Annotated in this window: 179 protein-coding genes, 6 tRNA genes and 2 rRNA genes (2 of these 187 cut by a window edge); 117 read left to right on the forward strand and 70 right to left on the reverse strand. The window is 48.1% G+C overall.

Annotated elements, in window-relative coordinates; translation table 11 throughout:
- From PRU_RS11295 to PRU_RS11310, 4 genes are all read right to left on the reverse strand, one after another.
- A 23S ribosomal RNA gene (locus tag PRU_RS11295) occupies positions 1 to 454 on the reverse strand; it reaches 2,444 nt to the left of the window's first position.
- A gap of 192 nt (positions 455 to 646) precedes the next feature.
- A tRNA-Ala gene (locus PRU_RS11300) sits at positions 647 to 720 on the reverse strand.
- 25 nt (positions 721 to 745) lie between these two features.
- Positions 746 to 819 (reverse strand) — tRNA-Ile (locus PRU_RS11305).
- Positions 820 to 935: 116 nt separating this feature from the next.
- Positions 936 to 2,465, reverse strand: a 16S ribosomal RNA gene (locus PRU_RS11310).
- The 16S and 23S rRNA genes sit together here with 2 tRNA genes alongside, the layout of an rRNA operon.
- A gap of 559 nt (positions 2,466 to 3,024) precedes the next feature.
- Here PRU_RS11310 and PRU_RS11315 point away from each other — a divergent pair.
- The 16 genes from PRU_RS11315 (at position 3,025) to PRU_RS11390 (ending at position 19,386) form a co-directional block, all read left to right on the forward strand.
- Positions 3,025 to 3,627, forward strand: a complete 603-nt coding sequence (locus PRU_RS11315; protein WP_041386157.1) for a DUF4923 family protein — start codon at positions 3,025 to 3,027, stop codon at positions 3,625 to 3,627.
- Between the two features lie 84 nt (positions 3,628 to 3,711).
- Complete coding sequence (argR, locus tag PRU_RS11320) at positions 3,712 to 4,188, forward strand: arginine repressor (protein WP_013064565.1); 477 nt, start codon at positions 3,712 to 3,714, stop codon at positions 4,186 to 4,188.
- An 11-nt stretch (positions 4,189 to 4,199) separates the two neighbouring features.
- Positions 4,200 to 4,805, forward strand: coding sequence for a GNAT family N-acetyltransferase (locus PRU_RS11325; protein WP_013065362.1), 606 nt, complete (start codon positions 4,200 to 4,202; stop codon positions 4,803 to 4,805).
- A 52-nt stretch (positions 4,806 to 4,857) separates the two neighbouring features.
- Positions 4,858 to 6,060, forward strand: a complete 1,203-nt coding sequence (locus tag PRU_RS11330; protein ID WP_013063102.1) for an argininosuccinate synthase — start codon at positions 4,858 to 4,860, stop codon at positions 6,058 to 6,060.
- A gap of 33 nt (positions 6,061 to 6,093) precedes the next feature.
- A complete protein-coding gene (argC, locus tag PRU_RS11335) occupies positions 6,094 to 7,059 on the forward strand; it encodes an N-acetyl-gamma-glutamyl-phosphate reductase (RefSeq protein ID WP_013063858.1) in 966 nt (321 codons plus the stop codon).
- 22 nt (positions 7,060 to 7,081) lie between these two features.
- The gene (locus PRU_RS11340) at positions 7,082 to 8,221 is read left to right on the forward strand and encodes an aspartate aminotransferase family protein (RefSeq protein ID WP_013065706.1); all 1,140 of its coding nucleotides are present in this window, start codon (positions 7,082 to 7,084) and stop codon (positions 8,219 to 8,221) included.
- Positions 8,218 to 8,997 carry a pyrroline-5-carboxylate reductase family protein gene (locus tag PRU_RS11345; protein ID WP_013063049.1) on the forward strand — a complete coding sequence of 260 codons (780 nt, stop codon included), beginning with the start codon at positions 8,218 to 8,220 and terminating at the stop codon, positions 8,995 to 8,997. Before PRU_RS11340 ends, PRU_RS11345 begins: the two co-directional genes overlap by 4 nt.
- On the forward strand, positions 8,994 to 9,608 hold the full coding sequence (locus PRU_RS11350; protein WP_013064121.1) for a hypothetical protein: 615 nt from the start codon (positions 8,994 to 8,996) through the stop codon (positions 9,606 to 9,608). The genes PRU_RS11345 and PRU_RS11350 overlap by 4 nt, the downstream gene beginning before the upstream one ends.
- Positions 9,609 to 9,622: 14 nt before the next feature.
- Entirely contained in the window at positions 9,623 to 10,186 is a 564-nt protein-coding gene (locus PRU_RS11355; RefSeq protein WP_013064828.1) for a helix-turn-helix domain-containing protein, read from the forward strand.
- A 28-nt stretch (positions 10,187 to 10,214) separates the two neighbouring features.
- Positions 10,215 to 11,867 (forward strand): AMP-binding protein, encoded by a 1,653-nt coding sequence (locus PRU_RS11360; RefSeq protein WP_013064503.1) that lies wholly within the window; start codon positions 10,215 to 10,217, stop codon positions 11,865 to 11,867.
- A 16-nt stretch (positions 11,868 to 11,883) separates the two neighbouring features.
- A complete protein-coding gene (locus tag PRU_RS11365) occupies positions 11,884 to 12,243 on the forward strand; it encodes a YraN family protein (RefSeq protein ID WP_013065319.1) in 360 nt (119 codons plus the stop codon).
- Positions 12,244 to 12,246: 3 nt separating this feature from the next.
- Positions 12,247 to 13,014 carry a glutamate 5-kinase gene (gene proB / locus PRU_RS11370; protein ID WP_013064408.1) on the forward strand — a complete coding sequence of 256 codons (768 nt, stop codon included), beginning with the start codon at positions 12,247 to 12,249 and terminating at the stop codon, positions 13,012 to 13,014.
- 7 nt (positions 13,015 to 13,021) lie between these two features.
- A complete protein-coding gene (locus tag PRU_RS11375) occupies positions 13,022 to 14,263 on the forward strand; it encodes a glutamate-5-semialdehyde dehydrogenase (RefSeq protein ID WP_013065166.1) in 1,242 nt (413 codons plus the stop codon).
- Positions 14,264 to 14,285: 22 nt separating this feature from the next.
- On the forward strand, positions 14,286 to 16,370 hold the full coding sequence (locus tag PRU_RS15410) for a PP2C family protein-serine/threonine phosphatase (RefSeq protein ID WP_224083047.1): 2,085 nt from the start codon (positions 14,286 to 14,288) through the stop codon (positions 16,368 to 16,370).
- Positions 16,367 to 17,332, forward strand: coding sequence for a Rossmann-fold NAD(P)-binding domain-containing protein (locus PRU_RS11385; protein WP_013064249.1), 966 nt, complete (start codon positions 16,367 to 16,369; stop codon positions 17,330 to 17,332). The genes PRU_RS15410 and PRU_RS11385 overlap by 4 nt, the downstream gene beginning before the upstream one ends.
- Positions 17,333 to 17,406: 74 nt before the next feature.
- Positions 17,407 to 19,386: a sensor histidine kinase gene (locus PRU_RS11390; protein WP_013063980.1), complete on the forward strand. Its 1,980-nt coding sequence runs from the start codon at positions 17,407 to 17,409 to the stop codon at positions 19,384 to 19,386.
- Between the two features lie 40 nt (positions 19,387 to 19,426).
- Here the strand turns inward: PRU_RS11390 and axeA1 are convergent, their stop codons facing one another.
- Both axeA1 and PRU_RS15415 read right to left on the reverse strand, forming a co-directional pair.
- Positions 19,427 to 20,869 carry an acetylxylan esterase AxeA1 gene (gene axeA1, locus PRU_RS11395; protein ID WP_013065432.1) on the reverse strand — a complete coding sequence of 481 codons (1,443 nt, stop codon included), beginning with the start codon at positions 20,867 to 20,869 and terminating at the stop codon, positions 19,427 to 19,429.
- 15 nt (positions 20,870 to 20,884) lie between these two features.
- On the reverse strand, positions 20,885 to 21,862 hold the full coding sequence (locus PRU_RS15415) for a DUF3089 domain-containing protein (protein ID WP_013065224.1): 978 nt from the start codon (positions 21,860 to 21,862) through the stop codon (positions 20,885 to 20,887).
- 104 nt (positions 21,863 to 21,966) lie between these two features.
- On the opposite strand from PRU_RS15415, the gene PRU_RS11405 reads away from it, so the two are divergent.
- From PRU_RS11405 to PRU_RS11415, 3 genes are read left to right on the forward strand one after another with little or no spacing between them, the layout of a single operon-like run.
- Positions 21,967 to 22,995 (forward strand): threonine aldolase family protein, encoded by a 1,029-nt coding sequence (locus PRU_RS11405; protein ID WP_013065066.1) that lies wholly within the window; start codon positions 21,967 to 21,969, stop codon positions 22,993 to 22,995.
- Positions 22,992 to 24,398, forward strand: a complete 1,407-nt coding sequence (locus PRU_RS11410; protein WP_013064481.1) for a DUF6057 family protein — start codon at positions 22,992 to 22,994, stop codon at positions 24,396 to 24,398. Before PRU_RS11405 ends, PRU_RS11410 begins: the two co-directional genes overlap by 4 nt.
- The gene (locus PRU_RS11415) at positions 24,395 to 25,801 is read left to right on the forward strand and encodes a TolB family protein (RefSeq protein ID WP_013064228.1); all 1,407 of its coding nucleotides are present in this window, start codon (positions 24,395 to 24,397) and stop codon (positions 25,799 to 25,801) included. Before PRU_RS11410 ends, PRU_RS11415 begins: the two co-directional genes overlap by 4 nt.
- 14 nt (positions 25,802 to 25,815) lie before the next feature.
- Here PRU_RS11415 and PRU_RS11420 read toward each other — a convergent pair whose 3' ends face one another.
- Genes PRU_RS11420 through PRU_RS11440 form a run of 5 tightly spaced genes read right to left on the reverse strand, consistent with a single transcriptional unit; the run spans position 25,816 to position 32,667 of the window.
- Complete coding sequence (locus tag PRU_RS11420; RefSeq protein ID WP_041386159.1) at positions 25,816 to 27,285, reverse strand: TolB family protein; 1,470 nt, start codon at positions 27,283 to 27,285, stop codon at positions 25,816 to 25,818.
- Positions 27,282 to 28,958 (reverse strand): DUF6057 family protein, encoded by a 1,677-nt coding sequence (locus tag PRU_RS11425; protein WP_049769155.1) that lies wholly within the window; start codon positions 28,956 to 28,958, stop codon positions 27,282 to 27,284. The genes PRU_RS11420 and PRU_RS11425 overlap by 4 nt, the downstream gene beginning before the upstream one ends.
- Positions 28,939 to 29,595 carry a DUF4369 domain-containing protein gene (locus tag PRU_RS15420; RefSeq protein WP_013065592.1) on the reverse strand — a complete coding sequence of 219 codons (657 nt, stop codon included), beginning with the start codon at positions 29,593 to 29,595 and terminating at the stop codon, positions 28,939 to 28,941. The genes PRU_RS11425 and PRU_RS15420 overlap by 20 nt, the downstream gene beginning before the upstream one ends.
- A 2-nt stretch (positions 29,596 to 29,597) precedes the next feature.
- Positions 29,598 to 31,085, reverse strand: coding sequence for a TolB family protein (locus PRU_RS11435; RefSeq protein ID WP_013063770.1), 1,488 nt, complete (start codon positions 31,083 to 31,085; stop codon positions 29,598 to 29,600).
- Entirely contained in the window at positions 31,069 to 32,667 is a 1,599-nt protein-coding gene (locus tag PRU_RS11440) for a DUF6057 family protein (protein ID WP_013063769.1), read from the reverse strand. The genes PRU_RS11435 and PRU_RS11440 overlap by 17 nt, the downstream gene beginning before the upstream one ends.
- 132 nt (positions 32,668 to 32,799) lie before the next feature.
- Between PRU_RS11440 and PRU_RS11450 the strand changes: the two genes are divergently transcribed.
- A complete protein-coding gene (locus tag PRU_RS11450; protein ID WP_013063001.1) occupies positions 32,800 to 35,157 on the forward strand; it encodes a glycoside hydrolase family 9 protein in 2,358 nt (785 codons plus the stop codon).
- A 99-nt stretch (positions 35,158 to 35,256) separates the two neighbouring features.
- Here the strand turns inward: PRU_RS11450 and PRU_RS11455 are convergent, their stop codons facing one another.
- From PRU_RS11455 to PRU_RS11465, 3 genes are read right to left on the reverse strand one after another with little or no spacing between them, the layout of a single operon-like run.
- Positions 35,257 to 36,723 (reverse strand): hypothetical protein, encoded by a 1,467-nt coding sequence (locus PRU_RS11455; RefSeq protein WP_143040120.1) that lies wholly within the window; start codon positions 36,721 to 36,723, stop codon positions 35,257 to 35,259.
- 38 nt (positions 36,724 to 36,761) lie between these two features.
- Positions 36,762 to 38,621, reverse strand: a complete 1,860-nt coding sequence (locus PRU_RS11460; RefSeq protein WP_013063864.1) for a RagB/SusD family nutrient uptake outer membrane protein — start codon at positions 38,619 to 38,621, stop codon at positions 36,762 to 36,764.
- Positions 38,622 to 38,645: 24 nt separating this feature from the next.
- Positions 38,646 to 41,909 (reverse strand): SusC/RagA family TonB-linked outer membrane protein, encoded by a 3,264-nt coding sequence (locus PRU_RS11465; RefSeq protein ID WP_013063324.1) that lies wholly within the window; start codon positions 41,907 to 41,909, stop codon positions 38,646 to 38,648.
- 688 nt (positions 41,910 to 42,597) lie between these two features.
- Between PRU_RS11465 and PRU_RS11470 the strand changes: the two genes are divergently transcribed.
- From PRU_RS11470 to PRU_RS11500, 7 genes are all read left to right on the forward strand, one after another.
- Entirely contained in the window at positions 42,598 to 45,795 is a 3,198-nt protein-coding gene (locus PRU_RS11470) for a SusC/RagA family TonB-linked outer membrane protein (RefSeq protein ID WP_074683928.1), read from the forward strand.
- Between the two features lie 21 nt (positions 45,796 to 45,816).
- Positions 45,817 to 47,838, forward strand: a complete 2,022-nt coding sequence (locus tag PRU_RS11475) for a RagB/SusD family nutrient uptake outer membrane protein (protein WP_041386167.1) — start codon at positions 45,817 to 45,819, stop codon at positions 47,836 to 47,838.
- A 31-nt stretch (positions 47,839 to 47,869) separates the two neighbouring features.
- The gene (locus PRU_RS11480) at positions 47,870 to 50,704 is read left to right on the forward strand and encodes a SusC/RagA family TonB-linked outer membrane protein (RefSeq protein ID WP_013064632.1); all 2,835 of its coding nucleotides are present in this window, start codon (positions 47,870 to 47,872) and stop codon (positions 50,702 to 50,704) included.
- 10 nt (positions 50,705 to 50,714) lie between these two features.
- Positions 50,715 to 52,394: a RagB/SusD family nutrient uptake outer membrane protein gene (locus tag PRU_RS11485; RefSeq protein WP_013063883.1), complete on the forward strand. Its 1,680-nt coding sequence runs from the start codon at positions 50,715 to 50,717 to the stop codon at positions 52,392 to 52,394.
- A 37-nt stretch (positions 52,395 to 52,431) separates the two neighbouring features.
- Positions 52,432 to 54,396 carry a hypothetical protein gene (locus PRU_RS11490; protein ID WP_013063565.1) on the forward strand — a complete coding sequence of 655 codons (1,965 nt, stop codon included), beginning with the start codon at positions 52,432 to 52,434 and terminating at the stop codon, positions 54,394 to 54,396.
- Between the two features lie 182 nt (positions 54,397 to 54,578).
- On the forward strand, positions 54,579 to 56,333 hold the full coding sequence (locus PRU_RS15425) for a glycoside hydrolase family 5 protein (protein ID WP_013065401.1): 1,755 nt from the start codon (positions 54,579 to 54,581) through the stop codon (positions 56,331 to 56,333).
- A 9-nt stretch (positions 56,334 to 56,342) separates the two neighbouring features.
- The gene (locus PRU_RS11500; RefSeq protein ID WP_013065695.1) at positions 56,343 to 58,601 is read left to right on the forward strand and encodes a glycoside hydrolase family 31 protein; all 2,259 of its coding nucleotides are present in this window, start codon (positions 56,343 to 56,345) and stop codon (positions 58,599 to 58,601) included.
- Between the two features lie 3 nt (positions 58,602 to 58,604).
- Here the strand turns inward: PRU_RS11500 and PRU_RS11505 are convergent, their stop codons facing one another.
- From PRU_RS11505 to rpmH, 6 genes are all read right to left on the reverse strand, one after another.
- Positions 58,605 to 59,285, reverse strand: a complete 681-nt coding sequence (locus PRU_RS11505; RefSeq protein WP_013064958.1) for a NigD1/NigD2 family lipoprotein — start codon at positions 59,283 to 59,285, stop codon at positions 58,605 to 58,607.
- Positions 59,282 to 60,424 (reverse strand): hypothetical protein, encoded by a 1,143-nt coding sequence (locus tag PRU_RS11510; protein ID WP_013063843.1) that lies wholly within the window; start codon positions 60,422 to 60,424, stop codon positions 59,282 to 59,284. Before PRU_RS11510 ends, PRU_RS11505 begins: the two co-directional genes overlap by 4 nt.
- A gap of 3 nt (positions 60,425 to 60,427) precedes the next feature.
- Complete coding sequence (locus PRU_RS11515; protein ID WP_013065606.1) at positions 60,428 to 61,420, reverse strand: D-alanine--D-alanine ligase; 993 nt, start codon at positions 61,418 to 61,420, stop codon at positions 60,428 to 60,430.
- Between the two features lie 21 nt (positions 61,421 to 61,441).
- Complete coding sequence (locus PRU_RS11520) at positions 61,442 to 62,485, reverse strand: RluA family pseudouridine synthase (protein WP_013063418.1); 1,044 nt, start codon at positions 62,483 to 62,485, stop codon at positions 61,442 to 61,444.
- A complete protein-coding gene (locus tag PRU_RS11525) occupies positions 62,482 to 63,132 on the reverse strand; it encodes a PASTA domain-containing protein (RefSeq protein WP_013063222.1) in 651 nt (216 codons plus the stop codon). The genes PRU_RS11520 and PRU_RS11525 overlap by 4 nt, the downstream gene beginning before the upstream one ends.
- Before the next feature lie 105 nt (positions 63,133 to 63,237).
- Positions 63,238 to 63,393 carry a 50S ribosomal protein L34 gene (gene rpmH, locus PRU_RS11530; RefSeq protein WP_013063965.1) on the reverse strand — a complete coding sequence of 52 codons (156 nt, stop codon included), beginning with the start codon at positions 63,391 to 63,393 and terminating at the stop codon, positions 63,238 to 63,240.
- A gap of 175 nt (positions 63,394 to 63,568) precedes the next feature.
- Here rpmH and efp point away from each other — a divergent pair, with 175 nt between their 5' ends.
- Genes efp through radC form a run of 3 tightly spaced genes read left to right on the forward strand, consistent with a single transcriptional unit; the run spans position 63,569 to position 65,810 of the window.
- Positions 63,569 to 64,135, forward strand: a complete 567-nt coding sequence (gene efp / locus PRU_RS11535; RefSeq protein ID WP_013064453.1) for an elongation factor P — start codon at positions 63,569 to 63,571, stop codon at positions 64,133 to 64,135.
- Complete coding sequence (locus tag PRU_RS11540) at positions 64,135 to 65,124, forward strand: glycosyltransferase family 2 protein (RefSeq protein ID WP_013065186.1); 990 nt, start codon at positions 64,135 to 64,137, stop codon at positions 65,122 to 65,124. Before efp ends, PRU_RS11540 begins: the two co-directional genes overlap by 1 nt.
- The gene (radC, locus tag PRU_RS11545; protein WP_013063282.1) at positions 65,121 to 65,810 is read left to right on the forward strand and encodes a RadC family protein; all 690 of its coding nucleotides are present in this window, start codon (positions 65,121 to 65,123) and stop codon (positions 65,808 to 65,810) included. Before PRU_RS11540 ends, radC begins: the two co-directional genes overlap by 4 nt.
- 21 nt (positions 65,811 to 65,831) lie before the next feature.
- Here radC and PRU_RS11550 read toward each other — a convergent pair whose 3' ends face one another.
- The 5 genes from PRU_RS11550 to PRU_RS11570 are packed head-to-tail and all read right to left on the reverse strand — an operon-like array spanning position 65,832 to position 71,979.
- Positions 65,832 to 66,524, reverse strand: coding sequence for a hypothetical protein (locus PRU_RS11550; protein WP_013063859.1), 693 nt, complete (start codon positions 66,522 to 66,524; stop codon positions 65,832 to 65,834).
- Between the two features lie 22 nt (positions 66,525 to 66,546).
- Positions 66,547 to 70,389, reverse strand: a complete 3,843-nt coding sequence (locus PRU_RS11555) for a hypothetical protein (protein ID WP_143040119.1) — start codon at positions 70,387 to 70,389, stop codon at positions 66,547 to 66,549.
- Between the two features lie 12 nt (positions 70,390 to 70,401).
- The gene (locus PRU_RS11560; RefSeq protein ID WP_074760320.1) at positions 70,402 to 70,848 is read right to left on the reverse strand and encodes a hypothetical protein; all 447 of its coding nucleotides are present in this window, start codon (positions 70,846 to 70,848) and stop codon (positions 70,402 to 70,404) included.
- 26 nt (positions 70,849 to 70,874) lie between these two features.
- Positions 70,875 to 71,417, reverse strand: a complete 543-nt coding sequence (locus PRU_RS11565; protein WP_041386170.1) for a hypothetical protein — start codon at positions 71,415 to 71,417, stop codon at positions 70,875 to 70,877.
- 25 nt (positions 71,418 to 71,442) lie between these two features.
- Positions 71,443 to 71,979 (reverse strand): zinc-ribbon domain-containing protein, encoded by a 537-nt coding sequence (locus PRU_RS11570; protein ID WP_013064204.1) that lies wholly within the window; start codon positions 71,977 to 71,979, stop codon positions 71,443 to 71,445.
- Positions 71,980 to 72,150: 171 nt separating this feature from the next.
- On the opposite strand from PRU_RS11570, the gene PRU_RS11575 reads away from it, so the two are divergent.
- The 3 genes from PRU_RS11575 to PRU_RS11585 all read left to right on the forward strand — a co-directional run bounded on the left by PRU_RS11575 (position 72,151) and on the right by PRU_RS11585 (position 77,426).
- A complete protein-coding gene (locus PRU_RS11575; protein WP_143040118.1) occupies positions 72,151 to 72,747 on the forward strand; it encodes a hypothetical protein in 597 nt (198 codons plus the stop codon).
- 630 nt (positions 72,748 to 73,377) lie between these two features.
- A complete protein-coding gene (locus PRU_RS11580; RefSeq protein ID WP_143040117.1) occupies positions 73,378 to 76,797 on the forward strand; it encodes a hypothetical protein in 3,420 nt (1,139 codons plus the stop codon).
- Positions 76,798 to 76,817: 20 nt separating this feature from the next.
- Positions 76,818 to 77,426: a hypothetical protein gene (locus PRU_RS11585; protein WP_013064917.1), complete on the forward strand. Its 609-nt coding sequence runs from the start codon at positions 76,818 to 76,820 to the stop codon at positions 77,424 to 77,426.
- On the opposite strand, the gene PRU_RS11590 is transcribed toward PRU_RS11585, so the two are convergent.
- From PRU_RS11590 to PRU_RS11605, 4 genes are all read right to left on the reverse strand, one after another.
- On the reverse strand, positions 77,405 to 77,971 hold the full coding sequence (locus PRU_RS11590; protein ID WP_041386172.1) for a hypothetical protein: 567 nt from the start codon (positions 77,969 to 77,971) through the stop codon (positions 77,405 to 77,407). The two genes, PRU_RS11585 and PRU_RS11590, sit on opposite strands and share 22 nt — an antisense overlap.
- Positions 77,971 to 79,293: a zinc ribbon domain-containing protein gene (locus PRU_RS11595; RefSeq protein WP_013063874.1), complete on the reverse strand. Its 1,323-nt coding sequence runs from the start codon at positions 79,291 to 79,293 to the stop codon at positions 77,971 to 77,973. The genes PRU_RS11590 and PRU_RS11595 overlap by 1 nt, the downstream gene beginning before the upstream one ends.
- 19 nt (positions 79,294 to 79,312) lie before the next feature.
- Positions 79,313 to 79,720 (reverse strand): hypothetical protein, encoded by a 408-nt coding sequence (locus PRU_RS11600; RefSeq protein ID WP_143040116.1) that lies wholly within the window; start codon positions 79,718 to 79,720, stop codon positions 79,313 to 79,315.
- Positions 79,721 to 79,811: 91 nt separating this feature from the next.
- Complete coding sequence (locus tag PRU_RS11605; protein WP_013064832.1) at positions 79,812 to 81,530, reverse strand: helix-turn-helix domain-containing protein; 1,719 nt, start codon at positions 81,528 to 81,530, stop codon at positions 79,812 to 79,814.
- Between the two features lie 66 nt (positions 81,531 to 81,596).
- Here PRU_RS11605 and PRU_RS11610 point away from each other — a divergent pair, with 66 nt between their 5' ends.
- Together PRU_RS11610 and PRU_RS11615 are read left to right on the forward strand one after the other, a co-directional pair.
- Positions 81,597 to 81,917, forward strand: a complete 321-nt coding sequence (locus tag PRU_RS11610) for a metal-sulfur cluster assembly factor (protein WP_028906660.1) — start codon at positions 81,597 to 81,599, stop codon at positions 81,915 to 81,917.
- Position 81,918: 1 nt separating this feature from the next.
- Positions 81,919 to 82,683 (forward strand): UDP-2,3-diacylglucosamine diphosphatase, encoded by a 765-nt coding sequence (locus PRU_RS11615; RefSeq protein ID WP_013063258.1) that lies wholly within the window; start codon positions 81,919 to 81,921, stop codon positions 82,681 to 82,683.
- A 453-nt stretch (positions 82,684 to 83,136) separates the two neighbouring features.
- Here PRU_RS11615 and PRU_RS11620 read toward each other — a convergent pair whose 3' ends face one another.
- A complete protein-coding gene (locus PRU_RS11620; protein WP_033150758.1) occupies positions 83,137 to 83,685 on the reverse strand; it encodes a hypothetical protein in 549 nt (182 codons plus the stop codon).
- A gap of 158 nt (positions 83,686 to 83,843) precedes the next feature.
- Here PRU_RS11620 and PRU_RS11625 point away from each other — a divergent pair, with 158 nt between their 5' ends.
- From PRU_RS11625 to PRU_RS15430, 5 genes are all read left to right on the forward strand, one after another.
- Positions 83,844 to 84,866: a sugar kinase gene (locus PRU_RS11625; protein ID WP_013064435.1), complete on the forward strand. Its 1,023-nt coding sequence runs from the start codon at positions 83,844 to 83,846 to the stop codon at positions 84,864 to 84,866.
- A gap of 70 nt (positions 84,867 to 84,936) precedes the next feature.
- A complete protein-coding gene (locus PRU_RS11630) occupies positions 84,937 to 85,623 on the forward strand; it encodes a hypothetical protein (protein ID WP_013065092.1) in 687 nt (228 codons plus the stop codon).
- Between the two features lie 6 nt (positions 85,624 to 85,629).
- Positions 85,630 to 86,169 carry an RNA polymerase sigma factor gene (locus PRU_RS11635; RefSeq protein WP_013064444.1) on the forward strand — a complete coding sequence of 180 codons (540 nt, stop codon included), beginning with the start codon at positions 85,630 to 85,632 and terminating at the stop codon, positions 86,167 to 86,169.
- Positions 86,166 to 87,338 (forward strand): porin family protein, encoded by a 1,173-nt coding sequence (locus PRU_RS11640; protein ID WP_013065189.1) that lies wholly within the window; start codon positions 86,166 to 86,168, stop codon positions 87,336 to 87,338. Before PRU_RS11635 ends, PRU_RS11640 begins: the two co-directional genes overlap by 4 nt.
- The gene (locus PRU_RS15430; protein ID WP_049769158.1) at positions 87,335 to 87,829 is read left to right on the forward strand and encodes a hypothetical protein; all 495 of its coding nucleotides are present in this window, start codon (positions 87,335 to 87,337) and stop codon (positions 87,827 to 87,829) included. The genes PRU_RS11640 and PRU_RS15430 overlap by 4 nt, the downstream gene beginning before the upstream one ends.
- 51 nt (positions 87,830 to 87,880) lie before the next feature.
- Here PRU_RS15430 and PRU_RS11650 read toward each other — a convergent pair whose 3' ends face one another.
- Genes PRU_RS11650 through folP form a run of 4 tightly spaced genes read right to left on the reverse strand, consistent with a single transcriptional unit; the run spans position 87,881 to position 91,741 of the window.
- On the reverse strand, positions 87,881 to 89,074 hold the full coding sequence (locus PRU_RS11650; RefSeq protein WP_013065574.1) for an acetate kinase: 1,194 nt from the start codon (positions 89,072 to 89,074) through the stop codon (positions 87,881 to 87,883).
- Positions 89,075 to 89,105: 31 nt separating this feature from the next.
- Positions 89,106 to 90,116: a phosphate acetyltransferase gene (gene pta / locus PRU_RS11655; RefSeq protein WP_013063602.1), complete on the reverse strand. Its 1,011-nt coding sequence runs from the start codon at positions 90,114 to 90,116 to the stop codon at positions 89,106 to 89,108.
- Between the two features lie 39 nt (positions 90,117 to 90,155).
- Positions 90,156 to 90,938, reverse strand: a complete 783-nt coding sequence (cdaA, locus tag PRU_RS11660; RefSeq protein ID WP_013064034.1) for a diadenylate cyclase CdaA — start codon at positions 90,936 to 90,938, stop codon at positions 90,156 to 90,158.
- Positions 90,939 to 90,940: 2 nt separating this feature from the next.
- Positions 90,941 to 91,741, reverse strand: a complete 801-nt coding sequence (gene folP, locus PRU_RS11665; protein WP_013064619.1) for a dihydropteroate synthase — start codon at positions 91,739 to 91,741, stop codon at positions 90,941 to 90,943.
- A gap of 87 nt (positions 91,742 to 91,828) precedes the next feature.
- Here folP and PRU_RS11670 point away from each other — a divergent pair, with 87 nt between their 5' ends.
- From PRU_RS11670 to PRU_RS11700, 7 genes are all read left to right on the forward strand, one after another.
- Positions 91,829 to 93,160 carry a UDP-N-acetylmuramoyl-tripeptide--D-alanyl-D-alanine ligase gene (locus PRU_RS11670; RefSeq protein ID WP_033150753.1) on the forward strand — a complete coding sequence of 444 codons (1,332 nt, stop codon included), beginning with the start codon at positions 91,829 to 91,831 and terminating at the stop codon, positions 93,158 to 93,160.
- A gap of 73 nt (positions 93,161 to 93,233) precedes the next feature.
- Positions 93,234 to 94,073, forward strand: a complete 840-nt coding sequence (locus tag PRU_RS11675; protein ID WP_049769159.1) for a hypothetical protein — start codon at positions 93,234 to 93,236, stop codon at positions 94,071 to 94,073.
- A complete protein-coding gene (locus PRU_RS11680) occupies positions 94,051 to 96,105 on the forward strand; it encodes a hypothetical protein (RefSeq protein ID WP_041386181.1) in 2,055 nt (684 codons plus the stop codon). The genes PRU_RS11675 and PRU_RS11680 overlap by 23 nt, the downstream gene beginning before the upstream one ends.
- A 90-nt stretch (positions 96,106 to 96,195) precedes the next feature.
- Positions 96,196 to 96,268: transfer RNA gene (locus PRU_RS11685), tRNA-Pro, on the forward strand.
- A gap of 167 nt (positions 96,269 to 96,435) precedes the next feature.
- Entirely contained in the window at positions 96,436 to 98,280 is a 1,845-nt protein-coding gene (locus PRU_RS11690) for a 2-oxoacid:acceptor oxidoreductase subunit alpha (RefSeq protein ID WP_041386837.1), read from the forward strand.
- Between the two features lie 81 nt (positions 98,281 to 98,361).
- Entirely contained in the window at positions 98,362 to 99,366 is a 1,005-nt protein-coding gene (locus PRU_RS11695) for a 2-oxoacid:ferredoxin oxidoreductase subunit beta (RefSeq protein WP_013064854.1), read from the forward strand.
- Positions 99,367 to 99,563: 197 nt separating this feature from the next.
- Positions 99,564 to 101,069 (forward strand): SLC13 family permease, encoded by a 1,506-nt coding sequence (locus PRU_RS11700; RefSeq protein ID WP_033150751.1) that lies wholly within the window; start codon positions 99,564 to 99,566, stop codon positions 101,067 to 101,069.
- A 121-nt stretch (positions 101,070 to 101,190) separates the two neighbouring features.
- Here PRU_RS11700 and upp read toward each other — a convergent pair whose 3' ends face one another.
- Complete coding sequence (gene upp, locus PRU_RS11705) at positions 101,191 to 101,847, reverse strand: uracil phosphoribosyltransferase (protein WP_033150812.1); 657 nt, start codon at positions 101,845 to 101,847, stop codon at positions 101,191 to 101,193.
- 77 nt (positions 101,848 to 101,924) lie between these two features.
- On the reverse strand, positions 101,925 to 103,463 hold the full coding sequence (locus tag PRU_RS11710) for an AraC family transcriptional regulator (protein ID WP_177168175.1): 1,539 nt from the start codon (positions 103,461 to 103,463) through the stop codon (positions 101,925 to 101,927).
- 241 nt (positions 103,464 to 103,704) lie between these two features.
- Here PRU_RS11710 and PRU_RS11715 point away from each other — a divergent pair, with 241 nt between their 5' ends.
- The 16 genes from PRU_RS11715 (at position 103,705) to murI (ending at position 125,729) form a co-directional block, all read left to right on the forward strand.
- Complete coding sequence (locus PRU_RS11715; RefSeq protein ID WP_013064696.1) at positions 103,705 to 106,815, forward strand: SusC/RagA family TonB-linked outer membrane protein; 3,111 nt, start codon at positions 103,705 to 103,707, stop codon at positions 106,813 to 106,815.
- A 36-nt stretch (positions 106,816 to 106,851) separates the two neighbouring features.
- Entirely contained in the window at positions 106,852 to 108,603 is a 1,752-nt protein-coding gene (locus PRU_RS11720) for a RagB/SusD family nutrient uptake outer membrane protein (protein ID WP_013064349.1), read from the forward strand.
- Positions 108,604 to 108,648: 45 nt separating this feature from the next.
- On the forward strand, positions 108,649 to 110,037 hold the full coding sequence (locus PRU_RS11725) for a DUF4960 domain-containing protein (RefSeq protein WP_013063522.1): 1,389 nt from the start codon (positions 108,649 to 108,651) through the stop codon (positions 110,035 to 110,037).
- Positions 110,038 to 110,049: 12 nt separating this feature from the next.
- Complete coding sequence (locus PRU_RS11730) at positions 110,050 to 111,648, forward strand: glycoside hydrolase domain-containing protein (RefSeq protein WP_013065502.1); 1,599 nt, start codon at positions 110,050 to 110,052, stop codon at positions 111,646 to 111,648.
- A 321-nt stretch (positions 111,649 to 111,969) separates the two neighbouring features.
- Positions 111,970 to 113,628, forward strand: coding sequence for a DUF4980 domain-containing protein (locus tag PRU_RS11735; protein ID WP_013064754.1), 1,659 nt, complete (start codon positions 111,970 to 111,972; stop codon positions 113,626 to 113,628).
- A gap of 30 nt (positions 113,629 to 113,658) precedes the next feature.
- A complete protein-coding gene (locus PRU_RS11740) occupies positions 113,659 to 114,810 on the forward strand; it encodes an MFS transporter (RefSeq protein ID WP_013064689.1) in 1,152 nt (383 codons plus the stop codon).
- A 5-nt stretch (positions 114,811 to 114,815) separates the two neighbouring features.
- Complete coding sequence (locus PRU_RS11745) at positions 114,816 to 115,691, forward strand: carbohydrate kinase family protein (RefSeq protein WP_013063397.1); 876 nt, start codon at positions 114,816 to 114,818, stop codon at positions 115,689 to 115,691.
- A gap of 213 nt (positions 115,692 to 115,904) precedes the next feature.
- Positions 115,905 to 117,518, forward strand: a complete 1,614-nt coding sequence (gene pckA, locus PRU_RS11750) for a phosphoenolpyruvate carboxykinase (ATP) (RefSeq protein WP_013065231.1) — start codon at positions 115,905 to 115,907, stop codon at positions 117,516 to 117,518.
- A gap of 485 nt (positions 117,519 to 118,003) precedes the next feature.
- The gene (locus tag PRU_RS11755) at positions 118,004 to 119,140 is read left to right on the forward strand and encodes a DUF6242 domain-containing protein (protein ID WP_143010912.1); all 1,137 of its coding nucleotides are present in this window, start codon (positions 118,004 to 118,006) and stop codon (positions 119,138 to 119,140) included.
- 2 nt (positions 119,141 to 119,142) lie between these two features.
- Positions 119,143 to 119,799 carry a type IX secretion system protein PorG gene (gene porG, locus PRU_RS11760; protein WP_013065207.1) on the forward strand — a complete coding sequence of 219 codons (657 nt, stop codon included), beginning with the start codon at positions 119,143 to 119,145 and terminating at the stop codon, positions 119,797 to 119,799.
- A gap of 5 nt (positions 119,800 to 119,804) precedes the next feature.
- Positions 119,805 to 120,548 (forward strand): isoprenyl transferase, encoded by a 744-nt coding sequence (locus tag PRU_RS11765; protein WP_013064926.1) that lies wholly within the window; start codon positions 119,805 to 119,807, stop codon positions 120,546 to 120,548.
- Between the two features lie 59 nt (positions 120,549 to 120,607).
- Complete coding sequence (locus tag PRU_RS11770) at positions 120,608 to 123,283, forward strand: BamA/OMP85 family outer membrane protein (protein ID WP_091861064.1); 2,676 nt, start codon at positions 120,608 to 120,610, stop codon at positions 123,281 to 123,283.
- A gap of 11 nt (positions 123,284 to 123,294) precedes the next feature.
- Positions 123,295 to 123,810: an OmpH/Skp family outer membrane protein gene (locus tag PRU_RS11775; RefSeq protein WP_013063167.1), complete on the forward strand. Its 516-nt coding sequence runs from the start codon at positions 123,295 to 123,297 to the stop codon at positions 123,808 to 123,810.
- A gap of 48 nt (positions 123,811 to 123,858) precedes the next feature.
- Positions 123,859 to 124,362 (forward strand): OmpH/Skp family outer membrane protein, encoded by a 504-nt coding sequence (locus tag PRU_RS11780; protein WP_013065299.1) that lies wholly within the window; start codon positions 123,859 to 123,861, stop codon positions 124,360 to 124,362.
- Between the two features lie 31 nt (positions 124,363 to 124,393).
- Positions 124,394 to 124,909, forward strand: coding sequence for an OmpH/Skp family outer membrane protein (locus PRU_RS11785; RefSeq protein ID WP_013065295.1), 516 nt, complete (start codon positions 124,394 to 124,396; stop codon positions 124,907 to 124,909).
- On the forward strand, positions 124,896 to 125,729 hold the full coding sequence (murI, locus tag PRU_RS11790) for a glutamate racemase (protein ID WP_013064700.1): 834 nt from the start codon (positions 124,896 to 124,898) through the stop codon (positions 125,727 to 125,729). Before PRU_RS11785 ends, murI begins: the two co-directional genes overlap by 14 nt.
- Here the strand turns inward: murI and xerD are convergent.
- Positions 125,716 to 126,627, reverse strand: a complete 912-nt coding sequence (gene xerD, locus PRU_RS11795) for a site-specific tyrosine recombinase XerD (protein WP_013063453.1) — start codon at positions 126,625 to 126,627, stop codon at positions 125,716 to 125,718. The genes murI and xerD overlap by 14 nt on opposite strands.
- A 91-nt stretch (positions 126,628 to 126,718) precedes the next feature.
- Between xerD and aroQ the strand changes: the two genes are divergently transcribed.
- The 13 genes from aroQ (at position 126,719) to PRU_RS11860 (ending at position 138,267) form a co-directional block, all read left to right on the forward strand.
- Entirely contained in the window at positions 126,719 to 127,135 is a 417-nt protein-coding gene (gene aroQ, locus PRU_RS11800; protein ID WP_013065627.1) for a type II 3-dehydroquinate dehydratase, read from the forward strand.
- Positions 127,132 to 127,764 carry an O-methyltransferase gene (locus PRU_RS11805; protein WP_013064928.1) on the forward strand — a complete coding sequence of 211 codons (633 nt, stop codon included), beginning with the start codon at positions 127,132 to 127,134 and terminating at the stop codon, positions 127,762 to 127,764. Before aroQ ends, PRU_RS11805 begins: the two co-directional genes overlap by 4 nt.
- Before the next feature lie 16 nt (positions 127,765 to 127,780).
- Entirely contained in the window at positions 127,781 to 128,116 is a 336-nt protein-coding gene (rbfA, locus tag PRU_RS11810) for a 30S ribosome-binding factor RbfA (RefSeq protein WP_013064301.1), read from the forward strand.
- A gap of 4 nt (positions 128,117 to 128,120) precedes the next feature.
- A complete protein-coding gene (locus PRU_RS11815; RefSeq protein WP_013065415.1) occupies positions 128,121 to 129,350 on the forward strand; it encodes an FtsX-like permease family protein in 1,230 nt (409 codons plus the stop codon).
- Between the two features lie 106 nt (positions 129,351 to 129,456).
- Positions 129,457 to 132,270 carry a M16 family metallopeptidase gene (locus tag PRU_RS11820; protein ID WP_041386844.1) on the forward strand — a complete coding sequence of 938 codons (2,814 nt, stop codon included), beginning with the start codon at positions 129,457 to 129,459 and terminating at the stop codon, positions 132,268 to 132,270.
- Between the two features lie 33 nt (positions 132,271 to 132,303).
- A complete protein-coding gene (gene metK / locus PRU_RS11825; RefSeq protein ID WP_013064279.1) occupies positions 132,304 to 133,560 on the forward strand; it encodes a methionine adenosyltransferase in 1,257 nt (418 codons plus the stop codon).
- Positions 133,561 to 133,566: 6 nt separating this feature from the next.
- Positions 133,567 to 134,583 (forward strand): DUF4271 domain-containing protein, encoded by a 1,017-nt coding sequence (locus PRU_RS11830; protein WP_013063643.1) that lies wholly within the window; start codon positions 133,567 to 133,569, stop codon positions 134,581 to 134,583.
- Positions 134,584 to 134,590: 7 nt separating this feature from the next.
- Positions 134,591 to 135,340, forward strand: coding sequence for a uroporphyrinogen-III synthase (locus PRU_RS11835; protein ID WP_013063921.1), 750 nt, complete (start codon positions 134,591 to 134,593; stop codon positions 135,338 to 135,340).
- 6 nt (positions 135,341 to 135,346) lie between these two features.
- Positions 135,347 to 135,739: a ribonuclease P protein component gene (gene rnpA / locus PRU_RS11840; protein WP_013063323.1), complete on the forward strand. Its 393-nt coding sequence runs from the start codon at positions 135,347 to 135,349 to the stop codon at positions 135,737 to 135,739.
- Positions 135,736 to 135,966: a membrane protein insertion efficiency factor YidD gene (gene yidD, locus PRU_RS11845; RefSeq protein ID WP_013065440.1), complete on the forward strand. Its 231-nt coding sequence runs from the start codon at positions 135,736 to 135,738 to the stop codon at positions 135,964 to 135,966. Before rnpA ends, yidD begins: the two co-directional genes overlap by 4 nt.
- A gap of 36 nt (positions 135,967 to 136,002) precedes the next feature.
- A complete protein-coding gene (gene tyrS / locus PRU_RS11850; RefSeq protein WP_013064850.1) occupies positions 136,003 to 137,298 on the forward strand; it encodes a tyrosine--tRNA ligase in 1,296 nt (431 codons plus the stop codon).
- A gap of 61 nt (positions 137,299 to 137,359) precedes the next feature.
- Positions 137,360 to 137,430, forward strand: a tRNA-Gln gene (locus PRU_RS11855).
- Between the two features lie 33 nt (positions 137,431 to 137,463).
- Entirely contained in the window at positions 137,464 to 138,267 is an 804-nt protein-coding gene (locus PRU_RS11860) for a gluconate 5-dehydrogenase (RefSeq protein WP_013065004.1), read from the forward strand.
- Between the two features lie 72 nt (positions 138,268 to 138,339).
- On the opposite strand, the gene PRU_RS11865 is transcribed toward PRU_RS11860, so the two are convergent.
- The gene (locus tag PRU_RS11865) at positions 138,340 to 138,612 is read right to left on the reverse strand and encodes an HU family DNA-binding protein (protein WP_013064050.1); all 273 of its coding nucleotides are present in this window, start codon (positions 138,610 to 138,612) and stop codon (positions 138,340 to 138,342) included.
- A 248-nt stretch (positions 138,613 to 138,860) separates the two neighbouring features.
- Between PRU_RS11865 and PRU_RS11870 the strand changes: the two genes are divergently transcribed.
- From PRU_RS11870 to secDF, 3 genes are all read left to right on the forward strand, one after another.
- Positions 138,861 to 139,805 (forward strand): rhomboid family intramembrane serine protease, encoded by a 945-nt coding sequence (locus tag PRU_RS11870; protein ID WP_041386845.1) that lies wholly within the window; start codon positions 138,861 to 138,863, stop codon positions 139,803 to 139,805.
- A complete protein-coding gene (locus PRU_RS11875) occupies positions 139,802 to 140,896 on the forward strand; it encodes an endonuclease/exonuclease/phosphatase family protein (RefSeq protein ID WP_013063845.1) in 1,095 nt (364 codons plus the stop codon). The genes PRU_RS11870 and PRU_RS11875 overlap by 4 nt, the downstream gene beginning before the upstream one ends.
- A gap of 114 nt (positions 140,897 to 141,010) precedes the next feature.
- The gene (gene secDF, locus PRU_RS11880) at positions 141,011 to 144,043 is read left to right on the forward strand and encodes a protein translocase subunit SecDF (RefSeq protein WP_013064972.1); all 3,033 of its coding nucleotides are present in this window, start codon (positions 141,011 to 141,013) and stop codon (positions 144,041 to 144,043) included.
- A gap of 179 nt (positions 144,044 to 144,222) precedes the next feature.
- Here the strand turns inward: secDF and PRU_RS15730 are convergent, their stop codons facing one another.
- The gene (locus PRU_RS15730; protein WP_013065725.1) at positions 144,223 to 147,033 is read right to left on the reverse strand and encodes a family 43 glycosylhydrolase; all 2,811 of its coding nucleotides are present in this window, start codon (positions 147,031 to 147,033) and stop codon (positions 144,223 to 144,225) included.
- Positions 147,034 to 147,134: 101 nt separating this feature from the next.
- Between PRU_RS15730 and PRU_RS11890 the strand changes: the two genes are divergently transcribed.
- Positions 147,135 to 149,168 carry a hypothetical protein gene (locus PRU_RS11890; protein ID WP_013064962.1) on the forward strand — a complete coding sequence of 678 codons (2,034 nt, stop codon included), beginning with the start codon at positions 147,135 to 147,137 and terminating at the stop codon, positions 149,166 to 149,168.
- Positions 149,169 to 149,186: 18 nt separating this feature from the next.
- Here PRU_RS11890 and PRU_RS11895 read toward each other — a convergent pair whose 3' ends face one another.
- The 6 genes from PRU_RS11895 to PRU_RS11920 all read right to left on the reverse strand — a co-directional run bounded on the left by PRU_RS11895 (position 149,187) and on the right by PRU_RS11920 (position 157,998).
- A complete protein-coding gene (locus PRU_RS11895) occupies positions 149,187 to 150,392 on the reverse strand; it encodes a MalY/PatB family protein (RefSeq protein ID WP_013065675.1) in 1,206 nt (401 codons plus the stop codon).
- A complete protein-coding gene (locus PRU_RS11900) occupies positions 150,389 to 151,234 on the reverse strand; it encodes a DUF3737 family protein (protein WP_013063370.1) in 846 nt (281 codons plus the stop codon). Before PRU_RS11900 ends, PRU_RS11895 begins: the two co-directional genes overlap by 4 nt.
- A gap of 117 nt (positions 151,235 to 151,351) precedes the next feature.
- Positions 151,352 to 151,771 carry a DUF3836 domain-containing protein gene (locus PRU_RS11905; RefSeq protein WP_028906611.1) on the reverse strand — a complete coding sequence of 140 codons (420 nt, stop codon included), beginning with the start codon at positions 151,769 to 151,771 and terminating at the stop codon, positions 151,352 to 151,354.
- A 96-nt stretch (positions 151,772 to 151,867) separates the two neighbouring features.
- Complete coding sequence (locus tag PRU_RS11910; protein ID WP_013063906.1) at positions 151,868 to 154,216, reverse strand: glycoside hydrolase family 3 C-terminal domain-containing protein; 2,349 nt, start codon at positions 154,214 to 154,216, stop codon at positions 151,868 to 151,870.
- Between the two features lie 21 nt (positions 154,217 to 154,237).
- Complete coding sequence (locus PRU_RS11915) at positions 154,238 to 156,052, reverse strand: glycoside hydrolase family 2 protein (RefSeq protein WP_013064703.1); 1,815 nt, start codon at positions 156,050 to 156,052, stop codon at positions 154,238 to 154,240.
- An 8-nt stretch (positions 156,053 to 156,060) separates the two neighbouring features.
- A complete protein-coding gene (locus PRU_RS11920) occupies positions 156,061 to 157,998 on the reverse strand; it encodes a glycoside hydrolase family 97 protein (protein ID WP_013063423.1) in 1,938 nt (645 codons plus the stop codon).
- Between the two features lie 164 nt (positions 157,999 to 158,162).
- Between PRU_RS11920 and PRU_RS11925 the strand changes: the two genes are divergently transcribed.
- Complete coding sequence (locus PRU_RS11925; RefSeq protein WP_041386185.1) at positions 158,163 to 158,606, forward strand: hypothetical protein; 444 nt, start codon at positions 158,163 to 158,165, stop codon at positions 158,604 to 158,606.
- Between the two features lie 534 nt (positions 158,607 to 159,140).
- Here the strand turns inward: PRU_RS11925 and PRU_RS15890 are convergent.
- Together PRU_RS15890 and PRU_RS11930 are read right to left on the reverse strand one after the other, a co-directional pair.
- A complete protein-coding gene (locus PRU_RS15890) occupies positions 159,141 to 159,566 on the reverse strand; it encodes a hypothetical protein (protein WP_148214893.1) in 426 nt (141 codons plus the stop codon).
- 17 nt (positions 159,567 to 159,583) lie between these two features.
- Positions 159,584 to 160,183 carry a hypothetical protein gene (locus PRU_RS11930; RefSeq protein WP_013064055.1) on the reverse strand — a complete coding sequence of 200 codons (600 nt, stop codon included), beginning with the start codon at positions 160,181 to 160,183 and terminating at the stop codon, positions 159,584 to 159,586.
- Positions 160,184 to 160,418: 235 nt separating this feature from the next.
- On the opposite strand from PRU_RS11930, the gene PRU_RS11935 reads away from it, so the two are divergent.
- The 5 genes from PRU_RS11935 to PRU_RS11955 are packed head-to-tail and all read left to right on the forward strand — an operon-like array spanning position 160,419 to position 167,893.
- Positions 160,419 to 163,373, forward strand: coding sequence for a TonB-dependent receptor plug domain-containing protein (locus PRU_RS11935; RefSeq protein WP_224083049.1), 2,955 nt, complete (start codon positions 160,419 to 160,421; stop codon positions 163,371 to 163,373).
- 1 nt (position 163,374) lies between these two features.
- Complete coding sequence (locus tag PRU_RS11940; RefSeq protein ID WP_013064550.1) at positions 163,375 to 164,589, forward strand: DUF4249 domain-containing protein; 1,215 nt, start codon at positions 163,375 to 163,377, stop codon at positions 164,587 to 164,589.
- A 17-nt stretch (positions 164,590 to 164,606) separates the two neighbouring features.
- On the forward strand, positions 164,607 to 165,857 hold the full coding sequence (locus PRU_RS11945) for a hypothetical protein (RefSeq protein WP_013065645.1): 1,251 nt from the start codon (positions 164,607 to 164,609) through the stop codon (positions 165,855 to 165,857).
- Positions 165,858 to 165,899: 42 nt separating this feature from the next.
- A complete protein-coding gene (locus PRU_RS11950; RefSeq protein ID WP_013063664.1) occupies positions 165,900 to 167,195 on the forward strand; it encodes a sensor histidine kinase in 1,296 nt (431 codons plus the stop codon).
- A complete protein-coding gene (locus PRU_RS11955; protein ID WP_013063765.1) occupies positions 167,192 to 167,893 on the forward strand; it encodes a response regulator transcription factor in 702 nt (233 codons plus the stop codon). The genes PRU_RS11950 and PRU_RS11955 overlap by 4 nt, the downstream gene beginning before the upstream one ends.
- 14 nt (positions 167,894 to 167,907) lie before the next feature.
- Here PRU_RS11955 and PRU_RS11960 read toward each other — a convergent pair whose 3' ends face one another.
- The 3 genes from PRU_RS11960 to PRU_RS11970 form a co-directional block, all read right to left on the reverse strand.
- Entirely contained in the window at positions 167,908 to 168,684 is a 777-nt protein-coding gene (locus tag PRU_RS11960) for a hypothetical protein (RefSeq protein WP_143040113.1), read from the reverse strand.
- Between the two features lie 108 nt (positions 168,685 to 168,792).
- Positions 168,793 to 169,782: a GNAT family N-acetyltransferase gene (locus PRU_RS11965; protein WP_013064261.1), complete on the reverse strand. Its 990-nt coding sequence runs from the start codon at positions 169,780 to 169,782 to the stop codon at positions 168,793 to 168,795.
- Between the two features lie 19 nt (positions 169,783 to 169,801).
- Positions 169,802 to 170,626, reverse strand: coding sequence for a glycerol acyltransferase (locus PRU_RS11970; RefSeq protein WP_013064868.1), 825 nt, complete (start codon positions 170,624 to 170,626; stop codon positions 169,802 to 169,804).
- 213 nt (positions 170,627 to 170,839) lie between these two features.
- Here PRU_RS11970 and mraZ point away from each other — a divergent pair, with 213 nt between their 5' ends.
- From mraZ to ftsZ, 13 genes are read left to right on the forward strand one after another with little or no spacing between them, the layout of a single operon-like run.
- Positions 170,840 to 171,295, forward strand: a complete 456-nt coding sequence (gene mraZ / locus PRU_RS11975; protein ID WP_013063363.1) for a division/cell wall cluster transcriptional repressor MraZ — start codon at positions 170,840 to 170,842, stop codon at positions 171,293 to 171,295.
- Positions 171,292 to 172,206 (forward strand): 16S rRNA (cytosine(1402)-N(4))-methyltransferase RsmH, encoded by a 915-nt coding sequence (gene rsmH, locus PRU_RS11980; RefSeq protein WP_013065354.1) that lies wholly within the window; start codon positions 171,292 to 171,294, stop codon positions 172,204 to 172,206. Before mraZ ends, rsmH begins: the two co-directional genes overlap by 4 nt.
- Positions 172,207 to 172,214: 8 nt before the next feature.
- Positions 172,215 to 172,652: an FtsL-like putative cell division protein gene (locus tag PRU_RS11985; protein WP_013064597.1), complete on the forward strand. Its 438-nt coding sequence runs from the start codon at positions 172,215 to 172,217 to the stop codon at positions 172,650 to 172,652.
- Between the two features lie 9 nt (positions 172,653 to 172,661).
- The gene (locus tag PRU_RS11990; protein WP_041386193.1) at positions 172,662 to 174,785 is read left to right on the forward strand and encodes a penicillin-binding protein; all 2,124 of its coding nucleotides are present in this window, start codon (positions 172,662 to 172,664) and stop codon (positions 174,783 to 174,785) included.
- 23 nt (positions 174,786 to 174,808) lie between these two features.
- Positions 174,809 to 176,260 carry a UDP-N-acetylmuramoyl-L-alanyl-D-glutamate--2,6-diaminopimelate ligase gene (locus tag PRU_RS11995; RefSeq protein WP_013063596.1) on the forward strand — a complete coding sequence of 484 codons (1,452 nt, stop codon included), beginning with the start codon at positions 174,809 to 174,811 and terminating at the stop codon, positions 176,258 to 176,260.
- An 11-nt stretch (positions 176,261 to 176,271) separates the two neighbouring features.
- A complete protein-coding gene (locus tag PRU_RS12000) occupies positions 176,272 to 177,543 on the forward strand; it encodes a phospho-N-acetylmuramoyl-pentapeptide-transferase (RefSeq protein ID WP_013063086.1) in 1,272 nt (423 codons plus the stop codon).
- A gap of 8 nt (positions 177,544 to 177,551) precedes the next feature.
- Entirely contained in the window at positions 177,552 to 178,883 is a 1,332-nt protein-coding gene (murD, locus tag PRU_RS12005; protein WP_013064845.1) for a UDP-N-acetylmuramoyl-L-alanine--D-glutamate ligase, read from the forward strand.
- A gap of 3 nt (positions 178,884 to 178,886) precedes the next feature.
- Entirely contained in the window at positions 178,887 to 180,125 is a 1,239-nt protein-coding gene (locus tag PRU_RS12010) for an FtsW/RodA/SpoVE family cell cycle protein (RefSeq protein WP_013064230.1), read from the forward strand.
- A gap of 42 nt (positions 180,126 to 180,167) precedes the next feature.
- A complete protein-coding gene (murG, locus tag PRU_RS12015) occupies positions 180,168 to 181,271 on the forward strand; it encodes an undecaprenyldiphospho-muramoylpentapeptide beta-N-acetylglucosaminyltransferase (RefSeq protein ID WP_013064084.1) in 1,104 nt (367 codons plus the stop codon).
- Positions 181,272 to 181,302: 31 nt separating this feature from the next.
- Positions 181,303 to 182,676 carry a UDP-N-acetylmuramate--L-alanine ligase gene (gene murC / locus PRU_RS12020; RefSeq protein ID WP_013064026.1) on the forward strand — a complete coding sequence of 458 codons (1,374 nt, stop codon included), beginning with the start codon at positions 181,303 to 181,305 and terminating at the stop codon, positions 182,674 to 182,676.
- 18 nt (positions 182,677 to 182,694) lie between these two features.
- The gene (locus tag PRU_RS12025) at positions 182,695 to 183,450 is read left to right on the forward strand and encodes a cell division protein FtsQ/DivIB (RefSeq protein ID WP_013063428.1); all 756 of its coding nucleotides are present in this window, start codon (positions 182,695 to 182,697) and stop codon (positions 183,448 to 183,450) included.
- A 4-nt stretch (positions 183,451 to 183,454) separates the two neighbouring features.
- Positions 183,455 to 184,909, forward strand: a complete 1,455-nt coding sequence (ftsA, locus tag PRU_RS12030; protein ID WP_013065058.1) for a cell division protein FtsA — start codon at positions 183,455 to 183,457, stop codon at positions 184,907 to 184,909.
- Positions 184,910 to 184,936: 27 nt separating this feature from the next.
- Complete coding sequence (gene ftsZ / locus PRU_RS12035; protein ID WP_369821141.1) at positions 184,937 to 186,265, forward strand: cell division protein FtsZ; 1,329 nt, start codon at positions 184,937 to 184,939, stop codon at positions 186,263 to 186,265.
- 10 nt (positions 186,266 to 186,275) lie between these two features.
- On the opposite strand, the gene recO is transcribed toward ftsZ, so the two are convergent.
- The gene (gene recO, locus PRU_RS12040) at positions 186,276 to 187,001 is read right to left on the reverse strand and encodes a DNA repair protein RecO (protein ID WP_013064611.1); all 726 of its coding nucleotides are present in this window, start codon (positions 186,999 to 187,001) and stop codon (positions 186,276 to 186,278) included.
- A 104-nt stretch (positions 187,002 to 187,105) separates the two neighbouring features.
- On the opposite strand from recO, the gene PRU_RS15895 reads away from it, so the two are divergent.
- The 3 genes from PRU_RS15895 to gyrB all read left to right on the forward strand — a co-directional run bounded on the left by PRU_RS15895 (position 187,106) and on the right by gyrB (position 189,722).
- A tRNA-Glu gene (locus PRU_RS15895) sits at positions 187,106 to 187,177 on the forward strand.
- 154 nt (positions 187,178 to 187,331) lie between these two features.
- Positions 187,332 to 187,586 (forward strand): 30S ribosomal protein S20, encoded by a 255-nt coding sequence (gene rpsT / locus PRU_RS12045; protein WP_013065333.1) that lies wholly within the window; start codon positions 187,332 to 187,334, stop codon positions 187,584 to 187,586.
- A gap of 159 nt (positions 187,587 to 187,745) precedes the next feature.
- On the forward strand, positions 187,746 to 189,722 hold the full coding sequence (gene gyrB, locus PRU_RS12050; RefSeq protein ID WP_013063082.1) for a DNA topoisomerase (ATP-hydrolyzing) subunit B: 1,977 nt from the start codon (positions 187,746 to 187,748) through the stop codon (positions 189,720 to 189,722).
- A gap of 210 nt (positions 189,723 to 189,932) precedes the next feature.
- On the opposite strand, the gene PRU_RS12055 is transcribed toward gyrB, so the two are convergent.
- From PRU_RS12055 to PRU_RS12100, 10 genes are all read right to left on the reverse strand, one after another.
- On the reverse strand, positions 189,933 to 190,919 hold the full coding sequence (locus PRU_RS12055) for a tetratricopeptide repeat protein (RefSeq protein WP_013063836.1): 987 nt from the start codon (positions 190,917 to 190,919) through the stop codon (positions 189,933 to 189,935).
- Positions 190,916 to 192,199 carry a TlpA family protein disulfide reductase gene (locus PRU_RS12060; protein WP_177168174.1) on the reverse strand — a complete coding sequence of 428 codons (1,284 nt, stop codon included), beginning with the start codon at positions 192,197 to 192,199 and terminating at the stop codon, positions 190,916 to 190,918. The genes PRU_RS12055 and PRU_RS12060 overlap by 4 nt, the downstream gene beginning before the upstream one ends.
- Before the next feature lie 78 nt (positions 192,200 to 192,277).
- The gene (locus tag PRU_RS12065; RefSeq protein WP_224083050.1) at positions 192,278 to 194,671 is read right to left on the reverse strand and encodes a TonB-dependent receptor; all 2,394 of its coding nucleotides are present in this window, start codon (positions 194,669 to 194,671) and stop codon (positions 192,278 to 192,280) included.
- Positions 194,672 to 194,772: 101 nt separating this feature from the next.
- A complete protein-coding gene (locus PRU_RS15435) occupies positions 194,773 to 195,636 on the reverse strand; it encodes a GLPGLI family protein (RefSeq protein WP_013063154.1) in 864 nt (287 codons plus the stop codon).
- Between the two features lie 484 nt (positions 195,637 to 196,120).
- Positions 196,121 to 196,948 carry a GLPGLI family protein gene (locus PRU_RS15440; RefSeq protein ID WP_049769162.1) on the reverse strand — a complete coding sequence of 276 codons (828 nt, stop codon included), beginning with the start codon at positions 196,946 to 196,948 and terminating at the stop codon, positions 196,121 to 196,123.
- 94 nt (positions 196,949 to 197,042) lie between these two features.
- Positions 197,043 to 198,635 (reverse strand): ATP-binding protein, encoded by a 1,593-nt coding sequence (locus tag PRU_RS12080; RefSeq protein ID WP_143040112.1) that lies wholly within the window; start codon positions 198,633 to 198,635, stop codon positions 197,043 to 197,045.
- Positions 198,636 to 198,641: 6 nt separating this feature from the next.
- Positions 198,642 to 200,546 carry a HAMP domain-containing sensor histidine kinase gene (locus PRU_RS12085; RefSeq protein WP_013064038.1) on the reverse strand — a complete coding sequence of 635 codons (1,905 nt, stop codon included), beginning with the start codon at positions 200,544 to 200,546 and terminating at the stop codon, positions 198,642 to 198,644.
- Positions 200,539 to 201,891: a PDC sensor domain-containing protein gene (locus PRU_RS12090; RefSeq protein ID WP_013065286.1), complete on the reverse strand. Its 1,353-nt coding sequence runs from the start codon at positions 201,889 to 201,891 to the stop codon at positions 200,539 to 200,541. Before PRU_RS12090 ends, PRU_RS12085 begins: the two co-directional genes overlap by 8 nt.
- A gap of 18 nt (positions 201,892 to 201,909) precedes the next feature.
- Positions 201,910 to 202,980, reverse strand: coding sequence for a butyrate kinase (buk, locus tag PRU_RS12095; protein ID WP_013064720.1), 1,071 nt, complete (start codon positions 202,978 to 202,980; stop codon positions 201,910 to 201,912).
- The gene (locus PRU_RS12100; RefSeq protein WP_013063718.1) at positions 202,980 to 203,816 is read right to left on the reverse strand and encodes a phosphate acyltransferase; all 837 of its coding nucleotides are present in this window, start codon (positions 203,814 to 203,816) and stop codon (positions 202,980 to 202,982) included. The genes buk and PRU_RS12100 overlap by 1 nt, the downstream gene beginning before the upstream one ends.
- A gap of 88 nt (positions 203,817 to 203,904) precedes the next feature.
- Here PRU_RS12100 and PRU_RS12105 point away from each other — a divergent pair, with 88 nt between their 5' ends.
- Both PRU_RS12105 and PRU_RS12110 read left to right on the forward strand, forming a co-directional pair.
- Positions 203,905 to 206,280 carry a glycoside hydrolase family 95 protein gene (locus PRU_RS12105; protein WP_041386202.1) on the forward strand — a complete coding sequence of 792 codons (2,376 nt, stop codon included), beginning with the start codon at positions 203,905 to 203,907 and terminating at the stop codon, positions 206,278 to 206,280.
- Positions 206,274 to 207,161 carry an AraC family transcriptional regulator gene (locus PRU_RS12110; RefSeq protein WP_013064609.1) on the forward strand — a complete coding sequence of 296 codons (888 nt, stop codon included), beginning with the start codon at positions 206,274 to 206,276 and terminating at the stop codon, positions 207,159 to 207,161. Before PRU_RS12105 ends, PRU_RS12110 begins: the two co-directional genes overlap by 7 nt.
- Here PRU_RS12110 and PRU_RS12115 read toward each other — a convergent pair.
- From PRU_RS12115 to gpmI, 3 genes are all read right to left on the reverse strand, one after another.
- Complete coding sequence (locus tag PRU_RS12115; RefSeq protein WP_013065356.1) at positions 207,156 to 207,788, reverse strand: DUF3109 family protein; 633 nt, start codon at positions 207,786 to 207,788, stop codon at positions 207,156 to 207,158. The two genes, PRU_RS12110 and PRU_RS12115, sit on opposite strands and share 6 nt — an antisense overlap.
- A 34-nt stretch (positions 207,789 to 207,822) precedes the next feature.
- Positions 207,823 to 208,488 (reverse strand): uracil-DNA glycosylase, encoded by a 666-nt coding sequence (locus PRU_RS12120; RefSeq protein WP_013064572.1) that lies wholly within the window; start codon positions 208,486 to 208,488, stop codon positions 207,823 to 207,825.
- 96 nt (positions 208,489 to 208,584) lie between these two features.
- Positions 208,585 to 210,105: a 2,3-bisphosphoglycerate-independent phosphoglycerate mutase gene (gpmI, locus tag PRU_RS12125; RefSeq protein ID WP_013065707.1), complete on the reverse strand. Its 1,521-nt coding sequence runs from the start codon at positions 210,103 to 210,105 to the stop codon at positions 208,585 to 208,587.
- Between the two features lie 219 nt (positions 210,106 to 210,324).
- On the opposite strand from gpmI, the gene PRU_RS12130 reads away from it, so the two are divergent.
- Together PRU_RS12130 and PRU_RS16150 are read left to right on the forward strand one after the other, a co-directional pair.
- Positions 210,325 to 210,645: a TfoX/Sxy family protein gene (locus PRU_RS12130; protein WP_013064945.1), complete on the forward strand. Its 321-nt coding sequence runs from the start codon at positions 210,325 to 210,327 to the stop codon at positions 210,643 to 210,645.
- Between the two features lie 124 nt (positions 210,646 to 210,769).
- The gene (locus PRU_RS16150) at positions 210,770 to 210,904 is read left to right on the forward strand and encodes a fibronectin type III domain-containing protein (RefSeq protein WP_013064181.1); all 135 of its coding nucleotides are present in this window, start codon (positions 210,770 to 210,772) and stop codon (positions 210,902 to 210,904) included.
- Positions 210,905 to 210,969: 65 nt separating this feature from the next.
- Here the strand turns inward: PRU_RS16150 and PRU_RS16405 are convergent, their stop codons facing one another.
- The 4 genes from PRU_RS16405 to PRU_RS12145 form a co-directional block, all read right to left on the reverse strand.
- The gene (locus tag PRU_RS16405; RefSeq protein WP_258575521.1) at positions 210,970 to 211,104 is read right to left on the reverse strand and encodes a hypothetical protein; all 135 of its coding nucleotides are present in this window, start codon (positions 211,102 to 211,104) and stop codon (positions 210,970 to 210,972) included.
- A 13-nt stretch (positions 211,105 to 211,117) separates the two neighbouring features.
- Positions 211,118 to 214,999 (reverse strand): beta strand repeat-containing protein, encoded by a 3,882-nt coding sequence (locus tag PRU_RS12135; protein WP_143040111.1) that lies wholly within the window; start codon positions 214,997 to 214,999, stop codon positions 211,118 to 211,120.
- Positions 215,000 to 215,321: 322 nt separating this feature from the next.
- Positions 215,322 to 216,425 carry a helix-turn-helix domain-containing protein gene (locus PRU_RS12140; protein ID WP_041386205.1) on the reverse strand — a complete coding sequence of 368 codons (1,104 nt, stop codon included), beginning with the start codon at positions 216,423 to 216,425 and terminating at the stop codon, positions 215,322 to 215,324.
- A gap of 228 nt (positions 216,426 to 216,653) precedes the next feature.
- Positions 216,654 to 217,010, reverse strand: coding sequence for a BRO-N domain-containing protein (locus tag PRU_RS12145; protein WP_224083053.1), 357 nt, complete (start codon positions 217,008 to 217,010; stop codon positions 216,654 to 216,656).
- Positions 217,011 to 217,353: 343 nt separating this feature from the next.
- On the opposite strand from PRU_RS12145, the gene PRU_RS12150 reads away from it, so the two are divergent.
- The 7 genes from PRU_RS12150 (at position 217,354) to PRU_RS12175 (ending at position 224,825) form a co-directional block, all read left to right on the forward strand.
- Complete coding sequence (locus PRU_RS12150; protein WP_013063534.1) at positions 217,354 to 217,884, forward strand: HU family DNA-binding protein; 531 nt, start codon at positions 217,354 to 217,356, stop codon at positions 217,882 to 217,884.
- 140 nt (positions 217,885 to 218,024) lie between these two features.
- A complete protein-coding gene (locus PRU_RS16155; protein ID WP_176763597.1) occupies positions 218,025 to 218,126 on the forward strand; it encodes a smalltalk protein in 102 nt (33 codons plus the stop codon).
- 11 nt (positions 218,127 to 218,137) lie between these two features.
- Positions 218,138 to 218,377 (forward strand): hypothetical protein, encoded by a 240-nt coding sequence (locus PRU_RS12155; protein WP_041386206.1) that lies wholly within the window; start codon positions 218,138 to 218,140, stop codon positions 218,375 to 218,377.
- The gene (locus PRU_RS12160; protein WP_013063792.1) at positions 218,358 to 220,079 is read left to right on the forward strand and encodes a class I mannose-6-phosphate isomerase; all 1,722 of its coding nucleotides are present in this window, start codon (positions 218,358 to 218,360) and stop codon (positions 220,077 to 220,079) included. The genes PRU_RS12155 and PRU_RS12160 overlap by 20 nt, the downstream gene beginning before the upstream one ends.
- A gap of 22 nt (positions 220,080 to 220,101) precedes the next feature.
- On the forward strand, positions 220,102 to 221,205 hold the full coding sequence (locus PRU_RS12165) for an ROK family protein (RefSeq protein ID WP_041386207.1): 1,104 nt from the start codon (positions 220,102 to 220,104) through the stop codon (positions 221,203 to 221,205).
- Between the two features lie 20 nt (positions 221,206 to 221,225).
- Entirely contained in the window at positions 221,226 to 223,613 is a 2,388-nt protein-coding gene (locus PRU_RS12170; RefSeq protein ID WP_041386208.1) for a GH92 family glycosyl hydrolase, read from the forward strand.
- Between the two features lie 33 nt (positions 223,614 to 223,646).
- Entirely contained in the window at positions 223,647 to 224,825 is a 1,179-nt protein-coding gene (locus PRU_RS12175) for an MFS transporter (RefSeq protein ID WP_013064642.1), read from the forward strand.
- 62 nt (positions 224,826 to 224,887) lie between these two features.
- Here PRU_RS12175 and PRU_RS12180 read toward each other — a convergent pair whose 3' ends face one another.
- Both PRU_RS12180 and PRU_RS12185 read right to left on the reverse strand, forming a co-directional pair.
- Positions 224,888 to 225,181, reverse strand: coding sequence for a hypothetical protein (locus tag PRU_RS12180; RefSeq protein ID WP_041386210.1), 294 nt, complete (start codon positions 225,179 to 225,181; stop codon positions 224,888 to 224,890).
- A gap of 126 nt (positions 225,182 to 225,307) precedes the next feature.
- A tRNA-Asn gene (locus PRU_RS12185) sits at positions 225,308 to 225,381 on the reverse strand.
- Positions 225,382 to 225,553: 172 nt separating this feature from the next.
- Here PRU_RS12185 and PRU_RS12190 point away from each other — a divergent pair.
- The 4 genes from PRU_RS12190 to infB all read left to right on the forward strand — a co-directional run.
- On the forward strand, positions 225,554 to 227,314 hold the full coding sequence (locus PRU_RS12190) for a S41 family peptidase (RefSeq protein ID WP_049769224.1): 1,761 nt from the start codon (positions 225,554 to 225,556) through the stop codon (positions 227,312 to 227,314).
- Positions 227,315 to 227,424: 110 nt separating this feature from the next.
- Complete coding sequence (rimP, locus tag PRU_RS12195) at positions 227,425 to 227,892, forward strand: ribosome assembly cofactor RimP (RefSeq protein ID WP_013065455.1); 468 nt, start codon at positions 227,425 to 227,427, stop codon at positions 227,890 to 227,892.
- A gap of 78 nt (positions 227,893 to 227,970) precedes the next feature.
- Positions 227,971 to 229,230, forward strand: a complete 1,260-nt coding sequence (gene nusA / locus PRU_RS12200; protein WP_028906567.1) for a transcription termination factor NusA — start codon at positions 227,971 to 227,973, stop codon at positions 229,228 to 229,230.
- 36 nt (positions 229,231 to 229,266) lie between these two features.
- Positions 229,267 to 230,686, forward strand: the beginning of a protein-coding gene (infB, locus tag PRU_RS12205) for a translation initiation factor IF-2 (RefSeq protein WP_013065133.1). The gene runs 1,424 nt beyond the window's last position; the window shows 1,420 of its 2,844 coding nt (coding positions 1–1,420); its start codon is at positions 229,267 to 229,269; the stop codon falls past the right edge of the window.

Below are 230,686 nucleotides of genomic sequence, written 5' to 3' on the forward strand. Positions count from 1 at the left end.
CCGGATGGTCCCGGCAGATTCGCGCAGAATTCCTCGTGCTCCGCGTTACTCAGGATACCACTAAGTCTCGTCTCGCTTCGGTTACGGGCCTTTCACCCTCTATGGATCAACTTTCCAGAAGATTCTCCTCACGATTCAAGTACTACGGCGTGGTCCTACAACCCCGTATATGCATTGCTACACATGCGGTTTGGGCTATTCCCCGGTCGCTCGCCACTACTGGGGGAATCATTAGTTTATTTTCTCTTCCTACAGGTACTAAGATGTTTCAGTTCCCTGCGTTTGCCTCTACACTTAGGTGTAGATAACTGGCCTTCAGCCAGCTGGGTTGTCCCATTCGGAAATCCTCGGATCAAAGATTATTTGCATCTACCCGAGGCTTATCGCAGCTTATCACGTCCTTCATCGCCTCCGAGAGCCAAGGCATCCACCAGACGCCCTAACTTTCTTTCGCCTATTACTTTCGATATTGCTATCGAAAAGTAGCTCATACTATCAGCTGTAATTGAGATTTTCGAAAAAATCTACTCAGTTTCTAAAAACAAAGTCTTTTACTTACAGTTTCTTGTGTATCAACATGTCAAAGATCGTTGTACATTAAACATTAAACATGAAACATTAAATTTCAGAGGTTGTCTGTACTTAGTGGAGAATATCGGAGTCGAACCGATGACCCCTTGCTTGCAAAGCAAGTGCTCTAGCCAACTGAGCTAATCCCCCAACTTTTCAGTTCCGGAGTCAGATGTAGTCCCAGGCAGACTTGAACTGCCGACCTCCACATTATCAGTGTGGCGCTCTAACCAACTGAGCTATAGGACTGGCTTCAAGCTTCGCCTCTACTAACGCTCAGCTTCATCTTTCTCTATATTATAAACTTCGGTAGTAAAGAAGCACTGGGTTTGAAATCAAACCTTTTGTAATAGTGTTCTCTCCAGAAAGGAGGTGTTCCAGCCGCACCTTCCGGTACGGCTACCTTGTTACGACTTAGCCCCAATTACCAGTTTCGCTCTAGGCCGATCCTTGCGGTCACGGACTTCAAGCGCCCCCGGCTTTCATGGCTTGACGGGCGGTGTGTACAAGGCCCGGGAACGTATTCACCGCGCCATGGCTGATGCGCGATTACTAGCGAATCCAGCTTCATGGGGTCGGGTTGCAGACCCCAATCCGAACTGAGGAAGGCTTTAAGGATTAGAACATACTTGCGTATATCCGACTCTCTGTACCCCCCATTGTAACACGTGTGTAGCCCCGGACGTAAGGGCCGTGCTGATTTGACGTCATCCCCACCTTCCTCACACCTTACGGTGGCAGTATCTCCAGAGTGCCCAGCATTACCTGATGGCAACTAAAGAAAAGGGTTGCGCTCGTTATGGCACTTAAGCCGACACCTCACGGCACGAGCTGACGACAACCATGCAGCACCTCCACCAGCGTCCCGAAGGACCTCATCATCTCTGAATCGTTCGCTGGCAGTTCAAGCCCGGGTAAGGTTCCTCGCGTATCATCGAATTAAACCACATGTTCCTCCGCTTGTGCGGGCCCCCGTCAATTCCTTTGAGTTTCACCGTTGCCGGCGTACTCCCAAGGTGGGATGCTTAACGATTTCTCTTGGCCGCTCACAGTATATCGCAAACAGCGGGCATCCATCGTTTACCGTGCGGACTACCAGGGTATCTAATCCTGTTCGATACCCGCACCTTCGAGCTTTAGCGTCAGTAAAGGCCTTGTTGGCTGCCTTCGCAATCGGAGTTCTTCGTGATATCTAAGCATTTCACCGCTACACCACGAATTCCGCCAACATCGAACTCACTCAAGATAACCAGTTCGCGACGCAGTTCAGCCGTTGAGCGGCTACATTTCACGTCACGCTTAATCATCAGCCTGCGCTCCCTTTAAACCCAATAAATCCGGATAACGCCTGGACCTTCCGTATTACCGCGGCTGCTGGCACGGAATTAGCCGGTCCTTATTCATATAGTACCTACAAACGGGGACACGTCCCCGACTTTATCCCTATATAAAAGCAGTTTACAACCCATAGGGCCGTCATCCTGCACGCTACTTGGCTGGTTCAGACTTCCGTCCATTGACCAATATTCCTCACTGCTGCCTCCCGTAGGAGTTTGGACCGTGTCTCAGTTCCAATGTGGGGGACCTTCCTCTCAGAACCCCTACTGATCGTCGGCTAGGTGGGCCGTTACCCCGCCTACTACCTAATCAGACGCATCCCCATCCTATAGCGGTAAACCTTTGGTATTCTTCAGATGTCCTCTAAATACAACATAGAGCATTAATCCGACTTTCGCCGGGCTATTCTCTACTATAGGGAAGGTTGGATACGCGTTACTCACCCGTGCGCCGGTCGCCATCAATCAAAGCAAGCTTCGATCATGCTGCCCCTCGACTTGCATGTGTTAAGCCTGTAGCTAGCGTTCATCCTGAGCCAGGATCAAACTCTTCACTGTAAAAATTTGTTTGTTTATTCTTAATAAATAAGAATTATATCTGTCTCAGAACAACTATCCAAATTCAAGAAATTGAAACGGTTTGTTCATTTACCCAAGTACTTCGAAAAGTACTCGCTTCTTGTACTACTTCTGTCTATGTAAATCTTTCAAAGAACTCTTTCTTTCAGTGCTTGTCAGGTGGTGTTCCTGATTTGCGGGTGCAAAGGTACGGCTTTTTTTGAAACTACCAAAACTTTTCGAGAGAAATTTTCATTTTTCATGCATTTTTTTGGTCGCTCTTGACAAATATCAACCTCAAAAATGCTGACACATTATTATATATTATATAGACAGACCGGCATATCCCTAAAAACCATGAGTTAACTCAAAACCCTTCGTGAATTAACTCAAAACCCTTTTTGAATTAACTCACAGCATTTTTTGAGTTCAGAAGAGACTACCTACCCAACTAAGAAATGACTACGTTAATTTCTGATAATTGTTTTGTAGTTTAAGGGATTTAAATTACTTTTGCATTATCAAAAGAAGTAAAACCATCAAAAAGGAAAAAAGCGAAATGAAGAAAGTAATGGTAGGAATTGCCGCTTTGGCGTGTATCGCCATGACAAGTTGCGGCAATATGGGTCAGGTACTCGGTGCCATGACCAATGGTACTGGTGTAGTAAATGCCATCACAAGTGTTATCGGTCTTGATAAGGTAAAACAACAGAATCTGATTGCCACATGGAAATATGCTGGTCCTGGCTGCGCATTTACCAGCGAGAACCTGCTGGCCAAAGCTGGTGGTGAAGTTGCCGCCGTACAGATTGAAGAGAAATTACTGCCCTACTACCAGCAGGTTGGCCTCTCAGCCAGTAACACATATATCACCTTTAACGAAGATGGCACCTTCTCTTCAAAAATAGCCGGTACTCCATTCAACGGCAAATACACTTTCGACGAGGCTACACAGAAAATTTCCTTAAAAGGATTACTGCTCTCGATGAACTGCTATGCAAAGAAAGAGGCAAATGGTATTTCTATCCTGTTCGAAGCCAAGAAGCTGTTGACTGTCCTCCAGACCATGTCGGCTATGAGCGGGAACAAAGATTTGCAAACAATTGGAGATTTGAGCAAAAATTACGATGGCGTACGTGTTGGATTCGATATGAAACGGTAAAATTTGCAAATATATGCAGAAATATTTGGTCGGTTGCGAAATTTTGTATAATTTTGCAACCGATTTCTGAATAAATATACTGAGATGAAAGTAAAGACCAACAGATTAGAAGCCCTGAGACTGATCATATCAAGTCAGCAGTTAGGAAGCCAGGACGAATTGTTGAACGCCCTCCAGAAGGAAGGTTTCAAACTGACGCAAGCCACACTGAGTCGCGATCTGAAGCAACTGAAGGTTGCAAAAGCCGCCTCGATGAGTGGCAACTACGTGTATGTACTGCCCAACGAGACCATGTACAAGCGAGTCAGCACGCCCAACAGCATTCGTGAGATGATGAAGGTACCTGGCTTTATCAGTATCAACTTTTCGGGCAACATGGGTATCATCAAGACACGCCCTGGCTATGCCAGTTCGATTGCCTGGAACATCGACAATAGTGATGTACCTGAAATCTTGGGTACCATTGCTGGTGACGACACCATATTCATTGTAATTAAAGAAGGCGTAAAGCATCAGGATGTGGTAGAAGCTCTGACTGATGTCGTGCCAAACATGAAATAAAGAAGAAAGAAATGGAAGAAGAAATTGAAGTCTTGGTAGCAGGACCTGAACACGAGAAGTACGTAGACACTATCCTCGACACCATTGCAGAGGCTGCAAAGGTGCGCGGTACAGGTATCGCCAAGAGAACGCATGAGTATCTGGCCAAGAAGATGATGGAAGCCAAAGCTGTCATCGCCCTGACCAAAGATGGTAGATTTGCAGGATTCAGCTACATCGAGACTTGGGAGAATCAGCAATATGTAACCACCTCGGGACTGATTGTACACCCCGACTTCAGAGGTAAGCATATTGCCAAGCGCATCAAGGACATGACTTTTACATTAGCCAGAACCCGATGGCCACACGCCAAGATTTTCTCGCTGACCAGTGGTGCAGCAGTGATGGCAATGAACACCGCATTAGGCTATCAGCCAGTTACCTTTGCCGACTTAACCGACGACGAGGCTTTCTGGAAAGGTTGCGAGGGTTGTTGCAATGTTGACGTTCTGCATCGTACAGGTCGCAAATACTGCATCTGTACAGCAATGCTTTACGATCCAACAGAGCATCTGCCAGCAAAGATCTCCGACGATGTACTGGAGAGAATACGCAAAATTGATTCTGTTAGTGAATAGTGAAGGTTCGATACGAAGTATCAAATAGTAAATAATATAAAGCAACAAAGATATGGCAAACAAGAAAGTAGTAGTCGCATTTTCAGGAGGTCTTGACACCTCTTACACCGTTATGAAACTCACCCAGGATGGCTGGGATGTATATGCAGCCTGCGCCAACACAGGCGGTTTTAGCGACGAGCAGTTGAAGAAGAACGAGGAGAACGCCTTTAAGCTTGGTGCAAAGGCTTATGTAACCCTCGATGTAACCCACGAGTATTACGAGAAATCGTTGAAGTATATGATTTTCGGAAATGTGCTGCGTAACAACTGCTACCCCATTTCTGTATCAAGCGAGCGTATTTTCCAGGCTATCGCCATCGCCCGCTATGCCAAGGAGATTGGTGCTGATGCCATCGCCCACGGTTCAACCGGTGCCGGAAACGACCAGATTCGTTTCGACATGACCTTCCTTGTAATGGCACCAGGCGTAGAGATTATCACCCTGACCCGCGATAAGAAACTGACTCGTAAAGAAGAAGTTGACTATCTGAACGAGCACGGATTCTTTGCTGATTTCACCAAGCTGAAGTACTCATATAACGTAGGTATCTGGGGTACCAGTATCTGTGGCGGCGAGTTGCTCGATCCCACACAGGGACTGCCTGAAGAGGCTTACCTGAAGCACGTTACTGCCAAGGAGCAGGAAGCACTGCTGAAGATTCAGTTCGACAAGGGCGAGATTGTAGCCGTAAACGATGAGAAGTTCGACGATAAGGTGAAAGCCATCCAGAAGATTGAAGAGATCGGTGCTAGCTATGCCATTGGTCGTGATGCCAACGTAGGTGATACTATCATCGGTATAAAAGGTCGCGTAGGTTTCGAAGCTGCAGCCCCCAAGCTCATCATCGAAGCTCACCGTCTGCTGGAGAAGTCAACACTCTCTAAGTGGCAGCAGTACTGGAAGGATCAGGTTGCCAACTGGTATGGCATGTTCCTGCACGAGAGTCAGTATCTTGAGCCAGTGATGCCCGATATCGAGGCTATGCTTACCTCTTCGCAGCGCAACGTAACTGGTACAGCAATCCTGAAGCTTCGTCCTTACGGATTTGAGACTGTTGGTATCGACAGTGCTAACGACCTGACCAAGAGCAAGCTGGGCGAATACGGTGAGACTCAGACTGGTTGGACAGCCGACGAGGCCAAAGGCTTCATCAAAGTTAGCTCTACCCCACTGCGTGTATACTACGGCATCCACAAGGACGAGAAAAGATAAGAATCACGGATTTCACGGATAAATACCGATTTTATGATAAAGATTGGAATACTTGGTGCAGCAGGTTATACAGGCGGCGAACTCATCCGCTTGTTGCTGAACCATCCTGAAGCAGAGATTGTGTTTGCCAACTCAGAAAGTAATGCTGGCAATCTGGTATCGGATGTGCACGAAGGTCTGATTGGCGACACCGATCTGAAGTTTACCAGCGAGATGCCTTTCGATAAGGTAGATGTGGTATTCTTCTGTTTCGGTCATGGTAAGAGTGAGGCGTTCCTGAAGGAGCACACCATCCCTGCAAACGTTAAAATCATCGACCTGGCACAGGACTTCCGCATCAAAGGCGACCACGACTATGTGTACGGCCTGCCCGAGATTAACAAGGAGGAGATTATGAAAGCTCAGCACCTGGCTAACCCAGGCTGCTTTGCTACTTGTATCCAGCTCGCACTACTGCCTGCCGCTTATCTGAATCTGCTGAAAGAGGATGTGGCTGTGAATGCCATCACTGGTTCAACCGGTGCAGGCCAGAAGCCAGGCGCCACTACACACTTCTCATGGCGCAACAACAACCTGAGCATCTACAAGCCCTTCCAGCACCAACACATCGCTGAGATTCGTCAGTCATTGAAGCAGATTCAGGGCTATCTTGACGCTGATATCGACTTTATCCCCTATCGTGGCGACTTTGCCCGTGGCATTTTCTGCACAGCAGTTATCAAGACACCTGCCCCAGTAGAAGATGTGATTGAAGCTTACAAGGACTTCTATAAGGATGCAGCCTTTACCCACTATAGCGACAAAGCTATCGACCTGAAGCAGGTAGTAAATACCAACAAAGCTTTGGTACATGTAGAGAAATACGGCAGTAAACTGCTTGTTACCTCTGCTATCGACAACCTGTTGAAGGGTGCTGTTGGTCAGGCTGTACAAAACATGAATATCATGTTCGGCATTGACGAGACTGCCGGACTGAAACTTAAAGCATCAGCTTTCTAACAATTAAAAGAAAGGAAACGACATGAAACTATTCGACGTTTATCCATTGTTCGATGTTAACATCGTAAAAGGAAAAGGTTGTAAAGTGTGGGACGACAAAGGTCAGGAGTATCTCGACCTTTACGGTGGACACGCTGTTATCAGCATCGGCCACTCACATCCCCATTATATTAGTAAGGTAACAGAACAGTTGCAGAACATCGGTTTCTACTCTAACTCTGTTATCAACAAACTGCAAGTACAGCTGGCTGAGCGTTTAGGCAAGATTTCGGGCTACGACGATTATCAGTTGTTCCTGATTAATTCTGGTGCCGAAGCTAACGAGAATGCCCTGAAGTTGGCCTCGTTCAAAACCGGCAACACCCGCGTGCTGAGTTGCGAGAAAGCATTCCACGGCCGTACCAGTCTGGCTGTCGAGGTAACAAACAATCCCAAGATTGTGGCTCCCATCAACGACAACCACCACGTACGTTTCCTGCCTTTGAACGATTTGGAGCCCTGGGTTCGCGAACTGTCGAAAGGTGGCGTAGCAGCTGTAATTCTGGAATGCATCCAGGGTGTAGGCGGTATCCAGATGGCCACACCTGAGTTTGCCCAGGGATTGGCTTACGCTTGTAAGCGTTATGGCGCCGTACTTATCTGCGACGAGATTCAGTGCGGCTATGGCCGAAGCGGAAAATTCTTTGCCCACCAATGGTTAGGCATCAAGCCCGATATCATCACCGTTGCCAAGGGTATCGCTAACGGATTCCCCATGGGTGGTGTGCTGATTTCACCAGAGTTCGAGCCTGTTTACGGACAGTTAGGCACCACCTTTGGTGGTAACCACCTGGCTTGTGCTGCAGCCTTGGCTACACTCGATGTATTTGAGAACGAAGGTCTGGTAGAGAATGCCCGCGAGGTAGGCGACTACCTGATGGAAGGCATTCGCAACATTGGTAGTTCGCACATCAAGGAGGTTCGCGGTCGCGGACTCATGATTGGTATCGAACTCGACATGCCACACGCCATGGTACGTAAGCCACTCATCAAGCATGAGCATTGCTTTACCGGTTGTGCAGGTCAGAACATTCTGCGCTTGCTGCCACCACTCTGTCTCACCAAGGCAGAAGCCGACGACTTTATCGAAAGACTGATTAGAGTAAAACCCGAGGAATTATGAAAATTTCAGTAATAGGCGCAGGCGCCATGGGTGGCGCTACCGTCGAAGGTCTGATCAAAGGCCATCAGTTTAAGAACGAGGATATCACCGTAAGCGATCCTTCGCAAGCGGTTGTAGATAAGTTTGCCAAGTTAGGTGTTAACGTAACTACCGACAACCAGCAGGCAGCCAAGACTGCCGATATTGTTTGCGTAGTTGTAAAACCTTGGTTAGTAGAGCGTGTACTCACCGACATCAAAGCCGAACTCGACCCCAAGAAACAACTACTGATTGTAATTGCCGCAGGCGTTCCTTCAGCAAGCATCAAGGAATGGTTGGGTGCAAACTGTCCCCCACTCTTCCTGGTTATTCCAAACATCGCCATTGCCCAGTTGGCTTCGATGACCTTTATCGTACCTTGCGATACTACCCAGCAGCAGACAGAACTGATTCAGGGTATCTTTAACGATATGGGAACGTCACTCCTCACCGACGAGCAACACTTGGCATCAGGTACCACGCTGGCCAGTTGCGGTATTGCTTATGCCATGCGCTATATCCGTGCGGCAGCCGAAGGTGGTGTAGAGTTAGGCTTCAAGGCCGATGATGCTAAGAAGATTGTGATGCAGACTATGAAAGGCGCTGTTGAACTGCTGGAAGCCAGCGGTATGCACCCCGAAGCTGCCATCGATCTGGTTACCACTCCTGGTGGTTTAACCATCAAGGGTCTCAACGAGATGGAACATGCAGGTTTCACCTCTGCTGTTATCCGCGGTCTTAAAGCAGGACTCAAATGAAACGCCTCCTTTATATTCTGCTTGTCTTATGCCTAAGCCTGACTGCAAAGGCGCAGGACAATGCCAACGCCCGCCAAGCCAAGCGTGTGTTTAATACCGCTTGGAACCATATCTATGGTAAGGAGGGCGTTACATTCCATTATAAGATAGACATTCTTCACGTATACAAAGAAGAAGGCACCTCATGGAATAAGGGCGACAAAGCCAAGTCGGAATATAAGGACTCCAAGATGTGGAACGACGGTAACCTCAAATATATCCTCCGCGAGAAGAAAGGCATCGTAGAGATTCACGACCCTAAAGTAAACAAGAAGAACGAAAAGCTGCAGATGTTCAAATTCGAACCCGACAGCTACAACTACTCTATCGCCAAGGATCCTGACGGTTTGTTGGTCACCCTCCAAGCCAAGCCTGATGCCAAAGTAAAGATGAAAAAGATAATTGCCCTGCTCAATCCAGGCAATTACTATCCCAAGAAGCTACGTATAAAAGTTAGCATTTTCTGGGCCACTATCACTTTTTCAAACTTTAAGGCAGGTAACATCGACGATAGCATTTTCGTTTTCCCCAAAGAAAAATATGCGAATTACAAAATCATAGATGAACGATAAATAACATAGAACACATGGACGAGCAATTAAAGCAAATAGGAGAACGCCTTCGCGGTTTGCGCGATGTTCTCGACATTCCAGTAAGCGAGATGGCCGAGACTATCGGTATCGACTCAGAAAAGTACGAGAAGATTGAGAAAGGTGAGCTTGACATCACCATCTCAAACCTCATGAAGATAGCCCACAAGTATGGTGTATCAGCCGAGGAACTGATGTTTGCCGAGGCACCCCATATGAAGTCGTACTTTGTAGTACGTAAAGGTCAGGGCATGAGCGTAGAGCGCACCAAGGCTTACAAGTATCAGAGTCTGGTAAGTGGATTTGTAAACCACCAGGCCGATGTATTCATTGTAACTGTAGAGCCCAAGCCAGGCGCTCGCACCATTTACAAAAATACCCACCCAGGTCAGGAGTTCAACATGGTACTCGAGGGTAAGATGGAACTCTTTATCGGTGGCAAGACCATCATTCTCGACGAGGGTGACAGCATCTATTTCGACTCATCAAAGCCCCATGGCATGCTGGCCGTAGGCGACAAACCCGTGAAGTTCCTCGCCTTTACAGTCGAAAAGAATTGAAGAATTGAAAGATTGAAGAAATAAATTTATGGTAGAAAGATTTTTAAAGCAGACACATTTCGAGTCTGTAGAGGATTACAATAAGAATCTGGAGTTTATCATTCCAGAGAACTTCAACTTTGCCTACGACGTGATGGATGCGTGGGCAGAGGAAGCACCCGAGAAGTTAGCATTGCTTTGGACCAACGACCAGGGCGAAGAGATACGTACCACCTATGGTGAGTTAAAGGAACAGAGCGATCAGGCTGCATCATACCTGATGTCGCTGGGTATCGGTAAGGGCGATCCCGTCATGCTCATCCTGAAGCGTCACTACGAGTGGTGGGTTATCATGTTGGCGTTATGTAAGATCGGTGCCATTGTAATTCCCGCTACCCACATGCTCACCAAGCACGACTACGTATATCGTAACACACGTGCCTCAGTAAAGGCCATCATCTGTGCTGACGATGACTATATCATCAGTCAGATCAAGCTGGCCATGCCTGAGAGTCCTACGGTAAAGCAATATATCACACTGCGCGACGAGGAAGGTTTCCACAACTGGAAGGCAGAATGGCAGCAGGCCCCCAAGTTCGAGCGTCCTGCCTTCGTTAATAACAACGAAGACACCATGATTATGTACTTCACCTCTGGTACCAGTGGCGAGCCAAAGATGGTTGCACACGATTATCTGTATGCCATGGGCCACCTCACCACAGGTGTATTCTGGCACAACCTGCACGAAGGCTCACTCCACCTCACCGTAGCCGATACTGGTTGGGGTAAGGCTGTATGGGGTAAGTTCTACGGTCAGTGGTTTGCCGGTGCTACCGTGTTCGTATTCGACCACGAGAAGTTTAATGCCGACACCCTGCTGCGCCAGATGGAGAAGTATAAGGTTACCAGTTTCTGTGCACCTCCCACCATCTACCGTTTTATGATTCGTGAGGATTTGAGCAAGTATGACCTGAGCAGTCTCCAGTATTGCTGTACCGCAGGCGAGGCCCTGAACCCCGCAGTATATGATAAGTTCTACGAGAAGACCGGCATCCGCATGATGGAGGGCTTCGGTCAGACCGAAACCACCATGACCCTCGGTACCTTCCCTTGGATGACACCAAAGCCCGGTTCGATGGGTATCCCTAATGCTCAGTACAATATTGATCTGCTGCGTGCCGACGGAACTTCATGTGAGGATGGTGAGAAAGGTGAGATCGTGGTACGCGTAGGCGATAAGAAGCCTATCGGTTTGTTTAAGGGCTACTACCGCGATGAGGAGAAAACCCGCGAGGCCTGGCACGACGGCATCTATCACACCGGAGATATGGCTTGGCGCGATGAAGACGGTTACTACTGGTTCGAAGGTCGTATCGACGATGTGATCAAGAGCTCAGGTTACCGCATTGGCCCATTCGAGGTTGAGAGTGCCCTGATGACTCACCCTGCCGTAGTTGAGTGCGCCATCACAGGTGTACCCGACGATATCCGCGGTATGGTGGTAAAGGCAACCGTTGTACTCGGCAAAGAGTGGAAGGACAAGGCTGGCGACGATCTCGTAAAGGAACTGCAGCAGCATGTTAAAAAGGAGACAGCGCCTTACAAGTACCCACGTATTGTGGAGTTTGTTGACGAACTGCCAAAGACCATCAGTGGTAAGATTCGCCGCGTAGAGATTCGCAAGAAAGACGCGGAGAAATAATGATGAAAGAATAGTTATGGCTGCACATAATGAGTTAGGGAAATGGGGCGAAGACAAAGCCACCGAATACCTACAGCATCATGGCTATCGTATAATAGAACGCGACTGGAAGTCGGGGCGTCGGGATATCGACATCATCGCCACAGACGGTAACGAAGTGGTATTTGTTGAAGTCAAAACCCGTCGCAACCGATTGTTCGGTGACCCTGAAGAGGCTGTCGACTACCGTAAGTTACAGAATCTCCGTCTGGCCATCAACCACTACATTAAGTACCGCCGTATCAACAGCGATGTTAGGTTCGACATTATTACTGTAGTCGGCACGATGGGTCAGCAACCAGAAATAGATCACATCAAAGATGTACGATTATATTAGAAGATGAAGAAAAGAATTGTTATCAAAGTAGGTTCGAACGTACTGACACGAGCAGATGGCAAACTGGACGTCACCCGCATGTCGGCGTTGGTCGATCAGATAGCTTGGTTGCGCAAGCAGAATATCGAGGTGATCCTTGTTACCTCGGGTGCCGTAGCCTGCGGTAGACGCGAACTCACTGTCGACCACTCGCTTGATTCGGTTGAACAGCGCCAGTTGTTCTCTGCTGTCGGTCAGGTAAAACTCGTAGGTCTTTACTACGACTTGTTCCGCGAGTTTGGTATTCACGTTGGTCAGGTGCTCACCATGAAGGAGAACTTCCAGCCAGGCGAGCAGTATCGCAACCAGCAGGCATGTATGACGGTGATGCTGGAGAACGATGTTCTCCCCATCGTTAACGAGAACGACACCGTATCAGTTACCGAGCTGATGTTTACAGATAACGATGAACTCTCGGGCCTCATCGCACAGATGATGAAAGCCGATTCACTGATTCTGCTCTCTAACATCGATGGTATCTATACCGGTCACCCCGATGATCCTTCATCGGAACTGATACAGACCGTTGCACCTTGCACCGACCTTTCAAAATTTATCCAGAAGGAGAAGAGTGCTTTCGGACGTGGTGGTATGCACTCAAAATACCACACGGCCAGCAACATCCAGTCGGCAGGCATCCACGTTATCATCGCTAATGGTACCCGCGATGATATCCTGATCGACTTGATTGAAAGACCAGAGTCAACACCTCACACTGAATTCCTAACATAATAGAGCTATGCAACTCAAAGATACATTCGAACGTGTAAAACGTGCCAGCAAGAGTCTGGCTCTGCTTACCGACGAGCAGCGCAACGAGATACTCAATGCCGTTGCCAATGCTATCATTAATCATAAGGCAAGAATCCTGGAGGCAAACGCCCAGGATTTGGCCAAGATGTCGAAAGCCAACCCATTGTACGACCGTCTGCAACTCACAGATAGCCGTTTAGAGGGTATTGCTTCCGACATGCGCAACGTAGCCACCCTCCCCTCACCATTGGGACATGTCACCAAACAGAAAACGCTACCTAACGGACTTCGTCTATGTCGTGTCAGCGTGCCCTTTGGTGTAATTGGTATGATTTACGAAGCGCGCCCTAATGTTACGTTCGATGTATTCTCGCTCTGCTTTAAGAGCGGTAATGCTTGCATACTGAAAGGTGGAAAGGATGCCGACTGCAGTAACCGCGAGGAAGTTGCACTCATTCATGAGATATTGGAACAGTTTGGTGTATCCAAAGATGTGGTTGCCCTGCTGCCCGCCACTCATGAGGCTACAGGCGAGATGCTGAATGCTGTGGGTTATGTAGATCTCTGCATTCCTCGTGGCGGTCGTAAGCTGATTGACTTTGTGCGCGACACAGCTCGTATACCTGTTATCGAAACAGGTGCCGGTGTAGTAAACACCTATTTCGACGCCGAGGGCGACTTAGAGATGGGATGTGCAATCATTAACAATGCCAAAACTCGCCGTGTATCTGTTTGCAACGCACTCGACTGTCTGCTAATACACGAGAGCCGCCTGGCCGATCTGCCTGCTCTCTGCCAGAAAATGGCCGACAAGCATGTTATCATCTATGCCGACAAACAGGCATACCAAGCCCTCGATGGCAATTATCCTTTCTTGGAGCCAGCCACCGACGACAGTTTCGGAACCGAGTTTATGGATTATAAGCTTGCTATCAAGACTGTTGCTTCGCTTGACGAAGCTCTCGACCATATAGACCAGAACGGCAGCGGACATAGCGAAGCTATCGTTACGATGAACGAACAAACTGCCCGTAAGTTCCAGGCTCATGTTGATGCAGCCTGCGTTTACTGGAATGCCCCCACCTCGTTTACCGATGGTGCTCAGTTCGGTCTTGGTGCCGAGATTGGCATTTCTACCCAGAAGCTAGGCCCCCGTGGTCCTATGGCACTCGAAGAAATAACCACCTACAAGTGGCTCATCGAAGGTGAAGGACAGATACGTCCATAGTTATATATAAGGAGGGAACAAAATGAAAAGAAACATTACTATATACCTACTATTCTTTGTGCTGCCACTTATAGTGGCGGCCCAAAGTCATCAGACCGAACTTGATCGGTTGACAAAGGAGATGTACCGTCTGTACTCCTCACACGAGGTTGAGCAGTTCATGAATATCACCGACCAACTGAAAGACGCTTGCCAGAAAGCGAAAGACGAAGATCTCTACTACCGGACCTGGGCCAACCAGGCCTCCTTTGCATTTTCAAAAATCAGCAGAGACAAAGGCATTGAGATAGCCAAGGCTCTGAACGAGTATAGCCAGCAACACGACAGCAAACTAGGTATATACTATTCGTCACTCATCACAGCCAGCCAGTCCAGCGTCCTCAGGATGGAAATACAGGCTGAGCAGAATTACTTAAAAGCCTTAAAATATAAACAATCTTTTTTGCCCCATATCAATGCCGCTCCGGCCTATTTGGGACTAGCAAAAATCTATCACAATCGCAGAGACCAGAAGAAAGTGCTCGAAATGGCCGAAAAAGCCTTGAAAGAACCCAACCTCACAGGACCTTCGATTGTAGATGCATGGAGTTATCGATGCATCGCAGCCATGTATCATCAGGGAGCCAATCAAAAAACAGAGTTGAACAAGGCTTACGCGGAATGGAAAAAAGTCTCAGAGAAGTATCATTACCGTTCGCTCTTTGCTAACGATATTGAAATCTACCATGCCCGTGTTAACGGCGACTACGAGAAAATGCTCGAATTGGCCCAAAAAGTGAAGTTGCCCCAAGAACGAGCCCAGTTTATCTCTTACGCTTACGAATGGTTGGGGAAATGGGAAGATGCCCTCAAATACTTCAAAGAGTATAAAAGGGTTAGCGACTCCATCAACACGGCCGACATACGTAAGCAATCGGCAGAGCATACCATGCAGATGGACATCATCCGAGCCGAGAACGAAGCAAAGAAATTGAAGTTGCACAACCAGGAACTACGTTTGGAACGCCAAGCCAACGAACTGGAACAAGAACGCTTGGAGAAAGAAGCATTAGATCTGACACTTAAGAATCGCGACATCGAGTTGCAGCATGCAGCAACGCTTCTGAAGAATGACAGCCTTGACCGTCACGCACAACAGCTAAAACTAAGCGAATACCAGTCGAAGCTGGAAGCGCGACAGAGTAAGGAGAAGACAGAACGCATCACCCTCTGGGCAGCCATCAGTGTGGGTCTGCTCATCATCACTTTCCTGTGCATCTATCTATACCGTCGCAGCCGTCACATGAAAGATCTGACTGTGGCCTACGACAAGTTGGAGACTGCCTACGAGCAGTTGGAACAGACCACCGCAGCAAAGGAGCGCATTGAGAGTGAGCTGCGTATTGCCCGCGACATCCAGATGTCAATGGTGCCACACGAATTCCCCGAGCGTCCCGACCTGGATCTCTACGCCTCGATGACTCCAGCCAAAGAGGTTGGTGGCGACCTTTACGATTTTCTGCTCGAAGACGATATCTTATACTTCTGTTTAGGCGACGTTTCTGGTAAGGGAGTTCCTGCTTCGTTATTCATGGCTCAAACCACCCGTTTGTTCCGTGCACTGGCCAAGCAGCACATGATGCCTGCTACGATAGCCACCCGACTGAACAACGAACTGACAGAGAAGAACGACAACGGCATGTTCGTCACTATGTTCATTGGTCAGCTAAATCTTACCAACGGCCAACTCCATTTCTGCAATGCCGGGCACAATCCCCCTGTCATCGGAGGCGATGAGCAGCAAGGTTCATTCCTTGAGATGGAGTCGAATGCCCCTATCGGTCTATGGCCGGAACTTGAATATATCGGCGAGGAGATTGCATCCATCAAGGGGCGTCCTCTCTTCATTTATTCCGATGGACTTAATGAAGCCGAGAACATCAAGCTGGAACAGTTTGGCGACGAGCATATGCTGGATATACTACGGCATACAAAATTCAAAGACGCCCGCCATGTAGTAGAACTGATGGAAGCCGAAGTAGAGCGCCATCGTCATGGTGCCGAACCTAACGACGACATGACCATCATGTGCCTCAAAGCATTGAACATTAATAAAATAAAGATATGAACTGTTTTATCAACGTAGAAGACCTCGGCCCATTGGATAAGGCGATGGCCGAAGCATTTGAGATTAAGAACGATCGTTACAAGTATCAGCATCTGGGTAAAAACAAGACCCTGATGATGATTTTCTTTAATAATTCGCTCCGCACCCGTCTCAGCACCCAGAAGGCAGCAATGAACTTAGGCATGAATGTGATTGTGCTTGATGTAAATGCCGGTGCATGGAAGTTGGAAACCGAGCGTGGTGTGATTATGGATGGCGACAAGAGCGAGCATCTGCTTGAGGCTATTCCAGTAATGGGTTGCTACTGCGACTTGATTGGTGTACGCTCGTTTGCCGGACTTACCGACCGTGAGTACGACTATGCCGAGACCGTGCTGCAACAGTTCATCAAATATAGCGGTCGTCCCGTATTTGCAATGGAAACAGCTACAGTTCATCCCCTACAGGCCTTTGCCGATCTCATCACCATCGAGGAGCATAAGGTAGTAGAACGTCCAAAGGTAGTCCTCACTTGGGCACCTCATTGCCGTGCATTGCCTCAGGCTGTACCTAACTCGTTCGCCCAGTGGATGAACGCCGCTCCCGATGTTGACTTCGTCATCACCCACCCCGAGGGTTACGAACTCGATCCAAAGTTCGTAGGTAATGCCCGCGTAGAGTACGATCAGAAGAAAGCTTTCGAGGGTGCAGATTTCATTTATGCAAAAAACTGGAGTAACCCAGGTGTAACAAACCTTGCCGATTATGGAAAGATTACCAGCAAAGATATGTCGTGGACAGTTGACACAGAGCACATGTCATGGACAAACAATGGTAAGTTCATGCACTGTCTGCCCGTTCGTCGTAACCTTATTGTAACAGACGATGTGATTGAGAGCCCCAACAGCCTTGTAATCCCCGAGGCAGCCAACCGCGAGATCAGCTGTTCGGTAGTTATCAAGCGCATGCTCGAAGCCCTTTAACCGCAAGCAACAATTCCCGATAACAATGCCCCGCGTCATCAGCGGCGCGGGGCATCCATTACCCCAAAAACATCATGAAACATTATCTATACCTTTTTGTACTTTTAACCTTGGCATTTCTCGGTAGCAACAAGATCTATGCTGATACCGACAACATAGAACAGGAACTAGCCATGCGCGTTCAACAAGCGCAGGTAAGTGGCAGCGATTCTGACTTCTACAATGCTCATAAACTATTTCTCAACCACTTGGAGAAGAACCAAACTTGGGATAAATTCTACCGTGCTTGGATGAACCGCGTTATTTACGATGTTAACCACAAGCACTTCCACCGTGCCTATACTGAGATTCATCGCATTACCGAAGATATCCGCGATCGCCATCAGGAGAAATATCTGTATATCCCCCACATGTGTCTGGGTTTCTTCTATTTCGGCAGAAACCAACCAGAAATGGGTGAGACATACTTTCGTAAGGCTCTTCAGGGAGTAGATGCCAACAAAGAACCCATATCAGTATTCAATTGCTACCTATCTTTGGCTCAAGCACTTAGCGGAAACCATCCTACCGAGGCCATGGCATGCCTCGACAGTCTGCCAAAACAAATGCTCGATAACCCGATGTACGATAGCGGCGTGCTGGGCTTTCGTTGCATCATCGCCAACCGCCTAGGCGACCGCCAGGCATTCGACCGCTACTATGCCCGCTACGACAGTATTCGCCAGAATAATCCTGCAGGGTTTAATCCTGCCAACCTGTATCAGGTAATGGTTTGTCATTATATGTTGAAAAACGACTATAAGCACGCTTTGGCTTGGTGCGACTCTGTTGATGTGCCGATGATGGCAAACGAGCTGCGACTGGATGTATATGAAAAGATGGGCGATTGGCAACATGCCTTCCGTGCCGCCGAACTCAAGGACAGTTTTCAACAGATTGACGAGCGCGAGGTGCTCGAGGATGATATCATGGATATCTCGCACGGCATCGATATGCTTCAAGCCGAACAGGAGAAAGGCGAACTGCGCCACAAGCAATTAATGTTGGGAGGTCTATTGTCTACAGTCATCATCTTACTGCTTATAGCCATACTTATCTATCGCTATTTCAAAAATCTCAAGTTGAAAGAGCAGTTCCATGAGTTACAGGAGGCCCGCCGTCGAGCTAAGGCCGGTCAGGCTATCCGTCGTGCCTTTGTAACAACCATCTTTGAAAAGCTCAAATCACCTATCAGTTCGCTGCTAAACTATGCACGCATATTCAACGACCCAGAATTCAAACTCAAACCCGAGGAACGCAGTAAGCGTTATCGCGATATTGTTGCTGCAGCCAAGAACATCGAATCGTTGATGGACCCAGTACTTGATTCTTACTCACGTGGCGATTTAGGAATTACTGATGAGGAGAAACGTGTTTGTCAGGATGCGCTCCGCTCGCCGTTACAGACACTGATTGGTACTGCAGAAGTTATCATCGATGCCGACGGACAGTTGCCCCACGATGAGTATATGCAGTTACGCTCAGCTATCTGCCGTGATGCCTACGATGTAGCTACATCTACCCGCAAGCTGATATTATTCAGTCTCTATGGCGATGCTTATCCTATCCCTATGAACTACGAGATTGGTCTTAACGAAATGGCACGTACCACTCTAAACAGTTACGACCAGCATTTCAAAACCCAACCCAAGAACATCGAGTTTGTAACAGATGTGGCCGACGATGTGAAGATTACCACCAATATGCTGCTGCAGGAGCTGATTAACTGCCTGCTCGACAATGTTGTAAAATATGCCACAGGCGATACGCTGCAGTTAAGCTGTCACACCCTAACCGATGGTAGCTATGCGATTGCTGTAAGCAACGAAGGCCCCACCATCCCAGCGAGTGATGCTGAGCATATCTTTGTGCCGTTTGTACGTCTGTCGCCCAACGAGCATACACTTGGCGTTGGCTTGCCATTGGCCCGATGCTTAGCCACCTCGATGGGATACACCCTCACCCTCGACACCACTTACACACAAGGTGCCCGGTTTGTGGTTAGATTAAAATAAAAAATAATCCCCGTTCACAACAGAACGGGGATTACTGTATTTATTTGATGGCAGCCGCAATGATCTCGGCCATCTTCTTGGCCCCTTTTTCGTTGGGATGAATACCATCATCTACCACCTTATCGCCATCGTTTAGCATCAGGGCATGCAGATCGATAATCTGTAAGCCATACTGCTTAGCTACTTCCTGCTGGATGGGGATAATCTCGTCGGTAATCACCTTATCGTTGATATTCCAACTGGGCTTGAAGGCAGGGATGGGCGTACAAAGCAGGATCTTTGGACCTGCAGGCTGAGCTGCAGCCTTAGCCTTCTTCTTACCTTTCTTAGCTGGTTGGGCAAGGTCTGGGCGCAGGGCCTTAATCATCTGTTCCAAATCCTGCCTAAACTCTGAGCCATACTGCCAGTTCTCGGGCTTCGAGTCGTTGGTGCCGAGCTTAATCACAACCACATCGGGCTTAAATGCCAAGGCATCCTTCCAGGCCATCTCGTTCATATAAGGGAAATCACCCTTGTTCAACATGGTACGTGCCGAAACACCAAAGTTCTTTACCCAGTAGCCATCACCCAGGATTCCCTGCAGTTGTGCCGGATAGCCGTACTTGGCACGCATATCAATACCAAAACCATCAGTAATGCTGTTACCGATGCAAGCCACACGGATAGCATCCTCCTTGGGGGCAGGAATCGACTTAAGCCAGTTACCTAAGTCCTGCAACAGCTGGTCGTGATACTTAAACCACGTGCCAAAGCCAAAGCCATGATCGCCCGAAGGGTAAATAAACAAGCTGCATTCATTACCGGCATTGCGCATAGCCGAATAATACTGTATGCCATTGGTTACCACAGGCACCAAACGGTCGTCGTTAGCGCTGATGATACAAGCAGGTGGCGTGAGATGGCTGCGAACGGCATTCTGGGTTGAGTACTGTCCTATAAGTTTAGGATCCTTATACCCCTCTTTACCCAGAAAGTTGATGCACGACCACTTATGTGATACACGCTCATCCATCGAGATTACTGGATAGAATAGTATCGAGAAGTTAGGACGCACTTCATAAGGCGACATCGTTGAGATGACCGACGACAGATGTCCACCTGCCGAGAAGCCCATAATGCCCACATCGTTAGGATTAATATTCCAGACCTTAGCCGAGTCGCGAACGATACGGAAACCTTGCTCCACATCTCCTACTGGAATGGTACGGTCACCATGCGGCAAACGATAGTTTACCACGAAATAAGCGATACCCTGTTTATTCAACCAATCGGAAGCCTGATAGCCCTCATGCGTATTCGAAAGCATAGAGTAGCCACCTCCAGGCACACCAACAATGGCTCTGCCTGAGGGATTCTCTGGAAGGAAACACACCATCTGAGCCTTTCCATCATCGGACAGGTTCAACGTAAACTTCTTTGCGGTCTGCGCCTGCATGGTCATAGCCAGCATCAGCAGCCCCGTCATGAATAGTTTTCTGTTCATAGTTACAACAATTCTTTATTTAGTCCTATTGTTAAAAAATGCCTCCACACGATCAGCCATATTCTGCCTGATATAAGGGTAGTAGAATCTTAGTTCCATGTGATGATAGTTTCCCGGAATACCGATTACTGGCATCGGTTCATCATTCTTATAGCCACCTATCAACAGTAACTTGCTCTTCGGGTCGAGTCGTGCCGAGAGCGTATCATTCTGATGCTCCTTGTCGTAATACACAAACGACGCGCCTACCGTATCTGTTCGCCAGTTGATGGGATTAATACAGAACAGATTACCCGCACTTACCACTGGTATTTCGCACTCTGGCGTCTTTACCGAGTTAAAGCAAATCGACACCTTGGTATCGTTAGCCTTGCAAGCCGGGCGCAAATGTCGGCAACATGCCGTATCTTCCTTAGTAATCCTATAACCAATAAAATAGGCAGCCACCATGCGGTCGGCCACATCATCCGGCATGCGCTTCATAATCTCCAACATGGCATGAGCTCCCTGACTGAAGCCAGCCAGTATAAAGGGGCGCCCCTGATTCAGATGTTTGATATAGTAATCCCAACTCCGAACGCAGTCCGACATGGCTAATGGCAAACGTGCAAGCGCAGTTTCGGGTGACGACCACGACTGCATCGTCACCTGACGATAATAAGGCGAATAGTAATTCAGTTTGCCTGAATAAAACGAATCCACAGCATGCATTTCAATCCTCATCTGTCCACGCTGACCAGCATTGTAAGTGTCGGCAAAATGGCAGGTATCACTACCTATCATATGGTCGCCTGTTTCTGTAGAGATGATATAAAACAAATCGGCCTCACCCTGGCGGTTAACTATAAACCACTGGCTGGGATCATCGTAATGCGGTGATGGGGGAATTGGACCGATAACCGACTGACTATCACTATCCCACGAACCGAAGAATAGCGAAGCGCATACGCAAGAAAGCGCAACAAAAGCCGATTTTAGTCTATTCGTACACATATAATTGACTAATTTGCGTGCAAAAATACAAATTTCAAGCGAAGTTAGCAAATAAATCGCAAAACTTTATGTAAATTTGCACGCAAAAACAACTAATAAACAATATGATTTCATTTGAATGTGACTACAACAACGGGGCTCATCCAAAAGTTTTGGAGAACCTGATTAAATACAACGATGCCAAACCAACCCCTTATGGTTTTGATGAGTTTAGCGAACGCGCCAAAGAGCGCATCCGTGTAGCATGCGGATTGCCCGATGCCCAGATATTCTTCCTCACCGGCGGCACCCAGACTAATGCCACCACCATCGACTCGATGCTGTATCAGTACGAGGGTGTGATTTGTGTTGGCAGCGGTCATATCAACGTACACGAGGCTGGTGCTGTAGAGTTCACCGAGCACAAAATCATAACCATTGCCGATAATAATGGTAAGATGGAAGCCAAGACACTCGACAAGTATCTCGACGACTATATGCACGACGGCAACAAGGACCACGCTGTACACCCAGGATTGGTTTACATCACTTTCCCCACCGAGTTTGGAACTCTCTACACAGCAAAGGAACTTGACGACATCTACCAGGTATGTCAGCACTACGAGATACCGCTTTATATAGATGGTGCCCGTTTGGGCTATGGACTGATGGCCGAAGAGAACGATATCACCCTGCCCTACCTGGCCCGTCACTGCGATGTTTTCTATATCGGTGGAACTAAGATTGGTGCCCTTTGCGGCGAGGCTGTGGTATTTACGCACCAGAATGCCCACAAGCATTTCTTCTCTATCCAGAAACAGCATGGTGCCGTGATTGCCAAGGGCGCCTTGATAGGCTTGCAGTTCGATGCGCTGTTTACTGACGACCTCTACTTCAAACTCTCAGAACATGCCATCAAGATGGCTATGCGCATGAAGCAGATATTCATCAAGAAAGGCTTCGAGTTCTATGTCGACTCACCCACCAACCAGCAGTTTGTAATTATGGACAACACACTGGTTGAGGCACTGAGTCAGAAGATGAAGTTCACTCATTTCGGTCAGGCCGACAAATACCATACCATCTGCCGTTTCGTAACCAGCTGGGCCACCACCGAAGAAGAATTAGACGAATTAGAGAAGATACTCGGATGAAGAACCTATACTATAAATATTACCCTACAGCCGCAATTATTCTCTGCGCCATTATCATCTGGTGTTTCTTTCAGTTCTGGTATCCCTATCACTTCTTTTTCCAAGAGCAGAACCAGATATTCCTTTGGTCGTGGGATTATATCTCCACCTATACTGATAAGTCAGGTGGATTGGCAGGTCTTGTGGGTGATTTCCTCACGCAGTTCTATTACTACCTGTTTGCAGGCTCCACAATCCTCACGGTTTGTCTGCTCATCATAGCTGGCTTGCTTTACCAGTCGCTTATCCACTTCAAGGTCAGCAAAATTGTGACCCTTGCATTGACACTGTTTGTGATGGTGTTCGTGGCCGTATGCCATTTCAGCACCAGCTATCGCCTCTCATCTACAATCTCTATCATGGGATGGCTGCTCTTATTATGGGGGGTATCAAGCATCCGAAAAAACGCCCTGAAGCTGTCGGTATTAGCTTGTGGCCTGCTCCCCTGTTATCTGCTATTTGGCAGTCCTGTCATCAAGCAATTGCAGATGCCAGATCTGGTTTTAGAGAAGGATTTTGCTGTCGACTGCGAATACCACTTTGGCCATTACGATAAAGTGATACAGATGGTAGAAGGTCAGGACCGATGGACCGACCAGATGGTGTTCTTCTACAACCTGGCACAGGCACAACGCGGTAAGCTGCCCGACCACCTACTCAAGTTCACTCCTACCCAGTTGGGAACCTTCTACAAGATTGGTCCCGAAACGCCAATGCTGATTATCCGTAACATGAACGAGCTGTATTGGGCCTTAGGCGATATGACCTTTACCGAGCGTGCAGCCATGATGACGAACGTGTTCTCGCACAACAACCGTAACGTGCGAATGATGCAACGTTTGGCCGAGTGTAATTACGTGAGTGGTGATTCGTTAGCAGCCGAGAAATACCTGCGTATCCTCGACAAGACATTGGTATATGACCGTTGGGCCGACAATGTCCGCAAGAATGGCAAAACCATCTATCAGCAGAAGATGCAGATGGTAAATCGCCACGACACCATATCGACAACCGACAATGCCCACCTGCTCATGATGCAGTTGCTCAATGCCAATCCGAACAACACCATAGCCTTGGATTACATTCTGTGCAGCACACTGGTATTAAAGGATATTGCCAGCTTCAAGCGCGATTACGACCGCTATTGCATCGACACCAACAACCCACGATTAAAGACACTCTACCAGGAGGCACTTTGCATTTGGCTGGCTGGTACCGACGCACCACAACAAGAGTGGGAGAAATACATCAAGCGCGGCGATGTCTTCCAGCGTTTTCAACAGTATAACCAACAACGTGGTAATGCCAATTTCAAGGACACCTATTGGTATTACTTTGATAAGATAAAAGCACCTGAAATATGAAAAAATTACTTAACCTACTCACTATACTGATAGTACTTACCTCTTGTACACCCACCCCTGAGAATGTACAGGAGAGCAACACTCTACCACCTATTTATCCCGACTACTGTGATGTAACTATTCCACAGAATATAGCCCCGCTCAACTTTCTGCTGCGTGCCGATTGTGAAGCCATCGAGGTAAAGGCTAGCGACATCACCATCAACACCCGTGGCAACGAGGCCGTATTCGACATCGACGATTGGAAGGCCCTGTTGCAACAATCTGCTGATAAGAGCATAGAAGTGAATGTCAGTGCCCTTATCAACGGGCAGTGGACGGCCTACAGGCCCTTCACCTGGCAGGTAGTAAGCGACAAGGTGGATCCCTATCTCACCTACCGTCTCATTGAGCCCGATTACGAGATATGGAACAACGTACAGATTCAGCAACGCTGTGTAGAGAACTTCGACGTAAACGCCTTAGGACATTACGAGAAGTTGGAAAACCGCTGCATGAACTGCCACACGTTTGCCAACCAGAACCCACAGCTATCCATGATGTACGTTCGTGGTCCTGGCGGCGGTGCCATCCTGAATGAGAACGGCATACTCAGCAAGCTGAACATCCCTGGCAGTGTTTACTTCGGATTCAGTCCCACTGGCCGCTATATCACCTATTCTACCCAGAAGATTATTCCCGCTTTCCATAGCGACCCCAGCAAGCGATTAGAAGTGTACGATTCGGAGTCGAATGTATGCGTGGCCGATATGCAGGAGCATCGTATCTTTACCTCACCATTGCTTTCCGACAGTCTGAAGTTCGAGACATTCCCTACCTTCTCGCCCGATGGCAAGTACATCTACTACTGTGCGGCCGATAGTGTGAGTCTGCCTCACGACATCAAACAGTTGCAATACAGTTTGGTGCGCATCGCCTTTGACGAGAAAACGGGCACCATCGGCACTCAGGTAGATACACTCTACCATCAGCGCAGTGTATGCCATCCACGTGTCAGCCCCGACGGTCAATACATTCTTTATACCGTAGCCGACTACGGCACCTTCCCCATCTGGCATCCAGAGGCCGATTTGCAGATGATGAACCTGCAAACGGGTAAGATTGATACACTTAGCATCGTGAATAGTGCCAAGAGCGATACTTATCACTCTTGGAGCAGCAATAGCCGCTGGTTTGTGTTTGCCTCGAAACGCGACGACGGTCTGTATGGCAAACCCTACTTCTGCTATATTGACAAGCATGGTAAAGCCCACAAGCCTTTCTGCCTGCCACAGGCACATCCTTCGTTCTACGACAACAATCTGAAGTCGTTCAATGCGCCAGAGCTAGGTAAAGGCAAGGTGCCGTTCGATGTTGAAGATGTGGCCAAAGCAATGAAAAAAGAATCCGTGACCTTTAAATAGTCACGGATTCTTTTTTATTTCACCTTCGTTTCAACACGTTGATCGGAAGCTATTTCACGACCGGCATTGTAAGCGTCGAAAACAACTTTTGTTTTGGTAAAGTCGGGTACGTTAAACGAGAAAATACTTTCCTCGTAGTACTCTTTCGGATGTCGCTGAGGCAACAGGAATGGTTTTGAGAAGTGTCCTTTGTCATCCACACAAGCCAGATAGAGATGACTATAAAGTCCATCGCCACGGCGACTGGTAAAGACAATCCAGTGCGAGTTTACATTCCAGTTGTGATAGCTGTCGGCCTTCTCGCTGTTTATCTCCTTCAACTCGCGCGCTTCACCCGTTTGCAAGTTCAGCAGCCACTGGTTACTCTCCTGGTGCCAGATTGAGAAGTAGCCGTAATCCATCAGCGTAAACAGGATGTACTTGCCATCGTACGACGGACGGGGCCAAGTCAGACTCTTACCCATCGCCACCGCATTAAAGATGGTATCCACCTTCTCGCCGTATTTACCTGTAGCGGGGTCGAATGCAATCTTACACAGGTTGTACTTCTCGTCCTTATAATGCATAGGGTACTCCTGCTGCTTGCAAGTCATGTAATACAAGGTTTTACCATCAGGCGAGAATACAGGTGAGTTCTCACTCCAATCGGGTGTCGATAGCAGCGAGTCCTTAATAATCTCATGAGTAGCGGGATTATACACAAATACATCGCTCGACAAGTCGAACACCTCAATACGTTCATGAGCAACCATATGGAATCCCTGACGCGTCTGGTTAGTAGAGAAAGCACAGTATTTGCCACTGGGGTGCCAGTAAGGATACACCATCGAACCACCTAACTGCTCGTTGCTGGCCTTCAGCCATTCACGCTGACCATCTATCTGGAACATGGTTGCACCATGATCGCCACGAACATGAAACACAAATTTGGATGGATCTGTTTGGCGCGCCGAATGACAGTTCACACACATACCAGGCACCTGAGTATTCTCGATAATGGGATACTCATCGAATGTAGCCAGGTCGCGCTGATAGAGTCCCATCTTACTGAACACCTCGTAGCCTGGGGCTATACGACGATAAGTCAGTCCCCATTCATCAAGTGCATAGGTACTTACGTTTACCGTAAAGTTGTTATACTGCTGCCACTGACCGTCCTTTCTGGTACAAACTGTAAACGTCAGTTGTCCGCCTTTGTTCTGCTGGGTCAGCTCATGCCAGTCGGCAATATCAAAGTCGGCATAATCGCCCTGCACGCGCAGCTCGCCCCCCTTACTGCCTTTTACCACCACATCCACACAGTCGGCATCAGGACAATCAAAATTCAGGGGCGCCATCTCTGCAGGAATGGTGACACCGATATAATCAGGGTAGATATTGGGCAGTTGATCAACCTTCGATACATTCTCAGGAGTTGAGTTACAACTGGTCATCAGCCAACACCCAACACTAATCACCCAACACCAAATAGTATTCTTCTTCATTTTCCAACCATTAAATAATACCAAAGTGTATTCTTGAACTTAGCCAACTCAGGGGCCTGCTGATTGGCAGAATAGATACTTGCGAACTCATTCATTTGCTGCAGCATAAACTGACTCAAGATGCCCTGTGGCGGCTGTTGCCTCTTCTGCATAAAGGCCAAGGCAATACCCTCCTGAATATGGCGGGGATTATACTGTACTCTACTCTGGACTACAGGCGCATACTGCATAAAACGGGCGATATCCTTATCCATCAGCGGCATCATCAGCAGATACTGTGCAGCCACCATGTTGCTGGTGTTATGCATAAACAGCAGTCCACAGATTTTATCCAGTTCCCTATCGCTGAACAAGATGTCGTCCTGCAAGCGATACTGACGCAGTGTACCATACAGTGGGTGCTCGTTAATGGCCTTCTCGTCACCCAACATAGCTAACGTACGCTGTGCCCAAGGGCGGTAGAACACGGTTTTCTCCAACATCTTCAGATATTTCTCGGCCACCTTGTACTCACCGTTTATCAGATTGGTCTCAGCCAATCGCTTCACCACACGTGCACTCTTATTATAGTTAGGAATAGCCTCCATCGCCTCGAAAGCCAGTCGCTGGGCGGTATTCACCAATCCCAAATTAAAATAGATTTCCCCAGTCAACTGCGTCGTAGCAAAATTACGCTCAAACTTAGGCAGTAAGCCCTCCGAACCACGCTGGAAAAAGTCGAAAGCCTTATCGCCAAGCTGGTTTGTCATTGCCAGTGCCAAATTAGTGGCACTCACGCTCATCGGCAAATCAGGCGTCTTTTTCTCGGCCTTGGCGATAATATCGTTCCAATCACCTATACGCACCAGATAGTCGTACTCCATCAGTTCGTATTTCTTAGCATCAAAACCAAATTGCTGGGGTACCACAACCAATACAGCTAACAACAAAGCCTCACCAGTCAGCACCCATGTCTTTGGTTCAGGCAAACGCTTGGTCAGCCATCCTAACAACAGCACCACCACTGGAATTGCCATCAGTACGTAGGGCAATGTCACTGGGATACGGTAGTAACTGATGCCTAGCATCACCCTCATCATTGGGAATGGCAGATAGTGCGCACTCAGCAACATCAAGGCCAATGCGTAAATGACAGATAGTGGCATCATCCATACAGCCACCATCAGCACCAGCGGACCTATCAGCCAATAAAGAATGGGGATCAAGATTACCACAGCCACCACCTTGGCCACTATGTTTTGTGGTGCCAGCTTTGTCCATGCAATCATCACAGCCAAGGCCATTACCAGTGCCACAGCATACGTCAGCATCACACTCTCGTCGCCCATGGCAAACCATAGCATGGCTACTGGCATAAAGCTCAGTATGTAATGACTCTTCACCTTCATCAATCGCCACGTAAGGCGTTGTATCAGCATATACAGCACGGCTATGATGGCTGCACCTATGGCAACACCATTGTAGAATTGCACCAGGAACTCAGCCACGTATCGTGCCAAGCCACCAGGCTCCGACAGACGATCTATAAAGTAGTCGCCATCAAACAAGAACAGTTGTAACTGCTCCTGATAGGTAAGCGCAAAGGGATAGCGGTAGCTCCAGAACAGGAATACCGACACGCCTACCACCAGCGTTACAAGCCACGCCCACTGTTTATTGCTTAATTTCTTCATGTGTATCGGCATTCATCGTTACCACACGTCCATCAGGATACTTACGCTGATAGGTTAAGGGGAACATATCCTTCAGGAAATCATGCAGCACACCCTCCTTCATGTTCTTAGCCATCTGACGGGTATAGTTTTTATATACCAGATGGAAACTGTCGGCACGCTGTGCAATGTACTTAGCCTGCACGCTGTCACCTTTCGACTGCAGCTCGGCCACATACCTGCGCATCTTCATCAGCTCGCGGTTATGCATCTCGGTACGCACCTTCCATTTCTCCAACGAGTCGTTCTGAGGAGTACCAGTAGCATGACTCACACTATCAATGATAACCTTCACATCACCGGGCTCGCCTATCACCAAGAGCGACTGAACACCCATTCGGAAACGCAAATCAACCAATATCTTATACAACTTCGACGAGTCGGTAGTAAGCTCAAACTTACCATCCTTAATCTCCACACTATCCACCGTATTAGCATTCTTCTCACCATAGAAGGGTACCAAGAAGATGCGTTTGCCCTCAAACTTCTCGTCGGGCACTACACCGTGAATTCTACATTCATTTGCATTCTTGGGCTGACAGCTATAAAACATTGTCATAGCTGTAGCTGCCATAAAACATAAAAGAATCTTTTTCATTGTTATCTAATTTTTACTTGTATTCGTTGATTGTCAAAAACATGCTTGTTGATCTCGCGAGCATCCACATTAACTTTACCCTCGGTAAAATCTATGCAGTTATACGAGTCCATCTCTTCAAGATAGTATTTACGTGGATTACGCTGAGGCAACAGGAATGGTTTTCCTGCACGTCCCTTATCATCGATAAAGGCGATATACGGCATGCTATACACACCATTTTCTCTACGACTAGAGAAAACAAACCAGTGACTGTTCAAACTCCAATTATGGAAACTCTCAGTATCATCACTATTCGCACCTGACAACGGATGTGTCTCGCCTGTCTGTAGGTTCATCAACCAAAGATCCGCCTCAGGATGGTTCACAGGGAAGTTACCGCAGTTGGTAACATTAAACATCAACCACTTGCCATCGTACGATGCACGTGGATAAGTAAAGCTCTTATCCCATTCACGGGCATTCAACAACGTATCCACATGGTCGCCATAGGTGCCTGTTTTAGCATCGAACGCGATTTTACACAAACTGTATTTCACCTTATCCCATTCTGCTGGTACACGGTATGGCTTGGCTGTACAATAGAACAAGGTCTTTCCATCAGCCGAGAAAGCAGGATAGGTTTCCCAATCGTCGGTCTGCAACAGTGGGCAAAGCACTAATTCGTTAGTACGGGTATCAAGCACCAGTACATTGCTAAAGGTGTCGTATACCTCAATACGCTGTCCAGTTCCGACAAAGAAGCTCTGGTGGATAGAGTTAGTTGAGAAAGCACAATAGTCTCCATCGGGATGCCAATAAGAATAACTGGTATTGGCCACGGTACTATCGGTTTTGGTTGTCAGATATGATTGTTTACCATCTTTGTATATCAAGGTTCCGCCATGTTCACCTCGAATCTGCATATTAAAGGTGTTTGGATTAGCATGGTTAGCCACATGGCAGTTCATACACTGACCAGGTAGCACACTCTCGGCCAAAATAGCCGACTCATCGAAACTATGTATGTCACGCTGATAGATACCAATGTCGCCCCCCACCTCATAACCTGGTGCGATACGGCGATAGGTAACACCATACTCATCAAGACGATGCTTACTGACAACCATTTTAAAGTCCTGATACTGCAGCCACTGGCCGTTCTTTTTCACACATACAGTAAACACCAGTTCGCCACCGGCGTTCTGTTCTGTCAGTTCATGCCAGTCGTCCATATTAAAATCAGCCCAGTCGCCGTTGGCATGCAGTTCACCACCCTTCGACCCTTTCACCACGACATCCATACAGTCGATATCCTCTTCTGCAAAATTAAAATCCATGGGAGCAATATTCGCAGGAATCGTTACCCCGATGTAGTCGGGATAAATAGCAGGCAACTTATTCACCAAGGTAGGGTTGGTGGGACTTTCACTGCACGACGAGCCTGCCATTGCTAACAGCCAGCAACAAACGGCCAACAGTTGATATCTGATATTAATGCGCTTCATCATTGTCTTCGTTTTTAGTTTTCTGGGCCATCATTCTTTTTACATATGCGGCATAAGGCGATCCTGGCACATTACCTTGCTTTTGAATACACATCATGGCATCCTGATAGCCGATAGGCATCTCGCGATAGCCACTGTATTTCTCAGCCATGGGCATATACTGTTGGAATCCTTGCATCTGACCTTCCAACAGCATCTGTCCCATAAAGTATTCCAGTGCCATCGTGTTCTGCGTATTATTCATAAATAGTAAACCGAACATCTTATACAGTTCCAGATGACTATACAGGAAATCGTTCTTATAACGCAACTGGCGCAGTTTGCCGTACACGGGGTGTGCATCAATGGCAGCCTCATCACCTAACAAAGCTTCGGCATTAACAGCCCATTCACGATAAAACATACTTTTTTTCAGTAAATCAAGATGTTTCTTGGCTGTTTTGTAATGCCCATTTACAATCATGCATTCGGCTATTCGCTTGGTACAACGCCCACTCATGCTACCATCCAGAATCGATTCCTGTGTATCAAAGAAATAACGCAAAGCCGAATTGACCATACCCAGTCGCCAAAAGGTCTCTGCCGATGGCAGCATCGAGGTTAAGTCGCGAATACGGGGCATAATGAGCGCATTCTCATCACTCTGATAAAAGTCGAACATCCTATCAGCCAACTGATGCTTTTGCGACAATGCCAGGTTGACACAAACCGAACTGAAAGCCGTCTTTACTTGATATTCTTTAGCACGCGTCACTATCTCATCCCAGCGTTCATGGCGCACCAGGTAATCCTGACGAATCAGTTCGTACATCTCTTTATCATAGCCTTTGCTGATGCCTAAGAAACACAAAGCGATAAAGACAGCCGCTTGCACAGGTAACAGCCACTTAGCCGAAAGGCATCGACGCTGCACTACCATCGTAAATACTGTTACCAGCGGAGTCAGCCACATTAGCGTTGGCATCATCATCGGCGTGCGATAATATTGGGCAGGCATCATGGTCATCTCTAAAGTCCACTGTGTGAGGCAGAAACGATAAGCCAGCAACTGCAAAGCCAACAGATATAAGGGCATTGGCCAGCTCTTCCATCCGTAACGGTGCATACGCAACAGCACATACACCCAAGCCAACGGCCCCGTCAACCAATATATAATAGGTATAAGAGCCGCCTCACACCATGCCTGCTTGCCCCATTTAACAGAATTCAGTCTGTGAGCGTCAACTGCTAATATCAGCGCCACCACATAGCCCAACTTGACACTAGGATCGCCCAACAGCCAGAGCACGAGTGCTGCAGGAATCCACCCAGTGGTACACCCCAGAGCCACGAAGAGCAGTGAGAGTAACAGGGCCCCCAGCCACTCTATATAATAGAATTGCACGATAAACTCGCCTATCCAACTGGCAAAGCCACCTGGTACACTGAGTCTATCTACAAAATAATCACTCGTCCACAGAAACAGTTGGTACTGCTCCTGATACGACATGGCGTGCGGGTATGCTATATACCAAAACAAGAATACGCCGATGCTGATTAGCACTGACAAGGCTATAGTTCCGTATTTAGTTATCGTTTTATTCATAAACGCTGCAAAAGTACCACAAAAATCTGACTTAACAAAGTTTTTATCTATTTTCTACCAACAAAAAAATATTATTTACTATCTTTGTACCCGAATTAAGCAATAAAGTATTACCAACCAGAAAACAAAGAAATGAAGAAAACATTGTATGCATCACTGGCAGCAATCATGCTTGCCATGCCAGCTAATTGTTTGGCAACCAAATTCCTTGGAGTTAAAGTTATCGACAAAGATTATCTGATGTTGCACTTCCGCGATGGCGAGGTGCATTATCGCGACAACGGCACAGGTCCCAGCGCCTATTTAGGTCACTCGTTTGCCGAAGGCGACGATACCCTATTGGTATTCGGCGAGCGTTTGAAAGCAGCCCAGGCACAGAACGCCGCTTTGTGGAAGATCAGCTCGTCCGACGACAAGACCTTTGCTACAGCGCAACCCTTAGCCGTTTGGCGTAAATCCAAGCCAATGAACACCGACAATACACTGACAAGCGAGTTAGACCATTGGCTGTTTTTGCAGATGCCTAAGGCCATGAAACAGGGCTGCACATACAAAGTTGCCATCCCCGCAGGCATAGGCTCCGACAAGACCGAGGCCTCTATCCGCTTCGACGTATGGAACAACCAATCCGAAGCCGTACACATTAATATTATAGGCTATTCGCCCTTAGAGACCATTCATGCTGCCGACCTTTACCAGTGGTTGGGCGATGGCGGACAGCGCGACTATAAGCAGCTGGAGGGCAAAGGCGTATGGCTTTACAATGTGAACACCAAGAAGAAACAGAAGGTGGGTACCGTCAAATTCTGGCAACCTGCCTCAGCAGCCGCCAAGGAGGCAGGTGGCAAAAGCCTCATCGGCACCGATGTGTGGAATATCGACTTCAGCGCCAACAAACCTGGTTGCTACCGATTGGTAGTAGAGGATGTAGGCTGTAGTATGGATTTCGAGGTAAAGAACGACATTTACTACGAGCCTTATCGCTACTCGGTTCGCGGTTATTACTATATGCGTTTGGGTGAGCCTATCAATACCGACAAGGTCTTCCCTGCCCCTCGCCAGCCACAGTTCATTCCCGAGACCGATCCTAAGGGATTTACCGTTTATAAGACCGACTTCCACCCATGGAGCCCAGGCTGGGCAGAACTGCACACCGACGTATGGGACGAGCCACACTTCAAACAACTCAAACAGTCAATCTTCTGGCAGCACCGTCTGCCGGGTAATCCGGTGAATACCGAGGTGAAAGGCGGGCACTCCGACGCCTTCGACTGGGACCGCCACCTGGCCCACGTCAGCAACATCTACGACATGCTGTTGCCTTATATCCTCTCGGGGGGACGTTTGAACGAAGATCAGTTAGGTATCCGCGAGAGTGGTAATGGTATCCCCGACCTGATTGACGAGGCCCGCAACGAGGTAGATTTCTTCCTCTCTATCCGCGATGGCGAGGCTTACTCACAGGGTGTCACCAACCCTTGTGCCGACTGGAGCGTGATGTTCCAGGCAGGCTGCACCACCATGGCAGCCTGGGCCAATGCCGCCAACTGCGCCATCATTGCCGAGGCCTTCAGATTGAACGGCAACGACAGCCTGAGCCAATACTATACTGCCGAGGCTATCAAGGCCTTCCGCTTTGCCTCAAAACAAGACCATCAGCAGCTCGACGACCTGCAGGATGTGGGCTCCATGCAGATGCGTGGTCGTGACTTCCGTCAGATGGCAGCTGCCTTCCTGTACAACCTGACTGGCGAAGAAGAGTGGGAAAAGATTTTTGCCGAAGAAAGCATGATAAAGAGCCCTCACTCATTGGTGTTCAGCAAGGGCAAGCACGGTTTCTTTGGGGTAGGTGTGATGCATGAGGAGAATAAGAAGTTGGTGCCTTTCTGCCAGTACTGGGCAGCAGCAGCCTATCTTACCTGTCCACAGCCCCGCCACTATGGCGAGCTTTACCAGAACCTGAAAGCCAGTATCAAAGCCCAGGCCGAGGCTTATAACTATGGTCACATGGCACAGCGCCCCAGTCGCCGTTCGGCCAACGACGACCGTTGGCAAACCTCACAGAACCTGCAATTGGTAATGCTGGCCCACTACATCGCCAACAAGGCAGAGCGCAAGCAGTTGGAGCACGCCATGTTCACCGAAGCCAGTTGGGCTTTAGGTCGCAATCCTGGTAATATTGTTGAGATGACAGGCCTTGGTCAGCGTCACATCACCGATGTCTATACCACCGGTCGCAACGATGGTGCCCCAGGCACCCATCCTGGTCAGACACCTTTCAACGGTACCGAGACTTGGTCGCCTGGTCATAATGGTGGCGATGCCCGTGTTATCCTGGCCTATTGCTATCCCGATTGGAACAATGGTGGTTGGCCCCGTCAGGAGTCGTACTTCAACCAGCGTTACTTCTGGGTAAACGGCGAGTTCACGCCTCGCGAAACCATGCGTGGCAAGATGGCCCTCCTGGCCTATCTCTACGCCATTCGTTAGAATCCATAAACATAAAAAAAAGAAACCGCCCCGCGAACTGATTACCAGTTGCGGGGCGGTTGATTGATTTATTGAGTTTTTTATTGCTCAACTTGTGATTTACTTCTTAGCTTTGAAGTTCCAGTATGTACCTTCTGACCAGCCACTGAATGCACCATTGTCAGGATAGGTGAGGATCATCTCAGAACCAGTAATTCTGTAAATCTGATAGTCAGTTACATAACGACCACCGGCATTAATCTCGAATGGGAAGAGAGTTGCACCCTCAGTAGTCTTAAATGTTCCCTTCTTCCAACCATCGGCTGTTGAGAGGTCGATCTCATAACTACCCGAGCGGATCATACTACCATTAGCATCATAGCACTTCACGGTACCATCTTCGTTCAGAACCATTGTAGCATCGTTATTCTCCTCACCAGTAGCGGCACCTGATACAGAATGGTTCAACTGACCTGTGAGCTCTGCAGCATCATCAACGCCCCACCAAACGAAATCGTTAAGGACATCGCCACGCCAGTTACCATCGGCACCGAAGTTACCCCAAACATGGCCACTAGAAGAAGAGTTACCCACATTCCAGGTCCAAGTCTTCTCGCCATAGTTAGTCATCATACCCGAAACGTCAGTATCGCTCTTAAAGTTCCAGTATGTTCCTTCCGACCAGCCACTGAATGCACCATTGTCAGGATAAACCAGAATCATCTGATCAGATGTCAGAGAGTAAATCCAATAATCAGTTACGTAACGGCCACCAGCATTAATCTCGAATGGGAACAGTGTTGCACCCTCTGAAGTATGAAGAATACCATACTTAAAGCCATCGTGGTTATCACCAGTCCAGCCTTTGATTTCATAACTACCAGAGCGAATCTCAGTACCGTTAGCATCGTAACACTTCACGAGACCATCCTCTGTAAATACCATCGAAGCGTCGTTGCTTTCCTCACCAGTAGCAGCACCTGTTACAGAATGGCCCAACTGATCTGTAAGATCTGCGGCATCGTCAACACCCCACCAAACAAAGTCGTTAAGAGCTTCACCACGCCAGCTACCATCGGCACCGAAGTTACCCCAAACATGGCCACTCGAAGTAGTGTTGCCCACATTCCACTTCCAAGTCTTCTTACCATAGGCATTCGAAGCAATCAGGCGAACCTCTGGCTTCAGCTCAGCAGCAACAGCTACAGTAAAATCCTTTGAAGCCACTACCTCATCACCATTACCATTGATATACTTGAAATATACTGTCTGATTAGGATCAGAACCACGAGCAGGCACAAAGTTGAACACACCACCAGCTGCGCCACTTGTGAGTTTGAACTCAGAGCCATCGGCCTTGATATAGTAGATATAAATACCCGAGGCATTGGGGATATTATACTTAATCCAGTTTCCATCAGCTGCTGGAGTAGTGCAAGCCTGATCGGCATACTGAGAGAACTCAGCACCATCAAGCAGGCTATTGCTGGTATAGCTGTCGATATCCAGTGTCTTGCTATCCTTAATAGGATCACAAGCTGTGAGCATGCCCAGCGCTACTGCGAACAATAATATTGATTTTTTCATATTGCTATTTCTCTAAATTCTTAAATCTTAATTCTTAATTAATCATATACTGGGCAACCTGACATATTAGCTCCAGAGGCACTTGAACCCCAACCAGCATTCTGCTTCAGGATTTCAGGATTGCCAATGATACTGATCTGTGCGGGAGGAATCATAATGAAGCCATCGGTATCGGCATAACGCTGAGCCCAGCTGCTACCGCCTACACCCTGACCATGGTGCATCTTTGTCCAGTGACCTGTATAGTTTACACGTGAGCCGTCCTGACGCTGCAGAGCAACAGCAGCCTCACAAGAGGCACCACCGCCTTTACCTGACCAACGACGCAGGTCGTTGAAACGGAGACCTTCGCCAGCCAGCTCGAAACGACGCTCATTCTTGATATTCTGCCAAGAATAGGTAGTAGCATCCAGACCAGCACGAGCACGTACCTTATTCATCTGGTCGGCAGTACCTGTAAGCTCAGAGTGCATCAGCATCACGTCGGCCAAACGGAGCAGCACGATATCCGAGAAGTGGTCACCCTGCATAGAGTTACCGTTGTTGTTGGCAGCAGATGTATTGTTCTTACGATAAACACCCCACCAGATATAAGCATCGTTATGATCATCCCAAGTAGAATTGGCACAAGTAATACCCATCCACTTCTTGTTGTAGTAACCAGCGTCCTCAGAGCAAGATGTTGTGAATACGAACTTGTCACACTCAGCCTGAGCATCGAGGATGGTAGCCTTCTTACGAGGGTCGGCATCGCTCCAGTCATCCCAAAGGTTTGCATTGATGGTACCCTGACCCCAACCCTGTCCGAATGGGAAGGTATTCAAGTCACCATTAGCTGTACCAGCACCATCATCATCGCAACGGAGAGAGCAATACAGTTCAACCTGGTTTACAAAACCCATACCGATAGTACCACTCCAAGAACCGGCATTCATATACTGAACCTGGAACATCTCCTCATCGTTACCGTTACCAGCCCATGACTTACCAGCAGCTTTCAGATCAGCAACAAATTTGTAGTCCTGAACAGTGTACTCATTGGTGTACTGCCAAAGCAAACGGAAGTCGTCAACCAACTTGTAACCACCATTATTGATTGCATCCTCAAGGAAGCTTACTACCTGAGCCTTGCTCAGAGAAGTGCCAGCACCCTCCTGCTCAAAGTCGAAAGTAACATCAGCAAGATTAGCAGTAGCCAACTCACCAGCCTTCTTATAGAAGCCCTCGTAGAACATATAAGCACGTGCCAGATAACCCTCGGCAGCACCCTTAGTAGCGTGACCGTCGCCACGAGTTGTAGCACCGTGACTCATCAGGTTAGCAGCCGAAGTAAAGTCAGCCAGGATATGTGGCATAATCACATCCTCTGCACTGACCTGAGGACATGGATCGGGAGCAGCTGAAGCCCAGTAAGCAGGGATATCGCCCCAGAACTGAACGCCCCAGAGGTAGAACAAACCACGCATAAAGTAAGCCTCACCAAGCAACTGGTTACGAGTAGTTTCCTGACCAGTCCAATCGAAAGCATCTACAGCATAGATAATGGCATTGGCACGAGCAATACCTACATAAGTATTGTGCCAAGCAGCATCGAACAGATCCTCCTTATTAGCCATCAAGTGACCGATAGCATGTGACTCTACGTCGCCGGTACCACCAGCACCATTAGCATCATCCGACATGATATAGCCAACAAACCAAGGCGTTTGAAGTGGATTTGTGCTGAACTGATTCATCACGCCATACAAGGCTGCGAGCTCCTTATTCAGGTCATCAGCTGAAGCAGGATAGTTAGAACTGTTAGCCTGCGTATAATTCTTGGAATCGAGGAAGTCTTCGCAAGAAGTAAGTCCTACGGCGAAGAGCATCGCGATTGCCATCAAATATATCTTTTTCATATTCTTATATTCCTTATTATATTATTAGAACTTAATGCTTGCACCAACGACGAATGTACGGGCTGAAGGATACAGACCTACGTCGATACCACGTGCCCAAGAGTCCTTACCACCTGATGAACCAACTTCTGGGTCAACACCTGTATAACCAGTGAAGGTGTAAAGGTTCTGAGCCTGTACATAGAGGCGGAGCTGGCTGAATGGAGAGTTCTTCCACAGCTTATTGAAGTTATAACCCAGGGTAATGTTCTGGATCTTGAAGTAATCGGCATTCTGCATATAGCGTGTAGATACCCACTGATCAGCAATCTGACCAACTGTCAGACGAGGATACTTGTTGCTGGTACCCTCACCGTGCCAACGATCGAATGCGTCAACAGTATAGCTGTTGTACTGGTTAGCCAGCAGAGCGGTACGATAGCACTGCATAACCTGCATACCGAATGCACCAGAACCCGTGATACCAAAGTCGAAGCCCTTCCACTCGCAACCCAGGCTAACACCAAGGGTTACATCGGGATGAGGATTACCAATCTCATGGCGGTCGTTATCATAGTCGATTACACCGTCGTTATCAAAGTCGTCCCAGATGGGGTCGCCAGGAACAGCACCATCAAGAACAGCCTTACCAGCAGCCTTAGCATCATCAATCTGCTGCTGATTCTGCCAGATGCCGCTATATGACATACCATAGAAGTAACCAATTGCATGACCCTCCTGAACGCGAGATACGTATGAAGAGTTCTCGAACAGAGCCTTGGTCTGACCATTAATCAAGCCCTGATCGTTAGCAATACGAGTCACCTTATTCTTATTGGTAGCAACATTTACGTTAGCATGGTAGCTGAAGTCCTTAGAAACCTGATCGCGCCAAGAGAGAGCAACCTCGAAACCAGTATTCTTCACATCACCACCATTAATCATGGCCGACTCTTCGTATCCCAGAACCTCGTTCATAGGAGCCTGAAGCAACCAGTCCTTAGTCTTCTTAACATACCAGTCGAAGTTCAAGCCAAGCTTACCACTGATGAAGCGGGCATCGAGACCTACGTTGATCTGCTCTGAAGTCTCCCATGTTACATCGGGGTTAGGAGCATTCTTTGCATAAGCACCTGTCTGATAGATATTGCTATCAACGGTATTGTTCATATCGCTTGAGAACTTGTAACCATAGTCAGCATAGTCAGTTGGCGAGAAGGCAATGTTTGAGAGATAGTAGAAGTTACTAATGTTACAGTTACCATTCTGACCCCAAGAAGCACGGAACTTCAAGAAATCCAACCAACCCTTAGTGCTCTCCATGAAATTCTCGTTGGTGATCACCCAACCAGCCGAGAATGAGGGGAAGTAACCCCAGCGTTTGCCACGGGCGAAGTTTGAAGAACCATCGGCACGGATAATGGCAGTAGCCATATACTTCTCATCGTAGTTCCAGTTCACACGTCCGAAGAACGAGGCGATGCTACCCTGCATGGGGTTGGCGTAACCACCATGACCAGTCATATACTGTGTCTCGTAGTTAGCAGGAATATTGTAATCCCAGCCGTTACGAACCAGCGAGTTCAGATTCTCCTCACTAACAGTAAAGCTCATATTCATACCAGTACTCCAGTTAGAGCGCTCGATTGACTGTCCAACGAGTACATCGATACTGTGCTTACCCAACTTTGGCAGAGCATACGAAAGTGTATTCTCCAAAGTAAAGCTGCTGCTCTCATACTCACCCATGTTCATACCATAGTTGGCACTTGAGCTGGTAGAGCTGGCACTGTAAGGCAGAGAGATGCTACGGTTGTTGCTGGCGCTGAAACCGGTATTGAACTGTCCGCGATACTTCAGGTTTTTAATTGGTTCGATAATCCAATAGAAAGTAGCACCCACGCCAAAGTCACGATTCTGATTGATAGAATTGAAACCGCCATTCAGGAAGTGGTTCAATGGGTTATTATAAATCATGGTGCTATAGCCAGCGCCATTATTCTTATATGAAGCCAGATTGCCATTAGCATCGTATGGATCAACCAGAGGCGATGCGATATAAGCAGCCTGCATGATGTTCCAGTAACCATTGCTCTCAGCCAAGTCGTGACTTCTGTGATACCAGTAGCTGACGTTCTCACCGATGGTAATCACTGAATGGTCCTTGGCCTTGAGCAGGATGTGCTCAGAGTTGATACGACCACCATAGCGCTTGTAGTCAGATGACAGATCAGCACCACCCATGATACCCTGGTTAGAACTGTAGTTCAAGCTCATAGAGAACTTTGAATTCTCAGAACCACCTGTCAGTGTGACAGCATGACTGAACTGCAAAGCATTCTTGTTCTCATACTCCTTGAACCAGTCGGTTCCATCCCAACCCTGGTTCACTCTGTCGAGAACCTGCTGAGGAACGAGACTTGACCAGTTGGTAGATGTTCCGTAAGTATTAAAGTTGGTTTCGTTGATCAGCTGCATATACTGGTTGGCATTCACGGTACCAGGCACTTTATAAGCATTCGACCAACCAACATAACCATCATACTGAACCTGAATCTTACCGGCTTTACCCTGCTTAGTTGTTACCAGGATTACACCGTTAGCAGCACGTGCACCATAGATGGCAGCCGAAGCAGCATCCTTCAGCACGTCGATGCTCTCGATATCATTTGGATTCAAACCATTCAAACCATCATCAGCAGTACCAGCGTTGATACCATCGATGATCAACAATGGCGAAGAAGTACCGATAGTACCGACACCACGAATGTTTACCTTGAATCCCTTACCAGGCTGAGAAGAACTCTGGGTAATCTGTACACCAGGAGTGCTTGACTGCATGGCTGTAAGTGCGTTGGTTGTATTCAGTTTGGCGATGTCCTCACCCTTAACCTGAACGGTAGCACCGGTAACCAGCTTTTTCTTCTGAGTACCGTAACCAACAACTACCACCTCATCAAGCTGAGCATTGTCTTCCTTCAGGGTGATGCTGAGGGTTGACTGGTTACCCACCTTAATTTCCTGTGTCTCATAACCGATGTACGAGATAACAAGTGTTGCACCAGGCGACACTGAGAGAGAGAAGTTTCCGTCGAAATCGGTAATAACGCCATTACCTGACTTACCTTTTTCAACTACGCTAGCTCCGATAACGGGGCCTGATGCATCGACTACAGTACCTGTAATCTTCTTCGTTGCCTGCTGGATTTCCTGAGGAGCTCCGGCGGCATAGGCATTTGAAGAGTAACCAAGACCTAAGCAGGCCATAGTACCCATCAGCAGCGCTGTCTTTCTAAAATTTCGATTCATACTTAAGTTTTAAACTATAGAAAATTGGTTTGTGATAATGTCTTAGTTGGATATATTTAGTAATACTCCTATTGAACGCAGGCCTAATATATAAATAGGTACGCGATGACTCAATAGTTAAGACGAATTGTTTCGGGTCATAATTTTCTTTATTTTAAGTTTTTATTGAGCTACAGTTTTAATCTGGATATACCAAATCGGTGGCAAATTTACGCAATTATTGAGATATTTCAATAATTTTACTTGCCAAATATTGATACTTTTTTGCCTAAAATGTGTTTGAAGCTATTAAAATACTAAAATTGAGCAAAAAAAGCATAATCCCACAAAAACATGAGCGCATCAAAAACTGGCGCTTTATTAAATAATGTAAAAACTACACTATAGAGAAAACCACAAAAATGCTTCAAATTGGGTGTCATTCACCTATTTTTGGCTCAAATGAAGTGAAAAAATTAACAAACATGATACTTTTACTGTTAAAAACACCCCGTGTAGAATTAACACTTATACACCTTTTGCGTTTTATTTCGCTCGAATTTAAAGCATTCTTCCGACAATTGAGCAAAAAAGTACCATTTTTTATCAATAGTTTTTGCAGTTGTTTCGATATTTTAGCATATCTTTGCACCCAAGATCAATCTTAAAATCAAATAAACTCTATTTCTATAATTAAATTACTAAATGTATGAACAAAACTATTAGAAAAACAGCGCTATTGGTGGGCGCATTCTCCCTTTGGGGATTGTGTTGTCCGCCTCACGCCTATGCCGCCGAAGCTCCTCAGGAGGTTCAGCAGGCAACGAAGAAGATTACAGGTACTGTAGTTGACGCTATGGGACCTGTTATCGGTGCCAGTGTTGTTGTGAAAGGAACCACGAACGGTGTTGCCACCGATTTCGACGGAAACTTCACGCTAAACGCCAGTCCGGGCCAGACACTGGTTGTCTCCTACATCGGCTATCTGTCCAAGGAGGTAAAGGTAACTGCCAACAAGACCAGTTATCAGATTACCATCGAGGAAGACAAGCAGATGCTTGAGGAGGTTGTGGTTATCGCTTATGGACAGCAAAAAAAGGTAACCATTACAGGTGCCGTCTCTGCAGTTGGTGGCGACGAACTGCTGAAAGCACCTGTGGCCAACGTGAGCAATGCCTTGCAAGGTAAGTTGCCAGGTATCTCGGTAGTACAACCTTCAGCCATGCCTGGTGCCGACGACCCAGTGATCCGTGTGCGTGGTACTGGTTCGCTGAACAGTGCCGACCCTCTGGTACTGGTGGATGGTGTAGAGCGTTCGTTCGGACAGCTCGACCCCAACGAAATCGAAGACATCTCGATTCTGAAAGATGCATCAGCTACAGCCGTATTCGGTGTGCGTGGTGCTAACGGTGTGATTCTTGTAACCACCAAGCGTGGTAGTACAGGAAAAGCTTCGGTATCGGTAACAGCAAGCACTGCCATTCAGCAGATTTCAAAATTCGTAGATTTCGCAGATTCTTATACCTATGGTAAGATGTGGAACTACACGGCTATCACCGATGCTCTCCCAATGAGCCAGTGGCCCGGAACGGTTAACATCACCGACTATACACCTTATGCCAATACCGGTATCCGTTTCAATCAGGACGTGATGGAGCACTTCCGCACCGGCGACATGCCTGTCACATTCCCCAATACCGATTGGATTAAGTATATGATGAAAGATGCCGCATGGCAGGAACAGGTGAACGTGAACGTGAAAGGCGGTACCGACAAGGTGAAATACTTCGTTTCGGCTGGTTTCTTGAATCAGAACTCACTCTTTAAGACTTTCTCAAAGAATGATGACGAAACCTTTAAATACAATCGTTTCAACTATCGTGCCAACCTGGATATCAACGTATCAAAGTACAGTCAGCTTGCACTGACCTTAGGCGGACGTGTACAGAACCGTACCACCATGGGTGGTGGCGAGGGATTCATCTTCCGCTATCTGCAGGGTGCAACACCTTATGCTGGTATCGGTGTTGACGACCAAGGCCGTCATATCGTAGCCGACAACAACATCGTTGGACCTTTCGACCGCGATGCACTGTCGAACTATTATGATTTAGGATATGTACGTGAGAGCACAAACGTTCTGAACCTTGACCTGCAGTATAAACTCGACATGAGTTTTATCACCCCTGGTCTTGACTTCAAAATCAAAGGTTCGTACAACACCGACTACACCGCTCGCAAGAACCGTCAGAACGGTTTCGGCACAGGTGTGCAGTACGTAGCCACCATCGTTGATGGTAAGGAGGTTCTCCGCAAAGAAAATATCACATGGACACTGCCTTACAGCGAAGCCAAGTGGGGCAACCGCAACTGGTATGCTGAGGCCAGTCTTAACTACGCCCGCAAGTTCGGTAAGCACAACGTAGGTGCATTGGTACTCTACAACCAGAGCAAGACCTATTATCCTTGGGATTCTGACGGCAGTTTGTATCAGTCGATTCCAAAGGGTTATGTAGGACTCGTTGGCCGTGTAACCTACGACTACGACACTCGCTACATGGTTGACTTCAACATCGGTTACAATGGTTCAGAGAACTTTGCCGAGGGTAAGCGCTACGGTGTATTCCCATCATTCTCACTGGGTTGGATTCCATCGAGCGAGAAGTTCTGGGAACCACTGAAGAAATACATCGGCTATCTGAAGCTCCGCGGTTCGTGGGGTAAGGTAGGTAACGATAACACCAACGGTGCCCGTTTCCTCTACCTGCCAGGTGCATGGCAGTTCTACGAGGGTTCGATGACTACCAACCCACAGAAACGCGGTGCCAACTTCGGTACCAGTGGTAACTGGCTGCAGGCTGTGAAAGAGCTGACTGCCGGTAACCCCAATGTCACCTGGGAGACTGCCACCAAGATCAACATCGGTGTGGATGCTGCCTTCATCAACGACCGTCTGAGTGTAAACCTCGACCTATTCTGGGAAGACCGTAAGGACATTCTCGTATCCAACGCCTCGCTGCTGCCAGCAGTAACCAGTCTGCCTGCCAGCTACGTCAACGAGGGACGTGTAAAGAACCATGGTTATGAGCTGACATTGAAGTGGGCCGACAAGATTGGCGACCTGCGCTACAGCATCAGCCCAAGCATTGCTTTTGCCCGCAACAAAGTGATCGACATGCTCGAAGTACCACCTATGTATGAGTATCTGAGTCGCACCGGTCTGCCCGTTGGACAGCGCTTCGGTTACGAACTCTTTGAGTTCTATCAGGAAGGTTCAGAAGCACGCTATAAGGAGAAGTACGGCACCGACATGCCCGACCAGAAGGTGGAACTGAAGTATGGTGATTGCGTATATGTTGACCTGAACGATGATGGTGTGATCGACCAGAACGACCAGAAGCCACTCGGCTACACCGACAACCCAGAAATCACCTGGAGTATCAACGGTAGTCTGAACTGGAAAGGATTCGACTTCTCTATGTTGTGGGTAGGTGCCAATAACGTGAGCCGCACACTGAACGGCTACTTCCGCGATCAGTTCGGTTCTACCAACACCTCGGCATTGGCACAGTGGGTGGCCGACAACTCTTGGACCGAGGACAATCGCAATGCCATCCTGCCACGTATCTCTTTCGAGAACCGTGTTCACAACAACCGCGATTCACGTGCCTGGGTCATCGACTCTAAATATGTGCGTCTGAAGAACTTAGAGTTAGGTTATACCATCAACAAACCTAAGTTCCTGCCACTGCTCAACTACGTGAGATTCTATGCATCAGGTCAGAACCTGCTGACATTCGCCGACTTTAAGGGTAACGACCCTGAGGCTCCTGGACAAGGTCTTGACTTTGGCGTACGCTATCCAATGACACGTGTGTATAATTTCGGCGTACAAGTAAACTTCTAAACCATAGTAATATTGAAGATTATGAAAAAGTTATTTAATTATATATTGGCTTTAGGAATGGCTACTGGTATCTTTTCGGCTTGTGTCGATGATATCAATGTAGGTAACGCCTTTCTGGAGAAATCTCCTGGTGTCGATGTGAACATCGATACTGTATTCTCCAAGGCCGAATACACCCGAAATTTCCTGTGGAGTGCCTACGGACAGATTTACTGCACTTACACATCAGGAAACATGATGAACGGTGCCCCCATCGACGTGCTTTCGGATTCTTATCACTGCTACGTTTCATGGGGCGGTCCCAAACAGAGCTACTATCCTGGCGGTTTGACCGAGGATGCTCAGGATACCGAGGATGGTAACTTCCAGGGAAAATTCTCTTATTCAACCAAGAGTGGTCTGGACAGCGATGCTGGTGGTCGCGTTTCAATCTATGAGACCGTACGCAAGTGCTGGCAGATTATCGAGAATATCGACCGTGTGCCCGACATGCAGGAAGCCGAGAAGAGCCGTCTGCGTGGTGAGGCCTATACCATTATGGCCAGCCGCTATTTCGACGCTTTCCGCAATTTCGGTGGTCTGTGCTTAGTAAAGAAGGCATACCCTGTTGGCGAGAACTTTACCGAAGGTCGTGCTACCGCCTTCCAGACCGTAGAGTTCATCGACTCACTGATACAGTGTGCTATCAACGAGCCTGGCTACATCTGGAATATTCCTGATGCCGACATCGGTCAGTGGTCAGGACGCCTGACACGTGCCTCAGCCCGTGCTCTGCGTGCCAAGGTGTGGATGTTTGCCGCTTCACCACTGTTCAACAACGACAAGCCTTATCTGACCTACGACAAGAAGCCTACCGGTTTTGAGAACGAGGAGCATATCTGGTTTGGCAAGAAAGATCCCTCACTGTGGAACCGCTGCTTGAAATATTGCGATGAGTTCTTTGCCGACAATGCAACTAACGGCAACTACTATCAGCTGATACAGCCTGCCACTCAGGATGAGGCCGGTTACCGCACAGCCTACCGCCGTGCTTACCGTTATCGTAACGATGCTACACACCACGAGAAACTGTTCGACGCACATCCCACACAGTTGATGTCAAGTTCGGTCAAGGACGGAAACGTAACCAACGGATGGGGCTGGGGATGGGCCGGTTTTGCCCTCGACTGCTATCGCCAGGGTGGTGCCGTTCCTACCAACGAGCTGATGGAATGCTTCGGCATGCAGGATGGTCGCGATTTCCCATATAGCGACATCTACGGTGCAGGTAAGAATCCTAATGGTGTTGATATCTTTGCCGACCGCGACCCACGCCTCTATGAGACGATGATGGTTCCCCGCCAGTCGCTGCCAGCCGGTTTCGACTATGCCGGTTTCAAGTATATCGACTCTTGGGAAGGTGGTGCCATGTACTACGACAAGTCTAACTTCGGTGATGCCGAAGGCGACGATGGTGCTTCACGCTACAGAAAGTTCAAATGGATGCTCGACTATACCAGCGGCAGAATGGACGACGAGTATATCGGTGTTTCATACATCCGCTTGGCAGAAATGTACCTGATTCGTGCCGAAGCCAAGGCAGAAACAGGCGACCTGCAAGGTGCACTCGACGATTTGCACATTGTTCGTAGCCGTGTTGGTCTGGGCCGTCTGGAGAAGATGAATCCAGAACTGAACCTGACTTCGAACAAGGAGAATCTGATTAACGAAATCCTCCGTGAGCGTAACTGTGAGATTGGTGCCGAGTGTGGCGACCGTCTGTATGATATGGTACGTCGTATGCGCCAGGATCTCTTCACCAAACCTCTTCACGAGATCAGAGTTTATCGCCTTGATGCTAACGGCAACCGTCTGACTAGTGGCGACCAGCGCTGGGTAGAGGGAACACCTTGGCCAAAGTTCGAATACGAGAAGATTCAGATTGTAAACGGTGCTCGCCGCTGGTGGGATCCCGGTTACTGGACCAACAAGTGGTATCTCGACCCCGTATCTCGTATCGAGATTCAGAAAGGATATGGACTTACTCAGAATCCTGGATGGTAAATTCTAATTTAATAATTAAGAGTTAAGAGTTATGAAACTAAAGAACATATTTATATATACCTTGGCGGGGCTCTGCGCTGCACCAGTGGCAGTTAATGCACAGGTGACACTGAGCGACAAGACATCGCAAAAGGTGGATTTAGGCTATGGTGTACAGCAGTCGGAGTTTCTGACTACTGCGGCAGCTACTACCATTACAGCCGAAGAACTGCGCCGCACATCAGCCATCAGTCTGGCCGACGCCCTTTATGGTAAGCTACTTGGACTGAATGCATTCCAGAACACAGGTTTCAAAGGTGAGGAAGGCCGTGGTGCTACATTCAACATCCGCGGTATTCAGACTACTGCCAAGAACGGAACTCAGATGTATCGTGACGGTCAGATGCAGGATATTCCTGGCGAAGCCGGTATTCTGATTCTGGTAGATGGCATCGAACGTCCTATCGATCGCCTGACAGTAGAAGAAGTAGAGAGTGTGACCGTACTGAAGGATGCCGCAGCTGTGGCCCTCTATGGTCACGAAGGTGTCAACGGTGTTTTGTTGGTAAAGACCAAGCACGGCACCAAGGACGGCAAGTATCACTTCAAGGCCGGTCTTTCGCACAAGATCCAGTTCGATCCTCAGAGTGCCGACATGGTTAGTGCCTACGACTATGCAAACGCCCTGAACCGCGCTCGTTTGAACGATGGTGGCACTGCCGCCTATTCGGATGCAGAGCTGCAGAAGTTCAAGGACGGCAGCGACCCGTTTGTTTATCCTAACGTGAACTGGAAGGACGAAACTTTCAAGAAGACCGCTCACGAGTCGAACGCCTACCTGTCGTTTTTCGGTGGTACCGACAAGGTGCAGTATTACACACAGCTCGACTATACCGACGGTCGCGGACTCTATAAGAATCCTGATCAAGGTGACTTTAATTCACAACTGAAGTATTCAAAGGCCAATATACGTGCCAATGTCGATTTCGAGGTGAGCAGCACCACTCGTGTCAGTGCCAACCTGTTGGGTATCCTGATGGAGACCAACGGTGTGCCCGATGTGAATTCAAACGATGCCTGGTGGCATCTGTACAAAGTGCCCGCACTGGCATTCCCCATCCGCACCGCAGGTGGTGTTTGGGGTGGTAGTCAGACTTTCGGCGACTATAACCTGCTGGCCAAGACCCAGGGACGTGGTTTCATGAAAACCCACCAGCGCCAGATTTGGGCAAACATGACGTTAGAACAGGATCTCGACTTCATCACGAAAGGTCTGAAGTTCTATGTTGGAGCCTCTTACGACAACTCTTCGAACACCATCGAAACCCGCTCAAAGGGTTACCAGTATGGTTGGAACTACTATTCAGGTGGTGCCATGCAGGAAACAGTGATGGGTACCGTGGAGGACAAGCTGGTGTTCAACCACTGGGTTGACTCACAGTGGCGCATCGCGACCTTCAATGCTGGCTTCAGATATGCCACCCAGCTGAACAATGGTGATAACTTGTCAGCCAATGCCAACTACAATATGAAGAGCGAGATTCGCGATAATCGTAGCAATACCTGGTACCGTGCCAACTGGCAACTGGCCATGCACTACGACCATGCCAACCGCTTGATGGCCGATGTCGTACTGGCAGCCAACGGTTCTAACCGCAGCTATCCTGCCAAGTGGGCCTTCTCACCTACCCTCGGTTTGGGTTATATCTTTGCTAACAACCCAGAGAGCAGCTTCCTTAACTACGGTAAGGTACGCCTTTCGGGTGGTATCCAGCACAGCGACTATGTGCCACAGCCAGGTCTTTGGCAGGCAGCATGGGACAGCTCGCACGGACAGTTCTGGTATGGAACAAACTTCGCCAGCTCTTGGGGTGCATTCCTTACTCAGTTCCCAACCGACGACTTCGTTCAGGAGACAGCCTACAAGGCTAACATCGGTACCGATCTGAGAATTGCCAACGCACTTGATGTCACACTCGATGTGTTCTATCAGCAGCGTCGTAACATCCTGGTTAGCGCCAGCTCACTCAACTCAGCAGTAGTAGGTATCCAGTCATCTTACGATGACAAGGGCCGCATTGCCAGCTACGGTATGGAACTGGGACTGCGCTATGCCAAGACCTTCAGCAACGGACTCAACATCAATGCAGGCGCATCGTTCTCAACAGTCAAGAACGAGGTGCTGCAGTGGATTGAGACACCGGCTTATCCAAACTTGTCGCGTGTAAACGGTCCTGCCGATGATGAGCGTGGCCTCATCGCCCTCGGCTTCTTCCAGAGCCAGGAGGAGATCGACAACAGCCCCGTTCAGCAGTTTGGACAGGTAAAGGTGGGTGACATTAAATATAAAGATGTGAATGGTGACAACGTCATCAACGAGAACGACTTTGTAGCTCAGGATTACGGCAATGCCTTCCCAGCACTCAACTACGCCTTTACACTTGGTGCAGAGTACAAGGGCTTTGGTATCAACGCCACCTTCCAGGGTGCAGGTCATCAGGTTAAGAACCTTCGCTATGTTGACGGTGTTTGGGGTGCACTCTCCGATAACCGCAACCTCTCTCAGGAGTATTACAACAACTGTTTCGACGTTGCTGGAGCCAATGCCAAGTATCCACGCCTTTCGACAGAGAACGTGGCCAACAACGCCCAGAACTCTACCATCTGGTATCGCAACGTCAACTGGCTGAAGCTGCGCGACTGCGAGGTGTACTACAAGTTGCCCGCCTGCGTGGTTGAACCACTGAAGATTACATGTGCCCGTCTGTTTGTCCAGGGACAGAACCTGCTGTCGTTCGACAATATCGCAGCCATGGATGCCGAGAATCTGAACACAGGCTACCCTGTGATGAAGAGTGTTAATATTGGTCTTTCAGTACAATTCTAAGAACTGACATATGAAACGTATAAATTATTTCTTGCTTAGCGCTTTTCTGTGTGGCTTCCTGACTTCTTGTGCGGATCTTTCCTACACAGAAGAGACAAACCGCAACGAGGAGTGGACTTACACCTATTTTGCGAATGGCATCAAGAACCTGGTGTTCGATGTCTATGCGCAGGTATATAATAATGAGTTTGACTCTAATAGTGCCTACTTCCTGGCCAGTGCTACCGACGAGGCCCAGTATGCACTCGAGACAGGCGCCGTAAACAACTATGTAAATGGCGGATGGAGCCCAGCCAATCCTTACGACAGGACCTGGACAAAAGCCTATACAGCCATCGCCGATGTGAACATGTATCTGGAGAAGATAGATGAAACCGACATTTCCGACTGGCAGTATAACAGCGACTATCCCAAATGGGTAGCTCAGATGGAACTGTTCCCTTATGAGTTGCGTTTCCTCAGAGCCTACTTCTATTTTGAGTTGTTCAAGACCTATGGCGATGTGCCTCTGGTAACCACGACGCTTACTAATGCACAGGCCAATAACATCAAGCGTACGCCTGCCGATGAGATTGTGAAGTTTATCGTGGATGAGTGCGATGCGGTTGCACCCTATCTGCCAGAATCCTACACCACCGAGGTCGAGGCAGAGATTGGCCGTGCCACCCGCATAGCTGCATTCGCCCTGAAAGCACGCACCCTGCTTTACGCTGCATCACCTCTGCACAACCCCAATGGCGACAAGACCAAATGGGCCAAGGCAGCCGAGGCTTGTAAGTACATCCTCGACAATGCTTCGGCATGGGGCTTGAAGCTCAGCACCTACAACACGTTGTGGGGACACGATGCCTTCTTCAATACCGAACTCATCTTCGGTATCGGACGTGGCGACGACAATGCTTTCGAGATGGCTAACTATCCTATCGGTGTAGAGAACGGCTCATCGGGCAACTGTCCTACACAGAGTCTGGTCGATCAGTATGAGTATCAGAACAATGGTGAGACTTTTGCTCAGCGTCATCCTGGCAACATCAATCTCAGCGAAGAGGATCCATACGAAGGACTTGATCCACGCTTTGCACTTACAGTTGTAAAGAATGGCGATGAATGGCCTAGCAATGGTGCTCAGAAGAAAACCATCGAGACCTTTATCGGAGGTTTCAATGCAGCTCCTAAGTATGGTGCCACACCAACAGGTTACTATCTGAAGAAGTACGTCGATGGCTCTTGCGTTACCACAGCTGATAACCAGACACGTCGCCGTCACACTTGGATTGTATTCCGTTTGGGTGAGTTCTATCTCGACTTTGCCGAGGCAGCCTTCAATGCCACAGGCAGTGCCAACGATAAGACCTTCGGCATTAGTGCTAATGATGCCATCAACGTGCTGCGTACACGTGCCGACATCAACATGCCAAAGTTCAAGGAGGATGGCGACGCTTGGGTAGAACGCTATGAGCGCGAGCGCCTGGTAGAGCTGGCATTCGAGAACCATCGTTTCTGGGATGTACGCCGCTGGAAGAAGGGTGCACAGTACTTTAAGACCATTCAGGTGGCTACCATCGACAGCAATCTGAATCTAACCCGCTCAACTGTTACCCGCCAGTGGGACGACAAGTATTATTTCTATCCCATCCCACAGTCGGAACTGAAGAAGAATCCTAACCTGACTCAGAATCCTGGATGGTAATTCTTTGAAGTATTGAATCATAGAAAAATAGAAAATTATGAAACATATAATCAATTATATAGGCGCGCTGCTTGCTGTGGTTCTAATCGGTGCCACATTCACAGCCTGCGCTGAAGACGACGATAATGGTTCGGCCAACTTGGGACTGGGCATCAAAGTATTCTTCCCAACCAAGGTAGTTACCAACCAGCCGATGACCATCAATGGTTCTGGTTTCGATGGCGTCACCGAAATTGAGTTCCCTGGTGGTATAAAGACTTCCAACTTCGAGATTGTCAGCAACGGCATGATCAGAGTTGATGCCCCTGCCGGCCTCCCTGCCGATGGCGGTAAGATTATTGTGCGCACAGCCGATGACGAGGCAGAGTCGCGTTTGCCTTTGACACTGGGTCACACCAATGTTAGTGGTTTCTCGAAACAAGAGGGCGAAAAAGCCACAGGTGGCGAGTTGATTACCATCTATGGTTCCGACCTGGAGTTTATCAACAGCGTAGAGCTGCTTGATGCCGAAGGAAATCCACAGTTGGTTGACCAAAAAGACTTTTATCGCAAAGGCACCAGCAATGTGATCTTCCGCGTTCCACAGACAAACATCTTTAAAGGGAAGTTCGTTGGAATCATCCACACCTACGACGGTCAGAGCTTCAACATGCCAGAGTTGGCTTACGAGCCAGGTGCAACAGAGGGACACTGGGAGACTGTGAAGACTGTTATCTGGACCAACAACGATCCCGATGCTAACGGTGCTGTTAGCTGGAATGGCACTTACCGTTTCACATTTGACGGCAACGATGCTAACAGCGAATGTATCACCACATTCCCTGCTGACGTATGGGAGAAGATTAAATCAGAGAAATTCTTCATCCGCTACAAAGCTGCCGACCCAACATCTTATCAGATTCGCGTCACCACTGGTTGGTGGGGCACTCAGTGGCTGGGCAAAGATAATGATGTCGCTCCTTGGAGCATGCCTGACCGCATTATCGACAATGGCGACGGTACATTCTCTCTTGCTATCGACTTTGCAGAAGATCCAGCAATTCTTGAAACTATCGACGAGCAGCATCTGCTCTTCACTGGTGCAGGATTCACACCTTTGGAAATCTACTTCGAAGAAGAAGTCTGGGTTGGTGGAGCAGAAGATGTAGAAGTAAAAGTGCCCATTTGGACCAACATCGATCCCGATGCTAACGGTGCTGTTAGCTGGAATGGCACTTACCGTTTCACATTTGACGGCAATGACGCCAACAACGAGTGTATCACAACATTTGCAAATGACATCTGGAATAGGATAAAAACAGAGAAGTTCTACCTACGCTACAAGGTAGCCGACCCAACATCTTATCAGATTCGCGTTACCACTGGTTGGTGGGGCACTCAGTGGCTGGGCAAAGATAATGATGTTGCTCCTTGGAGCATGCCTGACCGCATTATCGACAATGGTGACGGTACATTCACTATTGCTATTGACTTTGCAGAAGATCCAGCAATTCTTGAAACTATCGACGAGCAGCATCTGCTCTTCACTGGTGCAGGATTTACACCTTTGGAAATCTACTTTATTGATATCATCAAAGGAGGAGGTAGCCCGAAGGAAGTGGTATTCTGGGAAAGCGATGGTTCTGCAGGTGCTGTCAGTTGGAACGGAACTTATCGCTTCGCTCTCGATGGCAACGATGGAAACAATGAGTGTATTGCAACTTTCCCTGCTGATATCTGGAACAAGATCAAGACCGGTACTTTCTATATGCAATATACAGCTGCCGACCCAACATCTTATCAGATTCGCGTCACCACTGGTTGGTGGGGCGCTCAGTGGATGGGCAAAGATAATGATATCGCTCCTTGGAACATGCCAGAGCGTATCATCGACAATGGAGACGGCACCTTCTATATAGAAGTAAACTTCGGTGACGATCCTATTGTAGCCGACCTTGATGTACAGCATCTACTATTCACAGGTGCGGGATTCACACCACTGAAACTCTATTTCAAAGAATAGTAACAGCTCATTATAGATGAAAGAAGAGCACCCGTTGTGATGACGGGTGCTCTTTTTCATGACCTGTTTTTGCAAATCATAATGTTTTTTTGTCGTCAGTTCAGAATAGCCACCTCATTCATTTGCTGATTCAAAATTATTATGTAATTTTGCAGCAATAAAACGACATCAACAATCTTAATATGAACAAAAAATTTACTACGGCATTCATCTTCATGGCATCGCTGTTTAGTTTGCAGATTCAAGCACAAGAGTTTGAAACTGCGACAGAAGCTGTTAAGAACATGGGCGTGGGCTGGAACTTAGGCAACACCCTTGAGGCCAACAGTCAGACCTACCACGATTTTACCAAGGATAACTACTGGGGACAGCAGGGACTGGAATCAGAAACCTGTTGGGGCCAGAGCAAAGCCAAGCCCGAGCTCATCAAGATGATGAAGGATGCCGGTTTTGGTGCCATCCGTGTACCTGTGACCTGGTATAACCACATGGATAAAGACGGCAAGGTGAATGCCGAATGGATGAAACGCGTCCACGAGGTGGTGGACTATGTCATCAACCAAGGCCTGTACTGCATCGTCAACGTGCACCACGATACTGGAGCCGACAGCGACAGTTTTAAGTCGTGGATCAAAGCCGACGAAGCGAACTACACCCAGAACAAAGCCAGATACGAGAACCTGTGGCAACAGATAGCCGAGGAGTTTAAGGACTACGACGAGCACCTGCTGTTTGAGAGTTACAACGAAATGCTCGACAAGTTGAGCTCATGGTGCTTTGCCTCGTTTGCTTCGACCAACAAATACGACGCAGCAGTAGCCAAGTCGGCCTACAATGCCATCAACAGCTATGCCCAGAGCTTTGTGACCACTGTTCGCAACACAGGCGGTAACAATGCCACCCGCAATCTGGTGGTCAACACCTACGCTGCTTGTTGTGGCAGCGGCACTTGGAACGATCACCTGAAAGAGCCCTTATCGCAGTTGACCATCCCCACCGACCCGGTAGCCAACCATCTGATGGTTCAGGTTCACGACTATCCCAACATCGCCAATGGCATTGCCAATGTCAAGAAAGAGATTGACGACATGATGGCTGCTTGGAACACGCATATCCTCTCGAAAGGCATACCCATGATTCTGGGCGAATGGGGTACAGCCAATGTGGATGAAGGCGACGGCAAGACCGACTATGATGTACGCAGAGATGTGATGTTTGAGTTTGTTGACTATATGATTGCCAAATGCAAGGAGAACAATGTGGCCACCTTCTATTGGATGGGCTTATCCGACGGTGCCTACCGTTCGCTACCCGCTTTTAACCAGCCTGACCTGGCCGAGCGCATTGCCAAAGCCTATCATGGTAGCGACTTTGCTGGCACCTACCCTACCGAGAACGATTTCAATATCAGCTATCTCGTAGAGTACGAGAAAGATTGGGCTGAGCTGTTTCTCTATGGCAATTACAACAGTGTATCGGCACTGAAACTCACTGAATACAAGGGGCTTCGCATAGAAATGGACGATAACTATGGCAGCAAACTACAGGTAAAAGTTTATGGCGATGCTACAGGTTCAAGTTTCAAGGAAGCCTACTATACCCTGTCGGCCAACTCGAAAACAACCACTGTTAACTTCGAAAACGCCAAGACAGGTTCCACCGTATCACGCATCACCCTGCAAACCAACGTCGGTGCCACTAAAGCCAAAATCAACCAAGTGGCACTTATCAAAAGCGACAACTCAGAGGTTAAACTGAGTCCTACCACCGCCTGGGGCTGCACGCTTAGCACAGAATCAACACCAGTTAGCGGCATACACGAGTTGCACTACACTCCCCAAACCGACAACCGCATCTACAACCTGCAGGGGCAGCAGATAGCTAAGCCACAAAGGGGCATCTACATCCAGAACGGAAAGAAATTTATAGCCAAATAACCTTTAACAATGAAACGCTTATTATTAATAATGTGTGCTGCATGGGGATTACACGCCGCAGCACAGATTCAGACAAACGCAGGTGTACAGTACCTGCAGTGTATGCAAAAAGATATGTCGACAGACTTCTACGACCTGTCGAACACGTACTTTTTTGCTGATTCTTTGGTAAGTTTCGATGCTGCCAAAGGCGAAGGACAGGTACAGTGGAAGCGATACCGTATGAGTCCACGACAGGCTTTTAACCTGAATGGCTACTGGCCTGTACGTATGCAGATGCTGGACTTCCCCGACGCGGCTTACGAGAACGACCCGAACCTGAAGATTAAGATTGAGTTTATCTCGCCCAGAACTGCACGTATCCGCATGTTTACTTCGCCAGTGGAGCCAAAGAGCACAGACCAAGAGGATATCATGTTCTGCGATGGGTTTAAAGCCAAGGGCGTTGGAGCGATGTGGGAAACATCGCAGACTGGCGATGCTATTAGCTACAAATCGCAGTATGGCAGCATAGAGATAAAAAAATATCCTTGGCGACTGGTGATTAAGGATGCTCACGGTAAGGTGCTGACACAGACGCGCCACATCATCGATAACGATTCGTCACAGGTAAAACTGCAGCCTTTTTCGTTTATCAAACGAGGCAGCGACAACAGCCGAAGCATCAACCCCGTACTGACACTCGCCCCTGGCGAACGTATCTATGGTTGCGGTGAGTCGTTCACCTCGCTGAACAAGGTGGGACAAAAGGTACACCTGAGCGTGACCGACCCACAGGGACCTGAGACCGACGGACAGTATAAGCCCGTGCCCTTCTTCTTTTCAAATCGAGGCTACGGTATCTTTATGCACACCTCTGCACCAGTCACCTGCGACTTCGGGGCATCATATATCGGCGCCGACCGTCTGTTTATGGCCGATGAGCAGATGGATTTCTTCGTTTTCTTCGGCGAGCCCAAGGATATCCTTTACGAGTATACCGAGATTACAGGCAAGTCGCCACTGCCTCCGCTGTGGAGTTTTGGCACTTGGATGAGTCGTATCACTTACTTCTCGCAAGAAGAGGGTTTGGAGATAGCCCGTCAACTGCGAGCCAACCGCATCCCTGCCGATGTGATACATTTTGATACGGGATGGTTTGGTACCGATTGGCAGTGCGACTACCAGTTTGCCAAAGATCGTTTTAAGGATCCGGAAAAGATGCTGAAGCAGTTAGCAAAGGACGGTTTCCACACCTGCTTGTGGCAGCTCCCCTACTTCACACCCAAGAACCGATTCTTTAACGAGATTATCGACAAGGGCTTGAACGTTAAGAACGCTACAGGCGGTATGCCTGTTGAGGATGCCATTCTGGATTTCTCAAACCCCGAAACCGTCAACTGGTATCAGCAAAAGATAGAAGGACTGATGAAACAGGGTGTTTCAACTATCAAGTGCGACTTTGGCGAAGCTGCGCCTTACAATGGTTTCTATCATAGCGGCAAGGGCGGACTGTATGAGCACAACCTCTATCCGCTACGCTACAACAAGGCACTTTGGGAGGTTGTAGAGCGCAATCATCCTAACGAAGGTATTATCTGGGCCCGCTCAGCTTGGGCTGGCAGTCAGCGTTATGCCCTGCACTGGGGTGGCGATGCCGCTACCACCAACACTGGCATGCTTGGCGACTTGCGAGGTGGACTGAGTTTTGGACTGAGTGGTTTCTCGTTCTGGAGTCATGATATGGGCGGTTTCGTCACAGCATCGCCCGAGGATATCTATCGTCGTTGGCTGCCATTCGGATTCCTGAGTAGTCACACCCGTGCCCATGGTGCCCCTCCCACAGAGCCTTGGCTCATCTCCGAATCGTTTACCGATGCTTTCCGTGCTTGTGCCGAAATGAAGTATAAGCTGATGCCATATGTTTGGGAACAGGCCAAGGAGTGTTCACAGCTCGGACTGCCGATGGTGCGTGCCCTACTGGTAGAGTTCCCTCACGATCAGGGTGCCTGGTATGTAGAAGATGAGTATATGTTCGGCTCAAAGATGCTGGTGGCTCCACTGTTGGAGAGTGGCAACAGTCGCAATGTGTACCTGCCTAAAGGCAAGTGGATTGACTATCAGACAGGTAAGGTTTATGAGGGCGGCTACCAGACCATCGAAGCTGGCGAGATACCTTGTATCATCCTGGTAAAAGACGGCAGCGTGATACCACACGCCCCACTGGCCCAGCGCACCGACCAGATTAACTGGAATGCGATAGAGAACAAGGAGTATAAAGCCAATTAATCATTAACGGATACGGTGCTTGGCAATAACCTCACCGTCGTACGAGTTGATGCTGATTCTGACCGAGTCGGCATCAATTCTATTTGTAGGGATACTGAGATATACCTTGGTAGAGTAATACTCAGGCACGTTACCTTGGTCGTGATACAGAATAAGATGACGTATCTGCTTGCTATCAGCATGTTTAACCAGTGTATCGCTGATAATCGCTAAGCTCTGAGCGGCGGTAGAATCATCGGTAACACCCGTCTTCAGTTGCAGACTCAGGTTCAGATACTTTCCCGTTTTACTCATCCAGGTGCTCTCAAACTTCACAGGATCGGTCAACAGCGGCTTATCAAAATCCGAAAGCAAGGCGATGTTGGCACATGGCACCTGTCCCATCGAAACCACCTCGGCCTGATTATCCACCTTATTATAATATAGCATACAGCGATAGGTGGTATCAGCCTTGCTGACCCACTTGGCAGTATAAGGTGCTGTGAGCGACAATTCGTCGCCATCATCGGTAACAATCTTTGTTACCTGCTGGTTGCTGTTCACCACAGCCTCAGCAAAGTCGCCTCGCAACAAAGAGTACTTCCCCTCGCCCTTATCGTAAACATCCTGAGAGCACGACGAGATGATAGTTGACAGTTGACAGTTGACAGTTATGATTACTATCAGTCTAAAAAGTTTCTTCATTGGGCAGCCATTAAGTTTCGCACTGGGTTGGCATACATCGTCAGCATGCGCTCACGTAGGAACGCCTCGTCCTTATTGGGCAGATTGATCTTGGCCATCTGACCAGCTAAGTACTGATTGAAACGCTTCACGTCGGCATCGGTATAATGGGCGGCATTGGCCTGATTGCCATTCAACTCGTCAAGGGCGATGTAGTTGCAGGGGTAAAGTTCGTAGCCACGATGTATCTCGCGGTCCATACGCTCGGCCAGAGCCTTAAACCACTCTGTCTTAGGCAACTCCGAGAGGTCGTCGATCCAGGTATTGATAGGGGCTGCAGGACGATAAACCACACGTCCCTTATAGCCGAAGATACCTGTCTTCATATTGTCGAGATCGTCCTGACGTGATTTCTTGAAGGCAGGATTATCACGTTTCTGCTGGAACTCCTGCGCCTTCAGATAGTCGCAAGGGTCAAACTCATAGCTGATGGTGAGCGGTACGATGTTCAGTTCCTTCAGATCGCCCCCCATGGCCAGCATCTTCAACACAGCATCCTGGGTATGGTCGCTCGAATCCTTGGCTCTACCCTCGCGCTGGGCAATCCAGATATTCTCCTTTTTCTGGGTTACGGCATAGTGGATATAACGACTCATGAGCTGCGAGGCTGCCAACGTTTCGCGCAGCGATAAGCCACGACGCACGGTAAAGGCCTTGTTCATACGCACCAGTCGTTTTATCCAAGGATAGATAAGCAGATTATCGCCAATACCTATCTCAACGGTAGTGGGATAACCTGCTTCAACCAGCTTTACATCCAAGAATGCCGAATCGAGCACGATATCGCGATGATTCGACACAAATGTGTATCGCTGACTCTTATCGTAAGCTGCAATCGAAGAATCCTGGAACGAGCACCCGTCGGTATGCTTGCGGATGATGTAGTTAACCACCGGTTTCATGAAACGCTTCTGGAAATCGAGTGGTGTTTTGATACCAGTAAATGCCAGGCGCAACAAGGCGTTACGCATCGATTTAGGCAACCAAGGGGTAAAACCCTTCAGTATCATCTGGAACTGTCTGTCGTTGAGCAAGTCGTCGAACGCCTGCTTCATCTCTCCCGCCTCGTAAGGTCGGATCTCGTCGAACTCTTCTCTCATATATTAATCAAACTGATTCTCAACAATCTCTGTCAGCACATCGGTCATCGACAGACCTGCTGCACGTACCTGCTGAGGGATAAAGCTGGTAGCTGTCATACCTGGTGTGGTATTAACCTCGAGCATCGAGATGCTACCCTCCTTCGAGATGATAAAGTCGATACGGATGATACCATTACAATGCAGGATATCATAGATATGCGAGGTAATCTGACGTACGCGCTCTGTTACATCCTCGGGCAAACGGGCTGGAGTAATCTCCTGTACCTGTCCGTTGTACTTGGCATCGTAATCAAAGAACTCGTTGCTGGTAACCACCTCGGTGGCAGGCAGAACAACAGCCTTCTCCTTGGTCTTATAAACACCGATAGAGATCTCGGTACCTTCGAGGTAGCTCTCAACCATAATCTCAGGACTCTCCAACATGGCCTTGCGGATGGCAGGAGCCAGCATATCCTTCTCCTTCACCTTCGATACACCGAACGATGAACCATCGGCAGCAGGCTTTACAAAGCATGGCATACCGATACGCTCCTCAATCTCGTCGTCGCTTACCAACTCCTCGTAGCCCTTGCGAATCAGCAGCGAATCGGCCACCTTTACACCGTAGCCGCGCAGATACTGGTTCAGCACGAACTTATCAAAAGTCATAGCCTCAACCAGTACGCCGCTGGTGCTGTAAGGCAAACCAATCAGATCGAAATAGCCCTGCAACAGACCGTTTTCGCCTGGAGTACCATGAATGGTAATATAAGCGTAATCAAAGATCTTGGCCTCGCCGTTTTCCATGAACGAGAAATCGTTACGATCGATCTTAGCTGTAGTGCCATCGGGCAACTCTACATGCCAGTCCTGACCCTTGATGTCAACAATATACACATTGTAGCGCTCCTTATCAAAAAATGAATAAAGTCCCTGTGCCGAGCGCAGAGAAACGTCGTGTTCTGATGAGTCGCCACCACATACGATGGCAATCGTTCTCTTTAAGTTCTTCATTGTATCTTATGTTTTTACTTCTTATTCTTTTGCCTTTATATACTTTCTCCACTTATCAATCAGAGCCGCCATATCAGCGGGCCACTCCGATGTAAAGTCCATCTGCTTTCCCGTGGTGGGGTGTACAAAACCTAAGGTCTTAGCATGCAGCACCTGACGCGGACAGAGCTTAAAGCAGTTCTGGATATAAGCCTTGTAGCTGGCAGTGCGCTCGCCACGCAGCAGTTCGGTACCGCCATAGCGCTCATCGGCAAACAGCGGGTGTCCGATATGTTTCATGTGAGCACGTATCTGATGGGTACGACCTGTTTCGAGGATACACTCCACCAGTGTTACATAGCCATAACGTTCCATCACCTTGTAATGGGTTACGGCTGGTTTTCCTATCTCTGAATCGGGTGGGAACACCTCCATACGCAGACGGTCCTTGGGATCGCGACCGATATTTCCTTCGATACGACCTTCGTCCTCCACAAAGTTTCCCCACACCAAGGCATTATAACTGCGGTGAGTGGTTTTGTTAAAGAACTGTTTTCCTAATGATGTCTTGGCATCGGGTGTTTTGGCTACTACCAACAGGCCACTGGTATCCTTATCGATTCGATGCACCAAACCCACCTCTGGGTCGTTAGGATCGTAGCTGGCCAAATCCTTCAGATGCCAGGCTATTGCATTTACCAAGGTGCCGTTAAAGTTTCCACATCCAGGGTGAACCACCATGCCGGCAGGCTTGTTAATCACCATCAGGTCGGCATCCTCGTAAACCACTTCTAATGGGATATCTTCGGGTTCAATTGTGGTATCATAATGCGGACGATCGAGCATCAATGTGATGATATCGCCCGGGCGTACCTTATAGTTACTTTTTACAGGCTTTTCGTTTACATGTATAAAACCTGCATCGGCAGCCTGCTGGATACGGTTACGACTGGAGTGTGGCTGATGTTCAACCAGGTACTTATCAATACGTATAGGCACCTGTCCTTTATCAACCTCCATACGAAAGTGTTCGTACAGCAAGTCTTCTTGCTCCTGCTCTTCGATATCGATGGTTTCGTTTGTCATTCTGTTACCTCCTCAAAATCATCCACTTCGCCGTTACCGCTCTGCATCATAGCATCGTCGCCGCCAATCACGTTCAGCTCCTCATCGGCCCCATACTGTCCGCTACCTACCAGCAGTGTCAGGGGCTGTTCGATGGATATACGTTCGCCTGTAGAAACCTTACGACCATTGCACGACACACCATAAACCCAATCCTTCTCGCCTGTTACATACTGTGGCGGAAGAACTTTAAATCCCAATGATATCAGCTTAGCCTCGGCCTCGCGGTAGCTGCAGTTATCCACTACATCGGGGATAGCCACCGATGGCGAGTTCGACGAGTTGATGGTTACATAAATGGTATGCCCCGACTTAACGGTCAGTCCAGCACCAGGGCTCTGCGTCAATACGCAATCGGCAGGCAAGCGTTTGTTGTAACCCGAATCGGTTACCACAATCTCCAGTCCGCACTCTTCCATCATTTCGCGAGCCTTAGTGATGCGCATACCCTCGATATTCGGCACTCTGATACTTTCGCCATGGTGGGTGTACCAGTCAAGTCCGTAGTTCACACCTACAACCAGCAGGATGACCACGAGTGCCATCGCTATCAGGTTCCAAAACAGGAACTTACTACAGAACTTGCCGAAGAATTCTTTTGTTCTCATCTTTCTTTTGCGAATTTTGTGCAAAAGTACATAAAAAAACAGAAAGAAGCAAAGATTTCACTCTACTTCTTTCTATTTTAACTCATTTTCTAAGTTCCTCTCGGATTACTTTCCGTGATTCTCGTCAGAAACTGTCAACTTCTTGCGGCCCTTAGCGCGACGAGCAGCCAGTACTCGACGACCGTTCTTGGTGGCCATTCTCTCACGGAAGCCGTGCTTGTTTACGCGACGGCGATTGTGTGGCTGAAATGTTCTCTTCATTGTGATATACTTATTTAATTTTGTTATTTATTTACCGATTTGGGGTGCAAAAGTACTCATTTCTTTTGAATTACGCAAATTTTATACGATTTTTAGCTAAACTTTTTATGTTTTTTTCCAAAAAAGCAGTACCTTTGCACCCGAAAACGATATAAAAGTAATATTTTAAAGGTTTATGATTAATTCACAGGACATTAAAAAGGGCACCGCCATTCGCATGGACGGTGGCATCTGGGTGTGCATCGATTTCCAGCACCGCAAGCCAGGTAAGGGTAACACCATCATGATTATCAAAGTTAAGAACGTTTCAGACGGTCGCGTACTGGAGCGTCGCTTCAACATCGGTGAGAAGCTCGAGGATGTAATCATCGAGCGTCGTCCTTACCAGTATCTCTATGAGGACCAGTCTGGTCGTATCTTCATGAATCAGGAGACATTCGAGCAGATCCCCATCGACAACGAGCTCGTAATCGGTCATGAGTACATGAAGGAGAGCGACATCGTGGAGGTTGTTTCTGACACTACCGATGGTACTATCCTTTACGCTGAGATGCCAGTTAAGACCGTTCTCCGCGTTACTCACTCTGAGCCTGGTGTTAAGGGCGACACTGCTACCAACACTCTGAAGCCTGCTACTCTGGAGACTGGTGTTGAGATTCGTGTTCCTCTGTTCATCAACGAGGGCGACCTGATTCAGGTTGACACTCGCGACGGTTCTTACCTGCAGCGTGTAAAGGAATAATGAGATACTCGATCATCGTTCCCGTCTACAATCGTCCCGACGAGGTAGACGAACTGTTACAGAGCCTCTGTGAACAAACCGTTAAGGATTTTGAGGTTCTGATAATAGAGGACGGATCAGTAAAACCATGCAAGGATGTTTGCGATAAATACGCAAGCATCCTTGATTTGCATTATTACGCCAAGGAGAACAGCGGCCCCGGTCAGAGTCGCAACTATGGTGCCGAACGTGCTAACGGTGAGTATGTTATCATCTTAGACAGCGATGTGGTACTGCCCGCAAGCTATCTTCAAGCAGTCGAGGATGAGCTCAAACAGAACCCATGCGAAGCTTTCGGAGGTCCCGACGCCACGCACCCATCATTCACCCCGATACAAAAGGCCATCAGCTATTCGATGACATCCTTTTTTACCACAGGTGGTATCCGCGGTGGAAAGGCTAAGCTTGATAAGTTCTATCCCCGTTCGTTCAACATGGGCATCCGTCGCGATGTGTATCTTCAGTTGGGCGGCTTTACCAAGATGCGTTTTGGCGAGGATATCGACTTCTCATACCGTATCGTCGAGGCAGGTTATATGCCACGTCTCTTCCCTGAGGCCTGGGTGTGGCACAAGCGCCGCACCGATTTCCGCAAGTTCTTCCGTCAGGTGTACAACAGCGGTATCGCCCGCATCAATCTCGAAAAGCGCCATCCCGGCACTATGAAGTTAGTACATCTATTGCCAACAGTTTTTACACTGGGCGTCATCGGTTTGCTGCTCATCACACTCTTCTGGCCACTCTCGTGCGTTCCTATTATATTATATAGTCTGTTGCTCTGCATCGACTCAAGCATCAAGAACAAGAGCTTGTGGGTAGGATTGCTCAGCATCCCCGCCGCCTTTGTACAGCTGATGGGCTATGGCTTCGGCTTCATCGAGTCGTGGTGGAAACGCTGCGTACTGAAGCAAGACGAATTTACCGCTTTCGAAAAGAATTTCTACAAATGAACGAGAAACTGAACATTAATCAGTGGGCCGAAGAGGATCGTCCTCGCGAAAAGATGGCTACGCAGGGTGCCGAGGCACTGAGCAGCGCAGAGCTATTGGCCATACTGATTGGTTCGGGTTCAACCAAAGAGAGCGCCGTAGATTTAATGAAGCGCATCCTGGCCGACTGCAACAACAGTCTGAACACCTTAGGCAAGAAATCCATTCACGACCTGTGCCAGTATAATGGCGTGGGCGAGGCCAAGGCCATCACCATCCTGGCAGCCTGCGAACTGGGCAAGCGCCGACAGATGGAAACACCCGAGGAGCGTCCCGATTTAGGCACAGCCACTCGTATCTACAACCACATGCACCCAGTGATGCAGGATTTGGACGTAGAGGAGTTCTGGGTACTGCTGCTTAACCAGCAATACCGACTCATCAAGAAACTGCGTATTGCCCGTGGCGGCATTACCGCAACAACAGTAGATATACGCCTCATCATCCGCGAGGCAGTACTCTGCAACGCCACACAGCTGGTGGCATGTCACAACCACCCATCGGGTGGCATCACACCCAGCAAACAGGATGATGAGTTAACCATCAGCATCATGAATGCCTGCAAGCTGATGGACATCCACTTTGCCGATCACGTCATCGTTACCGATGGCCACTACTACAGCTACCACGAACAAGGAAAATGCTAAGATTGATATTCCAACAAAGAATTACGGGTTATCCTTCGTTGGAATATGATCAACCCTCTCCAAACGGAAACCATAGCCCTTCTTCTTTTTAGTAGGAGGAGTATCCGTGGACTTTGATGAACGCTTACGAGTCGACTTATTTCGGTTCACAGCTTTCGACTGCGGATTTTGCTGAGGCGTAACCTTCGGCTTTTCCGGCTCTGGTTCTGGCACAGAAACCTCAACTGGCTCAGGTTTAGGTTCCTCAACTATCGCTGGTTCTTCAACAGGTTCTGTAACCTCTTGTTCTGTTTCTGGTTCAGCAATAGTCTCAGGTTCTGCGACTGGTTCTGATTCCACTATTGTACTATCAGCAACAGCTTTTACCTGATGACCATCGTCATCAATTCCCATGCATGTACCGAGTCCCCAAAGTAAGGCAATGATGACGACAATACCAACAACCAGTATCAAGCATCCACGTTTTAGAAATTTTCCAAGTCCACCGAACAGTGAAACGATGCCTGTACCCAGTGAGATTATTCCAGAGAGTCTTGGGAAAAACCTTGTAAGACTTGGCAATAGGGCGTTAAGTCCCGACAGGGCACTACTGTTCCCAGCCTTATGCTTCGAGGTTCCACCTTTAGCTTTTTGTCTACGCTTCGGCTGATAGTTAGGATTGGGTTCAAAGTTGCTTTCCACCCAGAAACCCTGACCATTTTTATTCTCTTCCATATAGAATCCTTTGTTTATACGTTTACTTTGCAATCTCCCAACTCTTAGCTGTAGTTATCCGCTTCATGCAGGCACCCATATCGTCAGCGAATTGGTAGAAACTATAGTTCATACTACGGAAAGCTCGCTGTATCTGGTCGATAGAGACCGTCGATCCAGCCTTGAACATATCCTCAACCATCTCCACTGCCTCACGCATATGCTGCGGAATCATGCTTGTACCGTTGACTTTATAACGGGCAATATCATAGGGCTTGACGAAGTTGTTGAACTCTTTGGCCATCTGGCGCAGACCTTCCATATACTCGTTTACGGCCTCGCTCTGCACGAGCAGTCGTTCTGCTTCGTTGGTGATGGTTTCTGCCTCCTGTAGCAACTTCTCTGCCGATTGAAAACGGTCATAACCCTTGAAGGTCATGGCATCACCCACCTTGGTTGGGTTAGTGAGTGCCTCACCATGACGACTCTTATCTGCAAGTTTCTCCCAATCGATGCCGAAACTCTCATTATCATGCAATACGTCTTGGATGACAGTCTGATCCTTACCCTTGGCATACCTGCCATATACCTCAGCAGACGATGCAGACGAATCCGCAATCACATTCGATTTCGACGTGAAACGTCGAGTCGTCTCGTAGAAGTTGCGGTTATAGACTTCTACCACCTCTTCATGGGGCAGATAATGCGTCACATTGTTCTCGTCAACGAAATAATAAGTAATGTCACGGTCCATCGTAATGGTTTTGCCACTAGCCAGCATGTCAGCTTTCGACGATGTGGCATTCATCACCTGTATCTTTCTGCCAGGATACTTCTTCGACAACTCCGCAATACTCTTGGCATCAGTAATCTCATAGATATTCTTCAAGGTGCCGTTCAATTCCTTGCGGACAACATCGTACTTCGAGCTGGCATTCTTCAACATATACATGGCTTGCTTATCGCCTTGTACCTCCAGAATCAGACGGTTCTTCAGAGCTACATTCGTCCATTCACCATTTTGTTCCGCCATCTCAATGGCAGCTCTCAGGTTCTTCACCTTCTCAGCAGCATTGGCACGTCCTGTCGCCATCGCTTTGTCGAGGTTCAAATCACCTGGCAAACGTGGCGCATTCTTGGCAGCATTCAGACGCATCTCCGCTACCGAAGAAGCACGACGCGTAGCCTCCAGGCTCTTCTCCGCCGACTCACGCAACAGCCAACCCTTTAAGGTGTTGTACGGCTTTTCGAAGCCCTTCTTGGCATTCTGTATAGCCTCACGCATACCTTGACGGGTAAGGTTCTTGGCCTTTATCGTGCTGGCGGCGCCAGTGGCACCCAGCACCATGAATGCACCGTTCTTGATGCCTATCCAGAACATCTTGAGCATGCTGTCGCCGTTCTTGTCGTAAACATACTCACGAATCTCTTCGGCAAAATCAACGGGCATAAAGATAAGTTCTGAGAGGCCCCAAGAGCCGACACCAGCAACAATACGTCCAATAAAACCAATGTCTTTCTCCACCTGTTTTATGGCTTCGAACCACCACTCCAACTCATCCTTAATGCCTAACTCTGGTGGCAGTTCCTCGTCCACGCCACCGATGTCACCCATGACCAAACGGGCATACGTGCTTCGGATACGATTAACGTTGCGCTTATCATAACCATAGGTAGCATCATAGCCTTCAATCTGCATTTCGGTATATTTCACCAACGGGAACATGCGGTTCAATTGTCCTGTCTGGACGACTGACTCGATGATATGCATCAAGCGGTCGTAGGTATGTTGGTCTTCCTTCATGAAGGCCTCGGCACTATTCATATCCAGGACTTCACGACGAGGCTGCGATGCCAGACGTATAGCATGAGTACAAGTGTAGATCTTTGGCTCTGGATTGTTCGGACCCTGATATTCCACCTTAATAATACACTCGGCATCAATACGGTTAGGCGCATCGAGCACACCCTTCAAACTACGAATGAGGCAGAGGCGTCCCTCGTCGCATCGGTCGGTCAGTGCTTCCATCTGCAGCCCCAACTTATCCACAAACTCCTGTTTCGACTCGTCCTTAGCCTTCACGGTAAATCCATCCTTGCGCAATGGAATAGGAGAAATCTTCAGCAGGGTGTTGCGAGAGATATCATAATCATAAAGCGTAAGAATAGCCTGATTCTCCTGCGACATATACTGCTTGCCACCAGCCTTGATACGTAGTTCCGGACGGGTGCGATGTTTCATCGGATCATACTTTGTGATGTAACAACCTATCTCACCCTTGTCCTTAAACTCCACCGCCAGGCCCATGTAAAAGCGCAGCACAGGCAATGTACCTTCAAGCTTGGTGCCACGATCGTTCTTTGCCTCCACATGAAGCGTATAGGTGAGGTACTGACCTGGGATGCCCTCATCCTTTGCAGGATCTTTCACATTATCGAGAATACGCGCAAAATGATGTTTTTTCTGGTCATCCCAATAAACATCTACGCCATAGTCTCCTTCGTTTCCTTCACTATCTGTGATGTAGGCTGTTACGCCATTCTCACCCTCAAAGCCAGGAACGAGGAAAGGCAGTTCCAAAACAGACTCATACTGAGCGGGGATGGTCAGATTCTCCTGTCCGAACTGTATTTCGCCTTTTTCAATGCGGAAGTGAACACGGTTGGTATAAGTACCCCTATCAACAGAAAGGCGGAACTTCACGACGCCCTCTTCGGGCGGATTATCATCCTGTGGGGCCGAAACGAAACACGAACGCCAACCATTTACCATACCATCGTCCTCCACTTCAAGGTAATTATCAGCAGAAGTAATCTCGATTTGTCGGGTCAGATTCTCATCCACCCATTCGCCTCCCTTGGCAGGATGACGCACGATACAAGCACTAACGCGCTGTGCAACATCGCCACTTATCAATGTACCATCGAAGTCTTTGTAGAACTTCATCTCCAACTGGTCAGGTTCTTCTTCGTCATCATCTTCCTCGTCGTCATCATTGTCATCCGAGTTGTCCTCGTCTTGTTGGTCTTTAGCGTTTGCTTTCCGTCTCTTTCTGAGTTTATTGATAAGATGAGTCAGGTAACCGATGATACCAGCACCGACGGCAATAGGAATGGCTGTTCCCCACGGTCCTTTTTGATCAGGCGCATCCGTATCATCCTCTGCACTGGCTGTTATATCGCCTTCGCTGACTTTTACTTCTTCAACTTCTCCAGAAATATAAAGATACTGACCGCTTAGTGCACCATCATATTCGCCCCACTTGTATTCTATTACATCTGGGTTATGATAATCTGCAAGGGTTGTACCTGTAAGAGGCTTACGCGTCAGCTTATCCCATTTCAGTCCAATATTAACAGAACCATTACTGGTGAAGCCTGCATTGATAAAAAAGCGGATAATACCAGCAGTTTCGAACCAAGGTTCCTGACTGGCAGACAACACATAGTCTTTTGTTGCTTTATATCCAGTCTCAGTGCCATCAATTTTTACGGCTATATCAAAATGAAGGTTTGTAGGGCTAACCGTCACATTGCCGACGGGCAAGAGTGCGAAATGAGGAGAGCCACCATAAGTTGCGCGTTCCACCTTACACTTTCCTTTAACCGTGATGGCCGGGAGTTTAGCTGTATACACCTCATAATTGGTCTTTCTGGTAACTGTCTGGGCAGGAATGGTTATAATGAATTCATCATTCGTTGCCCAGAAATGAGCTTTCCCAGAAAAGCCTCCCCATCCCTCTCCGTCATTCACGTTGAACTCCTTCAGTTTGAAGTCCATATCAATCAGGGCTTTCTTTGAGTCGCCACTAGCCCATGCACCTAAGGGCATCAGGAGTGCCAATGCCGTCAGCAGGGTTTTGAGATATCTCCTAATTTGAGTCATAGCATAACGGTATTATTCGGTTGCTTTATACATTTTCCATTGACTATGGGGCAATACCAAGAAGAAACCCTGCGTCTGGGTATTCTGTGGTCCCATCTCTCCATGCAATCCCACTTTCTTTGAACCTTGGGAAATCTGTGCAGGAGTGGCAATGGAGAATTTCAGGACGCCTTTTGTCTCAGCATTCAACTTCTTAACCATATTCTCTGCCTGCGTCCTTGTAACTTTTGCAGCCTTCGTGACACTGGTACCAGCAGAATGAGCCTTCGAGCCAGTGGCAGCCCAGTATTCATTATAAGTAACGGGGGTAGTAGTGATAGCATATTGAGTGCCAACAGGTCTCATACGAACAATCAGATTATACAGTGTTTTCTCACGCTGCTCTTCAGACATACCTTGAGCATTCACTGCTGTAACAATAGCAACAAGTGCTAATAATGTAATAACTAACTTTTTCATAATATTTATAGTTTTATTTGTTAATATCAATCACGTGGTCTTACAATCCAGACTGGTTTCTCTGTAGTTTTCAGACTATCAGTTGCCGTTCTGGTAGAATATCTCCAACTATCATACCCCCAATGATAACCTGTGTAATTTGGACGACTAACATTATAAAGGTTGAATGCAACTTTATTCCCATGATCATAGATGTAACCTGAGAATCTGTTGTCGTCCAAGCGATAATCGCTAATCTGAATAGAGGTCCCTTCCTCGATGAATTTTACATAGATATCACCGAAATCTACTCTCCAGTCAATATGATTGGCCACATAATCCCACGGAGCATCGCTATAGTAATCTACCCAATAGCCAGATCCACTCGAATATGCATACGGGTCTTTCAAAAAGGTAACCTCCGTATAAGTGGCATCATAGTATCTTCCATCCCACTCCGACGATATATACATGTCACCTTTCCATGTTCCCTCAAGAGTTCTGGCAATTTCTTCATCATCGCATGAGGTGAGTGAGACCGCCATCAGTCCCAGCATTGCCATCAATAATCGATTAAACTGTTTCTTCATATCTTTATAGTTTTTGGTTTGTTATTCACTTGTCTGGCTCAACGGGTGGCTGATTCATGCCATTATGATCGTAGTAAAGCACAGTACCGCAGAGATCGCAATAGTTCTCGCCTGCAACCCCTTTATTATGGCAACATGCACAATCCAACTCATCACCAACTGCAGCTTTTGCATTATTCTTACGGTGAACCGCCGGCACTGCCAAGGCTTTAGACAAGAAATACCACGCAAGCCACACTACCCAGAACGAGCAGAGAATCATACATATCTTCTCATACACACCTTCGTCATAATTATCTATCATATAAATGACGCTCAGAACGATTACTGCTGTGATGATGCTTCCGATGATGTATTTAAACAGGAAACGAACAAACGTAAAATGGAATGGACCCAGACCTACATGGGGCGAGATACGCTTGTTGACGGGGTAGCTAAACTTACTGTGTTTGGCGGTTCCATTATATCGTGCACCACAATGCGGGCAGAATTTCTTCCCTAAATGAACACGCTTCCCGCAGTGCCAACAGAACATATTTCCATAACCGATGTATTTATGCATAATAACTAGGTTTGTTTATTTCGCAAATATAGGGAAAAAGTCTGACTGCGTTACTTACAAAAATCGTAAAAAGACTATCAATTCTTGCATTGTAAGTCGTTTTAGCCCCATCATTATTGCTTTTCTTGGATATTAGCGGTAAATTTGCGGAATAACTATAGGATTCACGATATGAATAAGATTTTTTGTTTTGCAACTGTTCTGCTAATGGCTTGCGGTCCTACCCCATCCCAGCAGATAACTAACGATGCCGCTAATATCGAAGAGGATGCCGTTAAACATCTTCATGCAGTATTAAATAGTGCCAAGGGACACATGATGAGCGCCACAGAACTGGCTCATCAAGACGGCTATCAAAACAATAGTGTTTTTGTTGTCAATATCCCTACCACGGATGCTGACGAACTTCCATTGTTTGACACACCTTACATCGATGATGCAACAGGCAGCACTATCGTCTTCCATCAAGATACTATCAAGGGAGACACCATCTGCCCCATTGGCACAGCCGACCTTCGGACAGTTATACATGATTGGGAGCAGCAAGCACCAGATACAACAATAAATTATCGTGTGCATGCTCGAGGTAATGGCCTTTACACCTTTTATAATATCAAGCACAAAGGTTGCCATTGCCTGAATCACGACAAGCATCCCGATGGATTCCCAGAGTATGCAGAATGCATCGTCTGGATAAAGCCAGGCAGCAAGGAGCTCCTCATTACCTGGGGCTACAAACGCTCAGAGAAAACCTATCATACAAAATAAGAACTAAAAACACCTAAGACTATGCTTAAAACAATATTCCAGAGACACCTAATAGTTATTATAGCCCTTTTCTTTATTTCTGCTGCTATGGCTCAAGAAAAGGCTCATTGGGAACTGATAGATGTTGAGGTTCAGACTCCTCCGGCAAAATATGAGTCAAGAGGATCGATGAGCCCTGACAATAATGTCGAGGTAACTTATCGTCTTAGCCGCGGTTCCATCTACATCCAGAAAAAAGTTGTTGAAAGATGTTTATCAAATTATAGAGACGACCCTGTCAAGCAAAAAAAATGGACTTTAGCACACGACCATAAAGGTGAGACCGCTACAGGACAGTTCATCATCAGTGGACTTCCAGAAAACATCTATGCTGATAAAGAGGTCGTCTTAAGAGTTTCTTTTACAGCCAACACCAGCTGCCCTCATGGAGATTTATTTGGTATCATAGCACAAATCACAGCTATTGACGGCCTCAACAAAGCAAGCGTTAGAGGAAGTTCCAAAATACTTCCAACTTGTAATCAAGAAAAAAACGGGAATATTTCCGTAAGAGATTATACGAATGCTATTTTGCGAAAATCTGGTGATTATGGAGAATGGAATGTACCATTTAATATACCTGGCGCACGTATGGATGGAGATCAGACATACCGATATATAGGAATCGCTCTAGCAAGATCTTCTTGGGTTTCACAGCCCGAAACACCAATTGTATATTTCAAATACAAGTTCATAAAAGGTGAGAAAGCAAAGAACAATGACACCCCTACTGATGAAGACGACACGCCAGAATATATTCCACCCTATGAGGAAGATAACGATGCTTCTGACGAGGAAGGTATCTGGAAGTATATCATACCGCCATTTGTTGCAGGTGGTCTGGTAGGCTGGTGGAGAAACCGCAAAAAGAAAAAGAAGCAGCAGAAGGATGATGATCCTGAACCAGAACCCGAAGAGGAGGAAAAGGAAGAGGAGGAAGATGATGAACCCGATCAGCTGCAGATGCAGGTATATAAAAACTTTGGCGATACACTACTTGTTGGTGATAAAGGTCAGCAGGTAAATGCCCTTATTGTCCGCAAGCCAAAGAAGGGTCCTGAATATGTGGATGAGAATCTGACTCGCCAGATTCAGATTATGAGCGGAGACGAATATCTGCACGTAGAGATGGGCGATATAGAAAACGGTTGGAAGACTGCCTACGTATGGGCACCGGAAGCAGAGAACCCACCTCAAGAGGGAATCGTGAAGTTCGTGTTGGCCAACGAAGGTGCCAGCTATACCAACCGCCTGCACTTTAAGGTAACCAAGGGTGAAATCATCTTTTTCCAAGAGAACCTTACGCTACCGGCATGCTTCGGCCCTGAAGCAAGATTACCATTCTTAGTTAATGGCATTGAAAAAGAGAAAGCCAAGATAACTGCAGCTATCCTTGACATAGAGAATAAACCTACCAACGACTACCGCATAGATGTGAAATGGGACGAAAAGAAACAATATTATTTAGCAAACATTAACGACCAACTTCAGGATAAAGAAAAAGACAAAGGTGTGCCTGGTACTTATGCTACATATGCTATCGAGATTGTTGCAGATAATCAGGACGGGGTTATTATTAAAGGATACCTGCCACTATACCGTTACTACATGGGCTTGGTATTGGATATTAATCCCAATGTTGCTTGCTATTTGGAGGAGCAGGATCCCATGCGCCACGAACTGCAGCTTCCAAAGGTAAATCGTGATGGCAAGGAATGCAGGCCAGCAGAGAACCGATGCACATTGAAGCTGTATGACTGGGATGATGAAACCAACGAACTGCTGGTTATTGATCCACGACCTGAGAATATTATTTGGAATGTACGCGATGACGAGGGACTGCTAAAAATCGAACTTGATGAAGGTATGGACTTAGATAATTCTGTGGCAGAGCGCCGTCAACGTCTTATCGAATACCAGAAGATGCTGGACGCTTTGGGCTTGCAGCTCCAGCCACGATACAATGAAACTGTTGGTCTGTACTATATGCTCTACTGTCGTACAGGTGTGCTAAATGCGCCCAACCGCTTCGATGTGGAGTTTGAGATTAGTGCATCCTACCAACCCAAAGACCCCAAGAAACCGAAGATACAAAAATTCAAGCGTGTTGTTCACCTACTATCTCAGCCAAAGCGCGAGTTCGCGAGCTACGAAGCAAGAGTGGAAGCAGTGAAACGTGAACGCAAGATAGAAGATGAACTGCGACAATTGGAGGATGATATCTATATGGCAGGATTAAATGATCGCCTGGCTCCCTTGTTGTTCTTCATTCGCCTGCAAATTGAATTCTATAAAGAAGAGTACGGTTTCTACGAACGCAATATCAAGGCCATTTACACCACATACCAGCACGTTATGGAAGGCGTTGGACAGGAGGCAATAGAGCGTGCTGAGGCCTGTGACGACCTGGAGCAGATGACATACGAATGGTTGGAGAGTGCTCACCAAACGATAGAAGACATGCCCCTTGCAGTACGCATTGGCATAGGTTTCGCAACACTGGGCAGTTCAGAGGCTGCTTTCATGTGTATTGAGGTTCCATACAGCATGAAGAAATATGTTGATGCGGGTGGAAATAGTGTTTACGAGATGTTTAAAGTTGGTGTTACGCCAGTAGTCAAAGCTTATCTTTTCGAGAACACCTTTAAAGCTGCAGCTTCCGCAGTCAAAATATTCGGAGGTGGAGCCATTAAAGGCGCAAAAGGTTTAGGGAAAATGGCATGGAATGGCACTATGTCGAGAAAAGCAGTAACGGAGTTTGGTACGCAACTTGGCAAAGGCATGTTAAACGAAGTGAGCACAGGACTGAAGGCTTGGACAAAAACACAGTTTGGCTGGCAGGTAGGCATGGCAGAAAAGGCTGCAAGGAAATCGGCATTAAGCCTGCTAGAAGAAGGTAAGCAAATAGCTAAGGGGAGCCGCTTCAATGCTGCTGAATTATATGGCAAGAATCGTGCTACCCGCAATATACAAGACCTGATGGCGGCAGTAGAGCTATACGACAGTTGTCCTTCGGTTGAGAATTTCCTGTTGCGTAACAGGATGATTAAAGCATGTCAGGGTGACAAGCGCACCATGTTTATGCTCAAGAATACAGAGCAGCTACTTGCCAATCAAAATAATAAGGCGATAGGCAATCTGCTTATCAACAATACGCGAATGCAATTCAACAAGACACTAAAAGGAGTCTACTCACAAGCCGGTAAAGAGTCTATCAAAGAACTGGCTAAAGAAACGGGTATTAACCCCGCCATGATCAGAATCAAGAATGCCACGTCATCGAACATCGACGACCTACTGTCAGGAAAGACCGTAACTTTCGACAACGACATCACATTCTATTATATAGACAAAAATGGCGTAACGAGGTATTTCGATCAAAAGCTGACGGAAAGAATATACAACGCGAAATTCCGCGAGGCGTTAAATGCCATAACACTACCTAAGAATGCCGCTGGTATAGGCATCAAACCTACAGCTGCACAACTTTTGAAAACTCAAGAACTGGCTGACCGTTTGGCCAAACACATGGACCAGACAGTAATTGAGGACATTCTGAAACATCATGAGAGTTATGGTGTGGATCTGGAGAAAATGATTGTTAAGGCACTGCATGGCGAGGGGCTAAGTAATCCTAAGAAGGTGGCCGATGCTGTATTGCACAAGGGGTTAGACCGCTTCAATTATGCTGCAAAACTTATTAATGCTGCTGATGAAATTACAGATAATATACTCAAAAACGAGCTGAAGGCTACAGCTATTGGTGAGATTATGGAGGGTTGTCGCCAACAAGTAAAAGTATTCAAACTGATAGAGTCGCGCGATATTATGCGGAACTTCACGAGTAAGATTCCCACTAAACTTCGCGAGGCAATAGCCGTTATGGAAGAGATGACATCCAAGGGCAATGCATCGCTCGGTGAAGTGGAATATGCGTTGCAGCAGTTAGGCTATAATTCGTTTGAGAGCGTCACAAAAGCCGTGTCTGACTTAGTCATAAAAGTAGGATAGTACATTAAAAATAGCATAATATGAGCGAAGATATTAAAAATGGTATTAAGTTATGCCCAGATGGCAAGTACCGTTGGGCCTATGAGGTAAATATGTATCGGAACCCAACCATCTTCTATGTGATAGCAAACATGTTCCTGATCTGCTATCTGGTATGCGTTGTGCTCTTCTCGGTCATCAATTTCTGCTTGGACGAGGAGGTGCTATCATCCATACTGATGTTGACGGGTGTGTTTTTGTTCCTCTTCCTGATCACCATTCCAGCCTATCTGGTTATTGCAGCCATCATGGGAGGCACCTATGCCGCCCTGTTTGTGATGGACGAAAATGGTATTGAGCACCATCAGATGCCCAAGAAAGTTAAGAAACTTCAGCTGATCAATACCATTGGCGGTTGGATGGGAGCAGCCAAGGGCGACCTGAGCATGGTGGGACTATCCCTCTTTTCATCTGGTGTACAAGTCACCAAGACAGATTTCAAGAATGTTCGTTTAGTAAAGACAGCCCCTCGCCGCAATCTTATCAAGCTCACAGAGGCATGGTACAGTTGGAACCACATCTATGTGGATGAAGAGGATTACGACTGGGTTTGCCAATACATCAAAGATCACTGCCCAACGGCATCATAATCTGTAGCAGTTCTAAAGAAAGTCTGCTGTGTTTCCTGGCTACCACGAGTAACAATAATACTATCAGCACCAGGAAACACATATACTAATCGTCCTTCAAAACGAGCTTCCTCATTATTATATAAGGTATAGAGGCCTTTTCCGCGAGATTGCACTACATATTGTGCAGTACCCTCCAAACTGTCAGCAGGCATACCCCAATGATTCTCTCGCAAAGCAATGGTTACGGTAACACTTGAGCCGTTCTGATGGAACACAATACTACTACCTGTAGAGGAGGAAACATAAAGTTGACCAGTTTTAGGCAACGCGTTTTCATCTGTAAGCGGCAAATGAATTTCGCAACCAGCCCCTCGCAACTTATCAGCAAAACCAGGCGTCATCTCAGCCAGCTGGTCAGCTGTCATCTTCTGTCCCTCTTCACTATTTAAGAGCGTCTCTAACTCATTCTGCGCATTAACATACGACGGATGACAGGCTGTTAGGATAGTACTAACAACCAATAACATCGTGATTAATTCAAGTAATTGATAAAAATTCTTCATTAGTTCAATATAAATTTATCTGTGGCACCAGCAGAAGATACTAGGATAGTATGACCATTATCGAGTACCACCACATGGCAGCGTACAAATTCATCGTCCTTCTTTGTTAACGAGTAAGCACTATGACCGAACGACTTGACAACATAATTTTCGGTGAGGTTGATAGTACCGCGATAGATGTGCTGAGCTGTACCAGTGATTGTGCCATTACTATGTTCTTTTACATCGAAAATCCATCTCTGAGAGTCTCTATCAGTATATAATTTCCCCGGCAACTTATTTACATCAATACATTTCACCGAGTTGTCCCATGCACCGTCTTGACCAGCATAAAAGCCATCGTGAGCATAGTTATTCTTCATGCGACAGCCACTAGCATCTACATAATAAAATTTACCGCCATCCTTTATCCATATACTATGGGCATAGGTACCACTTGGATAGATATAGACCGTCTCACCTGATTGCAGTGTTTCCCATTTACCTTTATCCGATCCTGCCGTGATGGCATAGCGTGCTGGTGTATAGCTGGGATCGGTACTGCTGACAGCCTCTGAGAAACTCTCGGCAGATTGGAATATCACCTCTACACCTTTGCTTGATATACGTACCTTCTCTGCGCCAGGATAGATATAGAGCTCAGCATCGGGAGTCATTCCATCCGACTTATAAAGCGTAAAGTGCCCCTTACCTGAGGGGCTTATCTTCACGATATCATGTCCCTTAGTATCGTCTGTTGAGAAATAAACGACATATACAGGTTCGGAACTACTCTCACTTTTGGCAAAACCAATCTTTGTATTAAGTTCTCTGTTGATATACTCCTTCCCAATAGGGAGTGTTTCTTCACCATTCTCTTCTGAAGCTTCACTATCCTTAGATAAGGATACACCTGAAACACCTACAATATTAATAGTATCCTCTGGAGTTTCAATGCTGTCTAAGATGCCCCTGCTTTCTTTTTCATCATCCTGATAAAACAGGTAGGCCATAATTCCACTACAGACTAGGAAAGCAACCAACAGAACCAAACACCCTTTGAGCATGCACCCCCTCGACAAAGAACCAGGAGTGCTACTACGCTCAACATACTTACTCTTTGGTTTGGGCTCTGACGACTGCGAGGCGGGACGAGGCTCATATGGTGGAGGTACAGATCCTCTATGTTCGCGCTTTGGTTGTTTAGGCGATTCCTCATCAGGTTCAAGGTCGAACACAAGAGGAGGAGGTGTTGACCGTCTTACATCCATACGGGCACCACAACCACCACAGAATTTCACATTGTCATCATTGGAATGACCACACTTTTCACAAATTGCCATAAGTTATAGCATTTTATAATCAATCTTTTGTGTTGACATTAAACACAGACTCTGTCTCAGAAGAAGAGTTGTTATTCTTCTTGTTATTGGAAGTTTTCTTTTCGAGCAGTTTCTTTTTTACTGCTTTATCTGCTTCTTTGCGATCAATTTTAGACAATGATTTCTTTGAAATCTCATCTATTGCTTGCGCTCTGATCTTGTCAGCTTCCTTCTTTTCACTAACAGTGACAGAGTATTTATACTCACCGAGATTGTCGCCATTAGAATTAGTCCAGATTTTCACACCATTCTTAATGGTGGTGTGAACCCCAGGAGCCTTATCGTTAACCACATACTTATATACAAGCGCTCTTTCTTTGAGCGATTGGGCATTAACACCAGCTACAAAAGCCATCAAGGTCGCCACACATAATAGAATCTTTTTCATAAGCATCATATTTTTTGTGGGGCAAAGATAGCCATAATAGCCCATAAAGCGACTATCAAAAATTGCAAAACGACTGACAATTCTTGTTTTGTCAGTCGTTTTGCAGGTTTTTCCAATCTTTAGGTGTCATTCCTGTAATAGCCTTAAACGCTCGGAAGAATGTTGTTTCGTTAGTAAAACCCGAATCTATATAAATGGTAGAGATCTTCTGATCCGGGAAATCACGCATCAGTTGCTGGGCATGCTGTATACGATAACTATTAACGTATTGAGTAAAGGAATAATTCGTTGAGTTTTTAATGCAGTCGGATACATAACGGGCATTGGTTCTTAACTCACTTGCGATATCCAAGACCTTCAAATCAGGAACTTTATAAAGTTGTTTCTCTTCCATTAACTCTGTAATACGCTGCATTAACTGAGTATCAACATTTACAGATGTTGGTTGGTCAGCTCCCTCGAGTTCCATTCTACGTCCACGCAGCTTTCTCTGTATAAAGAAAACAGAAGTTGCGATTATGATTAATACTAATATAACGCCCCATATCCAAAGAGGCGATTCCGCCTTGCTTTCTTCTGTGAAACGTAACAACCAAACAGAAGCCTTGGGCTGGAAATTTTCGTTTGGTCTTTTATCATCGATACCACCTGTTAATAACAGATTACCATCTTTTGTAAGAACAGGAATGCTCAACATACCCGCATCTTTTGGCAAAGGATCAGTATAATAAAGCGTTAGTTTGGCTGGTATCTGGGCATAGTCGATACAGAGTGCATATACACGGCGTGTTTTATCGAAACCTAATACATAACCACGATGATTCAAACGATCTGCATAAACCGGAGTTATATATTTAATAGTCCCCCACTGACTCTTCATTGGGATAGGACAAATCGTTGGGAGAAGAGAAAAGATTGTATCACGAACATCAACAATCGCTAATTGGCCACGACTATTCTCAACAGGTACCAGATAACGATAAAAATGCTGAGCCTCATCGCCGATAAAACTATCATCACTATGCTGAGAGAGGTCATAATGCAATGGGCGCCAAGTATAAAACAATGTATCTCTGACAGCCTCTCCATATAAGCGATCAACAATAATCGTATCAAGCGGTTCGCCATGCATATCATAACCTGCAATAATCATCGCATCATTGCCAGAAGTACGTAACACATGAGGCAGATAGCGCGATTGGGAAACGGCCTTTGCATGAGAGAACGAGGCCTTACCATCGTAAAGTTCTATCTCGTCATCAGCATACCAATTACCTGTAATCAGCACCTTACCATCATCCATTTCTACAGCAGCTGCCGAAGCACGTTTTTGGTTCAGGCATCCGAATCCTTTGCAAGAATGAGTCATGGGGTCATAGAGTTCTACTTCATAACTCTGCGAAATGCCCAAGTTATCCTTAAAGCCACCCGCCAACAGCACTTTTCCCGACTTCATGACTATAGACATTCCACCATCATGCGAATAGACGGTAGGCAACAGATACCACTTATTGTCTTTAAGATATTCTGCAGTCGATGTCAACTTGAATCCAGATGTATGACCACCAACAACCGTTACCTCGCCATTCACTACGAAAACAGAGTGCCCACTACGTGGTATCGTCATATCAGGCAAACGTTCAGCCTCTATCTTAACCATTGGACAATGGTTTCCTGCAGAGATAGCCATTGCAGGTATTGACAACGTCAACGACATTATCAATATACATATAAGTTGTTTTATATTAACTTGTACACTTATAAAGCCCATCTGATAGGTTTTGGTTGCAAAGATACGAAATAATTCCATATCTGAACAAAAAAGGAAAGATTTTCTTTTGTCCTGAGAATGTTTTTTTGTATCTTTGCAGCGATTATGACACAAGAAGAGAAGACACAGATAGAAGAGCGGATTGTAGATGTACTGAAGACCGTTTACGATCCCGAGATTCCCGTCAACATCTACGACCTGGGAATGATTTACAAGATAGATGTACAGGACGACAGTTCTGTTGAGTTGGACATGACCTTTACAGCCCCCAACTGCCCTGCTGCAGATTTTATCCTTGAGGATGTCCGCACCAAGGTAGAGAGTGTGGATGGCGTAAAGGGAGCCAATGTTAATCTCGTGTTCGAACCCGCTTGGGATCAGAGTATGATGAGCGAAGAAGCGAGAGTTGAACTTGGATTCGATTAATATGAAGAACGTATATTTCCTTTCCGATGCCCACTTGGGCTCGTTAGCCATTCCGCACCAGCGCATGCAGGAACGCCGACTGGTTCGCTTTCTCGATAGCATCAAGGAGAAGGCAGCAGCCATCTATCTGTTGGGCGACATGTTCGACTTCTGGTACGAATATAAATATGTGGTTCCCAAGGGCTACACCCGTTTCTTAGGCAAACTCTCGGAACTCACCGACATGGGTGTCGAGGTACATTACTTTACCGGCAACCACGACATCTGGGCCTACGAGTATCTGGAAAAGGAGTGCGGGGTGATTCTGCATAAGAAACCCGAGACGACTGAGATATACGGAAAGATGTTCTTCCTGGCACATGGCGACGGACTGGGTGATCCTGATAAGAAGTTCAAGCTTATCAAGAGTATCTTCCACAACAAGGTCTGCCAGTGGGCCTTCTCGTCATTACATCCCCGTTGGGGCATGTGGTTTGGATTAAACTGGGCCAAGCACAGTCGTATGAAGCGTCCTAACGGCGAAGAGCCTGCCTATATGGGCGAGAACCGCGAGCATCTGGTACTGTTTACCAAAAAGTACATCCAGTACCACTCTAACGTAGATTATTTCATCTACGGTCATCGTCACATCGAAGTAGATCTGCAGCTCACCAAGAAAGCCCGCATGATTATCTTAGGCGACTGGATCAGTCAGTTCTCTTATGTGATGTTTGATGGCGAACACCTGCTCCTTTCGCAATACATCGAAGGCGAAAGCCGCCCATGAAAAAGCACTTCACTGCAAATTATTCGAATTTTTAACGTCATAACGTCATATTCATTATAACCATCTGACTTTTAGTTGGTTATATATGACGTTATGATGTCATATTAAAACACATGATGTCATACAAGGTACATCACTGCATAAAAGAACCTATGTTTTCAACATGTTTCATCAGTAGAAACAAAGTGTTTCACCCTGAGAAACAAAGTGTTTCTCCTGATGAAACACTTTATACAACCTATCTCAATGTCATATAACAGCCCCAATATGACGTTAAAGAATTTAATATCATATAATATCATCATCTGTAATTTACTATCTTACAGATGTTTACATCAGATATGACGTTATGACATCAAAAATCAGATTTCAATGCTTTTAAAAAACTTCTTTACTCATTAAACGACTAAGAAGTAAAAATACTGCATCAAAATATGTTAAAGAGTATCGTGGTCACTTCTGGGGTGCCTTTAGGGCATCCCATTTGGCTTCATACTCCTGCTCTTTCTGGCGTACTACTTTCAGGGCCCTCTTTCTACGCTGTTTAGCCTCAATCTTTGGGGCCACGGTCTTTTCGAATAGCCAGCCTAACATGGCTAACACATTGGGACCAGCTGGTACCACTTGTGGCAGTGGCACTTCCTTAGGGATTGCAGGACGCATGATGTTGGCCATCATCTGTTTGCTACGGTCGGTTCCATACACCACTACCTCGTCGATGGCATGCAAGGTTGGTATCAAGTAAATGGTATCGTTCTTCAGTTCATCGTGCAGCACATAACGGTGCTGGAACTTGGGATGACTCAGGGTGATACGCTTAAAGCTGTCGGGCACCTCAATCTCGCCATTCCATGGGGTAACAATCTCATCGCCATTATCAACACGAACCTTGATATCACGCTGCGGCGCTTTCGACTCTAAACTGGCCACCACCAGTTTGCGCTGAGCAAACACCTCAGAGCCCCACAACATTAACCATATGATCAGATACAGTTTCATCATTTAGTCTTTTCAATACGGGTGCAAATGTAATACTTTTCTGCATATCTTTTCAAAATGAAATATTATATTATCTTACAGATATAAAAATTAATGTAACATTAAGTCTTTTTGAATTAAAATATGTATCTTTGCAGCGAAGTTATCAGATAATGACCAACATGAACAGAAAGAAGATAGTAACGTTTGGCGAGCTGTTGCTCAGGTTTTCGAAGCCCGGACAACTGCGACTGACTCAGGGCGACCTGTTTACCAGTAAGTATGGTGGTAGCGAGGCTAATGTGGCCGTATCGTTGGCTACCCAGGGCGAAGATGTAACCTATATTACCCGACTGCCTGATACGCCAGTAGGTCATGCAGGAGCCATGAGCTTAGCAGAACTTGGTGTGGATACCAGCCGTGTGCTTTATGGCGGACAGCGTATTGGTACCTATTACTTTGAGCCTGCTGCCGGCATGCGTGCTGCCAAGGTGATTTACGACCGTAATGGCTCGGCTTATTCCGATCTGAAACCAGGCATGATTCCCTGGCGCGAGATACTGAAGGATTGCAACTACTTCCATGTGTCGGGTATCACGGCAGCCATCTCGCAACAGGCTGCTGATGCCACCTTCGAGGCACTCGACGTGGCCGATGAGTTGGGTATTACTGTATGCTTCGATATCAACTACCGCAAGAACCTTTGGAAGTATGAGGGCGCTGAGCCTAGAAAGACATTGAGTCGCATGCTGTCGCGTTGCGATATGATGTTTGGCGATGCCATCGAGTTCGACTGGCTGTCGCAGCATCCACAGCCACCATTCACGGCTACCGACTCTAACTTCGAGATGCAGATGAAGGAGTATGGCGAGTGGTTCGACGAGTTGCATGCTGCCTACCCCCGTGTAAAACACTGGATGATGGGTATGCGTAATATCGTAAGCTCGAACCATCACACCCTGACAGCCCTGCTTTATACCGACAATAAACTGTTGCAGGCACCTATCATGGATATCCCTGATGTGGTGGAGCCTGTAGGTGTGGGCGATGCCTTTATGGGTGGTTGGCTGCATGCCATCAGTCTGTTCCCCAACGACATGCAGAAGCAGTTGAATTACTCGTTAGCTGCCGCAGCCCTCAAGAACACCATCCCCGGCGATTTCAACCTCTCAACCGAGGAAGAGATTCTTGATGTGAAAATTTAACATTTCTTGATGCAGTATTTGGCCTTCTTCATCGTTTAATGGATAAAGAAGCAATAAAACGTGTACAAATATGAAGCGAATATTTCCATTATTTATAGTATTAGTAACGCTGCTATCATGCAGCCCTGGCAGCGATATGCTTGAAACAGGTGACCCACATCTCGACCCTTCTGACCAACCATCCCTCGATTACACTTTCAAAGGTGTATGGATGGTTGACAACGTGAAAGGCAACGAGACTTATATACGTACTGTATTAGGCTTTAAAGGCGAAAACTACGTAGCTTGTGCGGATTATCCTTACGCAGCTATCATGGAGAAATTCCTGCCTGAGGTAAAGGTGGCCAAGCTTTCGGCTGAAGCACCCTATGGCAACACACCAACACCCGAAGAAGAGCTTTGGATGCAGACCCTGATTGACTATCGAAACGGAAGTTGCCTGGAGTCGACCCTCGCCGTTCCTTATCGCATTATCGGCATATCAGATCTATCGTTCTATCTGGAGATGATGCCAAGCGAAACATATAGCACCATATACCTGCCATTTATCGTAACCAAGGATGACGGCACGCTGATGGCTGTAGTATTGACGATAGCACCTACCGAATCTACCGCTTTGCTTGATCGTAGTGGCGCATCGTTCACAAACATACTAACAGTAACGCAGATAGAAATCATCATCGACGGGCAGAAGGAAATTCAAACGCTCAATCCCACGATGCAGCTCAAGTTCACCAGTATCGAAAGAGTTAAGTAAAAAGAAGTGGAGAACGAACAGCAACTGCTATCAGCCATCAACCAAGGCGATCGTGCTGCCATGAGGCAACTCTACGAGCGCTACAAGGGCTATGCCATGTCAATCGGACTAAGGTATATAGCCGAAGTGAGCGACGTGGAAGACGTGGTGCAGGACAGCTTTGTGACCATCCTTACCTCTATCGGCAAGTTCGATTACCGAGGTGAGGGTTCGTTGAAAGGCTGGATAGGCAGGATTGTTGCTAATAAGGCCTTTGATTTTGTGAAACATCATGAGCGCATGACGTTTACCGATGTCATCCCTGATACACAGGACGAAGAGCCAGAGATAGAACGGATACCGCCCAATGTGCTGACGGCAATGATTGCCAAGCTACCTACAGGCTACAGAATGGTACTAAACCTGTATGTGTTCGAGCATTGCTCGCATCGCGAAATAGCCAATAAGTTAGGTATCAAAGAGAGTTCATCCTCCTCACAGCTGTCGAGAGCGCGACAGATACTCACCCAAATGATAACAGATTACATCAAACGACACGAGATATGAAGCAAGAAGAATGGGCCGAAAGGCTTAACAACCACCTGAAAGACTGCCACCAGGAGCCATCGCGCGACTTGTGGGAGGGCATTGAGGCTTCGCTCGATAAGCAGGCTAAAGGTCAGACGCGCCACATAGCTCTGCGTCGTTGGATGATGGCAGCTGCTATCATTGGTGTGCTGTTTGGTGGTGCCTATCTGATGTGGAACAACGAGCCCGTACAGCCACAAGTGGCACAGGTTAAGGCTACCAATCATGCCGATAAGGAAGAAGCGCCCGTAGCCACCCAAGCAGATATCACCCCAGATGCAGCAGTAAAGGCTCCAGAGAAACTTGTTGCTCAGGTAGTAACAGCAGCAAAAGCAGTTACACAGATAGCAGAAACAGCTATGCAAACAGAAAGCGAAGTTCCTGAACCTACAGAGAAGGCCACGCAGCCCGATGAAACGGCTAACAAGCCCAAGGAAGATACACCAAGCCCACAGGTACATCCCCTACTGTCAGCAGAGCCTAAGGCAAATTCTCATGTGGAGCATCATCAGCAAAAGCCGATGCGCCTTACCATGGGCCTGTTTGCTCAGGGTAACACCAACGATATGAACAACAAGAATGCGGTGATGATGAACCCGCAGTTGATGCATCGCGTGGCTGCAACGCGTGCTTTTCTAGCAGATTACGAAGAGCAAGAGAGTCACAACCAGCCCATATCGTTCGGTCTTTCTGTTGGATATCCACTCAATAGCTGGTTGTCGCTCAGTTCGGGTTTGGTTTATACCAAGCTGAATTCAACCTTTACCACCCTGATGCCCAACCATCAGATACAGCGCCATCAGAAGCTCCACTACATAGGCGTGCCCCTGAACCTGCAGGCCCACCTGTTGCAATGGCATGGCATCAGCCTTTATCTTACTGCAGGCGCCCAAGCCGACTGGAATATCAAAGCCGAATCGAATACCGATGGGGTGAATCAGGTGATGGACAAGGATCGCATGCAGTGGTCGATAGGTGGCAGTTTGGGATTGGCCTACCATATCATCCCTCAGCTGAGTCTGTATGCCGAGCCTGGCATTCGGCACTATATAGATAATGGTAGTACTATCAATAATTATTTTAAAGATAAACCTACGAGTTTCAATCTACAGTTGGGACTCAGATTCGACTTAAACTCACCAAAATGAAGAAACTATTATTACTCTCACTACTTGCTTTCTCTTTGACGGCAAGCGCACAAACCAGCGAAAAGCCCGCCAGGAGTATCTCAGCAGAGTTTCTTGGTGCACACTTAGGATATGGCATCAACTACGACTCGCGATTTAAAGGTAACGAAGGTACTGGCTATCGAGTTGGATTAAGCTATTCCCATCTTTTTCCAGGACAAGACCAAGAAACGCATGGTGTGGCCGTCCCTTTAGAACTAAACTACCTCTTCGGTAGCAAAGTGTTGAAATTTGAGCTGGGAGGCGGTAGCACGGTTGGCTACTATCATACAAGAAATTTTGCGACAGCCCCTGATCACCCAGAGGAAATAAAAAATCGTATCGGTTTCATTCCATTCCTGAATGCTGGTATCAGATTACAACCTAAGCGTGGCCTAACACTACGACTGGGAGTTACCCCCATCTGGGCCATATTTCCATACCCCTACGTCAGCGTAGGCTATGCCTTTTAAACAACAATCCCCGCCTGTTGGGCGGGGATCGTCATATTATTATAAGCTAAATTACTTCAGCAGATTCATTGTATCGGTAGCAATCATCAGCTCCTCGTCGGTTGGGATGACAACAACCTTAACCTTTGAGTCATCGGCAGAGATGATGGCCTCTTCGCCACGAACGTTGTTCTTCTCGTCGTCGAACTTAACACCCAGGAACTCCAGGCCCTTGCAAACCTCAGAACGCATAGAAATCTGGTTCTCGCCAACACCGGCGGTGAACACGATTACATCTACACCACCCATGGCAGCAGCATAAGCACCGATATACTTCTTAATACGATAGAAATACATCTGCTGAGCCAGTACAGCCTTAGGCTCACCAGCCTTAGCAGCGTTCTCTACGTCGCGCATATCGCTCGAGCCACCAGTGATACCAGCTACACCACTCTTCTTGTTGAGCAGGTCGCTCATACCATCAGCGTCGAGACCGAGTTTCTTCTCGATGAAGGTAACAGCACCACCGTCGATATCACCAGCACGAGTACCCATTACCAAACCCTCGAGTGGGGTAAGACCCATTGAGGTATCAATACACTTGCCATCCAGAACAGCAGCGATAGAACCACCATTACCGATATGGCAGGTAATCATCTTAGTACCCTCGGCCTTGATACCCAGGAACTCGCAAGCACGAGCTGATACGTAACGGTGAGAGGTGCCGTGGAAACCATAGCGGCGAACACCGTACTTCTCGTACAGATCGTAAGGGATAGCGTACATATAAGCCTTAGCAGGCATGGTCTGGTGGAAGGCGGTGTCGAACACACCAACCTGAGGCAGACCTGGCATCAGCTCCTTAACAGCATTAACACCCTTCAGGTTAGCAGGGTTGTGCAGGGGAGCCAGATCAGAGCACTCCTCGAAAGCCTTCAGAACCTCGTCGGTGAGGATAACTGACTTATTGAATTTCTCGCCGCCATGCACCATACGGTGACCTACAGCGTCGATCTCCTTCAGATCTTTGATCACACCGATTTCGGGATCGGTAAGCAGAGAGAAGATAAACTTAACACCCTCGGTATGCTCGGGGATATCGTGCATAATCTGCTTCTTCTCGCCATTGGCCAGCTTCACCTTTACAAAGGCATTGTCCAAGCCTACACGCTCAGCACCACCACTGGTCATCACGCTCTTATCGTCCATGTTGTACAGGGCGTACTTGATAGATGAAGAGCCACAATTCAATACAAGAATCTTCATATTTAATGTTTAATCTTTAATGTTTAATGTATTACTTCTTGGCGTCCATAGCCTGACAAGCGGTGATGGCAATCATGTAGTAGATGTCATCAACAGAGCAACCACGCGACAGGTCGTTTACAGGACGTGCGATACCCTGTAGGATAGGACCGATAGCGATAGCATCGCCCAGGCGCTGAACCATCTTATAACCAATGTTACCTACCTCGAGGTTAGGGAATACCAGTACGTTAGCCTTACCAGCGATATCAGAACCAGGAGCCTTCTTAGCACCTACTGATGGAACCAGAGCGGCATCGGCCTGCAACTCACCGTCAATCTTGAGTGCTGGATCGAGTTCCTTAGCCAAACGAGTAGCCTCAACTACCTTATCTACTACCTCGTGCTTAGCTGAGCCCTTAGTAGAGAAGCTGAGCATAGCCACACGTGGCTCAGCAAAACCAGCCACGCTCTTAGCAGTCTGAGCGGTGCAGACAGCAATCTGTGAGAGCTGAGCAGCATCTGGCATTGGGGTAACAGCTACGTCGCCAACTACCAATACGCCATCCTCGCCATACTGCTTCTGCTTAGAGATGAGCAGCAAACCACCACTTACACAGGTGATACCAGGCTGGCACTTGATAATCTGCAGGGCAGGACGCAGTGTATCGCCAGTAGTAGAGAGTGCACCATAAATCTGACCATCGGCACCTTCGGTCTTGATAATCATACAACCCAGGTACAGAGGATTCTTAATGAGCTTACGAGCCTCCTCGATAGTCATCCCCTTGCTCTTGCGAATCTCAGCCAGCTTCTCAGCAAGCTCTTCGCTCTTGTCGTAGTTTTCAGGGTCGATCAAGGTTGCCTTACCAATGTTGGTGAGTCCCTTCTCCTTAGCCAGAGCCTCAACCTTAGCAGGGTTACCAATCAGGATGATGTCGGCGAGGTCGTCGGCCAGAGCCTTATCGGCTGCACAGAGTGTACGCTCCTCTTCTGCCTCAGGGAGCACAATGCGCTGCTTATCACTTTTAGCACGCGCTACAATTGAACTTAATAGATCCATAACTTTGATTTGTTTTAAAATGTTATATATATGAATTCTTTATTGTTCTAATTCTTTGGTGAGGATACTCTCCAGTTCCTCGGCCGAGAGACGCAGATGGAACTCGCCTTTAACAGCGACAGAGATACCACCCGTTTCCTCGGATACAACGATGGCCACAGCATCGCTCTCTTGCGATACGCCCATGGCAGCACGGTGTCGCAACCCCAACTCCTTTGGGATATCCATATCGTGACTTACCGGCAGGATACAACCTGCGGCCTTGATACGTTTCTTGGATACGATCATGGCACCATCGTGCAGGGGTGAGTTCTTAAAGAAGATGTTCTCGATGAGTCGCTGATTGATATTGGAGTCGATCTGATCGCCGGTCACAGCTATCTCGTCGAGTGGCATCGCACGCTCTATCACGATGAGCGCACCTACCTTGCCACGACTCATATTCATCGATGCCATCACAATAGGCATGATAATCTCCTTAAGTGCCTTCTTATCATCTTCGCCCACATCCCTTGATGTAAATAGTTTGGCAAATGCCCGCATACGACGGTGGGCACCTACGTTATAAAGGAACTTACGGATTTCGTCCTGGAAAAGTACGATGAGCGCGATAACACCCACACTCACCAGCTTATCAAGTATCGAGCCAAGCAACTTCATCTCGACCACCTGCGACACGAACAGCCACGTAATCACAAACATCAGAATGCCTATGAACACGTTAAGCGAACGTGATTCGCGCATCAGCCTGTAGATGTAGTAAAGTATCATAGCTACAAGCAGGATGTCGATGAAGTCCTTTATGCCAAACTCGAAGAACATGTTTATTTTGCGATTTGACTATTTAACGATTGCACCATTTTTACGCATTCTACGGCCTGACGTACATCATGCACTCGGAGGATGTGAGCCCCCTTCATGAGCGAGATGGTGTTAAGCACCGTAGTACCATTGAGCGACTCCATAGGCGTAGTACCCAAGAGTTTAAAAATCATCGACTTACGCGAGATGCCTACCAACAGGGGCAGTTCCATCACGTGCAGACGCTCCATCTGGTTCATAATCTCGTAATTCTGCTCCAGCGTCTTACCGAAACCAAAACCAGGATCAAGAATGATATCGCAAGCACCACAATCACGCAACTGCTGTACCTGTCGGGCAAACGACATCAGCATGCTTTTCAGCGTGGGCTGCTGCGACATTAATATATAAGGTACGCGTAAGCGCGACACTAACCGGTACATGGTCTCGTTGCCTTCGCTCACATCGTTAATGATATCGGCACCAAACTCCTCAACCGTCATATGGGCCACATCGGGACGGAACGTATCTACCGAAATAATGGCATCGGGCAACTCACGACGGATAATCTTCAAACCAAAACGCAGGCGCTCCATCTCCTCGGCCTCCGACACCTCGGTGCCACCAGGACGGGTAGAATAGCCACCCACGTCAATCATGCTGGCACCTTCGTCGATAATCTGATGACAACGCTGCACAATTTCAGCCTCAGTCTGCACTCGGCTCCCTGCATAAAAAGAGTCGGGCGTAACGTTCAGGATTCCCATCACCTGCGGGGTGCTGAGATCCACTAATTTGCCTCGAATTTGAATCGTTTCGTTCATATCGCCCACAAAGATACACATTTTTTTTGGATTAAGAATCCTGAATTAAGAATTTTCACTATCTTTGCACCAAAAATAACGAAGTTTATGGATATTAAGGAACTATACAAGCTGTATGAGCAGCATCCGTGCATCACAACCGATAGTCGTGACTGCCCCGAAGGAAGCATCTTTCTGGCACTGAAAGGTGAGTCGTTTAATGGTAATAAGTTCGCCTTGCAGGCACTCGAAAAAGGCTGTGCTTATGCCATCGTAGATGAAGACGTGGCCAACGATCCCCGCATCATCAAGGTTGACAACTGTCTGCAGACTTTCAAGGACCTGGCCCGCGAGCATCGCCGCCAGTTCGATATCCCCGTAATCGGTATCACAGGCACCAACGGCAAGACCACCACCAAGGAGCTTATTGCCGCTGTGCTCTCACAGAAATACAATGTGCTCTACACCCAGGGTAACTTTAACAATGATGTAGGTGTACCCAAGACGCTGTTCCGTTTGAACAAGGAGCACGAAATAGCCGTAATTGAGATGGGTGCCAGTCACCCTGGCGACATCAAGACGCTGGCTGAGACCGCTGAACCTACTTGCGGACTGATTACCAACGTTGGTCGTGCCCACTTGCAGGGCTTCGGTTCGTTCGAAGGTGTGATTAAAACAAAATGCGAACTTTACGATTTCCTGCGCAGTCGCGAGGACAGTCTTATCTTTATCAATGCCGACAACGAGCACCTGATAGATCAGATTAGCGACGACGAGGAGATGTGGTTATCACCCTACTCTACCGATCCCGACAACCAGTACTCGTGCATCAGCGGCGAGGTATTGGAGTGCAACCCATTCCTGAAGTTCCGTTGGCGCGAGCCTTTGATGGTACTCGAAGAAGAAGGTCGCAGCACCAAGTGGCACAAGGTACAGACCAAGCTGATTGGATCGTATAACATCGACAACCTGCTGGCAGCCATCGCCGTAGGTATCAACTTTGGTGTAGATCGCAAAAAGATTGTAGCCGCCCTCGAAGCCTACGAGCCATCCAACAACCGCAGTCAGATGACCGTTACCGAGAAGAACCATCTGATAGTAGATGCCTATAATGCCAACCCCTCATCAATGCAGGCTGCCCTCGAGAACTTCAAGATTATGCAGGCCGACAACAAGATGGCCATCCTTGGTGCCATGCGTGAACTCGGCGAGGTATCGGCCGAGGAGCACCAGCATGTGGTTGACTACCTGAAAACATCGGATATCAAGACTGTATGGTTGGTAGGCGAAGAGTTCGAGGACACCCAGTGCGACTTCCGTAAGTTTAAGGATGTAGAGGAGGTAAAAGCCGCCATCGCTGCCGAACAGCCAACAGGCCATTACATTCTTATCAAGGGTTCAAACAGCACAAAGCTCTATCAACTGCCCGAACTGCTGTAAGACATTGATCATTGAAGTTTAGGCTTTGAACTTTAAAGGTTGCACGCTGTGGGCAATTCTGCTGGGGCTACTAATGATTAGTTGCGGAAAGCAGAGATATCAAGACGAGAGCCTTGAGCAGAGTAATGGTGTGTACTACTGGCGCACCGACTTGCATCTCGATTCTACCGAGCGTGCCTTCTTAAAGCAACACCATATTAATAAGGTATATTGCAGATATTTTGATGTAGTGATGAGCGATGATGGCACTGAGCCCAAGCCCAATGCCACCATCGCTTTTACTGATACGTTACCAGCCGGCATCGAGCTCATACCCACCGTTTATATTACCGAGGACTGTATGCAAAAGCCCCACAAGGACCTGGCCGAAAAACTGGTGAAACGCATTATGCAGATGAACGAGACCAACCACATCGGCAACGTTCACGAGATACAGATTGACTGCGATTACACCTCAAAAAGTCGCGCCACCTATTATCAGTTCCTCGAAACCATCAAATCACAACTGTCAACTATCCACTATCAATTGTCAACTACCATCCGACTGCACCAGCTATCAATGCCCGTGCCACCTGTGGATTATGGTGTGCTGATGGTTTACAACACGGGCGATCCACGTAAGTGGCAGGAACGGAATCCCATTCTCGACTATCGCGATGTGTATCCATACCTTAACAAGCTGGCCCAGTATCAGTTACCCCTTGCTGCAGCCTACCCCGTTTACCAATGGATACGCAACATACAGAACGTAAGGATAGAGCATACCATTGAGGCGGCCGAGCTATTGAAAGTAAAGAAAACCTTAGAAAAAGAGCGCCCCTGCCTAAGCAAGGCTGTCATTACCTATCATTTGGAAACAGATAACATTAACAGATATAAGACCGAGACCTATGAAGAGATTTATCATCATTAGCCTTTTATGTGTACTCGCCATGCCCATGATGGCATGCTTGTGGTGGGACACCACCAACTCCTATCTGTTCAGCATGTACGAGCAGAAGAACTTTAAGAACCGTGTGGAGCGTATCTGCAACGACAACTGGAAAGCCTATCTCGGATCTACCGAGGAGTACTTCTGGTTTAATGCCGACGATGCCATCAAGGCCGCCCGAAAGAAAGGCGATGTCCTGATGGTGAGCTACCTACAGAACCTGAAGAAATACCTGAACTGCGTAGATATTGAACAGCGCAAGCAATACGAGTGGAACTACCCCACTCCTCAGGACATAAACGCCCAGAAACGCGACCTGCAAACGGTACGCACCTATGCCATTGGCAAAACCAAGACCAAACTGCGCTCGCAGCATGCCCTGCTCTATATGCGCTGCAACATGATATTGGGTCGCCATCAGGACAACATTAACTTCTGGGAGCAAACAGCCAGCAAGTTCATCGAGACCGTATATAAGGATATGATGAAGAACATCTATGCCGGTGCCCTGTATAAGAGCGGTCGCACAGCCGAAGCTGGCGAGATGTTTGCCGAGATGGACGACTACGAGAGTTTGATGACCATCTATTATAAGAAACGCTCGTTCCAGGCCATCAGTCAGCAATACCAGCAGAACCCCAATGCCAAGGTGCTGCCATTCCTGTTGCAGGACTTTGTAAACAATGCTCAGGAAGCTGAAGATGCCAAGACCGAAGGAGCTTTGGGCGGTAAGCTCTTTATCCGCGACATCAACCAGCAGGAGTCGGCTCAGATGCAGCAGTTCTGTCAGAAAGTGGTACGCGAAGGTAAAACCGAAACACCCATTATGTGGCAGAGTGCGAAGGCCTGGCTCGAATACCTGGCAGGCAAGAAACAGGAAGCCCTGAAAGACATCAACACCGCCATGCAAATGGAAGGTACCCAGCGTATGAAGGATAATGCCCGCGTGTTGAAATTCTTCATGACTACCGCCACAGCTAAACCCAGCGACAGTTTTGACACGTATTTTACCGAAGAGCTGACATGGATGCAGTCTAAACAGCAAACAGCCGACGGATTCTTTGACAGTGCATTGCGACGAATCTCGTATCAGGCTATCGTGCCCCACTATCAGAACAAACCCGAGCAGCAGTTGGCGCTGATGATTATCACCAACAACACCGATTACATCGAGCGTATGGAAACCATGCCTGTGGCCGACCTGGAGAAGTTTTTCTATTACACCAAGACACCAGGCGACAAGCCCTTCGACCAGTTCCTGCAGCGCCAGTTCCAGATTAACGATTCATCGTACATCGAGCTCATCGGCACCAAGTACATGCGCTTAGCCAAATGGGACAAAGCCATCGAGTGGCTCAGCAAACTGCCCCTGACATACTTTAACTATCACCACAGTCAGGAGTACCTTTATTATTCTACAGCACGCAAGTACGATGTTGAACCTTGGATAACACGCCAGTGGCTTGATAGCAGCAATGCCTACAAGCGCGAGCAGAAGTGGAACAAAAACATCAAACTCGAATTCTGTAAGGAGATGCAGACCATGGAAAGTTCGCTGAACCTATTGCAAGACAAAGCTCTCGACCAGCGTTATTACGACCTGGCCGTACGCTATGCCCAAGCCAGTTTGAAGGGCGACTGCTGGTGGCTGCTCCGCAGCTCGAAGAACATCTACGACTCGGTACGTGTAAACGAGATTGACTTTGGCGCTAAAGCTGCGGAGCTGTTGCAGAAGACAACCATGACAAAGGATAAGAACCTGAAGTTGAAGGCTATGTTTGCCATGGGCTGGCAGGAACTCTATAACGCCACACCAGGTGCCAAGCTGTGGACCAGCAATGAATGGAACGAGCAGGCAGCCGACTATATCAGGCAGTATAACCGCGAATCGTGGCAGTTCCGCGCCTTCCAGAATCTGTACAATATGGTTGAGAATATGACCAACAAACCAGCGTACATTACCAAGTGCGATGAGTACGACCAGTTCCGTCAATACTACAGTAAGCATAAATAAGGGATTTAGTAAAAATTATCCCTTTTCGTGCACGTATTTCAAAAAATAGATGTACCTTTGCAGGCGATTCTTCGGAATCACCCGCAAAATCGGGATGTAGCGCAGTTGGTAGCGCACTACGTTCGGGACGTAGGGGTCGGGCGTTCGAGTCGCCTCATCCCGACCTAGAGCAAGAGAGGTGACTGTGTAAAACGGCCACCTTTTTTATGGCTTTATGTATAAATTTTCGTCCAGAAATGCATTTTTTTGCGTTTTTCCTTGGATATTCCGCTAAAATTGAATAAATTTGCACCCCGTAAGTTAGAAACGTTAGAAACAAAACTGAATATTATGGCAGAAACATTGGAAGTAAAGGAGCTTGACCAAGTGGTTGTACGCTTCTCTGGTGACTCCGGCGACGGCATGCAGCTTGCTGGAAACATCTTCTCTACGGTCAGTGCCACCGTTGGTAACGGCATTTCAACATTCCCCGACTATCCAGCCGACATCCGCGCCCCGCAAGGTTCGCTCACTGGTGTATCAGGTTTCCAGGTACACATCGGTGCTGGTAAAGTTTACACCCCTGGTGACAAGTGCGACGTGCTCGTAGCCATGAACGCAGCCGCGCTAAAGACACAGTATCGTTACGCCAAGCCCGGTGCAACGATTATCATCGACACAGACTCATTCGGTCCTAAGGATCTGGAGAAGGCCCAGTTTGCTACCGAGGATTACCTCGGCGAGATGGGTATCGACCCCGACCGTGTGATCCAGTGCCCTCTCACTACCATGGTTAAGGATTGTCTGGCCGACAGCGGTATGGACAACAAGGCTATGCTGAAATGTAGAAACATGTTCGCGCTCGGATTGGTTTGCTGGCTCTTCGATCGCGACCTGAACCTCGTAGCTAACTTCCTGCGTGAAAAGTTTGCCAAGAAACCTGCTATCGCCGAGGCTAACATCAAGGTGATTCAGGCTGGTTGGGACTATGGTCACAACACACACTCAAGCGCTATCAATGTTTATCGCGTAGAAACCAAGGAGAAGACTCCTGGACGCTATATGGATATCACCGGTAACAAGGCTACCGCTTACGGCTTCATCGCTGCTGCCGAGAAGGCTGGTCTGCGCCTTTACTTAGGTTCTTATCCTATCACTCCTGCAACCGACGTGCTGCACGAGCTCAGTAAGCACAAGTCGTGCGGTGTCATCACCGTACAGTGCGAGGATGAGATTTCAGGCTGTGCCTCGGCTCTCGGTGCTTCGTTCGCCGGTGCACTGGGTGTTACCTCAACCTCTGGTCCTGGTGTTTGCTTGAAGAGCGAGGCCATGAACCTGGCTGTGATTATGGAGTTGCCACTCGTAGTACTCGACGTACAGCGTGGTGGTCCTGCTACCGGTCTGCCAACCAAGAGCGAGCAGACCGACCTACTGCAGGCCCTGTTCGGCCGTAACGGTGAGAGCCCCATGCCAGTGCTGGCAGCCACCAGTCCTGCCGACTGTTTCGACGCTGCTTATCAGGCTGCCAAGATGGCCCTTGAGCACATGACACCTGTGGTACTGCTCACCGATGCTTATATCGCTAATGGTTCTGGTGCTTTCAAACTGCCAGAGATGGCCAAGCTCGATGCCATTAATCCTCCTTACGTTCCTGAGGAGCTGAAGGGTAAGTGGACACCTTACATGCGTGCCGAGAACGGAACCCGCTACTGGGCTATTCCTGGTCGCGAGGGCTTTGCTCATATCCTGGGTGGACTGGAGAAGGACTCTAACACAGGTGCTATCTCTACCAACCCTGAGAACCACGATCTGATGACTCGTCTGCGCCAGCAGAAGATTGACAATATCCAGGTGCCCGACCTTGAAGTTGACGGCGATGCCGATGCCGACCTGCTGATTGTTGGCTTCGGTTCCACCTACGGTCACCTGCACTCAGCTATGGATGAGCTGAAGGCTAAGGGCTACAAGGTAGCTCAGGCTCAGTTCAAGTATCTGAACCCACTGCCAAAGAACACTGCTGCCGTTCTTACTAAATATAAGAAGGTGGTAGTAGCCGAGCAGAACATGGGTCAGCTGGCTGCTTACCTCCGCATGAAGGTTGACGGCTTCGTACCTTACCAGTTCAATCAGGTAAAGGGCCAGCCATTCGTAGTAGAAGAACTTGTAAATGCGTTTGAGGAGATCATAAAAAAATAATTAGCAACGGACTACAGGACTAAAACGACTTTACAAAAATAGTCCTTAAGTCCTGTAGTCCTTGCAAAAAATATAAAAAGTATGGAATATACAGCACAAGATTTTAAGAAAGGCCAGCCTCGTTGGTGCCCTGGTTGCGGCGACCACTTCTTCCTGGCTTCACTCCATAAGGCTATGGCCGAGATTGGCGTAGCTCCCGAGAACGTAGCAGTCATCTCAGGTATCGGCTGTTCAAGCCGTCTGCCACACTATATGGCTACCTACGGCATGAACACCATCCACGGTCGTGCCGCTGCCATCGCTACCGGTGCTAAGGTAGCTAACCCCAACCTGACTGTATGGCAGGTATCAGGTGATGGTGACGGACTGGCTATCGGTGGTAACCACTTTATTCACGCCAACCGTCGTAACATCGACCTGAACATGATTCTGCTCAACAACCGTATCTACGGTCTTACCAAGGGTCAGTACTCTCCTACCTCACCCCGTGGCTTCGTATCTAAGTCGAGCCCTTACGGTACCGTAGAGGATCCTTTCCGTCCTGCCGAGCTTTGCTTCGGTGCCCGCGGTCACTTCTTTGCCCGTTGCGTGGCTACCGATGCCAAGGGTACTGTTGAGGTTCTGAAGGCTGCTTACGAGCACAAAGGTGCCAGCGTAACAGAGGTTCTGCAGAACTGCGTAATCTTCAACGACCATTGCCACGATGTGGTTTACAACAACGAGGGTCGTAAGAAGAACGCCATCTATGTAAAGCACGGTGAGAAGTTGGTATTCGGCGAGAACAACGAGTTCGGACTGGTACAGCAGGGCTTCGGACTGAAGGTAGTTGAGATTGGCAAGGATGGCTACACCATCGACGATGTACTGGTACACGACGCTCACTGCGAGGACAACACTCTGCAGCTGAAGCTGGCTATGATGACACCTGAGGATGGATTCCCCATCGCTCTCGGTGTAATCCGCGATGTAGAGGCTCCTACCTACAACGATGCCGTTCATGCACAGCTGGCTGAAGTAGCTGCTCAGAAGAAGTATCACAACTTTGAGGAGTTGCTCGAGACCAACGACATCTGGGAGGTTAAATAACCTCTAAATTACCCGCGAGTTTGTAAACTCCACATATCAATCATCCCCATGGCAAATCGTTGTGGGGATGATTTTTGTGTAAAAATACACTCATTTATCGTTTTTTCTCTCAACTATAAAACTAGTTTCTCAATAAATGATTATCTTTGCGCTCGATTTTTACTTAAAACCAAATATTAAATAATAACTTATAACATATGTTTCACATTTACGAAGGATTTCATCTTGTTGAGGCGTATCACAAAATGCGTCACAATCGTAAGTACTATCCTGCCGATGGTACCAAACGAGCTATTAAGATTGCACTTGTAGCTCTCATTACTCTGTTACTTTGGAATATGCCTGCCGAATGGTATGGCATCCAGAACCTTACCGTCATTCAGCAGCGCATCATCGCTATCTTCGCGTTTGCTACACTCATGTGGGTTTTCGAGGTTGTCAGCTCGTGGGCCACTTCGGTAGCCATCATTGTGTTGATGCTTCTATTCTGCACAGACAGTGGTATCCTACCCATGGTGAACGAAGAAGAAGTAGGTAAGTTGCTTAGTTACAAAGGTGTGATGGCCACCTTCGCCGACCCAGTGATTATGCTGTTTATCGGTGGATTTGTGCTGGCTATTGCTGCCACCAAGACCGGTCTCGATGCCCAGTTGGCCAAGGTGCTGCTGAAGCCTTTCGGCACACGCAGCGAGATGGTGCTCTTAGGATTCCTGCTCATCACCGGTTTATTCTCGATGTTCGTATCTAACACAGCTACAGCTGCCATGATGCTGACATTCCTCACACCTGTGTTCCACCAGCTGCCTCCCGAGGGTAAGGGTCGTGTAGCCCTGGCCATGAGTATCCCTGTAGCTGCCAACCTGGGTGGTATGGGTACCCCTATCGGTACACCTCCAAACACCATCGCCCTGAAATACCTGAACGATCCTGAAGGTTTGAATATGGGTCTGGGCTTTGGTCAGTGGATGATGTTCATGTTCCCACTTGTTATCCTGCTGCTGTTCATCAGCTGGCGCATCCTGCTCAAGGCATTCCCATTCACACAGAAGACGATTGAGCTGAACATAGAGGGTGGTATGAAGAAGGGTTTCCACTCTAAAGTGGTTATCATCACCTTCTTTGTTACCGTAGCTCTCTGGTTGCTCGACCGTGTTACTGGTATCAACTCATATACTGTGGCTATGATTCCCTTTATGGTGTTCGCCCTGACAGGTGTGATTACCAAGCGTGACCTGGAGCAGATTAACTGGAGTGTGATCTGGATGGTGGCCGGTGGTTTCGCACTGGGTTACGGTCTGAACGCTTCGGGACTGGCAGCTAACGCTGTTGAGAGCATCCCCTTCGGCGAGTTCTCACCACTGCTCATCCTGTTGATGGGAGGTGCTATCTGCTACCTGCTCAGTAACTTCATCTCTAACTCGGCCACAGCAGCACTGTTGATGCCTATCCTGGCTATCGTTTGTGGTGCCATGGGCGACAAGCTGGCTCCTATCGGCGGTACACCAACCGTACTGATCGGTGTAGCCATCGCAGCCTCATCGGCCATGATTCTGCCTATCTCTACCCCACCAAATGCTCTGGCATTTGCTACAGGCTATGTGAAGCAGAATGATATGGCAAAGATGGGTATTGTAATGGGTATCATCTCTATGGTATTAGGCTTCGGTCTGGTTTACCTGATGGGAACACTCCACTTGATTTAATTCTAGATTTTTAGGCACGGATTACACGGCTTAAATAAAATTTAAGACACGGCTTTAGTTGCGATGCTAAAGCCGTGTCTTTTTATAAAAAAAAGCTGTGTAATCCGTGCCTATAAAAAAACTACAGTTTCTCGCCGTAGCACAGGTCGCCACAGTCACCGAAGCCTGGAACGATATACTTATGCTCGTTCATACCTGGGTCGATGGCGGCACACCAGATGGTAGAGCCATCGGGAAGCGCACTTTTCACAACCTCAAGTCCCTCGGGTACAGCAATCACACAAGCCACGTGAATCTTCTTGGGTTTGCCTGTCTTTACCAATGCCTCGATACTGGCAGCCATAGAACCGCCGGTAGCCAGCATCGGATCGACAATCACCAGTGTTTTGCCCTTGGCACTTGGTGCAGCCAGATACTCGGTATGCACGCCCACCTCGGTATGCTCACGGTTGGTGTACATACGATAAGCCGATACGAAAGCATTGTCGGCATGATCGAACACATTGATAAAACCCTCGTGGAAAGGCAGACCGGCACGCAGCACAGTGGCAATCAGCAGGTCTTCCTTTGGCAGCTGGATATCGATAGTGCCCAATGGTGTTGTAATAGTCTTGGGACGATACTCCAGAGTTTTCGACAACTCGTAGGCCATCATCTCGCCCACACGCTTGATATTATGACGGAACAACAGACGGTTCTTCTGATAGTTCTTGTCTCTCAGTTCCGACATGTACAAATTGATAACCGAATTGGTTTTGCTAAAATCTACTACTTCAATCATATACTTACATTTTTGCGGCAAAAGTACAAATTTAAAATGACAGTGACAAGTTTTAATAGGAAAAACATGCTGAGTTAGGACAGATCGGAAGGACTGATTCCAAATTCATCCTTGAAACACTTGGTAAAGTAGCTGGGGGCGGTGAAACCAACCTCGTAGGCAACCTCGGCGATGGTCTTATCGCCTTTTACCAGTAACTGATAGCCGCGATTCAATCGGGCAGAACGCAACAGCTCGACAGGCGACGAACCAGAGATGGCCTTAACTTTACGGTACAGCTGTACACGACTCAGATTCATAGCAGCAGCCAAATCATCAACAGTCAGATCACTGTCGGAGAGACGGGCCTCGACCACATCCTTGAAGCGCACAATGAATAGCGGCTCCTTGGCCGATTCAGCAGCCTCATCTTCGGGTTGAACGACGGGCTGTGCAGCCGCAGGCTGTTGATCGGCAGGCCGTACCGGCTCAGCTGGTGCCTTCATGTTCCACAGGTTATTGACAATACGCTCGCGCTGGGCCGACACTCTGGAACGATGATAGAGGATAAAGAGTACTAATATAAGTACCAGCAATGCCAACAAGACGAGTGCCAGCAACGAGATGGTGCGCTGTGTTGACAGTTGTTCAAGATAGCTGGCGGCTTTTTTCTGAAGTTTAATCAGATTATGCGCCTGGCGCACCACTTCGTCGCTTTCGAGTAACAGCACCGTAGCATTATCGCGGGTTACCAAAGCCGAGGTAAACAAGGTTTCTCTTGGATATTCTTTGCCATCGAGGATGTCGAGGGCCAGTTGTAGCAGTTGGTCGCCATGTGTAGGATAGATATACGAGGCATCGAGGAGCGAATCGCGCACCTGTTGGATACCACCATCAGGTCCTGGCAAGGCATCGATACCACAGAACATGGGCAGTTTGGCGCCTCGTTCTTCGAAGGCCTTACGGGCCCCAATAGCAGAACGATCGTTATGTCCGAAAACCAGATCGATACTATTCATATCGCCCTTCCAGTTCTTAACGGCCTGATAAGCCGTAGGCTCAGTCCAGTCGCCTTGTATTTCGGCCACCACCTTAATATCGGGATAGGCTGCCAAAGCCACATGGAAGCCATTATAACGCTCCTCGGCAGGCGATGAACCTTTCAGTCCTTTCACTTCCATTATCTGCCCCTTACCACCAAGTTGGGTAGCGATGTATTCACCCATCAGGTGTCCCATCTCGTAGTTATCAGCACTCACAAAGGCTGAATATTTTCGCGAGTCGGTTTTACGTTCGAACACGATAACGGGGATGCCCTTATCGTAGGCACGGTCGATAGCAGGCGACACCGACGAGAGCTGGTTGGGAGCCACAATCAGCAGATTGATACCACTTTCCACCAGACTGTCTATCTGTTTACTCTGAAGTTCAGAATCGTCGTGAGCAGCAGTAAAGCGTAGTTCTACGCCCTCATGAAAGTTGGCCTCCATTCTCATCTCGGCGTTCTGCCAATCGCGCCAGATATCCTCAGAGCATTGCGATACACCTATTATATATTTAGGCTCGGCTTGTTTGCATCCCATGAACAGGATGGCCGTAAACATTAAAATAGAAATGAAAGAGTTTCTCATCATTGATCTCTGTTTTATGCAGGCAAATATACGAAATAATCGCGAAACACGAAAACAAATTGATATTTTTTTGTATATTTGCAAGAGATAATAAGAATAATCGTTCATAAATTAGCAAAAATGTTACATTGAAACAAAAATAGGACGCAATGAACGAAATTTTGACGCTGCACGCACAATACATTAGTAATTTTGTGCAGGATTTAAAATCAGATTTGAGTACTAACAATTAAAACAAGCAACAATGGAAAGACTAAAGAAACGTTTTCTGTGTTTTGCTCTCTTGCTCGTAAGTACAATGATGTATGCACAGACAGAGATCAGTGGTACGGTGATAGATGCTACAGGCGAAGCTGTCATCGGTGCTACAGTAAAGGAGAAGGGGACCACGAACGGTACAGTAACCGATTTCGATGGAGCCTTCACCATCAAAGTGAACGAGAATGCCACTCTGGTTATCTCGTACATCGGCTACCAGACACAAGAGGTACCTGCGAAACAAGGTATGAAGGTAACTATGAAAGACGACAGCGAACTTCTGAAGGAGGTTGTGGTAACAGGTTATACCACCCAGCGCAAGGCCGATCTGACGGGTGCCATCTCGACCGTAAGCGTAGACGAGATTGCCAAGCAGAACGAGAACAACCCAATGAAGGCACTGCAGGGTCGTGTACCAGGCATGAATATCACAGCCGATGGTAATCCTTCGGGTGCTGCAACGGTCCGTATCCGTGGTGTAGGAACCCTGAACGACAACGATCCACTTTACATCATCGACGGTGTGCCCACAAAGGCTGGTATGCATGAGTTGAACGGTAACGATATCGAGAGCATCCAGGTGCTGAAGGATGCAGCTTCTGCCAGTATCTATGGTAGCCGCGCCGCCAACGGTGTGATCATCATCACCACCAAGAAGGGTAAGGACGGCAAGGTAAAGGTGAACTTCGACGGCAGTGTGGCCACCTCGTTCTATACTAATAAGATTGAGACCATGAACGCCAGCGAGTGGGGACGCGCATACTGGCAGGCTTGCGTGAACGATGGTGTGAACCCAAGCAACAATAACCTAGGATACAACTACGACTGGAGCTACGACGCTAAAGGCAATCCCGTACTGAATAATATGACTATGAACATGTATCTGGACGAGAACGCCAGTGTACGTGCAGGTGATACAGACTGGTTCGATGAGATTACGCGCACAGGCGTGGTACAGCAGTACAACCTCTCGGTAAGCAACGGCTCGGAGAAGGGCAGTTCATTCTTCAGCATTGGCTACTACGACAACCAAGGTACCATTAAGAAGAGTAACTTCAACCGTCTGTCGGCTCGTGCTAATGCAGACTATAAGCTGTTCGATGGCAAGGTAGTGATTGGTGAGAACTTCACCATGAACCGTACCAAGGGCAATGACGCTCCTGGCGGAGTGCTGGAGCACGCACTTGAGTTTAACCCTAACTTCCCTATATGGGCAGAGAACGGTAAATATGCTCAGGCACTGGGTGCCTACTCTGAGCGCGAGAACCCTCTGAGCATGATTGATAATAACAAGGACAACGAATACACACAGTGGCGCTCATTCGGCGATGTGCACCTGAGCATCACCCCATTCAAGAACTTTATGGTTCGCACCACACTGGGTATGGACTATACACAGAAGGAGCAGCGCTTCTTTACCTACCCTATCGAAAATGGTAAGGTTAAGCGTACCGATAGCGCTGTTGAAAGCAAGCAGGAACACTGGATGCGCTGGATGTGGAACGCCATTGCTACCTATAATCTTGAAATCGGCAAGCATCGCGGCGATGCCATGATTGGTACAGAGGTGAACCGTCAGGACTATAAGTGGAATAGTGCCAAGCGCTATGAACTGGCTATTCTGAACACCGACTATATGTGGCCAAGTGCTGGTGCAGGCAAGCAGTTAGCCGAAGGTTCAGGCGAAGGATTCAGTCTTCTGTCATTCTTCGGTAAAGTGAACTACACCTACGACGACAAGTATCTGGCATCTGTCACCATCCGTCGCGACGGTTCGAGCCGATTCGGTAGCAACAACCAGTATGGTACATTCCCATCAGTATCAGCTGGTTGGCGCATCTCAGAAGAGAAGTTTATGGCTAAGACAAAGAGCTGGCTCGACAATCTGAAACTTCGCTATTCTTGGGGACAGACTGGTAACCAAGAAATCTCAAACACTTCACGATACACCCTCTACAAGTCGGTAGTATCTACTGGACTATGGGGCAGCGGACAGGCTGGTTCTTCATACGACATCAGCGGTAAGAACGGTGGTTACGACCTGGCGAACGGTTATGTACGCAATCAGCGCGGTAACGACGACATCAAGTGGGAAACCACCACACAGCATAATATAGGTATTGATTTCGCTATCCTGCGAAACGAAATCTACGGTAGTTTCGACTGGTTCAACAAGAAGACCACCGACATTCTGCTCTTCATGGAAGGTATCGCTGCTATGGGTGAAGGATCTGGTCAGTGGATCAATGCCGGCGAGGTGAAGAACAACGGTTGGGAACTGAGCATTGGCTATCGCCACCAGTTGGATAACGGTTTTTCGTGGGATATCAACGGAAACATCAGTAAGTATGTGAATGAGATTACAAAACTGCCTGAGACAGTAGCTGCCAACGGTAAGTATGGTGGTAACGGCGTGAAGAGTGTTGTAGGTCATCCTATGTTTTCACAGGTTGGCTACATCTACGACGGCATCTTCAAGAGTCAGGAGGAGATTGACAATCATGCCACACAGGAAGGTGCAGGACTGGGCCGAATCCGTTATAAGGATCTTAACGGCGATGGCATCATCACAGAGGCCGATCAGGACTGGATATATGACCCAACACCCGACTTCACTTGGGGTCTGAACATCTACCTGCAGTACAAGGACTGGGATATGACCATGTTCTGGCAGGGCGTACAGGGTGTTGATGTAGACTGTCGCGGATATAAGTCGCAGACCGACTTCTGGGCCAACTCTGCCATCAACGTTCCTTATCTGAACAAGGGTAAGCGTGCACTCGACGCTTGGAGTCCAGCTAATCCTGGCAGCAATATCCCTGCCCTCACCACATCGGATACCAACAACGAGGGTCGTGTATCATCTTACTACATTGAGAACGGTTCGTATGCCAAGCTGCGCACCATACAGCTGGGCTACAACCTGCCCAAGAAGGTTACAGAGAAACTACACATGGACCGCATCCGTGTATATGCCTCGGCTCAGAATCTCATTACCATCAAGAGCGGCAAGTTTACTGGTGCCGATCCTGAGAACCCTGGATTCAACTATCCTATACCTCTCAACCTTACATTTGGTGTGAACGTAGGATTCTAATTGAATTGATAAATGAAAATTGATAAATGAAAATTGATGATTATGAAAACAATATATAGATCAATCTGCGCAATCTGCGTCATCTGTGGTTTCATGAGCTGCTCCAACTTCCTGGAAGAGCAGGTACCACAGGCCACACTGACACAGGACGAGGTGAAGAACCCAGAATATATAGACAATGTGCTGATATCAGCATACGCCGGACTGGTTTCGATTGAGGATATGAACGCATCTTTCTCACTCTGGAACTACGACACACGAAGCGACGACGCATACGTTGGCGGTTCAGACTTCTCTGATGGTGAACCATTCCACCGCTTGGAAAAGAGCACTGGCGTGATGACTACCGACTGGCCTTTCAGCTCGATTTGGACACGTTTCTACAATTATCTGAGCCGCGTAAGTCTGTCGCTCGACATTCTGGCCAGCGCCGATCAGGAGAACGCCACCATCAAGCAGCGTACTGCCGAGATGAAGTTCCTGCGTGCTTACGGACACTTCCAGCTGAAGCGCCTGTTCAAGAAGATTCCATTCGTGAACAAGCCCAACATGACGGAAGAGGACTACAACAACCTTTCGAACACGGAATACACCAACGACGAGGGCTGGCAGCAGATTATCAACGATCTGGAGGATGCTTACGCCGTACTGCCTGTTACCCAGGCCGACAAGGGACGCCCCACAAAGGCTGCATGTGCCGCATTCCTGGCTAAGGTTTATCTCTATAAGGCTTATCATCAGGACGATGCCAACAGCAATCAGGTGACATCTATCAGCGATGCCGACCTACAGAAGGTGGTAGAATACACCAATCCATCCATCTACACTGCTGCCGGCTATGGTCTGGAGCCCGACCTGCACAATAATTTCCGCCCTGAGGAGCAGTATGAGAACGGCAAGGAGAGTATCTGGGCCATCCAGTACTCAAGAAACGATGGTACCGTATATGGTAACCTGAACTTCTCATACCGTCTGATTGTACCATGTATCCCTAAGGTTCACGACTCTGGTTGCGATTTCTACAAGCCATCACATAATCTGGTAAGTGCTTATCGTACCAACAGCGACGGTCTGCCCATGCTCGATACTTTTGCTGATACTGAATACACCGTAGGTTCAGCACAGACTGTAGATCCAAGATTGTTTGTAACAGTAGGCGTACCAGGTACCCCTTATATGTTCAATACAAGCTTTATGATTGCAGAGAGCAATGCTTGGAGCCGCTCAGGTGGCACATTCGGATACTTTGTATCGCTGAAGCAGAATGTTGATCCTGCGCTGACAGACAGCTATCTATATCTGTGCGACTCGCAGTGGGCAAGTTCGATGAACCGCATCGTTCTTCGCTATGCCGACGTACTATTGATGCGCGCTGAGGCTCAGGCACAGTTAGGGCAGACATCTGAGGCTATTGCACTGGTTAATCAGGTTCGTGAGCGTGCTGCAGGCATGATTACAAGCAGTGTTGTATCTAACTATCCTAATAAGTATGGTGTACACTATGCAGTAGGTAAGTACAGCGGCAGTTACAGCAAGGACGAGGCCATGAAGATTGTGAAGATGGAACGCCGACTGGAGTTGGCTATGGAGAGTGAGCGTTTCTTCGACCTGGTACGCTGGGGCGATGCGGCTACAGTACTTAACAAGTACTACTCTACAGAGAGTGAGAAGATGAACTTCCTGAGCGGATCGCAGTTTACTGCCAACAAGAATGAGTACCTACCCGTACCATTCGAACAGATGGCTGCATCTAACGGACACTACACCCAGAACTGTGGACAGTGGTAAGAATCGAGTTAAGATTTAACAATTAAGAATTTAGAGTTAAGAGTTATGAAAACGATATATAGCATTATCTGCGCAATATGCATCGTATGCGGGCTCACCGCTTGTAACGATGATCATACGGGCAGCATCGACGTAAGCGGTTCATGCTTGGTTGAGAAGTTTGTCCTGAACGGACAATACGAAGGTACCATCAACACAGAGAAGCGACTGGTAAAAGTAAAAGTGCCCGTAGATTTCGCCCAGAAGGGTGATATGGAGATAACCAGTCTGACCGTATCAGCTGGTGCACAGACCAATATGAAGGTAGGTGACCACATCAACTTTGATGCCGATCGCAATCTTCACATCAGCAATGGCGACTTGGTGATGGACTATCAGGTAAGCGTAAGAAATGACGAGGCTCTGATGTCGCTCTTTATCCTTGAGGGTGTGAAAGGTGCCATCAACCAGCAAGACAAGACTATCACAGTAAGCGTGATGGCTAACAGCGGTATCGACCTGAGCAATGCAACATTCGAGGTTGAATGCAGCGAGGATGCCACATGTAGTCCAGCAAGCGGCACTAAGGGCAACTTCACTGAGCCATTCCAGATTACACTCAACGATAATACTGCTACCACAGTTTATACGGTTTACGTAACACTGATTGAGGATCCTATCGCACTGTTTGTTGGCGATGCTGAGAACATCGAACTGCTGAACGATGAGGAGAAGGCCGCTGCCAAGTGGCTCACTGGTAACATCGCAAGCGCTGCCTACGCATCGTGGAGCGACGTAGCTGGCGGTAACATCTCGCTCGAGAAGTGTAAGCTGATATTCTTCCACCGTCATTGCTCATCGTATGGCAATTACAACGGATTTGCTGAGGCTGAGCAGGGCGCTATGACAGCACTGGCTAAGATGAAGGAATACTGGCAGAAGGGTGGCGCATTCGTACTGGGACGTAGCGCTGTGAACTATGCTATTGCACTGGGTGCTATGCCTGAGGACGCTTATCCAAACAATGTTTGGGGCGGCGGAGGCGGCGAAGGCTCCGACCTGATGGGCGACGATCCTTGGCATACATGGGCCTACGACGCTGCTCACCCACTATGGAAAGGACTCACCACCTATCCAGGAGCACCTGAAAACGCCATCTACACACTCGACAATGGCTACACCATCTGTAACACCACATCACAGTACGGATTCTGGGATACCTATCAGGATGGTAAGGATGCATTCGAGGCCAAGACTGGTGGACGCGCACTGACTGGCGACAACAGCGTGAACGCCTGGGAGTTGAAGAGTGCTAACGGCGAATTTGGCAAGGGTGGTATCATCTGTCTGGGCTCAGGCCTCTACGACTGGAACTCTCCTACTCCATACGAGTCGATCTATCACGAAAACATGGGCAAGATTATGCTCAACGCATTTGATTATCTAACAAAATAAAAACAGAAAGTTATGAAGACAATGATATATTCAGTATTCGCACTCATGCTGTCAGCCTCTGCGCTGACGGCGTGCAGCGATGACGAGTTCAGCGGCGACCCCGCTAAGGACTGGAACGGCACAACCACATTCTTCGCTTCGACTGATGCTGCCGGCTTTGGCACCTATTACACACCTTCAGTGGGACGCGTAGGCGACCCTATGCCATTCTACGATCAGAAGGCTGGCGACTTCAAGGTACTCTACCTGCAGGAGTTTACTAACAACATGCCCTATCGCTTCCACCCCATTTGGGCTGTTTCTACCAAGGATGGTGCCAACTACGAGTCGATGGGCGAGCTGATTCCATTCGGAGCCAACGACTACCAGCAAGATGCTGCCTTAGGAACAGGTTGCGCCTATGAGAAGGACGGCACATATTACATCTATTATACTGGTCATAACGGCAACTGCAAAAACCGCGAAGTTGTTATGCGAGCTACATCTACCGACTTCAAGACATGGACTAAGGATGAGCTTTGGGCACTGAATGGTCCTGACTTCGGTTACTCAAGCAATGACTTCCGCGACCCACAGATTTTCGTAGCCGACGACAACCTCTACCACATGGTTATCTCTACCTATCCCAATGGTGGTGGCGACCCCTGTTTTGCAGAGTTCAAGTCGAGCGACCTGAAGAACTGGGAGCATGTAGGTCGTATCCGTATGATCTGGGATCGCATGTTGGAGTGTCCTGACATCTTCAAGATGGGCAACTACTGGTACATCGTGTTCAGCGAGAGCTATCGCGCCAGCTGGAGCCGTAAGGTGAAATACATGGTAGCCTCAACCTACGAGGAGCTGAAGAGTTGTTTGAACGACGGACCAAAGTGGGCTCCTGACGGACACGAGGGTGTGCTCGACAGCCGTTCGCTCTATGCCGCCAAGACTGCTTCTAACGGCACAGACCGTTACATCTGGGGATGGTGCCCATTCCGTTCTGGTAGCGATATTCACGAGAAGAACACCAACGTAGGTGCTGGCGACGGCAACGAGCCTAACTGGAGTGGTGCACTGGTTTGTCACAAGATTATCCAGCACAGCGATGGTACACTTACTCTGGGTGCTGTGCCTGCAATGGCTGCCAAGTACAATCAGACTGTTAATGCTACAGTGATGGAATCGAATGGCTACAACAGTGGTTCACTGAGCGGCGATGGAGCATACGTACTCTACAACCGTCTGGGCACATCCAACCACATCTCGTTCACCGTAAAGACTTCTAACGTCTGGGATAAGTTTGGTGTATCGTTCGTACGTGGCACAGATTCTAAGAAGTACTACACCATCGTAGTGAACCCCGAGGACGATAACCACCGCAAGCTCAATTTCGAGCAGGAAGGCGAAGAAGGCAAGGGCTTCATCGAGGCCGCTGATGGCTACTGGTTCGAGCGTCCCGCCGACAACACCTACAACATCGACATCTACACAGACAACAGCGTCCTGACACTTTACATTAACGATGTATGTGCCTACACCCAGCGCATCTACGGCATCCAGAAGAACTGCTGGAGCATCAACAACTACGGCGGCTCAATCACAGTTAGCGATGTGAAGGTAAGCCAGCAATAAAATCTAGCAAATGGTTAAATGTTAGTTAGTAATAAGGTAATAGATTGGTTTTGAGTAACAACGGTGCGGCTCATGAGAGTCGCACTTTTTTTATTAAGTGTAGTATTTGCAAAGTACCTAGAAAACAATTGCACGCCAGGTACTTTGCAATTGAAAAGTAGTTAGAGAATTAAACCTTTCAATTATCGTTCATTGCATATAAATTTGTTGCAATGAACGATTTTTCTTAAGAAATGAAACATTATTTATAGGATATACACGCGATTTGACTTAACTTTGCAGCAGAAATCTAAAATCGTACAACAAAAAATGAATAGCAAAATGAGAAAAACGGTAATGATGATGGTGACAGCCGTGCTTACCTCTGCATCGGCAATGGCGCAGGTAACGCCTATGGTGCTGGGCGAGAAGCATGCCATGCTACGAGTGGAACAACCAAGCAAATACTTGCTGCTGCCCGTACAGGAAACTGAGGACATTGCAGCAATAGCTGTGGTAAACGGGAAGAACGAGATGGTGCAGCGCATCAATGTGAAGTTGGCAGTAGACCGCGTAGACTATTATGTGCCCTATGAACTGAAAGATGCCCAGCTGCTCGACATCGAGTTTCATGGCGACCGCCGTCTGAAAGGTGCCGTAGGCGAGTTCGCCTGTTGGAAGGAAATCAAATACTCCGATACATATGACACCACAAACCGTGAGCATTTCCGCCCCGTATATCATCACACCCCAGCTTATGGTTGGATGAATGACCCGAATGGTATGTTCTACAAAGATGGTGTTTGGCATCTCTTCTATCAGTACAACCCTTATGGTTCACAATGGGAGAACATGCACTGGGGCCACTCTACGTCGAAAGACCTGGTGCATTGGGAAGCACAGCCACAGACATTCGAGCCCGACTGGTTGGGTAGCATCTTCAGTGGCTCATGTATCACCAACGGAGATGATGTAGTAGCCTTCTACACCTCAGCCGGTCACCACCAGACACAGTCGATGGCCATATCAAAAGACGGTGGAATGACATTCAAGAAATATGAAGGAAACCCTATACTGACCAGCGACAAGCCCGACTTCCGCGACCCCAATGTGTTCTGGTTTGAGGGCACCAAGCGCTGGGTGATGATCCTGGCAGTGGGTCAGGAGATGCAGCTCTACTCGTCAGAGAACCTAAAAGACTGGAAATACGAGTCAGCTTTCGGTCAGGAGTATGGCAATCACGGTGGCGTTTGGGAGTGCCCAGACCTGATGAAAATCGACAACAAGTGGGTGCTTATCTGCAACATCAATCCTGGCGGCCCATTCGGAGGTAGTGCTACACAGTACTTTGTGGGACAGTTCGACGGACATAAGTTTACCTGCGAGTCGATGCCAAAGGTGACCAAGTGGATGGATTATGGTAAGGATCACTACGCTACCGTATCATTCTATAACGCACCCGAGAACCGCCATGTGGTGCTGGCGTGGATGAGCAACTGGCAGTACGCCAACCAGGTGCCAACCAAGCAGTATCGCTCGGGCAACAGTATACCTCGCGACCTGGGACTGTTTAACTTTGGCGAGGAGACATACGTAAGCGTAGTACCATCGAAGGAGATGCTGGCTATGCGTGGCGCCAAAGTGAGGAAGCCTACTGAGGCTTGCGAGATAGTAGTGGACGTGAAGAATCAGGCGGAGATTGTGCTCTCGAACTCAAAGGGCGAAGAGGTTGTGATGGTTTACGACGGACAGCGCCAGAGCTTCAGCATGGACCGCACAAAGAGTGGCGACGTGAGCTTCAGCGAAGCATTCGCATGCACAACTATCGCGCCCACCTATGGACATATCAAACAGCTGCGATTGTTTATCGACCGCTGTTCTATCGAGGCCTTCGATGCAGAAGGAAAGATGGCAATGACAAACCTGGTATTCCCATCAGAACCTTATAATAACATAAAGGTGAAGGGCGGAAAGGCGACCATATATGAGATTAAGAAGTAAGAATTTAGAATTTAGAGAATATTTAGTAATATGAAGAAATTTGCTCTGATCCCCGTGATGTTCTGCTTTTTCGCCATGGGATTTGTCGACCTGGTGGGCATTGCATCGAACTATGTGAAGGAAGACCTGCAGTTGACAGACAGCGTGGCCAACATCTTCCCGTCGCTCGTATTCTTCTGGTTCCTGATCTTCAGCGTACCTACGGGGATGCTGATGAACAAGATCGGACGAAAGAACACTGTACTGCTGTCGCTCGGCGTGACCATCGCATCGCTGCTATTGCCTCTGTTTGGCGAGAACTTCCCGATTATGCTCTGCGCATTCTCGCTGCTTGGTATTGGTAACGCACTGATGCAGACATCGCTTAACCCACTGGTATCAACCGTGATGGGCGGCGGCAATCTGGCATCGACACTCACCTTCGGACAGTTTATCAAGGCCATCGCCTCGTTCTTGGCTCCATATCTGGCCATGTGGGGCGCCACACAGGTACTGCCTTCGTTCGGCTACGACTGGCGAGTGCTGTTTATGATCTACTTCGTGGTGGGTATTCTGGCTGCAGCACTGCTGGCAGTTACGCCTATCGAAGAAGAACACACCACAGGCAACGCATCTACATTTACTGAATGCCTGAAGCTGCTAGGCACACCTATCGTACTGCTATCATTCTTTGGTATCATGTGTCACGTAGGTATCGACGTGGGCACCAACACCACAGCGCCAAAGATTCTGATGGAACGACTGGGACTGACACTTAACGACGCAGCATTTGCTACCAGTCTGTACTTCATATTCCGTACTATCGGCTGCCTGACAGGCTCTTTCTTCCTGCGAGTACTGCCTAATCGCACATTCTTCGTAATAAGCGTAGTGATGATGGCGCTATCGATGTGCGGACTCTTTATCGGCACAGAAAAATGGATTCTCTACGCAGCAATCGCACTGGTGGGCTACGGCAACTCAAATATCTTCTCTATCTGTTTTGCACAGGCACTCACAGCCATGCCACAGAAGCAGAACGAGGTGTCGGGTTTGATGATTATGGGCTTGTTTGGAGGCACGATTTTTCCACTGCTGATGGGAATTGCCAGCGACGCCATGGGCCAGGCCGGCGCAGTAGCAGTAATGGCTGTTGGAGTGATTTATCTGTTTACCTATATTAAAAACGTAAAAAACAACTAAGTATTATGAAGAGATATATAGTAGGCCTCGGAGAGGCATTGTGGGACGTACTTCCCGAAGGAAAGAAACTTGGTGGCGCACCAGCCAACTTCGCTTATCATGCTGGACAATTTGGTCTGAATACTATTGCCATCAGCGCACTAGGCGAAGATGCATTGGCAGAGGAAACTATCGAGGCGCTGAAGGAGCACAATCTGAACTACCTGATGCCCCAGGTACCCTATCCTACCGGTACGGTACAAGTGACGCTAACGGGCGACGGCATACCCACCTATGACATTAAGGAAAACGTAGCATGGGACAATATCCCCTTTACCGACGAGATGGAGGAGATAGCCAAGAATGCACGTGCAGTTTGTTTCGGATCGCTGGCACAGCGCAACGTAGTAAGTCGTGAGAATATACGTAAGTTCCTGGATGCCACCCCTGAAGACTGTATAAAAATCTGCGACATCAACCTGCGCCAACAGTTCTACACGAAGGAGATTCTTGAGGACTCGTTCTGCATTTGTAACATTCTAAAAATCAACGACGAAGAGTTGGTAGTGGTTAACCGCATGTTCGGCTACGACGGACTGGATATGCGCGGTACCTGCGAGAAGATAGTTCAGGACTATCAACTGAAGATGCTGGTACTAACCTGCGGCACTAACGGATCGTATGTATTTACCGACGACGGTCTGACATCGTTCCAGGATACGCCAAAGGTAGAAGTGGCCGATACAGTAGGCGCTGGCGACTCGTTTACCGGCTCGTTCTGTGCATCAATCATCAACGGGAAACCCGTACAGGAAGCCCATAAAATCGCCGTCAGAGTAAGTGCCTTTGTATGCACCCAGAACGGTGCCATGCCCGTGATTCCAGAAGAGCTGAAAAAGTAAATATCCAAAATCATAAAATGATATGTCGGAGTGGCAAAAGCGCTACTCCGGCATTATTTTTTAATTTCTTTAACCTAAAAAGAATTGTGTGCGCACAAAATATTGCTAAATGCCACTTGTCAATTCGAGAATAATTTGTAACTTTGCAGCGCTTTTTAAAAGTTATATATAACAAAAGGATAATATTCACAACTTAAAATAAAGATTAGTAATATGGCAAAGTTAGATTTGACTCAGTATGGCATTACAGGTTCTACCGTAATTGCACACAATCCATCGTATGAGACTCTGTTCGCAGAGGAGACAAAGGCTGGCCTCGAGGGTTTCGACAAGGGCGTAAACACCGAGCTCAACGCTGTAAACGTAATGACTGGTATCTACACCGGCCGTTCACCTAAGGATAAGTACATCGTAAAGGATGCACAGAGCGAGGACAAGGTATGGTGGACTTCTGAGGAATATAAGAACGACAACCACCCCATGAGCGAGGAGGTTTGGAAGCAGGTTAAGGACATCGCTATCAAGGAGCTCTCTAACAAGAACCTCTATGTAGTAGATGCTTTCTGCGGTGCTAACGAGGCTACACGTCTGGCTGTTCGCTTCATCGTTGAGGTAGCATGGCAGGCACACTTCGTAACAAACATGTTCATTCAGCCTACTGCTGAGGAGCTGGAGAAGTTCGAGCCTAACTTCGTAATCTACAACGCCTCTAAGGCTAAGGTTGAGAACTACAAGGAGCTGGGTCTGAACTCAGAGACTTGTGTTGCCTTCAACACAACAAGCCGCGAGCAGTGCATCATCAACACATGGTACGGTGGTGAGATGAAGAAGGGTATGTTCTCAATGCAGAACTACTATCTGCCTCTGCAGGGTATCGCTTCAATGCACTGCTCTGCTAACACCGACATGGAGGGTAAGAACACAGCTATCTTCTTCGGTCTGTCTGGTACAGGTAAGACCACTCTGTCAACCGATCCAAAGCGTCTGCTGATTGGTGACGACGAGCACGGATGGGACGACGAGGGCGTATTCAACCTCGAGGGTGGTTGCTACGCTAAGGTTATCAACCTTGACAAGGAGAGCGAGCCCGATATCTACAATGCTATCCGTCGTAACGCTCTGCTCGAGAACGTAACTGTTGCTGAGGATGGTAAGATCGACTTCGCTGATAAGAGCGTAACTGAGAATACTCGTGTATCATATCCTATCGACCACATCGAGAAGATTGCCCAGAAGGTAAATGGTAAGAGTGCTGGTCCTGACGCTAAGAACGTTATCTTCCTGAGTGCTGATGCATTCGGCGTACTGCCCCCAGTATCTATCCTGACTCCTGAGCAGACTAAGTACTACTTCCTCTCTGGTTTCACAGCTAAGCTGGCTGGTACAGAGCGCGGTATCACTGAGCCTACTCCAACATTCTCTGCTTGCTTCGGTCAGGCATTCCTCGAGCTGCACCCAACAAAGTATGCTGAGGAGCTGGTTAAGAAGATGGAGAAGAGCGGTGCTAAGGCATACCTCGTAAACACTGGTTGGAACGGTACTGGTAAGCGTATCTCTATCCGCGATACTCGTGGTATCATCGACGCTATCCTGGGTGGTGCCATCCTGAACGCTCCTACCAAGAAGATCCCTTACTTCGACTTCGAGGTTCCAACACAGCTTGAGGGCGTTGACACCAACATCCTTGATCCTCGCGACACTTACGCTAACGCTGCTGAGTGGGAGGAGAAGGCTAAGGATCTGGCTGGCCGTTTCATCAAGAACTTCAAGAAGTACGAGGGCAACGAGGCTGGTAAGGCTCTGGTAGCTGCTGGTCCAAAGCTCTAATAAGAGATTTATCACTCTAAATATCAGAATTGGCTGCGCCGAAAGGCGTGGCCAATTTTTTGATGTAAGTCAATAAGCGACAAAACGCCCCCCAAAATTTCAATTCTCAATTTTCAATTCTCAATTAATCTTTGTACCTTTGCACTTGTAATCGGGAGATTACATGTATTTCATTAGGTTTTTTATTAGTTAGATTTTAAGGTAAAAGATTATGTTATTAGATTTTCAAACAACTGTTATGTTAGTAACGGTTGGATTATCTGCCGGCCTGAGCATTTATACGCTCATGCATACTAACATACGTTGAATTGAGTGCGGGGTGAGTGATTCATACCGCGCTCTTTTTGGTATTAAAACCCTAAACTAACTTAAAATCGGTCAAATTATGGCATATTTTCATTAATTATAAGTAGAAATGTGCTCATTTTTGCAGAAATGTGCGTAAATTTGCAGCCAAATTGAACAAAATAGAGATTATTGACTCAATGAAAAGATATATTTCTACGCTTTGCATGATGCTGGCGGGTGCCCTGCTGATGACTTCGTGCCTGAAGGACGAGAACGACGACACCACCCAGTATTACAACAACACGGCTATTACACAGTTCAAGCTGTCGTGTGTAAATCGTTATGTACATACCACAACTTCGGCAGGTGCGGATTCTGTTTACAAGAAAACGTTGAGCGACCCTGTTGTATTCACCATCGATCAGGCACAGCGCAAGATATATAATACCGACTCGCTGCCATCGGATGTTGACTTGAACCACGTTCTGGCCACAATCAGCAGCCTTAACTCTGGTACGGTGGTAGTAAACTACCCAGATAAGAACGGCGAAGACTCACTGCTCTACTACAGCAGTACCGACTCGATCGACTTTACCAAGCTGAAAGACCTGCGTGTATACGCACAGAGCGGTAACAGCTATCGCACTTATGCTGTATCAATCAACGTACACCAGGCCGAGACAAATAAGATGATTTGGGAGCAGAAGACTGCTGCCGACCTGCCTACCGATGCTAAGAAAGCCCTTTGGGAACAGAAAGCTGCTGCAGCAGGTATGAAACAGTTGTTAGGCTATGGCACAGCCGAGGGATATGCATTTGGCACCGACGGTATGCTGATGGTAAGTAAGGACAACGGCGACACATGGGCTGCAGATATGCTCGACGATGATGCAGCCTGGCTGCCAACAGATAATATCGCCTTTGCTTCGTGGGCCTTTGCTGCCAACGATTCTACCGATTACCAGATGTTGATAGGCACCAACGACAAGAGCGATAAAGCTTGTATGGTATGGCGCAAGATAGCAGAATATGCCCATAACAGTCTGCCTTCAAGATGGGTGCTCATTCCTATCGAGGAATACAGCGGTTACTATCTGCCTAAGATGGAGAACCTGAACCTGGTACGCTTTAACAACGTGGTTCTGGCTATCGGCAACGACAAGAACATTTACGTAAGTCGCGATCAGGGCATCACCTGGAAAACGACAACGAAATATACATTACCCGATGCTTTGGGCACCAATAATCTCACCGCCATCACCGACGACAACGGCTATCTCTGGCTGGTAGGCAAGGATACCGGTGAAGTATGGCGAGGCCTTATTATTGAATAACAGTGAAAAAGCTGCTGGCAGTAATCTTCGCACTGGCCATAACGATGGCCGCCTCTGCTCAGGACGAGCCTGAGTACAAGATGGAGATAGGTGCCGGTGTAGGCTTGGTAAGCTATGTAGGCGACTACAACAGCAATCCACTGAAAGGAATGCAGCCTTGGCTGGCATTAGTAGCCAAATACCGACTGGATCCACGTGTGGCCATAGCCTTTGATTTAGGCACAGGCAAGCTGAAAGGCAAAGCCGAAACAATAACCAATGGCTACGAGTTCAGTCACAATGTAACCGAGGCTGACGTACGATTGGAATACAACTTCTGGCCGTATGGAACAGGTTATGAATACCGAGGCGCAAGGCGCTTTACACCATTTATCACCATAGGTGCAGGCGCAAGCTTTTATGGCGGACCAGAGAAAGGAGCAACGATGAACATGCCAATAGGCGCAGGCATAAAATATAAAATAGGCAACAGACTGAACCTGACAGCTGAGTGGGCCATGCGTTTTACGCTGAGCGACAAGCTGGACGGCAGTAAGGATCCCTTAGGCATTAAGAGCAGCGGCCTGTTTAAGAACACCGATGGCTACAGCGTGCTACAAATAGCACTAACCTACGACCTTTGGGAGAAATGCAAAACGTGTAACAACGATAGATATTAAGATATATGAAGGAACTTTTAGACATGAACAGGATTCCCCAGCACATTGCCATCATTATGGACGGTAATGGACGTTGGGCCATGGAGCGTGGTAAAGACCGTAGTTTTGGCCACCAGGCAGGTGTAGACGCAGTGCGCCGCATCACTTCTGAGTGTACCCGACTGGGAGTCAAGTTCTTAACGCTATACACCTTCTCTACGGAGAACTGGAATCGTCCAGCCGACGAGGTTGCAGCCCTGATGGGACTGGTACTCACATCGCTTGAGGACGAGATCTTCATGAAGAATAACGTACGCTTCCGCGTGGTGGGCGACCGTTCACGTATCCCCGATACCGTAAACAAGAAGTTGGCCGAGACCGAGGAGCATACTGCCAAGAACGACGCCATGACCATGGTAGTAGCACTGAGCTACTCATCGAAGCTGGAGCTGACCACAGCTACCAAGCAGATTGCTCAGGAGGTAAAGGAAGGAAAACTGGATGTAAACAGCATTACCGAGGAGACCATTAACGAACGTTTGTGGACTAATTTCATGCCCGATCCAGAGTTGCTGATCCGTACTGGTGGTGAGATTCGTATATCAAACTATCTGTTGTGGCAGATTGCCTACTCAGAGCTTTACTTCTGCGATACATACTGGCCCGATTTTATGGAAGAGGACCTGCATAAGGCCATCTATAGTTACCAGAGCCGCCAGCGCAGATTCGGCAAGACAGAGGCACAGGTAGAGGCCGAAGAGAAAAAGTAAAAAGGTAAGAGAGTAATAAAGTAAAAAAGAAAGTGACTTATATATATATTATAAATAAGGTGAAAGGACTGGTGAAAGGTATCTTACCTGTTTGCCTTTTAACCTTTTTACCTTTCACTGCTTCTGCTCAGGATAAGATTGTAAACCCTGATATCTCGTACGCCGGTACACCTCGTACCTGCGAAATCGGTGGTATCGCAGTTGAGGGTGTTGAGGGATACGAGGATTATGTATTAGCTGGTCTCTCGGGACTGACAGTAGGTCAGGAGATTGAGGTGCCCGGTTCGCAGATTACCGAAGCCGTAAAGCGCTACTGGCGTAACGGACTGTTCTCGAAGGTTCAGATTACTGCCGACTCGATTGTTGGCAACAAAATTTATCTGTGCATTCACTTAGGTATGCGTCCACGTATCAAGACCATCAACTACAACGGTATCAAAAAGGCCGAGCGCGAGGATATGGAGGCTAAGCTGGGTATGGTTAAGGGTATGAGTTTGACTCGTAACATCATCGACCGTGCCAAGATCTTGGCTAAGAAATACTTCGACGACAAGGGTTACAAGAATGCCGAGATCGACATCATACAGCATGAGGACGCCTCTGGACAGGTAACACTTGACGTAAACATCGACAAGAAAGACAAAATGAAGGTACGCCAGCTGGTGTTCCAGGGTAACGACAAGCTGAAGACTGGCAAGATTAAAGGCTCGCTGTTTGGCAAGGGTGCTTTCGGAAAGATTCACGAAGCAGGTAAGTTTACCAACTTCTTCAAGGCCAAGAAGTTTACCGACGAGCGCTATAAGGAGGCAAAGCAGGCTCTGATCGACAAATATAACGAGTTAGGTTTCCGCGATGCAACCATCGTCGAGGATTCGGTTTATCCTTGCGACGACAAGCACGTAAACATCTTAGTAAAGATCGACGAAGGTGAGAAATACTTTGTACGCGATATCACATGGGTAGGTAACACTGTGGTTACAACCGACTACCTGAATGCCGTATTAGGCATGAAGAAGGGTGATGTATATAACCAGAAGCACATCGACAAGCGCCTGCGTGAAGACGAGGATGCCGCTGGTAACTATTACTATAACAACGGTTATGTTTTCTCGAATATCGACCCTGTTGAGGTAAACATCGACGGAGACTCTATCGATATCGAGATGCGTGTAACCGAAGGTCCTCAGGCTCACCTGAACCATGTCCGTATCTATGGTAACGACCGTTTGTACGAAGAGGTGGTACGTCGTGAGTTGCGCACCAAGCCAGGCGACCTGTTCAACAAGGAGGCACTGACACGTTCGGTACGTGATATCGCATCAATGGGATTCTTTGATCCTGAAAAGGTTGTTCCAGATATCAAGCCAAACGTTGAGGATGGTTCGGTTGACGTGAACTGGCGCCTGGAGCAGAAGAGTAACGACCAGCTGGAGTTCTCATTAGGTTGGGGACAGACCGGTATCATCGGTAAGATTGGTATCAAGTTCAACAACTTCTCTATCCGTAACCTGTTTGGTAAGAACAAACTGCACCGCGGTATTCTGCCTTATGGCGATGGTGAGCAGCTGGGTTTCAGCTTCCAGACCAATGGTAGCTACTATAGTTCACTGAGTGCCAACTACGGTACCAACTGGTTTGGTGGCAAGCGTCCTAACAGTTTGAATGTGGGTGTGTTCTACTCTAAGCAGAGCGACATCTCAAGTTACTACCGTAACAATTCATTCTACAACAACTACTACATGTACAGCGGTGGCTACGGTTCATACAATAATTACTATTACAACTATGAGTCGATGCTCGACGATGATAAGACCATGACCGTATTCGGTGCATCGTTAGGATGGGGTAAGCGTCTGCGCTGGCCCGACGACTACTTCCAACTGTCGGCACAGCTCGGTTTCTCACGCTACATGCTGCGCGACTGGAGCTACTTCTACATCCACAACGGTAACTGTAACAATATCAACCTTGGTTTGACATTGAGTCGTACATCTACCGACAACCAGCTGTTCCCACGTCGTGGTTCAGAGTTCATGGCATCTGTAACCGTTACACCACCTTGGTCGCTCTTCGACAATAAGGACTATGCTAATCTGGCCAAGAACTCTAACTCGGCTACCTACGAGGACGAGTTGCAGGACGTTTATCGCTGGATTGAGTACCACAAGTGGAAGTTTAAGAGTCGCACCTTTACAGCCCTCACAGGCGGTCAGAAGTGCTTTGTGCTGATGACCCGTGTAGAGATGGGACTGTTAGGCAGCTACAACAGCAATAAGCGCTCACCATTCGAGACCTTCTACGTGGGTGGTGACGGTATGAGCGGATACTCATACGGCTACTCGGAAGAGACCATTGGACTGCGCGGATACGAGAATGGATCACTCTCTTACTCTTCGGCCTACGAGACCATGATGAAGGGTGGTACCATCTCATCTTACAACTCTTACGCTTACGACCGATTCACACTCGAGCTGCGCTACCCATTCATGCTGGGTAACACTACTATCTACGGACTGGGCTTCCTGGAGGGTGGTAACGCTTGGGCCAACGCCAAGGACTTCAACCCATTCAAGATGAAGCGTTCGGCAGGTCTCGGTGTTCGTATCTTCCTGCCTATGGTTGGTTTGATGGGTATCGACTGGGCATACGGTTTCGACAATGTTTACACCAGCCAGTATGGTGCACAGAAGAAGGGCGGAAGCAACTTCCACTTCATTCTCGGTCAGGAATTCTAAATTATACAGTTATGAAGAAATTGATTATCTGCGCAATCTGCGCAATCTGTGGTTTCACAAGTATCAACGCCCAGAAGGTGGCAGTGATCGACATGGAGTACATCCTGAAGAATATCCCAGCCTACGAGCGTGCCAACGAGCAGTTAGGTCAGGTATCAAAGCAGTGGCAGGCTGAGGTTGACGCTCTGAATGCCGAAGCCCAGACACTTTATAAGAACTACCAGAACGAGGTGGTGTTCCTCTCGAAGGAACAGAAGAAAGCCAAGCAGGATGCTATCGTTGACAAGGAGAAGCAGGCTGCCGAGCTGAAGAAGCACTACTTCGGTCCAGAGGGCGAGCTGTTTAAGAAGCGTACCGCCTTGATGAACCCCATACAGGAAGAGGTTTACAACGTGATTAAAGATATAGCAGAACTGCGAGGCTATCAGTTGGTACTCGATCGTGCCAGCGATGCCGGTATCATCTTCAGTTCGCCCAAGATTGACATCTCGTCAGAGGTGCTTCGTAAGTTGGGATACGCTAACTAATTGAGAATTGATAATTGAAAAAATAATAATTAAAAAACAATAAGTAATATGAAAAAATTGATTATCTGCGCACTTTGCGCTATCTGCGGTTTCACTACCGCCAATGCACAGGGTAAGTTCGGCCATGTGAACACCCAGGAGATTATGCAGGCCATGCCTGAGTTTACTAAGGCTCAGAACGAGATTAAGGCACTGCAGGACCAGTATGAGGCTGACCTGAAGAGCATGCAGGACGAACTGCAGAAGAAGGGTGAGGCTTTCGAGAAGGAGCAGGCTTCACTGCCCGAGAACATCAAGCAGCGCCGTCAGCAGGAACTGCAGGATATGTATCAGAAGATTCAGCAGAGCTACCAGGACAACCAGCAGGCTTTGCAGAAGGCTTCGGCTGAGAAGATGCAGGCTATCCAGACCAAGATTCTTGATGCTATCAAGGCCGTAGGTCAGGCTGGTCAGTATGTTTACATCATGGAGAACAACTCGCTGCCTTACATCAGCACTACCCTCTCTACCGATGTAACTGCTCAGGTTAAGACAAAGTTAGGTTTGAAGTAATTCGAAAGTATAACTACCAAATTATAACATCATGAAACGATTCCTCGTACTTCTTGTGGCATTCGTATCGCTCAACGCATTTGCACAGGGCGACGCCACATCATCCATCAAGTTTGGCTACCTGAGCTATCAGGCTGCCATCCAGTCGATGACCGACTACGCGCTGGTTCAGCAGCAGATGGCCGACCTCAAAGCCAAGTATCAGGCAGAGGCCAAGCGTGTAGAAGACGAATTCAACAGGAAGTACGAGGAATTTCTTGATGGTCAGCGCGACTTCCCTAAAAGCATTCTGCAGAAGCGTCAGTCTGAGCTTCAGGAGCTGATGCAGCAGAACATCTTGTTTAAGAACAAGAGCACAAAGGAGCTTGAAGCCGCTGAGAAAGAGGCAATGAATGCCCTCAAGACTCGTCTTAACGAGACGCTTAGCGCCATTGCCCAGCAACGTGGTCTGGCACTCATTGTCAATACCGACAGCGATGTCTGCCCATTCATCAATCCCGCTCTGGGCGAAGATATCAACGAAATAGTTAAGGATGCTCTCAAGTAATCCAGGACCAATTGGTATTTTTGATAGCGGTTACGGCGGACTCACCATCCTGCATGGCATCCGTCAACTGCTTCCCGAATACGATTATCTTTATTTGGGCGACAATGCCCGTGCGCCTTATGGACCACGTTCGTTCGACGTGGTTTATGAGTTTACGCGCCAAGCCGTAGTAAAACTGTTTGAGATGGGTTGCCACCTGGTTATCTTAGGTTGTAACACAGCCTCGGCCAAGGCACTACGCACCATCCAGCAGAACGATCTTCCAAAGATTGATCCCGAACGTCGCGTGTTGGGTATCATCCGTCCTACAGCCGAGGTGATTGGCGATCTTACCACTTCCAAGCATGTAGGCGTACTAGCCACCGAAGGAACCATCAAGAGTGAGAGCTACGACCTTGAAATTCACAAGCTTTTTCCTGACATCAAGGTATCAGGCGTGGCCTGTCCCTTCTGGGTGCCACTGGTAGAATACAACGAGGCCGACTCGCCAGGTGCCGATTACTTCGTAAAGAAACGCATCGACGAAATCATGCGTAAGGATCCCGACATCGATACCATCATCTTAGGCTGCACCCATTATCCCTTATTGATGCCTAAGATTCTGAAGTATCTGCCCGCAGGAGTACGCGTCGTCCCCCAAGGCGAATACGTAGCCGAGAGTTTGAAACAATATTTGGAGCGCCATCCAAATATCGAAGCCAAATGCTCTAAAGGTGCAGGTGTACACTACCTCACCACCGAGAACCCCAACAAGTTCAAGGAACAAGCACAAATCTTCCTCCACGAACCCGTAGAGGTAGATAACATCACTTTAGGTTAGTTTTCTTATTTCGTGGATGATGCTCTAAGATTTCTTGTCTTAGGGTTGAAGTATCTATGTGGGTATAGATTTCTGTCGTACCGATATCTTCGTGACCTAAAAGGGCTTGGATAAAGCGAAGGTCGGCGCCGCCTTCGAGCAAGGCAGTGGCAAAGGAGTGACGCAAGGTATGGGGAGATATCGTTTTTTGAATACGGGCTTCTTTGGCCTGGGCTTTGATCATAATGAGAATCATGGTGCGAGTAAGATGGGCACCGCGACGATTCAGGAACACATAGTCTTCCTCGCCAGGCTTAATCTTCATCAAGTTACGAACATTAAACCAAAAACGCAGTTCCTGAATGGCCTTGGGCGAGATAGGCACCAAACGTTCCTTGGAGCCTTTACCCAGCACACGCACATACTCTTCGTCGAGATAAAGATCGGAAAGTTTGAGGTTAACCAACTCGCTGACACGTAAGCCACACGAAAAGAGCACCTCAATGATTGCACGATTGCGATGCCCTTCCCATTTGGAAAGGTCGATGCTTTCTTCGAGGCGGTCAACCTCCTGTGTGGTGAGCACCTCGGGCAGATGGTCGCCAATCTGTGGCGACTCCAACAATTCGGTAGGATCGTCATCACGATAGCCATCCAACTGTACAAACTTAAAGAAGCTACGGATACCACTCAGAATGCGACATTGCGAACGAGGATGAATACCGATATCATGCAAACTGGCCGAGAAATGTTCCAAATCGGCTAACGTCACATCGCTTATAGCAAGCTGCTCATGTTCGAGATAGTCAAGCAATTTACGCAAGTCGCGCTGATAGGCATCGAGCGTATTACCCGACATATTACGTTGCAGCTTCAGATAGCGTACATAAGCCTTTACAATGCCCTTTTGGTCAATCATTTGCACAAATTTGGTGCAAAGTTAGTATTTTTTTCTAATATATAGAAAAATATTTGTAACTTTGCAGCCGTATTAATACAAAGTTACAAAAATGAAGATTCTGATTATCAATGGTCCGAACCTGAACTTGTTGGGCCAGAGAGAGCCAGGCATCTATGGTTCGTCGTCGTTCGACGCATACCTGCCTGAGTTGCGTAAGCGCTTTGCCGACATCGACATCGAGTACTATCAGAGCAACGTAGAGGGCGAGCTGATTAACAAGATGCAAGAGGTTGGCTTTAGCTACGACGGCATTGTTCTGAATGCTGGCGCCTACACCCACACCTCTATAGCTCTGCAGGACTGTATCCGTTCGCTCAAGGCACCTGTGATCGAGGTTCACATCTCGAATGTGCACCAGCGCGAGGAGTTCCGTCATAAGTCGATGATTTCATGCGCCTGCAAAGGTGTAATTCTCGGCTTCGGTCTCGACTCGTACCGTTTGGCCATAGAAGCTCTGAAGGGATGACGCTCGACGAGTATATCCTGCAGCATACGGAGCCAGAGCCCGACTACCTGTACCGACTATGGCGCGCCACCCACATACACACCATTCACGGACGTATGGCGAGTGGACACTTGCAAGGCCGACTGCTCAAGATGCTGGTGAAGATGATTCGCCCCCAGAACATCTTAGAGATAGGCACCTTTAGCGGCTACAGCGCTATATCGATGGCAGAGGGATTGGACGAAGGCGGACGCCTATATACCTTCGAGATTAACGACGAGATGGAGGACTTTACCCGTCCGTGGATAGAAGGTTCGAGTGTGGGTGATAAGATAGAGTTCATCATTGGCGATGCGTTACAAGAGGCCCCCAAGTTAGGCATAGCCTTTGATATGGCTTTCATGGATGGTGACAAGCGCACCTATCGCGACTGTTACGAGATGGTGATGAGCATACTGAAGCCCGGCGGTTTTATACTGGCCGACAACACACTTTGGGACGGACATGTGATAGACCATGCCTACGATAAGGACCGACAAACCCAAGGCATTGAGACATTTAACGACTATATAGCCCGCGACGCTCGCGTAGAGCAGGTGATACTGCCACTGAGAGACGGGTTGTCACTGATAAGAAAAAAAGATATTTAGAATTAAGATTTTAGAGATGCAAGAGACAAGACAAAACAAGATTGCGAGATTGCTGCAGAAGGAGCTCTCGCTGATATTCCAACAGCAGACGCGTGCTACTCACGGCGTGATGATATCGGTTACACGTACCAAGATTTCACCCGATCTGAGTATCTGCACCGCTTATCTGAGCGTATTCCCCAGCGAGAAGGGCGAAGAGATATTGACCAACATCAATGCCAATACCAAACAGATACGCTACGAGTTAGGCACTCGCGTAAGAAACCAGATGCGTATCATTCCAGAGCTGCGATTCTTTATCGACGACTCGCTCGACTATATTGAGCACATCGACGAACTTTTGAAAAAGTAAAAAGGTGAACTTTCCTTTCTTTATTGCCCGCAGGTACCTGTTCTCAAAGAAATCCACTCATGCCATCAACGTCATTAGTGGTATTTCTGTGATTGGTGTGGCCGTAGCTACGATGGCGCTGGTGGTCACACTATCAGTGTTTAACGGGTTCCACGATCTGGTAGCAACATTCTTTACAAGTTTCGACCCGCAGCTGAAAGTGGTGCCTGCCGAAGGAAAGACCGTAGCTGCCGACGACCCGATTCTGACAGAAATCAGACAATTGCCCGAGATTGAGGTAGCTACCGAGAGCGTAGAGGACATGGCACTGGCCATCTATCGTGGCAGACAGGCGATGGTGGTAATCAAAGGTGTTGACGACAACTTTGCCCAGCTTACCCACATCAACGAGATTCTGGTGGGCGATGGCGATTTCAGCTTGCATGCTGCCGATATGGACTATGGAACCTTAGGTATCCGACTGGCCGAGACGTTAGGCACAGGCTACACCTACGAAGAGCCTATCCATATTTATGCCCCACGCCGCGAAGGCCAGTTAGACATGACCAACCCCGACGAGGCATTCGAGGAAGATGAGCTCTACTCACCCGGTGTTCTGTTCAACGTAAAGCAGTCGCGCTATGACAAGAACTACATCCTGACCAGCATCGCATTCGCCCGTCGTATCTTCGGACAGCAGGGCATGCTCTCGTCGCTCGAGCTACGCCTGAAGCCAGGCAGCAACTTCGACAAGACGAAAGATCAGATTAAGCAACTGTGTGGCACCAAGTTCGTTGTAAAAGACCGTTTTGAGCAGCAGGACGACACTTTCAAGATTATGAAGATTGAAAAATTGATTGCCTATATCTTCCTGACCTTCATTCTGATGGTGGCCTGCTTTAACATCATCGGCTCGCTGTCGATGCTGATTATCGATAAGAAAGACGATGTAGTTACCCTGCGTAACCTTGGTGCGAGCGACAAGCAGATTGTTCGCATCTTCCTGTTCGAGGGTCGTATGATCTCAGCCATCGGTGCCATCTTAGGTATCGTCATTGGTCTGACCCTGTGCTGGCTGCAGCAGCAATACGGCATTGTGGCCTTAGGCTCATCGAGCGGCACATTTGTAATTAACGCCTACCCCGTAAGCGTGCATCCCGAGGATATTATCCTGGTATTCTGCACGGTATTGATTGTAGGTTTCCTCTCTGTATGGTATCCCGTTCGCTACTTTGCTAAGCGACTATTAGTGTAGGTAATTTAGTTTTAACGTAGGTTTAACGTAGAATTTGCAACAAATAAGTAAAAAAGGTGTAACTTTGCACCCGATAACAATTATGCAACAACCAAACTTAAATGACATGAAGAAAATTCTATCGACCATTTTGCTGACACTGATCGGCACAGTAGCGATGATGGCACAGATGCAGATGCCATCAATTCCCGTAGATCCCGATGTACGCATCGGTAAACTTGACAATGGATTAACCTATTACATCCGTCACAACAACTGGCCTGAGAACCGTGCTGAGTTCTACATTGCTCAGAAGGTAGGTTCTATCCAGGAGAATGACGATCAGCGTGGTCTGGCTCACTTCCTTGAGCACATGGCCTTCAACGGATCAAAACACTTTAAAGGCAACGAGCTGATTCGTTGGTGCGAGAGCGTAGGTATCAACTTTGGTGGTGACCTGAACGCCTACACATCAATCGATGAAACCGTATATAACATCAGTAACGTTCCTACCACACGTGAAGGTATCGTAGACTCTTGTCTGCTGATTCTTTACGACTGGGCCGACGGACTGCTGCTGGAGCAGGAGGAGATTGAAAAGGAGCGTGGTGTGATTCACGAGGAGTGGCGCCTGCGCACCAGTCCTATGATGCGTATGCTTGAGCGTGACCTGCCCAAGCTTTATCCAGGTTCAAAGTACGGCCATCGTATGCCTATCGGTCTGATGGAGATTATCGACAACTTTGAGCGTCCATTCCTGCAGTCATACTACGAGAAGTGGTACCGTCCCGACAATCAGGGTATCATTGTAGTAGGTGATGTAGATGTAGATCAGATTGAGAAGAAGATCAAGGATCTGTTCTCATCTATCGTACTGCCAGAGAACCGCACACTCGTTACCAAAGAGTCGGTGCCCGACAATGCCGAGGCTATTTACGTTATCGACAAGGATAAAGAGCAGCGCACCAACGAGGTGATGATTATGATGAAGCATGAGGTTTTCCCCGACACACTGAAGGGTACTCTTACCTACATGCTGACCGACTATCTGAAAGATGCATGTATTTTGATGCTTAACGACCGTTTGAAGGAGTATGCCGAGAAGCCCGAGAGCCCATTCCTGAGCGCAAGAGCTGCTGACGGCAGATACATACTCTCAAGCACAAAGGATGCCTTTGAAATAGACTTAAGTCCTAAGGACGGCCAGATTGAAGCAGCTGTTACTGCTGCCCTCACCGAAGCACGCCGTGCTGCAGAGTTCGGCTTTACAGCTACAGAGTACAACCGTTTCAAGCAGAACTACACCAGTCAGCTTGAGAAACAGTACTCAAACAAAGACAAGCGTTACAATTCGCAGTTTGTAAATCAGTGTGTTCAGAACTTCCTGAACAATACTCCAATGCCAAGCATTGACTACACCTATACCACCATGAAGCAGATTATTCCAGTGCTGCCTCTGGAGGCCATCAACGCCCTGATGAAGGAGTTGATCCTGACCAACGACAGTAACCTGGTGGTATTCAGTATGAACACAGAGAAGGAGGGTTCAGCATATCCTACAGAGGAGAGCATGAAGAAGGCTATTGCCGATGCACGTTCGGCCCAGATCGAGGCCTACGTTGACAATGTAAAGGACGAGCCACTGATGACCACCATGCCTAAGAAGGGTAGCATCAAGAAAGAGACCAAGAACGACCAGTTCGGCTACACCGAGCTGACTCTCTCTAACGGTGCAAAGGTTATTCTGAAGCAGACCGACTTCAAGAAGGATCAGGTACTGCTGCGTGGTGAAGGATTTGGAGGTTCAGCCCTCTATGGCGAGAAAGACTTTGCCAACATCAAGATGTTCGACGATGTGATTGAAGCCAGCGGTCTGGGCAACTTCTCACACACTGAGCTCGAGAAAGCTCTTGCCGGTAAGATTGCCAGTGCATCTATCTCACTCGGAACTAACCGCCAGAATGTAAGCGGTAGCTCTACACCAAAGGATATTGAGACCATGTTGCAGTTGGTTTACCTTTATTTCACCAACATTGCAAAGGACCAGAAGTCGTACGACAACCTGATGCAGACCACAGAGGTTAGTCTGAAGAACCGTCTGCTGCAGCCCGAGGCTGTACTTCAGGATTCACTGACTGCCACCCTGACCTGCAACAACCCACGCAACAAGGTGCTGACAACAGCCGATTTGACTAAGGTTAACTACGATCGTATCCTCGAGATGGCCAAGGAACAGACAGCCAACGCTGCTGCCTTTACCTTCACCATCATTGGTAACTACGACGAGAGCACTATCCGTCCACTTATCGAAACCTATCTGGCATCACTTCCTGCCAAGAAAAAAGTGGTAAAGAGTCCAAAGGTATCAACCCTCTTCAAGGGTGTTGCCATCAACAACTTCAAGCAGAAGGCTGAAACACCAAAGGCCTTTGCCGTTATGCAGTGGTACTCAGAAGATATTCCTATGACAGCAGAGAACGATATCAAAATTGACATGGCTGGACAGATTCTCAGCATGGAATATCTGAAAAAGATTCGTGAAGATGCCAGTGCCGCCTATACCGTACAGGCAATGGCCGGCGTTGAGCGCAACGACTTTGAGACTATCGCTCAGATCCTTGCCGTTTGCCCCATGAAGCCAGAGAAGGCAGATACTGCCATCATGATTCTGCGCGATGAGGTGACAGCTATGGCCAAGACCTGTGATGCAGAAAAACTGCAGAAGGTAAAGGAGTACATGCTGAAGAGTCATGGCGACCAGGTAAAGCAGAACAGCTACTGGCTGAGCATCATTAATGGCTGGCGCAAGTATGGCATCGACTTCCACAGCAATTATGAGAAGCTGGTGAACGCACAGACACCTGAAAGCATCAGTGCCCTTGTAAAAGAGGTTCTGAAGTCGGGTAACCGTGCCGAGGTGATCATGCTGCCCGCAGAGTAAAATTTAGAATTAAGTATTTAGAATTAAGAGAGAATGAGTTATCTATTTTCGTCAGAATCAGTATCTGAAGGCCATCCCGATAAGGTGGCCGATCAGATTTCTGATGCAATACTTGACCAATTCCTGGCTTACGACCCGAAGGCACGCTGTGCCATCGAGTCGTTTGTCACTACAGGTCAGGTTGTAATCATGGGTGAGGTTCGCAGTGATGTGTACATCGACCTGCAGACTATGGCCCGCAAAACAATTAAGCGCATTGGCTATACCAAAGCAGAGTATCAATTCGACGGCGATTCATGCGGAATCCTGAGTGCCATCCACGAGCAGAGTGCCGACATCAACCGCGGTGTTGACAACGGCAACGAAGACGAACAGGGCGCTGGCGACCAGGGCATGATGTTCGGTTACGCCACCAATGAGACTGAGAGCTACATGCCCGTAAGCCTCGATCTGGCACACCTCATTATGCGTACCCTGGCAGATATCCGTAAGGAGGGTAAGGAGATGACTTACCTACGCCCCGACTCTAAGAGTCAGGTAACTGTACAATATTCAGACGAGGGTATCCCTGAGCGTATCGACACCATCGTGGTATCAACCCAGCACGACGAGTTCGACGAGGACGAGAAGATGCTGGCCAAGATCAAGGACGACGTCATCAACATCCTGATTCCACGTGTAAAGAAGCAGATTCACTCACAGAAGGTACTCGACCTGTTCGGACTCGACATCAAGTACTACGTTAACCCAACAGGTAAGTTCGTGATTGGTGGTCCTCACGGTGATACAGGTCTGACTGGTCGTAAGATCATTGTCGACACCTATGGTGGTAAGGGTGCACACGGAGGTGGTGCCTTCTCGGGTAAAGACTCATCGAAGGTTGACCGCAGTGCCGCATACGCAGCCCGCCACATTGCCAAGAACATGGTTGCAGCAGGTGTTGCTGATGAGATGCTGGTACAGATAAGCTACGCCATCGGTGTGGCTAAACCTATGAACATCTATGTAAACACCTACGGTCGCAGCAACGTGCAGATGAGCGATGGCGAGATTGCCAAGAAGATTGAGAAGCTCTTCGACCTGCGTCCAAAGGCCATCGAGCGTACCCTGAAGCTCCGTCAGCCTATGTACAGCGAGACAGCAGCCTACGGACATATGGGACGTAAGTGCGAGGTAGTACAGAAGACTTTCACCAGTCATTATCACGAAACAAAAACGATGAATGTAGAACTGTTTACATGGGAGAAGCTGGACCGTGTAGACGATATCCGCAAAGAGTTCGGACTGTAATCAGATATGCTGCAAAACGATAGCATCCTAACTACTATAACATCCGCCCCCGGAGATACGGTGGCAGTTCATACGGCGAAACCGCAGACACCCTACGAGGTGCTGCGGTTGTTGCCTAAAGATGCTACGCCTGCCCAACAGGACTCGGCTATACAAGAGTGGTTTGAACCCAAGGAGATTCATTACAGCAGCAGACCTGATACACTGCACCTACCAGGACAAGAGATACCTCGCGACCTGAAGGAAGTGAGTTTGCCGAACTATTACCGCGAGAACTTTTTCTCGAACAACACGATGTATCATCCGGAACTGAATGTAGAGCGTATTGGCGTTTCGGGCGCCCCTATCCCCTACACCATTCAGAACGACAGCTTTGTTACTGGCATTCTGATTTTCTGTTTCCTGCTGATAACATTCACCTTATCGCGCATATCAGGATTTATCATCAAGCAGACCAAGCATTTCTTCTCGCCATCCAAGTCGGTCCAAATGCTCGACGAGACAGGCAGCGAAATCAAATTTCAGTTCCTATTCCTGTTTATCACCTGTCTGCTTTATGCACTGCTATACTATTTCTACACCAACCATTTTGTGGCTAACACCTTTGTATTCTCATCCGAATACACGCTGCTATTCATATACGGATTGAGCATACTGATTTATATGTTAGGCAGAATGATATTGTATTCGATAGTGAACAGTGTATTCTTTTCAAAGAAAGAAAATTTACAATTCCAAGGGTCATTACTACTCATAACATCACTCGAAGGGGTAGCATTATTCCCATTGGTATTACTATTGGCATATTTCCAGTTTTCACTCCAAAATGCCATCTATTATACCGCAACTATCGTTATTTTTGCTAAAATTCTCACATTTTATAAGTCTTATGTTATCTTTTTTAATCAAAAAGGAGGTTTTCTGCAAAATATTTTGTACTTTTGTGCCCTCGAAATGATACCTTTAATTTCGCTCTGGAGCGGATTGCTGGTAATAACTGAGAATTTGAAAATAAATATTTAGGACACATATGCTCAAAAAGATTTTGGTTTCACAACCTAAGCCAACAAGTGAGAAGTCGCCATATTTCGATATTGCGAACAAGTTTGGTGTTGAACTGGTTTTCCGTCCTTTCATCAAGGTCGAAGCAATCAGCTCTAAAGATTTCCGTGCACAAAAGGTAAACATCCTGGATCACACTGCCATCGTATTTACCTCGCGTCATGCCATTGACCATTTCTTCAACATGGCCAAGGAGCTCAGAATCAACATTCCTGAGGACATGAAGTATTTCTGTGTTACCGAGACTATTGCTTTGTACATCCAGAAATATGTGCAGTACAGAAAACGCAAGATCTTCTTTGGTGAGACTGGTCGTATCGACGATCTGATTCCTACCATGGTTAAGCATAAGACCGAGAAGTATCTTGTTCCACTGAGCGATGTACATACCGACAGTCTGGCCAACCTGCTCGACTCTAAGAAGCTGCAGCACACCGAGTGCGTCATGTACAAGACTGTGAGCAACGATTTCACTGAGGAAGAGGTTAAGAACTTCGACTACGACATGCTGATTTTCTTCAGCCCTGCCGGAATCGAGTCGCTGACCAAGAACTTCCCCAACTTCAAGCAGGACAAGATTGCTATCGCCACTTTCGGTCCAGCAACAGCAAAGGCTGCCAAGGAAGCCGGTCTGCGCTTGGATATCGAGGCTCCTAACGAGAAGTATCCATCAATGACAGGTGCTCTGCAGCACTACCTGTTTGAAATACAAGACTAAGAATTGATGACGACAGCGCCTACCTTCAGTAAAGAGGAGCGCATCGTCAGCAACCTGCTGATAGAAACGCTCTTTGAGAAAGGCAATAGTCATTCGCTGACTGCTTATCCTCTAAGGGCTGTTTTTCTTAAAACAGAACACCATGAGGGGTGTGCCCCTGTGCAACTGCTCATCAGCGTGCCTAAGAAACGCTTTAAGCACGCAGTTGACAGAAACAGGGTGAAACGCCAGGTACGTGAGGCCTACCGCAAGAACAAATCACTGCTCGAAGGTAAGGTAAACGAAGACGAGATGCTCTTGATAGCCATCATTTGGCTGACCGACAAACACTTCCCAACACTTGATGTTGAGAAGAAGATGATAAGCCTCATGAAGCAGATTGCTAAAGACAAAGCATGAAGAGACTGATACATCTCATTTCGTGGCTGTTGGTATTACCTATCCGCTTTTACCAAATGGCCATCTCTCCGCTTTTAGGACCTTCGTGCCGATTCACTCCCACATGTAGCGAGTATGCCAAGCAGGCCATCATGAAGCACGGCCCCATCAAGGGCTTAGGATTGGCCATCTGGCGCATATTAAGATGCAACCCATGGGGCGGTTCAGGTTACGACCCCGTTCCTTAGTAAAGAAAGAATAAAGAAATAATATTTTAGATAAAGATGAAGAACTTTGTAGAAGAACTGAAATGGCGTGGTATGCTGGCACAGATGATGCCAGGTACAGAAGAACTGCTCCAGAAAGAGATGGTTACAGCCTATCTGGGTACCGATCCTACAGCCGATTCGCTGCATATCGGACACCTTTGCGGTATCATGATGCTCCGCCACCTTCAGCATTGCGGTCACCGTCCTGTTATTCTGGTAGGTGGTGCCACAGGTATGATTGGCGACCCATCGGGTAAGAGCCAGGAGCGTAATCTGCTTAACAACGAAACACTATATCACAATCAGGAGTGCATCAAGAAGCAGGTTGCCAAGTTCCTCGACTTCGAGTCGAAAGAACCAAATGCTGCACTGATGGTTAACAACTACGATTGGATGAAGGACTTTACCTTCCTTGATTTTGCACGCGAGGTTGGTAAGCACATCACCGTTAACTATATGATGGCTAAGGAGAGCGTACAGCAGCGTTTGAACGGTACTGCCCGCGACGGTCTGTCGTTCACAGAGTTCACCTATCAGCTGCTGCAGGGTTACGACTTCCTGTATCTCTACCAGCACTACGGCGTAAAATTGCAGTTGGGTGGTAACGACCAGTGGGGTAACATGACTACCGGCACTGAGCTTATCCGTCGTACTCTAGGCAATGAGGTTGAGACCTTCGCTCTCACCTGTCCACTGATTACCAAAAGCGATGGTAAGAAATTTGGTAAGACCGAGAGTGGAAACATCTGGCTCGATCCTGTTCGTACCACACCATATAAGTTCTACCAGTTCTGGCTGAATGTAAGCGACGACGATGCCGAGCGTTACATCAAGATTTTCACATCACTTGAGAAGGACGTTATCGACGCCCTGATTGAGGAGCACAAGCAGGATCCTGGTCGTCGTGTTCTGCAGAAGCGTCTGGCTGAGGAGGTTACCGTACTGGTACACTCAAAGGAGGCTCTCGACACTGCAATCGAGGCATCAAACATCCTGTTTGGCAAATCAACCAAGGAAGGCCTTGAGAAGCTGGACGAGCAGACACTGCTCGATGTATTCGACGGCGTTCCCCAGTTCGAGATTTCTAAGGATCAGCTTGGTCAGCCCGCTATCGAGCTGCTGACAACCGTTGCACCTGTATTCCCATCTAAGGGCGAAATGCGTAAGATGGTTCAGGGCGGTGGTGTATCGCTGAACAAAGAAAAGATTACAGATCAGAACCGCGCTATCACAGCCGAGGATCTGATTGATGGCAAGTATCTTTTGGCCCAGAAAGGCAAAAAGAACTACTACTTGCTGATCGTTAAATAATATTTGGCTGCAAAATTTGGTACTTAGAAAAAAACTTCGTACCTTTGCAGCCAAATATTCTTGGACGATGGTGTAATGGTAACACTACAGGTTTTGGTTCTGTCATTCCCGGTTCGAATCCGAGTCGTCCAACTACTAAGAACATTTTTCTAAAACAAACAAATTATGGCAAATCTATTTTCATTAGAGGGTAAGAACGCCTGGATTACTGGTGCATCTTACGGTATTGGTTTCAACATTGCTAAGGCATTTGTTGCTGCTGGCATCAAAACCATCATCTTCAACGACATTAACGAAGCTGCTCTGCAGCGTGGTCTCGACAACTACAAGGAGGCTGGTATCGACAACGTTAAGGGTTATGTGTGCGACGTGACCGACGAGAACGCTGTAAAGGCACTCGTTGAGAAGATTCACGCTGAGGTTGGACAGATAGACATCCTGGTGAACAACGCCGGTATCATTAAGCGTATCCCTATGCACGAGATGAAGCGCGCCGAGTTCCAGCAGGTTATCGATATCGACCTCGTTGGTCCATTCATCTGCTCTTCAGCTGTTATCCCTGAGATGATGGAGCGTCGCGAGGGTAAGATCATCAACATCTGCTCTATGATGAGTGAGCTGGGCCGTGAGACTGTATCTGCCTACGCTGCTGCTAAGGGTGGTTTGAAGATGCTTACTCGTAACATCTGCTCGGAGTATGGTGAGTATAACATCCAGTGTAATGGTATTGGCCCTGGCTATATCGCTACCCCACAGACAGCCCCATTGCGTGAGCGTCAGCCAGACGGAAGCCGTCATCCATTCGATTCATTCATCTGCGCTAAGACACCTGCCGGTCGCTGGCTCGATCCTTCAGAGTTAGGTGGTCCTGCTGTATTCCTGGCTTCACACGCCTCGGATGCCGTAAATGGTCACGTGCTTTATGTAGATGGTGGTATCTTGGCTTATATCGGCAAGCAGCCTAAATAAGCACATTATACATATATAACAATAATGGGGACCCTGAAAAGGATCCCCATTAAATTTTTATTTACAATCGACTTACTTGATAGCGTCAGCAAGCTCAGCACCAGCCTTGAACTTAGCAACCTTCTTAGCAGCAATTGTAATCTTCTGCTTTGTCAGAGGATTGATACCCTCACGAGCAGGACGCTCGTTTACGCTGAATGTACCGAAACCTACGAGAGCAACCTTGTCGCCCTTAACGAGAGCGTCCTTAATAGCTACTACTGTTGCGTCGAGAGCTTTCTTAGCGTCAACCTTTGAGATGCCAGCACTTGCTGCAATCTTCTCTACCAATTCTGTTTTGTTCATAATCTTAAAAAATTTAATGAAATATTTAATAGTAATAACTGTTGTATAGTCGAAAACTTTGGCAAATATAAGGGAAAGTATTTAAAGAAACAACAAAAAAACAGAAAAATTTCACTTTTTAATAAAAAATAGTTGTTATCGAGGGCATTTTGGCCTAAAAAAGAGATTATTTTAGTAATTTTGCACCCGATAGATGCCAAAAGGCGCTCATTATAAAAAGTAATAATAGATAAATAGTAAACGATATGATGTTCCGCATACCAACCATCACAAAGAATCTGCTTATCATTAACCTGATAGCATTCTTAGCCACGGTAGTACTACAACTGCGTGGTATCGATCTGGCCGACATCGGTGGCCTGCATTTCTTCATGGCCAACGATTTCCACCTGTATCAGTTTGTCACCTACCTGTTCCTGCATGCCAACTTCATGCATATTCTCAGTAATATGTTCGGCTTATGGATGTTTGGTTGTGTGATAGAAAATGTATGGGGCCCCAAGAAATTCCTTTTTTATTACATTACTTGTGGTATAGGTGCCGGATTCCTGCAGGAAATCGCGCAATTGGGCCAGTTCTATATGACCATTAACGCACAAGACCCGACAGTAACTTTTGGCGAGATATTTGCCATCGGTCAGCAACTGAGCAGTCAGCTCAACGCCTGGACCACCATTGGCGCCTCTGGTGCCGTTTATGCCGTGATCTTAGCGTTCGGTATGACATTCCCCAACGAGCGTCTCTTTATCATCCCATTCCCATTCCCCATCAAAGCCAAATGGTTTGTATTGGGTTATGTAGCTATCGAGTTCTTCTCGGCATTAGGAACCAGTGGCGATGGCGTAGCACACACAGCCCACTTAGGTGGTATGCTGTTCGGATTCCTGATGATTCGTTATTGGAACCGTCATCCCAACTCCGGCTTCGACCGTGGTCGCGGTATGCAGTTCTTCGACAACCTGAAGCGCAACTTTGAACAGCGCCAACACCATCAGGGCAGCGGGTACAGCAATCCCAACATGCACGTAAACAGAGGTGGCGGTTCGAAAGAAGATGATATGGAGTATAATGCCCGTAAGCGCCAGAACCAGGAAGAGATAGATGCCATTCTTGATAAAATCCGCAAGAGTGGCTACGACAGTCTGACAAAAGAAGAGAAGAAAAAACTCTTCGATGCAAGCAACCAATCATGATCAAGCAACTTAAGACCATAACGGTAAACCTTATCGCAGGCGCCAATGTGGCTACTGTACTGCTGATGATACTGGCGGGCTATGCCGACCGTATCAATCCTGTAGAGCACCCCATGCTTTCGTGTATGGGTATGGCTTTCCCTGGCTTCCTGATTGCCAACCTGCTATTTCTGTTCTTTTGGTTGACATTTAAATGGAAGAAGGCCTGGATCCCTGTCGTAGGCTATGTGATAGTATATGGCCCTATCACGCTCTATATGCCGCTACACATCTCGCAAACGCCCCCAGAAGGCACCATCAAGCTGATATCCTACAACGTATGTCAGTATGGCGGCAACTACAAATATGAGCAAGGCTTTGAGAAGGTACATGAATACCTGACAGAGCAGGATGCCGATATTGTTTGCTTACAGGAAGATGTCGATACCTGGCGCAGATATGTGAAACAATGGTACGAGAAAATCTACCCTTATAACGATACCACCATCTTTAACCCTCAGGATGCCTGCATCAATGGTGTTGGTATCCATACTAAGTACCCGATTATCAGGAAGGAACGTATCCCCTACGAGTCGTCAGGCAATGGTTCTGTAGCCTACTTCCTCCAAGTGGGTAACGACACCGTACTGGTGATTAACAACCACTTAGAAGGTACACATCTTTCGAACGAAGACCGTGATAAATACAAACAGATGATTAGCGGTAAAATGAAGAAATACACCGCTAAGGCCGAAACGCTGTTCCTTATCGAGAAATTAGGCAAATACGCCGCCAAACGAGCACCTGAAGCCGAAGCTGTCCACGACTATATCGAGGCACACCGACATTACCCGATTATCGTGTGTGGCGACTTTAACGACAACCCCATTTCGTACTCGCGCCGTACCATCGCACAGGGGTTGACAGACTGCTACCAGGAGACCGGAAAAGGCATCGGTTTGTCATATAATCAGAAAGGTTTCTTTGTACGTATCGACCATATTTTAGTATCCGACCACTTTGAACCCTATAACTGCCATATTGATAGTAAAATGGACGCAAGTGACCATAATCCTATCATCTGCACCCTAAAAATGAAAAGTAATCAATAAAAATGAGTGAATTTTTGCCAATAAATTTTTCCTTGTGTAAAAAAATGCCTATATTTGCACGCTATTTTATACGCGAACAGAAAATAATATAAATAAATAATAATTAAAAACAAAATGCAAAACAAAGGAATTGTAAAATTTATCGCAGTGCTTCTGATTCTCGTGTGCTGCTTCTACCTTTCCTTCTCGTTCGTAACACGCCACTACGAAAGTAAGGCTGCTGCTATGGGCGAAGAGGCAGGTGCGGAGTACCTCGATTCAATCAACAACGAGAAGGTGTACATGGGTATCTATTCTCTGAAGCAGTGCCGTGAGATGGAGATTGGCCTGGGTCTTGACCTGAAAGGCGGTATGAACGTTATTCTTGAGGTATCAGTACCTGATGTGGTTGACGTATTGGCCGACCACAAGACTGACGCTGCCTACAAGAAGGCCATGGAGCTGGCTAAGAAGGAAGAGGAGACCAGTCAGAACGACTTCATCTCTCTGTTCGTGAAGTATTGGAAACAGGAGGGCAACGGTCGTCCACTTGCTGCTATCTTTGCTACCCAGCAGATGAAGGGCAAGGTTAGCACATCATCTACCGACTCACAGGTAGAGGCTGCGCTGCGTACCGAGGTACAGAGTGCCGTTGATAACTCATTCAATGTAGTTCGTAACCGTATCGATAAGTTCGGCGTTGTTCAGCCAAACATCCAGAAGCTCGAAGGCCAGAGCGGTCGTATCATGGTAGAAATGCCTGGTATCAAGGAGCCAGAGCGTGTACGTAAGTTGCTCCAGGGTTCAGCTAACCTTGAGTTCTGGGAGACCTACAACTCACAGGAGGTTACTCCTCTGCTGGCTCAGCTTAACCAGCGTTGGGCTGCTCAGGGTGGTGTTGACGTAGCCGACACAACTGCTGTTGACAGCGCCGCTACTGCTGCTGTTGCCGATAGCGCTAAGACTGCTACAGGCGACCTGGCTGCTAAACTGGCTAAGAAGGACAGCAAGGACAACAAGGCTGTTGAGATGGCTAAGAAACAGAATCCTCTGTTCTCTATCTTCCAGCCTACACAGGGTAACACCCTCGCTGTAGTTGGTTATGCTAACGCTCGCGATACTGCCGAGATTAACAAGATGATCTACTCTGACCTCGCTGGTCGTATCTTCCCTGCTGAGCTGAAGCTCCGTTGGGGTGCTACACCTGAGGACTTCGGAGGCCAGAATACTAAGGGCGACATCTTCGAGCTCTATGCTCTGAAGGTTACTGAGCCTTCAGGTCGTGCTCCACTGGAGGGTGATGTTATCACCGGTGCCAAGGACGACTTCGACCAGATGGGTCACCCCTCTGTATCAATGCAGATGAACTCTGACGGTGCTCGTCGTTGGAGCCAGATTACCAAGCAGAACATCGGTAAGGCTGTAGCTATCGTGCTCGACGATGCCGTTTACTCTGCTCCACGTATCCTTACTCAGATTGACGGTGGTAACTCTCAGATTACTGGTAACTTCACCATCGAGGCTACTAAGGACTTGGCTAACACACTGAACTCAGGTAAGATGCCTGCTCCTACCCGTATCGTACAGGAGGAGGTTGTAGGTCCTTCACTGGGTGCTCAGTCAATCCAGCAGGGTATTATCTCATTCGTAGTAGCTTTCGTACTGCTGATGATCTACATGATCATGCTTTACGGCTTTGTACCAGGTCTCCTCTCGGATATCGCTCTGCTGTTCAACCTGTTCTTCACACTGGGTATCCTTACCTCGTTCCAGGCCGCTCTTACAATGCCTGGTATCGCCGGTATCGTACTGACTCTGGGTACCGCTGTAGATGCTAACGTGCTTATCTACGAGCGTATCAAGGAGGAGCTGAAGAAGGGTCTTGGTGTAAAGGAGGCTCTGAACAAGGGTTACTCTAACGCTTTCAGCGCTATCTTCGACTCTAACTTCACTTCATTGATTACCGGTATCATCCTGCTCTACTTCGGTACAGGTCCTGTTAAGGGCTTCGCTACCACATGGATCATTGGTATCGTTATCTCATTCTTCACAGCCGTTTACCTCACTCGTGTAGTTTACGATGCTATGCTGTCAAAGGATAAGTGGACTAACCTCACCTTCGTAACAGGTTACTCTAAGAACCTGATGCAGAACGCTAAGTACAACTTCATGGGCGCTTACAAGAAGACCTATGCTCTCTGGGCTGCTGTAGCAGTAGTTTGCATTGGTTCGTTCTTTGTTCGTGGTTTGAGCCAGAGCATCGACTTCACTGGTGGTCGTAACTACGTTGTAACACTCGACAAGCAGACTCCAGTTGAGGAGGTTCGTAAGGCTATGGCAGGTGCATTCATCAACACTATCGGCGAGAAGGCTAACCAGGAGGCTAACACCTCTGTTATCGCTCTGGGTACTGACGGTAAGACTGTTCGTATCTCTACAAACTGGGATATCGAGTCAAACAATCCTGAGGTTGACGACAAGGCTGAGAACATCCTGTTCGCTGCCCTGAAGAAGGCTGGTCTCGTAAGTCAGGAGAACGTTGAGGCATTCAAGAATCCTGATGTTCGCGAGGGTGGTTCAATCATCAGCTCTGCTAAGGTAGGTCCTTCAGTTGCTAAGGATATCACACATGGTGCTATCATCAGCGTATGTATCGCTCTGATTGCTATCTTCCTCTACATCCTGCTGCGTTTCCGCAACCTCGCCTTCTCTGTAGGTGCTGTTGTGGCTCTGGCTCTCGACGCTCTGCTCGTAATTGGTGTTTACTCACTGTGCTGGGGTTGGGTTCCAATGTCGCTCGAGATCGACCAGGTATTCATCGGTGCTATCCTGACCGTTATCGGTTACTCTATCAACGATAAGGTGGTAGTATTCGACCGTATCCGTGAGAACCTCGGTCTGTATGGCAAGCGCGACCGTCAGCAGTTGTTCAACGACTCACTGAACCAGACACTGGCTCGTACCATCAACACCTCTGTAACCACACTGATCGTGCTGTTGGCTATCTTCATCCTTGGTGGTGATAGCATCCGCTCGTTCTCTCTGGCTATGATCCTGGGTGTTGTATTCGGTACTCTGAGTTCGCTCTTCATCGCCGCTCCTACAGCCTTCCTTTGGATGGGCCGTACTATCAAGGAGGACGACGTTGAGGTTGCTGAGAACAAGTAATCATACAATCGCATATAAAAAAGAGCTGCGTTCCTGATGGAATGCAGCTCTTTTTTCGTACCCCGACCGCGAATCGAACGCGGAACTAAGTCTTAGGAGGACCTTGTTATATCCATTTAACTATCAGGGCGCGTGTTCTTTCGTGTGCAAAGGTACGAGATTTTTAGCAATCAGCCAAACTATTGGGCGAATTTTTGATTGAAATAGTCGAATTGAGCATACGAAGATGTCTGGCTCTTAGCAGACGTTTCGCCTGTAGGAATGTAGTTAAACAGTCCCACCCGGATACCTTTCCAATAACCACCACTCATGGCGAATGCCGAGCCCGCAGGCTGATAATGCTCTCCATCTATACTATAATAAAATAGGTGGCGATTCTGCTCGCAATCATTAGTTACCTTGAACCATACTTCCTGATAGCTACCCTTGGCGATAAGCTTACGCCGTCCACCAAACTCGATAAACACACCATCTTTACACAATCCTACCCCACAGAACAACTTACCTGAGCAGAAAAGTCCTGCATAACTGTCGCCTTTAATGCTTACTTTGGTTGTGCTCTCACTCTGATAGCCAACCACCTTCTGAGTAAGCATATTACGGACCATTTTCAAGCTATCGGCAGGCATGGCTTTGAGTGTGAGCCAGCCTTTACGATCAGTGAGATTCCAATGTGTATCAACCGGATTATGATTCCATTGCCAATGCAGTCCTAATGCATCATTAAAGTCGTCACAGGTCTGGAAACCAGCAGTTCCTACCGAAGAAACAGGCTTTTTCCAAGCAGCCACAGGTTCGCCTATACCGTTCTTATCATAATCGACACCTATCACAGGCCAATCAGCTTCCCAACGGGCAGGCTGCAGATGAACCACGCGCCCTAGTACTGGTGTCTCCTGGAAATGATAGAACCACCAGGAGCCATCTGGTGCATCTACCAACGCACCTTGGTGAGGGCCGTTAACGCCAGTTGAACCCTGTTCTAACACGATACGACGCTCGTAAGGGCCATAGATATTGCGAGCACGCAAAACAGTCTGCCAACCTGTGCCGACACCACCCTCGGGAATAATAAGGTAATACCAGCCATTACGTTTCATAAACTTAGTTCCCTCGGCAATAGGTCCTTCATACACCGTTTTACCCTCATCGAGCAGTGTTTTGCCATCGGCCGACATACGATGCACAATGATTGGACCTGCACCATGCTGACTACGCCCTATATAAGCCTGTCCGTCTTCATCCCAGAACGGGCAAGGGTCTTCCCACTTAGCCACACGCTTTACAAGATGCAGCGGCGCCCATGGGCCCGCAGGATTGCTGGCGGTTGACATATATAGACCTTCATCGGGTGTACAGAAATATACATAGAACAAGCCGCTGTGATAACGGATACTAGGTGCCCACGAGCCACCAGCATAATGCAGGTTGGCATCCCAGCCAGGCTCGTTAAAACGGCGATAAATCTGGGAGATATAACGCCAGTTCACCATATCGTCGCTCTCCAGCACCTGCATACCCATAAAGTGGAAATCAGAAGCCACCATATAGAACTTGTTGCCCACACGAATCACATCAGGATCGGAAAAATCAGCATTCAGCACAGGATTACGATACGTTCCGTCACCCTGATCGCCCCATCCCTCGGTATCTACTTCCACAAAATCAGGGCGAACATCCTCATCAACAGTAGATACATGGATATTAGAGAACTGTACGTTACGGGCATGACGCACAAAGAAACCTTTTGCCGGCAGATTACCCCACATGGTGGCCTCAGGATAATCAGCAGCCTTCTCATTAGCGATGGAATCGGCAATTTCTGTCAACTGATCCTTCTTCACCCCTCCCTTATGATGTATAGACACATTAGATATCCATACATTACGAACAGGATAGCCTGGCAGACCTGTAATCGAACAGCCCATAGAACCGGCATTTCGGATTTGAATATTATTGATGCGTACACCATCAATCGAACCTACATAATCGATATGCTGTCCAGTTTTGTAGCCACGTCCACGATTGCCCAAACGCACAAAGATAGGCGACTCGGTACCTTCGACGGTGAAATCAGCAATATTCACATTCTCGAGCACACCGCCATCCACTATCTCAAGCGAGATGGCCGACGAGCCAATCCACTGTCCGAAGAACTTTTCCTGCTGATTGTAACTGGGCTTTACCACGATACCACTGATATTGATATTACGGAAACCGCCATTGGTCTCAGTACCGAGTTTAACGGCATTACAATGACTCGATACCACACAATCGCTGATACGCACGTTTTCGCAAAGACGAGGCGAGGTGCTCTTCAGTGTAATACCATCGTCGTCGCTATCAGCTATCATACCACGCACAATCACCTCATGGCAGCCGTCGATATCCAGCGCATCGTTATTATAGTTATTACGATTAAAAACCTTGATTCCATCGATATTCAAGCGGTCGCAAGCCAAGTAGTGCTGCATCCAGCAGCCCGAATTACGCAAGGTGATACCACGCACCAGGATGTCCTGACTCTGGATAAAGCGAATCAAATGCGGACGGGTGATACCCTCATCGTTCCACGAAAGTTTCTTAAAGGCCCGTCCACGACCATCTATGGTACCAAAGCCATCGATCGACACATCCTGCACACCATCGGCATAAATCAATTGGATGGTGGTAGTTTGTGTTCGAAGCGACAAATAGTCCGATTTCATCGGTATATAATCCTCTAATCGGGTACTACCATAGAGCGTGGCTCCTTGTTCCAAATACAAGTGTACATGACTCTTTAGTTGTATGGTACCAATCTTATAAATACCAGCAGGCACCACCACACGACCACCACCTGCAGCAGAGCAAGCGTCGATGGCCTGTTGTAAAGCATGCGTAGAGAGTACTGTGGTGTCGTTTTGGGCACCATAACTTTTAATGTTAAAGTCGGCTGCGTGCATCGATGCAATACACAAAGACGCCAGAATAGTTACAATTACTTTCATATATGTTGCAAAGTTAAACATTTCCTTTAAAAATAACAGCATAAATGTAGATAATTTACTAAATTTGCAAGCAATTTTCACAAAACCCAACCCATATTTATATGAAAAGACTTTTTATGTTACCCCTTCTGTTGCTGGCTGTTTTATCGGCTCAGGCACAGAATCCGTACCTCCCGCTTTGGGAGCATCTGCCTGACGGTGAACCTCGTGTATTTGAAGATCCCGATCAGCCAGGAAAGTTCCGTGCATACATTATCGGTTCGCACGACACCAACTACACAGCCTACTGCGGTAGCGATATCCGCATGTGGTCGGCACCTGTAGAGGACTTAAGCCAATGGCGCGACGAAGGTCCTATCTTTACCCATTATGTTGACGGTCAGTGGGACACCATGTTTGCCCCAGATCTGGTTGAGGTAAAGGATAAGGCCACAGGTAAGAAGACCTACTATCTGTATCCCCACTCTCGTGGCTGGCAGCGCGTGCCCATGGTTTGTAAGGGCGACCGCCCCAACGGTCCCTTCACCCCTATCAATCTCACCGAGGATGGTCGCAAGTGCCTGCCTGGCTCACTGATTGATTTCGACCCATCAGTATTCATCGAGCCAGTTACCAACAAAAAGGATCCGGATTACGCTAAAGGCTTCCGTGCCTACGTATTCTATGGTTTCCAACATTCAACCGCATGTGAGCTGGATCAGAACACCATGTACTCTATGCGCCCAGGCACTGAGCTGCACGATTACTTTATCCCCGCTTCGGCCAGTTACGGTAAGGTTCGCGACCCAGAGGGCACGCAGTATCCAGCCCTCTATAAAGGACAGAATCCTGGCGAGTTTAACTTCTTCGAGGCTTCGAGCATCCGTCAGGTAGGCAACAAATACGTGATGGTATTCTCTGGTTATAGCGGTCCTGACTACGGACAGGGCTCTACCAACTCAGCCTTGCGTTATGCCTTTGGTGATTCACCATTAGGTCCTTGGCGCTCTGGTGGTGTATTGGTTGACTCGCGTGGTGTAGTAACTGGCGAAGACGGTTCGAAGCTGATTACCACCAATGCCGCCCACAACACCCATGGCTCGCTGCAGGAGATTAACGGTCAGTGGTACGTATTCTATCATCGTCCACCACGTGGTTTCGGCTATGCCCGTCAGGCAATGGTAGCCCCTGTTAAGATTACTTGGGACAAGAAACCTGTAGCTAAAGGCGGTACCGTAAAGATTACCGGTTACGATCCATATGCTGCTGATAACAGTTGGACAGCCAAGGCTACCGATGGCACAGAATATACTGGTGCCGAAGTAACTTCAGAGGGATTCCAGATTTTCGGTCTGCCCCCATATCAGTACTATTCGGCTGGTATCGCCTGCTTTATGACTGGCGGCACCAACAGCAACGACTGGATGCAGGATAACCACGACATCTGGAACAACTCGATGGACCTGGCTGGCATTACCAATACTGGTATTGTAGGCTTTAAGTACTTTGGCTTTGGCGGACTGAAAGCCGACACCAAGGGCATCAAGGCCTTTAAAGGCATCAGTAAAGGCGATGGCGCCACATTGAATCTGAACCTAACTCCAGGCGGACATGGTGCCTTTAAGATTCACGTACGTCTGGATAACCCATGGAAGGGCGAAGAGATTGCCGTACTAGATATTCCAGCCGATGCACCACGCACCGCTAAGATTTACCAGGTAAGCACACCTGCAGTCGAAGGACTGACAGGTAAGCACGCTATCTATCTGGTGGCTGATGGTGCAGAAATCGAAGCGCCTATACGCCCACAGTGGGGCCCACGCAGACCTCAGCGCCCTCAGGGACTGTTCGACCTGCACGGTATCGGTTTCTCAAAGGCTGGCGATAAGTTCGAAGCTCCTGTTGTGCCTCAGGTAAACATTGAGGTTGACGGACAGAAGTTAGTCATGCCCACAACACCTATCCGCTTTACTAATCTGAACGGCTATACCGACCAGACTCGCTATCAGGTATATGGTAAAATGAGCGACAACTCAAACATTGTTGCCACATCAGATGTACCTGAAGTAAAGTTCGAGATTAGTAAAATCGTAGAAGGCCGCGCCACTATTAAGGCAACCTACAATGGTTTGACTAAGATATTCCTGATTAACTAACATAAATAAAGGATGCACTCAACCGAGTGCATCCTTTATTCTTTCCAAGGCTTCTTTCAGGCGTGAACGCTGGGTAGCTATGTTAAAGCGCACATAGCCCTCGCCCGTCTGAGGTCCGTACATCGTGCCAGGATTAAGCCATACCTTAGCCTCATCAAGCAGTTTATCGCATAGGGCCTGCGACGTGATATTCATGGCCGAGATATCTACCCAGGGCAGATAGGTGCCCTCCAATTTGCAAACCTTCCACTGGGGGATGTTTTCTGCTACAAACTCGCAAAGCAGCTGATAGTTTCCCCAGAGGTACTGGTTCAGTTCATCTATCCAGTCTTCGCTTTCGTTATAGGCAGCTTTCAGCGCCACAGGACCAAAGGGATTCAAGTCGCACACCTCGTTGATATTGATAGCACGATCCAATCGGCGGCGCCATGCAGGCTGCGAACAAATGATGTTTGCTGCCTGCAAACCGGCAATATTAAACGACTTAGAAGGCGAATTAAGGATAACACTATTCTGACGACAAGCCTCGTTCACAGCCGCAAACGGCTGGAATTGATAGCCTGGCATCATCAGTTCGCAGTGAATCTCATCGCTAACCACTTTTACACCATACTTCAAGCAGATATCGTTCATCTGCATCAGCTCGGCCTTAGTCCACACACGTCCTGTGGGGTTATGAGGATTGCAAAGCAGGAAAACGGTAGTCTTCTCATCGGCACATTTGGCCTCAAAGTCCTGCCAGTCAACCTCGAAGGTATCACCAACACGCTTCAAGGCTGTTTCAAGCACCTCGCAGCCGTTGTTACGGACTGACGAGAAGAAACAATTGTAATCGGGCGAAAGAATCAGCACCTTCTCGCCTGGCATGGTGAGTGCCTTTATGGCCACACTCATGGCAGGAACAACACCTGTGGTATAGAGAATTTCTTCGCGATGGATAGTCCAATCGTGGCGTCGCTGGAACCACGAGATAACAGCCTCGTAGTAATCATCCTCAACTACAGCATAACCAAACACACCGTGCTCGGCACGCTTACGAACGGCCTCCAGAATAGCCGGGGCAGCCTTAAAGTCCATATCGGCCACCCAAAGAGGAATTATTTCCTTAAACTCGGAATTGCCCCCTGGCGGAAGCCAGCCCCCCGTTGAACGTGGGGCTTCTGCATCCCACTTTACGCATCCCGTTCCACGACGTTCTACCAATTCGTCAAAATCGTATTTCATTTTCTTGTTTCTATAATACAATTATTTGGTTCACGCACGTTCTCATCGATAGTAATCGAACCTATACTGTCGGCAACGATGTGGCCGCTGGTGGGGTTCTTAATGTTCTCGATGTGGCCTTTGATGTCGGCCTCAACGGTTGAATATTCAAACACACGGTCGCAAGCAGCGTCAAAGGTACAGTTCTCAAGTACCAGGTTCTGTGCATAGCACAACAGCTGCTCGCCAGCCAAATGACAGTTAACCAAGCGCACATTCTTAGAGTGCCAAGCCAGGTACTCACCATCCAGCGTAGAATCGTAGATAGTCACATTCTCACACTCCCAGAACGAATCCTTCGTGATAATTTTAGCATTGTGAATCTCTACATTCTCACAATACTGGAATACATATTTGGCATCACTCTCCAATCCATCTACATAGATATTCTTAGAGAACATGAAGGGATAGGTTCCCTCATGCAGCTTCACATTCTTCAGTTTCAAGCCATCTACCTTCCAGAAAGTTTCGTCGGCATCGTTAATCACCACGTTCTCCAGCTCTACGTTCTTCATCTCACGGAAGAACTTAGGGCCATCAATCGTACAATCCTTCATCACCAGATCGTTGGTGTACCATATGGCCGAACGCGAACCAGGTGCAAAATAGCAGCGTTCGATTTTAGCACCATCCACGTGCCACCAAGGGTATTTTCCATAGAACTTGCTATCGTAACATTCCATGTTCTGGCACTGCTTGATACCAGACTCTCCATCTACAATTGTAATCTCTTCTAATCTCAAATCATGAGCGGCAAACAGAGGCCTCTCGCCTCCAAATTCCTTACCTCTAATTAGTTCCATTGTTTTTGTATTATTATAAATTCGGGTGCAAAGTTACTAAGAAAATCCGTAATCAGTATAAACTGACCACGGATTCTTTTACCCTTTAAGGGTTTTTATAATTTAAAGAGAGAGAATTTATTTCAACGCGAGCAAATAAGCATCCAAAGGTTCCATGACTACCGTACGACTGGTGAGATACATGTTGTCGTGTGCCTCGTTCATCTTATAGGTCTTAACCGTTGTAAGATTAGGAGCCTGCGAACGGTAGAGCGTTACCTGCGAGGGGATATCATAGGTCTGCTTATCGGCATTCCACTGACTAACCTCTTCGTTGTAGCCATTCTTAAAGTACTTATAAGTCAGGCGGCTGCTCTTCTGCCACTGCTGTGTGGCTTCATCCCAGCTCAGCATCTCCTTGAAGGCAAGGCGACCCTGCTCATCGTATTCATAACGATACTCAACCTTCTGAGCCTCACTCTGATTGTTAGCTGCATACGAACTAACAGTGCTAAGACACATGGCGATAACCATTGCTGCTGTGATGATTGCTTTCATACCTTTATCGTTTTAAATTGTTATTTTTATCTGTTTGACGTTGCAAAGGTACGAAAAGTTGCACAAGCATTGAGTTATCGTAATGTTATCTTTAGGTTAAATCTGTTTTGCCTCTGAGAAATAGTACTTTCTCAAAGGCATTTTAACAGCTTCGCCACTCAGATTTATCTCCTGCTGCAGCTTGATATCCTGCGATGATGCGCCTACCTTAATGATATACTTGCCTGGCTGGATGTTCCACTGGCGCTGACCATCATGGGTATAATAACCTAACTGCTCGGTGTACATCTTCACGCTAATCTTCTTGCTCTCACCTGGCTTCAGCGATACACGGGCAAAGCCTTGCAGCTGGATAGGACGAATCTGCCGACTCTTATCGGCAGGCGAGAGATAGATCTGTGCCACCTCATCGGCTGCCACCTTACCTGTATTCTTCACATCAAAGGTAAGGTTAAAGCTCTCGTCCTTGGTAGTAACCTCGGTTGTAGCCTCTAAGTTAGCATACTCGAAGGTGGTATAGCTCAAACCATAACCGAAGGGCCATGCAACACGTGCATCCTTCTCGGCAGCATAGTTGTAGCAGATAGGCTCGTTGATCTCAACATTAGGATAGCTGACAGACAGCTTGGCCGATGGCGATACCTTACCATACAGGATGTCGGCCACAGCATTACCACCCTCCTCGCCTGGATACCAGGCCTGAATGATGGCAGCACACTTCTCGGCTAAGCCAGAGATAACCTGAGCTCTACCGCCAAACATCACCAGCACTACAGGTTTGCCTGTCTGGATGAGTTCCTCAACAAACTGCTCCTGCTTACCTGGCAAGCGCAGGCCCTGACGATCGCGGTTCTCACCACAAAGCATCACGTTCTCGCCCACGGCAGCAATAATCACATCGGCATTCTTAGCCATCTGCAGGGCTTCGGCTTTGTCGGCCTTTTCGCCTGCATCCACCTTGCGGTGCAGCAACTCGTACTCCCAAGCACGTGCATCGCCCAGCTCGCCATATTTAGTCTCAATTTCCTCGGTCCAATCGCAACCACGCGAATACATCACGTTCACGCCCTCGGGCTTGTGGTTCTGCATACCTTCGAGCAGTTTCACGATGTGAGGATTCTCCGACTTATAGTCGACCTTCTTCCAGAAGTACGACATGGCAGGATAGGTATAGTCGCCACACATAGCCCAGATAGAGTTGGCATTAGGACCAGTAAGAAGCACGTTCTTCACCTCCTTGAGTGGCAGCACCCCATTGTTCTCCAACAGCACCACACTCTGGGTAGCGATATCGTAAGCCGTCTTTCGCTCCTCGGGAGTATCAAGCTTGATATCCTCCTTCGAGTAGAGATAAGCATCCTTATCGAACAATCCCATACGGAACTTGATACGCAGCACATTCTTCACGGCACGCTCCAGCACCTCGGGCTTAACCAGACCTTTATCGATAGCCTCCTGCAAAAGCTGGTAGTTGGCACCAAAGGGGAAGTCGACATCGTTACCACCATTGATGGCAGCAGCAGCCTTTTCTACTGCGCTGTCGATATTTGGAATCTGGTCGATAGCGGTATAATCGCTCACCACCATACCATCGAAACCTACGTAACCACGCAGAATATCCTGCAGAATCTCGCTGTTAGCCACACATTTTGTGCCATGCACCTCGTGATAGCCTGGCATAACAGCTACGCTACCAGCCAAACGAATCATAGTCTCGTGAGGCAACAGAATCTCTTCCATCATCTCCTTCTCGTCGGCATCGCCGCCACCACCATAACCTAAGTAGTGCTTAGAGCAGGCGCCAACACCTTTCTTCAAGTCGCCCTGCTGCAAGCCGTTTACAAAAGCGGTACCCATCACAGCCGACAGGTAGCCATCCTCGCCATACGACTCCTCCAAGCGATTAAAGCTGGGGGTGCGACATACATCCACCATTGGCGACAGGGCAAAGATACCACCCATTTTTCGCAATTGCGTACTGGTCTGACGTGTTTTCAGTTCAGCCAACTCAGGGTTGAACGAACCAGCCTGACCAATCTGCTGGGGATAGATGGTGGAACCTAAGGTATTGATACCCGAGAGCACCTCTTCGTGCAAGAGGGCGGGGATACCATTGGGTGTATGGTGCATCAGCCAGTCCTGAATAGCCACAGCACGATCGCGCAATTCGTTCGGATCGCGAGGCTGCTGCATGCAGAACTGTGAGAAATGACCAATACCATAAGGTATCAGTTCCTTACACTTGGCTGTATCTAACTTGCCGTCAGCATCAAAGAGTTCGTCCATATACATACTCTTCAGCTGTGCGATGCGCTCCTCCTGAGGCATCTTCTGGTAGAGTTCATCAATCTGCTGTTCCATGTCTGTTGCTGTGTTACAACTTGTAATTAATGCAGCAAGCGCCATCATAGCCCAACTGCCAATAGTCTTAAGTTCCTTTTTCATTGGATAATACCTTATTTATTATTATTTAGTCTCGTACCACTTCTTCAGCACGTAGAAGGCCAGCTTCTTCTCGCCCTTATCGCTTACCAAACCCTTACGGTTATAGTAGTCCTGCACACCAGGCAGTACACGACGAGGCGAACGGAAGTCCTTCAGAATCCAAGGTGTGGTACCTGCCAAGCCCTCAATCTTATCGAGCATAGCAGTGTTCTCCTTATAGAGATTTTCCTGGAACTCCTCAGTCCAACGCTGGTTCTTGGCACCATGATAGCCGTAACGGGCACCGCCACCAAACTCGCTGATAATCACAGGTTTGTCGTAAGGAATCACCCACTTCATCTTTGGTGCATCGTTTACATCGCGATACCAACCGATGTACTGGTTAAAACTTACCACATCTACATACTCGTTCATGTTGTCGTTCAAACGGTTCACATAGTTCGAGGCACCAGTAACCTCCATCGCCATCGAAATCAGACGGGTGTTATCGAGTGTGCGGGCATACTTGGCCAGACCACCTAAGAACTTATCACGCTCAGCAGAGTGTGGGGTTTCGTTGGCGATACTCCAGATAATCACATTAGCACGGTTATGGTCGCGGGCAATCATATCGGTAAGCTGCTGCTTGGCATTAGCAAAGGTGTTTGGATTAGTCCAGGCGATGGTCCAGTAAACAGGAATCTCGCTCCATACCAGGATACCCATACGCTCAGCCTCGCGCACCATCTCCTCGTGGTGAGGATAGTGGGCCAGACGCACAAAGTTACAACCTAACTCCTTGGCCCATGAAAGCAGCGTGTGAGCATCCTCAACACTGTTGGCACGTCCGCCACCATTGGGTTTCTCATTGTGGATAGAGATACCCTTCAGGAAGATAGGCTTACCGTTAAGCAGAATCTGCTTGCCACGTGTCTCGATGGTACGGAAGCCGATAGAATCAGCAACCATACCTGCATCGAGCGTGAGCTGCACATCATAGCGCTTGGGGGTCTCAGGGCACCAGAGCTGCAGTTTCTTAGCAGCCACCTTCAGGATACCACTCACCTTGCCTTCGGCATCGGTAGTGAACTGCTGTTTCAACTTCAGTTCAGGAATATACACCTCTACCTGATGACCAGCCTCCTTGGCGTTCATCTTAGCCGAAAAGGCGAGCTCTCTCACTTTGGCCTTACCGGCAGCCTTCATCAGCTGCAGGTCGTAGTTCTCCAAATAGTTCATGGGGACCTTTACCAGCTTCACGTCGCGGGTAATACCACCGTAGTTCCACCAGTCGAAAATCTGTGTGGGCACATCCTCGGCATGACGCTTGTTATCCACCTTGACAATCACGGTGTTCTCGCCTTTCTTCAGCAAATCGCTGATATCATAGTTGAATGGGGTAAAGCCACCTACGTGGTGACCAGCCTTCTTACCATTCACCCATACATGGCAATCGTAGTTTACAGCGCCAAAATACAGCAAGGTGCGGCATTCGGTCATAGGCACGGCCTGGAAACTTTTCTTAAACCAAACTGTTCCCTCGTAGAAGAACAGCTTTTCGTCTTGCGTATTCCAGTCAGAAGGGATCTTCATGGTTGGCGACTTATCGAAGTCGTACTCAATCAAATCCTCAGGTTTCTGGGGCTTGGCATTGATAAAGAAACCATTACGCATAGGGTTCATACGATAGTCGTAATAGCCCTCTTCCTGTACATCAACAATGTAGTTCCAATCGCCATTCAGCGAACAACTCTCATATGCCTGCACATTCTGGATTAATGGCAGGGGCTCGTTAGCGGCTGAAGCTGCAAGCACACCACTTGCAGCCAGCAACATAGTAGTTAGTAATTTCTTCATATCATTTGTTATTTGATGATTAATCCACCATTGGGCTGGATAGTAACCTTAGCCTTGCCCTTCTTATCAACCTTCAGGGTACCCATGGTAGGCTCGCCCTTCTGGTTATCTACATAGATAGTTGGTGTTTTGCCAGCCAACATCGAAAGATCGAGTGTAAGCTTGAGTGGTTCCTTCTGGGCATTCAAGCCTGCAATGTACCAATCAGCACCATGGCGACGGGCCAGAACCACGTACTTGCCAGGATAGCCATCAATATAGCGTGTCTCATCCCATGTAGCAGGCAATGTCTTCAGGAAGTCGAGCTCGAACTGAGGCAGTTCCTGCAGGTTGTTAGGACACATGGCCACACACTGGATTGAAGTCTGGTTGGTAATGCCTGAAGCAATCTCGAAGATATCAGTAGTCTTGCGAGAGTGACGACTCTTGTTGTCGCGACTCAGATACTTGTTCATAATCACACCACCCCAGTCCATCGATGCCACAGCATTGCGGCAGAATGGATGCAAGGTAAGGTCGAATGGCTCGTGGATGGCAGCGCCCTCTCCAAAGAACACGTTCTCGCTGGCCAGCACAGCCTCAGAGGCTACGTAATTGGGGAACATACGCTCCCAACCGCGAGGCAGGGTACATCCATGGAAGATAACCTGAATGCCGTAACGGTTGGCATCAACCATGATATCCTCGTAAAGCTGCAGGGTTTCCTGCTTGTCGCCACCAAAGAAATCAACCTTGATGCCCTTCGCGCCAATCTGCTGCAACCACTTGAATTCGCGGTTACGAGCCAGCGAGGTATTCAAACAGTTACGTGGGCCCTGAGGCGCATCGTTCCAATAGCCGTTAGAGTTGTACCAAAGCATCAGGCTTACACCCTTGCTCTGTGCATAACGTGAGAGTTCCACCATTTTGTCACGACCTATCTGGGTATCCCAAAGGGCATCAACCAAGCAGTACTCGTAGCCCATAGCCGCAGCCAGGTCGATAAACTGTACCTGATCCTTATAAACGGTAGCACCATCCTGCCAGATAAGCCAGCTCCAGGTGTAACGGCCCTCCTTATACTGTTCAGAGGCCTCGTAGAGTGGATCAACCACATCGTAGCTCACGGTAGTCTCAACGATAGGCTTCAGGGTTGAGCCTACGGTGATGGTACGCCAAGGTGTTTCGGCAGGTAACGACAGCGCTACGAACTCCGAACCAAAGCCACCATTCTCGCCCTTGTCGGGGAAAGCGATGGTATAGCCTGTACCAGGCTGATAATCAGAAACATGTGTGCCACAATATGCGCCAGTGGTACCTGTCTCGCTAACCAGTGCCCAACCATCCTGCAGGTGGAACAGGCAAGGGAAGGTGTAGCCACGACCATAGTGCGACTTCTCGTTCAGCTGGCCATCAACGCTATAACCCTCTTCGTAGCTGGGTTTAGTATTTGCCCAACCTGTCTTAGGACCAATCTGTGGTGTGATAAATGTGGTGGTGCCATCAGGGAAGTTAAAGCTGGTAGCCTCGCCAAAAACCAGCGTGCGCTGCATGCCACGTGGAGCTTTGGCAATACCATACTTAAAAGCCACATCGTTATCAGCTACCATAAAGGTAACAGTCATCTGCAACTTCTGTTCGTTCTCGAGTGTTAATGTAAGTTTGTTGGCTTTGTAATCAATGTGCGAAGCCTTAACGGTACGGATATCATACTGCTTTGCCACAGCTTCGGTCTTGCTATCCACAATCTTCAAGCCCTGAGTCAAATCACCAATGCTGGTGTTCAAGCCTAAGTTCGACTTGGTAACCATCTGCTTACCATCGAGCGATACCTGATAGGTAGCCTTGCCACCCTCATCGTTCACTGTAACTTCCAGATTTCCACTTGGTGATTTCACCTTTACCTCCTCTGCCTGGCAGAGGCTTGTAGCCAACAAAGCGGCTACCAAAAAAACATTTCTGATCATAGTTCGTTAGAAAATATTGATATTTTGGTTGCAAAGATACGAATTATCTACCAACGTTAAAAGTCCCCCAACGTTAACAAATTGTAAAAAATACACTTCACCATACAAGGATTCCTACTTTCTCTCATTATCTTGTCAGTAACAAACATAAAAAAGCTATAAGTATGAAGAAGAATTGTTTTTTACAGATTTTTGCTGTTATGCTGCTATCCATCAGCATAACTGGTTGTTCGAGTGATGAATTCGAAGGGGAAGGTCTCTATGGCAGATGGCGTTTGCTTGAAGTACAGAATGGACCAGGATCACTAGGTGATGATGGACAACAGGCATGGAAGAAGGATATTCCAAATGATTATACGATTGAGATTAAAGGAGATGGAACCATTCTTTTTCCCGAAGACGAGAAGAACGCCTCAACACCGAGTACACCAGTTAAGTTGACTCTTGTTTCTTCTGAAGAAACTACTTATTCCAACTATCCTGTTCTAAAGATTGATGAAGTGCCATTCGGTTATGAGGTTACAAGTACTCGACTAAAACTTCACTATTACGGCTTCTACTTCTGCGACCATATTCCAGCCACATTCGTATTTAAGCGAATAAAATAATCGCATATTGCCTACATGCCTACATAAAATTGCTCAAAACAACTGTGTTTATGGGCGTTTTCGTGTTGTCCAAGCCTACATAAAGCCCCACAAAAGCCTACATAAAGCCTACATGATTCCTACATAAAATCCACAAAAAGTAGCTTTTTGATAGGCCAGAAGTAGCTTCTTGAGGCACAAGAAGTGGCTTCCTGCCGAGCAAAAAGTTACTTTTCAACGTACCTGCAATAATTTGTAGTAAGGGTAATTGCGAAATTCTCTAGAGAATTTTTGGCTAAGTGCCGTACTAAAGATTGCTAACTGCCTAGGAAACCGCAAAATTCTCTAGAGAATTTTACAACAAGTATTAAGGATAAAAGTTGTTATTCAGACAAAAACCATCTTCTACCCCGTGTATAAATGTTAAAACATGTAGGTATCACGTAGAAATGATGTAGGCTTTATGTAGGCTTTTGTGGGGCTTTATGTAGGCTTAAAAGTACAAGAAATCCTTTATATATGCGGGTTTTGAGCGTTTTTATGTAGGCATGTAGGCTAACTGCGAACTTTTAAGCGGCGATAAACACAAATAGTACTCGCAAAACAGCCATACGAGTGGATGGTTAGCTTGTCGCCTTCTACTCTTAATGTTGTACCTCCAGTACTTTGCGAGTAATCGATATCGGGGGCGTAACACAAATAATAACTATCATCCCCTAGATTTGTTGGCTTAAGCCAATAAGGCATCTCACTTATCTGTTCGCCATCCACGATGTTAACAACGGTGCCATCACTTCTGAATTCCATGATGTTGTTGGTATTGACAGGCATACTTTGGGTCGACGGATAGAAGCCGTCTATCCGCTCAACTAACTGCCAGCTACCTACAACCGACTTTTTTACAGACGAAAGTCCATCGTCGCTACTACATCCGCATAAAGCCAATAACAAGATGACTAATGAAAAAACCGCCTGTTTCATATTTCTGTTTTTTGGGGTTAGTCCATAACATTCTCTACAGTACGTTTCATCACAATATTCTTCTTTTCAAGCTTGGGATAAAGACGCCAAAAGTAGATGTCGATGATAGCTTGAGTTGCAAAACCACCAACGTGGTGAAGCAACTTGGTTTGCAGCTCATAATAAGATTTTTTGTCTTTGAGAGCGATCTCGCCAAGCGAGAACGATCCGTCGTTACCCCAGGTTCGGCCGATAAGTAGGGTATATTTACTAAAATCTACATCGGGGAGCGGCTTACTACCCATATAGGCTTGCTGAAACTCCTGACGGCTATTGATCATCAAACATATTTCTTTGTCATAATCGCCATGGTCAAAAAAGGTTTTATATTCGTTACCTTGGCCGTCCCAATAAGGAGCATGCAGTTCTTCTTGGAAGAATGAGGCCAAAGGGTCGGAAGGGTCTGTTTCTGGTTTCCCCCATTGATTGTAAACCTCGCCGCCACGCACACCATCATCGTTACTGATAGCTATTATGCTATCATCGTCACCTCCACAGCCCATTAATGTTGAGCCAACAAACGCCGCAACAACTATGATTATCAGCGTCATTGTAATCATTTCTATCGTTCGTTTCATACCGTTTGGTTGTTATATGATTGAATGTTATTTTATTCTTAGAATGCAACAATAGGCAGAATCTTGCATAGCGAGGTATTTATTTAACAAACTTTCATTATTCACCCGGCCTAGTTGCAAAATTATGTTAAAGTTTAAGGTCTCAATACAACGTTTTGCTTGTTTTTGCATTTAATACTTAGAACTTAGTTCTAAAAATGCATCAACCAAATGATTATTGTGTATCTATAAAGACGTGAAAAAAGAATTATTACTATTGGCCTGTATGACGCTTGTTGTACAGCACACTGAAGCTCAGGACTACTTCTCTGCGGCTTCCGACTATGCTCGCCTGTATATTGGGCCTGTCGGACCTCAGTATCAGCTATCAAGATGGTACGACATTCCTTATTATAAAGGTAATACAAATATGTATAAAGGGCGAATAAGCTATTATGGGGTAGTTTACAACGATGTTGAGTTGCGCTTCGACCTGATGAAACAGCACGTATCTGTGCTATCGCCCAAAGCAGGTATCTGCTGTCTGCCCGACCAGCAGCATATCGACTGGTTTGAGATGGACGGCTACAGATTTGTACACGACCCAGAAGACAGCACCCGATTTGCAGCCCTACTCTGTGACGGCAGCAACAATGGCGTACAACTTTATCATAGTATGTGGAAGCACTATAACGGTGAGAAGACCTTTGGCGAAAGGAAGATACTTAAAAACCTAAGCGATCACGAACACTATACACTCGTTACACCTGATGGTGAAACATATCATGTAAAACGTGCTAAGGATGTGGCAGCACTGTTTCCTGAACAGAAAAAGCAAATTAAGCAGTTTGCCAAACAGCAACATCTTACCTTTACTAAATATAAACGTGAGCAAAGCCTTGCAAAAGTGGTAGCAAGTGTCATCGCCGAGAAGAAGAAAATCGCCACGAGTCATTTGCGACCAGAAACGGCACCAGAAGGAGAGAAAAACAATGCACTTCCTGTTTCGATAGAAAACATCCCTGTTGATTCGCTCATCGCCGGTATTCCCGTACTTGATAGCGATACTTTGTCGATATCAGCAGGTTCGGCAAATACACGAACTTATATTGTTCCTGGCGCCAAGAAAGCAAGGGCAAGCCTTGCCGACGATCAGGAACTGGCCGAGATTGTAGTTGTAGCAGGTCGCCAGTCGGTAGTACAAAGTACCACGATGGGCGCCGAGAAGTTCAAGCCCCAACTACTGAAGAATATCCCATCGGCCTTTGGTGAATCAGACATTATGAAGGTAGTGCTTACGCTGCCTGGTGTAACAACCGTTGGCGAGGCCTCAAGCGGATATAACGTACGAGGTGGTGCCACCGATCAGAACCTGATACTGTTTAATGGCGGCACGGTATATAATCCAACGCATCTGTTCGGCTTGTTCACATCGTTCAATTCAGATGCGGTCGAGGATGTGGAGCTGTTTAAATCAAGCATCCCCGCAGAATATGGCGGCAGAATAAGTAGTGTGCTGAAAGTGAACTCGAAAGAGGCAAACATGCGTAAGTTTACTGGTTCGGCCAGTATCGGCGCACTTACCAGCAAGGCCAATCTTGAGATACCTATCGTAAAAGATCATGTGTCGCTCTTGCTGAATGCCCGTACCACCTATAGCGACTGGATTCTGAAGCAGTTGCCAGAGGAAAGCGGCTACAAAAACGGTAAGGCCAACTTCTATGACTTTGGCGGCGTGTTTACCTGGAAACTTAACAACCTGCATCGCCTCAAGATATTCGGCTATCTGAGTAAAGATAAGTTTTCGTTCAGTTCCGACGATAGCTACGGCTATCAGAACCGCAACTTCTCAGCCGAATGGCGATCGATCCTGAACGAAAAGATAACTGCCACGCTCTCAGCAGGATTGGATCATTACGACTATTATAACGACGAAAAGGCCAAACCCACGATGGCTGCCCGACTGAGTTTCGGCATCGATCAGCTGTGGGCCAAGCTACATATCCGCCAGCGTCTGAATGAGAAGCAAAGTCTGTCTTACGGTCTGTCTGTTCAGCATTACGATGTACAGGGCGGCAAGTACGAACCTTTAAACGAGGAATCGTATGTCAATCCAGACCAGCTACAGAAAGAGAAAGCCTTGGAGAGCGGCGCCTATATCGACTACGAACATTCGCTGACCGAGAAATTGTCGGTTTCGGCAGGTTTACGCTATTCAATGTTCAATGCCATTGGTCCGCGCGACGTGAATATCTATGCCGACCAGGAACTGCCATCGCAGGAAACCTTGTTAGAGACACGTCATGAGACAGGTATCATCAAAACCTATCAGGCTCCCGAGTTCCGTTTCTCGGCACGTTATGCCATACAGGATAATTTCTCGATTAAGGCTGGTTTCAACACCATGCACCAGTATATCCACAAGGTTTCTAACACCTCTATCATGTCGCCTACCGATATGTGGAAGCTGTCGGATCTGAATATCAAGCCCCAGAACGGCTGGCAGATTGCTGCAGGTATCTATTACGAGACACCCGACAAGAACTACGAGTTCTCGGCTGAGACGTACTACAAGCACATCAGCGACTATCTGAACTATCGCAGTTCGGCTGTGCTGTTGATGAATCCACACCTGGAAACAGATGTGATTCCTACAAAAGGAAAGGCCTACGGCGTGGAACTGCAAGCCAAGAAGCCATATGGTAAGCTAAATGGTTGGGTAAGCTATACTTACTCACGCTCACTGTTACGCCAGGACGACAAGCGCGTGGCAACGCCCCTGAACGACGGCGACTGGTATCCATCGGAATACGACAGACCACATGAGGTAAAAGCTGTGCTGAACTATAAGATTACAGAGCGTTACAGTTTCTCGAGCAACTTTAACTATGCCACTGGTCGCCCAACCACAGTACCTGCAGGCCAGTTCTACAACAACAAGTTAGGTTACTACCTGCCCTACTATACTGAGCGCAACAACTATCGCATTCCCGACTATACACGTCTGGACCTGGCGTTCAACATCGAGCCAACTCATAGGCTGACAGCATTCTTCCACACCTCGTTCTCAATCGGTGTGTATAATGCCCTTGCCCGCAAAAATGCCTATAACATCTATTATGTTACCGAAGGCTCAAGCATCAAGGGCTACAAGCTATCGGTATTCGGTACAGCCATCCCTTATATCTCACTTAACGTACGATTCAACTAATATGAAAAGGATATCATCACTTTTAAAAATCGCCCATTTCATCGTGATTTGTGCCTGCATGCTGACAGGATGCGTGGAGGAATACGAAGCCGATCTGCCTGAGAGCGAAACGAACCTGCTAGTGGTTAACGGTACCATCCGTTCGAACGAAAAAAGCGAGTTCTATATCACAAGGTCTATTCCACCCAACGATCATAGTTCCGACTATTATTATGTAAACAACAGTTACACTTGGGATGCGCAGACTGTTTACTATGCAAAAGTTACCATCTGTGGTACCGATGGTTCTGAATACGAATGCCCAATACAGGATTCTGGCTATTACAGTTGTAACACTCCTGCGCTGGATCCAAACGTATCATACTATGTAAGGATAGAATGCGATGGCGACATCTATCAGTCGAATCCCGAAAAGCCACTCCACACACCCGACATCGAGAAGCTGGAGTACTATCAGAAAGGCGATTTGGAGGACATCCAGATTCTGCTGACCACAGGTGAGCCTGATGATCCAACACAGACAGCCTACTACACATGGGAATATACCGAAACCTGGGAAGTTAGGCCAAAGCGCCATACAGCTATATATTACGACGTGGAAGCCCAAAAAGCGATGGACATACCCCAAGACGAACTTTATCCAGAAAAGGGGTGGAAGACTGCGGATAGTAAAGCCATTCTAACGGAATCAACAGCTCATTATGTTGGTGGAAAATTCACAAAATACCAGTTACTGGATATTTCATACAAAAATGAACGCATAGCTTGGAACTATTGTAATGAAGTAACCCAACGCGCCATCAGCAAGGCTGAATACGAATACAATAAGGCATGTGTTGAAGCCGGATGGGAGATGGGCGGATTGTTTACCCCCCAGCCATCAGCCCTACCCAGCAACATTCGCTGCACCACCTCGTCGAAAAGAGCGTTAGGCTTTGTGGGCTGCTCGCTGAATACGGTCAGCAAACGTGTGTACATTGATGGGCATGATATCTACAGAGAGGTTCCCCAGCCTGGTCCATACATAAAATTAGAAGACTGCACAGAAATTGATTGCGAGAAAATGGTATATCAGGGCTTGATTCTCTATATATGGGATGATAAGCGATTGATTCAGCAGCCGCTAACCACATGGTGGGCTTATCCTGCCGACTTTGACGTACGCTTGAGTGGTGCAACAACTACCAAGCCCGACTATATGCCACCTTTTGAATAATCACAAAGATAACAAAGATGAACAGAATCATATCACTCATAGCAACTATTCTGCTGGCACACAACACTTTTGCCGCAGAATTCAGAACTGATCGCACCTGGTATCTGGCAGGCGAGCAGATGACAGTAAGTGTAACAGACCAAGATGCCCTGATAGCCTATGCCGAACTGTGCGATACGCAGGGTTTGGCCGCAGGCACCACTATCAGCATCCATAACCATAAAGGTACAGGCACCATTGAACTGCCAGCCAACTTGCATAGCGGTTACTATGCACTATCGGTATATACCCGCCACAGCGCTCAGGTATCAAACCAACTTGTTGCCATCATCAACCCGCTCCACAAGAGCAAAGATGACGATATCGAGTGGCTATCAAGCGACAGCAGCTGGGTAGAAGCCAATGGTACAGCAAAGCTGATAAACAAAAAAGGTACAGATACCCGCGAAACCGAAGGACATATCATCAGGGCACGCATCAACAACACCTATAACGGGCGTACCTTTAATGGTGAACAGATTCGTCCGTCGTTAAGCATCGTAGGCAAACAGATTCACTATTTTGAAGGAAAGATGGAGAACGACTCTACAGCCGTGTTCTACACATACGGCATTCACGGCAAGCAACCATTGGTTCTCTCTGCCGCATCACTCACAGGTATGAGTCTGCCCATTGAGATGATCAGTCCGTTTGTCACCTTACTGCCCAAGGAACTTCCACATCTTGTATTCCATTACAAACGCAGCGAAGTAGAGGAACGTTCACTGGCCATGCAGCGCCATCAGATAGCTATTGCCCCCGCCAAACGCGAACTGCAACTGGGCGACTATTCGGATGAGACTGCCGAAGATGGTGTGCCAATGGATTACGACCCAACGGTATTTGGCAATCAGCCCGACATGACATACAATCTCGACGAATACCGTCAGTTTCTCACTATTAAAGAGGTGCTGATTGAGTACGTTCAATGCGTACGAAGCAAGAAGAGTAATGGCGTAACACAGCTGTTTGTACGTAAAGAAGACGACCGATACAACAATTATTGGCCAGCTACGGTACTGATAGACGGCATGCCTGTTATCGACATTGATCGCCTACTGAAGTATGATGCCCGCCGCATCCATTATATCAACATCTATGGCGACATGTACACCTTTGGCAATGGGATAAATAACGGTATACTGTCGTTCATCACACGTTCTGGTCGACTCACCAACTACCCCACAGAGCCTAACACGCAGTATTTAGTGTACGAATTTCCACAATAAATTTGGAAGTTCACGTATTTTGCACTATCTTTGCAGGCGGTTATGCATAAAAACAGGTATAAATACGTGTCGATTGTGAGTGCGGTGGCAGTTCTGCTACTGCTGACTCTTTATATGTGGATGACCTATCGTTCTGTCACCAAGGATATGACGGAACGCGCTGGTAACCAGCTCACTTGGGCCATGTTCTATGAGAGCTACACACGTGCCGACCTGGTAACAGCCGACGATACACTCAGTCTGTCAGAAGCACGAGGTAACATATCGTTAGCCTCGTCGGTTGAGGGTATGAACGATGCTCTGAGCAAAGATTATCAATCAGAGATCTCACTCGATACTGTTGCGCTCTATGTCGACTCGCTGCTGAGTGTAGCTGATATTAACCGCAACGTAACCATATTGGAGGTAGATTCGAACAAGAATGTGCTCAGGCGTAACAACGAGCTTAACACCTCGTGGTCGCTACTCACACGCCCCGTCAGCATTCGTAGAGACCAATCGCGAGCCATCCAGCTAGCACTTAACAACCCCTATCCCGAATTGGCTCAGAAACTGAGTCCACTCTTTCTGTTGAGTGCATTTATTCTTGGTTTCTTTGCAATCATTATTGTGCAGCTGTTGAAGTTTATTACCGAGCAGGAGCAGATGGCCGAGTTGCGTAACGACTTCTCGTATGCGATGGTTCACGATATGAAATCGCCGCTTTCATCGATAATTATGGGTGCACACTTCCTGCATAGCGGTAAGGTTGACGACAAGCCACAGATTAAAGAAAAGTACTATACCATCATTGAAGAAGAAGCCGAACACCTGTTGGCACTCGTCAACAAACTGCTCACCATCTCAAAACTCGAGAACAAAAAGCTGATTCTGAACAAGTGGGATATAGACATAGAACCAATAATTGCCGATTTAATCGAGAAAGCAAAGGCCAAAGCCGACAAGCCTCTCGAGATTATTACAGATCTGAAAATAAGGAATGTGCTGGCCGACGAGCAATACCTTACAGAGGCTATTGCCAACCTGCTGGATAACGCCATTAAATACTCGAAGGACGAGATAAAAATCAAGATTTCATCGATAGACACCGACAAAAATGTACTCTTAAAGGTACGCGATAACGGTATAGGTATCACCAAGGAAGAGCAGCAGATTATCTTCGACAAGTTCGGTCGTGCTGCCATCCACGAAAAGAACCGCAAAGGCGGCGTATCAGGCTTCGGCTTAGGTCTGAACTATGTCGATCAGGTTATGCAGGCCCATGGCGGCAAGGTGACGGTATCGAGTGAGAAAGACAAATTTTCAGAGTTTACACTTTATATCCCAAAGAACGTATGATCAAGTTATTATTAGTTGAAGACGACGAATCACTCGCTTACATCGAGAAGACAGGTCTGGAAGACATTATTGGTGGCTACGAAGTAATTACCGCCAAGAATGGCAAGGAAGGTGTGAAAGTTTGGGAGGAAACGCATCCCGACGTGATTATATCGGATATCGACATGCCTGTAATGAATGGTTTCGAAATGGTGGAACGTATCCGCGAAACAGACGGCGACGTAATCATCATCTTCACTTCGGCCCTCACTTCGCCCAACGATGTAAAGGCCGGTTATCGCTTAGGCATCAATAACTATGTAAAGAAGCCCTTCGTACCAGAGGAGTTAGACGCTCATATCCAAGCGCTTATGAAGATGCGTGGTGGCGCTAAGACGCAGAACGAGACCAGTCACTACAAACTGGGAAAATTCACGTTGGATGCCAATCACGCCACTCTTCGCAACGACGAAACAGGCGAGGCACAGACCATCACCCAGCGAGAGGCTCAGATACTACAGCTGCTGGCCGAGAACAAGAATAATGTGGTTCGTAGAGAAGCAATTCTGAGTAGATTCTGGAATACTGAAGATGATTACTTTGCAAGTCGTTCGCTCGATGTATTCGTCAATAAACTCAGAAAAGTATTGGCCGATGAGCCAAAGATTACGTTGAAAACAGTCAGAGGCATCGGACTCCAACTATTAGTTAACGCATAAGCGCAAGCAAAGGCTTAATCAATAGGTTTGTAAGGTTCCATCGGATTAACAGCCAGATACAAACCTGGTAGAACCAAGATGATACCAATCAAGAGCCACCATCCGCTTGAAGGAATACCTATCAGGCATAATGTAACCACCCAAAAAGCCACATCACCTATAATAATAGGTATCACACTACGGGTATATTCATAAACCAACGCCTGGAGTTGGGCCATCATCATGGAGACAATCATCAACATGAAGTTGCCATCAAGCATATTTATAAGAGCCATAATCAAGCCGTAAACCAAAATTACGACTTGAGGGCGGTGTTTCCACTCTAAGATTTCGCGAATCACGGCACCATAGATAATCAGATCGGCAGTAGCCTCGACAATAGCAATTACGAATATCGAGAATACAGGATGATGCTGCATCCAAGCATACGACTCAATCAAAAAATCATCACGCCAGCCCCTTTCGATTGCCACATCATTCATCGCAGCAAAAAGTACTGCCATACCACCCATCGCAATAATCATACCTAAAAAAACCTTCCAACGGATGGGCTTAGGAATGCGACCGATAGTATAGCTGGCAAATTTATTCTTAAGGAACACGAAATTAAGAATTAAGCAAAGAATCAGCGCCAAGCCTGAACCTAATCCTGCCAGATAAGATATAGAAGAAGAAACTCCAACCTTATCACCATTATAGCCATCAACGAAACCAATAAAAAAACCACCGATAGCACCACCTACGAACATCACAAATAATGTGATGCCCAATGCCAACAGTAGATACATCATTGCCTTTTTCATCGTCTTTGCCTTTATTCTTTCCGAGTGCAAAGGTACGATGAAATTCTTAAAGTAAGATAAAACAGTACGTTATCTTTAGGTTAAATCTTTTTTAACTTACTTTTCCTTATAAATTACCTGATTGGCGCCGCTGGTAATCTTCAGAGCCTCAGGATGTTCCTTGATAAACGAGTCGATATGACGCACACGCTTCTCTTCAAGAATTTCATCAACAGCAATCAGGATACCAGTTTCCTCCACATCACCAAAGCCATAGTTGATAGCAGTACCAAACAACTTCATGGTTGGCGACAGACTCATATACGCATTAACCAATGGTGGGATGTTATAGCCCAACTTACGGATTTCGCCATTCAGCACGCGATAGTCGTCCTTGAACGATGTACCACCAAACAACGACTCCAATTCCTTGGGATCGGTTTCCAATTCCAGCGGTTTCATCGGTATAATCAGCTTATCCTTATCGTCGAAATGCTTCTTCAGGAAGTAGAGAATCATATCGCGGCCTTTGCGGATATATGATGGATACATGGTCATTTTTCCAAAGAAATATTTCACGTTAGGCTTAATCACCGTCAGGGCACCAAGTCCATCCCACAGGTTATCGAGTGCAAACAAGCTCTTGGCACCCATGCGTGAACTCTGATAAGGAAGAGAGACGAATGAACGACCGAGTTCGATGGTCCAAGGGGCGTAATCCTTAATAAAGCGATCGGAGAAGTGGAACATATGACTGGTAGCCAGAATGGGCTGCCCCTTTTCATCGTATTCCCAATCGGTACCAAGCAGATAACGGTAGCCACCGATAATCTCCTCTGCCTCAGGGTTCCAAACAATCAGCTGCTTGTAACAGTTGTCACAAGTATCGAATTCATCGATATCCATCGACTTGCCTGTACCGCCACCAGCTTCGCGGAAAGCAATCTCACGTAAACGTCCGATTTCTTTCATCACGTTGGGTGCATTGTGAGCCGTAATGATATAAATCTCATTGTGGCTCTTGTTCGTCATACGCAGCTGACGGTCGGGAGTGAGTTCACTCTTGAGAACCTCTTTAGCAATTGGTTGGATAATTTCCTGTTCCATTCTCTCTACTTAAAAAAGTTTATAGTTTATAGACTTGATCTTTTACAAATTCTGCCCATTCCATCGGTGATTTCGACTTATCGAATGTCTGCCAGGGAATTGGCTTACCAATCTTTACTTCGAAAGATTTGTGCACGTTTTTGTACATTTCATCGACCAAAAACAGCATAGCCAAGTTAAAGGGCAGGTGCTTGTCGCTGAAGTTTGCTAAGCGATAGAAGAACTTACTGTTCTCGCCGCTGAAATGGATGGGCACCACATCACGCTGATATTCCACACTCTTCGAGATAAAGGTCTTTTTCCAGGGAAGATCCTGAATCACACCGTTCTTTTTTCGCGAACAGATGCCAGCAGGGAACATCAGCATATGGTGATCACTCTGGAAACCAGCCTCGACCATCGCTGGGAAGTTACGACTCTGGTTACCTGTTTTATTGATGGGGATGCACAACGGCGCCAAACCAGGCAGGTTCATCAGCAGGTCGTTAACCAGATAACGGAATCGTCCCTCATAGAAACGGCCGATGATAGCACCCAGTGCCACACCATCCTCACCACCCAACGGGTGATTACTTACAAAAGTGTATAATTTGCCATCGTTAGGATCAGGCAGATTCTCCTTACCAACGATGTTCAGCGTCATGTCGAGGTATTTCACACATTCCTCCAACCATTCAACGCCAACTTTATCTCGACTCTCCCAAAGAAAAGCGTTTACCTGGTCCTGGTGGGCTATCTTCTTTAGCCAACTAACCAAGAAACCGGGCACAAACTTAGCCTTTGCGCCCATCTTCCCTTTCAGGATTTTTTCAATGTCTATCGTACGCTCTGTTACGGTTGTCATTTCTCTCATGCACTAACAAGTTGCAAAAATAGCACATTTCTTTGAATAATGAGCAAAAAATGCAGAAAAAACTTAGTTTTTAAATGTATTTAGGACACGAGAGGGGGCAAAATCATCAAAAAAAGGTTAAATTTGAAAAAAAGTGGGGAATTGTGGTGTAGAGTGGGGAAAAATGAGTAACTTTGCGGCAAATTTATTATTAAATATGTACGCATGCGTTTTATAGGTAATATAGAGGCTAAGATCGACGCTAAGGGAAGAGCTTTCCTGCCAGCTGTTTTCCGCAAGGTGCTACAGGCATCTGGCGAGGAAAACCTGGTACTCAGAAAGGACGTCTTCCAGAATTGCTTGGTGCTCTATCCTGAAAGCGTATGGAACGAGCGCCTCGACCTTTTGAAGTCGCAACTTCACCCATGGAAGCACACCCACCAGCAGATGTTCCGACAGTTTGTATCGGAGGCAGAAGTTGTAACGCTTGATGGCAATGGCCGATTCCTCATCTCAAAGCGCCTGCTGAAGGTTGCCGAGATTGATCAGGACATCCAGTTCATCGGCATGGACAACACCATCGAGATGTGGGCACCAGAGCGACTGAAGCAGACGCTGAAGACCGAAGAAGAATTTGGAATTGAATTTGAGAACATTATGAATAACTGTGAGGCTTTATGATAACCACAGCTGAGACATACCATGTACCCGTGCTTCTCCATGAGAGCATCGACGGACTTGCTATCAAGTCTGGCGGCATTTACGTAGACGTTACCTTTGGCGGTGGCGGCCACAGTAAAGAGATACTGCGCCGACTCGATGAAAAGGCGCATTTATATAGTTTTGATCAGGATCCAGATGCCGAGAAGAACATTGTAAACGACGATCGCTTTACATTTGTACGCAGCAACTTCAGATATCTGAAGAACTGGATGCGCTATTACGGCGTGGACCATATCGACGGTTTGCTGGCCGACTTAGGTGTATCGAGCCATCACTTTGATGATGAAACACGTGGTTTCTCTTTCCGATTCGACGCCCCATTGGATATGCGTATGAACAAACGAGCCGGAACTACCGCTGCCGAGATTCTCAACACCTACGATGAGGAGCAGTTGGCCGACATCTTCTATATCTACGGCGAACTGAAGAATGCCCGCAAGATAGCATCCATCATTGCCAAGACACGCAATGAGAAGAAGATTGAGACTACTGGCGACCTGATGAGCGCCACCGAGAAACTCTTCCAGCGCGAACGCGAGAAGAAAGAGATGGCCAAGATGTTCCAGGCCCTACGTATAGAGGTGAATCACGAGATGGATGCCCTGAAGGAGATGCTGAACGGCGCCAAGGATCTGCTTGGCGAAGGTGGACGCCTGTCGGTCATCACCTACCACTCGCTCGAGGACCGCATCGTGAAGAACATGATGAAAGCCGGCAACGTAGAAGGTAAGATTAAGCAAGACTTCTTCGGTCGTATCGAGGCGCCTTTCCGCCTGATAAACAACAAGGTGATTGTGCCCAGCGACGAGGAGCAGCAACAGAACCCTCGTAGCCGTAGCGCCAAATTGAGAATAGCAGAGAAAATATAAGAGAGAAGATGGAGAACAAAGAAGAAATTGAACTGCTGGTTGAAGCTGCCGATGTAAAAGAGCATGCCAAGAAAACCATCCAGAAGATTAAGGAAAAGGTGAAGGAGGAAGACCCCAAACTCACCCCATCCCTGAATCTGAGGACTATTCTTGGTGGCGACTTTCTGACAGCCGACATGGTGCGCCGCCAGATTTGGCTGATTGTACTCATGGTATTGTTCACCATCATCTATGTGGCTTCCAGATACCAGTGCCAGCAGGATCTGATTGCCATCGATAAACTGGAGAAAGAACTGCTGCATGCCAAATACAAGGCCTTGTCGAGTTCAAGTACCCTGACAGAGAAATGCCGTGAGAGTCATGTGCTGGAGGCATTGAAGCAGAACAGAGATACGCTGCTGCATATTTCCGACCAGCCACCTTATATTATTAATGTACCAGAATAAAGAAACGAGATGAGTAAGTTCAATAGCGATAAAGTCATGCCGCGCTACTTCGTCATTGCAGTAGTACTCACGCTGATTGGTTTTGCCGTAGTGGGCAAAGCCATGTACATCATGACTGCCAAAAAGGATTATTGGACTCAGGTGGCCTCGCGACTGAAGCGTGATAGCGTCACCGTAAAGCCTAATCGTGGAAATATTCTGAGTTGCGACGGTCAGCTGATGGCCAGCAGTATCCCAGAGTATAAGGTATATATGGATTTCCAGGCTGGTGCCGAGGATTCTACTGGTGTACACAAGCGCGACTCTATCTGGGCAGCCGAGATTGACACCATCTGCTATGGACTGAACCAGATTTTTCCACAGAAGTCGGCTGCCGAATTCAAGGCACATCTGTTGGAAGGTAAGCGTAAAGTGATGAAGAACGGTACCGTAGGTGCCCGTCACTGGGCTATCTGGCCTCGCCGTATTGATTACAATACTTTCTGCGAGGTACACGAACTGCCCATCTTCAGAGAGAAACTGTATAAAGGCGGTTTCCACTGGGAGACCTTCAACTCACGCCGTAAGCCATTCGGCACCTTGGCCCAGCGTACCATCGGTGAGATGTACGGTGCTAAAGATAGTGCCAAGAATGGTCTGGAGCTCTCGTTAGACACCTTACTCCGTGGTAAGAATGGTTTGATGCATCGTCGTAAGATTCTGAGCAAGTACCTCGACATCCCTGTACTGTCGCCCGAGGATGGTGTAGATGTAGTAACCACCATCGATGTAGGTATGCAGGATTTGGCCGAGCGTGCCTTGGTAGATGAACTGAAGGAGATTAACGGCGAAATGGGCGTAGCCATCCTGATGGAGGTAAAGACCGGCGACGTAAAAGCCATTGTAAATATGACCCGTGGATTGGACGGCAACTATTACGAGATGGTGAACAATGCCATCAGCTACCGTTGTGAACCAGGTTCAGTATTCAAGGTAGCCTCGTTCCTTGTTGCCCTCGACGATGGTGTGATCGACACCACAATGACTATCCCAACAGGCTGTGGTGTGATGGAGATGCACGGTCGTCCCATGAAGGATCACAACTGGCGTCGTGGCGGCTATGGCACCATCAATGTAGCACGCGCCCTCGAAGTAAGTTCGAACATCGGCGTAAGCTACCTGATCGACAAGTACTACGGTCATAACCCCAAGAAATACGTAGAGGGTCTATATAGAATAGGTATACACGAGGACCTGAAGTTGCCATTGGTGGGTTATCATACCCCTATGATCCGTATGCCGGATACCAAGACTACCGACAGATCCAAGTACTGGAGTAAGACCACCCTACCCTGGATGAGTATTGGTTACGAAACTCAGATAGCACCAATCAACACCGTGGCTTTCTATAATGCGATAGCCAACAACGGCAAGATGATGCAGCCACGCTTTGTTAAGCAGCTGATGAAGAACGGCGAGGTGATTCGCGAGTTCGAGCCAGTAGTGCTGAAAGAGCGCATTGCCAAACCACAGACCATCAAAACCATGCAGACCATTCTGGAACACGTGGTTAGTCAGGGGCTGGGTAAGAAGGCCGGCTCTAAATCATTCAAGGTGGCAGGTAAGACAGGTACAGCCCAGGTGGCCGACCAGTTTGGTAGTTACCACTCAGGCGTTACCCGTTACTGGTTGAGTTTCGCAGGTTTCTTCCCTGCCGACAACCCACGTTACACCTGTATCGTCTGCCTCAAGAAGTCGGGCCTGCCCGCATCTGGTGGTGGTATGAGTGGTGTGGTATTCCACCATATTGCCGAAGGTGTAATGGCACAGAGTCTGAAGCGTAGCGTAGATGATGCCCGCGATTCTCGCTCATCGTTTACACCTGCAGTTAAGAAGGGCGATAGCCAGGCTGCCAACTACGTATTGGCCAGTCTTAAGACCAAGGCTTCGGCTCCTAGCAGCGCCAACTATCGCGAAGGCAGCAAGCATACCGTACCCGATGTAACAGGCATGGGTGCCAAAGATGCCGTTTATCTGTTAGAGAGCCGTCGTGTTAAGGCACGCATCAAAGGAAGAGGAAAAGTTAAATCACAAAGTATCCACGCCGGAACCGCAGTTAAGCAAGGAATGGTGTGCGAACTCATTTTAGATTAATATATATAATAAGGTATAAGCATATGAAGTTAAATGAACTGCTCAAGAATGTAGAAGTACTCAACACGCAGGGCGATGTTGATGTAGAGATTACCGGTGTGAACATCGATTCACGTCGCATTGAAGCTGGTCATCTGTTCGTCGCCATCCCAGGCACCGTAACCGATGGACACAAGTTCATTCCAAAAGCCATTGAGTTAGGAGCAACTGCTGTATTGTGTGAGAAATTGCCAGAGGAGCAGGATCCTAAAGTAACATTTGTTCAAGTAGCATCTACCGAGAGCTGTGTAGGCGAGGTTGCCACCCAGTTCTATGGCGACCCATCGCGTAAACTCAAACTGGTAGGTGTAACAGGTACCAATGGTAAGACCACCATCGCCACCTTATTATATAATATGTTCCGCAAGTTCGGACATAAGTGCGGTCTGCTGTCAACTGTATGCAACTACATCGAGGACGAGGCTATCCCAGCCGATCATACTACTCCCGACCCCATCGAGCTGAACCGCTTGCTGGCTCAGATGGTTGATGCCGGTTGTGAGTATGCCTTCATGGAGTGCTCGAGTCACGCCATCGCTCAAAAGCGTATCGGCGGACTGAAGTTTGCAGGTGGTTTGTTCACCAACCTGACACGCGACCACTTGGACTATCACAAGACCTTTGAGAACTACCGTGATGCCAAGAAGGCTTTCTTCGATGGTTTGGAGAAAGATGCCTTTGCCATTACCAATGCCGACGACAAGAATGGCATGGTGATGGTGCAGAACTGCAAGGCCAACGTAAAGACCTACTCTACCCGCACCATGGCCGATTTCAAGGCTAAGATCATCGAGTGCCACTTCGAGGGTATGTATCTCGACATCAACGGCAAGGAGGTTGGTGTGCAGTTTATCGGTAAGTTCAACGTCAGCAACCTGCTGGCCGTTTATGGCGCTGCTGTAATGCTAGGCAAGAAACCCGAGGATATCCTGCTCATTATGAGTACGTTGAAGAGTGTGAACGGAAGATTGGAGCCTATCCACTCACCCGAAGGCTATACAGCCATTGTTGACTATGCCCACACCCCTGATGCCTTGGAGAATGTGCTCAATGCCATCCACGAGGTACTGAACGGTAAGGGTAAGGTCATCACCGTATGCGGTGCTGGCGGTAATCGTGATAAAGGTAAGCGCCCCATCATGGCACAGGAGGCCGTTAAGCAGAGCGATAAGGTGATTATCACCTCTGATAACCCACGCTTTGAGGAGCCACAGGATATCATCAACGATATGCTGGCAGGCCTCGACCAGAAGCAGATGAAGAAGGTTGTGAGCATTGTTGATCGCCGTGAGGCTATCCGCACCGCCTGCATGCTGGCCGAAAAGGGCGACGTTATTCTGATTGCCGGCAAGGGCCATGAAGACTATCAGGAAATTAAAGGTGTAAAGCACCACTTCGACGATAAGGAAGTAGTAAAGGAAATTTTTAACTCTTAATATTATCAACAATGTTATACTATCTGTTCAGATTCCTCGACCAGTACGATATACCTGGATCACACATGTGGGCGTACATTTCGTTCCGCTCACTGCTCACGCTCATCCTCTCGCTGATAATCTCAGCATGGTTTGGTGAGAAGTTTATTAAATGGATGAAGCGCCGCAGCATTTTTGAGACCGAGCGCGATCCAAGTATCGACCCATTCGGAGTCGAGAAGAAGGGTGTGCCTACCATGGGTGGTATCATCATCATCGTGAGCATCCTCATCCCTGTGTTGCTCTTCGGCCGTATCCGCAACACCTATCTTATCCTGATGGTTATTACCACCGTATGGTTAGGTTTCCTGGGATTCCTCGACGACTATATCAAGATTTTCAAGCGCAACAAGGATGGCTTGAAGGGTAAGTATAAGATTGTTGGTCAGGTAAGCATCGGCTTCATCGTTGGTCTTACACTCTGGCTCAGTCCCGATGTAGTGGTTCGTGAGAATGTGAATGTCCGTCAACAGAACCAGGAGATTGTGGTAAAGCATAAGAAGGAGGCTGTAAAATCGTTACAGACCACCATCCCATTCATAAAGAATCACAACCTGAACTACTCTAACGTGATGTCGTTCTGCGGCAAGTACAAGGTAGCTGCCGGTTGGATTATCTTCGTATTCATCACCATCTTTGCCGTAACAGCCGTATCAAACGGTGCCAACCTCAACGATGGTATGGATGGTATGTGTGCAGGTAACTCAGCTATCGTAGGTGTGGCGTTAGGCATACTGGCCTATGTGTCATCGCACATCGGCTATGCCTCATACTTCGACATCATGTATATCCCTCACTCTGAGGAGTTGGTTGTATTCCTCTGCGCATTCATCGGAGCCATGATTGGTTTCCTGTGGTACAATGCCTATCCCGCTCAGGTATTCATGGGCGATACCGGTTCGCTTACCATCGGTGGTATCATCGGTGTAGCCGCCATCATTATCCACAAGGAGTTGCTGCTGCCTATCCTGTGCGGCATCTTCTTCGTCGAGAGTCTGAGTGTGATTATCCAGACCCAGTGGTTCAAGTTCATGAAGCGTAAGGGGCAGCGTGTGCGCGTGTTCCGTGCCACACCTATCCACGACAATTTCCGTAAGCTCGACACACAGCTCGATGCTACAAGTAAATATATTCTGAAGAGTTGGCCTCATCGTCCGTTCCACGAGTCGAAGATCACTATCCGATTCTGGATTACATCAGTTATTCTGGCCGCACTCACCATCATCACATTAAAGATGCGTTAAACAAGTATATGAAAAGGATTGTTATATTAGGAGCAGGAGAAAGTGGCGCAGGAGCTGCTGTTCTCGCAAAGAAAGAAGGTTTCGATGTGTTTGTATCAGACATGTCGAAGATTGCCGACAAGTACAAGAAACAGTTGGACGACCACCAGATTGAGTGGGAAGAGGGTCAGCACACAGAAGAGAAGATTCTGAATGCCGACGAAATCATCAAGAGTCCAGGCATCCCCGATACCGCTCCCATGATTCAGAAGATCATTGCCAAAGGTATCCATATCATCAGCGAGATTGAGTTTGCTGGTCGCTATACCGATTCAAAGATGATCTGTATCACAGGTTCTAACGGTAAAACCACCACTACCTCGCTCATCTATCATATCTTTAAGGAGGCTGGTTACGATGCCGGTTTGGCTGGTAATATAGGTAACTCGCTGGCTCTGCAGGTGGCCGAGGATCCACACGAATACTACATCATCGAACTCAGCTCATTCCAGCTCGACAATATGTACGATTTCCGTGCCGACATCGCTATTCTGCTGAATATCACACCCGACCATCTGGATCGTTACAACTTCGAGATGCAGAACTATGTAGATGCCAAGATGCGTATCATCCAGAACCAGACAGATAAGGATGCCTTCATCTACTGGGCCGACGATCCCATCATCAAGCGCGAATTAGAGAAGTACGATATCCACTCTATCCAGTACCCGTTCTCTGAGCTGAAGGAGAAGGGCGTGATTGGTTACATCGAGGAGGGCAAGTATAAGATTGAGAAGCCCGAGCCATTCAATATGGAGCAGGAGAGTCTGAGTCTAACAGGTAAGCACAACATCTACAACTCGCTGGCTGCCGGTATTGCTGCCGACATTGCTGGTATCAAGAAGGAAGAGATTCGCAAGAGTCTAAGCGACTTCCCTGGTGTTGAGCACCGTTTGGAAAAGGTTTGCACCGTTCGTGGCGTGCAGTATATCAACGACTCAAAGGCCACCAACGTAGATGCCTGCTGGTATGCCCTCGAGGCCATGAAGACCAAGGTTATCCTAATTATTGGTGGTAAGGATAAGGGCAACGATTACGAGCCCATCAAGCCACTGGTTAAGGAGAAATGCTCTGGTATTGTGTACCTGGGTGCCGACAACCAGAAGCTGCACGACAACTTCGACAACTTAGGCATTCCCGTACGCGACACCCACTCTATGAAGGAGTGTATGGAGGCCTGCTACGAGATGGCCAAGCCAGGCGAAACCGTACTGTTAAGCCCCTGCTGTGCTTCGTTCGACCTCTTCAAGAACATGGAGGATCGCGGCGAGCAGTTTAAGACAATAGCAAGAAGTCTGTAAAGAATGAACAAGAAAATAGGCAACATCTTTAAAGGAGACAAGGTCATCTGGATGGTATTTTTCTTCCTCTGTATGATCAGTATTGTCGAGGTATTCTCTGCCTCGAGTAACCTGACGTATAAGAGCCAGAACTATATGGGTCCTATCGTGTTCCACACCGTCACCATCATATTGGGTGCAGTGGTAGCGGTAGTTACCCTTAACATCCCGTGCCGTTACTTCAAGCTGATGACGCCTTTCTTACTCATCATCACCGTAGTACTGCTACTATGGGTACTGGCTGCTGGAGAACGAACCGGCGATGCCAGCCGATGGATTAATATCTTCGGCTTAACGTTCCAGCCGTCCGAGATTGCCAAAGGCACCATTGTGCTGGCCACAGCCCAGATTCTGAGTGCCATGCAACGCGAGAACGGAGCCGATAAAAAGGCCTTCAAGTACATCCTGTGCATCGTGACTCCCATCGCCTTCCTGATTATGGTCGAGAACCTATCGACGGCAGCCCTGCTGTGCTCGGTAGTATATCTCATGATGATCATCGGCCGTGTACCCGCCCTGCAACTGATAAAACTGGCAGGTGTAGTGATTGGTTTGGCTTTGGTAGGCTTACTGCTCATTATGGCCGTAGGTAACGATACCAATGTGGCCGTAGATAAAGCCCAGACCGAACAAGTGGTTACTGCCCCCAAGGAGAAGAGTAAAATCGAGAAGCTGCTGCACCGTGCCGATACCTGGAAATCACGTATCAAGAAATTCTCGAACAAAGAAGAGATTACTCCCGACCAGTACGACCTCGACAAGGATGCACAGGTGGCACACGCTAACATTGCCATCGTATCGAGTAACATCATCGGTAAAGGTCCTGGTCAGTCGGTAGAGCGCGACTTTCTGTCGCAGGCCTTCTCCGACTTTATCTTCGCTATTGTCATCGAGGAGTTAGGTATTGTAGGCACCACAGCAGTAGTATTCCTTTACATTGTGCTGCTATACCGCACCGCCCGTATTGCCAGTCGCTGCGAGAACAATTTCCCCGCCTTCCTGGCCATGGGTCTGGCCTTGCTGTTAGTCATCCAGGCCTCGTTCAATATGCTGGTAGCCGTAGGTATCGCCCCCGTTACCGGACAGCCGCTCCCACTCATCAGTAAAGGTGGTACATCTACCATCATTAACTGTGCCTACATCGGTGTTATATTAAGTGTTAGCCGTTCTGCGAAAAAAAGGGAGTTAAAAATAGCAGAATAAGAAATTAAATTTGTAATTTTGCACGCAATAATCAAATATGATATGGAAGAACTGAGAGTCATCATTAGCGGAGGAGGCACTGGAGGACATATTTTCCCAGCCGTCTCGATAGCAAATGCCGTGAAGGCACTGCGCCCCGACGCCAAAATTCTGTTTGTTGGCGCCCTTGGACGAATGGAGATGCAACGCGTGCCAGCTGCAGGTTACGAAATCAAAGGTTTGCCTATCTGCGGTTTCGACAGAAAGAATTTACTCAAGAACTTTAAGGTTCTGTACAAGATATGGAAGAGCCAGCGTATGGCCAAGCAGATTATCAAGGATTTTAAGCCTCAGGTAGCTGTAGGTGTTGGCGGTTATGCCAGCGGTCCTACCCTTAACAAGGCAGCCGCCATGGGTATCCCCTGCTTGATTCAGGAGCAGAACTCATACGCAGGTGTTACCAACAAACTGTTGGCAAAGAAAGCCGCCAAGATTTGTGTGGCTTACGAGGGAATGGAGCGATTCTTCCCTGCCGACAAGATTATCCTTACAGGAAATCCCGTACGTCAGGCTCTGCTCGACACAAAGATTTCGCGCGAGGATGCCATCAAGACCTTTGGTCTCGATCCTGCTAAGAAAACCATTCTGCTGGTAGGTGGTAGCCTTGGCGCCCGCACCGTCAACGAGAGCGTGCTGCAGCACCTCGACCTGGTAAAGGCTGCCGATGCCCAGTTTATCTGGCAAACCGGTAAGTACTACAGCGCCGAGATTGCTAAGCGTTTGAAGGGACAGAATATCCCCAACCTGGTGGTAACCGACTTTATCACTGATATGGGCGCTGCCTACAAGGCCGCCGACCTGGTTATCAGTCGTGCCGGCGCCAGCAGTATCTCTGAGTTCTGTCTTATTGGCAAGCCCGTTATCCTGGTACCAAGTCCTAATGTGGCAGAGGATCACCAGACCAAGAACGCTCTGGCTCTGGCCAACCGCGATGCCGCCATCTACGTGAAGGATGCCGATGCACCAGCCACCCTGTTGGAGCTGGCCATCAAGACGGTTGCCGATGCCCAGAAGCTGCAGTCGCTGAGCGAGAATGTTCTGAAGCTCGCCCTGCCCGACTCTGCCGACATCATTGCCAAGGAGGTTATCAAGTTGGCAGGAAAGTAAGAAATGAAAAGCGAAGAGTGAAAAAGAGATTATGGAATTAAACGATATAAAAGCAGTATATTTTGTAGGCGCCGGTGGCATTGGAATGAGTGCCATCGCCCGTTACTTTATTAAGAAAGGCCTGGTGGTAGCTGGTTACGACAAGACCCCATCCGACCTGACCAAGCACCTCGAGAACGAGGGTATGCTTATCCATTACCATGAAAGTGTCGACGAGATTCCTCACGTGTGCAAGAAGAAAGAGTCGTGCCTGGTTATCTATACCCCAGCCATCCCTGCCGATCATCAGGAGCTCAAGTACTTCCGCGAGAACGGTTTCGAGATTCAGAAGCGTGCTCAGGTACTGGGCACCCTTACCAAGAGTCACAAAGGTCTCTGCGTAGCAGGTACCCATGGCAAGACCACCACTTCTACCATGTGTGCACACATCATGCACCAGAGTCAGCTCGACTGTAATGCCTTCTTGGGTGGTATCTCCAAGAACTACGGCACCAACTATATCCTGTCGGATTCCGACTACGTGGTTATCGAGGCCGATGAGTTCGACCGCTCTTTCCACTGGCTGCGCCCTTGGATGAGCGTTATCACCTCTACCGATCCCGACCATCTGGACATCTATGGTACCAAAGAGGCCTACCTTGAGAGTTTCCGTCATTACACCGAGCTCATCCAGCCAGGCGGTGCCCTGATTATCCATCGCGATCTGGAGATGAAGCAGAACGTACAGGAAGGTGTTCGTATCTACGACTATAGTCTGAACGAGGGCGACTTCCACGCTGAGAATATCCGCATTGATAACGGCGAGATTACATTCGATTTCATTTCGCCCATCGAGAGCGTTAAGAACGTACAGTTAGGTCAGCCCGTGCCCATCAACATCGAGAACGGCATTGCCGCTATGGCTATGGCACAGCTGAATGGTTGCACAGCCGACGAACTGAAGTACGGCATGCAGACCTATGGTGGTGTGGATCGTCGTTTCGACTTCAAGATCAAGACCGATAAGTTGGTGTTCCTGAGCGATTACGCCCATCATCCAAAAGAAATCTATCAGAGTGCCAAGAGTATCCGCGAGCTGTATAAGAACAAGCATATCACAGCTATTTTCCAGCCCCACCTATACACCCGCACCCGCGATTTCTACAAGGATTTCGCCGATGCTCTGAGTCAGCTCGACGAGGTGATACTCACTGAGATATACCCCGCCCGCGAATTACCTATCGAAGGCGTTACCTCGCAGCTCATCTACGACAACCTGAAGCCAGGTGTGCAGAAGAAGATGATACAGAAGGCCGATGTACTCGACTACATCAAGGACCACGATTTCGAGGTACTCATCGTGCTGGGCGCTGGCGACCTGGATAACCAGGTTCCCCAGATGGTCAAGGTTTTAAATAGTAAATAGTATAATTGTAAAATACAAATGACTTTCAACTGGAAACATATCCTCTTGGTAGCCTGCAACGCAGCCGTTGGCATCTACTTGATACTGGCCGTCACCGCTTTCAACAGCCCCGACGAAGCCATGGCCAAAGCCTGCACCGAGGTTAACATCGACATCGAACAGGAGTCGATGGAGGGTTTCCTGAATCCAGACGAAGTCAAGAAGCTGCTCACACAGCATCAGTTATACCCGCTCTCGCAGCCCATGAACACCATCTCGCCACGCAAGATGGAGGAGACCCTGCTTAAGAGTCCGTTTGTTGAGAAGGCAGAGTGCTATAAAACACTGAACGGACATGTGTGCATCAGCATCAAACAGCGCATACCTGTTATCCGCATCATGGCCGAGAATGGCGAGAACTACTATCTCGACCATCATGGCAACATCATGCCCGAGGCAGGTTATGCCACCGATATTCTGGTAGCCACAGGCCGCATCAGCAAGAAGTACGCCCAGAAAGCCCTGTCGAAGGTGGCCAACCAGATTGTAGGCGATAGTTTCTGGCGCAACCAGGCTGTACAGCTCAACATCCTGCCCAACGGCACCATCGAGATGGTACCCCGTGTAGGCGAGCATGTAGTATATCTGGGATCGCCCACAAATATCGACAGCAAGCTCGAACGTCTGCGTAAGTTCTACATCTACGGTCTTAACAAGGCCGGTTGGAACAAATACAACTATATCAATGTAGAGTTCAGCAACCAAATTATATGTAAAAAAGTGAATAGTGATTAATAATATGGCAGCAAAGGATTTTATTGTAGCAATTGAACTCGGTTCATCCAAAGTAACCGGAATCGCGGGACAGAAGAATCTCGACGGCAGCATCAACGTACTGGCTGTTGTCAAGGAGAACTCTTCGTCGTTTATCCGCAAAGGTGTGGTTTATAACATCGACAAGACCGCACAATGCCTTACCAGTATTATCAAGAAACTGGAGAATCAGCTCAAGACTCAGATCACACAGGTGTATGTCGGCGTTGGCGGTCAGTCAATCCGCAGCGTCAAGAACGTAGTAACCAAGGATCTTCCAGGCGAAACCATCATCACACAGGATATGGTAATCGAACTGATGGATGCTAACCGTAACATGACCTACCAAGACCAGGAAATTCTCGATGCTGCCGTACAGGAATACAAGGTGGGCACCCAGTTCCAGCTGGACCCCGTAGGCATCCAGGCCACCCATCTCGAAGGTCACTTCCTGAACATTCTGGAGCGCAAGGCCTTCTACCGCAATCTGAACAAGTGCTTCGAGACAGCCGGCATCAACGTAGCCGAGATGTACCTCGCACCTTTGGCACTGGCCGATAGCGTGCTTACCGAGGTTGAGAAACGCTCTGGCTGCGCCCTTGTCGACCTCGGATCGGATACCACTACCGTATCTGTTTATTCAAAGAATATCCTGCGCCATCTGGCTGTCATCCCTCTGGGCAGCAATAATATCACCAAGGATATCGCCACACTCCAGATGGAAGAGAGCGATGCCGAGAAGATGAAACTGAAGTACGGTTCGGCCTATACCGACAATAACGAGATCGACAACGAGCTCAAGTACTCTATCGATCCCGACCGTCAGGTTGAGAGCCGTAAGTTCATCGAGATTGTAGAGGGTCGCTTAGAGGAGATTATCGAAAACGTATGGTACCAGATACCATCTGAATATTACGACAAACTGTTAGGCGGTATCATCCTGACAGGTGGTGGTTCGAACATGAAGAACATCGAGAAAGCCTTCTTCAACCACACTCACGTAGACAAAATCCGCATCGCCAAGTTTGTATCGCAGACTGTGCAGACCAACAACGAGGACATCAAGGCCCACAACGGCACGATGAACACCGTATTAGGTCTGCTGGCCAAGGGCGACATCAACTGCGCTGGCGATGCTTTCGATCCTAACGGCGACCTGTTTGCCAGTCTGAGACCTCAGACACCACATCTCACTAACGACCAGCGCCCAGCCCGTCAGACTACCGATCTGCCAGCAGGTGTTATCCGTACCGAGGCCGAGAAGCAGAAGGCCGAAGAGGAGCGCCGCCGCCAGCAGGAGGAGGAAGAGCGCGCACGCCTTGAAGAGGAGCGCCGCCAGCAAGAGGAAGAGGCCCGCATCCGCAAGGAGAACAGCACCTGGAACAAGTTCAAGAAAGGACTCCTGAACTTTGGAAAGAAGATTGTTGAAGAAGAAGATTAAAAAAGAAGAAGAATTATGGAGAATAATATGAATATAGACATCCTGGACTTCGGAGCACCGGAGAAGGAGCACAGCATTATCAAAGTGATTGGTGTTGGCGGTGGTGGTGGCAATGCTGTTAACCACATGTATCGCGAAGGCATTCACGATGTTACATTCGTGCTTTGCAACACCGATAACCAGGCACTTAACGATTCGCCCGTACCCGTACATCTCCAGTTGGGTAAGGAGGGTCTTGGTGCAGGAAACAAGCCTGAGAAGGCTCGTCAGGCTGCCGAAGAGAGTATCGACGACATCCGCACCATGCTGAACGACGGCACCCGCATGGCATTCATCACCGCAGGTATGGGTGGTGGTACCGGTACTGGTGCAGCCCCTGTTATCGCCCGCGTTTCTAAGGAGTTAGGTATCCTTACCGTAGGTATCGTTACTATCCCCTTCCGCTTTGAGGGCGACCGCAAGATCGACCAGGCTCTCGACGGTGTCGAGGAGATGTCGAAGCATGTCGACGCCCTGCTGGTTATCAACAACGAGCGCCTGCGTGAGATTTATCCAGAGCTGTCGGTTCTCGACGCCTTTGGTAAGGCCGACGACACACTGAGCGTTGCCGCCAAGTCAATCGCCGAGATTATCACTGTTCACGGACTCATCAACCTCGACTTCAACGATGTAAAGACCGTACTGAAGGATGGTGGTGTAGCTATCATGAGTACTGGTTATGGCGAGGGCGAAGGTCGTGTAAAGAAGGCTATCGAGGATGCCCTCAACTCACCGCTGCTTAACGATAACGACATCTTCAACTCTAAGAAGATTCTGCTCTCTATCTCGTTTGCAGGTTCAAAGGATGGTCAGTCATCACTCATGATGGAGGAGATGAACGATGTTAACGACTTTATGGCTAAGTTCGGCAACGACTTTGAGATTAAGTGGGGATTGGCAACCGACCTTGAGCTGGGTAAGAAGGTTAAGGTAACTATCCTGGCCACCGGTTTCGGCATCGAGAATGTAGATGGTATGAACGGCCACCTGAAGAAGCACTCTCAGGAGGATATCAACCGTATTGCTGCCGAGCAGGAGAAAGCTGCCGAGCGTCAGGACCGCCGTAACCGCTACTATGGCGGTGAGGGTGCCACCAAGCGCTACAAGCGCCGTCCTAACATCTACCTGTTCCGTCCTGAGGATCTGGATAACGACGATGTGATCTCTGCTGTTGAACAGACACCTACATACAAGCGTACCCGCGAGATTCTGGATAGCATCAACTCGCAGGCCAGCAACGTAGATGAGATTGTGAACATCGACGAGCCCAACCAGGAGCCACAGGAACCTATTCAGGGCACTATTAAGTTTATGTAAATCAGCTGCCTTACTGATATAAGGCTTGCAATACCTCTATCGACTTCATCTCTGGGAAATCCGGCAGATGGAGTCGATAATATTTTAGTGATACCTCCAGCAAGCGGTTGCGCTCCTGGTGTGACATGCGGAACAGATGCATGGTGGGAAAGTCCATACGCATCATCAGCTGTACTTTCTGTGCCTCTTCGGGATGCAGAAAGTCGCGATGCACAGGCGGCATTGGCATAAACACACTCTCGCGCAAGTCAAAATAATCGCCATCCTTGTAATCGTCAAGATTCGGATAGAAGCCTAAAAAGCGTGTCAGCCTCAACAAAAACACCAAGTGGAAGTTAGCAAAACTCGACTGCTGACCGTCCAGCCATACAATACTATTCTCCAGATACTCGTACAGCAACTCGTTACGCTGTTCCGATCGCAACGCATAATACAGGAATTCGGCTACGAATAGCGAGATGGCCAACTTGTCGGGCTCGAACGGTATCGATGCAAAGGGGGCAGCCAACCGTACATCATGCAGTTTCTGCAGCTGCTGTCTTGGACGTATATCGGTTTCTATTTCCAAAATAGTCAATGGCTGGAAAAACTGCTTCTTTACCTTACCCCTGGGTGTTTTGGGTATGCTCACAATAAACGCCTGCCTACCAAACACTTTGGTAAACATATCTACTATCAGTCGGGTTTCGCCGTATTTGATAGCATGCAGCACAATAGCCTGAGTTTTCGTCAACATACGGTGCAAAGGTACGAAAATTATTCGTAAAATGTTATTTTTTACTAAAAAAATTTGGTAGAACCGAAAAATAGTAGTACCTTTGCACCCGCATTTTGCGCGATGGTCCCTTCGTCTATCGGTTAGGACGAGAGATTTTCATTCTCTAAAGAGGAGTTCGACTCTCCTAGGGACTACAAAATTTAAATCTGTCATCTGCACAGCCATGTGCTACCAGCCTTCAAGGATGGGATAAGGTGGCGGAGGGTTCGTAAGAACCCGCCCAGGGCAGCCTTAACGACGTAAGACCCATAAGCTTTATATTAACAATTTAAATTTCATTCAAAAAACATGGCAAATCACAAGTCATCAGTGAAGAGAATCCGTCAGGAGAAGAAAAGAGCACTTCACAATCACTACTACGCAAAGACAATGCGTAACGCAGTTCGCAAGCTCCGTGCTACAACAAACAAGGAAGAGGCTGTAGCTCTGTTCCCAAAGGTACAGAAGATGCTGGACAAGCTGGCTAAGACCAACGTAATCCACAAGAACAAGGCCGCAAACCTGAAGTCAAGCCTTGCACTGCACGTTAACAAGCTGGGATAATATTTACCCAACAATAAGTACAAGCCGTAGCCCCAAGAGGGTTGCGGCTTTCTTTTTTCAGTTTTTTAGCAGATAAACTACGTTTATCTGAACTTTTTTTTGTACCTTTGCAACCAAAATGGTAAATTTCGAGAATCGAAAAATTGAAGAATTAAAATAATGACAGAAGAACAACTGAACCAAGAACAAAACTACTCCGCGAGTAACATTCAGGTACTCGAGGGTTTGGAAGCTGTACGTAAGCGTCCTGCTATGTACATTGGCGACATCAGTGAGAAGGGTCTCCACCATCTGGTAAACGAAACCGTTGATAACTCTATCGACGAGGCCATGGCTGGCTACTGTACCCACATCGAGGTAACCATCAACGAGGATAACTCAATCACCGTTCAGGACAACGGTCGTGGTATCCCAGTAGATGAGCACGAGAAGATGCACAAGAGCGCCCTCGAGGTGGTTATGACAGTACTCCACGCTGGTGGTAAGTTCGATAAGGGCTCATACAAGGTATCAGGTGGTCTGCATGGTGTAGGTGTAAGCTGTGTAAACGCGCTCTCTACCCACATGATGTCGCAGGTATTCCGTAACGGTCACATCTACCAGCAGGAGTACGAGAAGGGTAAGCCCCTCTACGACGTAAAGATTGTAGGCGACACCGACAAGACCGGTACCCGCCAGCAGTTCTGGCCCGACGGCAGCATTTTCACTACTACCGAATACAAGTACGACATCATCGCTAAGCGTATGCGCGAGCTGGCTTATCTTAATGCCGGTATCACCATCACTCTTACCGACTTGCGTCCTGATGAGGAGGGCAACCTCCGTCAGCCCGAGGTATTCCACGCCAAGGAGGGACTCAAGGAGTTCGTTCGCTACGTCGATCGTCACCGCACCTCAATCATCGGCGATCCTATCTGCCTGAAGACAGAGAAAGATGGTGTGCCCATCGAGGTAGCCCTGCTGTACAACAGCGATTATTCAGAGAACATCCACTCTTACGTTAACAATATCAACACCATCGAGGGTGGTACCCACCTTACTGGTTTCCGCATCGCCCTGGCCCGCACACTTAAGAAGTATGCCGACGAGGACGATCAGCTGCGCAAGCAGATTGAGAAGGCCAAGATCGAGGTAGCCCAGGACGACTTCCGCGAAGGTCTTACCGCTATCATCTCTGTTAAGGTTGCCGAACCTCAGTTCGAGGGTCAGACCAAGACCAAGCTTGGTAACAGCGAGGTGAACGGTGCCGTACAGAAGGCTGTAGGCGAGGCTATGACCAACTACCTGGAGGAGAACCCCAAAGAGGCTCATACCATCTGCGAGAAGGTTATTCTGGCCGCTACAGCACGTATTGCAGCCCGCAAGGCCCGCGAGAGTGTACAGCGTAAGAATCCTATGACTGGTGGTGGTCTGCCTGGTAAGCTGGCCGACTGCTCAAACAAGGATCCTAAGGAGTGTGAGATCTTCCTCGTCGAGGGTGACTCGGCCGGTGGATCTGCTAAGCAGGGTCGCGACCGTCACTTCCAGGCCATCCTGCCTCTGCGTGGTAAGATTCTGAATGTAGAAAAAGTACAGTGGCACCGTGTGTTCGAGGCCGAATCGGTTATGAACATTATCCAGAGTATTGGTGTACGCTTCGGCGTTGACGGCGAGGACTCTAAGGATGCAAATATCGATAAGCTGCGTTACGATAAGATTATCATCATGACCGACGCCGACGTCGATGGTTCTCACATCGACACACTGATAATGACACTCTTCTATCGCTTTATGCCACAGGTTATCCAGGGCGGTCACCTTTACATCGCCACCCCACCACTCTACAAGTGTACTTACAAGAAGACTTCTGAGTACTGCTACACCGAGCAGCAGCGCCAGGCATTCATCGATAAGTATGTAGCTGGTAACGGCGACGACAAGGGCTTGCACACCCAGCGTTACAAAGGTCTTGGTGAGATGAACCCAGAGCAGCTTTGGGAGACTACCATGAACCCAGAGAACCGCTTGCTCAAGCAGGTTACCATCGAGAATGCTGCCGAGGCCGACGAGATCTTCTCAATGCTGATGGGCGACGACGTAGAACCACGCCGCGAGTTCATCGAGAAGAACGCCACATACGCCAATATCGACGCATAAAAATACGTCAGACACAATAGCAAAACAACTTGTTTTGTAGCGTAAAAGATAGTCTTTTACTATTTAAGTAGCTATCTCTTACAAAGCAAAACAAGTTGTTTTGTTTTTATACATGTATCATATTAGAAGTGATACTTCCACTAAAAACATCACCACATCTATCATTCTGTATTTCAATACATTATACCCAAAAGTGATACTTTACGTATTCTACCACATCATCATGCGGAGGGTGCGCTGGGCAGCGGAGCGCATATCCTTTATCTTGTCGTTGTACTCTTTGTTTTCGGTAGCTTCCAGGAATCGGTTGAAATAATCTTTAGCCTTGTCGCGTTGCTTTAGTTGGAAGTAACACTGTCCCATCAGGTAGGTGAGCTCGTTTACATCTTTCTCCTCGGCATAACGCATACACTCCTGCAACTCCTCCAAACGGAAATCGGGTTCTGACTTTAGTTTAAAAGCCTCGGCCAATTCCTTGTGCAAACGGAATAAGGTCTGACGATCGGGCATCAGTAGCTTTTTAGCCTCATCGAGATACGACAAAGCCTCGGCTCCAAGGCCAACCCTGTTGCTGACAATACCCAACATAAACAGGCAATAGGGATGATGGTCGTTCTTATCATAAGCGCGATACAGATAATCATAAGCTGTAGAGTTATCGCCCATGCGCTGATAAGTTAAGCCTAAGGTATAGAGCGTACCAAAACAGGTATCGCCAACAGCTTCGAGTTTCTTCAGCTCCTGTATGGCAAGGTCGTAATTACCTATGTTATAATAGGCCTCGGCCAATTGACGGTTAACCAGAATATGAGTAGAATCGTGCTCAACGTACTTCTTGCAGATGTCGATAACCTTCAAAGGGAAAGTCTTGCGCCCCATATCGCCCTGCCAACCATTGTTCAGTCTTGGCGTATAATCTACAATCAACTGTGCATCGTAAGGATTGCTTTTCAGCATCTCATCAGCCCAATAAGCCAAGGAATCGTTCTGGCCAAGCTGAGCAAAATTGCTGTAGTAAAGGTGCATATCATCTGCGTTTAGGCTATCAGTAGGAATCTGTCGCAGACAATTGATACTCTTGTTGAAGTAGCCTCGTGATGCCAAACGGACGGCATCAGCACGAAGAGTTGTTGGCGTTTGTGCAAAGGCAGACAGGCCAATGAATACGGCAAGAATTACGAGTGATATCTTTTTCATTGTTGTTTCTCTTTTTCTAATAATATTTTAAGTTTATCGATAGCCAGCGTGATGCTGATATTCTTAGCGATGATACGACCAGAACGGTCAACCAGATAGTTATGGGGAATGGTTTGGATATCGAGAGCTTGATACTCGGGATACATTACTCTCTTCTTATCATCGTAGGCATAATAATTGTAAATCTTGTAGGGGCGATCGGTTTGGGTGGCATCTTTGTTGCGCAGATCTTTCTCCTTTACGGTGCTCCACCACTGTTTGCGATTCTCGTCTATACCTATCAGACACACAGCCAAGTCATCGCTAAACTCCTGTGCAGCATAGCGGATATTGGGCATCTGAGCCATGCAAGGCTGGCACCACGATGCCCAGAAATCTACCAAAACGTATTTCCCACGAAATTCATTAACGTTAGGCTTCGCTCCGTTATAAAGGCGCAAGTTCATGTAGTCGCCTACCTTCAAAGGCCTTACTTTTACTTTATCTTCTTTCTGGAATCGCTCACTATACGTTCGTAATTGCATACCAGCCCATATCTCAAAACTCTGTGCCGACATATATGTCCCCATCGTGCTATCGTTTACAAAGGCTTTCATAGGTGAATAATCAGGGAATCGCACTAACAGCGAGTTCATCATATCGTCAACCTCCTTCTCGGTATAAGGATAAAGCGTTGGATTCCTGCGGAAAGAGTAGAATACATCACTTGCAGCTTCAATCACACTATATGGACTTTTTCCTGTACAGGCATAATCAAGGATATAGCGTTCAAGTTTATCTTTCTCCTGCTTCGCTATAGCGCGGATAGAATCACACTGGGCGTCGGAAAGGTTATAGAGCTGCGACATGTTATTCTGATTGAGATATACCTGACGAAGACTATCGTACCTACATTGATAATGCACCATTTCGAGTGTTGATGGTGAGCCCTGCACCTTATCGATATAGCGCAAACGGAAACCGTCGTCTTCATCGCCGATATGAATCGTTAAGCTGTCGCCACCCTTTACTACGATGGGCACACACTGCGGCCCGCGCCGTTGAAGCATCAGGTTTACGTTATACTCATAAGGCACATAGCCGTGCATGGTGCCCTCGCGATGCAACGAGTCGAAACTGATAGAGTCGTGCAGTTGCATCTCGCGTTCAATCATCGAGTACATATACATTTTTTGTGGTTCGCTGGCGATGGCCGAATCAATCTTCACCGTTACCGCAAACCTATTCTCAGGCACTCCCACCCACTTCTGGGCCGATGCGCCTGAAACACTTAATGCCATTAATGTTACTAATACAATCTGTTTCATACTACGCTTTGCAAAAATAATGATTTCTATTGATACAACAAAATATTATTACTACAAATTAAAGAATACTCTTGCCAGGAAATCGCGAGGGCGGAGTTGGTTGTTTACCACTATGTCGGTATAGCTGGTGGTATAGTGGCGATGGTAGTTGCGGGTGTTCAGGATGTTTGAACATTGTACACCAGCCTCGAAGGTCTTGGTGCGATACGATATAGACAGGTCGCTGAGATAGTTGGTAGAAACAGAATTGTCATTGCTATGATATAGCTCATTCGCCCACTCTATCTGCCAATTACCTGGCAACAGGAACACCTTAAGTTGGTGGTTAAACGACTGCAGCGATCGCGTCATCGACTGACGGCTATAGCGATAGGCTGATTCTTCTTCGATAGACAACCAACGGGTGGGTTTCATCGAGAATCGCAGAGTGGCTCTACCATTGCGGGCATGCTGGCGACTCAGCACATTGCTAATCAGCAAATCATAGCTGCTCCACGAGTAGCTGCCACTCATCGAAACACTAAGCTTTGCCCAAAAGATTGACTTGCCCAGATTACCCGACACGCTGTAGTACTCATTGTTTTGGCGATAATCGGTAGCCTGACGGGTATAGACGTTGCCCACCAATCTACTCTGGTAGATAATGGCATCGCGAGTATTGTTGTAGCTCGAACTGATTGCACCAAACATACCCGTCATCACATTGCGATAGTTCAATCCGATACCAGCCGAATGGCCTGTGGTGTGCTCAAACTCCCCAGAACCCTGTTGGCAATAAAGATAGTTGGTATAATAGGGCATGCGGGTGATAGTGGCGATATCGCTGGGTGTCCATCGGTAACTGTAGTTGCCGCTGATATCGAGTTTCGAGGTGATGCTGTAGCGGACAAAGAGATGAGGCACTATCAGGGGCGTTTGACTACGCTGCTCCTGATACTGGCGCAACAGCCAACTAACACGTCCGTTAAGGTTGATGCTCCAAGACCCCTCACGATAGCTGAACGAAGGCTCAACATAGGGCTGATACTCGCTATAGCGATCGCGACTACTCAATGTAAGCCATTGGTTCTTGGTTTCGAAACCAGCCTTCCAGGTGGCTTTTACCTGCTTGATACTGTGCTGATAGTAGGCATATACGTTCCAATAAAGCATCTGCTGGGTAAGGTGCTGGGTAGTATCGCCAAGCAACAGCAGCTTGCCAGGCAGATAACTATAGCTGAACAGCGAGGCTATCGAATAGCTCTTGCCGTTCTTAAGTTTGTTTATCAGCTCCAGATTATCCACGATGTAACGTTTGCGAGGCTCCACCCGTTGAGGTGTTGGCATACCGTTTAACATCGATAGTCCTTCACTCTTATTGAAATCGATATAGCCCTTCAGCGTGTTCGACAGATAGTGATTATCGCGATTGGCCTTGTAGAGCAGTTCGGCCTGCCACTCGCTGCGTGTGCTGTGCGCCGATTGCTCCTCGGTAATCAGGGCCGAGTCGGCATCCAGATAGATGGTCTGGCGACCCTGTTGCTGCCTACTGCGGTCGTATAGGCCTGTCAGCTGCAGCTTCAGGTCGTCATCTTTCTTATTCTTAAACAGCCAGTTGGTTGCGGCGATATAGGTATCGTTGAACTTGCTGCGACGCGCTTCAAGACTGGGTGCACCAAGACTGATATTGCTAAGTATGGCCGACTCTGTGGGGGCCGATTTCTCGAATCGCGACAGGTCTGTTACTTCATGCTCGATATCCTTACCTGTATTGTTAGCTTTCACCATTGATATACTCTGCTTTTTGCGACCAAACACCATCTCCAGCCATCGTGCATCGCGCAACCAATCATCCCCATAACCAGTAGCCATATCCACCACGCCTTGCCACACGTTCTTGGCATCATCCTTCAGCACCAGATTGAGTGCAGCCTGCTCTGAGAATTGAACATTCTTTAGAGCTTTTACGGGTTGATGGTTCTCGTAAACCTGCACGCTTTTTACCTTATCGGCCGAGAGGTTCTCGCTGGCCATTGCATACTTGCCACCCAGCAAGTCCATCCCTTCGATATAGAACTTGTTGATTGTCTTGCCCTGATATTTGATGGAACCATTAGGCTGTACTTCAAGTCCTGGCATTTTAGCGATGACGTCAGCTATCGAGCGATCTTGTTTCTGTTTGAATCCAGCAACAGAGTAAGTCAGCGTATCGCCTTCGGCACGTATCCGTTGTGGCGTTACTTTCACCTCTTTCAGGGCTACAGCCTGTTCCTGCATCTTGATAGTCTGTCCGTTCTTATAATCCTTGAGTGGTATTACTACCTTACCAAAACCCATCATCATTACCTCTATACTCTTGGCCTCTTTGCCTTGTGGAATGATGAGCGAGAAGCGTCCATCCTGCCCAGCACGAGCAAAGGCCACCACTGAACCGCCGTTGGTTTTGGCCACGACGGAGGCTGACACAAGTGGTTGCCCACCCTTGTCAGTCACCCGCCCGGCGTATGTCTGCGCTTTAATAAAAAGAGAGACGAACATTAATTTAAATAAAATTAGCAGCAGACGTTTCATTTTTTCTTCTTCGTAATTTTATTCTTTGAATACTTCTTCTTTAGGTTGACGCCAGGAAACTTCTCGTATAAGATACGGGTTTGAGGGGAAATCTTGACTTCATTTCCCTGTGCATCCCACATTCTTGTAACCCTCGCCGCCATACCTGTTATTTGTGACAAATGAGCAGAACGATCCCAATACTCCATCATCATGATTTCTGCTACACGTTCTGGCATATAGGTATCAATCACACCCGATTTTGGCATTTTCATCTTGATTTCATGTCCATCACCCTTCTCTATGCCAATGCAGTTAAAACGAAACTTATCTTCCGAATCATAAGCATATAGCACCAAACCTGGCAGACCGCAGAATTTCCAAGGACCGTCGCTATAGGGCAAATCGAGTGTGTACCATACCGTCCAGATTCTACCTCTGAATATGGTGGTAGCCTTATGGCAGGGATAGCCACATACAATAGAGTCGCCATCCAGCAGTTGCCAGTCAAATAATCCTTCTATCTTTTCACGACAAGACACCCAACCAGGCATGTGGACAAACCGCAGATATCCTTCGTTAGGCGTATTCTTAAACACCTCATCACGCAATGTTGCATAGCCAGCATAGGGATCTTTGATTCGCTTAGCCATGATGTCGCTTTTGTTTTTAGTCAGAAATTCACCTATTATACTAATATATTGCGATGAGTGTTCGCCAATATCCAATCGCATCAGGTCTTTTTCCCTTTTAGCCACCTCTTCTACTTTCTGGTATTGCACCTCATAGGTAACCGACAGTTTGGTAACGTCTGACTGAGCATTAACCCCAGTCACACGCACAATCAACGCTAATAGAATTAAAATAATCATTCGCATCATTATCTGATTTTAGTTTTCTGCGGCAAAGGTATATAAAAACCCCGATAGCCTGATAAAACCATAGTTTGCAAATAGTTTGCATTTGATTGTTTGCCCCGTTTTTGTTCCCACGTGAGGGAATTTTTGCGCCCTCACGAGGGAAATAATTTTTCTATTAATAGTAGCATATAGCAGGAGCGCCGTCATTGTACGGCAGTATCTGGCAGATAGTATGGCAGTATCTGATAGAAAGTCGTAATGCAGGGTAGAAACAGGGAAACAGGGAAAACGGGAATCGGGGTGGTTTTAGAACGCAACGAGGAAAGCTAATAATTGGATAAATGATACGATTATCATTTTTAATTATATATACCTATCTATAAGCTTACGCTCGCTGCCAAACCATACCTACTCCACGTTTCCCTGTTTCCCTGTTTCTCAGTTTCGTTAGCTAATAAATACTACTATCAGCATAAGTTCACAGCTAGCGAGGATGGTTTCATAATTATTTCTTTTTACGCGAGCGGGGATTAGTTTTATTTTTCTTCTTGTGGTTTTGAGGGAATATTTCGTAGGGAATGGCTGTTTTGGGTGTCCACTTATAATGCCGGCCTTTTGCGTCGATTCTGTCTGTGATACGTCCTCCAGACATTGCATAAACATAAGCATCATTGTCGGCTGCTTCGAATAAGAGCAATTCTTCTGCTTTCTCTGGGGTTACTAATCGTATTCTTTTTGATGCAGGAAAAGAAAAAGTGTGTCCATCGCCTTTCTCGATGCTGGTGCAGTCGAAAATAAACTGTCGTGTACTATCTTGGGCATGAAGTATCAGCCCAGGCAAACCGCATAATTTCCAAGGGCCATCGTTATATGCCAAATCAAGTGTATACCATGCAGTCCAGGTTCGACCGCGAAATGTGGTCTGAGCTTTGTGGCAAGGATATCCACAAACAATAGAATTGCCCTCGACCAACTGCCAATCAAACAGATGGTTGATAGAATCCTGAGTGGTTATCCAATACGGCCAATGCATGGCTGTGACAAGCCCTTTGTTAGGCATATTCTTGTAAACCTCTTCATTCTTAATCTTTGTTCCTGGATAGGGAGCTTTGCCTACGGGATTAAAATTATACCACTCTGATACCTTACTATAATAACGCGAAGTATTTGTGCCAATATCAAGCTGAGCGATGTCTCTTGACAGCGAATCATCTTCGGCATAGTTCAGATAATGCACCTCGTACGTCACCGACAGTTTGGTGATGTCTGACTGAGCATCAACACCAGCCACACGTGCAATCAACATCAATAATAATAGAAATATCATTTTCATCCTGAATTTGATTTTGGTTTATCGGCGGCAAAGGTATATAAAAACTCCGATAGCCTGATGCTACCGGAGTTTGCAAATAGTTTGCATTTGGAGTTTAGAGGGTGCGAATTACCTCGTCCCAGTCTTTTGCACTGGCTTTTTTGCCAAATGTCTTTTCGTACAGACGACTGCGAACGGTTGATATGGCAGCCTTGCTGCGGAGGGTGAGTGTGGCAATTCTAACAGGTTCGAAACCTGCTTTTAGCAACAGACTGACATGCAGTTCGTGAGTAGATGGATGACACAGATGCATCAAACGTCCTGTGAATCCATCATATACCTCATCGATGGCCTCCGATAGACTTATCCAATCATCATCTGTTGGATGCTCACTATCAGGCAGCGTAGCCAGTCGTTGCCATATCTCTGTACTCTCTATCGTTTGTTCGGCTCGTTTTATCTCTTCTACGTCGGCCTTGGCATAGTTCTTTTTCAACTGTTGCAGGTGCTGGATACGCATCTCCATCAGTTCCTGGCGACGGCGATGACGCTGGATATAGGTAGCAAAGAGCACTACGATAATCACCACCACAGCTATACCTATTATAATAATCGACAGTTTAAAGTTGTTGTCGGCTTTCAGCTGCACGTTTTCTTCGGCCTGTTTCTGATTGTTGTAGAAAGCGTCGGCCTGGGCGATGGCCTCGTTGTTGGCGATAAAGTTCAGTTCATCGTTCAAATCCTTATAACGTGTGAAATGGTCTTCGGCCTCGGCTGCTTTACCTTGTTGGATAGCGATATGAGCCAGAATCTCATGAACATCGCGCCTGCTAACAGAGTTGCCCTCGTTCATCACTCTCTGAGCAAAGAACAGAGCAGAGTCAATACTTCCTGTGTGGTAATATACACTTGCTAACAAGGCATCAACCTTATGACGCCCGCCTTGCATTTGCTTATCCTTCAGGGGGAGAGCCAATCCCTTGGCAGCATTATACTGCCCGCTTTCGCAGTAGTAGCTGGCCATATCGAACCTTAGTTCGTCTTGTTCATCAAACAGTCCGGCTTTTGTGGCTAAGACAAATGCGTCGTTAAGGTACGATAACATACCTCTTGGCACGCGTTCCATCTTAAACGACTGACTGATATAGCGTATTGCATGAATCATGCTGAGTGTGTCGCCCTGATTTTCAGCATAGTGCAGAATGTAATTGGCATAGCGATTGGCAACATCGGGCATATTCTGGCGCAGCAGCAGTTTCACCATCCTTTCGTATAAATCGATATGCTGAGGCGTGATTTCGGTTGGCAACAGCTCTTCGGCCTTATGATAATAGGCGATTGCCTTAGGACCATCGCTGCAGTTAGCTGCTATCGAACCAGCTATGATATAACTACGTATCAGTTTTTTCTTATCGCCTACCTCCTCGTAATAATCCACTATTTCGTCAGCTGCCTTGAAGTTGCGTTCAGGCGACAGCTCGTTGTTCATCTCAAGTGCCAACAGCATATAATAATGCTTCACATAATCGGCACAATTATCCGTCTGTCCCTTCAGTTGGGCCAGTTCTTTTCGAGCTAAGTCGCGATTATGTCGATGATCAATCTTGTCGAGCTCGTGGTAATAATACTTGTTGCCGCTATAATGGCAACCCGATAAGAGCGTGATGGCAAACATTACCATCAATCCTTGAAAACATATCTTTTTCACTATTCTTTAATTTGTATTTGGGATGGTGAGGATGAAGCGACAGCCAGAGTGGTAGGTGGTGTCGAGAACTACATCGCCGCCTAGGTTCTGGGCGTGGCGCTTGGCTAGCGGCAGGCCCAAGCCGAGACCTTCGGAGAGGTCATCGACCTTGGTAAAGAACTTAAAGAGGTGTTCTACTTCGGCCTCAGGGATGCCGTTACCCTGATCCTGAACCGCAAAGCTAACCATAGCCTCATCGGCCGATACCTGCAACTCAACATGCTTTCCGTCGGAATACTTGGCGGCATTGTACATCAGCTCCAACAACGCATGCATAAAATAGGTGCGGTTGGTAAGCACACTGAAATCGTCGGCCAGTTGCGACTGGATGCTGATACTAACACCAGGATAGCGCTGGCGCACCACATCTGCAGCCTGATGGGCCTCTTGTACACACAGCAGCGTGTCGGTTTTATCGCAATTCATCTCCTCGTTCAATCCAGAATCAGAGCTGTCAAACAGCATCTGCACCATGCGGTTAAGCTGGGTGGCATTATGGTTCATGGTATCGGTAACATTCTTCAGATCGTCGTCCGACAGGTTACCGCTACCAGCATCGCTCAGCACCTGAGCAAAGCCCATAATGATATTCAGCGGCGTGCGTATCTGGTGGGTAACGTTCTGTATAAAAGTGGTCTTCTGGCGGTCGGCCTCCTGAGCCATACGGGTGGCCTGCAGCAGTTCCTCGTTGCGCTGGCGGGTCTGGTCGCTCACAAAGCGCACACTCTTCATGTGGTAGTTAAGCGATTCCAGCATCTGTGCAAAGCTGTTCTGCAAACGGCCTATCACATCGATACGTGTGGTGCGAGGGATAGTAACATCCATATTACCAGCTGTAATGCTCTGGGTTTTATCCAGCAGCTCGTGCAGCGGACGGATGGTATGAGCCATAGCGCGATGACTCAACAGAATAATCACCAGCAAGCCGAGTACCAGCAGCGATACCACGATATAAATCAGTCGATGGTAACCTTCCATCACATCGCTATCAGGACACACAATAGCCAGGCTCCACTTGGTGCCAGGCACAGGCTGGTAGCACACGATGCAATCGGCACCATCCATGTTTACCATCATATTACCCCTTTTGCCGCTGGTCATCTCGTGGCCCAGCACTATCTGGTCGGCCTGTTTGCGGGTATCGGCGCCCGTAAAGATGGTTTGCTTAAACAGCAGCGTAGAATCGGGATGCACATAGTAGCGGCCATTCTCGCCTATCAGCATGAAATAAGAATGGGGATAGGGTTTCATAGCCGACATTTCGTGCGAGAGTCGCAACAGCGAGAGGTCGGTAGAAATCACACCCACAAACGCGCTATCGGCATTATAAAGCGGTTTGCAATACGATGCCAACATGCCATCGAGGGTGAGCTCCAACGAGTCAACCTCATCGTAATATGCCACCCAGCAGGCATCGCGCAGCTGGTGGGGCGTTTTATACCATACCTTATTAAAATAGTCGTAGGGCTCTTCGATAACCGTGGTTACCGAGTCGGCTTTACGTACCGAGTAAGCCGAGAAATAACGTCCGTACTGGGGGAACATATCAGGCTGGGCACTGATAGAGCAGCCGTCGATATGGGGATTGAGACTCACGATACGATTGGCGAAATACAACAGCGAGTCGGGTGTAAACACCTGCTCTACCTGCCACAGGTTGGCATTGGTAGCCGTCTCGATAGTCAGGAAATGCCGGTTAAGCTGCTGCATGGTGGCATTCAGTACGCTACTGGCATGCCCGATGGCCTCGTTACGAATCATTTTTCGCGACTGGGTGAACAGCACGCCCAGCGAGATGACAAAGATGGGGGCAGCCAGAATCAGGAGTGCCACGCTGAGTTTGGTTGAGAACGACTTACGGATATTAATCATGATCGGCCTCCTTTCTCATTTCATCGTCCGACATCGATATCAGATTCTTCAGCAGCTCGGTGATGGCCTTACCCTTCTTCTGTACATCGCTCACCAACTGGGCTGTATCACGATCCGACTGACTGCAAAGCTGCTGCACATCCTGTTCGATGGCAACGGCAGGTTCCATCATCTGGTTGGTCATGTTATGTAGGAACGAGGTTTTCATACGGTCGGCCTTCTTAGCCTGATCGTAAGCCTTTCGCAATCCCTCGCAGCGCTGATACAGGGTATTCTTCAGACTCTCCAGCTCGTCTATCTGGGTGGCCAGCGAGCGTTGCATCAGCTGGAAGTTGTCCTGCAAACGTCCCACCTCATCAATATGCTTGCTATCAGGGATGGGTTCGCTAAAGTTACCTGCGGCAATATGCTGCGCCTGGGATGTAAGCATGAGCAGAGGCTTCAAGCGGCTCTTGATAACCGCATGACTCAACAGGAACGTCAACAGCAGGCCTATAATACTGATAACCAGCACATAGTACTGCAAGTTGTTGTAATCGCCAAAGATGTCGCGCTCTGGATAGATAATACCAGCGCTCCACCCCAGATGGCCGATGGCGCGGCCGCGCACACTGCTACGACTGAAGGGCTTGAAGTACACATAGAAATCGGTGCCCCACAAACGGAATGTGCGATAATCGGTCTGGCCGGCAATCATGGCCTGCACAGCCTCGCCAAGTTCAGCGTTGGCATTAGCCTTAGATATCTCAATGGCCGACTGCTGCATCAGCTGCTCAGCATCGGGATGCACAATAAAGTTGCCCACACTATCGAGCAGCACACAGAACGAGTTTTCGGAAGGTTTGGTCTGAGCCACAATGCGCGAGAGCAAACCTATCGAAACATCGGTACTGACGTAACCCGCAAGCTGCCCTGCAGTATTATACAACGGCACACTGAAACTGATAAGCGGCTCCTTACCCTCCTGGACAGGTTTTACGGTCCACTTCGACTCTTTTATTGTAGTGTCGCCAAGGGCGATGGTGCAATCGGCCACGTAAGGGTTACTGTCTATGAGTTTGCGGCGATAGAGTTCCAATGCCTCAGGATTGTTGATACGAGATGGCAGACTGTAATACACATTACCCGTAGCCTGCTCAACACTCAGCAGAATGTTATCGATATTCTGCACCGTGCCATCCAGCGTCTGGGTAACGCGGGCCATGGTTTCTTCCTTTACCTTTTTTCGCGAGTAAAGCAGCATGACTACCAACGAGGCTATGAGCAGAACGGCCATAGCCGAGACAGCCATCAGACTGATTTTGACTGATAGGCGGCCTTTGATAAAGTTAGTTAGTTTAGTCATACTTACCTACGTTTTTGTTTACTTGTACTCCTTAGCTTTTCGTTTGCCTTGCAGCACCGCCAGGGCGTTCAGGGCCAGGGCTTCCATCTCGTCTTCGCCAGGGAAACAGCGGATGGGTGCCAGAAAGCCTACACGCTCGCGGATACGACTCACGATATATTCACTCCTGGCAAGGCCACCCGTTAGCAGGATGGCATCTATCTGACCACAGAGCACAGCACTCTCGGAGGCAATGTTCTTGGCCACATGATATATCATCGCATCCAGGATTAGCTTGGCGTGCTGGTCGCCATAATCCTCGATGCGGCGCAACACCTCGCGCACATCGTTGGTGCCCAGATGGGCATTCAGTCCGGCCTTGCCGGCAATGCGCTTCAGCAGTTGCTTCTCGTTATATTTTCCACTAAAACAGAGTCGGATGAGATCCGATGCTGGCAGCGAACCGGCACGTTCGGGCGAGAACGGCCCCTCGCCATCCAGGGCGTTGTTGGCATCAACGGCACGGCCTTTTTCGTGGGCTGCGATTGAGATGCCGCCACCCATGTGGCAGATAATCAGATTCAAGTCCTCGTACTCCTTACCAATCTCCGATGCATACCTGCGAGCTATGGCACGCTGGTTAAGGGCATGCCAGATGCAGATACGGTTCATCAGCGGCGAACCTGAGATACGGGCATAGTCGTTCAACTCATCTACCACACCAGGATCGGCTATAAACGAGCGGCAATGAGGGATGGTAGCAGCTATCTCGTGGGCTATCAGGCAGCCTAAGTTACAGGCATGGTTATGCAGGGCAATACCGCTGTGGGTATCCTGTATCATCAAGTCGTTAATCTCGTAAACACCACCTTCGAGTGGTTTCACCAGTCCACCTCGGCCTATCACAGCATCAAACTCCACGGGTATATCGGCCTGGCGCAACTCGTCGAGCACCAGCTGCTTACGAAAGTCCTGCTGTTCAATCACATCGTCGAAATGGGCCAGCTCGTCGGCACTATGAGCAATGGTGCGGACCAGCAGAGGCGATTCGTCGTCGAAAACGGCAATCTTCGTAGATGTTGAACCTGGGTTTATAACTAATATCTTCATTAAATTGCAGCTAAAGCCAAAGAGTAGTACTTTGAATCGGGGCTGTCGGCACGCGATGGCAGCACGCAGCAGCACTGGGTGCCCTGCAGCACACCTGCCGTCTTGGCATAACCAAACAGGGTGATGGTTTTGTAGAACACATTACCAGCTACGATATCGGGGAATATCAAGGCATCGGCCTGTCCGTCGATCACGCTGTGGATACCCTTTTCGCGCAGACTAACGGAGTCGAGCGATGTCTTGAGGTCGAGTGGACCATCGATGATGCAACGTCCGAACTTACCCGTCTGAGCCTCGGCTATAATCTCTAAGTAATCCACGGTATATGGGAATGTTTTGGCGCTCACCTTCTCGGCACAGTGAATGAGCGAGATACGCGGCTCCTCGATACCCAAGGCGTGACACACATAGTTTACATAGTGTATCTGCTGGCGGCGCTGGGCCTCGGTGGGTACAGGTATCACGGCTGCGTCGGTAAAAAACAGCAGCTTCTCGTACTTAGGTATCTCGGCCATCGCCACATGGGTTAACACATGGCCTGGGCGCAGTATACCGTTCTCCTTATCCAGGATAGCCTTCAGCAGCACATCGGTATTCACAAGGCCCTTCATCAGGATATCGGCCTCGCCATTCTTACACAGGGCCACAGCACGGCGCGCACACTCCTCCTTGTCGTCGCCATCCACGTAGATAGGCTCGATAAATCCCATCTCCTTACCCTTCTCAACAGCGTATCGGGTGCTGGCATCGTTGGCACAAACCACAGCCACGCGCTTCTTGTCGCCACGCTGCTGCAGAAAGACTATCATATCATTTAAAGTTCGTATCGACTGCATAGGTTTATTATTTTTATCGGTTTAATGGCGCAAATATACAAATATTTTTGTATCTTTGCAAGCAGAAACCGATAAAAACAAAAAAAAGATGAAGAATTACCTGCTTTTACTAACTATGACGTGCCTAACTGCTACGGCACAGCAGCAGGCTCCAATGGTATTGGAGTACAACAAACCAGCTACGTTTTTCGAAGAATCGCTACCTATTGGTAACGGTAAGATGGGTGCCCTGATTTATGGCGGCACCGACGACAACGTGATTTATCTGAACGACATTACGCTGTGGACAGGTAAACCTGTGGATCGCAACCTGGATGCCGATGCCCACAAGTGGATACCTGAGATTCGCAAGGCGCTGTTTAACGAGAACTATGCGCTGGCCGACTCGCTGCAGCTGCACGTGCAGGGTCCTAACTCGCAGCACTACCAGCCACTGGGCACACTGCATATCAAGGACTTAGGTCTGGGCGAGATTAAGTACTACCGCCGCACGCTGGATATCGACTCGGCGATTGTTCGCGACAGTTACGAACGCGACGGCCGCCACATCACCCGCGAGTATTTTGCCTCAAATCCTGATAAGCTGATAGCTATCCGTCTGCGTGGCGACATCAACTGCCAGATAGCTCTTACAGCCCAGGTGCCCCACCAGGTAAAGAGCGGCTTAGGACAGCTTACTATGACGGGCCACGCCACAGGCGATGCACAGGAGAGTACACACTTCTGCACCATCCTAAGCGTAAAGACCGATGGCGAGATGGCTGCCAGCGACTCATCGCTCACCATCACCAAAGCCAAGGAGGCTATCATCTACATTGTAAACGAAACCAGCTTTAACGGGTTCGATAAGCACCCTGTACGCGAGGGCGCCAACTACCTGGAGGCTGTAACCAACGACCTGTGGCACACACAGAACATGACGTTCGACGAGTTCTATGCCCGCCACCTGGCCGATTATAAGACTATCTACGACCGCGTAAAAATCTGTCTGAACAAGGGCGGTCGCAATCCTAAGGACCTGCCAGGTGCCAAGGATCGCCGTATGACCGACGAGATGCTGCTGGATTATACCAATGGCAACGACCAGACACCTTATCTGGAGGAGCTTTACTTCCAGTTCGGCCGCTATCTGCTTATCTCAGCCTCGCGCACCAAGAACGTGCCTGCCAACCTGCAGGGTTTGTGGGCCCCCCAGCTGTGGTCGCCCTGGCGTGGCAACTATACGGTAAACATCAATTTGGAGGAGAACTACTGGCCTGCCTTTGTGGCTAACATGGCCGAGATGGCTGAGCCACTTGACGGTTTTATTGCCGGCTTGGCAGCCAACGGCAAGTTCACCGCCAAGAACTACTATAACATCCACGAGGGCTGGTGCTCGAGTCATAACAGCGACATCTGGGCGATGACCAACCCTGTAGGCGAGAAGAACGAGAGTCCTGAGTGGAGTAACTGGAACCTAGGTGGTGCCTGGCTGGTAAACACCCTGTGGGAGCGCTACCAGTTTACACAGGACAAGACTTACCTGAAGAACATTGCCTATCCGCTGATGAAGGGTGCTGCCCAGTTCTGCTTGCGTTGGCTCATCGACAACCCCAAGCAGCCAGGCGAGCTGATTACTGCCCCCAGCACATCGCCCGAAAACGAGTATAAGACCGATAAGGGCTATCACGGCACTACCTGCTACGGTGGTACAGCAGATCTGGCCATTATCCGCGAACTGTTTATCAACACCATTGCTGCAGGCAAGGTGCTTGGACTGAAGAATAAGGAGATGGAGCAGGCCCTGGCTAAGCTGCACCCCTACACTATCGGCCACATGGGCGACCTGAACGAGTGGTACTACGACTGGGACGACTGGGATTTCCAGCATCGCCATCAGAGCCACCTCATCGGTCTCTACCCAGGCAATCATCTCACTGATGCCACCCTGCAGAAGGCAGCCGAGCGTTCGCTGGAGATTAAGGGCGACAAGACCACCGGCTGGAGCACAGGCTGGCGTATTAACCTGTGGGCCCGATTGCACAACGCCAAGCAGGCTTATCACATCTATCAGAAGCTGCTTACACCTATTGCCCCACGCGGTGTGCGTAAGGAGGATTGGAAGGCCTGGCACAAGGGCGGCGGTACCTACCCCAACCTGTTTGATGCGCATCCACCTTTCCAGATTGACGGTAACTTTGGCGGCACAGCCGGTGTGTGCGAGATGCTGATGCAAAGTTCAATAGTTAATGGTCAATGTTCAATCGAGTTACTGCCAGCATGCCCAGAGCAGTGGCAGGATGGCGCCATTAGCGGATTGTGCGCTCGTGGTGGCTACGAGGTAAGCTTCGAGTGGAAAAATGGCAAGGTGCGCGGTTGCAGCATCAAAGCCAAGAAAGCAGGAACACTTACGCTTATATATAACGGTCAGCAGAAGAAGGTAAAACTGAAGGCTGGCGAGACACAAAACATTAAAACATGGTAAAAGCTAAAAAGCAAATACTGATACAGGACACTGAGTTTAAAAAGGCAAAAAACTGGGAAGGATCGGTTTGTCTCGACGACGACCTGCTGTTGTCCGACCAGATTAACAAGGCCCCTATGCCCAGCGAGCCCAGAAAGATGAACTTCATTCTGATTGGCCTTTGCACCAAAGGAAAGATTAGCTACCGCATGGACACCGAAGAACTGGTGGTGCATGCTGGCGAGTTGCTGGTGGTAAGCGAACGCCACGTTATCGATGGTTACAAGTGCTCTGATAATATGGAGGGCTTGTGCATCATGATGAGTGTGAATTTCTTCCACGAGATCATCAAGAGCGTACACGATGTAAGCTCGCTGTTTGTGTTTGCCCGCATGCAGCCTGTGATGAAGCTCGAGGCCGACGAGATCGCAACGTTCACAGAATACTTCCAGTTTATCAAACAAAAAATCAGCGACAACCACAACCATTTCCGTAAGGATTTGATTCGCACGCTGATGCTGGCGATGTTCTACGATGTGGGCAACGTGATCTACAGGGTGAAGAACTTCGACGAGTCGCTGCTGCGCTCCGAGAAGGTGTTTACACGATTCCTGAAGATGGTTGAGGAGAACTGCAAACGCGAACGCCGCGTCAGTTGGTATGCCCAGCAGCTCAACATCACCCCCAAATACCTTTCTACAGCCGTTAAGCGCATCAGCGGTCGCACAGCAGTAGAGTGGATTGAGAACTACGTGACCATGGAATTGCGCGTGCTACTGAAAAACAGCACCAAATCCATCAAGGAGATAACCGAAGAGTTGAACTTCCCCAATCAGAGTTTCCTGGGTAAGTACTTTAAGGAACACGTGGGCATGACGCCCTCGGCCTATCGCAAATCATAGGTAGCCCTGCTCCTTCAGCTCGCTCACGGTATCAAGCAACTCCTGATACCAAGCCTCGCCAAAGCGACGGATCAACGGATCGCGCAGGAACTGATACAGATACAGATTCTCCTGAATGCCCTTGGCAATGGCCATCTTACAAACGCTCCAGCGGTTGTAGTTCAAGCCCGTCAAGCCGCCGCCAAGCTGCTTTTCGCGGATAGGATACAAAGCACAGCTAATAGGCTTGCAGAAGTGGGTACGCCCTGCTCTGTAAGCCTTTTCTAATGCACACAGGCAACAGTTCTTAATGGGCAGGTGGGTATTCCAATCCTCAATGTCGCCGTAATAGGTAAACACACAATCCTTTCCTCCTACAATACTGGTTACCAGGTCACCCTCCTGATCGGTATAGGCCACGCCCTGCTTATCGATAACAGCCTGTGCCGATGCCGAGAGGTCGTCCCACACGTCATCCACGCATTCTTCGATGGCTGCTATTTCGTCCATCGTTACAGGGGCGCCTGCATCGCCTTCAACACAGCACTCACCCTTGCAAACGCTCAGGTCGCAACAAAACTTCTCCGTCAGTATTTCCGACGAGAGCAACACATCACCTACTTGTATAATTGGGGGAATTGTATTCAATTGATAATTGATAATTGATAATTGATAATTTTGATTACCATTGTATGGGAGCCTGGCCGTTTTGTTCGAGATAGGCATTACAGCGCGAGAATTGGTGCTGACCGAACCAGCCGCCACGATTAGCACTCAGTGGCGATGGGTGTACGCTCTCAAGCACCAGGTTGTTCTGCTTGTCAATCATATACGCCTTCGAGCGGGCATAGCCGCCCCACAGCATATACACCAGGTGCTGGCGGTTTTGTGCCAATGCCTGTATAGCGGCATCGGTAAACTTCTGCCAACCCAGCTGCGAATGACTGTTGGCCTGATGAGCGCGAACGGTAAGCGATGCATTAAGCAGCAGCACGCCCTGCTCGGCCCAACGGGTGAGATTGCCCGATGTGGGGATAGGCGTACCAAGGTCGGCCTGAATCTCCTTGAAGATATTCTGCAGCGAGGGCGGAAACTGGATACCGTCCTGAACCGAGAAACTCAGTCCGTGTGCCTGTCCTGGCTCGTGATAGGGGTCCTGACCGATAATCACTACCTTTACCTGGTCGAACGGACACAGGTTAAAGGCATTAAATATCAGTTTGCCTGGGGGATAGCAGGTAGTAGTTTGATACTCCTTTCGCACAGCCTCAGCAAGCTGCGTAAAGTAAGGCTTTTCAAACTCGCCACTAAGGTGTCCCTTCCAAGATTCCTCTATCTGTACTGCCATATTCTTTTAAAATTTGGCACGGATTACGCAGATTAACACAGATTATTTTTTCGTTATCAAAAATCCGTGAAATCCGTGTAATCCGTGCCTAAAACATTAATCGCAAATCAGGTTCTCACCAGTCATGTCGGCAGGCTGCTCCAGACCCATGATGTGCAGGATTGAAGGAGCCACGTCGGCCAGACGTCCGTCCTTAACTGTAGCCGAGTTGTTGTTGGTTACATAGATGAAAGGAACGGGGTTCAGCGAGTGAGCGGTATTTGGTGTGCCATCGGGATTGATAGCGTTGTCGGCATTACCGTGGTCGGCAATGATGATAGCCTCGTAGTCGTTGGCCTTAGCAGCCTCGATCACATCCTTCACGCAGTTGTCAACAGCCCAAACAGCCTTGGCAATAGCATTGTAGATACCAGTGTGACCTACCATGTCGCCGTTAGCAAAGTTAACTACGATAAAGTCGTACTTAGCCTCGTTGATAGCAGCCACCAGCTTATCCTTTACCTCGAAGGCGCTCATCTCAGGCTTCAGGTCGTAGGTAGCCACCTTTGGACTTGGAACCAGGATACGATCCTCGCCATCGTATGGCTGCTCGCGACCACCGTTGAAGAAGAATGTTACGTGAGCATACTTCTCGGTCTCGGCAGTGTGCAACTGTTTCTTGCCCTGCTTGCTCAGGTACTCGCCCAGTGTATTCTCAACGTTCTCCTTGGGGAACAGGATGTTCACACCCTTGAAGTTAGCGTCGTATGGAGTCATGCAGTAGTACTGCAGACCAGGGATAGTCTTCATGCCCTGCTCTGGCATATCCTCCTGAGTCAGCGCGATAGTCATCTCCTTAGCACGGTCGTTACGGAAATTGATGAAGATAACTACATCACCCTCTTCGATGCAACCGTTCACAGCGGCATTGTGGATTGGCTTGATGAACTCGTCGGTCACACCCTCGTCGTAGCTCTCCTGCATAGCAGCAACCATATCGGTGCTCTGCTTACCAGTACCGTTCACAATCAGGTCGTAACCCTCTTTTACACGCTCCCAGCGCTTATCGCGGTCCATTGCATAGAAACGACCAACGATTGATGCGATGGCAGCATCGTTATCGGCACAAACCTTGCTAATCTGCTCGATAAAGCCCTTACCGCTCTTGGGGTCGGTATCACGACCATCCATGAAGCAGTGTACGAAAGTCTGGTTCTTCAGACCGTAAGCCTTACCAATCTCGATGAGCTTGAACAGGTGGTCGAGCGAAGAGTGTACACCTCCGTTAGATGTCAGTCCCATCAGGTGCAGCTTCTTGTTGTTCTCCTTGGCATAGGTGTAAGCAGCCTTAACCTGAGGATTCTCCATGATAGAGCCGTCCTTGCAGGCACGGTTAATCTTTACGAGGTCCTGATAAACGATGCGTCCGGCACCGATATTCAGGTGACCCACCTCAGAGTTACCCATCTGTCCGTCGGGCAGACCCACATCTTCGCCAGATGCCTGGAGCTGAGAGTGAGCTGAAGTAGCTGTTAACAGATCGAGGTAAGGAGTTGGCGTGTTGAAAATCACATCACCCTTACCATGCTTACCGATTCCCCATCCATCGAGAATCATCAAAAGTGCTTTCTTTGCCATAATCTTATTACTAATTTAAACGTACGTTCTTAAAATCGCGTGCAAAGGTACGAAAAAAAACTATCATAGCCGCATTACGCATCCATGTTTATTGATAAAAAAACAAAAAACTCTGTATATCAATACGTTCGGTTCGCAAAAAACAATTATCTTTGCAACATCAAGTTAACAATTTTTCTTTTTGTATATATGGTATCTGTTTAAGTAATCCCTATCATCATGGCAAGCAATGCAGATTTTGTACAGTATATCGCCGACCAATGTAGCGGTGCGGGCGAGATTGTAGCCAAGAAGATGTTTGGCGACTACGGCATCTATTGCGATGGCAAGATATTCGGTTTGATTTGCGACGACCACTTTTATCTCAAGCCCACCGATGCCGTACGTGAGATGCTGCGCACCATCGATATGCGCCCACCCTACCCCGGTGCCAAGCCCTACTTCTACATCGCCGATGTAGACGATCACGGCTACCTATCCGCCCTGGTCAAAGAAACCTGCAAACATCTCCCTGAGCCAAAGCCCAAGAAGAAGAAATAAAAAAGCCGCCGACGCATCTTTTTCGAGATACATCGGCGGTTACTATTTTACGCCTGTATAAGCCTTACTTTTCGTCGATTCCACTCACTTCGCAGCATCTCCAGCCAACTGCAAAGGCGACCACATGGAGATAACGCTCAAGAATCTAAAGCCCAACACCACCTATTACTATTGCGCTCAGGCCCTCTGCACACTGGCCATCGGCCGAGCCGACTGGTACAAATCACAGGTTAAGAGCTTCACCACATCACCGGAATAAAAAAAATCCCCAATATTTCTGCCCATTTAGGCATGAAATATTGGGGATACCAGCATAATAATCAATTAATCCAGCCAATCACCGTAATCTGGTGCATCTGGTGCACCTGGATATTTCTCGCCACTGCCTACCAACAAGGCACTCTGGTGGTGCAGTTCTATTACCTGCATAGATGGTTTGGTATATGTTTTCTTTTTCATAATTTTCAATTCTTTAATTCTTGATTACAACCTTTTTACCATTATTGATATAGATGCCCTTCTTGGTGGGCTTGCCGCTGAGCTTATGTCCGCTCATGTCATACCAACCGCTAAAGTCAATCTCGCCCGTTTCAGTGTCGAGCGTACCGATGGCTGTTGTACCGCCCTGATTGTCGTCGTCATCCTGATTACCAGGTCCTACATTCGACAGTAGTCTGACTACGATGCTACTGGGCAGTTCCTCGTCTGAAGCACCACGGGTCTTAGATGCATTCGGCGTGTTGCTCCACAGTAGGTAGCAGGTCATCGGGCGAATCTTGGCGCCGCTCTTCACCTTCACGAAATCACCAACGTTGATGCCAGTTTTTGCCACGCCAGCAAAGCCGTAAACCTTGCCAATCTCATCGGACCGCTCTTGGGTATAATCGTTATCCTTGGTATCGCTAGTCCATTTGATATAAGAATAGGTGCCCTTGAACGTCCAATTACTACCCTTATCAGCCTTCTGGCATTCGCCACCCTTGGTGGTGTTCAGTGTAACCTTTTCGGAGAGAGTAAACGTGATGCCATTGATATCATCTGCAGGCATAAACAGATATGGTGTATTGGCCGTCAGCTTGTCTACCTTCGTCATGGTAGCCACCCACTGATTGTTTTTGGTTTGCTCATCCTTCTTAACATCCACAAAGTCATAGAAAACGCCACCATCTGCCTTGTCGCAGGTATAATCAAATGGCAGCATGATGGTTGAAGCCTTATCCTTACTAAACTTACGGTTCAGAGTGATTGCCTCCACAACTGGATTGTCAGTAATCTCAACAGTACCGATAGATGTTCCATCAATGGTTGCAATCTTACCGATTTGGTCTTCAGAAGTAGTCAGGGCTCCATAGGTAGTCACCTTCGGCACGATGGTGAACTTCGCCGTTATCGAACCTGCGTAGTTGCCCGCACCGTTGATGGTCACGGTATAGTCGCCCGTATTCTGCAGTTTGTCAGTTGGAGCAGTCACAATATAGTCTGTAGCCTGTTCGAGTGTTTTCTCACCGTCCTTCACGACAACAGCCTTCTCGTCGAAAGTAATCTCACTACCCGTCCATGTCTGCGATGGAATGTCGATGGTGATGTCATCACTAGTCACGGCCTTCTGGGCGATGGTGAATGTCGCCGTGGTCTCGCCCTTATAGTTGCCCTGGCCGGTGATGGTGACGGTAGCTGTTCCTGCGCTGATGTTATTGCTGTAAGCCACCTCGTAATCTGTTCCAAGCGTAAGGTTTTTTTCTCCATCGGTTACGGTTACTTCTGGTTCGATGGCAGAGCCGGTGTAGGTCTGGACATCGATGGCGGCAATAGTGATGCCATCATTGGTCACAGCCTTCGGGATGATGGTGAACGTCGCTGCTTTCTCGCCCGAGTAGTTGCCCTTGCCGGTAATGGTAGCAGTGGCAGTACCCACATTCACATTGGCAGAATACCCGATGGTGTAATCTGTTCCAAGCGTAAGGGTTTTTTCTCCATCGTTTACGGTTACTCCTGGTTCGATGGCAGAGCCGGTGTAGGTCTTGTCAGCGATGGCGGCAATAGTGATGCCATCATTGGTCACAGCCTTCGGGCTGATGGTGAACGTCGCTGCTTTCTCGCCCGAGTAGTTGCCCACGCCACTAATTGTATAGGTGTAGTCACCTGCGTCTTGAATCGTGCCACTCGGAGCAGTTACGGTGTAGTCGGTATTCTTAATGAGCTCGGTCTCGCCATCCTTCACGGTGATGACGGGTGTCAATCCGCTGCCCGTCCATGTCTGCGACGGAATGGTGACGGTGATGCCATCATTGGTAACGGCCTTCTGGGTGATGGTCACCTCGATAGAACCAGAAACATCGTTATGATTGGCATCGCCTGCCACCTTATAATATACGGTATAAGTCCCAGCATTCGTTTCTGTTGGGATGTCAGCTGAATAATTATTGCCGTCGGTGCTGTAAAGCAATGTGCCGAAGTCGGTTGTTCCAGCGGCCACGAGATTCAGGCTCCCGCCTGTATATATTAGGTTTTCAACAGCCGCCGGAGCGGTGACAGTGGGTGTAGCCTTAACGATGGTGAATGTTTTTGATGTCGTTCCAGCATAATTTCCCTTACCGGTAATAGTGATGGTTGCTGTACCTACTATCGTATTGTTGCTGTAAGTCACCTCATAATCCACATCCTTCACAAGTGCCGTTCCCTCATACGTAATCACCAAATCAGGCTCGATTGCAGAACCTGTATAGGGCTGGTCATCTATATCAGCGATGACACAACTCCCGAGATCTCTCTTCAGCGTCACCGTCAGGTCGAGGCCATCTCTTTGTCCGGATACGTCACTATGGAAGGTGAGTGTCATCTGCGTGCCACTGCTGATGAGCGTACCGATGTTCTCTCCTGACTCACTACCATACTTGTCACCAATCTTTTGTGCAGAGGTAGAGCCGCCATCATACACCATCAAGTAGTCTAATGGATTATTTACCTGCACTTCCGCCGTCACCGTGCCGGTGAGCTGCAGGACATAGTGGTCGGGAGCAGTTAGAACGAGACCGCCATCATAAGAGTTGCTATATTTGGCCTTAGCGCCGCCATCATCATACACCTTAAACGAGCTTACGCCCTCGGGGATGGTAGCATTTTCGATGCCGGTCTTTGGCATGTTGATGTAGTCAACACCATTGGCATCTTTCTTGAAGCCGATGGAAATAACCTCGAAGGCGATGGACTTCGAACCAGTGTACGAGCCCTTGCCATTGATGGTCAGCGTGTATTTGCCCCCTTCGGTGATATGGATGGTGGTCGATTCCTGCGATGTCGTTCCGAGCGTGGCTGTGTAGTCAGTGCCCAGTGTGAGCGTATGTCCTTCGGCATCGCTCACGCTAAAGGGGATGTCGAGGTAGCTGCCCGTCAAATCGTACGAGGCGCTGATGCCCGAAATGGTGGCAGCAGAAAGCTGGTTTTGTTCACTGCCCTTAGGAACGAGTGTCAAACTCACCTTTTTCTTGATATTCTCGGTAGTTGCCTCACCAACACCTACAATATTGAACTTTTTACCATCGGCGAAGCTGATGCTGCCAAGACGGTTGCTAAAGCCATAAGCTCCGCTGGAATTTCCACCTGTGACTTGGATGAAATCCAAAGTCTTTGCCCAGCCGAGGACCAGCGATCCGCTGGTTTTGTCTGCGGCGCCATTGCCCGGACCTATACCAGGAGCATTTTCGCCGCCGGTAGCAGTCACCTGTCCACCGTTGATAACAATTTTACCGCAGCCGCCATAGGCACCATTATCATAACTACAATTGCCACCACCAATACCAGCTGCCTTGTTACCACCCGTGGCGTTGACGATGCCACCGTTGATGGTAATGGTGCCGTTGCCGTCGAGTTCGCTATTAGAATCGCCGCCGATACCAGCGCTCTGTGCACCACCTTTGACGTTGACGATACCGCCGTTGATGGTGATATTGCCGTATTGGGTTGGATATTTTTTAATACCGACCTTTTTAAAGCCACCTCCGATACCGGCTCTACTAATTCCATTTTTTTCAATGGTCAGCTTGCCAGTGCCGTTAGTGCCGCCTTGGATGGTCAGAGAGTTACCAACTCTCACCTCGATGCCATTCGGGGCTGTGAGGGTATAGCCGTCGGTAAGGATGAGCGTCACGTCGCCCTCGACGGTAATACGATCTGCGATGGTCACGTCGCCGTTGGTCACGTAAGTGTTGCCGTTCGTCCACGTGGTGGATGTGGATGGTGTCAGCGTCACGTTGTCGGCCCACGTCGTAACGGCGGTGACTAGCATGAAGAGCAGGGTTAATAACAATCGTCCTTTATGGACGGTAGGATGGGCATTTTTGACAAAACGATTCATTGCCCGAGATGAATCATGGAATAGTTGAATAAAGCAATACATATAGTGATATTATAAAAAAAGATAGCGACTTTGCTGTCTGTCGCCCGTTTGAATGTTGCGCCAGCAGGCGCGGATGAAGAGAAAAATTGGTTTATGGCGGCAAAAGTACGGAGATTATGCGGAATCGACCATACCAAATTGTACAAACGCATTACAAATGAAGCGCAAGTTCATTACATATGAATGCAAGACACATTACAAATTGTACAAAACGTGTAAGAAACGATGTAAGAACCATCGCAAAAATACTTCATTTATCCCAAAAACTTTACCATTTGTATCATTTTGTCGTTTTGGGACTCAATCCTTCGTTTTCAAGTTTTTTCTTAGCGCGATAGTAGGCCGTGTATGACGAGAAGCCCGATGCAAGAGCAGCAGATTCCTTGGTTTCGTTAGGGTGTTGAGACAGATATTGCTCGTAGTGAGTCAGTCGTAGACTGTTCACATAGTTGGCGAATGAGCTGAAATGGCAACGGAAAGTAAGCGAGACATTGGTTCGGCCGAGATGCGTGTGAGCCACGACATCATCGAGCTTCAGGTGACTGTCAAGATAAGCACGCTGGCCTTTGACGTATTCCTCTATCTCGATAGCAGTTTGTTCTATCTGTTCATTCTTGTTATCATCAGTCGGTTCTTCGTGGCATTCGGTTATGTCGGCTTCCGATGACGAGAGAATGGTCTTGCGTCGCCAAGCAGGCATGACGTTGAGCAGCAATAGGATGTTGGATGCCGCCAAGAGCACGTTATCAATGGCCATCCACAATGGCGAGTCCCAAATGTAGGCGGGCCAAAGCAGCGGTGTGAAGAGTACAGGGGCGAGCCAGACACGACGGGCATAGTCAGCAGGGAAGTCATCAGGGTTGGAATAGTTCTGGTCGCGCGCCTCTTCCATCCAGTGTTTCACCTGCCACATGGCAAGCCCGGAATAAACCATCATGATGATACTCTCAATGAGTACCACGTAGTTCCAGATGCGCAACCCTTGGGCATTTAGAATTCCTGAGGGAAACCAGGCATCGACGGCGGGTACGAGCATGGTGGCGACAACTATCAGCGCTGCTGCCCAACTTACGGTTTTCCACTGGTTCCATTGCTTTACCGAGCCGAAGAAACAGAGTAGCAGCACGCCACAGTAGAAATAGTAACAGGCCGGGAAGTATGATTTTTCCAGCATCCATGCCGACGGACTAGCCGGGTTGATGATGTATGGTAGAAGGATGGTGGCGCAAAGGTAGATAAGACACTGTAGTTTGCGATCGGGCCAGATATATTTGTGGCGTTCCTTGGGGGCGCGACAGGTGTGGAACCATCGTACCGCAGAAAATGTCCAGCAAGTGGTCAGATACATCAGTGCTGCCAATCCGTAAAAATAGTATTCGCTCATTGTCGTCTCAAAAAGATTAGTGTTCTATGAACACGGATACAAAATTACAACAATTTTGGGAAATATCGTTACACTTTCGTCAGTTTAACATAATTTTTGACAATTTTGTGGCATTTTGATATAAAAACCGAGAAAAACATAGAATTAAGAAGCAAATCCGCCCTTATTAATTACTGACATTGTACTCCAAACATATAGTGCATCCGAGGTACAATGACCTTGACCATTTTAACCACCCGTCTGGCGAATCTGTGGCAGCACCTCGCTGGTAACCCACCGCTTAAAGGCTTTGGCCTGTGGAAGCTTTGAAGAGAGAATCAGTGAGTAGAGACCACTTTCGTTGATGATAACTACTTTCGATTTATAGTTAGAACCAGTCCCCTGAATCAGGGTAGTGGTTTTATCTTCGATATCAACATGTGTGGAAATAGCGTTTTCAGGTTTGCTATCCCCCAGCGCCAGTGCCACATCTTTGCCAACAAAGAAAGTCTCGGGTTTCGTAGGCACCGTCGCGAATCGCGAGGGTGCCCTGAATCGGGGCCCCCCGCGACCGGTGGTCATGGTGGTCAAGGTCAAAGTGGTCATTTTCGATTTCGGAAACGCGGTCATTGCTCACTATATATAAATAGAATATTTATATTATAGTGGCGGAATTTGACAGTTGGTTTTCGATTTTGACCAAAATGACTTTGACCATCGCGACCGCGGCCCCGAAGTGACATTAAACATGAAACATGAAAGATTAAACATTAAGCATTCGTGAACCGCAATGCCAATGTCGTACCTTTGCATTGTTGATTTGAGAGAAGAAATATACGCGCCCACGAGAAAAAATTTACGGGCCCACGGGGGAGGCGGATTTTCGATCGAAATGAGACGTTAGGAGAATGTAAAAATTTAAAAATTAAAGAATTTAACATTAAAGATTATGGCATTGAAAGTAAAAGCTAAGGAACAGTTGCAGAACATCGGCAAGTATGCTGGTAAGTATCGTTACGTGATGATGCCGGAGCTGTACACGGCTCTGACTCAGGACAAGGTGATTAAGGAGGCTGCCCTGCGCAGCGGCGTGAGCAAGGGTGTGATGCAGGCCTGCTGGGATGCGGCTGGCGAGGTGATTAAGGCATGGGCCACCGAAGGCCACTCGGTTGCGCTGCCCGGACTGGGTACCATGCGATTCGGCTTGCGCGCCAAGAGCGTTGAGAAGGTGGACGAGGTGAAGGCCGGACTGATTTCGAGTCGTCGCATTATCTTTACCCCCGACACCGATCTGAAGGAGGAGCTGTCGAAGACGGCCGTGCAGATTACCTGTTTTGACCGCGACGGCAAGGAGGTGAAGCGTGTGACCAGTACCGACGATGGTAACGTGGAGGACCCCGACCAGCCTACCAATGGCGACAACGGTGGAAACACCGGAGGCGGAAACCAGGGCGGCGGCCACGAACCTATCGGAGACTAAGTTTTAGGCACGGATGACACGGATTTACACGGATTAATTAAGTCCTCGGATGATAATAATTCGTGTAATTCGCGAAATTCGTGCCAAGAAAAAATCCGTGTAATCCGTGCCAAATTATTAACCATCAAAAATTAAACATTATGAGTAAGAGAGAAACCATCAAGTTTATCGTGCAAATGATTGCAAGTATCGCTACGGCGATAGTAACGGCGCTGGGTGCTACCAGCTGCATGGGATATTGACCAGTGTAAGCATGGTAGAAACCGACACTATGGGAGGACCGACATTCAAGCCATTGGATGCCGGTTCTTCTTTGTATATATGCCCTGCAGATGGGGCTATTCATCTGAAAAAAATGCAAATTGAGGAAGTATCTTTTAAAAAATGCAAATTAATTTTGTTTATTCTTTATAGGGATATACTTTTGCAAACCGAAACAACATGTGCTGAACATACTGGACTTAAAATAAATAATGAGAAAATCAAATTATGACAAGTTTCCTTCGACCAAGTTTGAGGGGAATATCTTACAGGGATGGGATGCCATCATGGCCCAGCTGAAAGGGGCTATAAAGGGCAACGCAATGTGTATCGACCTATATACGGGCGTGTATGAAAACGAGATCATCGAGGCTTTTTCGGGATGGGGAAAGATTATCAATACCCGCGACCTGATGAAGCCCGAAGAGGAAATCAGGAAGATGACCGAACCGTTTATGACCGACGATGTGCTGTTTGGCTACATCACCAACCTGAAAATGGTCGATTTCTTCAGCGAAGAGAAACTGCGCGCCGCCAGCAACGAACTGGCAACAGCCACAGTGCCTACAGTAGTGATTGGTATTGGCGCCTGCCTGGTAGCCCCTGCCAACGCATTGAAGGTGTATGTGGACATGGCCCGCTGGGAGATACAGCAGCGATTCCGTAGGCACGAGGTGATGGCGCTGGGCGTTGACAACCGCGAGGATGCCGTGTCGATCCAATACAAACGCGGATTGTTTATCGACTGGCGCGTACTCGACAAGTACAAAGACAAGCTCTTTACAAGCATCGACTGGTGGTTGGACACCCATATCGCAGGCGAACCCAAGATGATTGACAGCAGTACCTTTTTTCAGGGCATCGAGAAAACCTCGAAAACGCCCTTCCGCGTGGTACCTTTCTTCGACCCAGCTCCATGGGGCGGCCAGTGGATGAAAGAGGTGTGCGACCTGGACCGCTCGAAAACCAACTTCGGCTGGTGTTTCGACTGTGTGCCCGAGGAGAACAGTCTGCTGTTCGAGGTGAACGGCGTGCGTTTCGAGCTGCCCTCGGTCGATCTGGTGCTGCTGAAGAGCCGACCATTGCTCGGTGAGCCTGTAGAGGCCCGTTTTGGCAAGGATTTTCCGATTCGTTTCGACTTTCTCGACACCATGGGCGGTGGCAATCTGAGTTTGCAGGTGCATCCCACCACCCAGTTTATCCGCGAGAATTTCGGCATGTACTATACACAGGACGAGAGCTACTATCTGCTGGATGCCGGAGAGGATGCTGTGGTGTATCTGGGACTGAAAGAAGGTATCGACAAGGATGCGATGATCGACGACCTGCGTAAGGCTCAGAAAGGCGGTTTTGTGTTCGACACCGAGAAATATGTGAATAAGATTAAGGCCAAGAAGCACGACCACTTTCTGATTCCTGGCGGAACGGTGCATTGCTCGGGTGCTGAGAGCATGGTGCTGGAAATCAGTTCGACGCCAAACATTTTCACCTTTAAGCTGTGGGACTGGCAACGACTGGGGCTGGACGGCAAACCGCGCCCCATCAACGTGGAACGTGGAAAGGATGTGATCGACTGGGGCCGCGACACGCAGTATGTATATCAACATCTGCGCAATCAGTTTGAAACCCTTGCCGAGGGCGACGGATGGCAGGAGGAGCGCACGGGACTGCATCGCAATGAGTTTATCGAAACCCGTCGCCACACCTTCAGCAAGTCCGTGCATCATACCACCAACGGCAGTGTGAATGTATTCAACCTGCTGGAAGGCGATGAGGCCATCATCGAGAGTCCCACCCAAGCCTTCGAGCCATTCGTTGTGCACTATGCCGAAACATTTATCATCCCTGCCTGCGTAGGCGAATATACCATCCGCCCTTATGGCGCCTCGGAGGGTAAGACATGCGTCACCATCAAAGCATACGTGCGTTGCTAATTTTTAAAACCACTATTATATTATGTACCAACACGACAAACGAATTGTATTAACACTGGATGCAGGAGGTACCAACTTCGTATTCTCGGCCATCCAGGGGTGTAAGGAACTGGTAGTGCCCATCCGACTGGCTGCTGTGACGGATGATACCGAGGCTTGTCTGCACGTTCTGGTTGAAGGATTTTCGCAGGTGATGCAGCAGCTGCCATCAAAGCCTGTGGCCATCAGTTTTGTTTTCCCAGGGCCTGCCGACTACGAGCATGGCATCATTGGCGACCTGCCCAACTTCCCCTCGTTCAGGGGCGGTGTGGCCTTAGGTCCTTTCTTGGAAGAGAAGTTTGGCATCCCCGTTTTCATCAACAACGACGGCAACCTGTTTGCCTATGGCGAAGCACTGGCTGGTTCGCTGCCTGCCATCAACAATCTGCTGGCATCGCATGGTTGCAACAAGCGCTATCGCAACCTGATTGGCATCACCTTGGGAACAGGATTCGGCGCAGGTGTCGTCATCGATGGCCGACTGCTGACAGGCGATAACGGCTGTGGCGGTGATGTGTGGATTATGCGCAACAAGAAATATCCTGAGCTGATAGCCGAAGAGAGTGTGAGCATCAGGGCCGTGCGCAGGGTTTATGCCGAATTGTCGAAGACCGACGACGCCAACCTGACACCGAAGGATATCTTTGATATCGCCGAAGGCACCACACCAGGCAACCCTTCAGCTGCCATCGCCGCTTTCAGAGAGTTAGGTGTGATGGCGGGTGCCGCTATTGCCAACGCCCTCAACATCGTTGATGGCATGGTGGTGATAGGCGGCGGTTTGGCAGGTGCAGCCAAGTATATCCTGCCGGGCGTGATGAGCGAACTGAGATCGCAGGTTGGAACCTTTGCCGGCAACACATTCCATTGTCTGCAGATGGATGTTTACAACCTGAGCGATGCCCACGAGATGGCCCGATTCCTGGAAGAGAAGGACACGCTGGTAATGGTGCCCCTGTCGGACAAGCGTGCCAGATATTCACGCGACACGAAGATTGGTGTGATGGTATCTGAACTGGGCGCCAGCCGCGCCATCGCACTGGGTGCCTACACATTTGCTTTAGCACAACTCGACAACAACAGATAACTTTAAACATAACACAGAAAATGAAAAAATCTAGATTTATCTTAGGAATACTGTCCTTGCTTGGATTGGCAGCCTGTTCCACAACAACAAGTACCCCACTCGACGAAACGCTGATTGACTATGTGAAGCCCAATCTGGGCACCGTTCACAGTCGTTGGTTCTTCTACACGCCCGCTGCCGAACCTTTCGGCATGGCCAAACTGGGCGCCTCGACCAATGGCACCTATGGCAACAATCAGGGATGGGAAGCCATTGGCTACGAGGATGGTCACACCTCTATCGACGGATTCCCCTGTCTGCACGAGTTTCAGGTTGGCGGCATCTCGCTCATGCCTGTTACAGGCGAGGTAAAAACGGTGCCTGGCAAGCTGGAGAAACCCGACGAAGGTTTCCGCTCGCGCTTCGACAAGGATAGCGAAACAGCTCATCCCGGCTACTATTCGGTACTGCTGAAAGACTATCAGGTAAAAACCGAACTCACAGCCACAACACGCGTGGGTTTCCAACGCTACACGTTCCCAGCATCCAGGTCGTCGCACATTCTGCTCAACATCGGTAACCGCCAGGGTGAGAGTGGCGCTGTGAAGGATGCCTATATCCATCAGATCGACGGCAACACCATCGAGGGCTATGTGGTTACAGAGCCTGAATATGTGAAGAAATATCAGGCAGGCGCCACCGTATCGATGTATTTCTATGCTGTGCTCGACAAGGCACCTGCATCGGTAGATGTGTTTTATCAGGGCGACAGCCTGAAAGCCGGTACAGAGATTAAAGGTCCTGGTGCCATCATGAGTCTGAACTATACCACCCGTCAGAACGATCAGGTAAACGTAAAAATCGGTTTGTCGTACACCTCGATTGCCAATGCCAAGCTGAATCTGGAGACAGAGGCCAAGAACCTGACATTCGACGAGGCACTGGCTGCTACAACCCAGAAGTGGCACAAGGCCCTGAACCGCATCAAGGTATCAGGCGGCACGAACGACAACAAGATCAAGTTCTACACAGGTCTTTATCACGTGCTGCTGGGCAGAGGAATTGCCAGCGATGTGAATGGCGCCTATCCCAAGAACGACGGCACCGTGGGAGTAATCCCTGCGGGTAAAGACGGGAAACCTCTCCACAATCATTACAATACCGACGCCATCTGGGGCGCCTACTGGAACCTGACACCGCTATGGGCCATGGCTTATCCTGAGTATTATAACGAGTGGGTGAACAGTCAGCTGCTGGTTTACAAGGATGCCGGCTGGCTGGGTGATGGCATTGCCAACAGCAAGTACGTGTCGGGTGTAGGCACCAATATGGTGAGCATCGCTATTGCAGGCGCCTATAACAGCGGCATTCGCGATTTTGATATAGCCACTGCCTACGAGGCTGCGCTGAAGAACGAGCTCTGCTCTGACAACCGTATCGAGGGTGCAGGAAAGATGGATGTGGGCCAGTTTGTAGAGAAGGGTTATGTACCCTTCGACGACAGCATCTTCTATGGCACACATCGTGGCGGATCTCAATTCTCGGTTTCTCATACCGTAGAGTATAGTTTCAGCGCCTATGCGGTAGCACAACTGGCCAAAGCCTTGGGCAAGGAGGCCGACTACAAGCAGCTGATGGCCCTCTCGAACGGTTGGACCAAGCTGTTCGACGACGATCTGAAGATGATTCGTCCGCGCGTGGCCAACGGCGATTTTATCGATCATTTCAACCCATTGGAGTCGTGGCGCGGTTTCCAGGAGGGTAACGCCTTCCAATACACTTTCTTTGTGCCACAGAATCCTGAGGCATTGGTGGCCCGCATGGGTCAGGAAGAGTTTAATCACCGCCTCGACTCGGTCTTCACCGAAGCCCGAAAAACCATCTTTGGTGGCGGCAAGGTGGTGAATGCCTTCTCGGGTGTGGCCAGTCCGTATAATCATGGCAACCAGCCAAGTCTGCACATCCCCTGGCTGTTCAACTTCTCAGGCAAGCCTTATCTCACCCAGAAGTGGACCCGCCTGATTTGCGAGGAGTTCTATGGCACAACTGGCGAGCATGGTTATGGCTACGGTCAGGACGAAGACCAGGGCCAGCTGGGTGCCTGGTTTGTGATGGCAGCGATGGGCTTGTTTGATGTGCAGGGCGGTGCCTGCGAGCATCCTACCTATCAGCTGGGCAGTCCGCTGTTCGACAGAATCGAGATTCAGTTGAGCGACAAATACGCATCGGGCAAGACGTTCGTTATCGAAACAGAAGGTAATGGCGCTGGTGCCAGCTATATCCAGTCGGCCGAACTGAACGGCAAAACCTGGAACAAGTGCTGGCTGTTCCGCGATGAGCTCTTCAAGGGTGGTGTACTCAAGCTCAAAATGGGCACTCAGCCCAATAACAACTGGGGACTGGAAGCACCCGTTCATTGTCCGCAGTAATCAACAGTACATCAACTTCCAACAACTATCATCATGAAACAAAAACCGATTTTTTCTGCCCTCCCGATACTGTTCGGGTTCTTTATCATGGGCTTCTGCGATATCGTAGGCATCTCGTCCGACTATGTACAGCGCAGTTTCGGATGGTCGCCAGTGATGACAGGCTTCGTGCCTTCGCTGGTATTTATCTGGTTTCTGTTCCTCAGCATCCCTGTGGGCAATCAGATGAACAGATGGGGCCGCAAAAACACCGTTCTGCTGAGTATGGGTATCACCGTGGTGGGCATGCTCCTGCCGCTGGTGACCTATAACAGCACAACCTGCATGCTTGCCTATGCCCTGCTGGGCATTGGCAACGCCATTCTGCAAGTATCGCTGAATCCGCTGTTGAATAATGTGATAACCGATGATAAACTCCTGACCAGCAGTCTTACTGCCGGTCAGGTTATCAAGGCAATATCCTCACTGGTAGGTCCGGAAATCGTACTGCTGGCAGTAAACTATGGCGGCGAGGATAAGTGGTACTACTGTTTCCCGCTATTGGGTTTCACCACCCTACTGTCGGCGGTTTGGCTGATGCTCACCCCTATCAAGCGCGAACCAGCTGTTGCCGAGAGCCAGGTATCCCTTTCTTCTTCGTTCGCATTACTGAAGAATCAAACGATACTTCAGCTGTTTCTGGGCATTTTCTTTATCGTGGGTGTTGATGTGGGCACCAATTACATCAGTTCCAAACTGATGGCCATGCGGTTCGGATGGGATGAGGACGCAGTAAAGTTTGCACCTCAGGTTTATTTCTTCTGTCGAACCATAGGCGCCTTGATAGGTGTGTTTGCGCTGTCGCGCGTGGCAAGCATCAAGTATTTCAGAGTCAATATCCTGTGTTGCATCGCTGCGCTGCTGGTGATGCTGACAGTAGAGCACGATATGGTTAACCTGGCATGCATCGGGGCCGTGGGCTTTTTTGCCTCGTCGGTATTCTCTATCATCTATTCGAAGGCCATCCAGGCTCAACCCGACAAAGCCAATCAGATTTCAGGACTGATGATAACTGCCGTTGCAGGCGGCGGTGTGGTCACCCCTGTGATTGGTTTCGCCATTGGCGCCATAGGCATCATCGGCGGCATCCTTGTAACGCTGTGCTGCGTGCTTTATCTCACCTATTGTGCTTTTGGTCACGCAGGCAGCTGCATGGGCCACGGACCATTCTAAGGATGGTTTAGCCCCAACCACAAGAGGACCGACATTCACAACGAATGCCGGTCCTCTCGCTTCTAACTCATAATAACATATTTGGTAAACACCAGTATCAGCATCATGAAGGAAAAGGCGAAAGCCCAATATTTACTGGCGCACTTTAGCAATGCGGTCGAAAAATGCATCTGCTCGTTGGATGTGGCATACTTAATTAAGACAACTGCCATAGTGAACAACAATGCTACATAGAATGCGCTGCCTACCATATAGCCCCACCCCATAAACTGGAGGTTTTGAAGCATATTGAGGAATGGCACACTAAGGAATACGCATGCAATAATAATCGATTGTTTATCCGTTGCTTTCATCATTTTATATCTCTTATTTATTGATTGACGGTGCAAAGATAACTACTTTCGATGGCAAAAAGGGTTAACCGAACGTTATTTTTTTGTTAAATACAAAAAAAAGTCCCAACCTTGCGATTGGGACTTAAGCGCTTCAGGATGGGCTTGAACCAACGACCCCCTGATTAACAGTCAGGTGCTCTAACCAACTGAGCTACTGAAGCAGGTATTGCTGTTAAGCGGGTGCAAAAGTACGAGGATTTTTTGAAACTACCAAACTTTTTTGGAAAAAAATGACTATAAACCTTAATTTTTTTCATTTTTCAGACAAAAATGCACGTTTTTCGCCGTAAATCTTGTAATTTTGCAGCCATAAACATTAATTATATTAGGATGATGAAGAAACGATTAATGATAGCTCTTTGCGCGATGGCCCTATCCACCACCGCCACAATGGCCCAGAAAACCAGCGACCATAACTTTGAGGTGGCTAAGCAGCTGGATATACTGAACCACGTATATAAGAATCTGGACCTGCTGTATGTGGATACGCTGAACCCCAAGGAAACGGTGGGCACAGCCATTAACGCCATGTTACGCAGTCTTGACCCCTATACCGAATACTACGCACAGGACGAAACCAAGAACCTGCGACAGATGCTTACAGGAAAGTATGCAGGTATAGGCGCCGTGGTGCGCAAACACCAGAAACTGGACCGTGTGGTGATTGACGAGCCATACGAGAACATGCCAGCCGCCGAGGCCGGACTGAAGAAGGGCGACATCATACTGAGTATCGACGACTCGATGATGATATCGAAAGAGGTGGGCTACGTGAGCAGTCATCTGCGTGGCGAGCCTGGCACTACCTTTGTACTGAAGGCCATGCGCCCCAGCACAGGTAAGCTGATGAACTTTAAGATTACACGTCGCAACATCAAACTTCCCGAACTGCCCTACTACGGTGTAAAGGATGGCGTGGGCTACATTGTACTGAACCAGTTTACCGAGGGATGCGCCAAGGAGGTGCGTCGTGCATTTGTGGATTTGAAGAAACAGGGTGCCACATCGCTGATATTCGACCTGCGCGGCAATGGCGGCGGATCGGAGCAGGAGGCTGTGGATATCTTGAACATCTGGCTGGCAAAAGGCGTAAAGGTAGTTGAGAACCGAGGCAAACTGCGCCAGGCCAGCAAGGGATACGAAACGCGCGTAGAGCCCGTTGACACCGTGATGCCCATGGTGGTGCTGGTGAACAGCGAGACGGCATCGGCCAGCGAGATTACCAGCGGCGCGCTGCAGGATTTGGATCGCGCCATTATATTAGGTACGCGTACGTATGGCAAGGGATTGGTACAGATACCTATCGACCTGCCTTACAATACCAACATGAAGGTAACCACCTCGAAATACTACATCCCCAGCGGACGCTGCATTCAGGCTTACAACTACAAGCGCGGCATGGGCTATCAGGAGCATATACCCGATTCGCTCACCAAGGTGTTCTACACCCGCAACGGTCGCGAGGTGCGCGATGGCGGTGGCATTATGCCCGATGTAGAGCTGAAGGGCGACACCATACCTAACATTGCCTTCTACCTGAGTGCCAGCGGACAGGACTCAACCGAGGTGATGTTCGACTACGTGGTGGATTACATTGCCAAGCACCCACAGATAGCACCTGCTACCGAGTTCCACATCAGCGCTGCCGACTGGCAGGAGTTTAAGGCCCGCGTCATCAAGAGCGGTTTTACTTACGACCCCGTGAGCAAGAAGCAGTTGGCCGAACTGGTAAAGACAGCTAAGTTTGAGGGCTACTACGATGATGCCAAGCAGACTTTTGACGAGCTGGAGAAGCAGCTGAACCACAACGTGGCTACCGATCTGGACAAGCACGAGAAGGTGCTGCGACAGGTGCTGGAGACTGATATCATCGCCGCCTACTACTACCAGCGCGGCACCATCGAGGCTGCCCTGGCCTACGACAAACAGGTGAAAGAGGCCATACGCCTGCTGAAGAATCAGGAGGAGTACAAGAAAATACTGCAGCCCAAGAAGCCCAAGCAGACTGCCCAGTTGATACAGCTGCAGAAGAAATCGCCCGTAAATATCACCAAAAACGCCCCTAAACGAATGATTTTTAGTGATTTAGCATAAAAAAGTGTGGAAAAATTTGGAGGATTGCAGAATTATTCGTAATTTTGCACCCGTTCAGCGGAATGAGAGGCTCGAAAGAGTCTCTCATTTCACATTTTAATAACTGATAGATGATAAATAAAGAGATTATTCAGACATTAACGGAAGAGTGGTTGCAGGGCAACGAGTACTTCCTGGTAGACGTGAACTTTGCGGCTGATGACCGCATCGTGATTGAGATTGACCATGCCGATGGTGTATGGATCGAGGATTGTGCAGCATTGAGCCGATTCCTGCAGGAGCGCCTGGGCGAGGAACTCGGAGAATACGAACTGGAAGTGGGCAGCGCCGGCTTAGGTCAGCCATTTAAGGTAGCCCAGCAATACATGAACCACATTGGCGACACCCTTGAGGTGCTGCAGGCCGATGGTAAGAAGGTACAGGGCACGCTGAAGGCAGTAGATGCCCCAAGCTTTACCATTACCGTACAGGAAAAGCAGAAGATTGAAGGCAAGAAGCGCCCCGTGCTGGTAGATGTAGATAAGACCTACCAGATGGACGAGGTGAAGTACGCCAAGTACGTGCTGGCCTTTAAATAAAATGTAAAAATTAAAAAATTCAAGAATGTAATAATTCAAGGATTGTAGTTTGGTAAAAATTAAAAAAACAATATAAGAATGGCAGTAAAAAAAGAAGAGAAGGGCCCCTCAATGATTGAGACCTTCCAGGAATTCAAGGAAACCAAGAACATCGATCGTACCACACTGGTGAGCGTACTGGAGGAAAGCTTCCGTAACGTTATCGCTAAGATTTTTGGTTCGGACGAGAATTTTGACGTGATCGTAAACCCCGACAAGGGCGACTTTGAGATTCACCGTAACCGCGTGGTAGTACCCGACGGCGAGGTGATGGATGAGAACAAGGAGATTGAGCTGAGCGAGGCTCAGAAGATTGAGCCCGACTACGAGGTTGGCGAGGAAGTATCAGAGGAGGTACAGTTCGCTAAGTTTGGTCGCCGTGCCATTCTGAACCTGCGTCAGACTCTGGCTTCGAAGATTCTGGAGCTGGAGCACGACTCACTCTACCAGAAGTACAAGGATAAGGTTCACCAGGTAGTTAGCGGTGAAGTTTACCAGATTTGGAAGCGCGAGGTACTGCTGATTGACGATGAGGGTAACGAGCTGCACTTGCCAAAGCAGGAGCAGATTCCTGGCGACAACTACCACAAGGGCGAGACCGTACGTGCCGTAGTAAAGGAGGTACAGAACGAGAACAACAACCCTCGTATCATCCTCTCTCGTACAAGCCCCGTATTCCTAGAGCGTTTGCTCGAGGCTGAGGTACCTGAGATTCAGGACGGACTGATTACCATCAAGCGTGTGGCCCGTATCCCTGGCGACCGTGCCAAGGTGGCTGTTGAGAGCTACGACGACCGTATCGATCCAGTAGGAGCCTGCGTAGGTGTTAAGGGTAGCCGTGTGCACGGTATCGTTCGCGAGCTGTGCAACGAGAATATCGACGTGATCAACTACTCGGCTAACACCCAGCTGTTTATCCAGCGCGCACTTAGCCCAGCTAAGATTTCGAGCATCAACCTGGATCAGGAGAACCACAAGGCCGAGGTTTATCTGCAGCCCGAGGAGGTATCGCTGGCCATCGGTCGTGGCGGTATGAACATCAAGCTGGCCTCTATGCTTACCGAATATACCATCGACGTATTCCGTGTGCTTAACGAAGGCGAGGCCGATGAGGATATCTACCTGGATGAGTTCTCAGACGAGATCGACCAGTGGGTTATCGATGCCATCAAGGCTATCGGACTGGATACAGCTAAGGCTGTGCTCAATGCTCCACGTGAAATGTTGATTGAGAAGGCCGACCTGGAGGAAGAGACCGTCGACCAGCTGCTGGATGTACTCCGCGCGGAGTTTGAGTAAGAATTGAAAATTAGAAAACTGAAAAATTGAAGTTTAATGGGTGTAAGATTAAATAAAGTATTAACAGAATTGAATATCGGACTTCAGACGGCCGTTGACTATCTGAAGAAGAAGAACCTGGGCGAGATCAACGACGCCACTATGAACACCAAGATTAGCGACGAGCAGTACAACGCGCTGGTTAAGGAGTTTAAGGGCGACAAGGATGTGAAGAACCAGGCCGCTATGATATTCCCCAAAAAGGAGAAGAAAGCTAAACCCGACTTTAAATCTGAAACCGTTGAGGTAAAGGATGAAATCAAGCAGACTTTCACTCCATTAGGAAAGATTGACCTGAGCAGCGTGGGCAAGCCCGCCAAGCATCAGGAGGAGAAGCCACAGGCAGCAGCACCCGCTGAGCCTAAGGCCGAGCCCAAACCCGAGCCAAAGCCAGAGCCCAAACCTGAGGTTAAGCCTGAGCCAAAGCCCGAGGTGAAAGCCGAAGTAAAACCCGAACCCAAGCCCGAGCCAAAGCCTGAGGTGAAGCCTGAGCCAAAACCAGAGCCCAAAGCCGAGGTTAAGCCCGAGGTAAAAGCTGAGCCCAAGCAGGAGGAGAAGCCCGCCGCTACCGAGCAGAAGAGCATCTTTACGCTGAAGAGCGAGAAGAAGATGGCTCCTAACTTTAACGTGGTAGGTAAGATCGACCTCGACTCGCTGAACCAGAGCACTCGTCCGAAGAAGAAGTCGAAGGAGGAGCGCCGCAAGGAGCGAGAGGAGAAGCAGGCCCAGATGCACGGCGAGAAGAAGAAGCGCGAGCGCATTCACGGCGGCAAGGAGCGTGTTGACATCGAGGCTGCAGCCAGTCAGGAAAACCGTAATGGCGGCAACCAGAACAACAATAAGAAGAACAAGGGTGGCAACCAGAACTTCCAGGATGGAAACAACGGTGGCGGCAAGAAGAACAAGAAGAACCGCCCCATCCAGAAGCCACTGGAGGTTGACGACGAGGCAGTAGCACGCCAGGTTAAGGAAACACTGGCCCGCCTTACCTCGAAGAACCAGAATAAGAAGGGTGCCAAGTACCGTCGTGAGAAGCGTGATGCCGTAGCAGAGCGCATGAACGAGGAGATGGCAGCCGAGGCAGCACAGAGCAAGATTCTGAAGCTTACCGAGTTTGTAACCGTATCAGAGCTGGCCACCATGATGAACGTAGGTGTGAACCAGGTTATCGGTACCTGTATGAGCATCGGTATCATGGTATCTATCAACCAGCGTCTGGATGCTGAGACCATCAACATCGTAGCCGAGGAGTTCGGATTCACCACCGAGTATGTATCAGCCGAAGTACAGAACGCCATTACTGAGGAGGAGGATGATGAGAACGATCTGATCAGCCGCGCTCCAATCGTAACCGTGATGGGACACGTTGACCACGGTAAGACATCGCTGCTCGACCACATCCGCAACACCAACGTGA

Origin of the sequence: Xylanibacter ruminicola 23 (assembly GCF_000025925.1) — a bacterium.
GTDB lineage: Bacteria > Bacteroidota > Bacteroidia > Bacteroidales > Bacteroidaceae > Prevotella > Prevotella ruminicola.

What these genes read in the sequence shown, in the direction of transcription:
- PRU_RS11350 (WP_013064121.1), top strand. Translation starts at nt 8,994, where the DNA reads ATGAAACGCCTCCTTTATATTCTGCTTGTCTTATGCCTAAGCCTGACT.
- gyrB (WP_013063082.1), top strand. Translation starts at nt 187,746, where the DNA reads ATGACAGAAGAACAACTGAACCAAGAACAAAACTACTCCGCGAGTAAC.
- PRU_RS11425 (WP_049769155.1), bottom strand. Translation starts at nt 28,958, where the DNA reads ATGAAGAAATTAAGCAATAAACAGTGGGCGTGGCTTGTAACGCTGGTG.
- PRU_RS12155 (WP_041386206.1), top strand. Translation starts at nt 218,138, where the DNA reads ATGGTAGAAACCGACACTATGGGAGGACCGACATTCAAGCCATTGGAT.
- PRU_RS12175 (WP_013064642.1), top strand. Translation starts at nt 223,647, where the DNA reads ATGAAACAAAAACCGATTTTTTCTGCCCTCCCGATACTGTTCGGGTTC.
- PRU_RS12120 (WP_013064572.1), bottom strand. Translation starts at nt 208,488, where the DNA reads ATGGCAGTACAGATAGAGGAATCTTGGAAGGGACACCTTAGTGGCGAG.
- PRU_RS11410 (WP_013064481.1), top strand. Translation starts at nt 22,992, where the DNA reads ATGAAGAACCTATACTATAAATATTACCCTACAGCCGCAATTATTCTC.
- PRU_RS11360 (WP_013064503.1), top strand. Translation starts at nt 10,215, where the DNA reads ATGGTAGAAAGATTTTTAAAGCAGACACATTTCGAGTCTGTAGAGGAT.
- PRU_RS12110 (WP_013064609.1), top strand. Translation starts at nt 206,274, where the DNA reads ATGGTAAAAGCTAAAAAGCAAATACTGATACAGGACACTGAGTTTAAA.
- PRU_RS11485 (WP_013063883.1), top strand. Translation starts at nt 50,715, where the DNA reads ATGAAACGTATAAATTATTTCTTGCTTAGCGCTTTTCTGTGTGGCTTC.
- PRU_RS11960 (WP_143040113.1), bottom strand. Translation starts at nt 168,684, where the DNA reads ATGATGTATCTACTGTTGGCATTGGGCATCACATTATTTGTGATGTTC.
- PRU_RS15435 (WP_013063154.1), bottom strand. Translation starts at nt 195,636, where the DNA reads ATGATGCGAATGATTATTTTAATTCTATTAGCGTTGATTGTGCGTGTG.
- PRU_RS11675 (WP_049769159.1), top strand. Translation starts at nt 93,234, where the DNA reads ATGATTAGTTGCGGAAAGCAGAGATATCAAGACGAGAGCCTTGAGCAG.
- PRU_RS12160 (WP_013063792.1), top strand. Translation starts at nt 218,358, where the DNA reads ATGAGAAAATCAAATTATGACAAGTTTCCTTCGACCAAGTTTGAGGGG.
- PRU_RS12100 (WP_013063718.1), bottom strand. Translation starts at nt 203,816, where the DNA reads ATGCAGTCGATACGAACTTTAAATGATATGATAGTCTTTCTGCAGCAG.
- PRU_RS12145 (WP_224083053.1), bottom strand. Translation starts at nt 217,010, where the DNA reads ATGACCACTTTGACCTTGACCACCATGACCACCGGTCGCGGGGGGCCC.
- PRU_RS11925 (WP_041386185.1), top strand. Translation starts at nt 158,163, where the DNA reads ATGAAGAAGAATTGTTTTTTACAGATTTTTGCTGTTATGCTGCTATCC.
- PRU_RS11510 (WP_013063843.1), bottom strand. Translation starts at nt 60,424, where the DNA reads ATGAGAGAAGAGTTCGACGAGATCCGACCTTACGAGGCGGGAGAGATG.
- PRU_RS11955 (WP_013063765.1), top strand. Translation starts at nt 167,192, where the DNA reads ATGATCAAGTTATTATTAGTTGAAGACGACGAATCACTCGCTTACATC.
- PRU_RS11700 (WP_033150751.1), top strand. Translation starts at nt 99,564, where the DNA reads ATGTTTCACATTTACGAAGGATTTCATCTTGTTGAGGCGTATCACAAA.
- PRU_RS12165 (WP_041386207.1), top strand. Translation starts at nt 220,102, where the DNA reads ATGTACCAACACGACAAACGAATTGTATTAACACTGGATGCAGGAGGT.
- PRU_RS16405 (WP_258575521.1), bottom strand. Translation starts at nt 211,104, where the DNA reads ATGAAAAAGAAAACATATACCAAACCATCTATGCAGGTAATAGAACTG.
- PRU_RS12000 (WP_013063086.1), top strand. Translation starts at nt 176,272, where the DNA reads ATGTTATACTATCTGTTCAGATTCCTCGACCAGTACGATATACCTGGA.
- PRU_RS11765 (WP_013064926.1), top strand. Translation starts at nt 119,805, where the DNA reads ATGAAGGAACTTTTAGACATGAACAGGATTCCCCAGCACATTGCCATC.
- PRU_RS11820 (WP_041386844.1), top strand. Translation starts at nt 129,457, where the DNA reads ATGAAGAAAATTCTATCGACCATTTTGCTGACACTGATCGGCACAGTA.
- PRU_RS15420 (WP_013065592.1), bottom strand. Translation starts at nt 29,595, where the DNA reads ATGAAAAAGATTCTTTTATGTTTTATGGCAGCTACAGCTATGACAATG.
- PRU_RS11870 (WP_041386845.1), top strand. Translation starts at nt 138,861, where the DNA reads ATGTTCCGCATACCAACCATCACAAAGAATCTGCTTATCATTAACCTG.
- murI (WP_013064700.1), top strand. Translation starts at nt 124,896, where the DNA reads ATGCTCTCAAGTAATCCAGGACCAATTGGTATTTTTGATAGCGGTTAC.
- PRU_RS11330 (WP_013063102.1), top strand. Translation starts at nt 4,858, where the DNA reads ATGGCAAACAAGAAAGTAGTAGTCGCATTTTCAGGAGGTCTTGACACC.
- cdaA (WP_013064034.1), bottom strand. Translation starts at nt 90,938, where the DNA reads ATGTTCTTCGAGTTTGGCATAAAGGACTTCATCGACATCCTGCTTGTA.
- PRU_RS11435 (WP_013063770.1), bottom strand. Translation starts at nt 31,085, where the DNA reads ATGATGAAGCGCATTAATATCAGATATCAACTGTTGGCCGTTTGTTGC.
- PRU_RS11365 (WP_013065319.1), top strand. Translation starts at nt 11,884, where the DNA reads ATGGCTGCACATAATGAGTTAGGGAAATGGGGCGAAGACAAAGCCACC.
- murG (WP_013064084.1), top strand. Translation starts at nt 180,168, where the DNA reads ATGGAAGAACTGAGAGTCATCATTAGCGGAGGAGGCACTGGAGGACAT.
- argC (WP_013063858.1), top strand. Translation starts at nt 6,094, where the DNA reads ATGATAAAGATTGGAATACTTGGTGCAGCAGGTTATACAGGCGGCGAA.
- PRU_RS12085 (WP_013064038.1), bottom strand. Translation starts at nt 200,546, where the DNA reads ATGATTAATATCCGTAAGTCGTTCTCAACCAAACTCAGCGTGGCACTC.
- PRU_RS11930 (WP_013064055.1), bottom strand. Translation starts at nt 160,183, where the DNA reads ATGAAACGAACGATAGAAATGATTACAATGACGCTGATAATCATAGTT.
- PRU_RS11390 (WP_013063980.1), top strand. Translation starts at nt 17,407, where the DNA reads ATGAAACATTATCTATACCTTTTTGTACTTTTAACCTTGGCATTTCTC.
- PRU_RS11940 (WP_013064550.1), top strand. Translation starts at nt 163,375, where the DNA reads ATGAAAAGGATATCATCACTTTTAAAAATCGCCCATTTCATCGTGATT.
- PRU_RS11315 (WP_041386157.1), top strand. Translation starts at nt 3,025, where the DNA reads ATGAAGAAAGTAATGGTAGGAATTGCCGCTTTGGCGTGTATCGCCATG.
- PRU_RS11560 (WP_074760320.1), bottom strand. Translation starts at nt 70,848, where the DNA reads ATGAAAAAGTTAGTTATTACATTATTAGCACTTGTTGCTATTGTTACA.
- nusA (WP_028906567.1), top strand. Translation starts at nt 227,971, where the DNA reads ATGGCAGTAAAAAAAGAAGAGAAGGGCCCCTCAATGATTGAGACCTTC.
- pckA (WP_013065231.1), top strand. Translation starts at nt 115,905, where the DNA reads ATGGCAAAGTTAGATTTGACTCAGTATGGCATTACAGGTTCTACCGTA.
- rnpA (WP_013063323.1), top strand. Translation starts at nt 135,347, where the DNA reads ATGACGACAGCGCCTACCTTCAGTAAAGAGGAGCGCATCGTCAGCAAC.
- PRU_RS12130 (WP_013064945.1), top strand. Translation starts at nt 210,325, where the DNA reads ATGGCAAGCAATGCAGATTTTGTACAGTATATCGCCGACCAATGTAGC.
- PRU_RS12150 (WP_013063534.1), top strand. Translation starts at nt 217,354, where the DNA reads ATGGCATTGAAAGTAAAAGCTAAGGAACAGTTGCAGAACATCGGCAAG.
- PRU_RS11905 (WP_028906611.1), bottom strand. Translation starts at nt 151,771, where the DNA reads ATGAAAGCAATCATCACAGCAGCAATGGTTATCGCCATGTGTCTTAGC.
- PRU_RS15730 (WP_013065725.1), bottom strand. Translation starts at nt 147,033, where the DNA reads ATGAAAGTAATTGTAACTATTCTGGCGTCTTTGTGTATTGCATCGATG.
- PRU_RS11325 (WP_013065362.1), top strand. Translation starts at nt 4,200, where the DNA reads ATGGAAGAAGAAATTGAAGTCTTGGTAGCAGGACCTGAACACGAGAAG.
- PRU_RS12170 (WP_041386208.1), top strand. Translation starts at nt 221,226, where the DNA reads ATGAAAAAATCTAGATTTATCTTAGGAATACTGTCCTTGCTTGGATTG.
- tyrS (WP_013064850.1), top strand. Translation starts at nt 136,003, where the DNA reads ATGAAGAACTTTGTAGAAGAACTGAAATGGCGTGGTATGCTGGCACAG.
- murD (WP_013064845.1), top strand. Translation starts at nt 177,552, where the DNA reads ATGAAAAGGATTGTTATATTAGGAGCAGGAGAAAGTGGCGCAGGAGCT.
- PRU_RS11480 (WP_013064632.1), top strand. Translation starts at nt 47,870, where the DNA reads ATGAAACTAAAGAACATATTTATATATACCTTGGCGGGGCTCTGCGCT.
- PRU_RS11835 (WP_013063921.1), top strand. Translation starts at nt 134,591, where the DNA reads ATGCTCAAAAAGATTTTGGTTTCACAACCTAAGCCAACAAGTGAGAAG.
- efp (WP_013064453.1), top strand. Translation starts at nt 63,569, where the DNA reads ATGATTAATTCACAGGACATTAAAAAGGGCACCGCCATTCGCATGGAC.
- PRU_RS11945 (WP_013065645.1), top strand. Translation starts at nt 164,607, where the DNA reads ATGAACAGAATCATATCACTCATAGCAACTATTCTGCTGGCACACAAC.
- PRU_RS11465 (WP_013063324.1), bottom strand. Translation starts at nt 41,909, where the DNA reads ATGAATCGAAATTTTAGAAAGACAGCGCTGCTGATGGGTACTATGGCC.
- PRU_RS11615 (WP_013063258.1), top strand. Translation starts at nt 81,919, where the DNA reads ATGAAGAACGTATATTTCCTTTCCGATGCCCACTTGGGCTCGTTAGCC.
- PRU_RS11745 (WP_013063397.1), top strand. Translation starts at nt 114,816, where the DNA reads ATGAAGAGATATATAGTAGGCCTCGGAGAGGCATTGTGGGACGTACTT.
- PRU_RS11785 (WP_013065295.1), top strand. Translation starts at nt 124,394, where the DNA reads ATGAAACGATTCCTCGTACTTCTTGTGGCATTCGTATCGCTCAACGCA.
- PRU_RS11710 (WP_177168175.1), bottom strand. Translation starts at nt 103,463, where the DNA reads ATGATGAGAAACTCTTTCATTTCTATTTTAATGTTTACGGCCATCCTG.
- argR (WP_013064565.1), top strand. Translation starts at nt 3,712, where the DNA reads ATGAAAGTAAAGACCAACAGATTAGAAGCCCTGAGACTGATCATATCA.
- PRU_RS11990 (WP_041386193.1), top strand. Translation starts at nt 172,662, where the DNA reads ATGAGTAAGTTCAATAGCGATAAAGTCATGCCGCGCTACTTCGTCATT.
- PRU_RS11970 (WP_013064868.1), bottom strand. Translation starts at nt 170,626, where the DNA reads ATGACAACCGTAACAGAGCGTACGATAGACATTGAAAAAATCCTGAAA.
- PRU_RS11865 (WP_013064050.1), bottom strand. Translation starts at nt 138,612, where the DNA reads ATGAACAAAACAGAATTGGTAGAGAAGATTGCAGCAAGTGCTGGCATC.
- PRU_RS11595 (WP_013063874.1), bottom strand. Translation starts at nt 79,293, where the DNA reads ATGGCAATTTGTGAAAAGTGTGGTCATTCCAATGATGACAATGTGAAA.
- PRU_RS11590 (WP_041386172.1), bottom strand. Translation starts at nt 77,971, where the DNA reads ATGAAGAATTTTTATCAATTACTTGAATTAATCACGATGTTATTGGTT.
- PRU_RS12010 (WP_013064230.1), top strand. Translation starts at nt 178,887, where the DNA reads ATGAACAAGAAAATAGGCAACATCTTTAAAGGAGACAAGGTCATCTGG.
- PRU_RS11420 (WP_041386159.1), bottom strand. Translation starts at nt 27,285, where the DNA reads ATGAAGAAGAATACTATTTGGTGTTGGGTGATTAGTGTTGGGTGTTGG.
- ftsZ (WP_369821141.1), top strand. Translation starts at nt 184,937, where the DNA reads ATGAATATAGACATCCTGGACTTCGGAGCACCGGAGAAGGAGCACAGC.
- PRU_RS11775 (WP_013063167.1), top strand. Translation starts at nt 123,295, where the DNA reads ATGAAGAAATTGATTATCTGCGCAATCTGCGCAATCTGTGGTTTCACA.
- ftsA (WP_013065058.1), top strand. Translation starts at nt 183,455, where the DNA reads ATGGCAGCAAAGGATTTTATTGTAGCAATTGAACTCGGTTCATCCAAA.
- PRU_RS11415 (WP_013064228.1), top strand. Translation starts at nt 24,395, where the DNA reads ATGAAAAAATTACTTAACCTACTCACTATACTGATAGTACTTACCTCT.
- PRU_RS11965 (WP_013064261.1), bottom strand. Translation starts at nt 169,782, where the DNA reads ATGGAACAGGAAATTATCCAACCAATTGCTAAAGAGGTTCTCAAGAGT.
- PRU_RS11385 (WP_013064249.1), top strand. Translation starts at nt 16,367, where the DNA reads ATGAACTGTTTTATCAACGTAGAAGACCTCGGCCCATTGGATAAGGCG.
- PRU_RS12135 (WP_143040111.1), bottom strand. Translation starts at nt 214,999, where the DNA reads ATGAATCGTTTTGTCAAAAATGCCCATCCTACCGTCCATAAAGGACGA.
- PRU_RS11640 (WP_013065189.1), top strand. Translation starts at nt 86,166, where the DNA reads ATGAAGCAAGAAGAATGGGCCGAAAGGCTTAACAACCACCTGAAAGAC.
- PRU_RS11345 (WP_013063049.1), top strand. Translation starts at nt 8,218, where the DNA reads ATGAAAATTTCAGTAATAGGCGCAGGCGCCATGGGTGGCGCTACCGTC.
- PRU_RS11550 (WP_013063859.1), bottom strand. Translation starts at nt 66,524, where the DNA reads ATGGAAGAGAATAAAAATGGTCAGGGTTTCTGGGTGGAAAGCAACTTT.
- PRU_RS15440 (WP_049769162.1), bottom strand. Translation starts at nt 196,948, where the DNA reads ATGAAAATGATATTTCTATTATTATTGATGTTGATTGCACGTGTGGCT.
- PRU_RS11490 (WP_013063565.1), top strand. Translation starts at nt 52,432, where the DNA reads ATGAAACATATAATCAATTATATAGGCGCGCTGCTTGCTGTGGTTCTA.
- PRU_RS11515 (WP_013065606.1), bottom strand. Translation starts at nt 61,420, where the DNA reads ATGAAGAACTTAAAGAGAACGATTGCCATCGTATGTGGTGGCGACTCA.
- yidD (WP_013065440.1), top strand. Translation starts at nt 135,736, where the DNA reads ATGAAGAGACTGATACATCTCATTTCGTGGCTGTTGGTATTACCTATC.
- proB (WP_013064408.1), top strand. Translation starts at nt 12,247, where the DNA reads ATGAAGAAAAGAATTGTTATCAAAGTAGGTTCGAACGTACTGACACGA.
- PRU_RS11690 (WP_041386837.1), top strand. Translation starts at nt 96,436, where the DNA reads ATGGCAGAAACATTGGAAGTAAAGGAGCTTGACCAAGTGGTTGTACGC.
- radC (WP_013063282.1), top strand. Translation starts at nt 65,121, where the DNA reads ATGAACGAGAAACTGAACATTAATCAGTGGGCCGAAGAGGATCGTCCT.
- PRU_RS11780 (WP_013065299.1), top strand. Translation starts at nt 123,859, where the DNA reads ATGAAAAAATTGATTATCTGCGCACTTTGCGCTATCTGCGGTTTCACT.
- PRU_RS12105 (WP_041386202.1), top strand. Translation starts at nt 203,905, where the DNA reads ATGAAGAATTACCTGCTTTTACTAACTATGACGTGCCTAACTGCTACG.
- PRU_RS12140 (WP_041386205.1), bottom strand. Translation starts at nt 216,425, where the DNA reads ATGAGCGAATACTATTTTTACGGATTGGCAGCACTGATGTATCTGACC.
- PRU_RS11670 (WP_033150753.1), top strand. Translation starts at nt 91,829, where the DNA reads ATGGATATTAAGGAACTATACAAGCTGTATGAGCAGCATCCGTGCATC.
- PRU_RS11580 (WP_143040117.1), top strand. Translation starts at nt 73,378, where the DNA reads ATGGATGGAGATCAGACATACCGATATATAGGAATCGCTCTAGCAAGA.
- PRU_RS12190 (WP_049769224.1), top strand. Translation starts at nt 225,554, where the DNA reads ATGAAGAAACGATTAATGATAGCTCTTTGCGCGATGGCCCTATCCACC.
- PRU_RS11505 (WP_013064958.1), bottom strand. Translation starts at nt 59,285, where the DNA reads ATGAAGAAACTTTTTAGACTGATAGTAATCATAACTGTCAACTGTCAA.
- PRU_RS11585 (WP_013064917.1), top strand. Translation starts at nt 76,818, where the DNA reads ATGAGCGAAGATATTAAAAATGGTATTAAGTTATGCCCAGATGGCAAG.
- PRU_RS11950 (WP_013063664.1), top strand. Translation starts at nt 165,900, where the DNA reads ATGCATAAAAACAGGTATAAATACGTGTCGATTGTGAGTGCGGTGGCA.
- recO (WP_013064611.1), bottom strand. Translation starts at nt 187,001, where the DNA reads ATGTTGACGAAAACTCAGGCTATTGTGCTGCATGCTATCAAATACGGC.
- buk (WP_013064720.1), bottom strand. Translation starts at nt 202,980, where the DNA reads ATGAAGATATTAGTTATAAACCCAGGTTCAACATCTACGAAGATTGCC.
- PRU_RS11915 (WP_013064703.1), bottom strand. Translation starts at nt 156,052, where the DNA reads ATGAAGAAATTACTAACTACTATGTTGCTGGCTGCAAGTGGTGTGCTT.
- rsmH (WP_013065354.1), top strand. Translation starts at nt 171,292, where the DNA reads ATGATAACCACAGCTGAGACATACCATGTACCCGTGCTTCTCCATGAG.
- PRU_RS11860 (WP_013065004.1), top strand. Translation starts at nt 137,464, where the DNA reads ATGGCAAATCTATTTTCATTAGAGGGTAAGAACGCCTGGATTACTGGT.
- murC (WP_013064026.1), top strand. Translation starts at nt 181,303, where the DNA reads ATGGAATTAAACGATATAAAAGCAGTATATTTTGTAGGCGCCGGTGGC.
- PRU_RS11720 (WP_013064349.1), top strand. Translation starts at nt 106,852, where the DNA reads ATGATTATGAAAACAATATATAGATCAATCTGCGCAATCTGCGTCATC.
- PRU_RS12025 (WP_013063428.1), top strand. Translation starts at nt 182,695, where the DNA reads ATGACTTTCAACTGGAAACATATCCTCTTGGTAGCCTGCAACGCAGCC.
- PRU_RS15430 (WP_049769158.1), top strand. Translation starts at nt 87,335, where the DNA reads ATGAAGAAACTATTATTACTCTCACTACTTGCTTTCTCTTTGACGGCA.
- PRU_RS16150 (WP_013064181.1), top strand. Translation starts at nt 210,770, where the DNA reads ATGGAGATAACGCTCAAGAATCTAAAGCCCAACACCACCTATTACTAT.
- PRU_RS11695 (WP_013064854.1), top strand. Translation starts at nt 98,362, where the DNA reads ATGGAATATACAGCACAAGATTTTAAGAAAGGCCAGCCTCGTTGGTGC.
- PRU_RS11520 (WP_013063418.1), bottom strand. Translation starts at nt 62,485, where the DNA reads ATGACAAACGAAACCATCGATATCGAAGAGCAGGAGCAAGAAGACTTG.
- PRU_RS11450 (WP_013063001.1), top strand. Translation starts at nt 32,800, where the DNA reads ATGAAGAAAACATTGTATGCATCACTGGCAGCAATCATGCTTGCCATG.
- PRU_RS11475 (WP_041386167.1), top strand. Translation starts at nt 45,817, where the DNA reads ATGAAAAAGTTATTTAATTATATATTGGCTTTAGGAATGGCTACTGGT.
- PRU_RS11910 (WP_013063906.1), bottom strand. Translation starts at nt 154,216, where the DNA reads ATGAAAAAGGAACTTAAGACTATTGGCAGTTGGGCTATGATGGCGCTT.
- PRU_RS11805 (WP_013064928.1), top strand. Translation starts at nt 127,132, where the DNA reads ATGACGCTCGACGAGTATATCCTGCAGCATACGGAGCCAGAGCCCGAC.
- mraZ (WP_013063363.1), top strand. Translation starts at nt 170,840, where the DNA reads ATGCGTTTTATAGGTAATATAGAGGCTAAGATCGACGCTAAGGGAAGA.
- PRU_RS11895 (WP_013065675.1), bottom strand. Translation starts at nt 150,392, where the DNA reads ATGAAATACGATTTTGACGAATTGGTAGAACGTCGTGGAACGGGATGC.
- PRU_RS11610 (WP_028906660.1), top strand. Translation starts at nt 81,597, where the DNA reads ATGACACAAGAAGAGAAGACACAGATAGAAGAGCGGATTGTAGATGTA.
- folP (WP_013064619.1), bottom strand. Translation starts at nt 91,741, where the DNA reads ATGAACGAAACGATTCAAATTCGAGGCAAATTAGTGGATCTCAGCACC.
- axeA1 (WP_013065432.1), bottom strand. Translation starts at nt 20,869, where the DNA reads ATGAACAGAAAACTATTCATGACGGGGCTGCTGATGCTGGCTATGACC.
- PRU_RS11735 (WP_013064754.1), top strand. Translation starts at nt 111,970, where the DNA reads ATGAGAAAAACGGTAATGATGATGGTGACAGCCGTGCTTACCTCTGCA.
- PRU_RS16155 (WP_176763597.1), top strand. Translation starts at nt 218,025, where the DNA reads ATGAGTAAGAGAGAAACCATCAAGTTTATCGTGCAAATGATTGCAAGT.
- PRU_RS11575 (WP_143040118.1), top strand. Translation starts at nt 72,151, where the DNA reads ATGAATAAGATTTTTTGTTTTGCAACTGTTCTGCTAATGGCTTGCGGT.
- aroQ (WP_013065627.1), top strand. Translation starts at nt 126,719, where the DNA reads ATGAAGATTCTGATTATCAATGGTCCGAACCTGAACTTGTTGGGCCAG.
- PRU_RS11715 (WP_013064696.1), top strand. Translation starts at nt 103,705, where the DNA reads ATGGAAAGACTAAAGAAACGTTTTCTGTGTTTTGCTCTCTTGCTCGTA.
- PRU_RS11540 (WP_013065186.1), top strand. Translation starts at nt 64,135, where the DNA reads ATGAGATACTCGATCATCGTTCCCGTCTACAATCGTCCCGACGAGGTA.
- PRU_RS11405 (WP_013065066.1), top strand. Translation starts at nt 21,967, where the DNA reads ATGATTTCATTTGAATGTGACTACAACAACGGGGCTCATCCAAAAGTT.
- PRU_RS15890 (WP_148214893.1), bottom strand. Translation starts at nt 159,566, where the DNA reads ATGAAACAGGCGGTTTTTTCATTAGTCATCTTGTTATTGGCTTTATGC.
- PRU_RS11755 (WP_143010912.1), top strand. Translation starts at nt 118,004, where the DNA reads ATGAAAAGATATATTTCTACGCTTTGCATGATGCTGGCGGGTGCCCTG.
- PRU_RS11500 (WP_013065695.1), top strand. Translation starts at nt 56,343, where the DNA reads ATGAAACGCTTATTATTAATAATGTGTGCTGCATGGGGATTACACGCC.
- PRU_RS11630 (WP_013065092.1), top strand. Translation starts at nt 84,937, where the DNA reads ATGAAGCGAATATTTCCATTATTTATAGTATTAGTAACGCTGCTATCA.
- PRU_RS11875 (WP_013063845.1), top strand. Translation starts at nt 139,802, where the DNA reads ATGATCAAGCAACTTAAGACCATAACGGTAAACCTTATCGCAGGCGCC.
- PRU_RS11525 (WP_013063222.1), bottom strand. Translation starts at nt 63,132, where the DNA reads ATGAGAACAAAAGAATTCTTCGGCAAGTTCTGTAGTAAGTTCCTGTTT.
- PRU_RS11355 (WP_013064828.1), top strand. Translation starts at nt 9,623, where the DNA reads ATGGACGAGCAATTAAAGCAAATAGGAGAACGCCTTCGCGGTTTGCGC.
- PRU_RS12090 (WP_013065286.1), bottom strand. Translation starts at nt 201,891, where the DNA reads ATGACTAAACTAACTAACTTTATCAAAGGCCGCCTATCAGTCAAAATC.
- PRU_RS15425 (WP_013065401.1), top strand. Translation starts at nt 54,579, where the DNA reads ATGAACAAAAAATTTACTACGGCATTCATCTTCATGGCATCGCTGTTT.
- PRU_RS11650 (WP_013065574.1), bottom strand. Translation starts at nt 89,074, where the DNA reads ATGAAGATTCTTGTATTGAATTGTGGCTCTTCATCTATCAAGTACGCC.
- PRU_RS11900 (WP_013063370.1), bottom strand. Translation starts at nt 151,234, where the DNA reads ATGGAACTAATTAGAGGTAAGGAATTTGGAGGCGAGAGGCCTCTGTTT.
- PRU_RS12180 (WP_041386210.1), bottom strand. Translation starts at nt 225,181, where the DNA reads ATGATGAAAGCAACGGATAAACAATCGATTATTATTGCATGCGTATTC.
- PRU_RS11470 (WP_074683928.1), top strand. Translation starts at nt 42,598, where the DNA reads ATGAACAAAACTATTAGAAAAACAGCGCTATTGGTGGGCGCATTCTCC.
- xerD (WP_013063453.1), bottom strand. Translation starts at nt 126,627, where the DNA reads ATGATTGACCAAAAGGGCATTGTAAAGGCTTATGTACGCTATCTGAAG.
- PRU_RS12055 (WP_013063836.1), bottom strand. Translation starts at nt 190,919, where the DNA reads ATGAAAAAGATATCACTCGTAATTCTTGCCGTATTCATTGGCCTGTCT.
- rpmH (WP_013063965.1), bottom strand. Translation starts at nt 63,393, where the DNA reads ATGAAGAGAACATTTCAGCCACACAATCGCCGTCGCGTAAACAAGCAC.
- PRU_RS11680 (WP_041386181.1), top strand. Translation starts at nt 94,051, where the DNA reads ATGAAGAGATTTATCATCATTAGCCTTTTATGTGTACTCGCCATGCCC.
- PRU_RS11625 (WP_013064435.1), top strand. Translation starts at nt 83,844, where the DNA reads ATGAACAGAAAGAAGATAGTAACGTTTGGCGAGCTGTTGCTCAGGTTT.
- PRU_RS11740 (WP_013064689.1), top strand. Translation starts at nt 113,659, where the DNA reads ATGAAGAAATTTGCTCTGATCCCCGTGATGTTCTGCTTTTTCGCCATG.
- rbfA (WP_013064301.1), top strand. Translation starts at nt 127,781, where the DNA reads ATGCAAGAGACAAGACAAAACAAGATTGCGAGATTGCTGCAGAAGGAG.
- PRU_RS11920 (WP_013063423.1), bottom strand. Translation starts at nt 157,998, where the DNA reads ATGATCAGAAATGTTTTTTTGGTAGCCGCTTTGTTGGCTACAAGCCTC.
- PRU_RS11455 (WP_143040120.1), bottom strand. Translation starts at nt 36,723, where the DNA reads ATGAAAAAATCAATATTATTGTTCGCAGTAGCGCTGGGCATGCTCACA.
- PRU_RS11600 (WP_143040116.1), bottom strand. Translation starts at nt 79,720, where the DNA reads ATGAAAAAGATTCTATTATGTGTGGCGACCTTGATGGCTTTTGTAGCT.
- PRU_RS11565 (WP_041386170.1), bottom strand. Translation starts at nt 71,417, where the DNA reads ATGAAGAAACAGTTTAATCGATTATTGATGGCAATGCTGGGACTGATG.
- PRU_RS11440 (WP_013063769.1), bottom strand. Translation starts at nt 32,667, where the DNA reads ATGAATAAAACGATAACTAAATACGGAACTATAGCCTTGTCAGTGCTA.
- PRU_RS11375 (WP_013065166.1), top strand. Translation starts at nt 13,022, where the DNA reads ATGCAACTCAAAGATACATTCGAACGTGTAAAACGTGCCAGCAAGAGT.
- PRU_RS11995 (WP_013063596.1), top strand. Translation starts at nt 174,809, where the DNA reads ATGAAGTTAAATGAACTGCTCAAGAATGTAGAAGTACTCAACACGCAG.
- PRU_RS11460 (WP_013063864.1), bottom strand. Translation starts at nt 38,621, where the DNA reads ATGAAAAAGATATATTTGATGGCAATCGCGATGCTCTTCGCCGTAGGA.
- metK (WP_013064279.1), top strand. Translation starts at nt 132,304, where the DNA reads ATGAGTTATCTATTTTCGTCAGAATCAGTATCTGAAGGCCATCCCGAT.
- gpmI (WP_013065707.1), bottom strand. Translation starts at nt 210,105, where the DNA reads ATGGCAAAGAAAGCACTTTTGATGATTCTCGATGGATGGGGAATCGGT.
- pta (WP_013063602.1), bottom strand. Translation starts at nt 90,116, where the DNA reads ATGGATCTATTAAGTTCAATTGTAGCGCGTGCTAAAAGTGATAAGCAG.
- PRU_RS11730 (WP_013065502.1), top strand. Translation starts at nt 110,050, where the DNA reads ATGAAGACAATGATATATTCAGTATTCGCACTCATGCTGTCAGCCTCT.
- PRU_RS11605 (WP_013064832.1), bottom strand. Translation starts at nt 81,530, where the DNA reads ATGGAATTATTTCGTATCTTTGCAACCAAAACCTATCAGATGGGCTTT.
- PRU_RS11830 (WP_013063643.1), top strand. Translation starts at nt 133,567, where the DNA reads ATGCTGCAAAACGATAGCATCCTAACTACTATAACATCCGCCCCCGGA.
- rimP (WP_013065455.1), top strand. Translation starts at nt 227,425, where the DNA reads ATGATAAATAAAGAGATTATTCAGACATTAACGGAAGAGTGGTTGCAG.
- PRU_RS11570 (WP_013064204.1), bottom strand. Translation starts at nt 71,979, where the DNA reads ATGCATAAATACATCGGTTATGGAAATATGTTCTGTTGGCACTGCGGG.
- rpsT (WP_013065333.1), top strand. Translation starts at nt 187,332, where the DNA reads ATGGCAAATCACAAGTCATCAGTGAAGAGAATCCGTCAGGAGAAGAAA.
- secDF (WP_013064972.1), top strand. Translation starts at nt 141,011, where the DNA reads ATGCAAAACAAAGGAATTGTAAAATTTATCGCAGTGCTTCTGATTCTC.
- PRU_RS11985 (WP_013064597.1), top strand. Translation starts at nt 172,215, where the DNA reads ATGGAGAACAAAGAAGAAATTGAACTGCTGGTTGAAGCTGCCGATGTA.
- PRU_RS12060 (WP_177168174.1), bottom strand. Translation starts at nt 192,199, where the DNA reads ATGGCATTAAGTGTTTCAGGCGCATCGGCCCAGAAGTGGGTGGGAGTG.
- PRU_RS11340 (WP_013065706.1), top strand. Translation starts at nt 7,082, where the DNA reads ATGAAACTATTCGACGTTTATCCATTGTTCGATGTTAACATCGTAAAA.
- PRU_RS11890 (WP_013064962.1), top strand. Translation starts at nt 147,135, where the DNA reads ATGAAAAGACTTTTTATGTTACCCCTTCTGTTGCTGGCTGTTTTATCG.
- PRU_RS15410 (WP_224083047.1), top strand. Translation starts at nt 14,286, where the DNA reads ATGAAAAGAAACATTACTATATACCTACTATTCTTTGTGCTGCCACTT.
- PRU_RS11725 (WP_013063522.1), top strand. Translation starts at nt 108,649, where the DNA reads ATGAAAACGATATATAGCATTATCTGCGCAATATGCATCGTATGCGGG.
- PRU_RS11620 (WP_033150758.1), bottom strand. Translation starts at nt 83,685, where the DNA reads ATGATGAAACTGTATCTGATCATATGGTTAATGTTGTGGGGCTCTGAG.
- PRU_RS11555 (WP_143040119.1), bottom strand. Translation starts at nt 70,389, where the DNA reads ATGACTCAAATTAGGAGATATCTCAAAACCCTGCTGACGGCATTGGCA.
- PRU_RS15415 (WP_013065224.1), bottom strand. Translation starts at nt 21,862, where the DNA reads ATGTGTACGAATAGACTAAAATCGGCTTTTGTTGCGCTTTCTTGCGTA.